The organism is Rhizobium sp. AG207R, from assembly GCF_027109195.1.
Classification (GTDB): domain Bacteria; phylum Pseudomonadota; class Alphaproteobacteria; order Rhizobiales; family Rhizobiaceae; genus Rhizobium; species Rhizobium dioscoreae.
The window spans coordinates 392,063-617,917 of record NZ_JAEPVT010000002.1 but is presented as its reverse complement, the minus strand read 5'-3'; the positions used below and the strand labels follow the sequence as shown (position 1 = coordinate 617,917).

Annotated in this window: 220 protein-coding genes and 1 tRNA gene (2 of these 221 only partly in view); 150 read left to right on the top strand and 71 right to left on the bottom strand. The window is 60.3% G+C overall.

Annotated elements, in window-relative coordinates; translation table 11 throughout:
- From secD to JJQ51_RS06965, 3 genes are all read right to left on the bottom strand, one after another.
- Positions 1-603, bottom strand: the start of a protein-coding gene (secD, locus tag JJQ51_RS06975; RefSeq protein ID WP_113351218.1) for a protein translocase subunit SecD. Its footprint begins 1,953 nt before the window's first position; the window shows 603 of its 2,556 coding nt (coding positions 1-603); its start codon is at positions 601-603; the stop codon falls past the left edge of the window.
- A gap of 93 nt (positions 604-696) precedes the next feature.
- Positions 697-1,116, bottom strand: a complete 420-nt coding sequence (locus tag JJQ51_RS06970) for a hypothetical protein (protein ID WP_145633344.1) — start codon at positions 1,114-1,116, stop codon at positions 697-699.
- 137 nt (positions 1,117-1,253) lie between these two features.
- The gene (locus JJQ51_RS06965) at positions 1,254-2,774 is read right to left on the bottom strand and encodes an ArnT family glycosyltransferase (protein WP_145633341.1); all 1,521 of its coding nucleotides are present in this window, start codon (positions 2,772-2,774) and stop codon (positions 1,254-1,256) included.
- Positions 2,775-3,492: 718 nt separating this feature from the next.
- Between JJQ51_RS06965 and JJQ51_RS06960 the strand changes: the two genes are divergently transcribed.
- The 13 genes from JJQ51_RS06960 to visR all read left to right on the top strand — a co-directional run bounded on the left by JJQ51_RS06960 (position 3,493) and on the right by visR (position 15,797).
- Positions 3,493-5,139 carry a globin-coupled sensor protein gene (locus JJQ51_RS06960; protein WP_152095648.1) on the top strand — a complete coding sequence of 549 codons (1,647 nt, stop codon included), beginning with the start codon at positions 3,493-3,495 and terminating at the stop codon, positions 5,137-5,139.
- Between the two features lie 61 nt (positions 5,140-5,200).
- On the top strand, positions 5,201-5,497 hold the full coding sequence (locus tag JJQ51_RS06955) for an STAS domain-containing protein (RefSeq protein ID WP_069611290.1): 297 nt from the start codon (positions 5,201-5,203) through the stop codon (positions 5,495-5,497).
- Positions 5,494-5,859, top strand: a complete 366-nt coding sequence (cheY1, locus tag JJQ51_RS06950; protein WP_004128526.1) for a chemotaxis response regulator CheY1 — start codon at positions 5,494-5,496, stop codon at positions 5,857-5,859. Before JJQ51_RS06955 ends, cheY1 begins: the two co-directional genes overlap by 4 nt.
- A gap of 16 nt (positions 5,860-5,875) precedes the next feature.
- Complete coding sequence (locus JJQ51_RS06945; RefSeq protein ID WP_152095546.1) at positions 5,876-8,161, top strand: chemotaxis protein CheA; 2,286 nt, start codon at positions 5,876-5,878, stop codon at positions 8,159-8,161.
- 4 nt (positions 8,162-8,165) lie between these two features.
- Entirely contained in the window at positions 8,166-8,633 is a 468-nt protein-coding gene (locus tag JJQ51_RS06940) for a chemotaxis protein CheW (RefSeq protein WP_113332068.1), read from the top strand.
- Positions 8,630-9,538, top strand: a complete 909-nt coding sequence (cheR, locus tag JJQ51_RS06935) for a protein-glutamate O-methyltransferase CheR (RefSeq protein ID WP_113332069.1) — start codon at positions 8,630-8,632, stop codon at positions 9,536-9,538. The genes JJQ51_RS06940 and cheR overlap by 4 nt, the downstream gene beginning before the upstream one ends.
- Positions 9,535-10,578: a protein-glutamate O-methylesterase CheB gene (gene cheB, locus JJQ51_RS06930; RefSeq protein ID WP_152095545.1), complete on the top strand. Its 1,044-nt coding sequence runs from the start codon at positions 9,535-9,537 to the stop codon at positions 10,576-10,578. Before cheR ends, cheB begins: the two co-directional genes overlap by 4 nt.
- Entirely contained in the window at positions 10,578-10,967 is a 390-nt protein-coding gene (locus tag JJQ51_RS06925; protein ID WP_095433933.1) for a response regulator, read from the top strand. The genes cheB and JJQ51_RS06925 overlap by 1 nt, the downstream gene beginning before the upstream one ends.
- Complete coding sequence (gene cheD, locus JJQ51_RS06920; RefSeq protein WP_113351212.1) at positions 10,964-11,518, top strand: chemoreceptor glutamine deamidase CheD; 555 nt, start codon at positions 10,964-10,966, stop codon at positions 11,516-11,518. Before JJQ51_RS06925 ends, cheD begins: the two co-directional genes overlap by 4 nt.
- A gap of 16 nt (positions 11,519-11,534) precedes the next feature.
- Positions 11,535-11,936 carry a chemotaxis protein CheT gene (cheT, locus tag JJQ51_RS06915; RefSeq protein WP_152095544.1) on the top strand — a complete coding sequence of 134 codons (402 nt, stop codon included), beginning with the start codon at positions 11,535-11,537 and terminating at the stop codon, positions 11,934-11,936.
- Between the two features lie 168 nt (positions 11,937-12,104).
- On the top strand, positions 12,105-13,781 hold the full coding sequence (fliF, locus tag JJQ51_RS06910; protein WP_113332072.1) for a flagellar basal-body MS-ring/collar protein FliF: 1,677 nt from the start codon (positions 12,105-12,107) through the stop codon (positions 13,779-13,781).
- A 520-nt stretch (positions 13,782-14,301) separates the two neighbouring features.
- Positions 14,302-15,039 carry a transcriptional regulator VisN gene (visN, locus tag JJQ51_RS06905; protein WP_113332073.1) on the top strand — a complete coding sequence of 246 codons (738 nt, stop codon included), beginning with the start codon at positions 14,302-14,304 and terminating at the stop codon, positions 15,037-15,039.
- 11 nt (positions 15,040-15,050) lie between these two features.
- Entirely contained in the window at positions 15,051-15,797 is a 747-nt protein-coding gene (visR, locus tag JJQ51_RS06900; RefSeq protein WP_371864866.1) for a transcriptional regulator VisR, read from the top strand.
- Between the two features lie 143 nt (positions 15,798-15,940).
- On the opposite strand, the gene JJQ51_RS06895 is transcribed toward visR, so the two are convergent.
- The 6 genes from JJQ51_RS06895 to motA all read right to left on the bottom strand — a co-directional run bounded on the left by JJQ51_RS06895 (position 15,941) and on the right by motA (position 21,070).
- Complete coding sequence (locus JJQ51_RS06895) at positions 15,941-16,381, bottom strand: hypothetical protein (protein WP_092709076.1); 441 nt, start codon at positions 16,379-16,381, stop codon at positions 15,941-15,943.
- A gap of 5 nt (positions 16,382-16,386) precedes the next feature.
- Positions 16,387-17,466: a flagellar biosynthesis protein FlhB gene (gene flhB, locus JJQ51_RS06890; protein WP_113332074.1), complete on the bottom strand. Its 1,080-nt coding sequence runs from the start codon at positions 17,464-17,466 to the stop codon at positions 16,387-16,389.
- Positions 17,467-17,559: 93 nt separating this feature from the next.
- Positions 17,560-18,603, bottom strand: a complete 1,044-nt coding sequence (gene fliG / locus JJQ51_RS06885; protein WP_069611302.1) for a flagellar motor switch protein FliG — start codon at positions 18,601-18,603, stop codon at positions 17,560-17,562.
- A 50-nt stretch (positions 18,604-18,653) separates the two neighbouring features.
- The gene (fliN, locus tag JJQ51_RS06880; RefSeq protein ID WP_113332076.1) at positions 18,654-19,184 is read right to left on the bottom strand and encodes a flagellar motor switch protein FliN; all 531 of its coding nucleotides are present in this window, start codon (positions 19,182-19,184) and stop codon (positions 18,654-18,656) included.
- Positions 19,185-19,247: 63 nt separating this feature from the next.
- A complete protein-coding gene (locus JJQ51_RS06875; protein ID WP_371865515.1) occupies positions 19,248-20,195 on the bottom strand; it encodes a FliM/FliN family flagellar motor switch protein in 948 nt (315 codons plus the stop codon).
- 2 nt (positions 20,196-20,197) lie between these two features.
- Entirely contained in the window at positions 20,198-21,070 is an 873-nt protein-coding gene (motA, locus tag JJQ51_RS06870) for a flagellar motor stator protein MotA (RefSeq protein ID WP_069611305.1), read from the bottom strand.
- A gap of 223 nt (positions 21,071-21,293) precedes the next feature.
- On the opposite strand from motA, the gene flgF reads away from it, so the two are divergent.
- From flgF to fliP, 13 genes are all read left to right on the top strand, one after another.
- Positions 21,294-22,028 carry a flagellar basal-body rod protein FlgF gene (gene flgF / locus JJQ51_RS06865; protein WP_113332078.1) on the top strand — a complete coding sequence of 245 codons (735 nt, stop codon included), beginning with the start codon at positions 21,294-21,296 and terminating at the stop codon, positions 22,026-22,028.
- Positions 22,029-22,040: 12 nt separating this feature from the next.
- Positions 22,041-23,426, top strand: a complete 1,386-nt coding sequence (gene fliI / locus JJQ51_RS06860) for a flagellar protein export ATPase FliI (protein ID WP_145633335.1) — start codon at positions 22,041-22,043, stop codon at positions 23,424-23,426.
- An 85-nt stretch (positions 23,427-23,511) separates the two neighbouring features.
- Positions 23,512-24,057: a flagellar protein gene (locus JJQ51_RS06855; protein WP_113332080.1), complete on the top strand. Its 546-nt coding sequence runs from the start codon at positions 23,512-23,514 to the stop codon at positions 24,055-24,057.
- Between the two features lie 119 nt (positions 24,058-24,176).
- Positions 24,177-24,569, top strand: coding sequence for a flagellar basal body rod protein FlgB (flgB, locus tag JJQ51_RS06850; RefSeq protein ID WP_069611309.1), 393 nt, complete (start codon positions 24,177-24,179; stop codon positions 24,567-24,569).
- Positions 24,570-24,585: 16 nt separating this feature from the next.
- Positions 24,586-25,002 (top strand): flagellar basal body rod protein FlgC, encoded by a 417-nt coding sequence (gene flgC / locus JJQ51_RS06845; protein WP_069611310.1) that lies wholly within the window; start codon positions 24,586-24,588, stop codon positions 25,000-25,002.
- Positions 24,999-25,349, top strand: a complete 351-nt coding sequence (locus JJQ51_RS06840) for a flagellar hook-basal body complex protein FliE (RefSeq protein WP_113332081.1) — start codon at positions 24,999-25,001, stop codon at positions 25,347-25,349. The genes flgC and JJQ51_RS06840 overlap by 4 nt, the downstream gene beginning before the upstream one ends.
- 97 nt (positions 25,350-25,446) lie before the next feature.
- Positions 25,447-26,235, top strand: coding sequence for a flagellar basal-body rod protein FlgG (gene flgG / locus JJQ51_RS06835; protein WP_092709105.1), 789 nt, complete (start codon positions 25,447-25,449; stop codon positions 26,233-26,235).
- Positions 26,236-26,269: 34 nt separating this feature from the next.
- A complete protein-coding gene (flgA, locus tag JJQ51_RS06830) occupies positions 26,270-26,755 on the top strand; it encodes a flagellar basal body P-ring formation chaperone FlgA (RefSeq protein WP_371865506.1) in 486 nt (161 codons plus the stop codon).
- A complete protein-coding gene (locus JJQ51_RS06825; RefSeq protein WP_069611314.1) occupies positions 26,752-27,870 on the top strand; it encodes a flagellar basal body P-ring protein FlgI in 1,119 nt (372 codons plus the stop codon). The genes flgA and JJQ51_RS06825 overlap by 4 nt, the downstream gene beginning before the upstream one ends.
- Entirely contained in the window at positions 27,867-28,397 is a 531-nt protein-coding gene (locus JJQ51_RS06820; protein WP_113332082.1) for a MotE family protein, read from the top strand. Before JJQ51_RS06825 ends, JJQ51_RS06820 begins: the two co-directional genes overlap by 4 nt.
- Positions 28,394-29,107 (top strand): flagellar basal body L-ring protein FlgH, encoded by a 714-nt coding sequence (gene flgH, locus JJQ51_RS06815; protein WP_092709116.1) that lies wholly within the window; start codon positions 28,394-28,396, stop codon positions 29,105-29,107. The genes JJQ51_RS06820 and flgH overlap by 4 nt, the downstream gene beginning before the upstream one ends.
- Positions 29,108-29,131: 24 nt before the next feature.
- Positions 29,132-29,626, top strand: a complete 495-nt coding sequence (locus tag JJQ51_RS06810) for a flagellar basal body-associated FliL family protein (RefSeq protein WP_113332083.1) — start codon at positions 29,132-29,134, stop codon at positions 29,624-29,626.
- The gene (gene fliP, locus JJQ51_RS06805) at positions 29,623-30,381 is read left to right on the top strand and encodes a flagellar type III secretion system pore protein FliP (protein WP_162748776.1); all 759 of its coding nucleotides are present in this window, start codon (positions 29,623-29,625) and stop codon (positions 30,379-30,381) included. Before JJQ51_RS06810 ends, fliP begins: the two co-directional genes overlap by 4 nt.
- Before the next feature lie 53 nt (positions 30,382-30,434).
- Here fliP and JJQ51_RS06800 read toward each other — a convergent pair whose 3' ends face one another.
- Entirely contained in the window at positions 30,435-32,378 is a 1,944-nt protein-coding gene (locus JJQ51_RS06800) for an O-linked N-acetylglucosamine transferase, SPINDLY family protein (protein ID WP_269244448.1), read from the bottom strand.
- 332 nt (positions 32,379-32,710) lie between these two features.
- Here JJQ51_RS06800 and JJQ51_RS06795 point away from each other — a divergent pair, with 332 nt between their 5' ends.
- The 3 genes from JJQ51_RS06795 to JJQ51_RS06785 all read left to right on the top strand — a co-directional run bounded on the left by JJQ51_RS06795 (position 32,711) and on the right by JJQ51_RS06785 (position 35,844).
- Positions 32,711-33,625 (top strand): flagellin N-terminal helical domain-containing protein, encoded by a 915-nt coding sequence (locus JJQ51_RS06795; protein ID WP_113406423.1) that lies wholly within the window; start codon positions 32,711-32,713, stop codon positions 33,623-33,625.
- 255 nt (positions 33,626-33,880) lie between these two features.
- Complete coding sequence (locus JJQ51_RS06790) at positions 33,881-34,795, top strand: flagellin N-terminal helical domain-containing protein (protein WP_113406422.1); 915 nt, start codon at positions 33,881-33,883, stop codon at positions 34,793-34,795.
- A 288-nt stretch (positions 34,796-35,083) separates the two neighbouring features.
- Positions 35,084-35,844 (top strand): IS5 family transposase gene (locus tag JJQ51_RS06785; RefSeq protein WP_269244447.1). Its coding sequence is split into 2 segments (ribosomal slippage): positions 35,084-35,411 and positions 35,411-35,844, totalling 762 coding nucleotides; the frame shifts between segments, so codons are not numbered across the junction.
- An 18-nt stretch (positions 35,845-35,862) separates the two neighbouring features.
- Here the strand turns inward: JJQ51_RS06785 and JJQ51_RS06780 are convergent.
- Together JJQ51_RS06780 and JJQ51_RS06775 are read right to left on the bottom strand one after the other, a co-directional pair.
- Entirely contained in the window at positions 35,863-37,113 is a 1,251-nt protein-coding gene (locus tag JJQ51_RS06780) for an ATP-grasp domain-containing protein (RefSeq protein ID WP_152093711.1), read from the bottom strand.
- Complete coding sequence (locus JJQ51_RS06775) at positions 37,107-38,594, bottom strand: pyridoxal phosphate-dependent decarboxylase family protein (protein ID WP_145633324.1); 1,488 nt, start codon at positions 38,592-38,594, stop codon at positions 37,107-37,109. The genes JJQ51_RS06780 and JJQ51_RS06775 overlap by 7 nt, the downstream gene beginning before the upstream one ends.
- A 451-nt stretch (positions 38,595-39,045) precedes the next feature.
- Here JJQ51_RS06775 and JJQ51_RS06770 point away from each other — a divergent pair, with 451 nt between their 5' ends.
- The 24 genes from JJQ51_RS06770 to folD all read left to right on the top strand — a co-directional run bounded on the left by JJQ51_RS06770 (position 39,046) and on the right by folD (position 61,916).
- Entirely contained in the window at positions 39,046-39,966 is a 921-nt protein-coding gene (locus JJQ51_RS06770) for a flagellin N-terminal helical domain-containing protein (protein WP_113330056.1), read from the top strand.
- A 255-nt stretch (positions 39,967-40,221) separates the two neighbouring features.
- Complete coding sequence (locus JJQ51_RS06765; RefSeq protein ID WP_113330057.1) at positions 40,222-41,202, top strand: flagellin N-terminal helical domain-containing protein; 981 nt, start codon at positions 40,222-40,224, stop codon at positions 41,200-41,202.
- A gap of 243 nt (positions 41,203-41,445) precedes the next feature.
- Positions 41,446-42,078, top strand: coding sequence for a hypothetical protein (locus JJQ51_RS06760; RefSeq protein ID WP_145633321.1), 633 nt, complete (start codon positions 41,446-41,448; stop codon positions 42,076-42,078).
- On the top strand, positions 42,075-43,505 hold the full coding sequence (locus JJQ51_RS06755) for a MotB family protein (protein ID WP_269244446.1): 1,431 nt from the start codon (positions 42,075-42,077) through the stop codon (positions 43,503-43,505). The genes JJQ51_RS06760 and JJQ51_RS06755 overlap by 4 nt, the downstream gene beginning before the upstream one ends.
- A 3-nt stretch (positions 43,506-43,508) precedes the next feature.
- On the top strand, positions 43,509-44,813 hold the full coding sequence (motC, locus tag JJQ51_RS06750; protein WP_269244445.1) for a chemotaxis protein MotC: 1,305 nt from the start codon (positions 43,509-43,511) through the stop codon (positions 44,811-44,813).
- 1 nt (position 44,814) lies between these two features.
- The gene (gene fliK / locus JJQ51_RS06745) at positions 44,815-46,455 is read left to right on the top strand and encodes a flagellar hook-length control protein FliK (RefSeq protein ID WP_269244444.1); all 1,641 of its coding nucleotides are present in this window, start codon (positions 44,815-44,817) and stop codon (positions 46,453-46,455) included.
- Positions 46,367-46,990, top strand: a complete 624-nt coding sequence (locus JJQ51_RS06740; RefSeq protein WP_269244443.1) for a lytic transglycosylase domain-containing protein — start codon at positions 46,367-46,369, stop codon at positions 46,988-46,990. Before fliK ends, JJQ51_RS06740 begins: the two co-directional genes overlap by 89 nt.
- Before the next feature lie 279 nt (positions 46,991-47,269).
- Entirely contained in the window at positions 47,270-47,941 is a 672-nt protein-coding gene (gene rem, locus JJQ51_RS06735) for a transcriptional activator Rem (protein ID WP_069611329.1), read from the top strand.
- Positions 47,942-48,229: 288 nt separating this feature from the next.
- Entirely contained in the window at positions 48,230-48,493 is a 264-nt protein-coding gene (locus tag JJQ51_RS06730) for a hypothetical protein (protein WP_269244442.1), read from the top strand.
- A 24-nt stretch (positions 48,494-48,517) separates the two neighbouring features.
- Positions 48,518-50,008, top strand: coding sequence for a flagellar hook-associated protein FlgK (flgK, locus tag JJQ51_RS06725; protein ID WP_145633310.1), 1,491 nt, complete (start codon positions 48,518-48,520; stop codon positions 50,006-50,008).
- Between the two features lie 3 nt (positions 50,009-50,011).
- Entirely contained in the window at positions 50,012-51,061 is a 1,050-nt protein-coding gene (locus tag JJQ51_RS06720) for a flagellar hook-associated family protein (protein WP_095433963.1), read from the top strand.
- A gap of 37 nt (positions 51,062-51,098) precedes the next feature.
- Positions 51,099-51,446 (top strand): flagellar biosynthesis regulator FlaF, encoded by a 348-nt coding sequence (flaF, locus tag JJQ51_RS06715; RefSeq protein WP_113330066.1) that lies wholly within the window; start codon positions 51,099-51,101, stop codon positions 51,444-51,446.
- Positions 51,443-51,895 (top strand): flagellar biosynthesis repressor FlbT, encoded by a 453-nt coding sequence (gene flbT / locus JJQ51_RS06710; RefSeq protein ID WP_095433964.1) that lies wholly within the window; start codon positions 51,443-51,445, stop codon positions 51,893-51,895. Before flaF ends, flbT begins: the two co-directional genes overlap by 4 nt.
- Complete coding sequence (gene flgD, locus JJQ51_RS06705; RefSeq protein ID WP_113330067.1) at positions 51,883-52,380, top strand: flagellar hook assembly protein FlgD; 498 nt, start codon at positions 51,883-51,885, stop codon at positions 52,378-52,380. Before flbT ends, flgD begins: the two co-directional genes overlap by 13 nt.
- Positions 52,381-52,409: 29 nt before the next feature.
- Entirely contained in the window at positions 52,410-52,676 is a 267-nt protein-coding gene (gene fliQ / locus JJQ51_RS06700) for a flagellar biosynthesis protein FliQ (RefSeq protein ID WP_075855152.1), read from the top strand.
- 148 nt (positions 52,677-52,824) lie between these two features.
- Positions 52,825-54,912, top strand: a complete 2,088-nt coding sequence (gene flhA / locus JJQ51_RS06695) for a flagellar biosynthesis protein FlhA (RefSeq protein WP_069611337.1) — start codon at positions 52,825-52,827, stop codon at positions 54,910-54,912.
- Positions 54,909-55,661: a flagellar biosynthetic protein FliR gene (fliR, locus tag JJQ51_RS06690; protein ID WP_113330068.1), complete on the top strand. Its 753-nt coding sequence runs from the start codon at positions 54,909-54,911 to the stop codon at positions 55,659-55,661. Before flhA ends, fliR begins: the two co-directional genes overlap by 4 nt.
- A 71-nt stretch (positions 55,662-55,732) precedes the next feature.
- Positions 55,733-56,149, top strand: coding sequence for a hypothetical protein (locus JJQ51_RS06685; RefSeq protein ID WP_069611339.1), 417 nt, complete (start codon positions 55,733-55,735; stop codon positions 56,147-56,149).
- Between the two features lie 134 nt (positions 56,150-56,283).
- A complete protein-coding gene (locus JJQ51_RS06680) occupies positions 56,284-56,880 on the top strand; it encodes a rod-binding protein (protein WP_269244441.1) in 597 nt (198 codons plus the stop codon).
- A 14-nt stretch (positions 56,881-56,894) separates the two neighbouring features.
- On the top strand, positions 56,895-57,263 hold the full coding sequence (locus JJQ51_RS06675; RefSeq protein WP_095433968.1) for a hypothetical protein: 369 nt from the start codon (positions 56,895-56,897) through the stop codon (positions 57,261-57,263).
- Positions 57,260-57,787 (top strand): hypothetical protein, encoded by a 528-nt coding sequence (locus tag JJQ51_RS06670; protein WP_113355672.1) that lies wholly within the window; start codon positions 57,260-57,262, stop codon positions 57,785-57,787. The genes JJQ51_RS06675 and JJQ51_RS06670 overlap by 4 nt, the downstream gene beginning before the upstream one ends.
- Positions 57,788-58,040: 253 nt before the next feature.
- The gene (locus JJQ51_RS06665; RefSeq protein ID WP_113330159.1) at positions 58,041-58,880 is read left to right on the top strand and encodes a WecB/TagA/CpsF family glycosyltransferase; all 840 of its coding nucleotides are present in this window, start codon (positions 58,041-58,043) and stop codon (positions 58,878-58,880) included.
- 219 nt (positions 58,881-59,099) lie between these two features.
- The gene (locus JJQ51_RS06660) at positions 59,100-60,899 is read left to right on the top strand and encodes a succinoglycan biosynthesis transport protein (RefSeq protein WP_269244440.1); all 1,800 of its coding nucleotides are present in this window, start codon (positions 59,100-59,102) and stop codon (positions 60,897-60,899) included.
- Between the two features lie 117 nt (positions 60,900-61,016).
- A complete protein-coding gene (gene folD, locus JJQ51_RS06655) occupies positions 61,017-61,916 on the top strand; it encodes a bifunctional methylenetetrahydrofolate dehydrogenase/methenyltetrahydrofolate cyclohydrolase FolD (RefSeq protein WP_113421408.1) in 900 nt (299 codons plus the stop codon).
- A gap of 7 nt (positions 61,917-61,923) precedes the next feature.
- On the opposite strand, the gene JJQ51_RS06650 is transcribed toward folD, so the two are convergent.
- Positions 61,924-62,955, bottom strand: coding sequence for a substrate-binding domain-containing protein (locus JJQ51_RS06650; RefSeq protein WP_113330073.1), 1,032 nt, complete (start codon positions 62,953-62,955; stop codon positions 61,924-61,926).
- Positions 62,956-63,265: 310 nt separating this feature from the next.
- Between JJQ51_RS06650 and JJQ51_RS06645 the strand changes: the two genes are divergently transcribed.
- The 6 genes from JJQ51_RS06645 (at position 63,266) to JJQ51_RS06620 (ending at position 70,268) form a co-directional block, all read left to right on the top strand.
- The gene (locus tag JJQ51_RS06645; RefSeq protein WP_113353775.1) at positions 63,266-64,627 is read left to right on the top strand and encodes an ABC transporter substrate-binding protein; all 1,362 of its coding nucleotides are present in this window, start codon (positions 63,266-63,268) and stop codon (positions 64,625-64,627) included.
- Between the two features lie 124 nt (positions 64,628-64,751).
- Positions 64,752-65,768, top strand: a complete 1,017-nt coding sequence (locus tag JJQ51_RS06640; RefSeq protein ID WP_113353776.1) for a carbohydrate ABC transporter permease — start codon at positions 64,752-64,754, stop codon at positions 65,766-65,768.
- Between the two features lies 1 nt (position 65,769).
- The gene (locus JJQ51_RS06635; protein WP_269244439.1) at positions 65,770-66,924 is read left to right on the top strand and encodes a carbohydrate ABC transporter permease; all 1,155 of its coding nucleotides are present in this window, start codon (positions 65,770-65,772) and stop codon (positions 66,922-66,924) included.
- Between the two features lie 36 nt (positions 66,925-66,960).
- Positions 66,961-68,613, top strand: coding sequence for a beta-galactosidase BglA (bglA, locus tag JJQ51_RS06630; RefSeq protein WP_269244438.1), 1,653 nt, complete (start codon positions 66,961-66,963; stop codon positions 68,611-68,613).
- Between the two features lie 21 nt (positions 68,614-68,634).
- The gene (locus JJQ51_RS06625; RefSeq protein ID WP_113330078.1) at positions 68,635-69,723 is read left to right on the top strand and encodes an ABC transporter ATP-binding protein; all 1,089 of its coding nucleotides are present in this window, start codon (positions 68,635-68,637) and stop codon (positions 69,721-69,723) included.
- Between the two features lie 191 nt (positions 69,724-69,914).
- Positions 69,915-70,268: a hypothetical protein gene (locus JJQ51_RS06620; RefSeq protein WP_113330160.1), complete on the top strand. Its 354-nt coding sequence runs from the start codon at positions 69,915-69,917 to the stop codon at positions 70,266-70,268.
- A gap of 46 nt (positions 70,269-70,314) precedes the next feature.
- Here the strand turns inward: JJQ51_RS06620 and JJQ51_RS06615 are convergent, their stop codons facing one another.
- Entirely contained in the window at positions 70,315-70,911 is a 597-nt protein-coding gene (locus JJQ51_RS06615) for a TetR/AcrR family transcriptional regulator (protein ID WP_145322779.1), read from the bottom strand.
- Positions 70,912-71,205: 294 nt separating this feature from the next.
- On the opposite strand from JJQ51_RS06615, the gene JJQ51_RS06610 reads away from it, so the two are divergent.
- Entirely contained in the window at positions 71,206-72,036 is an 831-nt protein-coding gene (locus JJQ51_RS06610; protein WP_371864863.1) for a DUF3313 domain-containing protein, read from the top strand.
- A 41-nt stretch (positions 72,037-72,077) separates the two neighbouring features.
- Here JJQ51_RS06610 and edd read toward each other — a convergent pair whose 3' ends face one another.
- From edd to JJQ51_RS06585, 5 genes are all read right to left on the bottom strand, one after another.
- Positions 72,078-73,901, bottom strand: a complete 1,824-nt coding sequence (gene edd, locus JJQ51_RS06605) for a phosphogluconate dehydratase (protein ID WP_152093700.1) — start codon at positions 73,899-73,901, stop codon at positions 72,078-72,080.
- Between the two features lie 169 nt (positions 73,902-74,070).
- Positions 74,071-74,769: a 6-phosphogluconolactonase gene (pgl, locus tag JJQ51_RS06600; RefSeq protein ID WP_113330082.1), complete on the bottom strand. Its 699-nt coding sequence runs from the start codon at positions 74,767-74,769 to the stop codon at positions 74,071-74,073.
- Between the two features lie 15 nt (positions 74,770-74,784).
- Positions 74,785-76,260 (bottom strand): glucose-6-phosphate dehydrogenase, encoded by a 1,476-nt coding sequence (zwf, locus tag JJQ51_RS06595; RefSeq protein WP_095433980.1) that lies wholly within the window; start codon positions 76,258-76,260, stop codon positions 74,785-74,787.
- 131 nt (positions 76,261-76,391) lie between these two features.
- A complete protein-coding gene (locus JJQ51_RS06590; protein ID WP_152093698.1) occupies positions 76,392-77,690 on the bottom strand; it encodes an NAD(P)/FAD-dependent oxidoreductase in 1,299 nt (432 codons plus the stop codon).
- Positions 77,691-77,702: 12 nt separating this feature from the next.
- Positions 77,703-79,139, bottom strand: a complete 1,437-nt coding sequence (locus tag JJQ51_RS06585) for a glutamine synthetase family protein (RefSeq protein ID WP_152095529.1) — start codon at positions 79,137-79,139, stop codon at positions 77,703-77,705.
- A 137-nt stretch (positions 79,140-79,276) separates the two neighbouring features.
- Here JJQ51_RS06585 and JJQ51_RS06580 point away from each other — a divergent pair, with 137 nt between their 5' ends.
- The 3 genes from JJQ51_RS06580 (at position 79,277) to JJQ51_RS06570 (ending at position 83,617) form a co-directional block, all read left to right on the top strand.
- Complete coding sequence (locus JJQ51_RS06580) at positions 79,277-80,458, top strand: NAD(P)/FAD-dependent oxidoreductase (protein ID WP_152093696.1); 1,182 nt, start codon at positions 79,277-79,279, stop codon at positions 80,456-80,458.
- A 154-nt stretch (positions 80,459-80,612) separates the two neighbouring features.
- Positions 80,613-80,756, top strand: coding sequence for a hypothetical protein (locus JJQ51_RS06575; RefSeq protein ID WP_173002499.1), 144 nt, complete (start codon positions 80,613-80,615; stop codon positions 80,754-80,756).
- Positions 80,757-81,079: 323 nt separating this feature from the next.
- Complete coding sequence (locus tag JJQ51_RS06570; RefSeq protein WP_152095528.1) at positions 81,080-83,617, top strand: methyl-accepting chemotaxis protein; 2,538 nt, start codon at positions 81,080-81,082, stop codon at positions 83,615-83,617.
- Here JJQ51_RS06570 and JJQ51_RS06565 read toward each other — a convergent pair.
- Positions 83,593-83,850 (bottom strand): hypothetical protein, encoded by a 258-nt coding sequence (locus tag JJQ51_RS06565; RefSeq protein ID WP_113353786.1) that lies wholly within the window; start codon positions 83,848-83,850, stop codon positions 83,593-83,595. The genes JJQ51_RS06570 and JJQ51_RS06565 overlap by 25 nt on opposite strands.
- Before the next feature lie 87 nt (positions 83,851-83,937).
- Between JJQ51_RS06565 and JJQ51_RS06560 the strand changes: the two genes are divergently transcribed.
- Positions 83,938-84,810: a LysR family transcriptional regulator gene (locus JJQ51_RS06560; RefSeq protein ID WP_113395718.1), complete on the top strand. Its 873-nt coding sequence runs from the start codon at positions 83,938-83,940 to the stop codon at positions 84,808-84,810.
- Positions 84,811-84,846: 36 nt separating this feature from the next.
- On the opposite strand, the gene JJQ51_RS06555 is transcribed toward JJQ51_RS06560, so the two are convergent.
- Positions 84,847-85,845: an aldo/keto reductase gene (locus JJQ51_RS06555; RefSeq protein ID WP_113353787.1), complete on the bottom strand. Its 999-nt coding sequence runs from the start codon at positions 85,843-85,845 to the stop codon at positions 84,847-84,849.
- A 339-nt stretch (positions 85,846-86,184) separates the two neighbouring features.
- On the opposite strand from JJQ51_RS06555, the gene JJQ51_RS06550 reads away from it, so the two are divergent.
- The 4 genes from JJQ51_RS06550 (at position 86,185) to JJQ51_RS06535 (ending at position 90,278) form a co-directional block, all read left to right on the top strand.
- Positions 86,185-87,273, top strand: coding sequence for a polyamine ABC transporter substrate-binding protein (locus tag JJQ51_RS06550; RefSeq protein WP_233788612.1), 1,089 nt, complete (start codon positions 86,185-86,187; stop codon positions 87,271-87,273).
- 129 nt (positions 87,274-87,402) lie between these two features.
- The gene (locus JJQ51_RS06545; protein WP_113353788.1) at positions 87,403-88,545 is read left to right on the top strand and encodes an ABC transporter ATP-binding protein; all 1,143 of its coding nucleotides are present in this window, start codon (positions 87,403-87,405) and stop codon (positions 88,543-88,545) included.
- A 2-nt stretch (positions 88,546-88,547) separates the two neighbouring features.
- Entirely contained in the window at positions 88,548-89,459 is a 912-nt protein-coding gene (locus tag JJQ51_RS06540; protein ID WP_113353789.1) for an ABC transporter permease subunit, read from the top strand.
- 3 nt (positions 89,460-89,462) lie between these two features.
- On the top strand, positions 89,463-90,278 hold the full coding sequence (locus JJQ51_RS06535; protein ID WP_113353790.1) for an ABC transporter permease subunit: 816 nt from the start codon (positions 89,463-89,465) through the stop codon (positions 90,276-90,278).
- 28 nt (positions 90,279-90,306) lie between these two features.
- Here the strand turns inward: JJQ51_RS06535 and JJQ51_RS06530 are convergent, their stop codons facing one another.
- On the bottom strand, positions 90,307-92,202 hold the full coding sequence (locus tag JJQ51_RS06530) for an AsmA family protein (RefSeq protein ID WP_113330094.1): 1,896 nt from the start codon (positions 92,200-92,202) through the stop codon (positions 90,307-90,309).
- A 165-nt stretch (positions 92,203-92,367) separates the two neighbouring features.
- Between JJQ51_RS06530 and JJQ51_RS06525 the strand changes: the two genes are divergently transcribed.
- Together JJQ51_RS06525 and JJQ51_RS06520 are read left to right on the top strand one after the other, a co-directional pair.
- The gene (locus JJQ51_RS06525) at positions 92,368-94,320 is read left to right on the top strand and encodes an acetoacetate--CoA ligase (RefSeq protein WP_113353791.1); all 1,953 of its coding nucleotides are present in this window, start codon (positions 92,368-92,370) and stop codon (positions 94,318-94,320) included.
- 354 nt (positions 94,321-94,674) lie between these two features.
- On the top strand, positions 94,675-96,591 hold the full coding sequence (locus tag JJQ51_RS06520) for a DEAD/DEAH box helicase (RefSeq protein ID WP_113354067.1): 1,917 nt from the start codon (positions 94,675-94,677) through the stop codon (positions 96,589-96,591).
- 88 nt (positions 96,592-96,679) lie between these two features.
- Here JJQ51_RS06520 and JJQ51_RS06515 read toward each other — a convergent pair whose 3' ends face one another.
- Positions 96,680-97,702 (bottom strand): class I SAM-dependent methyltransferase, encoded by a 1,023-nt coding sequence (locus JJQ51_RS06515; protein ID WP_113390250.1) that lies wholly within the window; start codon positions 97,700-97,702, stop codon positions 96,680-96,682.
- Positions 97,703-98,060: 358 nt separating this feature from the next.
- Between JJQ51_RS06515 and JJQ51_RS06510 the strand changes: the two genes are divergently transcribed.
- From JJQ51_RS06510 to JJQ51_RS06500, 3 genes are all read left to right on the top strand, one after another.
- Entirely contained in the window at positions 98,061-98,873 is an 813-nt protein-coding gene (locus JJQ51_RS06510) for a chromate resistance protein ChrB domain-containing protein (RefSeq protein ID WP_113353793.1), read from the top strand.
- A 6-nt stretch (positions 98,874-98,879) separates the two neighbouring features.
- On the top strand, positions 98,880-100,283 hold the full coding sequence (chrA, locus tag JJQ51_RS06505; RefSeq protein ID WP_113353794.1) for a chromate efflux transporter: 1,404 nt from the start codon (positions 98,880-98,882) through the stop codon (positions 100,281-100,283).
- A gap of 128 nt (positions 100,284-100,411) precedes the next feature.
- The gene (locus JJQ51_RS06500; RefSeq protein WP_113353795.1) at positions 100,412-100,813 is read left to right on the top strand and encodes a GFA family protein; all 402 of its coding nucleotides are present in this window, start codon (positions 100,412-100,414) and stop codon (positions 100,811-100,813) included.
- Positions 100,814-100,831: 18 nt separating this feature from the next.
- Here JJQ51_RS06500 and JJQ51_RS06495 read toward each other — a convergent pair whose 3' ends face one another.
- Entirely contained in the window at positions 100,832-104,437 is a 3,606-nt protein-coding gene (locus JJQ51_RS06495; protein ID WP_113353796.1) for an ATP-binding protein, read from the bottom strand.
- Between the two features lie 222 nt (positions 104,438-104,659).
- Between JJQ51_RS06495 and JJQ51_RS06490 the strand changes: the two genes are divergently transcribed.
- Both JJQ51_RS06490 and JJQ51_RS06485 read left to right on the top strand, forming a co-directional pair.
- Complete coding sequence (locus JJQ51_RS06490) at positions 104,660-105,106, top strand: phasin (RefSeq protein ID WP_069612335.1); 447 nt, start codon at positions 104,660-104,662, stop codon at positions 105,104-105,106.
- Between the two features lie 220 nt (positions 105,107-105,326).
- Positions 105,327-105,403: transfer RNA gene (locus JJQ51_RS06485), tRNA-His, on the top strand.
- 52 nt (positions 105,404-105,455) lie between these two features.
- On the opposite strand, the gene JJQ51_RS06480 is transcribed toward JJQ51_RS06485, so the two are convergent.
- A complete protein-coding gene (locus tag JJQ51_RS06480; protein WP_167078186.1) occupies positions 105,456-105,602 on the bottom strand; it encodes a hypothetical protein in 147 nt (48 codons plus the stop codon).
- Between the two features lie 190 nt (positions 105,603-105,792).
- On the opposite strand from JJQ51_RS06480, the gene JJQ51_RS06475 reads away from it, so the two are divergent.
- On the top strand, positions 105,793-105,999 hold the full coding sequence (locus JJQ51_RS06475) for a hypothetical protein (protein ID WP_113354068.1): 207 nt from the start codon (positions 105,793-105,795) through the stop codon (positions 105,997-105,999).
- A gap of 40 nt (positions 106,000-106,039) precedes the next feature.
- On the opposite strand, the gene JJQ51_RS06470 is transcribed toward JJQ51_RS06475, so the two are convergent.
- A complete protein-coding gene (locus tag JJQ51_RS06470; RefSeq protein ID WP_113330102.1) occupies positions 106,040-106,921 on the bottom strand; it encodes a LysR family transcriptional regulator in 882 nt (293 codons plus the stop codon).
- Positions 106,922-107,047: 126 nt separating this feature from the next.
- Between JJQ51_RS06470 and JJQ51_RS06465 the strand changes: the two genes are divergently transcribed.
- The 9 genes from JJQ51_RS06465 to JJQ51_RS06425 all read left to right on the top strand — a co-directional run bounded on the left by JJQ51_RS06465 (position 107,048) and on the right by JJQ51_RS06425 (position 116,201).
- A complete protein-coding gene (locus JJQ51_RS06465) occupies positions 107,048-108,544 on the top strand; it encodes a CoA-acylating methylmalonate-semialdehyde dehydrogenase (protein WP_113330103.1) in 1,497 nt (498 codons plus the stop codon).
- Between the two features lie 145 nt (positions 108,545-108,689).
- Positions 108,690-109,037 (top strand): VOC family protein, encoded by a 348-nt coding sequence (locus tag JJQ51_RS06460; RefSeq protein ID WP_113330104.1) that lies wholly within the window; start codon positions 108,690-108,692, stop codon positions 109,035-109,037.
- Between the two features lie 156 nt (positions 109,038-109,193).
- A complete protein-coding gene (gene rirA / locus JJQ51_RS06455) occupies positions 109,194-109,682 on the top strand; it encodes an iron-responsive transcriptional regulator RirA (protein WP_113330105.1) in 489 nt (162 codons plus the stop codon).
- 342 nt (positions 109,683-110,024) lie between these two features.
- The gene (locus JJQ51_RS06450; protein ID WP_113330106.1) at positions 110,025-111,620 is read left to right on the top strand and encodes an ABC transporter substrate-binding protein; all 1,596 of its coding nucleotides are present in this window, start codon (positions 110,025-110,027) and stop codon (positions 111,618-111,620) included.
- An 89-nt stretch (positions 111,621-111,709) separates the two neighbouring features.
- Positions 111,710-112,714, top strand: a complete 1,005-nt coding sequence (locus JJQ51_RS06445) for an ABC transporter permease subunit (RefSeq protein ID WP_113353798.1) — start codon at positions 111,710-111,712, stop codon at positions 112,712-112,714.
- A 10-nt stretch (positions 112,715-112,724) separates the two neighbouring features.
- Complete coding sequence (locus tag JJQ51_RS06440) at positions 112,725-113,633, top strand: ABC transporter permease subunit (protein WP_113330107.1); 909 nt, start codon at positions 112,725-112,727, stop codon at positions 113,631-113,633.
- Positions 113,633-114,649, top strand: a complete 1,017-nt coding sequence (locus JJQ51_RS06435) for an ABC transporter ATP-binding protein (protein WP_113330108.1) — start codon at positions 113,633-113,635, stop codon at positions 114,647-114,649. Before JJQ51_RS06440 ends, JJQ51_RS06435 begins: the two co-directional genes overlap by 1 nt.
- A complete protein-coding gene (locus tag JJQ51_RS06430) occupies positions 114,646-115,599 on the top strand; it encodes a peptide ABC transporter ATP-binding protein (RefSeq protein ID WP_113353799.1) in 954 nt (317 codons plus the stop codon). The genes JJQ51_RS06435 and JJQ51_RS06430 overlap by 4 nt, the downstream gene beginning before the upstream one ends.
- Positions 115,600-115,673: 74 nt before the next feature.
- Positions 115,674-116,201 carry a gluconokinase gene (locus JJQ51_RS06425; RefSeq protein ID WP_113330110.1) on the top strand — a complete coding sequence of 176 codons (528 nt, stop codon included), beginning with the start codon at positions 115,674-115,676 and terminating at the stop codon, positions 116,199-116,201.
- Positions 116,202-116,210: 9 nt separating this feature from the next.
- On the opposite strand, the gene JJQ51_RS06420 is transcribed toward JJQ51_RS06425, so the two are convergent.
- From JJQ51_RS06420 to JJQ51_RS06410, 3 genes are all read right to left on the bottom strand, one after another.
- Positions 116,211-117,458 (bottom strand): NAD(P)/FAD-dependent oxidoreductase, encoded by a 1,248-nt coding sequence (locus JJQ51_RS06420; RefSeq protein WP_113353800.1) that lies wholly within the window; start codon positions 117,456-117,458, stop codon positions 116,211-116,213.
- A 117-nt stretch (positions 117,459-117,575) separates the two neighbouring features.
- Positions 117,576-118,073 carry an isoprenylcysteine carboxyl methyltransferase family protein gene (locus tag JJQ51_RS06415; protein WP_113353801.1) on the bottom strand — a complete coding sequence of 166 codons (498 nt, stop codon included), beginning with the start codon at positions 118,071-118,073 and terminating at the stop codon, positions 117,576-117,578.
- Complete coding sequence (locus tag JJQ51_RS06410) at positions 118,073-119,125, bottom strand: type III polyketide synthase (RefSeq protein WP_269244437.1); 1,053 nt, start codon at positions 119,123-119,125, stop codon at positions 118,073-118,075. The genes JJQ51_RS06415 and JJQ51_RS06410 overlap by 1 nt, the downstream gene beginning before the upstream one ends.
- Positions 119,126-119,322: 197 nt before the next feature.
- Between JJQ51_RS06410 and JJQ51_RS06405 the strand changes: the two genes are divergently transcribed.
- From JJQ51_RS06405 to JJQ51_RS06385, 5 genes are all read left to right on the top strand, one after another.
- Positions 119,323-119,865, top strand: a complete 543-nt coding sequence (locus JJQ51_RS06405; RefSeq protein ID WP_152093686.1) for a tetratricopeptide repeat protein — start codon at positions 119,323-119,325, stop codon at positions 119,863-119,865.
- A gap of 62 nt (positions 119,866-119,927) precedes the next feature.
- On the top strand, positions 119,928-120,572 hold the full coding sequence (locus JJQ51_RS06400) for an RNA polymerase sigma factor (protein WP_152093685.1): 645 nt from the start codon (positions 119,928-119,930) through the stop codon (positions 120,570-120,572).
- Positions 120,565-121,368, top strand: a complete 804-nt coding sequence (locus JJQ51_RS06395) for an anti-sigma factor family protein (protein WP_233788600.1) — start codon at positions 120,565-120,567, stop codon at positions 121,366-121,368. The genes JJQ51_RS06400 and JJQ51_RS06395 overlap by 8 nt, the downstream gene beginning before the upstream one ends.
- A 145-nt stretch (positions 121,369-121,513) precedes the next feature.
- Positions 121,514-123,091, top strand: coding sequence for a Ppx/GppA phosphatase family protein (locus tag JJQ51_RS06390; protein WP_113330115.1), 1,578 nt, complete (start codon positions 121,514-121,516; stop codon positions 123,089-123,091).
- Positions 123,088-123,825, top strand: coding sequence for an RlmE family RNA methyltransferase (locus JJQ51_RS06385; protein WP_145322554.1), 738 nt, complete (start codon positions 123,088-123,090; stop codon positions 123,823-123,825). The genes JJQ51_RS06390 and JJQ51_RS06385 overlap by 4 nt, the downstream gene beginning before the upstream one ends.
- Positions 123,826-123,902: 77 nt before the next feature.
- Here the strand turns inward: JJQ51_RS06385 and JJQ51_RS06380 are convergent, their stop codons facing one another.
- Positions 123,903-125,333, bottom strand: coding sequence for an MFS transporter (locus tag JJQ51_RS06380; RefSeq protein WP_113353804.1), 1,431 nt, complete (start codon positions 125,331-125,333; stop codon positions 123,903-123,905).
- Positions 125,334-125,679: 346 nt separating this feature from the next.
- Here JJQ51_RS06380 and JJQ51_RS06375 point away from each other — a divergent pair, with 346 nt between their 5' ends.
- Complete coding sequence (locus JJQ51_RS06375) at positions 125,680-126,552, top strand: MBL fold metallo-hydrolase (RefSeq protein ID WP_269244436.1); 873 nt, start codon at positions 125,680-125,682, stop codon at positions 126,550-126,552.
- A 29-nt stretch (positions 126,553-126,581) separates the two neighbouring features.
- Here the strand turns inward: JJQ51_RS06375 and JJQ51_RS06370 are convergent, their stop codons facing one another.
- The 3 genes from JJQ51_RS06370 to JJQ51_RS06360 all read right to left on the bottom strand — a co-directional run bounded on the left by JJQ51_RS06370 (position 126,582) and on the right by JJQ51_RS06360 (position 128,657).
- The gene (locus tag JJQ51_RS06370; RefSeq protein ID WP_152093683.1) at positions 126,582-127,499 is read right to left on the bottom strand and encodes an alpha/beta fold hydrolase; all 918 of its coding nucleotides are present in this window, start codon (positions 127,497-127,499) and stop codon (positions 126,582-126,584) included.
- 99 nt (positions 127,500-127,598) lie between these two features.
- A complete protein-coding gene (gene plsY / locus JJQ51_RS06365; protein WP_269244435.1) occupies positions 127,599-128,270 on the bottom strand; it encodes a glycerol-3-phosphate 1-O-acyltransferase PlsY in 672 nt (223 codons plus the stop codon).
- Positions 128,271-128,285: 15 nt separating this feature from the next.
- Positions 128,286-128,657, bottom strand: coding sequence for an NIPSNAP family protein (locus JJQ51_RS06360; protein WP_152093681.1), 372 nt, complete (start codon positions 128,655-128,657; stop codon positions 128,286-128,288).
- Positions 128,658-128,983: 326 nt separating this feature from the next.
- On the opposite strand from JJQ51_RS06360, the gene guaB reads away from it, so the two are divergent.
- The 5 genes from guaB (at position 128,984) to JJQ51_RS06335 (ending at position 133,451) form a co-directional block, all read left to right on the top strand.
- Entirely contained in the window at positions 128,984-130,468 is a 1,485-nt protein-coding gene (guaB, locus tag JJQ51_RS06355; protein ID WP_113353808.1) for an IMP dehydrogenase, read from the top strand.
- Positions 130,469-130,471: 3 nt separating this feature from the next.
- Positions 130,472-131,062, top strand: a complete 591-nt coding sequence (locus JJQ51_RS06350) for a hypothetical protein (RefSeq protein WP_152093680.1) — start codon at positions 130,472-130,474, stop codon at positions 131,060-131,062.
- A 98-nt stretch (positions 131,063-131,160) separates the two neighbouring features.
- On the top strand, positions 131,161-131,583 hold the full coding sequence (locus JJQ51_RS06345) for an MAPEG family protein (RefSeq protein WP_113353810.1): 423 nt from the start codon (positions 131,161-131,163) through the stop codon (positions 131,581-131,583).
- Between the two features lie 144 nt (positions 131,584-131,727).
- Entirely contained in the window at positions 131,728-132,609 is an 882-nt protein-coding gene (locus tag JJQ51_RS06340) for a dienelactone hydrolase family protein (RefSeq protein ID WP_152093679.1), read from the top strand.
- A gap of 209 nt (positions 132,610-132,818) precedes the next feature.
- Positions 132,819-133,451, top strand: coding sequence for a TetR/AcrR family transcriptional regulator (locus JJQ51_RS06335; protein WP_069612359.1), 633 nt, complete (start codon positions 132,819-132,821; stop codon positions 133,449-133,451).
- Between the two features lie 34 nt (positions 133,452-133,485).
- On the opposite strand, the gene JJQ51_RS06330 is transcribed toward JJQ51_RS06335, so the two are convergent.
- Complete coding sequence (locus JJQ51_RS06330; RefSeq protein WP_069612360.1) at positions 133,486-134,439, bottom strand: LysR substrate-binding domain-containing protein; 954 nt, start codon at positions 134,437-134,439, stop codon at positions 133,486-133,488.
- Positions 134,440-134,640: 201 nt separating this feature from the next.
- On the opposite strand from JJQ51_RS06330, the gene JJQ51_RS06325 reads away from it, so the two are divergent.
- From JJQ51_RS06325 to JJQ51_RS06315, 3 genes are all read left to right on the top strand, one after another.
- On the top strand, positions 134,641-134,940 hold the full coding sequence (locus tag JJQ51_RS06325; protein WP_113353813.1) for a DUF1127 domain-containing protein: 300 nt from the start codon (positions 134,641-134,643) through the stop codon (positions 134,938-134,940).
- Between the two features lie 191 nt (positions 134,941-135,131).
- Positions 135,132-135,710 carry a dienelactone hydrolase family protein gene (locus JJQ51_RS06320; protein WP_269244434.1) on the top strand — a complete coding sequence of 193 codons (579 nt, stop codon included), beginning with the start codon at positions 135,132-135,134 and terminating at the stop codon, positions 135,708-135,710.
- Positions 135,711-135,859: 149 nt separating this feature from the next.
- A complete protein-coding gene (locus JJQ51_RS06315; protein ID WP_269244433.1) occupies positions 135,860-137,458 on the top strand; it encodes an ABC-F family ATP-binding cassette domain-containing protein in 1,599 nt (532 codons plus the stop codon).
- Positions 137,459-137,465: 7 nt separating this feature from the next.
- Here JJQ51_RS06315 and JJQ51_RS06310 read toward each other — a convergent pair whose 3' ends face one another.
- The 3 genes from JJQ51_RS06310 to JJQ51_RS06300 all read right to left on the bottom strand — a co-directional run bounded on the left by JJQ51_RS06310 (position 137,466) and on the right by JJQ51_RS06300 (position 140,962).
- Positions 137,466-138,344: an aldo/keto reductase family oxidoreductase gene (locus tag JJQ51_RS06310; protein WP_269244432.1), complete on the bottom strand. Its 879-nt coding sequence runs from the start codon at positions 138,342-138,344 to the stop codon at positions 137,466-137,468.
- Between the two features lie 127 nt (positions 138,345-138,471).
- Positions 138,472-139,341 carry a DUF937 domain-containing protein gene (locus JJQ51_RS06305; protein ID WP_113395715.1) on the bottom strand — a complete coding sequence of 290 codons (870 nt, stop codon included), beginning with the start codon at positions 139,339-139,341 and terminating at the stop codon, positions 138,472-138,474.
- A gap of 247 nt (positions 139,342-139,588) precedes the next feature.
- Positions 139,589-140,962, bottom strand: coding sequence for a glutamate--cysteine ligase (locus JJQ51_RS06300; RefSeq protein WP_269244431.1), 1,374 nt, complete (start codon positions 140,960-140,962; stop codon positions 139,589-139,591).
- Between the two features lie 243 nt (positions 140,963-141,205).
- Here JJQ51_RS06300 and JJQ51_RS06295 point away from each other — a divergent pair, with 243 nt between their 5' ends.
- The gene (locus tag JJQ51_RS06295) at positions 141,206-141,820 is read left to right on the top strand and encodes a LysE family translocator (RefSeq protein ID WP_269244430.1); all 615 of its coding nucleotides are present in this window, start codon (positions 141,206-141,208) and stop codon (positions 141,818-141,820) included.
- A gap of 4 nt (positions 141,821-141,824) precedes the next feature.
- On the opposite strand, the gene JJQ51_RS06290 is transcribed toward JJQ51_RS06295, so the two are convergent.
- The 3 genes from JJQ51_RS06290 to JJQ51_RS06280 form a co-directional block, all read right to left on the bottom strand.
- Positions 141,825-142,562, bottom strand: coding sequence for a 16S rRNA (uracil(1498)-N(3))-methyltransferase (locus tag JJQ51_RS06290; protein WP_113353818.1), 738 nt, complete (start codon positions 142,560-142,562; stop codon positions 141,825-141,827).
- Between the two features lie 71 nt (positions 142,563-142,633).
- On the bottom strand, positions 142,634-144,169 hold the full coding sequence (locus tag JJQ51_RS06285; protein ID WP_269244429.1) for an inorganic phosphate transporter: 1,536 nt from the start codon (positions 144,167-144,169) through the stop codon (positions 142,634-142,636).
- A 96-nt stretch (positions 144,170-144,265) separates the two neighbouring features.
- On the bottom strand, positions 144,266-144,724 hold the full coding sequence (locus JJQ51_RS06280) for an NUDIX hydrolase (RefSeq protein ID WP_113330131.1): 459 nt from the start codon (positions 144,722-144,724) through the stop codon (positions 144,266-144,268).
- A gap of 301 nt (positions 144,725-145,025) precedes the next feature.
- On the opposite strand from JJQ51_RS06280, the gene JJQ51_RS06275 reads away from it, so the two are divergent.
- Positions 145,026-145,934, top strand: coding sequence for a LysR substrate-binding domain-containing protein (locus tag JJQ51_RS06275; protein ID WP_269244428.1), 909 nt, complete (start codon positions 145,026-145,028; stop codon positions 145,932-145,934).
- 127 nt (positions 145,935-146,061) lie between these two features.
- Positions 146,062-147,225: an adenosylhomocysteinase gene (locus tag JJQ51_RS06270; protein WP_269244427.1), complete on the top strand. Its 1,164-nt coding sequence runs from the start codon at positions 146,062-146,064 to the stop codon at positions 147,223-147,225.
- Positions 147,226-147,228: 3 nt separating this feature from the next.
- On the opposite strand, the gene JJQ51_RS06265 is transcribed toward JJQ51_RS06270, so the two are convergent.
- Together JJQ51_RS06265 and JJQ51_RS06260 are read right to left on the bottom strand one after the other, a co-directional pair.
- Positions 147,229-147,792: an O-acetyl-ADP-ribose deacetylase gene (locus tag JJQ51_RS06265; protein ID WP_269244426.1), complete on the bottom strand. Its 564-nt coding sequence runs from the start codon at positions 147,790-147,792 to the stop codon at positions 147,229-147,231.
- A 28-nt stretch (positions 147,793-147,820) separates the two neighbouring features.
- On the bottom strand, positions 147,821-148,717 hold the full coding sequence (locus JJQ51_RS06260) for a LysR family transcriptional regulator (RefSeq protein WP_112722659.1): 897 nt from the start codon (positions 148,715-148,717) through the stop codon (positions 147,821-147,823).
- A 120-nt stretch (positions 148,718-148,837) separates the two neighbouring features.
- On the opposite strand from JJQ51_RS06260, the gene JJQ51_RS06255 reads away from it, so the two are divergent.
- From JJQ51_RS06255 to glcF, 3 genes are all read left to right on the top strand, one after another.
- Positions 148,838-150,277 (top strand): FAD-linked oxidase C-terminal domain-containing protein, encoded by a 1,440-nt coding sequence (locus JJQ51_RS06255; protein ID WP_269244425.1) that lies wholly within the window; start codon positions 148,838-148,840, stop codon positions 150,275-150,277.
- Complete coding sequence (locus JJQ51_RS06250) at positions 150,274-151,473, top strand: FAD-binding protein (RefSeq protein ID WP_113353823.1); 1,200 nt, start codon at positions 150,274-150,276, stop codon at positions 151,471-151,473. The genes JJQ51_RS06255 and JJQ51_RS06250 overlap by 4 nt, the downstream gene beginning before the upstream one ends.
- A gap of 231 nt (positions 151,474-151,704) precedes the next feature.
- Positions 151,705-153,024, top strand: coding sequence for a glycolate oxidase subunit GlcF (gene glcF, locus JJQ51_RS06245; protein WP_113353825.1), 1,320 nt, complete (start codon positions 151,705-151,707; stop codon positions 153,022-153,024).
- A 48-nt stretch (positions 153,025-153,072) separates the two neighbouring features.
- On the opposite strand, the gene JJQ51_RS06240 is transcribed toward glcF, so the two are convergent.
- The 4 genes from JJQ51_RS06240 to JJQ51_RS06225 form a co-directional block, all read right to left on the bottom strand.
- On the bottom strand, positions 153,073-153,420 hold the full coding sequence (locus JJQ51_RS06240) for a DUF6881 domain-containing protein (protein WP_113353826.1): 348 nt from the start codon (positions 153,418-153,420) through the stop codon (positions 153,073-153,075).
- Positions 153,421-153,495: 75 nt separating this feature from the next.
- Entirely contained in the window at positions 153,496-154,167 is a 672-nt protein-coding gene (locus tag JJQ51_RS06235) for an outer membrane protein (RefSeq protein WP_113353827.1), read from the bottom strand.
- Positions 154,168-154,469: 302 nt separating this feature from the next.
- Positions 154,470-155,168 (bottom strand): L,D-transpeptidase, encoded by a 699-nt coding sequence (locus JJQ51_RS06230; RefSeq protein ID WP_113353828.1) that lies wholly within the window; start codon positions 155,166-155,168, stop codon positions 154,470-154,472.
- Between the two features lie 217 nt (positions 155,169-155,385).
- Entirely contained in the window at positions 155,386-156,168 is a 783-nt protein-coding gene (locus JJQ51_RS06225) for a L,D-transpeptidase (RefSeq protein ID WP_113330142.1), read from the bottom strand.
- A gap of 302 nt (positions 156,169-156,470) precedes the next feature.
- Between JJQ51_RS06225 and JJQ51_RS06220 the strand changes: the two genes are divergently transcribed.
- Both JJQ51_RS06220 and JJQ51_RS06215 read left to right on the top strand, forming a co-directional pair.
- The gene (locus JJQ51_RS06220) at positions 156,471-157,100 is read left to right on the top strand and encodes a DNA-3-methyladenine glycosylase I (protein WP_113353829.1); all 630 of its coding nucleotides are present in this window, start codon (positions 156,471-156,473) and stop codon (positions 157,098-157,100) included.
- Positions 157,101-157,129: 29 nt separating this feature from the next.
- The gene (locus tag JJQ51_RS06215; protein ID WP_173002507.1) at positions 157,130-157,624 is read left to right on the top strand and encodes a hypothetical protein; all 495 of its coding nucleotides are present in this window, start codon (positions 157,130-157,132) and stop codon (positions 157,622-157,624) included.
- A 3-nt stretch (positions 157,625-157,627) separates the two neighbouring features.
- Here JJQ51_RS06215 and JJQ51_RS06210 read toward each other — a convergent pair whose 3' ends face one another.
- Positions 157,628-158,332: an HAD family hydrolase gene (locus tag JJQ51_RS06210; RefSeq protein WP_015338919.1), complete on the bottom strand. Its 705-nt coding sequence runs from the start codon at positions 158,330-158,332 to the stop codon at positions 157,628-157,630.
- Positions 158,333-158,634: 302 nt separating this feature from the next.
- Between JJQ51_RS06210 and JJQ51_RS06205 the strand changes: the two genes are divergently transcribed.
- Entirely contained in the window at positions 158,635-159,684 is a 1,050-nt protein-coding gene (locus JJQ51_RS06205; protein ID WP_269244424.1) for an aldo/keto reductase, read from the top strand.
- A gap of 48 nt (positions 159,685-159,732) precedes the next feature.
- On the opposite strand, the gene JJQ51_RS06200 is transcribed toward JJQ51_RS06205, so the two are convergent.
- Positions 159,733-160,758, bottom strand: a complete 1,026-nt coding sequence (locus JJQ51_RS06200) for a zinc-dependent alcohol dehydrogenase family protein (protein WP_113353831.1) — start codon at positions 160,756-160,758, stop codon at positions 159,733-159,735.
- 110 nt (positions 160,759-160,868) lie between these two features.
- Here JJQ51_RS06200 and JJQ51_RS06195 point away from each other — a divergent pair, with 110 nt between their 5' ends.
- Positions 160,869-161,768, top strand: coding sequence for a LysR family transcriptional regulator (locus tag JJQ51_RS06195; RefSeq protein WP_113353832.1), 900 nt, complete (start codon positions 160,869-160,871; stop codon positions 161,766-161,768).
- A 20-nt stretch (positions 161,769-161,788) separates the two neighbouring features.
- Here the strand turns inward: JJQ51_RS06195 and JJQ51_RS06190 are convergent, their stop codons facing one another.
- Complete coding sequence (locus JJQ51_RS06190) at positions 161,789-162,085, bottom strand: YciI family protein (protein ID WP_113330149.1); 297 nt, start codon at positions 162,083-162,085, stop codon at positions 161,789-161,791.
- A gap of 84 nt (positions 162,086-162,169) precedes the next feature.
- Here JJQ51_RS06190 and JJQ51_RS06185 point away from each other — a divergent pair, with 84 nt between their 5' ends.
- Complete coding sequence (locus JJQ51_RS06185) at positions 162,170-163,054, top strand: LysR family transcriptional regulator (RefSeq protein ID WP_246661100.1); 885 nt, start codon at positions 162,170-162,172, stop codon at positions 163,052-163,054.
- A 39-nt stretch (positions 163,055-163,093) separates the two neighbouring features.
- Here the strand turns inward: JJQ51_RS06185 and copM are convergent, their stop codons facing one another.
- From copM to JJQ51_RS06170, 3 genes are all read right to left on the bottom strand, one after another.
- On the bottom strand, positions 163,094-163,462 hold the full coding sequence (gene copM / locus JJQ51_RS06180) for a CopM family metallochaperone (protein ID WP_113353833.1): 369 nt from the start codon (positions 163,460-163,462) through the stop codon (positions 163,094-163,096).
- A gap of 72 nt (positions 163,463-163,534) precedes the next feature.
- Positions 163,535-163,945 (bottom strand): hypothetical protein, encoded by a 411-nt coding sequence (locus tag JJQ51_RS06175; protein WP_233788598.1) that lies wholly within the window; start codon positions 163,943-163,945, stop codon positions 163,535-163,537.
- Between the two features lie 30 nt (positions 163,946-163,975).
- Complete coding sequence (locus JJQ51_RS06170) at positions 163,976-164,503, bottom strand: 2'-5' RNA ligase family protein (protein WP_113353834.1); 528 nt, start codon at positions 164,501-164,503, stop codon at positions 163,976-163,978.
- A 126-nt stretch (positions 164,504-164,629) separates the two neighbouring features.
- On the opposite strand from JJQ51_RS06170, the gene hisS reads away from it, so the two are divergent.
- The 3 genes from hisS (at position 164,630) to hisG (ending at position 168,162) form a co-directional block, all read left to right on the top strand.
- Positions 164,630-166,153 carry a histidine--tRNA ligase gene (gene hisS, locus JJQ51_RS06165; protein WP_113353835.1) on the top strand — a complete coding sequence of 508 codons (1,524 nt, stop codon included), beginning with the start codon at positions 164,630-164,632 and terminating at the stop codon, positions 166,151-166,153.
- 195 nt (positions 166,154-166,348) lie between these two features.
- Positions 166,349-167,467, top strand: coding sequence for an ATP phosphoribosyltransferase regulatory subunit (locus JJQ51_RS06160; RefSeq protein WP_183810638.1), 1,119 nt, complete (start codon positions 166,349-166,351; stop codon positions 167,465-167,467).
- The gene (hisG, locus tag JJQ51_RS06155; protein WP_269244423.1) at positions 167,467-168,162 is read left to right on the top strand and encodes an ATP phosphoribosyltransferase; all 696 of its coding nucleotides are present in this window, start codon (positions 167,467-167,469) and stop codon (positions 168,160-168,162) included. Before JJQ51_RS06160 ends, hisG begins: the two co-directional genes overlap by 1 nt.
- Before the next feature lie 76 nt (positions 168,163-168,238).
- On the opposite strand, the gene JJQ51_RS06150 is transcribed toward hisG, so the two are convergent.
- Positions 168,239-168,682 (bottom strand): DoxX family protein, encoded by a 444-nt coding sequence (locus tag JJQ51_RS06150; protein ID WP_113330156.1) that lies wholly within the window; start codon positions 168,680-168,682, stop codon positions 168,239-168,241.
- Between the two features lie 214 nt (positions 168,683-168,896).
- On the opposite strand from JJQ51_RS06150, the gene JJQ51_RS06145 reads away from it, so the two are divergent.
- Positions 168,897-169,604, top strand: a complete 708-nt coding sequence (locus JJQ51_RS06145; protein ID WP_113353839.1) for a glutathione binding-like protein — start codon at positions 168,897-168,899, stop codon at positions 169,602-169,604.
- Positions 169,605-169,661: 57 nt separating this feature from the next.
- Here JJQ51_RS06145 and JJQ51_RS06140 read toward each other — a convergent pair whose 3' ends face one another.
- From JJQ51_RS06140 to groES, 3 genes are all read right to left on the bottom strand, one after another.
- Positions 169,662-170,120 carry a hypothetical protein gene (locus tag JJQ51_RS06140; protein WP_113421448.1) on the bottom strand — a complete coding sequence of 153 codons (459 nt, stop codon included), beginning with the start codon at positions 170,118-170,120 and terminating at the stop codon, positions 169,662-169,664.
- A gap of 565 nt (positions 170,121-170,685) precedes the next feature.
- A complete protein-coding gene (gene groL, locus JJQ51_RS06135; protein ID WP_113330948.1) occupies positions 170,686-172,326 on the bottom strand; it encodes a chaperonin GroEL in 1,641 nt (546 codons plus the stop codon).
- Positions 172,327-172,400: 74 nt separating this feature from the next.
- Positions 172,401-172,697 carry a co-chaperone GroES gene (gene groES, locus JJQ51_RS06130; protein ID WP_004109735.1) on the bottom strand — a complete coding sequence of 99 codons (297 nt, stop codon included), beginning with the start codon at positions 172,695-172,697 and terminating at the stop codon, positions 172,401-172,403.
- A 424-nt stretch (positions 172,698-173,121) separates the two neighbouring features.
- Here groES and JJQ51_RS06125 point away from each other — a divergent pair, with 424 nt between their 5' ends.
- From JJQ51_RS06125 to JJQ51_RS06090, 8 genes are all read left to right on the top strand, one after another.
- Positions 173,122-173,970 carry a TIGR01459 family HAD-type hydrolase gene (locus JJQ51_RS06125; RefSeq protein ID WP_113330949.1) on the top strand — a complete coding sequence of 283 codons (849 nt, stop codon included), beginning with the start codon at positions 173,122-173,124 and terminating at the stop codon, positions 173,968-173,970.
- A 15-nt stretch (positions 173,971-173,985) separates the two neighbouring features.
- Positions 173,986-174,969: a bifunctional riboflavin kinase/FAD synthetase gene (locus JJQ51_RS06120; RefSeq protein WP_113330950.1), complete on the top strand. Its 984-nt coding sequence runs from the start codon at positions 173,986-173,988 to the stop codon at positions 174,967-174,969.
- Positions 174,970-175,114: 145 nt separating this feature from the next.
- Positions 175,115-176,491, top strand: a complete 1,377-nt coding sequence (locus JJQ51_RS06115) for a cache domain-containing protein (RefSeq protein ID WP_113330951.1) — start codon at positions 175,115-175,117, stop codon at positions 176,489-176,491.
- The gene (locus tag JJQ51_RS06110) at positions 176,488-177,129 is read left to right on the top strand and encodes a response regulator (protein ID WP_113330952.1); all 642 of its coding nucleotides are present in this window, start codon (positions 176,488-176,490) and stop codon (positions 177,127-177,129) included. Before JJQ51_RS06115 ends, JJQ51_RS06110 begins: the two co-directional genes overlap by 4 nt.
- A gap of 267 nt (positions 177,130-177,396) precedes the next feature.
- Positions 177,397-177,594: a DUF3311 domain-containing protein gene (locus JJQ51_RS06105; RefSeq protein ID WP_068391887.1), complete on the top strand. Its 198-nt coding sequence runs from the start codon at positions 177,397-177,399 to the stop codon at positions 177,592-177,594.
- Positions 177,584-179,059: a monocarboxylate uptake permease MctP gene (mctP, locus tag JJQ51_RS06100; RefSeq protein ID WP_113330953.1), complete on the top strand. Its 1,476-nt coding sequence runs from the start codon at positions 177,584-177,586 to the stop codon at positions 179,057-179,059. Before JJQ51_RS06105 ends, mctP begins: the two co-directional genes overlap by 11 nt.
- Positions 179,060-179,358: 299 nt before the next feature.
- Positions 179,359-182,241 (top strand): isoleucine--tRNA ligase, encoded by a 2,883-nt coding sequence (gene ileS, locus JJQ51_RS06095; RefSeq protein ID WP_269244458.1) that lies wholly within the window; start codon positions 179,359-179,361, stop codon positions 182,239-182,241.
- A gap of 134 nt (positions 182,242-182,375) precedes the next feature.
- Positions 182,376-183,005 carry a hypothetical protein gene (locus JJQ51_RS06090; RefSeq protein WP_113330954.1) on the top strand — a complete coding sequence of 210 codons (630 nt, stop codon included), beginning with the start codon at positions 182,376-182,378 and terminating at the stop codon, positions 183,003-183,005.
- A gap of 95 nt (positions 183,006-183,100) precedes the next feature.
- On the opposite strand, the gene JJQ51_RS06085 is transcribed toward JJQ51_RS06090, so the two are convergent.
- The gene (locus tag JJQ51_RS06085; protein ID WP_113421452.1) at positions 183,101-183,559 is read right to left on the bottom strand and encodes a nucleoside deaminase; all 459 of its coding nucleotides are present in this window, start codon (positions 183,557-183,559) and stop codon (positions 183,101-183,103) included.
- 72 nt (positions 183,560-183,631) lie between these two features.
- Here JJQ51_RS06085 and JJQ51_RS06080 point away from each other — a divergent pair, with 72 nt between their 5' ends.
- The 3 genes from JJQ51_RS06080 to JJQ51_RS06070 are packed head-to-tail and all read left to right on the top strand — an operon-like array spanning position 183,632 to position 187,012.
- Positions 183,632-185,554 carry a pseudouridine synthase gene (locus tag JJQ51_RS06080; protein ID WP_269244422.1) on the top strand — a complete coding sequence of 641 codons (1,923 nt, stop codon included), beginning with the start codon at positions 183,632-183,634 and terminating at the stop codon, positions 185,552-185,554.
- A 6-nt stretch (positions 185,555-185,560) separates the two neighbouring features.
- The gene (gene rsmD, locus JJQ51_RS06075) at positions 185,561-186,127 is read left to right on the top strand and encodes a 16S rRNA (guanine(966)-N(2))-methyltransferase RsmD (protein ID WP_113330957.1); all 567 of its coding nucleotides are present in this window, start codon (positions 185,561-185,563) and stop codon (positions 186,125-186,127) included.
- An 18-nt stretch (positions 186,128-186,145) separates the two neighbouring features.
- Positions 186,146-187,012: a patatin-like phospholipase family protein gene (locus JJQ51_RS06070; RefSeq protein WP_113330958.1), complete on the top strand. Its 867-nt coding sequence runs from the start codon at positions 186,146-186,148 to the stop codon at positions 187,010-187,012.
- A 54-nt stretch (positions 187,013-187,066) separates the two neighbouring features.
- On the opposite strand, the gene JJQ51_RS06065 is transcribed toward JJQ51_RS06070, so the two are convergent.
- Positions 187,067-188,887, bottom strand: coding sequence for a monovalent cation:proton antiporter-2 (CPA2) family protein (locus JJQ51_RS06065; protein WP_113390233.1), 1,821 nt, complete (start codon positions 188,885-188,887; stop codon positions 187,067-187,069).
- Between the two features lie 150 nt (positions 188,888-189,037).
- Between JJQ51_RS06065 and JJQ51_RS06060 the strand changes: the two genes are divergently transcribed.
- From JJQ51_RS06060 to lpxK, 6 genes are all read left to right on the top strand, one after another.
- Positions 189,038-190,390 (top strand): TldD/PmbA family protein, encoded by a 1,353-nt coding sequence (locus JJQ51_RS06060; protein ID WP_269244421.1) that lies wholly within the window; start codon positions 189,038-189,040, stop codon positions 190,388-190,390.
- 27 nt (positions 190,391-190,417) lie between these two features.
- Positions 190,418-191,224, top strand: a complete 807-nt coding sequence (locus JJQ51_RS06055; RefSeq protein ID WP_113353847.1) for a 3'(2'),5'-bisphosphate nucleotidase CysQ — start codon at positions 190,418-190,420, stop codon at positions 191,222-191,224.
- Positions 191,225-191,285: 61 nt separating this feature from the next.
- The gene (locus JJQ51_RS06050; protein ID WP_015338950.1) at positions 191,286-191,531 is read left to right on the top strand and encodes a DUF4170 domain-containing protein; all 246 of its coding nucleotides are present in this window, start codon (positions 191,286-191,288) and stop codon (positions 191,529-191,531) included.
- Positions 191,532-191,709: 178 nt separating this feature from the next.
- A complete protein-coding gene (waaA, locus tag JJQ51_RS06045; protein WP_152095511.1) occupies positions 191,710-193,029 on the top strand; it encodes a lipid IV(A) 3-deoxy-D-manno-octulosonic acid transferase in 1,320 nt (439 codons plus the stop codon).
- Between the two features lie 12 nt (positions 193,030-193,041).
- Positions 193,042-193,773, top strand: coding sequence for an HAD family hydrolase (locus tag JJQ51_RS06040; protein ID WP_269244420.1), 732 nt, complete (start codon positions 193,042-193,044; stop codon positions 193,771-193,773).
- An 84-nt stretch (positions 193,774-193,857) separates the two neighbouring features.
- Positions 193,858-194,907: a tetraacyldisaccharide 4'-kinase gene (lpxK, locus tag JJQ51_RS06035; protein ID WP_113390231.1), complete on the top strand. Its 1,050-nt coding sequence runs from the start codon at positions 193,858-193,860 to the stop codon at positions 194,905-194,907.
- A gap of 29 nt (positions 194,908-194,936) precedes the next feature.
- Here the strand turns inward: lpxK and JJQ51_RS06030 are convergent, their stop codons facing one another.
- Both JJQ51_RS06030 and mutL read right to left on the bottom strand, forming a co-directional pair.
- Positions 194,937-195,167, bottom strand: coding sequence for a DUF2093 domain-containing protein (locus JJQ51_RS06030; RefSeq protein WP_069612411.1), 231 nt, complete (start codon positions 195,165-195,167; stop codon positions 194,937-194,939).
- Between the two features lie 162 nt (positions 195,168-195,329).
- A complete protein-coding gene (mutL, locus tag JJQ51_RS06025; RefSeq protein ID WP_113390230.1) occupies positions 195,330-197,162 on the bottom strand; it encodes a DNA mismatch repair endonuclease MutL in 1,833 nt (610 codons plus the stop codon).
- A 344-nt stretch (positions 197,163-197,506) separates the two neighbouring features.
- On the opposite strand from mutL, the gene JJQ51_RS06020 reads away from it, so the two are divergent.
- Together JJQ51_RS06020 and JJQ51_RS06015 are read left to right on the top strand one after the other, a co-directional pair.
- Positions 197,507-199,240, top strand: a complete 1,734-nt coding sequence (locus JJQ51_RS06020; RefSeq protein ID WP_269244419.1) for a response regulator — start codon at positions 197,507-197,509, stop codon at positions 199,238-199,240.
- A gap of 127 nt (positions 199,241-199,367) precedes the next feature.
- Positions 199,368-200,723, top strand: coding sequence for a putative bifunctional diguanylate cyclase/phosphodiesterase (locus JJQ51_RS06015; protein WP_113420902.1), 1,356 nt, complete (start codon positions 199,368-199,370; stop codon positions 200,721-200,723).
- Positions 200,724-200,810: 87 nt separating this feature from the next.
- Here JJQ51_RS06015 and JJQ51_RS06010 read toward each other — a convergent pair whose 3' ends face one another.
- Positions 200,811-201,446, bottom strand: a complete 636-nt coding sequence (locus JJQ51_RS06010) for a PRC-barrel domain-containing protein (RefSeq protein WP_152093649.1) — start codon at positions 201,444-201,446, stop codon at positions 200,811-200,813.
- A 185-nt stretch (positions 201,447-201,631) separates the two neighbouring features.
- On the opposite strand from JJQ51_RS06010, the gene JJQ51_RS06005 reads away from it, so the two are divergent.
- Complete coding sequence (locus JJQ51_RS06005; protein WP_269244418.1) at positions 201,632-201,784, top strand: hypothetical protein; 153 nt, start codon at positions 201,632-201,634, stop codon at positions 201,782-201,784.
- Positions 201,785-201,797: 13 nt separating this feature from the next.
- On the opposite strand, the gene JJQ51_RS06000 is transcribed toward JJQ51_RS06005, so the two are convergent.
- From JJQ51_RS06000 to JJQ51_RS05985, 4 genes are read right to left on the bottom strand one after another with little or no spacing between them, the layout of a single operon-like run.
- On the bottom strand, positions 201,798-202,685 hold the full coding sequence (locus JJQ51_RS06000; RefSeq protein ID WP_113353851.1) for an SMP-30/gluconolactonase/LRE family protein: 888 nt from the start codon (positions 202,683-202,685) through the stop codon (positions 201,798-201,800).
- Positions 202,686-202,688: 3 nt separating this feature from the next.
- A complete protein-coding gene (locus JJQ51_RS05995) occupies positions 202,689-203,324 on the bottom strand; it encodes a 2-dehydro-3-deoxy-6-phosphogalactonate aldolase (protein ID WP_113353852.1) in 636 nt (211 codons plus the stop codon).
- The gene (locus tag JJQ51_RS05990) at positions 203,324-204,256 is read right to left on the bottom strand and encodes a 2-dehydro-3-deoxygalactonokinase (RefSeq protein WP_113353853.1); all 933 of its coding nucleotides are present in this window, start codon (positions 204,254-204,256) and stop codon (positions 203,324-203,326) included. The genes JJQ51_RS05995 and JJQ51_RS05990 overlap by 1 nt, the downstream gene beginning before the upstream one ends.
- Positions 204,257-204,293: 37 nt before the next feature.
- Entirely contained in the window at positions 204,294-205,064 is a 771-nt protein-coding gene (locus JJQ51_RS05985; RefSeq protein ID WP_152095507.1) for an SDR family NAD(P)-dependent oxidoreductase, read from the bottom strand.
- Between the two features lie 118 nt (positions 205,065-205,182).
- Here JJQ51_RS05985 and JJQ51_RS05980 point away from each other — a divergent pair, with 118 nt between their 5' ends.
- From JJQ51_RS05980 to JJQ51_RS05925, 12 genes are all read left to right on the top strand, one after another.
- Positions 205,183-205,998, top strand: a complete 816-nt coding sequence (locus tag JJQ51_RS05980) for an IclR family transcriptional regulator (RefSeq protein ID WP_152095506.1) — start codon at positions 205,183-205,185, stop codon at positions 205,996-205,998.
- A gap of 321 nt (positions 205,999-206,319) precedes the next feature.
- Complete coding sequence (locus JJQ51_RS05975) at positions 206,320-207,060, top strand: helix-turn-helix transcriptional regulator (RefSeq protein WP_371864862.1); 741 nt, start codon at positions 206,320-206,322, stop codon at positions 207,058-207,060.
- Between the two features lie 622 nt (positions 207,061-207,682).
- Positions 207,683-208,843: an iron-sulfur cluster carrier protein ApbC gene (apbC, locus tag JJQ51_RS05970; protein ID WP_113353855.1), complete on the top strand. Its 1,161-nt coding sequence runs from the start codon at positions 207,683-207,685 to the stop codon at positions 208,841-208,843.
- A gap of 414 nt (positions 208,844-209,257) precedes the next feature.
- On the top strand, positions 209,258-210,235 hold the full coding sequence (locus JJQ51_RS05965) for a magnesium transporter CorA family protein (RefSeq protein WP_113330975.1): 978 nt from the start codon (positions 209,258-209,260) through the stop codon (positions 210,233-210,235).
- A 53-nt stretch (positions 210,236-210,288) separates the two neighbouring features.
- On the top strand, positions 210,289-212,154 hold the full coding sequence (locus JJQ51_RS05960; protein ID WP_371864861.1) for a potassium transporter Kup: 1,866 nt from the start codon (positions 210,289-210,291) through the stop codon (positions 212,152-212,154).
- Positions 212,155-212,323: 169 nt separating this feature from the next.
- Positions 212,324-213,502 carry a cell wall hydrolase gene (locus JJQ51_RS05955; RefSeq protein ID WP_113353856.1) on the top strand — a complete coding sequence of 393 codons (1,179 nt, stop codon included), beginning with the start codon at positions 212,324-212,326 and terminating at the stop codon, positions 213,500-213,502.
- Positions 213,503-213,815: 313 nt separating this feature from the next.
- Positions 213,816-214,160 (top strand): AtpZ/AtpI family protein, encoded by a 345-nt coding sequence (locus tag JJQ51_RS05950; RefSeq protein ID WP_113353857.1) that lies wholly within the window; start codon positions 213,816-213,818, stop codon positions 214,158-214,160.
- A 78-nt stretch (positions 214,161-214,238) separates the two neighbouring features.
- Complete coding sequence (locus tag JJQ51_RS05945; RefSeq protein ID WP_092709533.1) at positions 214,239-214,991, top strand: F0F1 ATP synthase subunit A; 753 nt, start codon at positions 214,239-214,241, stop codon at positions 214,989-214,991.
- A gap of 66 nt (positions 214,992-215,057) precedes the next feature.
- Positions 215,058-215,285, top strand: coding sequence for a F0F1 ATP synthase subunit C (locus JJQ51_RS05940; RefSeq protein WP_015338972.1), 228 nt, complete (start codon positions 215,058-215,060; stop codon positions 215,283-215,285).
- Positions 215,286-215,363: 78 nt separating this feature from the next.
- Complete coding sequence (locus JJQ51_RS05935; protein ID WP_069612428.1) at positions 215,364-215,957, top strand: F0F1 ATP synthase subunit B; 594 nt, start codon at positions 215,364-215,366, stop codon at positions 215,955-215,957.
- Positions 215,958-215,960: 3 nt separating this feature from the next.
- Positions 215,961-216,452, top strand: coding sequence for a F0F1 ATP synthase subunit B (locus JJQ51_RS05930; RefSeq protein WP_069612429.1), 492 nt, complete (start codon positions 215,961-215,963; stop codon positions 216,450-216,452).
- Positions 216,453-216,569: 117 nt separating this feature from the next.
- Positions 216,570-217,334, top strand: a complete 765-nt coding sequence (locus tag JJQ51_RS05925; RefSeq protein WP_113353858.1) for a phosphotransferase — start codon at positions 216,570-216,572, stop codon at positions 217,332-217,334.
- 4 nt (positions 217,335-217,338) lie between these two features.
- On the opposite strand, the gene JJQ51_RS05920 is transcribed toward JJQ51_RS05925, so the two are convergent.
- A complete protein-coding gene (locus JJQ51_RS05920) occupies positions 217,339-217,998 on the bottom strand; it encodes a ribonuclease HII (protein ID WP_113330980.1) in 660 nt (219 codons plus the stop codon).
- A gap of 105 nt (positions 217,999-218,103) precedes the next feature.
- Entirely contained in the window at positions 218,104-219,261 is a 1,158-nt protein-coding gene (locus JJQ51_RS05915) for a PA0069 family radical SAM protein (protein ID WP_113330981.1), read from the bottom strand.
- 240 nt (positions 219,262-219,501) lie between these two features.
- On the opposite strand from JJQ51_RS05915, the gene JJQ51_RS05910 reads away from it, so the two are divergent.
- Positions 219,502-220,020: a glycosyl transferase gene (locus JJQ51_RS05910; protein ID WP_113354075.1), complete on the top strand. Its 519-nt coding sequence runs from the start codon at positions 219,502-219,504 to the stop codon at positions 220,018-220,020.
- Between the two features lie 278 nt (positions 220,021-220,298).
- Complete coding sequence (locus JJQ51_RS05905) at positions 220,299-220,607, top strand: hypothetical protein (RefSeq protein ID WP_069612433.1); 309 nt, start codon at positions 220,299-220,301, stop codon at positions 220,605-220,607.
- A 31-nt stretch (positions 220,608-220,638) separates the two neighbouring features.
- Here JJQ51_RS05905 and moaB read toward each other — a convergent pair whose 3' ends face one another.
- From moaB to JJQ51_RS05885, 4 genes are all read right to left on the bottom strand, one after another.
- Positions 220,639-221,193 carry a molybdenum cofactor biosynthesis protein B gene (gene moaB, locus JJQ51_RS05900; RefSeq protein ID WP_113353859.1) on the bottom strand — a complete coding sequence of 185 codons (555 nt, stop codon included), beginning with the start codon at positions 221,191-221,193 and terminating at the stop codon, positions 220,639-220,641.
- A complete protein-coding gene (locus tag JJQ51_RS05895; protein WP_113330984.1) occupies positions 221,193-222,107 on the bottom strand; it encodes a 4-(cytidine 5'-diphospho)-2-C-methyl-D-erythritol kinase in 915 nt (304 codons plus the stop codon). Before JJQ51_RS05895 ends, moaB begins: the two co-directional genes overlap by 1 nt.
- Positions 222,108-222,114: 7 nt before the next feature.
- Complete coding sequence (locus tag JJQ51_RS05890) at positions 222,115-223,971, bottom strand: tetratricopeptide repeat protein (protein WP_113353860.1); 1,857 nt, start codon at positions 223,969-223,971, stop codon at positions 222,115-222,117.
- 124 nt (positions 223,972-224,095) lie between these two features.
- On the bottom strand, positions 224,096-225,112 hold the full coding sequence (locus tag JJQ51_RS05885) for a polyprenyl synthetase family protein (RefSeq protein WP_069612437.1): 1,017 nt from the start codon (positions 225,110-225,112) through the stop codon (positions 224,096-224,098).
- 108 nt (positions 225,113-225,220) lie between these two features.
- Between JJQ51_RS05885 and JJQ51_RS05880 the strand changes: the two genes are divergently transcribed.
- Positions 225,221-225,451, top strand: a complete 231-nt coding sequence (locus JJQ51_RS05880) for a putative signal transducing protein (RefSeq protein ID WP_069612438.1) — start codon at positions 225,221-225,223, stop codon at positions 225,449-225,451.
- 8 nt (positions 225,452-225,459) lie between these two features.
- Positions 225,460-225,855: the 5' portion of a tRNA1(Val) (adenine(37)-N6)-methyltransferase gene (locus tag JJQ51_RS05875; protein WP_113353861.1), read on the top strand. 381 nt of this gene lie beyond the right edge of the window; the window shows 396 of its 777 coding nt (coding positions 1-396); its start codon is at positions 225,460-225,462; its stop codon lies beyond the right edge, outside the window.

The window sequence follows — 225,855 nt, the reverse complement described above, 5'->3', positions numbered from 1 at the left end:
CAGGTGCGACGGATCCTGTGCGCCGGGAAGCTGGACGAGAACGCGGTTCGGACCGACGCGCTGAATGGTTGGCTCGGCAACGCCCACCTGGTCGACGCGCTTGCGGATAACTTCAAGGCTCTGCTGAACGGCGGAATCGACGTTGGCCGAAATACCGGCCGGCGAGAAGGACATCGCGATCGTCGCGCCATTCGGCTTGATGTTGAGATCGGACTGGCCGGCCGAGAGGCCCGACGTGATCGTATTGGCCAGCGTCTGCAGCTGCGTCACGGCATCGCTGCTCTGCGAGGCGTCGCTGAGCGTCACGACGATCTGGTCGCCATTGCGGACGATCGAGCGGGTCTGGATGTTCTTGTCGCGCAGCACGCGGCGCGCGTCCTGCTGCAGCGATTGCAGCCGGCCGTTCGTCAGGTCCTTCTCGTCGACTTCGAGAACGAGATAGGAGCCGCCGCGAAGGTCGAGGCCGAGCGAAACCTGGCTATGAGGCAGCCAGGATGGGATCTTGCTGAGAACCGACGGCGGCAGCGCGTTCGGCAGTGCGATCAGAAAGCCAATGACGATGATCACCGTATAGAGTGCCACGAGCCATGGTGAGGTACGCATGGGTATTATCCTTGAAAATAGGCTTATGCCGACGGTCTGGCCGCAGGCGGACTTGAGGTCGTGTCGGAAATTCAGCGCGTCTGCGCCAAACGCTTAGGCGAGCGCGCCTGGAGGCGCACGTGCGAGATAGGCGTGAAACGCCAGGGATTCGAACCGTGTGGCATCATCCGGGCGGTACGATTGCCATGAGGTTGCCGGATATCCGAGGGTAGGGAGGGCAGCAAGCGTTGCAGGCCCTATATCGTGCCATGTAGCTTTCGGCGTCACCAGCCGATCGGCAACGACGATTCCGCGGACCGGGTCACGCAGTGATAGATAGAGAGGCTGGGTGTCTTTGCCCGAGGAGAGCGCGTCCGCATCGGCGCGCGCGGCAAGGTTGATGCCACCGCCAAGCGCCAATCCGATATAGGCGAAGAATGCGACGAACAGCGAGGCGATCACGCGCGCTCCGGCGCGGTGCGTCCTGTCGTCTCTATCTTCGCTGTCGGCGGCGCCGAATTCAAGCGGGCTCAACGGTCCAAAATGCCTTCATTCCTTTGCCGGAGCGAACTCCAGCGGTTCGGTCATGATAACAGGACGCTTGGCGTCTTCCTAGTGTGGCCTGTCATGATGCAGTTGCACGAGCCGGTCAACAGTCCCGGCTCGATTTCTTAATTTTCCGTCGCACCCGCTGCCGACGATTTAGGCGCCAGGCAGGATGCCGGGACGCGATAGGCATAAAGCGTCTTGCCCTTCATCTCGCCATAGGGTGGCGACCAGCTCTTGATGAGTTCGGCCTGGCCTTCCGGGCAATCGATCGGATCGTTGTCGACGAACAAGACCGGACCGGTCACGCTGACCGGCAGGGAGAAATCCTGCTCGTAATAATTCGCGGGGAAGCCGCCGAAGTGGCGGGCATAGATGTGGAACGGCTTGCCTTTCAGCGTGTAGTAGAGATCGGCGAGGATATCGCGGTCCTGGGCAACGATTTCAGTCAGTTTCGCCTCCGTGGCGATATTGGCGATTTCTTCACTGATGACGCTGCGGCCGACATAGCGCTTCATGACAAGATCGCCGTTCGGCAGCTTGATGTCATAGGCAAACACCGTCAGCACCGGGATCACGAAGGCGACGACGGCGCCTATGATAAGCGAGGTGCTCAGCCCCTTTTTCGTCAGGCGATAGAGCAGCCAGACGGCGAGAATGGTGCCTGCGGCATAAGCCGAGACGGCCCAGTTGGCATAGGCCTTGGCGAGGAGGGCCTGCAGCGTGATCAGCGCCACGACAGGCACAGAGAGCCAGAACAGCAGCTTTTCCCGGTCGTCGCTCTGCCCGCGGATCAATCGCCACGTCGCCCACAAAAGCGCGTAGAAGACGACCGGGCCGACGACGCCGAACTGGGCACCGAAGAAGCTGAGCCCGTTGAGTATGTGCTTCAGCAGGGTGTTGCCGCCGCCGCTCTTGCTCCATTGGGCGATGTTTTCGGTGTGCTTTATGGTCGTCGCATCATGGGTGAGATTCCACCAGAGATTGGGGGAAACGACGATGGCCCCGATAATGGCGGCAATGGCAACGTCCCGCCAGGCGATACGCGCCGAACGCATCGTCAGCATGGCAATGCCGACACCGGGCAGAAGGAAGAGCACCGAATATTTCGTCAGGAAGGCGATGCCGAGGCTGGCACCGAGGATGACAGCTTCCAGCACCGAGGAACGCCTGGTCAGCCCGATAAAAGCCCAGATGGCGATGGTTACGAACAGGATCTGGATCGTGTCCGTCGATACCAGCACGGCGGAAAGCGAGGCAGCCGGCAGCGTGATGAAGATGACGCCGACCCATGGCGCGATCTCGCGTCCGGTCTCGTCGTCGATCAGCCGCCGCGTCGTGCACATCAGCATCAGGGCGGTGGCAAGATGGAAGAGCGGCGCCGATATGCGGATCCAGAAGGTCGAATCCGAGCCGGAGATCGTATTGAAGAAGCGGATGACCCAGGCAATCATCGGCGGCTTGGAATAATAGCCGAAATCCAGATTCTGGCCCCAGAACCAATATTGTGCCTCATCGACGAAGAGGTCCGTCCTGTTGAGGAGCAACATGAGCACGCGCCAGAGCGTTACTCCGAAGATGATCGCAAGGGCGAGGCCCAGCGAAAGTTTCTGGGCATTTGTTCGGGAATGGGTCGTGTCGAGCATTAAAGGATGGGTCTCGGTGCCTGATCGTGAGGCTTAATACGGAACTATTGAGGCCAAAGCTAGCTCCTGCCATCCGCGGGAACTACAGCGCTCGCATCGTGTGGCCGCGAAGTGCCATATGTCCGATTTCGGATATCAGATGTCCGTTAAAGCTCCTAGAGAATGCGAGGGGTAGCTTTGCCGCGCGCCGCTTCGATGCGGGACAGAAGCATGAAGGCCGCAAGCGTCAAGCTGGCCATCAGCGAGGCGGTCAAACCAAGAACAATCATTGCTCTCTCCGTAGCGACATCGGAAGTGTCTATCCCTTGGGTAGTAAGGGATGAAGCTTGCTCGTGACTTGCGATCGATGTTCTTCCACGGCGACAAACTATATCTGAAAGTAATCGCTAATTTAGTATAGATCAGTAGGAGACATGCCTTCTTCCGTCATTAACCTTCGGGCAAGGAATTAACCATAAATATTGAGCCTGAACGTCGGAATGGGAAAATTGTGACTCGTTCTCAGCAGGCATGAAGCCGCCCCGTCGTACCGGGTCCGATCCGGTATCCATGTCATCAAACAGGTCCGCAATAGACTTTGATGAACGAGCGAGCTTCGGTGCCTCGATCACATGATCGACGGCTACGGCTGCCTTTCCTCGCCTCCTCATTGCGCCTGGCGCGGATCATCAGCGGTTTCGCCGGCGCTTGAATGCGCGGCAGTTCGGCAGGGACGACTTTGGCGCAGGATTCGCCGTCAGATCAGGCACGCAGGGCGCAGGCTGGCAGCCTTCGCGACCGTTTGCGTTTTGCTGGTCTCGATGCCGGGCAATGCGAAACCTTGCGCCGTCACCGGCCAATGCTCGAAGCGCATCTGAAAGCCGGCCTGCGCGATCTTTTCCACCGCTTTCAGGCCTATCCGGACGCCGCGCGCAATTTTTCGAGCGAAAGCCAGCTCGAACGCCTTCAGGATCTGCAATCCTCCCATTGGGATGTGCTGACGGATGCACGCTTCGACAGCCTTTATGCCGAGCGCGTCAAGGTTCTGTCCGACAGCGAAAGCAAGATGGGGCTCGATCCACGCTGGCACGTTGCGGGCCATGGGGTCGTGCTGGAGCATCTTCTTGCCGGCCTGCTCGAAGACATGGGCGGCCGTACCATTCTTCCGGGAGCCAAGCGTCGTGCCCGTGAACTGAGCGAACTTGTCACAGCGATCGTTCGGCTCGTCATGGTCGATGTCGAGATTGCCGTATCGTTGCGGTTCAACGAATTGCGGGTCGGCCACCAGCGCGCGCTCGCGGAACAGCGGACGGCTGATCGCGCCGAGGCGGCCGCCATTATCGTCGATCTCGCCAATGGCCTTGCCAATCGCGATCTGACGACGCGCCTGCCGATGGATTGTCCCGAGGCCTATGCCGAGGTTGCGGAAGCCTTGAATGCGGCGCTGGCGGATATCCAGCAGCAGTTTTCGGTTCTATCCGGCGGCGTGCTGGCGGCTGAGACGACGGCCGAGACCATCGCCCGCGCCTCGAAATCTCTGGCGGAAACCTCATCGGAGCAGTCGCAGGGCCTTGCGGCCTCCGCCCGGCAGCTTGCGGAGCTTGCCGAACAGGTCCGCGGCAATGCGGCCAATACGCGTTCGGCCGAGCTCGTCGCCGCATCGACGCGTACAGCCGCGGAAGACAGCGGCCGAATCGTCGGGCAGGCGATCTCCGCTATGGCCGATATCGAAACGTCAGCCGAAAAGATCGGCCAGATCATCGGCGTCATCGATGAGATTGCCTTCCAGACCAATCTTCTCGCACTCAATGCTGGCATCGAGGCAGCCCGCGCCGGCGACAGTGGCCGCGGCTTTGCCGTCGTCGCGCAGGAAGTTCGCGCGCTTGCCCAGCGTTCCGCCGATGCGGCCCGCGAGATCAAGGTGCTGGTGACGGGAACAAAGGCGCAGGTAGATGCAGGCGTCCAGATGGTCGGCCGCACCCAGGACGCGATCGGCAGCATTGTGCGCCAGGTGACGGATATCAACGAAGCCATTTCCGGAATTGCGGCTGCGAGCGACGAACAGGTCGCCGGCCTTCAGGCGCTGACATCGGATATCGGCGGCCACAGCGAGCGGGCGGCCGCCGCCGGCAGCAATGCCAGCCGCTCCGAGCAAGATGCCGATCACCTGCATACCGTCGTCGTCGAGCTCGGCCGAACCATCCGCGAGTTCCGCATCGAGCGCGAGCGGCGGCATGCCGTCGCTGGCGTGCCGGTCAGAGCCGCGCAGCAGCGACAGCTCCCCGCCCGCGAGGAATTCGGCACTGCGCAGAATGACGAGGAGATGGCCGATTTCGGCTTCCCGCTTCGCAGGACCGCAGCGGGAGGCGATCGCAATGCCTATTGATCTTTCAGTTTCATGCATATGCGGCCGACGGGCCTGATTTCAGACAACAAGGAATAAAGCGATGCCGAGCAGGAAAGGCGAAAAGACAATCAGTCTGGCCGCGGTGCTGGACCTCAACGAGGCCTCCGCCCTTCGCGGCACGTTGATGGGGTTGCGCGGCAGCAATGTCGCGATCGATGCGTCCGGCGTCGAAAGGATCGGGACCTTGTGCGTGCAGGTCATCATGGCCGCCGCCAAGACCTGGGATGAGGACAAGCTCTCCTTCACCTTCTCCAAGGTGTCGGATGCATTTCAAAAAACGATGCAGGTGATCGGGGTGGATATCTCCCATCTGCTTGCCAAGGAGATCCGGCAATGAAGAAAAAAGTGCTGACCGTGGATGATTCACGGACCATTCGAAACATGCTTCTCGTGACCCTCAACAATGCGGGTTTCGAGACCATTCAGGCCGAAGACGGTGTCGAGGGCCTGGAAATCCTGGAAGAAGCCAATCCCGACGTCATCGTCACGGATATCAACATGCCGCGGCTTGACGGCTTCGGCTTCATCGAGGGCGTTCGCCGCAACGACAGATACCGCGCCGTTCCGATCCTCGTTCTGACGACCGAAAGTGATGCGGAAAAGAAGAACCGTGCCCGCCAGGCCGGTGCGACCGGCTGGATCGTCAAGCCGTTCGATCCCGCCAAGCTGATCGATGCCATCGAGCGCGTAACCGCCTAAACAGGATCCGCCCCTTATGGATATGAACGAAATCAAAGAGATTTTCTTCCAGGAGTGCGAAGAGCAGCTCGCCGAACTGGAATCCGGTCTCCTGAAATTGAATGATGGCGACCGCGACCCGGAAACCGTCAATGCCGTGTTCCGCGCCGTTCATTCCATCAAGGGTGGGGCAGGTGCCTTCGGTCTGGACGACCTGGTCGCATTCGCCCACGTCTTCGAGACCACACTCGATTGCGTTCGATCCAACAAGCTGGAGCCGACTCAGGATGTCCTGAAGGTCATGCTCAAGGCGGCCGACGTGCTGGCGGATCTCACCAACGCCGCCCGTGATGGCGGCAGTGTCGATCCGGCGCGCAGCCGCGGCCTCGTCAAGGAACTGGAAGCGCTGGCAAATGGCGATATTCCCGCGCCGTCGGCAGCGGCGGTTGCCGATGTTGCTTCGAAGCCCGTCGTGGCCGCGCCTGCGCCAACGGACGAAAGCGGTTTCCAGCCGATTCCCTTCAGCTTCGACGACGATTTCGGCAGCGATGAGCCGGCCGTCGATGCCAGGCCGGAATATGAAGTCAATTTCAAGCCCCGCTCCGATCTCTACGCCAAGGGCAACGATGCGACGCTGCTGCTGCGCGATCTCTCGCGGCTCGGCGAGATGAATATCTTCTGCGATATGGATGCGCTGCCGGGTCTTATCGACCTCGATCCCGAAGGCGCCTATTTCAAATGGGCGATCTCCATCAAGACGGACAAGGGCGAAGACGCCATTCGCACCGTCTTCGAATTTGCTGAATGGGACTGCGATCTCGATGTCCAGCTGGCTGGAAGCGGCGGGTCTTCGAGCGGCGAAGAATTGCCGATGATACCGGTGCCCTTCGATCTCTCGATCCTCGATGACGGCGCCGCACCGACTGCCGAAACCATAGAGGAGACATCCGCGCCGAGAAACGACGTCGCTGCCGCCGTGGCTGCTGCGGAAACCGCAAGCAACGTCACGCAGCTCGCCTCCGCTGCCGCACGCGTCGAGAAGAAGGAAGCCGCCCTTGCCGCCGCTGCCGCTTCCAATGCAGCCGCGGCGCAGAACAGTGCCGCCGCTGCCGCCGCCGGCCAGACCATCCGTGTCGATCTCGATCGTGTCGACCGCCTGATCAACCTTGTCGGCGAGCTTGTCATCAATCAGGCGATGCTCTCCCAGAGCGTCATCGAGAACGACAACAACGGCGCATCCTCCATCAACATGGGTCTCGAAGAGCTGCAGCAGCTCACCCGCGAGATTCAGGACAGCGTCATGGCGATCCGCGCCCAGCCGGTGAAGCCGGTCTTCCAGCGTATGTCGCGTATCGTCCGCGAAATCGCCGACATGACCGGCAAGTCGATCCGCCTGATCACCGAGGGCGAGAACACCGAAGTCGACAAGACCGTCATCGACAAGCTTGCCGAGCCGCTCACCCACATGATCCGCAATGCGGTCGACCATGGCGTCGAAACGCCGGAAAAACGCGCGGCACTCGGCAAGAACCCGGAAGGCACCGTTCGCCTGACGGCAAAGCATCGCTCCGGCCGCATCCTCATCGAGCTTGCCGACGATGGCGCCGGCATCAACCGCGAGAAAGTCCGCCAGAAGGCGATCGATAACGACCTGATCGCGGCCGATGCCAATCTTTCGGATGAGGAAGTCGACAACCTGATTTTCCTGCCCGGCTTCTCGACCGCCGACAAGATCTCCGACATCTCAGGCCGCGGCGTCGGCATGGACGTGGTCAAGCGCTCGATCCAGGCGCTCGGCGGCCGCATCAACATCAGCTCCAAGCCGGGGCAGGGTTCTGTCTTCACGATGAGCCTGCCGCTGACGCTCGCAGTCCTCGACGGCATGGTGGTCACCGTTGCCGGCCAGACGCTCGTCGTGCCGCTGACGGCGATCGTCGAAACGCTGCAGCCCGAAGCGTCCGCTATCCACTCCTTCGGTGCGAACCATCGTCTGATCTCGATCCGCAACAGCTTCTGCCCGCTGGTCGATGTCGGCCGTATCCTGAATTTCCGTGCCACGCAGGCCAATCCGGTCGAAGGCGTCGCGCTGCTGGTGGAATCGGAAGGCGGCGGTCAGCGCGCCCTCATGGTCGATGCCATTCAGGGCCAGCGCCAAGTCGTCATCAAGAGCCTCGAGGCCAACTACACGCATGTCCCGGGCATTGCGGCGGCAACCATCCTCGGCGATGGCCGGGTGGCGCTGATCCTTGACGTCGATGCAGTGGTCGGCGCTTCGCGCGGCCAGTCGCTGAAGCCTGAAATGTCTTATGCGGCGGTGGGGTGAATTGATGTCCTATGCCGTCAAGAGCCTGAGCCAGGGCAATCGCGAGCTGATCGCCTTCCGCATCGGCGACCAGGAATTCTGCGTCGACATCATGTCGGTTCGTGAAATCCGCGGCTGGACCCCGGCAACGGCCATGCCGCATGCGCCCGGTTACATGCTCGGCGTCATCAACCTGCGCGGCGCCGTGCTGCCGATCATCGATCTCTCCGCCCGGCTCGGCATGAAGCGTGCGGAACCGACGGCTCGGCATGTGATCATCGTCGCGCAAGTGAAGCGCAAGGTGGTCGGTCTTCTTGTTGACGCCGTATCGGACATTCTGACGATCACCGACGACAGCATCCAGCCAACGCCGGAAGTCTCCTCCGATCACGAGCGGCAGTTTGCCCGCGGCATCGTGGCGATCGACCGCCGCATGATCTGTCTGATCGAACTGGAAGCCCTGTTCCCTGAAAGCGAAAGCGAGGCTGCATGAGCGTGATGGGAGCAATGGATTTCAAGGCGTCTCCCGATGAGGTGCTGGCGAGCGGCGAATATCCGCTGACGCGCCGCGACCTCTCGGAAATCGCCGCCATGATCTATTCGGATGCGGGCATTTCTCTCAATGAGAGCAAGGCATCGCTCGTCTATTCCAGGCTGTCGAAGCATATCCGCGCGCTGGGGCTCTCCGGCTTCCGCGACTACTGCCAGCTGGTGTCTTCGCCCGCGGGAAGTGCGGCGCGTCGCGAGATGCTGTCGCATCTGACGACCAATTTCACCCGCTTCTTCCGCGAAAACCATCATTTCGATCATCTGCGCGACGAGGTTCTGCCGGGTCTCCTGGCGCGCGCCAAGGCTGGCGGCCGGGTGCGCATCTGGTCGGCCGCCTGTTCTGACGGGCAGGAGCCTTACTCGATCGCGCTGACGGTGCTTGCCTTGATGCCGAATGTCGCCGATTTCGATTTCAAGATCCTGGCAACGGATATCGACCCCAAGATCCTCGGGCTTGCCCGCGCTGGTGCCTATGACGAGTCTTCTCTCGAAACGGTTTCTCCGGCCATGCGCAAGCAGTGGTTCCAGGAAGTCAATGTCCAGGGCCGCCGCAAATTCCAGATCGACGATCGCGTCAAGCGGCTCATTACCTTCAACGAGCTGAACCTGCTCGGGCAATGGCCCTTCAAGGGCCTGTTCGACGTCATCTTCTGCCGCAACGTCGTCATCTACTTCGACGAGCCGACGCAGACGAAGATCTGGACGCGCTTTGCCGGCCAGCTGCAGGATGCCGGCCATCTCTATATCGGCCACTCCGAGCGGGTCGCCGGCGAGGCCAAGCACGTCTTCGACAATATCGGCATCACCACCTATCGCTATCTCGGCAAGACCGCGGGGAGGAAGCCATGAATTCTCCTGCTCGTGTTCTCGTGGTCGATGACTCCCCGACGATGCGCGGCCTGATCACCGCCGTCCTGCGTGCCGATCCAGAAGTCGATGTCATCGGCCAGGCCGGCGATGCGATGGAAGCGCGCGCCGCCATCAAGGCGCTCAATCCGGATGTCGTCACCCTCGATATCGAGATGCCGAACATGAACGGCCTCGAATTCCTGGAAAAGATCATGACGCTCAGGCCGATGCCCGTCATCATGGTCTCCACGATGACGCATCGCGGCGCTGACGCGACGCTTGCCGCTCTCGAGATCGGTGCGTTCGATTGCGTCGGAAAGCCTTCGCCTGGCGAGCCGCATCCTTTCGGCGATTTGGCAGAGAAGGTAAAGGCGGCTGCCCGCTCTCAACGTCAATATGTGAAGCCCGCCGCCCAGCGGGTGCCGCCGCCGGCCGTCGCGGATTTCCGTGTGGGCCGCAAGATCGTCGCGATCGGTTCCTCCACCGGCGGCGTCGAGGCGCTGATCAACGTCTTGCAGAAGTTCCCGGCCAATTGTCCGCCGACGGTCATCACGCAGCATATGCCGCCGACCTTCACGCGCAGCTTTGCCGAGCGCCTGAACCGCCTCTGCGCCCCGGTCGTCCAGGAGGCGACCGATGGTGCGCGGCTCGAAATCGGCAAGATCTATCTGGCGCCGGGCGGCGAAAGGCACCTCAGGGTCGCCAATTCCGCGGCACCCCATTGCCGTCTGGTGGACGGCGGGCCGGTGAACGGCCATCGCCCTTCCGTCGACGTGCTCTTTGATTCGGTTGCCGAACTGGCAGGCCGCAATGCCGTCGGCGTGATCCTGACCGGCATGGGGCGCGACGGCGCCGCCGGTCTCCTCAAAATGCGCCATGCCGGCGCGCGCACCATCGGGCAGAACGAGAAGACCTGCGTGGTCTACGGTATGCCGAGGGTCGCCCACGAGCTTGGTGCAGTCGAACAGCAGTTTCCGCTGAACGCCATTGGCGAGGAAATTTTGAAAGCCACAGCCGCCCGAAAGGAAGGGAGCGAATAATGTCTCTAGCGGAGAAAATCAAAGTTCTGATCGTTGACGATCAGGTCACCAGCCGCCTGCTGCTGAGCGATGCGCTGACGCAGCTCGGATTCAAGCAGATCACGGCTGCCGGCGACGGTGAGCAGGGGATGAAGATCATGCAGCAGCAGCCGCATCATCTCGTCATCTCCGATTTCAACATGCCGAAGATGGACGGGCTCGGCCTCCTGCAGGCGGTGCGCACCAACCCGACGACCAAGAAGGCGGCCTTCATCATCCTGACGGCGCAGGGCGACCGTGCGCTGGTTCAGAAGGCGGCGCAGCTCGGTGCCAACAACGTGCTCGCCAAGCCCTTTACCATCGAAAAGATGAAAGCTGCCATCGAGGCCGTCTTCGGAGCTCTAAAATGATCGTCGAAGGTGCTGCCCGCCGCGTGCATATTATTCAGGGCGAGTACAAGGTCATCAGCGATCCCGAAGTGGTGCTGACGACCATTCTCGGCTCTTGCGTGGCGGCTTGCCTGCGCGATCCCATCGCCGGCGTTGGCGGGATGAACCATTTCCTCCTTCCGGGAATGGCGAACTCGCCGATGAGCGGCGGCGATGCGACGCGTTACGGCGTGCACCTGATGGAACTTCTGATCAACGGCCTCCTGAAGAAGGGCGCAAGGCGTGACCGGCTCGAGGCGAAAGTTTTCGGTGGCGCCAAGACGATCGCGACCTTCTCCAATGTCGGCGAGCAGAACGCGGTCTTTGCCATGCAATTTCTGAAAGACGAAGGCATCCCGGTCGTCAGCTCCAGCACGGGCGGCGAACACGGGCGCAAGATCGAATATTGGCCAATCTCCGGAAGGGCCAGGCAATATCCGCTGACCGGCGCCGAGACGCAGAAGACCGTGGCGCTGGAGCAGCGTCCGGTCGTTGCTCCGAAGCCGGTCGACAACACGATCGAATTTTTCTGATCAACGAGGCAAGCGCATGACCCCCTTCCAGCGCGTTGAGACGGCCGCCATCGAGGAGACGCTTCCGGCTATCCTTCTGCGCATCGTTTCCGAATTGCATGACATCGCCTATCTGATCGAACGCATCGAGCCCCAGCTGCTTGACATCAGCGACGCCAATATACTGGCCTCGCCGGAGGCCATGAAGGTCGTCCAGGGTATTGATCTCGCCGTGCAGAAGACGCGCGGCATCGCCGAATTCATCGATACCATTGCCGGCACCATGCCCGAGGGCTGGACGGTGGATCTCGCGACGGCGCTGAGCCTGGTCAAGCTGACGGAGATGCAAAAGGCGCTCGGCGGCGGCGGTTTTCACGGGCATTCGCAGACCATGGCCCAACCCATGGCAAAGGCTGCCGGCGATTTCGATTTCTTCTGACTGCGTCGTCAGCAATAGATACTATTTTTCTTATATAATCTCCTGCATTTCTTCCCGGCTTTTTCCTAGGCTCTTCTGGCCGGACGAAACGTTCGCACAAGTTTCGATTTCTATTTTCGCCGCATAGCACAAAGCCATCAGGTCTTTGACGAATCGTGCGAGAACAGAATGAATCTGTTAAATCAATTAGTTCCCCTGCTTCGGAATCTTCAGAATCTCGGGAGAACGCGGCTGATGATCCTGGGGGGCGTGGGCGCCGTGTCCATGCTGCTGATCCTTTTTGCAGCCCTCTATGTCAATAAGCCCGCACAGGAGACATTGTATGTCGGCCTGGATGCGACGGATCTCAACCAGATCAGCATCGCGCTCGCGGAAGCCAAGATCAATTTCCAGGTCGGTACGGATGGCTCCAGCCTGACCGTTCCGGCGGGCATGACCGGCAAGGCCCGCGCGCTTCTTGCTGAACGCGGCCTGCCCACCAGCGGCAAGGCCGGCTATGAGCTCTTCGACAATGTCGGTTCGCTCGGTCTAACCTCCTTCATGCAGGAAGTCACCCGCGTCCGTGCCCTCGAGGGCGAAATCAGCCGCACCATCACCTCGATCGCCGGCATCAGCGCCGCCCGCGTCCATATCGTCATGCAGGATGTCGGCAATTTCCGGAAGGCGGATCAGAAGCCGACGGCATCCGTCATGATCCGCGCGAGTGCGGAAGCTGCCCGCAAATCGGCTTCGGCTATCCGCCACCTCGTCGCGTCAGCCGTTCCTGGCCTGGAGGTCGATGATGTAACGATCCTCGACTCCACGGGCCAGTTGCTCGCATCGGGCGACGATCCCGGCAACGGCGCTCTCAGCCGCAATCTCGGCATCGTGCAGAACGTGCAGAGCGAAGTCGAATCCAACATCGATAAGGCCTTGGCGCCCTTCCTCGGCATGGATAATTTCCGCTCCAGTGTGACGGCACAGCTGAATACCGACAGCCAGCAGGTGCAGGAAACCACATACGATCCGGACTCGAAGGTCGAACGCTCCGTCCGCACCGTGAAGGAAGCGCAGAAGTCGCAGCAGAGCCAGCCCGACAGCGCCGCGACCGTGGAGCAGAATATTCCGCAGGCGGCCCCGCAATCCGGCGGCAACACGCCGACGTCGAACGATCAGTCCGACAAGCGCGAGGAGCAGACCAACTACGAAATCAACAGCAAGACGACGGCCACGACCCGCACCAGCTACAAGATCGAAAAACTGTCCGTCGCCGTGGTGGTCAATAAGGGCCGCATCGCGCAAATGGTCGGCCAGGGCGCTGATCAGGCCAAGATCGACGCCTATATTGCGGAAATGCAGAAGATCGTCGCCACCGCTGCAGGCGTTGATCCGGCCCGCGGCGACATCGTTACCGTCAATGCCATGGACTTCCTCGACAACCAGCTGCTTGAAGACACATCCTCCAGCTTCAGCATTACCGATATGTTGAGCCGCAACATGGCTGGCATCATCAACTCGCTGGCCTTCGTCGCGGTCGCCTTCCTGATCGTCTGGATGGGCTTCCGTCCGCTGATCCGCTCGCTCGGCGGCTCGTCCAGTAGCACGGCTCTTCCGGAAGCAGCGGGCCTGGAATTGCCGGATTTCGCGCCGGCGGTCGGCGGCCCCGGCGCGGCACTGATGGACGGCTTCGGCTCGGACTTCGGCTTCGACAGCACCGACGACCTGCTGACGATGGGCGACGATGGCGGAACCTTCAACCGCCGCGTCAAGGAAGGGCCGGAGCGCCGCCTGTCCCGCATGGTGGAAATCAGCGAAGAACGCGCTGCAAAGATCCTCAGAAAATGGGCCGTCGACCAGGCCGCCTGACAAAAGGACCGGGAAATTCCCGGTCCTTTTTCTATCCAGGGGATGACATTTGAACTTGCATCATTGTCGATGCCACCTGTGATCAATTAGTCGCGGCTAGCCGAATTGACGTGTTCGTAAGATGGAATTTCAATGGATATACGGTTGCTGGGTATAAAGAATCGACTTACAAATACTGTATCTATTGCGTAACAACTGTGTATTCCGAGCGAATCGACCATCGTTTTCCGCGTTTCGCATGTTTTAAGTTTGTAGATTCCGGAGCGGGAAATTAGCTCATGATTCGTAGATCGTGCTTGCGGCAGTGCGCGCCGGTGCGATTGCGGGTGTCGAATTCAGGGATGAGACATGCGCCCATCCATCCGTATCCGCCGGAAGTGTTGGGTCGCGGTAGAGAAAGATCCGGCTTCGATGCCTCGTCGAGATTCGCTGCCGATTCTCTGAGGTGAAGGGATTGGGTTCTGACGGAACAATGCTCTCGTTGACGGCCGATCGTCCAACAGCGGCAGGAAATGCAAGTATGGACATGCAGATATCGCAGATGAGCAAAGGCGATAGGGATGCGCGATCGATCGCGTCCGCCGGAGCTATGTCGCGCGAGCAGCTCATTCTGCAGCTGAATGCCGTTTCAGGCCCTGCCTATCTTCAAGCCGGCCTTCACGCCTTGGCGAGTTACGCCGGCGCCTCCCATTATCTTCTTGTCAGGTCCGATCTCATCCAGGAAAGCGGGCTCGACTTCGTGATTTCCTCCGATTGGCCCTTCGATCTCGTCCGGCGTCTGGCGACGGAGCTGACAAGCGGTTATGGCCGCATCGGCGAGCTTGAAAAGTGCATGGCGCTGTTTCAGCCAAGCCTGGCGCTGCTTCCCGATGATGTCTCGCTGCCTGACGGTGTGGGCCGGCAATATCATGCCTTGACGTTCAATGTCGGTCGCACCCGCTTCTCCCTGCTGCTGCTGGCGAGCGAAGCAGCAGTGCTTCTGCCCGAGCGGTTGAGGGATGTCGGCCTCCTGGCCGGCTATCTCGCCAGTTCCACGCGTTGCTTCGAGGGCAAGCTGGAGCGCGATTTCGATCTGACCGAGCGCGAGCTGGAATGCCTGTTCTGGATCGCCGAAGGCAAGACGAGCGATGAGATCGCGATGATCCTCGGGATCTCGCGCAATACCATCAACAACTATATTACCAGCGTCATGCGCAAGACCGCCACCAAGACCCGCTCGGAGGCTATCGCCTTTGCAGTGCGCAATAATCTCGTTTAAGGGCCGACCGGATGCGCTATCAGCCAGACAGGACGACGGATATGCCGGGCGAATCACGGCTTACCCGTTCCGGACGGATCTCCGGCCGCTCCGATCTGTTCCCGAAGCTGGTATCGATGCAAAAGCTGATCGACGCGCAGCATTTTGCCGTTTATCGCCTGCACGGCTCCGGCCTGCCGCATAAGCAGCGCCTGGTATGCGAACTCGATAATTGGGGCTCGGCCAACTCCGTCGTCGGCAAATCCTTTGTGGAGGCCTATGGCGAAGCACTGATCGAGCATATCGACAAATCGCTGCTGCCGCTGATGTGGAACGGGCGCGACAGCGACAGCACCGCCGAGACGCCGGATTTTGCCGTCTTCACGCAGCGCCTGAAGCCGCATCTCCTGCCTTTTGCCGGCGCCGCCTTTCCCGTGCGGCTCGGCGCCGTCGGCAACGGCTACACTGTCTTCACGGCCAAGTTCATGGATCTCTCGAGCGATATGATCGTCGAGCTGCACGGCCGCAGCTGCCAGATCATGATGCAGCTCCTGTCGCTGGATGAGCGCCGTTCACAGGCGGCCGAAGCGCTGAGCGAGCGCGAAATCGCCTGCCTGCAGCTTGCCGGCGACGGGCGCATCAGCGAAGAGATTGCCGACAAGCTTGGATTGTCGGTGCATACCGTCAACGCTTATCTCGGATCGGCGACGATCAAGCTCGACAGCGTCAACCGCATCCAGGCCATCGCGAAGGCGATCCGCTTCGGCTATATAAGCTGAGATAGTGCCGCCTTGGGGCACTGCCGCAAGACGAAATCACCTGCGACACCTTGCTGAGCAAATGAATAGAGCGGCGCCCCGGTTTCCGCCGGATGCACGCCGCTCTCGCGAATCACTTTGCCGATTTTTGAAAAAGGACTTCCTCAGAATGCGTGTGCGGCCTCGCCGCGAACGACGTAACGCGCGTCCCTTAGGCTGCGGGCGAGCAGCGCCGTGTTCTCGTCGGGATCGACGGAGGCCTTGTCGAAGGCAATGTGGTTGATCTCGATGCCCGCATGGTGCTCTGCCAGCGAAAGCTTGGCATAGATGGTAACGCCCCGCGGCTTGATCTCCAGATCGAGCGTCACTTCCGCCGGCCCGCCCCAATCGAGCTTGTAGTCGCCGCCGAGCCCGAAATTGACCGTGCCGGGAAGAAAATAGAGCTCTGCGGCCGAGGCGACGAGGTCAGCGAGGTTGCCATATCGTTCGAAGCGCAGCAGCGAGATCAGATCGGCGGCATCGAGGAGGCGCAGCTCGCTTGCGACCGGGCTGATGGCTTCGGCTAGTATTTGTTCACGCTGGGCAGAGTAGGGGCATTTTTTCATTTGGTTTATCGTACCCGTTTTCTATTCGACTGCGCGGCATAGATCCGATGGATGAGTTCTGCGACAGCCTTGTAAAATACTGACGGTATGACGCTATCAACCGAGACTTGCGCAAACATGGAGCGCGCGAGCGGCGGGTCTTCGAAAACGGGAATATTGTTGGCCTCGGCTATCTCCCTGATTTTCAGAGCAATCAGGTCCTGGCCTTTGGCGACGACGACAGGGGCGTCGTTTTCCTCGCGCACATAGCGAAGTGCGACGGCGAAGTGAGTCGGGTTGGCGATGACGAGGGTGGCGCGCGGCACCTGCTTCATCATGCGGCGGCGGGCGCGGTCGCGCGCGATCGAGCGCTGGCGAGACTTGACGATCGGGTCACCCTGCGACTGCTTGTGCTCGTCCTTGACCTCCTGCTTCGTCATCTTCAATTGGTCGAACCAGTGATGCCGGCTCCACAACAGGTCGGCAACACCGACGACGACGGTCGCCATCAGCACGATGATCAGGATGCGCTGAACGATCGTCGACAGACGCACGAAGATGGTCTGCGGGTCGGACACCATCGAATCCATCGCATGGAAGTACTGGCTGCGCAGCACGAAAAACATGACGATGCTGACCAGCACGATTTTTGCGAGGGATTTGCCGAATTCCACCATGCCGGTCGCGCTGAAGATGCGCGTGAAGCCTTTCGCCGGCGATATGCGCGAAAACTGTGGCCTGATTCGTTCGAGAACGGGGGTGGGCAGGTTCTGGAAGATCGAGGCGCCGATCCCGAAGACGAAGAAGAGCACGACCGCCGGCAGCACCATGTTGCCGACTTCCCAGCCTATGCGCGTAAACAGCGAGATGGCGTCTGGGCCCGTCTCCAGCTGCCATTGATCCGGCTTTTCGAAGAGATCGCGCAGAACCTCGCCCATGCGGCCCATGCGTTCGGGGAGAAAGAAGGTGACGTAGATGACGGTCGCGAGCATGGAAGCAAAGAGCGTTGCTTCCCTGGAGTGAGGGACATTGCCCTTCTCGATCGTATCGCGGAGTTTTTTCTCCGTCGGTTTTTCTGTTTTACTGTCCTTGTCTTCGTCAGCCAAAGCAGCCGCCCTCTGCGAAACGGAAAGAGGCCGCGCATCATGCGCGGCCCATAGCTTGTCAGTCTATGATGTTTTAGCTGAGTCGCGCCGCGTTTACGCCGCTTCTTCCACAGGCGTATTTTCCTTGGTCTTGAGCTCGATCTGACCGGAGTTGGCCAGACGAATGGCTTCCTGGGCGATGGCACGCCGGGCAATCGCGATTTCGCGCGGGTTTATGCCGGCATTGCCCATCTGCAGGTCGGATTCGATCATGCGGCGCTGACGCGGGCTGATCGAGGACAGCACGATCTCGCGGATCTCGTTGCCGGATCCCCGCAGCGCCATCGTCAGGATGTCGGCGGCGATGTCGTTGAGCAGCAGGACGCGGCTCGGCTGCGGCATACGGGTGAGATCGTCGAAGAGGAAGATCTTCGGGCGAACCTTTTCGACCGATTCCTTGTTGATCGATTCCAGCGAACTCAGCAGGGTGTCGACCACCGGCTTGTCGAGTTCGTTCATCAGATCGGCAACCTTCGTGGAACCGGAGGCGTTGCGTTCGGCGTCGATCTCGGCCATCAGCCCGAGAACGCGGTTTTCGATGATCTGGGCAGCCTTGGGGCTGACGTCCTTGATATTGACGGTGCGGTTCATGATGTCGGCGCGCTGGGCTTCGGGGAGCTGCAGCAGGATCTTCGCGCCGAAGGCCGAAGGCATCATGGAAAGCACATAGGCGATCGTCTGAGGATGCTCGCGCAGGAAGAACTTGGCGACGAAGACCGGATCGGCCTCGCCCAGGCGATCCCAGATGGATGTCTCGTAGGCCTGGAACGCCGTGCGACGGCCAAGCAGGCTGTCGACCTCGTCCGGTGTCAGGCCCTCTTCGAGAATGCTCTCGATGGCCTTGGCGTTGTCCATGAGGCCGGCGCCCTCGGTGAAGAGGTCTTCGAATTCCGCGACGAGCTGTGCCAGCTCGTCCGGCGGAATAACCCGCAGTGATTGCGCTGAGGCGATGATCATCTGCAGCTCGGCCTGCGTGAAGTATTTCAGCAGCCGTCCCGCCACTTGCTTGCCCATGGCGAGAAGGACGGCGGCTGCCTTTTCAGTCTGAGATAACGGTTTCTCGGCGATCGCGCCGCTGAAATCGTCAAAGTCCATCATGGTCTTCGTCTCCGTCCCGCCAGGGGGAGTGGGCTCATCCTGAGCCGGGTTCAGCTTTTCTTCGCGTTATAAATTTCAGTGAGCTTGATGCCGAATCTGGTGTCGTCATGTTCCAGAACGGTAATCTCGCCCCGGCCGATCTTGCGGCCGTTCACGGTAATTTCGACCGGTTCGCCGATCTTCTTGTCCAGTGCGATGATTGCGCCCTCGGCCAGGTTCATCAGGCCGGACACCGGCATGCGGCTGCTGCCGAGCACGATCTGGACGTCGATCGGGATATCCATGATCAGGTCCATATTCGCAGTGAGCGCGCTGCCGGGGGCAGCCGGTGCCGCAGACACGCCGCCGAACTCGCCGTCATCGAAGGCTGGAGCGGAGTTGTCGTCCCCGAAATCGCCGAAGGTGGAGAGATCCGTGCCTGTTTGCGCGCCGAATGCGTCGGCCTCGAAATCGGGCAGACCGCCTTCATTGTCTTTCTTCAGGACGCCGCGCAGACCATCGATGGCCTCATCCAAGGCGGCGTCGCTGTTTGAAATCTCCAGCGATTCCTCGCTGCTTTGCTGTGTCGTCTTCGTAGCCATGAAATCACTATTCCAGTTGAAACTTGCCTCAAGCTGCCGTGTGCGGGGCCACGCGCCAGCCGATCAATTCATCAAGTGTCTGAGAAGCTCGTCGTCGGAATTGACGTTGTCCTTGACGCGCACCGTATAATTTTCGCCAGAGCGGCCGAATTCGCAGATGTAAAGGTCTTTGCTGTTGGCGCTGACTTCGACGCGGACATCGCCCGTGTCCATGAAAGGAATGATATCGCCGACCGCAAGCTTGGAAATGGTGTCGAGCGTCAGCGATTCGAGCCGAATTCGCGCCTCAAGCGTCACCTGGGAGCGGCGGACCTGCTCGTTGAGCTGCTCCGACCATGCCTGGGAAGCGGCGGTCGGGTTCTTGGCGCGAGGCGTGCTGACGACGGTGCGCAGCAGATCCCGTTGCGGTATGATGATGACGATATGGGAAATCGATTTGCCGAGCGAGATCGTCATCGTGATCGCAGCGGCAAAGTCGTTACCGTTGTCACCGATGGCAACCGGGCGATCCTCGATATTGTAGGGCGGATCGAGGTAGGGCTCGAAACCGCCGGCAGCATTCACCGCCGAGCGAAGCACTTTGGCGATCTTTTCGAACACCATGACGGAAAGATCGAGTTCGATCACCGAAAGCGGGCGCGCGACCGGCGCTTCCATATCTTCGGCGCGCGCGCCAAGCATATGCTCCATCAGCGTCATGATGAAGCCGGCGCCGCAGCCGAGAATGAAGTTCGGGGCCCAGTTGCGCAGCGAACCGTTGACCAGTGCGTGGTTGCCGCCCAGCTTGGCGATCAGCTCGTTCATCGAGCCGGACTGGCAGCCGTCATAGGCGACGTTGATATCCAGGCCTGTCTCGGTCTTGATGATGTCGGGCAGGAATTCGGCATAGACCTGGGCGAAGGCGGTGCCGAGTTTCGCAAGCGTCGCCTGATCGCCGAGATTGCCTGTGAGCTTGGCAAAAAGGGTGCGGTCCATCGTCTGTGCCCTATGCGCGGATTGCTGGCTCATGATCGTCAGGCTGCCTTGCTTTCACCGCCGGGGTTCATCATTTCCTGCTCGACGGCGTCGATCGAGGGGCGCTCATAGGAGGAGATGGTCTTGCGGCCGTATTCGAGTGCGACCTGCGGCACCGATCCGTTCATGTAGGCAAGCAGCGTCTGCTTCACGATGACGTAGAGGCGATGCTGCTTGTTGCGCACGACCTTGATCTGGGAAACCAGCGGTGCGCAAACGGAATAGGACAGGATGATGCCGAGGAAGGTGCCGACCAGCGCCGAGCCGATGAGGTGGCCGAGCACTTCCGGTGATTCGTTGATGTGGCTCATCGCCTTGATGACGCCGAGAACGGCGGCGACGATACCGATCGCCGGGAAGGAATCGCCCATGATCGTGATCGAATGATAGGGCTTCATCTTGTCGTGCTGCATCGTGTCGAGCTCTTCGTCCATCAGCGCCTCGATCTCGTGCGAGCGGGCGTTGCCGATGATGATGAGGCGGACATAGTCGCAGATGAAGGCGGTCAGATCCTTGTTCTTCAGAACCGTCGGAGCGGCCTTGAAGATCGTCGATTCGTCGGGATTGTCGATATGGGCTTCGATCTCGTTGCGCGACTTGGTGCGCAGATCGCGCATCAGGGCATAGAGCACGCCGAGCGTGTCGAGGTAGTCGCGCTCCTTGGGAACCGCATGACGGAAGGCCTCTCCGAGCGCCTTGCCCGAATCCTTCACCACCTTCATCGGATTGGCCATGATGAAGCCGCCGAGACCGGCGCCTGCGATAATGACAAATTCGAAGGGCTGGAACAGCGCGCCTACGTCTCCGCCCATAGCCATAAAGCTGCCTATGATGCAGCCGCAGGTCACTACAAATCCGATAATAATATTCATCGTCGGTCCACACCTGAACGTTGCTTCATACGATGAACTAGGGGACCTGCCTTGCGTGAGGCTGTTCGATGGGTCTCCGAACATCCTTTTTGCCTTGTCAGCTTCGCACAAGCCAAGCCCTGCAGGATGGCGGGTAAGGGCATCCATGCCCCGCTAACGAAATGTAGGAGCGCCGGCGGCGTTTCCTTTCCCGTTATTCTCCAATGTCCGGAGGGCGTTGAAAATGCAGTCTGGTATTTATGTCGCGCTGTCGTCCCAGATGGCGCTCGAGCGGCGTCTGACGACGATCGCCGACAATTTGGCCAACGTGAATACGACGGGCTTCCGCGGTACCGAGGTCAAGTTCGATCAGGTCCTCAGCAATACGCAAAACAAGCTCAACGCCAAGGTCGCCTTCGTCTCGCAAGGCAACGACTATCTCTCCACTGACAATGGCGAACTTCAGAACACCGGCAATCTCTTCGATTTCGCCGTCAAGGGCGATGCCTATTTCGGCATGAACACGCCGGCTGGCCTGGTGCTGACGCGCGACGGCCGCTTCACCATGACTGAAAGCGGCGCGCTGGTTTCCACGCGTGGCTTCCCGGTCCTCGATCCTGGCGGTGCGCCGATCCAGCTCGACCCCGCCGGTGGCCCGCCGAGTGTCGCGTCGAACGGGACCATCATGCAGAACGGCCGCAGCATGGGCCAGATCGGTCTCTATAGTGCCGATGTCAGCAAGGGCTTCCTGCGCTATGAAAACAGCGGCATCCTGCCGACCGATGCGCCACAGGCGGTCATCGACCGCTCGAACATCGGCATCGCCCAGGGCTATCTCGAAAATTCCAACGTCAACGGCATGCGGGAAATGACCAATCTGATCGAGGTCAGCCGCGCCTTCGACAATATCAGCACGCTCACCAGCAGCAGTGAAGGCACGCTCACCGATGCCATCAAGACCCTCGGCGGCAGCCAGTAAAGAGGGCTTGTCATGGTCGAGGATCGGTTGCCGGAGGGCGCAATATCGCCGAAGCTTTCGCATATGGCCCTTCTGGCGGGCCAATATGCGATGGCGGAGAATGCCGTGGCCCATGGTGGTCATGTGCGCACCATCGCTGCCGGACACTATACGGTTGCCGGCCTTTCCAGGCAGGTGCGTCTCGGCGATTTCGTTGCGCATCGGTCGCAGACGGGCATCCACCTCGGCGAGGTCGTCCGCGTCGAACCGGATCTCACCTATGTCTGTCCGATCGAACCCGGCGAGCCGATCGGCATCCAGGATACCATCATCCGCAAGGGCGCCTTCCGTATCGCACCCGATGACAGCTGGTGCGGCCGCACGATCAACTCGCTCGGCGAGCCGATCGATGGGTTGGGGCCGCTGACAACGGGTCTGGAAGCACGCCCAATCTCCAATACGGCTCCGCCTTCGATGACGCGAAAGCGCGTCGAAACCGGCTTCAAGACCGGCGTGCGTGCCATCGATATCTTCTCGCCGCTCTGCCTGGGACAACGCCTCGGCATCTTTGCCGGCTCCGGCGTCGGCAAGTCGACGCTGCTGTCGATGCTGGCGAGGGCCGAAGCCTTCGACAAGGTGGTGATTGCGCTCGTCGGCGAACGCGGCCGCGAAGTGCGTGAGTTTATCGAGGATACGCTCGGTTCCCACATGCAGAAGTCGGTCGCCGTCGTTGCGACCAGCGACGAGAGCCCGATGCTGCGCAAGATGGCGCCGCTTTCGGCCATCACAATCGCCGAACATTTCCGCGACAAGGGCGACAACGTTCTCCTGATCGTCGACAGCGTCACCCGTTTCGCCCATGCCATCCGCGAAGTGGCCACTGCCTCCGGCGAGCCGCCGATCGCACGCGGATATCCAGCGTCCGTCTTCACCGAATTGCCGCGCCTTCTCGAGCGGGCAGGCCCCGGACCGGAAGGCACCGGCACCATCACCGCGATCATCTCCATCCTCGTCGATGGCGACAACCACAACGATCCGATCGCCGATTCCACCCGCGGCATTCTCGACGGTCACATCGTCCTGCAGCGCAGCCTTGCCGAAGAAGGGCGTTACCCGCCGATCGATCCATTGGCATCCGTATCGCGTCTTGCCCGCAAGGCCTGGACTTCCGATCAGGAAAAACTGGTGTCCCGCCTGAAGGCGCTGGTGCACCGCTACGAGGAGACGCGCGATCTGCGCCTGATCGGCGGCTATCGCCAGGGCAGCGACGCCGATCTCGACATCGCCGTGCGTCAGGTACCGATCATCTACGACATACTGAAGCAGACCCCGGGTGAAGAGCCGTCGGTGGATGCCTTCACCGATCTTGCGACGGCTCTCAGAAACGCTTCGAGCGGTGTCCCCGCCAGAGCCAAGTGATGGTTGGGCACAGCACTACCTCGATTTTTCCTTGTCCGCAATCTGCCGGATATCGCCGAATGTCATGCCTAAAAAGGGACCAGAAGTGAAAGAATCCGACGCTGACGAACCGGTCGCCCCGCCGAAATCGGCGAGAAGGCGAACCGTTACGGACAAGGCTCTGGCCTTTACTGGACTGGCGCTTGCCGGTGCCTCTGCCTTCTTCCCCTGGTACGTCTTTCTGAACCCGGACAAATTCGGCATTCAGGTGGCCGAAGGCGATCGCACCCGCGATCTTCCGAACTGGCCTGGCCGCACCATCGTCAGCGTGTCGCCGCTCGCCATGGTGAACAAGAATCCCTCCGAGCCGAAAGATTTGATTCCCGATCCGCTGACGACGGCGACGGTCAGCAATGCCGGCCGTGAGGAGGACAAGGGGCCGCCGGCCGATCAGCAGCCGTTCCCCGGCAAGTCCGCCTTCCAGCTGCTGCATGTCGCCAATGGCCGCGCGCTGATCGAGGACGGCACCGGCATGTATGTCGTGCGCGTCGGATCGCTTTTGCCCGACAACAGCCGGTTGGCCTCGATCGAACAGCGAGAGGGAAAATGGGTCATCGTCACCTCGACGGGCGATGTCTACGGCAACAATTGAGGAAAACCCGGAATCGCCTGGATTTCAGGCACTTCGAAGACTTTACAGGAACGCATTTCTCGCAAGTCCCACGCAAGATTATCCCGCTAGATTCACAGTGTAAGAACGGAGAGAAGCCCATGCAACCCATTCAGCTCTTTGACCTGGCCTCGCGGCAAGCCGAGTGGCTCCAGGTACGTCAGCAGGTTGTTGCCGGCAATATCGCCAATGCCAATACGCCGAAGTTTCACGCCAAGGATGTCACGCCATTCCAGGCCGTTCTGGACAACCAGAACGTCGGTATGGTCCGGACCAATCCCGCGCATCTTTCGGGCAGCGAATTCAGCACGAGCGGCAACGTCAACGTGGAGGAAGCGCCGCTCAATCAGGAAATTGGTGTCCAGGAGTCGGGTAACACCGTCGGCCTGGAAGACGAGCTCGCCAAGGCCGGTGAAATCAAGCGCCAGTACAGCTTGAACACCGCTCTCGTCGGCTCCTTTCATCGCATGATGTTGATGACCGTAAAACAATAGATGAAGTGAAGATGTCATGGACCCTTTATCAGCCGCATTGAAGATTGCGGGCTCCGGCCTGGAGGCTCAATCGACTCGTCTGCGCATTGTCTCCGAAAATATCGCCAACGCCCGTTCGACGGGCGATACGCCGGGTGCCGATCCCTATCGGCGCAAGACCGTGACCTTCGGCGCCGAGATGGATCGCGCTAACGGCGTCACCACGGTCGGCGTCAAGAAGCTCGGCGAGGACACGGGCAAATTCGTCGAAGAATACGATCCCAGTAATCCGGCCGCCGACCAAAAGGGCTACGTCAAGATGCCCAACGTCAACATTCTCGTCGAGATGGCCGATATGCGGGAGGCCAACCGTTCCTACGAGGCCAATCTGCAGACGGTCAGACAGGCCCGTGATCTCATTTCCTCCACTATTGATCTGCTGAAGAACCAATGATCGACTCGGTTAAGAATGTAGCCTCTCTTTCGGCGACCCGCGGCCTCGGCAGCATCGCCACGGATCTGACCTCCGCCGCTTCCAGCGCCCTGAATGCCTCGCCGGCCGTCGCTGCGGGCGCGGATGCCGGAATGAGCTTCGCGTCGGTCATGTCGAATGTCGCGAAGGATTCCATCAACTCGCTGAAGGACGCCGAAAACGCCTCCTTCGCCGGCATCAAGGGCACGATGAGTACCCGCGAAGTCGTCGACAAGGTCATGCAGGCCGATCAGACCCTGCAGACCGCGATCGCACTGCGCGACAAGGTGGTCTCGGCGTTCCTCGATATTACGAAGATGCAGATCTAGCGCGGGGTTTCCCGCTCTAATTAATTGATTTGGCGTGAGTTGTTCGCAGGCCGCTTCGCGGTTTCGAAGGTTCCGCCCTGGCTCGAAGGACGAAAGCATGAGAGCGCTCGCAATTGCCGCGACGGGCATGGACGCCCAGCAGACCAATCTCGAAGTGATCGCGAACAACATCGCGAACATCAATACGACGGGTTACAAGCGCTCGCGCGCCGAGTTTTCCGACCTTCTCTACCAGACCGAGCGCGCCAAGGGCATCGCCAACAGGCCGAACCAGGCAGTCGTGCCGGAAGGCGCTAACATCGGCCTCGGCGTTCAGACCGTAGCCGTGCGCAACATCCAGGTGCAGGGCGAGCTGTCGCAGACCCAGAACGAGCTCGACGTAGCCCTCGTCGGTCGCGGCTGGTTCCAGATCCAGATGCCCGACGGCACGACCGCATATACCCGCGCCGGCTCCTTCAACAAGAGCGACACCGGCCAGATCGTCACCCCCGATGGCAACGTATTGGAGCCTGGCATCACGATCCCGAACAATGCCAGCAGCCTCACCATCAGCCAATCCGGCCAGGTGTCGGCGATCATCGGCACGGCGACCACGCCGACTGTACTCGGCCAGCTGCAGATCGCCAATTTCGTCAATGAAGCCGGCCTGCAGCCGATGGGCAGCAACCTCTTCACGCAGACGCCTGCCTCCGGCGATCCCGTCGTCTCCGATCCGAACCAGAACGGCTTTGCCTATCTGAAGCAAAACTATCTGGAATCGTCGAATGTCGATCCGGTCAAGGAAATCACCGATCTGATCACTGCGCAACGCGCCTACGAGATGAATTCGAAGGTCATTACGACGGCCGACGAAATGGCGCAGATCGTCAGCAAGAACCTGAAGTAGCAAGAGGGACGGGCCGAACATGAGGTTTCGCCGGATGAAAAGCTTGGCAATGGCATGGTTCGCCGCAGCGAGCCTCTCCGTCGTATTCGCGTCGGCTGCGCCGGCCGGCGCAATGAGTGCCGACGGCTCCAGCCTCGGAACTGCCGTGGTGCCGACCGAGACGATCTATCCGGGCGATATCATCAGCAGCGGCCAGCTCGAGGAGGTCGAGGTCACCAATCCAAACCTGAGCGGCGACTATGCCAAGCGGCTCCGCGAGGTCACCGGTCTGGTGTCGAAGCGCACGCTTCTTCCCGGCCGCACGATTTCCATCTCCGCGCTGCGCCAGCCCTATGCGGTAACGCGCGGCTCCAATGTCCGTCTGGTGATGAGCATGGGTACCATGACGATCACGGCGGCCGGCACGCCGCTGGATGATGGCGCCGTCGGCGATAACGTCCGCGCCCGCAACATGGACTCCGGCATCATCGTCAACGGCACGGTCCTGCAAAACGGTACGATCCGCGTGGTCGCGAAATGAAACGGCTTCGTCAACTACTCGCAATCCTGTTCGCATTGCCGAGCCTGATCGCGGCCGATCCGGCTCTCGCGATGCAATCGCGCATCAAGGATATTGCCTCGCTGCAATCCGGCCGCGACAATCAGCTGATCGGCTACGGCCTGATCGTCGGTCTCCAGGGGACCGGCGACGGTCTGCGTTCCTCGCCATTCACCGAACAGTCTATGCGCGCGATGCTGCAGAACCTCGGCATCTCGACGCAGGGTGGCCAGTCTGCCGCCAAGAACACCGCCGCCGTCATGGTGACGGCGAACCTGCCGCCCTTTGCAAGCCCGGGCAGTCGCATCGACGTGACGGTCAGCTCGCTCGGCGATGCGACGTCGCTGCGCGGCGGCACGCTGATCATGACTTCTCTGAGCGGCGCCGACGGGCAGATCTATGCCGTGGCGCAGGGCTCGGTCATCGTATCCGGTTTCCAGGCGCAGGGCGCCGCCGCCACGGTGACCGAAGGTGTCACGACGGCTGGCCGCGTGCCCGGCGGCGCCATCATCGAGCGCGAACTGCCGTCGCGCTTCAAGGATTCCGTTAACCTGGTCCTGCAACTGCGCAATCCGGACTTCTCCACCTCGATTCGCATCGCCGATACGGTCAATACCTGGGCGACCTCGCGTTTCGGTGCGCCGATCGCAGAAGCCAAGGATTCACAGGAGGTGACGATCGCCAAGCCGAAGATGGCGGATCTGACGCGGCTGATGGCCGACATCGAAAATCTCAACGTTCAGACCGATACGCCGGCCAAGGTCGTCATCAACGAGCGCACCGGAACGATCGTCATTGGTGCCGATGTCCGCGTCTCGCCGGTCGCCGTCAGCTACGGAACGCTGACCGTGCAGGTGAGCGAGAACCCGCAGGTGATCCAGCCGGAACCCTTCTCGGACGGCCAGACGGCGATCCAGGATCAGACCGATATCACTGCCACCAAGAGCGGCGGCCGCGTGGCCGTGCTGGAAGGGCCTGATCTGAAGACGCTGGTCTCCGGCCTCAACAATATCGGCGTCAAGCCGGACGGCATCATCGCCATCCTGCAAGGCATCAAGTCGGCCGGCGCCCTGCAAGCGGAGCTCGTATTGCAATGATCTCGACCGCCATTGCCAGAAAAATGCTGATCACCGCCAGCCTCGCCGCGCTGTTGTCGCTGACGACGGCCGCGGCGCAAGAGGCGCCGAAGCCGGTCGCCGATCCAGCTTCGAGCCAGGACGAGATCCGCCAGTTCTGCACCAATATCGCCGATCCGGCTCGAGACCAGCGCTATCTGCTGCAAAAGCAGGAATTGGAAAAGCTGCAGGCGGATGTCGATCAGCGCATTGCCACCATGGACAAGCGCAAGGCCGAATATGAGGATTGGCTGAAAAAGCGCGACGACTTCCTCAAGACGGCCGATCTCGGCCTGGTCGATATCTACAAGAACATGAAGCCGGATGCCGCAGCGGCAAGCCTCAACGATGTCAGGACCGTAACTGCCGCAGCCATCATCATGAAGCTTTCTGCGCGCCAGTCGAGCCTGATCCTGGCGGAAATGGATGCGAAGAAGGCGGCCATGATCACCAATATCATCGCCAGCGCATCCGACCCGAATACATCGAAGTCGAAGGACCCCTCATGAACACGCGTCTTACGGCCGCCTGCGCAATCGTCGTCTTCCTCGCCGGTTGCCAGTCGCAGGCCCTCAAGGAAATCGGCAGGGCGCCTGCCATGAGTCCGATCGGCAGCGGCCTGCAATATGCGCAGACGCCGCAGATGTCGCAGTATCCGAAGCGGCCCCATCAAGTCGCGCAGGGCTATTCGCTCTGGAATGATTCGCAGGCCGCCCTGTTCAAGGATGCGCGTGCACTCAATGTCGGCGACATCCTGACTGTTACGATCCAGATCAATGACAAGGCGAATTGGGATAACGAGACCAATCGCAATCGCACGAACAAGAGCGATATGAACTGGAACATCACCGCCAAGATCTTTGGCTGGCAGCCAAGCACCAATGCTGACGCGACTTCAGGCTCTGACACCAGCACCGACAGCAAAGGCAAGATGCAGCGTTCCGAGCAGATCAACCTTCTGGTCGCAGCTGTCGTAACGGGCATTCTCGAAAACGGCAACCTGATGATCAGCGGTTCGCAGGAAGTGCGCATGAACCAGGAAATCCGCATTCTCAACGTCGCCGGCATCGTCCGGCCGCAAGACGTCACCTCCGAGAATACCATTTCCTACGACAAGATCGCCGAGGCGCGCATCTCCTATGGCGGCCGTGGCCGCCTGACGGAAATACAGCAGCCGCCGAGGGGGCAGCAGGCCGTCGACCTGCTCTCGCCGCTCTGATTTGACAGTGAACGGATAGGGAATATGGCAGCAGCCGCAGACGAACCGGCAAAGGGCAAGGGATCGCCGATGATCATGATGATTGTCGGGCTACTGGTGCTGACCGTGCTCGGCGGCGGCGGCGGCTGGGTCCTGGGAACCATGGTGGCGCCGCGGATCAAGGAGGCCACTGCGGCCGTGCAGGCGATTGCAAAGGCCGGCGGCGACAGCAAGCAGGCTGCGGCAGCCGCCCAGGCAAACGGCATCGTTGCGCTCGATCCGATCACCACCAATCTCGCTTATCCCTCGCAGAGCTGGATCAGGCTGGAGCTTGCGCTGGTTTTCAAGGGGCCGCCGGACGCACAGCTCGCCCAGGCGATCCATCAGGATATCCTGGCTTATATCCGCACGGTTTCCTTGCAGCAGATCGAAGGTGCACGGGGCCTGCAATATCTTAGGGATGACATTCAGGAGCGTGTTGACCTGCGCTCGGAAGGACGAGTATCGAAAGTTATCTTCAGAACTTTCGTGATCGAATGAGTCGACCAGCACTTGCTCTATTTATATTCGTGATTGCTGTCTTGTCGCCTGAGCTGGCGGCGGCGCAGCAATTGTCGCAGCAGCTTCCGACCGATCTTCTGAACGCGCCGGTCAACGGCTCGGTTGCCGCCTGGATCATCCGTACCTTCGGGCTTCTGACGATCCTGTCGATCGCGCCGGGTATCCTGATCATGGTGACGAGCTTTCCGCGCTTCATCATCGCCTTTTCGATCCTGCGCACCGGCATGGGCCTTGCGACGACGCCGTCGAACATGATCCTGCTGAGCCTCGCCCTTTTCATGACTTTCTACGTCATGTCGCCGACCTTCGATCAGGCCTGGAAGGATGGCGTGCAGCCGCTGCTGGCCAATCAGATTTCGGAAGCGGACGCAGTGCAGCGCATCGCCGAGCCCTTCCGCACCTTCATGTCCAACAATACGCGCGACAAGGACCTGAAGCTTTTCGTCGACCTCGCACAGGAACGCGGCCAGACGACGGTGGTCGACAACAAGATCGATTATCGCGTGCTGATCCCGGCCTTCATGATCTCGGAAATTCGCCGAGGCTTCGAAATCGGTTTCCTTGTGGTCCTGCCGTTTCTGGTCATCGACCTGATCGTTTCGACCATCGTCATGGCGATGGGCATGATGATGCTGCCGCCAACCTCGATCTCTCTGCCGTTCAAGATTCTCTTTTTTGTGCTGATCGACGGCTGGAACCTTCTGGTCGGCAGCCTGGTCCGCTCTTTCCACTGATATTATGAGCGGAAGGCGATCACCGGAGCTCTTGCCCTGATGATCGCTGAAACTTATTCGGCCGCGATTGCCGCTGAATTCCGGTCGTCTTCCATGAAGGGTTCCGCCCGCGCCGGCAGTGCCGGTACGTCCATGTGATCGGGTGCAAGCCCCTGCTTGGCCCGCGCTGCCATCATCTCGAAGGCCGTCTCCAGATGATGCGTGAAGCGTTCGGCATCGAAGAGCGGCTTGATGTAGCGATTGGCCGCTAGCGTTTCCTTGAACTGGGCAATCCGCTCCGGCTGGCCGGCGAGCTGCACGGCCATGTCTTCATAGGCCTGGACGTCGTCGGCCACCAATTCCGGCAGGCCGATGGCATTCAGCAGGCTTTCGCTGACGCGCGAAGCGAAATTGGTACCCTTGATGGTGAGAACCGGCAGGCCGCCCCAGAGCTGTTCCGAGGTCGTCGTATGGCCGTTGACGGGGAAGGTATCGAGGCCGAGATCGGCAAGCTGCTGGCGGTCGATATGGTCCTCGTAGCGAATGCGGCTGGTAAAGATGACCCGCTTGCGGTTGACGCCGCGGGCTTCCAGGCGCGACCAGATATTGGCCTCCGCGCGAGGGCCGTTGCACAGCAGCCAGAGCACGCTGTTCTTGCTGCGCTTGAGAATATTGCACCATACGTCGACCATCTGCGGTGTGATCTTGCGGTTGCCGTTGAAGGAAGCGTAAACGAAAGCGTCCTCGGGCAGACCGTGCTCCGCGCGCGTTGTCGGCCGCGGCTTCGGGCGGTTGAGCGGATCGTTCGGCTGGTAGCATTCGGGCAGGCGACAATATTTTTCGTAGAAATGCGCCTTCGACTGATCCGGCAGGACGTAATGGTCGCCGACGATGTAGTCGAGGTCGATGTTGACGGTCGTGCCCGGAAAGCCCAGCCAGGCGACATGGATCGGAGCCGGCATGTAGTTGAGGATAAAAGCGCGACTTCCCTTTGTATGCCCCTTGAGATCGACGAGAATGTCGATTCCGCGGGCGCGGATCGCTTCTGCTGCAGCCTGGTTGGAAAGGCCGCGAATGTCGACCGTGGTCCCCATTGCCGAATAGTCGAAAGCCTCCTCTTTCTGGTGAGCCGCCTCCGAGTGGTCGAAAAGGGTGATTTCGAACCGATCCTTGTCGTGCAACTCGAGGACGCGCTGCATTAGCTTCATCGTCGCGTGTCCCGGCCAGAAATCGGAGGAGAGATAGCCGATGCGGATCTTGCCGCCCCATGTATGCGGCAGCTTGCGGCGGGCTTCCGCATGGCCCGCCGGCAATGGATCGGTGTCGTGGACCGCGAGCTTGTTAAGCGCCTCGTCGCCGCACCAGTGGAGATGGAAGAAGGGATTGTCCGGAATGACATGCTCGAGCTTGCCCTGTGCAAGCGATGCCAGGACCGGGGCCATATGTTTTTCGACGGCGGCCAGATCGGACACCTCGCGCGCGAAGATCAGGTAGAGCGCGCGGAAAATGACATGGTCGGGATGCTTCTTGAACAGGGTCGTGACGATGTGCCGGTTGCTTTCGTCATAGAGATCGTCGGTCAGCAGCCTTGCGGCCATCTGGCGATGCTTGAGTTCCGGTCCTTCGACGAGCACCGTTTTGAAGCCCGTCAGCAAATCCTTTTGCTGACGGGCGAGAAAGATGCGGCTGAGGACGAAGGCAAGGTCCGGATCCTTGAATGCCAGGGGCAGAATCAGGCTTCCGATCGCGAGAGCCTGATCGTCGTTGCCGCAATCGCCGTGCAGCAGCAGAGCTTCCCGAAGATAGTCGTCGCGCTGGGGCTTTTGCCGGCCGGCTAGCTCGTAGGCGCTCGCCGCATCCGATCGGAAGCCGAGTTTCAGCAGCGTCTTTGCCAGCAGCGCATAGGTCTTGGGCGATCTGTCGACGTTCAGCAGCTCGTTCAGCGTTTCGAGTGCGCGTGTATATTGGCCCTTCTGGTAGAAGCCGGACGCTGTCACAAAGGCATTTTTTGTATTCACGAGCGAGAACTCCGAGCGATATGTTGACTGGCTCCCGCCGAAGGGCGAGGGCCGGCATCATGGATTCGCTTCATGATCCCTCACGGAGCTTGCCTGAAACCGAAGCACCGGTCGAAATTGCCTTTACGGATTCTTAGCCACGTTCCAGAGAGGCGGTGTCCACTGGTCCCGGATTTAAGAAATTGGCAAGCAATGGATGCGAACTTTCTCGCGACATGACGGGTTTGGTCCTCTAGGAAAATGGATCGAGGGGCATGAAGCTGCTCCGTCATCGCCGGTATTTCCAGTCCGGTATGTCCTCCTTTTGTATCCAGTTTCCAGGGGACACTCCTATGACCAGCATTATCACCAACAATTCCGCAATGGCCGCCCTCCAGACGCTGCAGAACATCAGCAGCAACCTGCAGGACACGCAGAACGCCGTTTCTTCCGGCTTGCGCATCTCCAAGGCTTCCGACAACGCTGCTTACTGGTCGATCGCCACGAGCATGAAGTCCGACAACAGCGCCATCGGCGCCGTTTCCGACGCTCTCGGCCTCGGCGCTGCCAAGGTTGACACCGCATCGACGGCCGTCACCAGCGCGATCGACATCGTCGGCCAGATCAAGGACAAGCTTGCAACCGCCATGGAAGGCTCGGTCGACAAGAAGTCCGTTCAGGAAGAAATCGGCCAGCTGCAGCAGCAGCTTCAGAGCGTTGCCCAGTCGGCTTCGTTCAACGGCGAAAACTGGGTCATGGCTGCAAACAACGGCTCGGCTTCGGTTGTTTCCTCGTTCATCCGCGGCACCAACGGCACCGTTTCGGTCAGCACGACCTCCTACGCCTTCAACACCGGCGCAACCGGCAACGTTCTGTTCGGCGCCAATGCAGCCGGCACGATCGACACGGCTTCGGGCATCCTCGGCACGAAGGACACCACCGTCGGCGCTTCGGTCTTCAGCCTCGACATCAGCAGCATGACTTCCGGCCAGATCTCCAGCGCGCTCAACATGGTTCAGACTGCTCTGAACTCCATGACCAGCCTGGGTTCGAAGCTCGGCTCCATCTCCAGCCGTATCGACCTGCAGACGAGCTTCGCTTCGTCGCTGTCCGACTCGATCCAGTCGGGCGTTGGCAAGCTGGTTGACGCCGACATGGAACAGGAATCCAGCAAGCTGTCTGCTCTGCAGACGCAGCAGCAGCTGGCTATCCAGTCCCTGTCGATCGCCAACTCCTCGACCCAGTCGATCCTGTCGCTCTTCCGTTAATAGGAAGCGCCAACGCGGCGCGTTGGTCGAAAATCCTAAACAACAAGTTAACCGCGCCTATCTAAGGCGCGGTTTTTTTTATATTTTTTGGCCAAACGCGGTTCAGCTTTTCTTAACTATATTGCTGTTTCTTAGGACCATCGAAGCGGCGAGTTAACCTTAACGAATTTGGTTAATAGGCATGATGCTGAATGCCGTTACCGGTTTTAGGTCCGGAATGTCCCTTATTCAACCACTGCCAAAGGGGCAAATATCATGACGAGCATTCTTACCAACAACGCCGCAATGGCTGCTCTCCAGACGCTGCGTACCATCGGCTCGAACCTGCAGGACACGCAGAACGCCGTTTCTTCTGGCCTGCGCATCTCCAAGGCTTCCGACAACGCTGCCTACTGGTCGATCGCCACGAGCATGAAGTCCGACAACAGCGCCATCGGCGCCGTTTCCGACGCTCTCGGCCTCGGCGCTGCCAAGGTTGACACCGCATCGACGGCCGTCACCAGCGCGATCGACGTCGTCGGCCAGATCAAGGACAAGCTTGCAACCGCGATGGAACCGTCGGTCGACAAGAAGTCTGTTCAGGAAGAAATCACGCAGCTGCAGCAGCAGCTTCAGAGCGTTGCCCAGTCGGCTTCGTTCAACGGCGAAAACTGGGTCATGGCCGCAAACAACGACTCGGCTTCGGTTGTTTCCTCGTTCATCCGCGGCACCAACGGCACCGTTTCGGTCAGCTCGACCTCCTACGCCTTCAACACCGGCGCAACCGGCAACGTTCTGTTCGGCGCCAATGCAGCCGGCACGATCGACACGGCTTCGGGCATCCTCGGCACGCAGGACAGCACCGTCGGCGCTTCGGTCTTCAGCCTCGACATCACCAACATGACGGGCGGCCAGATCTCCAGCGCGCTCAACATGGTTCAGACCGCTCTGAACTCGCTCACCAGCCTGGGTTCGAAGCTCGGCTCCATCTCCAGCCGTATCGACCTGCAGACGAGCTTCGCTTCCTCGCTCTCCGACTCGATCCAGTCGGGCGTTGGCAAGCTGGTTGACGCCGACATGGAAGAAGAATCGAGCAAGCTGTCTGCTCTGCAGACGCAGCAGCAGCTGGCTGTTCAGTCCCTGTCGATCGCCAACTCCTCGACCCAGCAGATCCTGTCGCTCTTCCGTTAATAGGAAGCGCCAGCACACGTTGGCCAAACAGGATACGACCTTGCCGCGCCTTCTCCGGAAGGCGCGGTTTTCGTTTTGCGCGACGTCGCAATCCGGCTGCGAGCCTGGAGCGGTTCAGTTTTTCACAGAATCTCTGAGCCGCTCTATCTCTTTGTTGTCTCGCAATTCCGGACGGAAAACCGCTGCGCACTTTTCCTGGAATTGCTCTAGGCTGTAGTGACGAATTAAGGGTTTGGGATTCCCAATTAGGAGCAAATCAGATTCAAGGCTGACTTTTGGAGGTCGGTCATGGATATCGATAGGCTCAGTGCGGAACAGTGGTCTCGGATCGAGCCGTTTGTGCCAGGCGGGCGCAAGGGGCGCCGGGGTCCACGCTCCAACAACAGACGGTTCGTCGAGGCGCTAGTCTGGATGGCCCGCTCTGGTGGACGTTGGCGTGATTTGCCCGAACGCTATGGCGACTACCAGACCGTCAAGCGGCGCTATTACCGCTGGATCGAGATGGGTGTCCTCGAAAGTTTGTTCGAGGCGTTAGCGCGAGAAGCGGACCTTGACTGGGTCTCGATCGATTCCACCTCCATCCGTGCCCAGCCTCAAGCCGCTGGCGCCCGGCGAAAAAGGGGGGAGCGGACGCCCAGGGCCTTGGCCGCTCACGCGGCGGGCTAGGCACCAAGATCCACGCCGTCGTCGATGCTTTGGGGCTACCGGTGCGCTTCGTCCTTGCACCGGGACACCGTGGCGATGTGATTTATGGCAAGGAATTGCTCCATGGCCTCACCCCCGGCCACGTCATCGCCGATAGAGCCTATGATGCCGAACACTTCCACGACACCATTCTGGACGCTGGTGCCACCCCCGTCATTCCGCCGCGGCCGGAGCGCCGCCGCCCGCACCGCTGCGACTGGCGGCTCTATAAAGAGCGCAACCTCATCGAACGCTTCTTTGCAAAGCTCAAGCAGTTCCGCCGTGTTGCCACCCGATATGACAAGTTGCTCGCCAATTTCAGAGGCTTCGTCATCATCGCTACCATAATCATTTGGCTGCGATAGTTAAATCGTCACCACAGCCTAAAGCGCACTATTCGCCCTTCGCCTGATGGCATCGACGAAGCCATCGAACAGCTTGCGCATGGCAACCTGCTTGTAGGGATAGACGACAGGGTCATCCATATTGTGGACCACCATTGCCACATCGAGCTCGAATACCAACAGACGACCGTCAGGAAGCTCCGCGCAGTCGATGCCGAAATAGTCGAGTTTGATATGACGGCAGAGTGCTGCAAAACTCTCTTCGTGGCGGACGGCGAAATCGCAGTCGAAATCTTCCATCCATGCCTGTTCGACAGCTCGTTTTGCGGCACTCTGACCCATCCCGGCACTCAGATAGTGCACGATCCAGTGGTCCGAGAGCGCCATGTGGCTGGCGAAGGCCTTGCCGTCGATGAATACGACGCGCTGCTTGTTGTAATAGCCGTCGGCCCCGCGGAAATCGATGAAGGGTGCCACGTAAAGCTCGGATGCCGGCTGTGCTGCGAGAAAGGCTGCCAGTTCAGCCGGATCGGAGACGCGCTCCATTCCATTACCGGCATGTGTGCTGAGCGGGCGCACGACCAGCGGGAAGGCCAGGCCTGGGGCGCAGTCTTTCAGCTGCTTGGTGCCAGCGCCGACGGCTGCGAGATCGTCGCGCGATACGCGATGGGTGGTAGGGGAGAGGATCGACGGTTCGTTTGCCAGCATTCCGCTCACTCCGTCGCGCGTAAGCCTCGCGATCAGTTCCGGGTTGCGGTTCATCACGAGACCGTCGAACTTCGCAAGAAGCCCCCGCATATGGGCGAGCAGGGGCGCGTTTTCAGTTGACTCTCCGATTGCCATGAAGGCGACGTCATGCTCCGGCAGACCGATGAGTGCAGAGGTTTGCAGGTCGACATAGCGCAGCCATAGTACGCAATCGCTGCCCGCCAGCAGAAAATCCAGCGGCGTGTTGGCCATGAAATCGCCTTCGGTGACGAAGGCCAAGAGGCGCGGTCCGGTTCCGTTGCCGTGGACGACGCGGAAGTCCCGCCGCAGCTGCACGGCGTTCTTCAGGATCTGGCGTGCCTCTTCGGTGCGGCCGAGCGTTTGCAGGATGATCGCCAGGTCCATGAGTGCGGCCGCATCGGCCGAATCGGCCGTCACGCGTTGCATGAGCTCGTTCCATAGCGGCGTTACGTCGCGGCCGGCATAGACGAGCGAGACGATTCTCTGCATGCCGAGAATTCGGGAGGCGTCCGGCATATTGGTCGAAGCCGGTTCGATGCCTGGGGCTTTGGTCATCAGCATTGGGGGAAATCCTGTCGGGGGCCGATTGTCAAAACGCTATGAACGAGCTCGTCGATATCCGCCCGTCGCGTGCGATGGTTCACGATCGCGGCGCGGATTGCCGGTTGTCCGTTCAGATGGGTCAGGGATGGAGCGACGCGGCCTTCGGCGTGCAGCCGCTCGACGATCTGGGAGTTGACGGATGCAGGTACAGTTCCATCCTCGCCGACATAGGCGAAGCAGACGATATTGAGCGCGACCGGTGCGAGCAATGTCAGCCGAGGTTCCTGTTCGATGCTCTCGGCCAGCCTGCGGGCCAGCCGGCAGTTGGCGCTTATGGCGTCTCCGAGAGCTTTGACGCCGTAGGTTTTCAGCGTGAACCAGGTCTTCAGCGCCCTGAAACCGCGCGACAGATCCGGACCGTAGTCGCAGGGCCACCAGTCTCCGCCTGCAAGCCCGGTGGCTGCGCGGCTGAGATAGGCGGCGTCCGAGGCAAAGGTCTGCCGCTGCCATTCACTGTCGCGCACGAGCAGGAAGCCGGCATCGTATGGCACCTGGCCCCATTTGTGGAAATCGAAAGCGAGCGAATCGCAACTGTCGATCCCTGCGAACAGATGCGCAAGGTCGGGGCTCAACACGCCGAGGGCGCCCAGCGCGCCGTCGACGTGAAAATGAAGATCGTAACTGTCGGCGATATGCCGCAAACCGGCGAGGTCATCGACGGCACCGGTATTGACCGTTCCCGCACTGCCGATGACGAGGAACGGCACAAGACCTTCCCGTTTGTCGCGAAGGATCGCCTCTTCCAGCGCGCCGATATCGATCTGGCCAAGGTCATTGACGGCAATGCGCCGGAGCTGAGCGCTGCCGATACCGGACATTTCGAACGCGCGGGGAACACAGCCATGAACCTCGTTCGATGCATAGGCGACGAGCCGGGATTCGTCGGACAGACCGGTTGCGCGCACATCGCGGCCGAGCTTCCGGCATCTGGCGATCTGCACCGCGACGAAATTGGCCTGCGATGCGCCGGTGAGGAAAATACCGCCTGCCGTCTCCGGAAAGGAGAAGATCTCGCGCGCCCAGCGGATGATCTGGCGCTCGACTTCGATCGGCATATGGTCGCGTCCGCCGAGATTGGCATTCAACCCGCCGGCGAGCATTTCGGCCAGCATGCCGGTAACCGTGCCGCCGCCCTGGACCCAGCCCATGAAACCCGGGTGAATATTGCCGCTGCCATAGGGGAGGATATTTTCCCGAAAAATGGCGTGGACTTCGGCCAGCTCGCTGGCTTCGACCGGCAGAGGCGCATCGAACAGGGCGCGGGCGGAGGAGGGGGCGTGTTGCCAGACCGGCTTTGTTCCGAGCGTCTGGAGATGATCGAACATGTCGTCGAGCATCTGGTGACCCTGCCTGCGCAGAGCCTGCCAGTCGTCGGGGTCGAGGCTTGTTCGCTCTTGGCGATCAACCGCCGCCCATCCGGCGTCCTGCAAACTGAACATCTCAACCTCACATATGGCCGCTGGTGCCGGCATCATCGCCGGGACGCTGCAGAAGACGGCCGTCTTCGTCCGACATTGGACTGATAGCGGCTATCTACGATGCCGAAGGTGGCGCGAGGCTGACTTGCGGTACTTGCTGCGCGTCAAACGATGATATCCGGCTGGAAAGCGGCATGTCGACACGCGCTGCGCGGATAGGCCTCCCTCGGGTTCAATGAAAGGTAGCGCAGGCGATGCCACGATACCTGACGGCCATATAACGGAAAGGATGATTCCATTAACTTTTATGGTCGGCATTAATCTTTTATTAACCCTATTCCTGTCAGTTGCAGCTAGCGCAACGGTTGGTTAACCTCCCCTAAGAGGCGGTTAACAAGCATGAGGCTGATTGCCGTTCCCGGCCGCAGACCGGAATGTCCCTTCCAAATTCAGCCATAAGGGGCACTTTTCGATGACCAGCATTCTCACCAACGACGCGGCGATGTCCGCCCTCCAGACCCTGCGCTCCATCAACACGAACCTGCAGGATACGCAGAGCCGCGTTTCCTCGGGCTACAAGGTAGCCAAGGCAGCTGACAATGCCGCCTATTGGTCGATCGCAACGACCATGCGGTCCGACAATAGCGCGCTTTCAGCCGTCTCGGACGCATTGGGCCTGGGCGCGGCAAAGGTCGACACTGCCTATACGGCGATGGACAACGCCATCACGGTCGTTCAGCAGATCAAGGACAAGCTCGTCGCGGCAACGGAAAACAGCGTGTCGAAGGCCGACGTCCAGGAAGAGGTCACGCAGCTGCAACAGCAGCTGGAGAGCATTGCGCAATCCGCATCCTTCTCCGGGCAGAACTGGATGTATGCGGTCAATGGCGCCTCGGCCTCCGTCGTCTCCTCCTTCGTGCGCAACAATGACGGTACGGTTTCCGTCAACAGCACCAGCTACGCCTTCGATACCAGCTCGCAGGGCAACGTCCTCTTCGGCGCGAACAGCAGCGGGACGATCGATACGAGCTCGGGCATCCTCGGCAGCAAGCAGACCATCAACGGCAACGACTATTCCGTCTTCAGCCTCGATATCACCAACATGACGAGCGGCGATATCGGCTTGGCGATGAACCTGGTGCAGGGCGCCCTTAACGCCATGAACAGCACGGCGTCGCAGCTCGGCTCTCTCTCGACCCGCATCGATCTGCAGACGAGCTTCGTCTCCACCCTGCGCGATACCATCGATTCCGGCGTCGGCAAGCTCGTCGACGCGGATATGGAAGAAGAATCGAGCAGGCTCTCGGCGCTGCAGACCCAGCAGCAGCTGGCCATCCAGTCGCTGCAGATTGCCAACACGAGCGCGCAGAATGTTCTTGCTCTCTTCAAGTGAGCCTTGACTGGAGCTTGCGTTGAAATGGCGCGGCGGCTTTTCCCTCTTGTCGCCGCGTATAAGCTTTTGTTAACGTTGCCGCTAATTGATTTGCAGTCTCTGCGCAGATCCGGCTCCGTTCTCCTTCCAAGCGATTGCCGGATCGCGCTTTAGCGACGGGCCGCGCTGGGATATCTCCCGCTGGTGGGCATGAGGCCAATCGTTGCTGCCGGATCGGTCCGGCTTGCCAGTCCCAATGGAACTACGGATTTTCAGATGAGCAATGTGACGACGAATCCCACCACGTCGGCGGCGCTGACCGTGTTGCGCGGTATCAACAAAGATCTCGATGTCGTGCAGCAGCAGGTTTCGTCCGGTTACCGCATCCAGACGGCGAGCGATGATCCCACCTATTGGTCTATGGCGACCACCATGCGCTCGGACCAGAGCAGCCTTTCCACGATTACGGACGCGCTGGGCCTCGGTGCGTCCAAGGTCGATACCGCATCCACCGCCATGGATACGGTCGTCAGCCTTCTGACCCAGATTCAGTCCAAGCTGGTTTCGGCAAAGGAGCCAGGCACCGACAAGAACGCTATCAACTCCGACATCCAGCAGCTCAAGAACCAGCTGCAATCCGTCACCCAGTCGGCATCCTTTTCCGGCGAGAACTGGCTCTATAATACGGAGCAGCAACCCTCCACCCAGCAGTCGGTGATCAGCAACTTCACGCGTGGAACGGGCGGCCAGATCAGCTTCACGACGATCAGCTATGACAGTTCCCAGACCTTGATGGTCGATACTGTCAAACCCGAGCGGGGTTTGTTGACGAAGAATGTTGATGCAAGCACCTTCGATGCTTCGGGCAGCGGCAGCAGCACGCCTCGCAATTATTACCTCCTCTCCGCCACCGGCGGCACGACGCCGACGGGCGGAACCGAGATCGCCCTATCGAGCAGCACGACCGATGACGAACTGACCGATATGATCAATGTTACCAACTCGCTCCTGAAGTCGGCAACATCGGCGGATTCGACATTGGGCCTGATGAAGTCGAACATCGACGATCAGTCGGATTATATTTCCAAGCTCAGCGATGCCATCAAGAGCAGCGTCGGCGATCTCGTCGATACGAATATGGAAGAGGCCTCTGCGCGGCAGAGCGCCCTGCAGACGGCGCAGCAGATGGGTGTGCAGGCATTGTCGATCGCCAATAGCATGGCGAGCAAGGTGCTGATTATTCTCCAGTCGAAATGATTGCCGGGTGCCGCCGTCCGATCGGCAATACCGCATCGCATTCATCCTCGCACAAGTTTGGCTGCCTACGGTCCTTCGCAGTGGCTTGGCTGCACAATGTGCCGGTGACATTGGTCCCGGAAGGTGCTGCCTGAGGACGGAAACCGGAAGCGTGATGATCGACGTTTTGAGAATGGGAATGGATCGGCCGGCTGTCGGCATCGACTTGCAGCGTCTCTGCGGCGCGAATGGGGAGATGCGCGCGTGAGCTTGACACTGTCCCGATATCTCAAGGATTTCAGCGCCGAACAGGCCCCGCTGCCCCATGTCGAGGATATGGCGTTTGCGGAACCGGTCGAGTTTGCCGAAAGCCCGCTCGAGCCGCCTGTTGATGTCGAGGCCGAGCGCCGTGTCGCCTATGCGGAAGGGCATGAGGCGGCGACGCAGGAACTGACGCAAAGGCATCAGGCCGAGATCGATGCCATGGCCCAGTCGTTTCGCGCCGAAATGGATGCGCTGCGGATACGCTACGAAGAGCAGGCGGCGGACAAGATCGCTGCGGATATGACGCGCATCGCCACGATGCTCGGGCAGGCGATCAGCACCGAAGCCGCCGCCATTCTTGCGCCGGTCATGACCGAGACGCTGACGGCCAAGGCCGTCGCCGATCTTGCCGAACTGGTCAGGGCCGCGATCCTCGACGGCAGCGCCGGGCCGATCTCGGTCAGCGGTCCGCGTCATCTTTTCGAGGTCCTTCATGATCATCTCGGCGATGACGGCGCGTTGCTGCGCCACGTCGAGGCTGATGATGTCGATCTCACCGTTACGATCGGCGAGAGCGTTCTCGTGACCCGTATGTCCGCCTGGGCCGCTAGCCTGAAAGAGATCCTGAAATGAGCGACGGCGATCAAAATCACGGCAAGCACGAGATCATCATCGTCAAGCGCCACGGCGGCGGTGATCACGAAGGCGGCCATGGCGGCGCGTGGAAAATCGCCTATGCCGACTTCATGACGGCCATGATGGCCTTCTTCCTGGTCATGTGGCTGGTGAACGCTGCCAATGAAGAGACGAAGGCCTCGGTCGCCTCCTATTTCAATCCCATCAAGCTTGCCGACGAGAAACCGACGGAAAAGGGCCTCAAGAAGCCCGTCGATCAGGCTCAGGGCGAAAAGAATCAGCAGAAGTCCGACAAGCCGCAGGAAAAGCCGAATGACGGCAAATCGGCTAAGACCGGCGAGGACCTGACCTCGACATCGGGCGACCAGACGAACTATTCCGAAGCGGATTTCTTCGAGAATCCCTATTCGGTCCTGGCCGAGATCGCACAGGAAGTCGGGCAGCAGGCCAATGTCAGCGCCAAGGGCGAGGGTGGCGCGGCTCAGTCGGGTCCAGCGACCGGTGCCGATGGCGGCCAGGCCTATCGCGATCCGTTCGATCCGGATTTCTGGACCAAGCAGGTGCAGGTTTCCAGCGCTTCGAAGAAGGCGAACGAGGAACAGTCCGCCAAGTCGGATCAATCGCCCAAGGGTGAGGTCATCGCTCTGTCGAGGGCGACAGCTGCGGATACGGGTCAGCCGGCCGATCAACCGCAAATGCCTGAACAACAGCCGACGGTGAGCGAGCAGCAAGCGGCCGGCAAGGCGCCGGAAAAGCCGACGCAGGCTCAGCAGGTTGCCAAAGCCACTATGCAGAGCGACGCCTCCGCGCCTGAGGACAATGCCGCTTTGCCGGAGAACAAGGATGTTCAGCCGACGAAGGCGCAGCAGCAGGAGGCCAAGGATCTGCAGCAGGCGATTCAGGCCGAGATCAAGGGTGTTGCCGGTCAGCTGGCCGAAGGGCTGCAGGTCAGCGCCGCGGAAGGCGGCGTGCTCGTAACGATCTCCGATCAGACAAACGATCCGATGTTCAATATCGGTTCGGCGGTTCCCCGGCGCGAGATGGTGCTGGCGATGGAAAAGATCGGAAAGATCCTGGCGGAACGCAATGGATCGATCCTGATCCGCGGCCATACCGACGGACGCCCTTATATGGTCGGCGGTCGCAATGACAACTGGCGCCTGTCGCTCGATCGTGCCCAGAGCGCCTATTACATGCTGACGAGCGGCGGGCTGGACGAGAAGCGGATCGTTCAAGTGTCCGGTTTTGCGGACAGGCGTCTGAAACTGCCCAACGATCCCTTCAACGATGCCAACCGCCGTATCGAGATCCTGATCGCTAACCCCTCGAACCAGGCAGCGACGGATCCCGCGGCTTCGGGAACGCAGGCTCCCGCGAAGCCCGCTTCGGGCAAGGGCAAGTCGAGCCAAGGCAAGCAGGGATAGTCCATGGCGCGCAAACAGCATCGTCATCACCTTGCGCTCACGCTCACCCTCGGCATGTTGATGCCGGGGGCAGCAAGCGCTGAGGGGCAGGACACCCTGCCGCTCTACAAGATGCTGCGCTCGCTCGAATTCGTCCAGGATTCCGTTGTTGCCGGCGATAGTTCCGCCGGAGAGATGCAGCGCTTTCTGCTCGCCACCATAGACGAGCGCTTGCGCAATGCGGACAAATCCATATTCGAGGACAACCGTAACGTCGATGCGGCACTGATCTACACCATGAGCGGCGGTAATCCCGAAACGCTCGAATATCTGATGTCGCGTGACGTCAATGGCAATTTCGACAATCGCGTTGCGGATCTTCTGCGGAAATACCTGAACGGCAAGGGTCTGCTGGTCGTCAACACGCTTGTCGATATCTCCAAGGAATATCGCGACAAGCCGATCGGTCCCTACCTCTCGTTGGTTGCCGGCAATGTCATGTCGGGCAAGAACGCCAAGGCCGCCTTGCCGCTTTACGACTGGGCGCGGCTGATGGCGCCCGGCACGATCGTCGAGGAATCGGCGCTACGCCGCTCGCTGGCTCTCTGCGCCGATGCGGGCATGGTGCCGCAAGGACTCGATTATGCGCAGCGTTATACGCGGCGCTTCCTGCATTCGCCTTACGCCAGCCAGTTTGCGGATCTTTTTGTGCAGCTGGTGGTGGATCACGATTCCGATGTCAAGCAACAGGACATCATTGACATCCTGTCCTTCATGGATCCGCCGAGACAGCGGGAGATCTATCTGCGCATGGCACGCCGTGCCGCGATCGCCGGCAAAGCCGATCTTGCCGCGCTCGCAGCCAACCGCGCCCAGGCAATCTCCAATAACGGTGGCGATGCCTTTGGCGCGCTGGCGAACTTCTATGGCGGCGTGGCGGGCATATCCACGCCTGAATGGAAGTCGGCGATCAACGATGTGAACCAGATGCCGGCTGGCGAACTGAATGCGCGCGACCGGGCTTTGCGCGACGCCGCAAAGGCTGTGGCGGCAGAGATACTGCGCACGCCCGACGCTGCAAGCCTCGGGCAAGGCAATGTTCCTAACTTGCCCAACCAACAGAAGACTGAACACGATGCTGCTGTGACGAATCAATCGGGAGGCCAATCTCCCGGCACGGCGGGTGTTGAGCAGGGAGCCCCGCCAAACGCGGCTCCCGCCCCGAAAGGAGGGCGGCAGGAGGCCGACTCTTCGTTCAACGCATTCGTCACGACGAGCCGCTCGAAGCTGGATGCCATCGACGGCCTGTTGAAGCAGGAAAGTCATTGATATGAACGACATCGGTGTGTCTGGCGCCTCATCGGGGGCGGATATTCTTGCTGTTGCCAAAGGCACTCGCTCAACAAAGCAGGATGACGGCAAGGGTTTTATCGATGCTCTGACCAGTTCGCTCGGCAATGGACGCAAATCTGCCGGTTCGAATACCGGAACCGATGTGGCGACGGACGCGAACACGACAACCGGCGACAATGCGGATGACGACACTGGCGCGGTGAAGACGGCAGCGAGCAATTTTGCCGCGATAACCCTTACCGTCGATGACAGCGCCAATGCCGGAGTTGGAATGATCGATACGTCCGGAGCCAATCTCGCCAATCCCGCCGGCCTTGCCAAGGGCACCAAAGCTTCGCAGCCCGCCGGTGTCGCCTCACTCTCGAAATCGCTGATCGAGTTGCAGAAGGCAGCCTCCGCGGCTGGCGAAGGCGAGGCTACCCCTATCGATGGCGATCAGCCGGCCGCAGCCGCCGATCCCACCACGCCGACGATTGACACCGGCAAGGTGCAAGTGCCCCCGACTGCGCTCGATCAGCTGGCCGAGATCGCGCAGCAACTGGCCGATGTCGCGACAACTGACGGTCAGACGGCGCCGGTCAAGGGCGACGGTAAGATGCCCGCCGTGAAGGATGGAAAGGATGTCCAGCCCACGGATGACGGTAAGTCTGCATCGACGCAAGGCAGCCAGCCGGCCAATACGATTTCCGATGCATTGTCGCTGCTGAACGTTGCGCAGCCCATCGTGGTGACGCAGGTTAGCACGACCCAGGCCAGCACAACCCAGGTCAGCACGACGCTGGCGGGCAAGACAACAGACAATGCCAAGGTCCAGACATTGCCATCAGGCAAAGCTGCCCTCGCGGACGCCTCGGACACGGCCTTGACGCTGCCGGACGACGGCAAGGGAGCGGATGCTGCGCAAACATTCCGCCTGACGCGGGCGGATGGCCGTGGCAGCGCGCTCGACCTGTCGATCAGCAAGAGCGGCGATGACGTTGCCGATGTCAAAGTCGGTGCTGCTGCGGGCGGCGATGCGGTGGCGGTCACCGTGCTGGATTCGCGCCGCTATCTCGGGCTTGCCGCCAATTCCAACTCGGCACTCGTTGCTGGAACCCTGGCGGGCGACCACGAATGGTCGGCGGCGATGCAGCCAGGCTCGGCGCTCTCCAATGCCGCGAACCTGACCAGCACCGGCAAGGTCGTCAATACGCTGAAGATCCAGCTGCGCCCCGACAATCTCGGCGACGTGACAGCAACCATGCGGCTCTCCGGAGACCAGCTGAGCGTCGATCTGAAGGTTCAGACGAGCGAGGCCTACAGGCAGCTTCACGCCGATCAAAGCCGCATGGTCGATGCATTGCGCGCACAAGGCTATCAGGTCGACAATATCACCGTCTCCATGGCGTCCAATGCCGACCAGCAGTCGGATAGCGGGCGCAATTCCGGATCGAACCAGCCACAGCAGCAGTCCCTTTTGAACCAGGGACAGGGGGGCGACGCACGCCCCAGAGGCCAGAACTATTCAGGGCAGCAGGCAAATGGAAACGATGGCAATCGCAGTTCGGGTGAGCGCGGTGTTGAGGACGGGGCTGCTGGTGGCGTGCAGCGTTCTCGCTCTGGGGCGGTTTACCTCTGAGGCGCATGCCTCGGGCAATCCGGCGCCGCCTGACAATGGCGCAGCCGGTCTTTGCGAACGCGAAATCCAGTCTGCCGCCGCGAAATACGGAATACCGGAAGGGATTCTTTATTCAGTGGGTCTGACGGAAACGGGTCGCAAAGGATCGCTCTATCCCTACGCTCTCAATGTTGAGGGGCGTCCGATCTTTCCACCATCCGAGGACGCCGCCCTGCAGATATTCGCCGCCGCACGGCAGAACGGGGCAAAGCTTATCGATGTCGGCTGCATGCAGATCAATCAGTATTTCCACGGCGAAAACTTTACATCCGTCACCGCCATGTTCGACCCGCGTAGCAATGTCGAGTATGCCGCAAAGTTTCTCCGCAATCTGCATGACAGGCATGAGACCTGGACCATGGCGGTAGCAAGATACCATGCCGGCCCGAACAATGACCCCGCCCAGAAGGTCTATGTCTGCCGCGTGATCGCCAATCTGGTCGCCACAGGCTACGGAAAATGGACGCCCAATGCGGCGACGTTCTGCCGGGAGTAAGCAATTACAGGTTGCATATGTTCTCCGGTTAGCCGGCGCTAACCCAATCGAAGTGATTGACTGCCGTCGATTTGCCTAAAATGCGCATGTTAATAATACGTCCGCTAACAACTTTTTTATCGGTCTAAAACGCCGAGCACCTACTATATCTAGTGCAAATCGCACCCGTATAGTTAATCAATTATTAATTTCCGTCACTCATTTCCGACAGTTGTTCGTGATTCGCCCGATTCGTACCCATAGATCATCGAAACACCACACTGATTCGGAGGCGGACGAATGATCGTAGTGGTTGATGAGCGAGAGCTCGTTAAGGACGGATATACATCACTGTTTGGACGCGAGGGCATCCCTTCGACGGGATTTGATCCGCGTGAATTCGGCGAATGGGTGACGACGGCAGCAGAGGGCGATATTGCTGCGGTGGAAGCCTTTCTGATCGGACAGGGTCAGCAGGTGCATGAGCTTCCAAGGGCGATTCGCGACCGGACGGCAGCACCTGTTATCGCGGTGAGCGACCAGCCCTCGCTGGAAGCCACGCTTGCACTTTTCGATTGTGGCGTCGACGATGTCGTGCGCAAGCCGGTGCATCCTCGCGAAATTCTTGCCAGGGCCGCGGCGATCCGCCGCCGCTTGAAGGCGATCAGCAACTATACCGATATTGGCCCCATTCGCGTCTTCGCAGATGGCCGCGATCCGGAAATCAACGGTTCCGTATTCGCCTTGCCGCGCCGCGAGCGCCGCATCCTCGAATATTTGATCGCCAATCGCGGTCGCCGTGTGACGAAGACCCAGATCTTCAACGCCATCTACGGCATCTTCGACGAGGAAGTCGAAGAGAACGTCGTCGAAAGCCATATTTCGAAGCTGCGCAAGAAGCTGCGCAAGAAGCTCGGCTTCGACCCCGTCGATTCGAAGCGCTTCCTCGGCTACTGCATCGACTGGAGCTGATGCTCGGGTCGCACATTCCGGTACTAAACTCATGAACAGGCCCGAGAATCAGCTGATTCTCGGGCCTGTTCCTTTTCGGTTGCCTGATCGGCACGGCGCCGGAAGGTACGTTGTTCCTTACCATTTCGATGCACAGCAGTCCGTAGCATGATCGCCCGATGGCGCTGTTGACGAAGCTTTTCGCGATGATCGGTTTTTCGTCCTCTCAGACAGCTTCACGCAAGGCCCGCCACCTACTCTCAGTCGTATGAAGGATAACGAGGATTCCAGATGAGGAATTTCGGCAGCATGAAGACTGCACTTGCGGAAGCGGATGCGCAGGCGCTTTGCCTCGGCGCCAATTTTGGCGGCTGTGTCGGTGTGACGCCGGTTCGCCGTGCTATCTCTGCAGGCGACGGTGCTCTCGTCTTGCGCCATGTTTGCGGGAGGGTGGCTCCGGTTCGTTCCGGTGGTCGTCCATCTGCCAATGAAAATCTGGTCTATTTCGCCGGCCTTGCTCTGACAGGCTATTCCGACACTTCCTGCGCGCCTTCGGCCAATCTGCCGCGCTAAAACGAATAGGGTATCGAGTCAGTCATGTCGCTCACAACAGCTCTCAATAACGCGCAGGCAATATTCAACAATACCGGCACGCAGAGCAGCGTCGTGTCGAACAATATCGCCAATGCCAACAACACGAATTATTCGCGTCGTCAGGCGGTGGTGACGACCAATATGGCTGGTGCTCAGGTGGTGCAGATTGCCCGCAGCAGCGAACCGGCATTACAGAAGGCCTATCTCAGCTCGGCCTCGTCGGATTCGGCACAGCAGCTGCTGCTGAATGCATACAGCAACCTTCAGTCGGCCACGCTTGGCGGCAACGATAACGAGATCGCGCCGTCGACTTATCTGTCGGCATTTCAGGATGCGATGCAGAACTATGCGGGATCACCATCCAACGCGACGGCGGCGCAATCTGCGATCAATGCGGCCCAGAGCCTGGCGACATCGCTCAACAATGCCACGGCGGCAGTGCAGAGCGCCCGTACCGACGCCGACAAGCAGATCAGCTCCGACGTCGATACGCTGAACAGCCTGCTGAAGCAGTTCCAGACCGCCAACGACGCGGTGAAATCGGCAACGACCACGGCTGGCCCGACATCGAGCGCCCTTGCCGACGCGATGGACCAGCGCGATTCGATCCTGAACCAGATTTCGAAGATCGTCGGCGTGACAACCGTGACGCGCGGCAACAACGACATGGCGCTTTACACCACGAGCGGAACGACCCTGTTCGAGACCATTCCGCGCTCGGTGACGTTCCAGCCGACGAGTACCTACACGGCAGACACGACAGGCAACAGCGTTTACATCGATGGGGTTGCGCTGACTCCAGGCCAGGGCGCGAATACGACGGCACAAGGCACGCTTCAGGCGGCACTTCAGATTCGCGATGATGTTGCGCCGACCTATCAGAAGCAGCTTGATGAAATGGCTCGAGGGCTGGTTACGGTCTTTGCGGAAACGAACAGCGATTCTTCAAAACCGACTCTGCCTGGCCTGTTCACCTGGAGCGGTGGCACCGTTCCGGCCAGCGGTACGGCAGTCACGGGCTTGGCGGGCTCGATAACCGTTAATTCGAAATTAATCACGTCTCAAGGTGGTGACCCGACGTTGCTACGTGATGGTGGTATTAATAACGATAGTACTACTGGTGAAACCGGTTATACCAAGAATACCAGCGGCGACAGTGGATATTCCACCCAGCTTGATGGCTTTATCACTGCCATGAATACGAAGATGGCGTTCGATCCTGCCGCTGGCTCCGACACCAATGCCACGCTCATGGATTATTCGGCGAGCTCCATCGGTTGGCTCGAGGGCCAGCGCAGCACGGCAACGACGGCGGGGGAAAATACCTCTGCTGCTCTATCGCGCTCCTCGAGCGCCTATTCGAATGCGACGGGCGTCAATCTCGATGAAGAACTGACGCTGATGATGGATATCGAACAGTCCTACAAGGCTGGAACGAAGATATTGAACGCAGTCAATGAAATGCTTCAATCTGTACTGGATATTGCGAGCTAAGCCATGAAACTTTCTTTCATTTCGAGCACGGCCATTCAGAACGCCATGCGTCAGACGATTCGTCAGGCGCAGAATGAGATGACGAGTGCATCGACCGAGGCGACCACGGGCGTCTATGCCGACATCGGCGTGGCGCTTGGCAGCAGCACGTCGCTCAATGTGAATCTGACGCGGGAAGTGTCGCGCATCGATTCCATTCTCAGCAGCAATTCCATTGCGAACCAGCGTATGACGACGTCGCAAACCGCCTTGACCGGCATGGGCACGCAGGCACAGAACCTGATGGACCAGCTTGTGGCGCTGAGCGGCAACACCGATGGCAGCAGCGTCGCCCTGGCGCAGCAGACGGCGAGCTCGACGCTGTCGAGCGTCATTGCATCGGCCAATACGATGGTGAATGGCGAGTATCTCTTTGCCGGAACCAATACCGACGTCCAGCCGATGACGGATAATTCCTCGGCAACGAACGCGGATATTCAGGCGCAGCTTGCGACTTACATGGCAAATCAGTCACCGCCGGTAACTGCAGATACCATATCAGCCGACCAGATAACGGATTTCATCACCAATACTGTCGCGCCGATGTTCACATCAGACAGCAGCTGGTCGAGCTGGTCGAGTGCGTCCGATCAGAATATGACGAGCCGCATCAATAATTCGGAAGTCATCGAAACTTCGACGAACTCGAATTCGTCCGGCATGCGGTATCTGGCACTCGCGACCAGCGTGACCAATGCGCTGATGGGTACGCCGCCGGGCCTCAATCAAAGTGCGGTGAATGCCGTCACACAGCAGGCCATCAGCTATACGCGCCAGTCGATCGACGGGTTGAACAGCCAGGCAAGTCAGCTCGGTCTCTCGCAGTCACGACTGTCGGACGCGAATACGACGCTGAATGCCCAGAAGACTATTCTCAACACCAGTATCGGTGACTTAACCGGAGTCGATCCTTATGAGGCATCGACCAAGGTCAACAGTCTCGAGACCCAGCTCGAAACGGCTTACACGATTGTTTCAAAGATCCAGCAGTTAAGCCTTGTAAATTACCTTTGATGATCAAAGGGAAGTAATGACCAGGAAGGATGCATGAATGTATCAGTTCTCATATGCGGAAGTCATGCAGGATGCAGTGGCCGACGCCAAGGAACGAGAACGACAAGTTCTGGACCGGTCGATAGCTCTTCTCTCTGCGGCCCGTGATGCGGGGAAATACGGCCGTGAAGCGATCGAGGCTCTCTTCTATACGCGACGCCTATGGGTAAGCTTTGTCGAGGACCTCAAAAGCCCGGAGAACCAGCTCAATGTCGAGCTGCGTGCCAATCTGATTTCGATCGCCATCTGGATATTAAAGGAATGCGAACGGATCAGGCGGCGCCAGTCGGAAAACTATCAAGGCATCATCGATGTCACCACCATCATCAGGGATGGACTTAAATGAAAAGTACGCTTCGCATATCGCTTAAAGCCGGGGAAAAGATCTTTATCAACGGGGCCGTCCTGCGCGTCGATCGCAAGGTTGCTCTGGAATTCCTGAATGATGTGACATTCCTGCTCGAGAACCACGTGCTCCAGCCGGAGGACGCAACGACGCCCTTGCGTCAGCTCTATTTCATCGCGCAGATGATTCTCATCAATCCGGAAGGCAAGGAACAGTCGACGGCGATGTTCCGCAAGTCGATCGTCATGCTGCTGTCGTGCTTCCACAATGAGGAAGTGCTGGCCGAGCTGAAGCGCATCGACGGCCTCGTTGCCACCGGCCGCGCCTTCGATGCGCTGAAGGCGATCCGCGGTCTCTACCCGGTCGAAGACAATATTCTGAACAATCAGGAAATGCCGGCGGCGACGATCGAGCACATCCGTCGGGAGATTGCTCCATGGCAACGGTAGACGCCGTCAACAGCAGCACGAGCAGCAGCTCCTCGAAGACTGCTGCTGCCGCATCGGCGAGCGCCAACCTGAATTATAACGACTTCCTGCAGCTTCTCATCGCGCAGATGCAGAACCAGGATCCGACCGACCCGATGGATGCCAGCCAGCAGATTTCTCAGCTGGCGAGCTTCTCTCAGGTCGAACAACAGATCCAGACGAACTCGCATCTGGAAACGGTGTTGCAGAACCAATGGATCTCGCAGGCGTCGGACTATATCGGCAAGCAGATCATGAGCGCCGATGGTAAGACGACGGGCACGATCAAGGAAGTGACCGTCTACACGGACGGCATCATCGCCCAGACCGATGCCGGCGACAAGATCCTGATCCAGGCCGGCGTTACGATCGCTCCGGCAGGCACGACCATTGATCCGCCGGCCACGTCGAGCGATAGTAGCAACAGCAGCGATTCGTCGAGCACGGATTCGACCAGCAGCTCATGAGGAGCCGCTGAACCGGGAGTGGACATGCCATGAATGAAGCCGATGCCTTGGATATTTTCCAGGCTGCGATCTGGACGGTACTTGTGGCTTCCGGTCCGGCTGTCGTCGCCGCCATGGTCGTCGGTCTGGTGATCGCCCTGATCCAGGCGCTCACCCAGGTGCAGGAAGCGACCTTGACCTTCGTGCCGAAGATCGTCGCCGTCATGGTCACGATCGGCATCTCGGCACCGTTCGTCGGCGCGCAGATTTCGATCTTCACCAATCTCGTCTTCTCCCGCATCCAATCGGGTTTCTAAGATAAGTCTGAAGGCCATTTCGGCCTCCGGATCGCGCGCATCAATGGCAACGGCCATGCTCGCGCAAGCTTCGACCTTTAGAGGTCGGTTCCAATAGGGCAGGCGGGTCAGCCGTTTGCCACCTCTCATGAAGAGACGGAACCGGTCGATGGCACAACCACCCGCAATAGCACTTCCCAAAGCCAATCCCAGCATACGCGATATCGGGTTTGCCCTCGGTATCATGGTCATCCTGTGCGTGCTGTTCCTGCCGATCCCGCCGTTTCTGATCGACCTTGGACTGGCTTTCTCGATCGCGTTCTCCGTGCTGATCCTCATGGTGGCGCTCTGGATCAAGAAGCCGCTGGAATTCTCGTCTTTCCCGACGATCCTGCTGATCGCGACGATGACGCGTCTGGCGCTGAACATCGCCACGACCCGCGTCATCCTTTCGCACGGCTATGAAGGGCACGATGCCGCCGGCGGCGTCATCGCCGGCTTTTCCAGCCTGGTCATGTCCGGCGATTTCGTCATCGGTCTGATCGTCTTCCTGATCCTCATCACCATCAACTTCATCGTCATCACCAAGGGTGCGACCCGTATCGCCGAAGTGGGCGCCCGCTTCACTCTCGATGCCATCCCCGGCAAGCAGATGGCGATCGACGCCGATCTTTCCGCCGGCCTCATCGATGAGAAGGAAGCGCAGCGCCGCCGCCGCGAACTGGAAGAGGAAAGCTCCTTCTTCGGCGCGATGGACGGTGCCTCCAAATTCGTACGCGGTGACGCGGTTGCCGGCCTTCTGATTACCTGCATCAACGTCTTCGGCGGCATCATTATCGGCTATTTCCGTCATGGCATGCCGATCGGACAGGCGGCCGACGTTTTCGTGAAGCTCTCCGTCGGCGACGGTCTGGTTTCGCAGATGCCGGCGCTCATCGTCTCTCTCGCGGCCGGCCTTCTCGTTTCGCGCGGCGGCACCTCCGGCTCTACCGACCAGGCCGTCGTCAATCAGCTGAGCGGCTATCCGCGCGCGCTCGCCGTCTCGGCGGTTCTCATGGGCATCCTGGCCATCATGCCTGGCATGCCCTTCCTTCCCTTCGTTTTCCTTGGCGGCCTGATGGCCGCCGGCGCCTGGTTTATTCCGCGCCAGATCGAAGCCGAGAACAAGCTTCGCCGCGATGCTGAAGAGCAGAAGGTGATGCAGACGAAGGAAATGGAAAAGGATTCGGTCAAGTCGGTTCTGAAGACTGCCGAAATCGAACTGGCGCTCGGCAAGATCGTCTCCACCCGCCTGCTCGGCGCTCACCAGGAGCTCGCCTTCCGCGTCGGCAAGATGCGTAAGAAGTTCGCGACGCAATACGGCTTCGTCGTGCCGGAGATCAAGGTGATCGACGACATGGCGATTGCCGACAAGTCGTATCAGATTCGCATCCACGGCACGACGATCGCCTCCAACATGCTGCGTGTCGGCGAAGTGCTTGTCGTCACCGGTTCTGGTCGCAAGCCGACCGTTCCGGGCGACGAGATTCGCGAACCCGCTTTCGGCATGCCCGCCGTCTCCGTTCTCGAAGCCTTTACCGAGGATCTGAAGCGCGAGGGTTTCCAGCCGATCGACAACGTCTCCGTCGTGCTCACCCATATGAGCGAAGTCATCCGCAACAACCTGCCGGCATTGCTGTCCTACAAGGACGTCAAGATCCTGATCGAACGTCTCGATCCGGAATACAAGAAGCTCGCCGACGAAATCTGCTCGTCGCACATGTCCTATTCCGGCCTGCAGGCCGTGCTGAAGCTGTTGCTTGCCGAACGCGTCTCGATCCGCAACCTGCATCTCATTCTCGAAGCGGTCGCCGAACTCGCGCCGCATGTGCGCAAGACCGAGCAGATCGTCGAGCACGTGCGCGTACGCATGGCGCAGCAACTCTGCGGCGATCTGGCCGATAACGGCGTGCTGCGCGTCCTCAGACTCGGCAGCAAATGGGATCTGATTTTCCACCAGGCGCTGAAGCGCGACCAGAAGGGCGAAATCGTCGAATTCGACATCGACCCGCGCAGCTTGGAAGAGTTCAGCGAGCAGGCCGGTAAAGTTATCCGTGAATACATGGACCGGGGCATGCCCTTCGTTCTTGTCACGTCGCCGGAAACGCGCTCCTATGTACGCATGATCATCGAACGCCTGTTCGCGACGCTTCCGGTTCTGTCGCATGTGGAATTGGCCAAGGGGATCGAGATCAAGATTCTAGGTTCGATTTCATGATTTCAGACCCGCAGGGGACCATTCTGGCGCTGTTCGTCGCCTTCTGCCGCATCGGCGGCTGCATGATGGTCCTCCCGGGATTTTCCTCCGGTCGCGTTCCCCCGCAGATCAGACTGCTTCTTTCCGCAGCACTGACGATGGCGATCCTGCCGCTGCTCTGGAACACGATCTATCCGCAGGTGTCGAAGGGCGATGCGAACTATATCGGCCTCATCTTTACCGAAACCGTCATTGGATTGATGTATGGAATGATGGCCAGGATCTATACGCTGGGCCTGCAATTCACCGGCACCGTCATATCGATGATGATCGGCTTCAACGCGCCCGGCGGCGCCGACATCATCGAGGAATCGACCGAAACATCGCTCACCAGCCTCGTCAGCTTTTGCGGGCTGATGATTCTCTTCATTATGGATTTTCACCATTATGTTTTGCAGGCGCTGGTCGATTCCTATTCGGTCATCCCCTTCGGTGGCCACATTGAGCCGCGCGCCGCGCTGATCTCGATTACGGATACGCTGGAGACGACCTTTTTCATCATGCTGCGGCTGGCAAGCCCCTTCGTGCTCTATGGCCTGATGTTCCAGATTTCGATCGGTTTCATCAACAAGCTGGCACCGCAGATACCGATCTATTTCATTTCCACGCCGTATCTGCTGATGGGAGGGCTGTTCATGCTCTATCTCAGCATCGCGGCCTTGGTCAGTCAGTTTTCCAGTGCGTTCCTCACCGTCTTTAACGGGCATTAGCCCGTAGGCGGACAGATGAAGAAGCCCGATTCGGGCAGGGCCGGCAAAAGCAGCCGGCGGGTAGGTAGACGATGGCGGAGAAAAACCGCTCCGAAAAACTGAAGCGCCTGGTCGCGGTGCAGCGACATCTGGAACGGATGGCGGAAAACGAGCTTGCCGATACGACCCGGCAGCGCGCCGAAGTGACGGAAGCGATGGAGCGGGTCATGGTTGCCATCGGTTCGGTCGATCCGGTGCACATGGCGTTCTCGATCCATTACGCCGAACGTTACGGCCGCCTGATGATCCGGGATCAGCAGCTGGAAAGCATCCAGACGCTCATTCAGATGAAGGTCCAGCAGGAGCGCACCAAGGCCGACAGGCTGGAAGAGCACATGAAGGATGCGCGCGAGCTCGAATTGCGAGAATCGGACGACAATGCCGTCTACGATATCATCGATCAGCGTTTCGCCGGCGCAACGCCAGCCTCCAGCAAGGTTCAAAAATAATAATCGTCGCGATCATGGAGCGGGATTCGCATCGTTGGGTTGCCGACCTGCTCTGACAATTTGATTCGACATGTCCTGAGATGGGCGCTGAGCCGCGCATTTTCAGGATATGCGAGAGCAGAAGGAGACGTGACGTGGCTATTTCGCCTCCGAGTGATTTGGTCCTCGATGTCGTCAAGGCGGCAAATCCCGCCGATGTCGAGGCCGCGCAGGCCAAGCTTGCTGCCAATCGGGCCGCTTTCGCCGCCACCAGCCTGGCCGAAAGCGGCAATGGTTTCGGCGCGACGGTGGATGCGATGAACAGCGCCGCCACCCAGGCGGGCCTCGCCAACGCCAATACGCATGTGGCTGGGACCAAGGTCCCGCAGGCCTATCGCAAGTTCGAGTCCATGGTGCTGCAGAACTTCGTGAAGAACATGCTGCCGAGCAGCGAGACGCTCTACGGCAAGGGTTCCGCCGGCGAAATCTGGAAGGGCATGATGGCCGAGCAGTTGGGCGACACGATCTCCAAGAATGGCGGCGTGGGCATCGCTGAGAAAATGTACAAGGAGCAGGTCGACAAGATGCGCAATACCGGCGCCATCCACTCCGCGACCGATGAGAATGACAAGAAGATGGCGCTTAGTGCGATTACCGATTTTCAGCGCAAGACGCTGGCCGCCGCCGATGCCGATAATGACGGCAACAACAGCATCACCAATCAGAATTCGTTGACGTCCCAGAAAGCATGAGCGAGGAAACAAACATGGAAATGATGTCGCAGGACTATCGGATCAAGTCTGTCCTTGGCCGCCTGGAGATGATCATCGACAATGAGAACAACCGGATCGGCACCGACCCGGAATTCGATCTCAAGGTATCGAACGCTCACAAGAGCCGCTGCCTTTACGAATTGTCGATGCTGTTTCGCGATACCGATCCGGCCGATCTCGCCGCCGCCCATATCGAGCAGCTGCATGATCTGAAGAAGAAGCTGGTTCTGAACGCCCGCCGCGTCGAGGCTCATCTCGAGGCCGTGCGCGCCGTCGCCGAGATTTTGAAGAATGCCGTGCAGAATGCCGATGCGGACGGCACCTATTCGCAGGAGCAATTCCGCGTCCGTGAGGCCGGATGATCAAGCTCGTTATCACCGGCCTGTGGGTCTGCGTCGTAACATTGGCCTCGGTCTATTTTTCGGTGCAGGTGGCGACGGCGCCCGCGATCAGTCCTGATGACGCCAAGAAGGCGCAGCAGGAACTCGTCAAGGGCGAGTCGATCAACGTCCCCGTTATCTCCAACGGCCAGGTGACCGGCTATTTCCTGACGCGCATTTCCTTCATGATGGAGAAGGGCAAGGCGAATGCGTTTCAGATACCTCTGCCGGAGTTGACGACCGATGAGCTCTTTTCGCTGTTGATCGGCAACAAGACGATCGATATTTCGCATGCACAGAATTTCGACGTTGCCGCCTTCCGCGCCGATCTGAAGAAGCGGATGAACGAGCGGCTCGGCGGTGATTACGTCGCCGACGTGCTGATCGAACAGCTTGACTATCTCTCCAAGGAAGAAACCCACGGTGGGGAAAGCGTGGGCAAGAGAACGGTCAAGCCTGTCAAGATCGTGCAGGATGCGGCCAAGGACAAGGTGCCGGTCGAGTGATATTTCCCGGCCGCAAGATGTCGATTCACGCAAGAATGTAAGCAATGTCTTACATTCTGCAGATATGCTTAACAGATCCCTGCTGATTTCCGGCAAATCCAACCTTCCTTCCTAACGGAAAGTTGGATTTGTCTTGCTATAAACTCCTCCAAGCCATGCCTCCCAGTCGCCGCACCGATGAACGGTGAGGGGCATGGGCTTTATGCGTACCGGCATCATGCGCATTAACGATGCCGGGCAGGAGGGTGTTGGATTGAACCAGGTAGCCGATTTTGCCGTCGTCGCGTCGCGCCGCATGATCTTCGATCTGCCGGTATGCGATCTGGGCTGGGATGACGCGCTGACGTTCGTCAACGAGCTTGCATCCCTGCCGGTCGGGCAGACCTCGATCTCCTTCGTCAATGCTCATAACATGCTGGTCATGCTACGCGATGACAGCTACCGCAATGTCCTTGAGCATAATCTGGTTCTTCCCGATGGCGTTGGCCTCGACATCGCATCGCGCGTCGCTCATGGCGAACCTTTCCCGGCCAATCTGAACGGCACGGATTTCGTGCCCGCGCTGCTGACATTCATGGAGCGGCCGAGGCGGATCGGCCTCTTGGGCGGCAAGCGCTCCGTCGTCGAGAAGGCGGCGGAGAAATTTCGCCAGCACGCCCCGTGGCACCAGTTCATCGTCGTATCGGACGGTTTCTTCGATCCGGCGCGAAGTAACGCCGTGACCGCGGAAATCAGCCGACAGAAGATCGATATCCTGATCGTCGGAATGGGCACGCCGCTGCAGGAAAAATGGGTTGCCGAACATGTCGGGCCGCAGCATGCACGCCTCGTCCTGACCGTCGGCGCCTTGTTCGATTTCATTTCCGAGACGGTGCCGCGGGCGCCGAGGCTCGTGCGTGCGATGCGCAGCGAGTGGCTGTTTCGTCTGGTGTTGGAGCCGAATAGGCTCTGGCGGCGTTACATGCTGGGCATACCGTTATTCTTCTATCAGGTTGTCAGGCATCAGTTCGGTCGCAAGGAGCGCGTCCTTCGCGCAGAGCCGCATCCTTTGCCGCAGCGGCGTATTGCCCCGCCGAATAAATTAGCAAGCTAGTATTTGCGGGCTTGGCGTTAACTCTTTTTTTGGCATGAAATTTTAGAGTGGGTTAACCATTTGCATTGGTCTCGGACCATGTGCGCGAGATAACCCGCCATGTTTGAAAGCAAAGCCAGGACCGGATTCCACCCCGACGATGCGGAAACCCAAAAGGTTTCGCGGCGATCCGTCCGGCATATCTCCCCTTACGATGAAGATCATGGCTTGGGTAGCGCGGTGAACTTACGCGCTGCCAACTCCGACGACCCGCGCGATGCGGAACTGCGCGCCATCCTGCGCAGACGGTTGAATGGCGATCCCTATCCGGTGTCCGGTCGACGAAGATCGCCGGAGATCGGAACGGCGGCTGAGCAGACGGAAGATGTCTCGCACGCCTACCGCCCGGAACGCCGCGAAATATCAGAGCTGGCATCGGAGCCTACGCCCGATTTGCTGGAATTCGTGCCCGATCTGCTTGAAGGCATAGGGGAGCTTCCGCGGCAGGTCGCCCCCGCTCCGGTTGTCGTTGAACAAGTATCTCGTGCCGGACGCTGGTCCCTCGGCTTTGGCGCTCTCTGTTTCATTGCCGCGGCCGCGCTGATGGGAGCGGCTATTCCCACCCTGCTTGCCCCGCCGCCGCTCTATGTGTCGCAGGCTGTTCTGCATGCGGAGGGCGAAGGTCGCGGGCGTCAGGCCCTGCTGGATGTCGCGGCGACGCGTCTCGTCGCTCCATCCGTATTGTCCGACATTGTCGCCAGGATGAAGCTTGACCGCGATCCGGAATTTACCGGCAGTCGCGTAGGCGCTCTCGGGGTTGCCGTCGAGCTGCTTTCCGGCAGCGGCAACGCGTCCGACGCGCCGTCACGCGCGCAGGCAACGCTGCGCAAAGACATTGCCGTCGATATCGATAATCAGACCGGTCTGCTGCGCCTGAGCGTTACGTCGGGCGATCCCGCCAGATCGGCCGATATTGCCAACCGGCTTGTTATCGCTTCCCTTTATGATCCCGCCGTTGCAAAGGCGGCCGGTACGTCACTTGGGGCCGAAACGGCGGCTGATCGCAGCCGAAAGGAGCTCGATCGCGCCTCCGCCGCCCTTGCCGAATTCAAGGCGCGCTATGGCGAAGACAGGATTGCTGCGGCGGAAGCGCTCCGGCAGCAGCGTCAGCAGCTGGATGTGCAGATAAAGGCAGCCGATCTGGCGGTACGCACCGCCAAGGCCCGTCTCGCGGCCGTCAAATCGGCCACGCTGGCATCGGTGCTGACCGGTGCATTGTCAGGCGATCTTTCGGCGCCGGGACTTGATGATCTGCGCAGCCGCTACAACGCCGCCAAATCACAGCTGACCCAGCTCTCGGTGCAGCTCGGCCCGCGCCATCCTCGCCTGCTTGCACAGCAGGCCACCGTCGATGATCTTGCCGCCAATATGCGCAGCCAGCTGCAGCGTCTGGCCGTCAGCAGTGACGCGGACGTGAAAGCGGCCCTTGAGAAACAGGCCTCTCTCTCTTCGCAAATGACTGCCGCCAGCCAGGCGGGGAGTGATGTCGATCTCGGCCGTCTCGCACAGCTCCAGGATGCCGTCGCGATGGCGCAGAGCCGCTATGAGGCGGACCAGCAGAATGCCGCCATGACGGTGTCGGAAGCCAAGCCACCGCTGACGGTATTGTCCCAGGCGGTCGCTTCCGCCGCGCCGCTGGATGATCATCTTGCGAGCAATCAGGCTGCTGGCTTCCTCGCAGGGCTTGGCCTGGCACTTTGCGCCATATTCCTGCGCAAGTGGCTGGCCGGCGCGGAGCTGGCAGAAGAACAAGCGGACGATGAGAGCATCATGCCGATGGCTCAAGCTTTGCATCATGACGATGATATGGAGCTCCCATCATTGCCGGCGATCACGCCGGAACCATCGGCTGCTCTTGTTTCCGATGGTGCAGATCAGCTCGATATGGCGGACGAGTGGGTCCGCATCCAGCAGGAGCTTGCATCCCTGCGTGCCAAAGTCGAAACCTACGCGGTGCGCCGGCATCAGGATCGCGGCTGAACGCCCCATCGTTTTCCCTTGCAATTACCGCTTTCAGACACCATAGGGCGTTGGCAGGCAACTCCCTCGGGCGGATGGCCTGTAGATTGCCAGCGAATTCATGATCGGGAGACGAGCGTGACGACAGTGATCGACGGGAAACAAGCCGCGGCTTCGGTGATCGAGGCCGTGAAGGCTGCGGCGGCGGAACTTGAGGCGGAGGCCGGGGTGAAGACCGGGCTTGCGGTCGTCATCGTCGGCGACGATCCGGCCAGCCACGCCTATGTGAACTCCAAGAGCAAGATGGCCAAGGAGTGCGGCTTCAAGTCGGTTCAGCACACGCTGCCGGCGGAAACGACGCAGGAAGAACTAGCGAAGCTCGTGGCTTCCCTGAACGACGATCCCTCTATCCACGGCATTCTCGTGCAGCTGCCGCTGCCGAAGCATCTGAATTCCGATGCGATCATTCAGTCGATCCGTCCTGAGAAGGATGTCGATGGCCTACATGTTGTCAATGCAGGCAAGCTTGCGACCGGCGATCTCGAAACCGGGCTGATCTCGTGCACGCCGGCCGGCGCCATGCTTTTGGTACGCTCCATCCATGGCGAGGACCTGTCGGGGCTGAATGCCGTCGTCATCGGCCGCTCCAACCTGTTCGGTAAGCCGATGGCGCAATTGCTGCTGTCTGCCAATGCGACTGTCACGACGGCGCATTCGCGCACGAGGGATCTCGCCTCGGTCGCCAGAGGTGCCGATATTCTGGTGGCAGCCGTCGGCCGTCCCGAGATGGTGAAGGCCGATTGGGTGAAGCCCGGCGCCACTGTCATCGATGTCGGCATCAACCGGATCGATGCACCGGAGCGCGGCGAAGGCAAGAGCCGGCTGGTGGGCGATGTCGCCTATGGTGAAGCATCCGAAGTCGCTGCCGCGATCACGCCAGTTCCCGGCGGCGTCGGACCGATGACGATCGCCATGCTGATGGCCAATACCGTCATCACTGCCCATCGCGCCGCGGGTAAGAAGCCGCCGAAATTCTAAACAGATATCAGTCGGCCGGCGCAACGCCGGTCGATGCGCGTACGATCAGTTCCGCCTTCCACAATTCCTGCGCAGGAAATGTTTCGGTATGCTTGATTTCCCCGATGAGCCGTTCGGCGATGCGCACGCCGGCGGCTCGCAGTGATGAGCGCGTGGTCGTCAGCGGCACGGTGAAGTTTTCCGGCTTGAGCAAGGTCAACACGTCGTCATGGGCAATCATCGAGATGTCCTCGCCAAGCCTGAGCTTTGCCTGATTGATGGCGCGAACGGCACCGAGCGCCAGCACCGTACTCGAGCAAAGCACGGCCGTCGGGCGTTTGTCTTTCTCCATCTGCAGAATGCGTTCCATGACGAGCAGGCCCTGTTCGTCCGTCATCGGCGTATGGCTGGTGCAGGCCTCCTCGAGCGCCAAGCCACGTTCGGCGAGGGCCGCATCCACGCCGTTCTTCCGGCGAATGGCGAAATCGAGGTAGATCGGGCCGTTCAGAAGAGCAAAGCGCCGATGGCCGAGCTGCAGCAGCAGCTTCGTGGCATCGTAGAAAGCGGCTTCGTTGTCGAGATCCAGGAAGGGATAGTCCGGCTCGGAGCCGATCGATCGTCCATGCACGAGGAAGGGCATGGAGAGCGACTTCAGCATTTCCAGGCGGGGGTCGTGGCCGCGCATATAGTTGACGAACAGCGCGTCGACATTGCCGCTGGCCGCCAGCCGCCGCAAGGCGCCGACCTCATCGTTCGGATCCGCCGGCGTCAATACGAAATGGAAGTCGTGCCGCAAGGCTTCCTCGCCAAGGCCGGTCAGAAACTCCGAGAAGTGCACATCCGAGGAATTTCCGGGTGAGGTCGGCATGACGAGCCCGATTGAGCCGGCTTTGCCGGTCGCTAGTCTCTGGGCCGCCTTGTTCGGTCGGTAGCCGGTTTCTCGAACCGCTTTGAGAACGCGCTCGCGAGTCTCGCGATTGACCTCCGGATATCCGTTCAATGCCCGGCTGACTGTCGTCTGCGACAGCCCGAGCATGTGCGATAGCTGTTTCAGATTCACGGTATTTCGGCTCCTCCAACTGCATGCCGCCACGATGCCGAGACAACCTCCCGAAAAGTCTCAGGCTTTCAAAGCGCTTTCAATTATGTAGCAGCAGAAGCGTGGGAAACAAGATAATTAGTGAAAAATCGACATGCATTCTATGCTGCAACGCGAGAATTGCTGTGTATACTGGCTGAAATCTGAAAATCGCTTGACTTTATCCCGCTCTCAATGGATGACAGGAGTAGCCAAAGCGCTTTGAGGAATGGGGCGCGCAGCACAAAACTGTGCCGGGCTCATGGGTTTCGTTATTAGGGAGGACAACCGCATGAAGAAAATGTTTCTGATGACCGTCGCTGCCGCCGCTCTGGTGGCCGGTACGGCGATGGCTGCCGATCTGAAGTTCCAGCCGGGCCAGGACTCCAAGTTCAACTGGAAGAGCTATGACGACTTCAAGGCGGCGCATGCCGACCTGAAGGGCGAGACGCTGACCATCTTCGGCCCCTGGCGCGGCGAGGACGAGGCTCTCTTCACCAGCGTCCTGAACTACTTCACCGAAGCGACCGGCGTAAACGCCAAATATTCGTCCTCGGAAAACTACGAGCAGCAGATCGTCATCGACACGCAGGCGGGGTCGCCGCCGAATGTCGCCATTCTCCCGCAACCGGGCCTGCTCGCCAACCTTGCCAGCAAGGGCTATCTAACGCCGCTCGGTGATGATCTCTCGTCCTGGGTCAAGACCAATTACGGCGCCGGCGACAGCTGGGTCGGCTACGGCACCTACAAGGGCAAGGACGGCAAGGACGCCTTCTATGCCTTCCCCTACAAGGCCGACCTGAAGTCGCTGGTCTGGTATGTGCCTGAGAATTTCGAGGAAGCCGGCTACAAGGTTCCGACGACCATGGAGGACCTGATCAAGCTTTCGGATCAGATCGTCAAGGATGGCGGTACCCCCTGGTGCATCGGCCTCGGTTCTGGCGGTGCGACCGGCTGGCCGGCAACCGACTGGGTGGAAGATCTGATGCTGCGTCTGAATACGCCGCAGGATTATGATCACTGGGTCGATAACTCGCTGAAGTTCAATGATCCGAAGGTCGTTGCGGCGATCGATGAATTCGGCAAGTTTGCAAAGAATCCGAAATATGTTGCCGGCGGTGTTGCGGCCGTTGCCTCGACCGACTTCCGTGACAGCCCGAAGGGCCTCTTCACGGTCCCACCGAAGTGCTACCTTCACAAGCAGGCATCCTTCATCCCGTCCTTCTTCCCGGAAGGCACCAAGCTCGGCCAGGATGCGGACTTCTTCTACTTCCCGCCCAGCGCCGCGCATCCTGAACTCGGTAAGCCGGTTCTCGGTGCCGGCACGCTGGCAGCCATCACCAAGGATTCGAAGGCCGCTCGCGCCTTTATCCAGTTCCTGCAGACGCCGATCGCCCAGGAAGTCTGGATGGCCCAGTCCGGCTTCCTGACGCCCTACAAGTCCGTCAACACGGCTGCCTACGCCAACGACACGCTGCGTAAGGAAGGCGAAATTCTGACCACGGCGACCACCTTCCGCTTCGACGGTTCCGACCTGATGCCGGGTAAGATCGGCGCAGGCTCGTTCTGGACGGGCATGGTGGATTTCGTCGGCGGCAAGTCCGCTCAGGATGTAGCCGACGGTATCCAGAAGTCCTGGGACGCCATCAAGTAAGACATCATAGCCCTGCCGTCGCCGGCATTTCGCCGGCGGCGCCATACTGCATATAACGACGCGCCCTTCAGCGCGGCCGATGCCCGACTGATGGACAAAAGCAAAGAATTCGGGGAGGGAAGGGATGTTTTCGCAGATCGTATCGGCGATTGGCGCCATGATATTCGGCGTTGCCATTTGCGCCGCTTATTTTTGGTTCTCCAACAAGTTTCTGGACGTGATTTTCCCGGCGCGGGAGGGTGACGACGTCCATCAGGCGGCTGTCAATCTTCGCCGCCGTGGCCTCATCCGCCCCTGGCTGTTTTTGGGGCCGGCACTGCTCCTACTCATCGTCTATCTCGTCTATCCGGTCGTCGCGACCTTCATCCTGTCCTTCTACGGGCCGGACGGCAGCAAATTCGTCGGCGGCGCCAACTATCTCTGGGCGCTCAACGACACCGAATTCCGCCAGTCGATCTTCAACAACATTCTCTGGTTGGCCGTGGTTCCGGCCGCCTGCACCTTCTTCGGCCTCGTCATCGCCGTCATGACCGACCGCATCTGGTGGGGCAACATCGCCAAGGCCGTCATCTTCATGCCGATGGCGATTTCCTTCGTCGGCGCCTCGGTCATCTGGAAATTCATCTATGAATATCGTGGCGGCACCGACGCGCAGATCGGCCTACTGAATGCCATCGTCCAGTTGTTCGGCGGCACGCCGGAGGTCTGGATCACCATTCCGTTCTGGAACAACTTCTTCCTGATGGTCATGCTGATCTGGATCCAGACCGGCTTTGCCATGGTCATCCTTTCGGCGGCCCTGCGCGGCATTCCGGAGGAGACGATCGAAGCGGCCGTCATCGATGGCGCCAATGGCTGGCAGATCTTCTGGAAGATCATGGTGCCACAGGTCTGGGGCACGATTGCCACGGTTTGGACCACGATCACCATCCTTGTCCTCAAGGTGTTCGACATCGTGCTCACCATGACCAACGGTCAATGGAACACGATGGTGCTCGCCAACCTGATGTTCAACTGGATGTTCCGCGGCGGCGGCGACAGTGGTCGAAGCGCCGTCATCGCGTTGGTCATCATGATCGCGGTCACGCCGATCATGATCTGGAACATTCGCCGTGCAAACGCAGAAACGAAGGGGCGCTGACATGATTGGAAATCTCGGTCGCATCGGCCCCGCCCGCATCTTCGTTCACGCCGCGGTATTGCTCATCGTCCTTATCTGGCTGTTGCCGACGCTCGGCATCTTCGTCACGGCACTGCGCGACAAGGATCAGATCGTCGCTTCCGGCTGGTGGACGGCCTTTGCCGGCTCGTCGCGCACCACGGCAGCCCGCCTCGACGGTCCGGATAAGGCAAAGCCGGACGGCGCAAATTTCGTGATATCAGGCACGCTCGCCGTCGAAGGCGGCGGCAAGATCCAGGCCTTCGGCCTGCGCGTACAGGAGCCGGCAGCCTACAAGGCTGGCGCTCCCGCCGCACTGGAAAATGGTGAGACGCTGACGATCAACTCTGACGGAAGCTATCGCTATCAGAAGAATGGCCCGTTCGAAGCTGATGCGCGGGCGAAGCGCGTCTATTTGACGGTCGCCACGCCGCCGCAATTCACGCTCGACAACTATCGCAACGTGCTGGGCGGCGAGGGTATCGGCCAGTCCTTCATCAACTCGCTGACGGTAACGATTCCCGCGACGGTCATTCCGATCCTGATCGCTGCCTTTGCGGCCTATGCGCTTGCCTGGATGGAGTTTCCAGGTCGCGCGATTCTGATTGCGCTCGTCGTCGGCCTGATCGTCGTGCCGCTGCAGATGTCGCTGATTCCGCTCCTGCGCATCTATAACGAGATCGGCCAGATGTTCGGCGTGCCGTCGAAGACCTATCCAGGCATCTGGCTGGCGCACACGGCCTTCGGTCTGCCGCTCGCCATCTATCTCCTGCGCAATTACATTGCCGGCCTGCCGAAGGAAATCATCGAATCCGCCCGCGTCGATGGCGCCAGCGATTTCGACATTTTTGTCAAGATTATCTTGCCGCTGTCATTCCCGGCACTGGCCTCCTTCGCGATCTTCCAGTTTCTCTGGGTGTGGAACGACCTTCTGATCGCGATGGTCTTCCTCGGCACCGACAAGGATCACCTCGTGCTCACGGCCGCCCTCAACGCGCTGCTCGGCTCGCGCGGCGGCAACTGGGAAATCCTGACGGCCTCGGCCTTCGTCACCATCCTTATCCCACTCCTCGTCTTCTTTGGTCTGCAGCGCTATCTCGTGCGCGGTCTGCTTGCCGGGTCGGTGAAGGGGGGCTGATTCAAAAACACGTACTTACTACAGGACCCATTCAGCATGAGCATTGCTCTTCAATCGGCTTCGGAAGTTGACAAGGACTGGTGGCGCGGCGCCGTGATCTATCAGATCTATCCGCGTTCCTATCAGGACTCCAACGGCGACGGCATCGGCGATCTCAAGGGCATCGCCGTCCGCCTGCTGCATGTCGCATCGCTTGGCGTCGATGCGATCTGGATTTCGCCGTTCTTCACGTCGCCGATGCGCGATTTCGGCTATGACGTCTCCAATTACGAGGACGTCGATCCGATCTTCGGTTCGCTCGCCGATTTCGATGCGATGGTGACGGAAGCTCATCGTCTCGGCATCAAGGTGATGATCGATCTGGTGCTGTCGCACAGCTCGGATCGCCATCCCTGGTTCGTCGAGAGCCGTTCGAGCAAGAATAACCCCAAGGCCGACTGGTACGTCTGGGCCGATGCCAAGCCGGACGGCACGCCGCCCAACAACTGGCTGTCGATCTTCGGCGGCTCGGCCTGGGCGTGGGATCCGACCCGCATGCAATATTACCTGCACAACTTCCTGACCTCGCAGCCGGATATGAACCTGCATAATCCCGAGGTGCAGGATCGCTTGCTTGACGTCGTACGTTTCTGGCTCGATCGCGGCGTCGATGGCTTCCGCCTTGACACCATCAATTTTTACTTCCACGACAAGGAATTGCGCGACAACCCGGCGCTGGAGCCCTCGCGCCGCAACGCCTCCACCGCGCCGGCGGTCAATCCCTATAACTTCCAGGAGCATCTCTACGACAAGAATCGTCCCGAGAACCTGGAATTCCTGAAGCGCTTCCGTGCCGTCCTCGACGAATATCCGGCGATTGCCGCCGTCGGCGAAGTGGGCGACAGCCAGCGTGGCCTCGAAATCGTCGGCGAATACACCTCCGGCGGCGACAAGATGCATATGTGCTACGCCTTCGAATTCCTGGCGCCGGATGCACTGTCGCCGGATCGCGTCGAAGAGGTGATGAACGACTTCGACACGGCTGCTCCAGAAGGCTGGGCGTGCTGGGCCTTCTCCAACCACGACGTCGTGCGCCATGTCAGCCGCTGGGGCAATCTGGTGGCGGACCGCGATGCTTTCGCCAAGCTCTATGCGGCGCTGCTGCTGACCCTGCGCGGCTCCGTCTGCCTCTATCAGGGTGAGGAACTGGCGCTGACGGAAGCCGATCTCGCCTATCAGGACCTGCAGGACCCCTATGGCATCCAGTTCTGGCCGGAATTCAAGGGGCGAGATGGTTGCCGTACGCCGATGGTCTGGGACAGCCAGGTGGCGCAGGGAGGCTTTTCCACCGTCAAACCTTGGCTGCCGGTGCCGGTCGAGCATATTCTGCGCGCCGTCAGCGTCCAGCAGGGCGATGAAAATTCGGTGCTGGAGCAGTACCGTCGCTTCCTCGCCTTCCGGAAGCAGCATCCGGCCTTCGCCAAGGGCGAGATTGCCTTTTCGGAGCCGCAGGGCGACGTGCTGATCTACACCCGCACTTATGCCGGTGAGACCATTCTCTGCGTCTTCAACATGAGCCCTGTCGAAACGCTGGCAGCCCTGCCTGATGGCAATTGGCAGGCGTTGACGGGACACGGATTTACCAGCAACAACTACGGCAACAAGATCGATATTCCGGCCTGGGGCGCCTACTTCGCGCGTCTTGCCTGACCTTTGGGAGGAGGAAGCATAATGACGGGACTTGTTCTGAAGGATATCAAGAAATCCTACGGCAGCGTGCATGTGCTGCACGGCATCGATCTGGAGATCAACGAAGGCGAATTCATCGTCTTCGTCGGCCCCTCCGGCTGCGGCAAGTCCACCTTGCTCAGGATGATCGCCGGCCTGGAGAGCATCACGGCCGGGGATATGATGATCGCCGGGCAGAAGGTGAATGAGGTGCCGCCGTCGCGGCGCGGCATTGCCATGGTCTTCCAGTCCTACGCGCTCTACCCGCATATGACGGTCTACGACAACATGGCCTTCGGCATGCGCATCGCCGGCGAAAGCAAGCAGGAGATCGACCGTCGCGTGAGGGCGGCGGCAGCGAGCCTGCAACTCACGCAATATCTGGAGCGTCTGCCGAAGGCACTTTCGGGTGGTCAGCGCCAGCGCGTCGCCATCGGCCGCGCCATCTGCCGCAATCCGAAGGTCTTCCTGTTCGACGAGCCGCTGTCGAACCTCGACGCCGCGCTCCGTGTCGCGACCCGCATCGAGATCGCCAAGCTCAGCCAGTCGATGCCAGAGACGACGATGATTTACGTCACCCACGACCAGGTGGAGGCCATGACGCTGGCCGATCGCATCGTGGTGCTGTCAGCCGGCCGCGTCGAACAGGTCGGTGCACCGCTCGAGCTTTACGAGCGCCCGGCCAATCTGTTCGTCGCCAAGTTCATCGGCTCGCCCGCCATGAACATCATCCCGGCGACGGTAACCGAAACCGGCTCGACGACCACCGTGACGCTGACGGGCGGCAAGGCCGTGACGCTGGATGTTCCGACGACGGCCGACGAGAAGGGCAAGACGGCGAGCTTCGGTGTGCGTCCGGAAGACCTGCGCGTCGCAACCGGTGACGACTATCTCTTCGAAGGCGAGGTTTCCATCGTCGAGGCGCTTGGCGAAGTGACCCAGCTCTATCTCGAAGGTCTGGTCGATGGCGAGCCGATTATCGTCAAGATTCCCGGCATTGCCGATATTCATCGCGGGCAGAAGATGCGCTTTACGGCCGACCGGCAGAAGCTGCATCTGTTCGATGCCAGCGGCCATTCCTATCGCAAGTAGTGGCTTACGGGAGCGTCGCCGGCTCAAACAAAGGTGAATAACAAAATTCATCTTGGGCCGGCGCGTTCAAACCTTCTGTTAAAGACCGGCTGATAGTCTCCCTCCATAATATACTTCAGGGGTCTACTAAGATGGCCGCGTTCGGCAGAGCTAATTCGGGTCAGCATTTCCTCAACAAAGAAGAATCCTTCATGTATGACCGCGAGGTGCGGTTCCGCATGGAAGATACGATGAATGCGGCGCGCCTCGAATACACCGAAAAGGGTGTGATGAACCTTGCGTCCCGCCGCTGCGATATTATTCGTATCTCGCAGAGCAGTGCGGTTCTCGCGATCCTCACCCAGTATAATCTGCCGAAGCAATTCTATCTGGATATCCCCGACGCGCGCATTACCAAGATCGGCTGCGTGTTGATGAAGGTCTTCTCCAACAACACCGTCGAAGTTCGTTTCCTGCGTCTTCTCACCGAGAAGGAAATGAACAAGATCTTCGTCTACAGCACGCATCCGGCCCATAAGAACCGCGTGCTCGATATCCGCGCCTGATCGACGGCCACAAGAAACGGGCATAGCGATCCGTACGGCAGACGGTTCAGATTTCCGTCCGCCATTTTTCGAGCGCATCCTCAAGATATTTGATCAGCGGCAGTCTGCCATTTTCCCGCAACCATTTGTCGACCGACAGGCGCAGCGGACTGACTGCGATCATCGAAACCAGCCGCAGACCGTCTGGGTCCTTCGTCGGAAACAATTCACACAGGGCTTGGTAGGCGATTTGCTCGAGCTCCAAAGAGTTGCCTCGTGCGCGGGCGCGCAAGATCTCGCTTTGACGTAAAAGCTTGGCAGTCTCCAGAAGCCGAGGCGCTTCCGCCTCGATACGGACCACAAGTCCCAGGGTGGCTTGATGGACGACCTCTAGGGGGCGCCCGGCTGAGGCACTCTCCATGATGCCAGTCCGCAGCGCATCCATATATCGGCGTTGATGCGCCAGAAGAATATCGTCCTTGCTCTTGAAGTAATAAAAGAAAGTCCGGCGGGAAATCCCGGCTGCTGCCGCAATCTCCTCGATTGTCGTTTCCTGATAACCTTTCTCAAGAAAGGATTTCATTCCGACGTCCGCTATGCGTTGAAAGGTCACGCGGCGCTTCTGTTGGCGCAGGCCTTCCGGCTTGGATGGTGCATCGTGCATTGGATCATTTTGGCATGAGTCGCAACGCCGCTCAAATCTGGCGCATGCCCCGTGGCTCCTTCTCTGTGGTCTCAATCTCTGGTGAAATAAATTCTCCGCTTCGCTCCCCGATTGCCGCAAATCGGCCGATATTAATATTACACTCAGTGCGATATTTAATGTTGATGCTGATGTTCATAACCCGGTGCAGGAGCACAAACATCCATGGCAGCCAATGCAATCTCAAATCACGATGGAAGTAAGACGTATGGTCCATATGCCGCCGAAAGCCGTCGGAGGCGCGATATTTGCTCGATGGCTCTGCTGTTGAGCGTGCTAGGAGGCTGTGCCGCCGCGCCGCTGGATCGGGCGGGATCCCTGCGATCCTATGATGGCCTGGCCCGATCGGACGGGCTGGTCGCACACTCGCTTCTGAGGGTGAGCAAGGACGATGTTCTTGCGGCCAAAACCGTGAAGATCATTCCCACGGCTTTTTCCATGCGCGCCGAAAACGCCGCCTTTACACCCAAACAGCGCGATCTCGTCACCAATGCCGTCGACAGGGCGCTTTGTTCCGGATTGAGCGAACGCTTTGCCGTCGTCGGTCTGTCCGAGCCAGCGGATTTGACCGTCCGCGCCGTCGTGACACAGGTCAGGGCAACGAATGCCACCGCCGTCGGAGTCTCGAAAGTTGCGTCTGTGGGCAAGAGCGTATTGCTGCCGGGTGTACCGGTTCCGGTTCCGCGTATTCCGATCGGCATGGGCAGCCTCTCGCTCGAGGCAGAGGCTTTCAATCCCCAAGGCGTACAGAAGGCTGTCATGATCTGGGGACGTGGCGCGAACGCATTTTTTGATTCGGGCACCATCGCCAAGGAAGGGGATGCCTATAGCCTCGCCGCCAAATTCGGCGGCGATTTCAGCAAGATGCTGGTCAAGGGCAAGACGCCGTTCGGCGCGGCGCCCTCGTTCCCTTCCAAGGCGAAATTGGCGGCCCTCGTCGGCCGCGCGCCCAAGTATGAGGCCTGCAAGGCGTTCGGGAAGTCACCGGGCGTAACGGGCTTTGTGGGAGCACGCCTCGGCCTTCCGCCGGCATGGACGGACAAGGCTCCGCCGGAAGCAGGAAATATGGCATCGAAAGCTCCTTGATCAGCCTTCAATGCCGCCCTGCCGAAATCCAGCGGATAATCTCAGTGGCGGAACAGGACGCTTGCGCCCTGATCCGCCGGCCCCGCGGCGTGGCGGAACGGTACGAAGAGCTCGCGGCCCATGCCGAATTCATTCTCCGAGAGATCGGCGACCACGGGCTCCCGCTCCGCCATATCGGCGGCATCGACGAGGACTTCCAGCGTGCCGGCGATCGCATCGATGCGGATGATGTCGCCTTCCCGGATGCGGGCGATCGGGCCGCCGTCGACGGCCTCCGGCGTCACATGAATGGCGGCCGGGACCTTGCCCGATGCGCCAGACATGCGGCCGTCGGTCAACAGAGCCACGCGGAAACCGCGATCCTGCAGCACGCCGAGTGCCGGCGTCAGCTTGTGCAGCTCGGGCATGCCATTGGCCTTCGGTCCCTGGAAGCGGACGACGGCGACGAAATCGCGGTTCAGCTTGCCGTCCTTGAAGGCCTGCTGCATCTCGAGCTGGTCGTGGAAGATCACGGCCGGCGCTTCGATGATGTGGCGCTCCGGCTTGACGGCAGAAATCTTGATGACCGCCTTGCCGATATTGCCGCGCAGCATCTTCAGGCCGCCATTGCTCTGGAAGGGCGTGTCGATGCTTGCCAGCACTTTCGGGTCGTGGCTTTTGTCCGGGGCTGGCTCGCGCACCACATTGCCGTCAGCACCGAGCTTGACGTCGATGGAGTAGCTCTCGAGGCCGTGGCCGTAGACGGTGCGCACGTCGTCGTGCAGCAGCCCCTTCTTCAGAAGTTCCTTGATGAGGAAGCCCATACCGCCGGCAGCATGGAAATGGTTCACGTCGGCAAGCCCGTTCGGATAGACGCGGGCAAGCAGCGGGATGATGTCGGAAAGCTCGGAAATATCCTGCCAGGTGAGCACGATGCCGGCCGCGCGAGCCATGGCGACGATGTGCATTGTGTGGTTCGTCGAGCCGCCGGTCGCATGCAGGCCGACGACGCCGTTGACGATCGAGCGCTCGTCGATCATCTCGCCGGCCGGCGTGAATTCATTGCCCATGGCGGTGATGGCGAGTGCGCGCTTGGTCGCCTCGCGCGTCAGAGCCTCGCGCAGCGGCGTGCCGGGATTGATAAAGGAGGCGCCTGGCATGTGGAAGCCCATGATCTCCATCAGCATCTGATTGGAATTGGCCGTGCCGTAGAAGGTGCAGGTGCCGGGGCCGTGATAAGATTTCGATTCCGCTTCGAGGAGTTCGGCGCGGCCGACCTTACCTTCGGCATAGAGCTGGCGCACGCGTGACTTCTCGTCGTTCGGCAGCCCCGAGGTCATCGGGCCGGCCGGGATGAAGACGGCAGGCAGATGGCCGAAGGAGAGAGCGGCGATGACGAGGCCGGGAACGATCTTGTCGCAGACGCCGAGGAAGACGGCCGCATCGAACATATTGTGCGACAGGCCGACGGCAGCCGACATGGCAATCAGGTCCCGCGAGAAGAGCGAGAGCTCCATGCCGGGCTGGCCCTGCGTGACGCCGTCGCACATGGCCGGCACGCCGCCAGCCACCTGGGCGATACCGCCCGCTTGCGCCGCCGCCTCGCGGATGATCGCAGGATAAGTCTCAAAGGGCTGATGTGCCGAGAGCATATCGTTGTAGGAAGTGATGATCCCGAGATTGGGCACGCGGTCTCCGGCCAGCGCATCCTTCTCGGAGGGGGAACAGATGGCGAAGCCATGCGCAAGATTGGCGCAGCCAAGCACGGAGCGCTGCGCGCCCTTCGTTGCGGCATTGCGCAGGCGGTCCAGATAGCGTTCGCGCGTCGGCTTCGAGCGCTCGACGATGCGTGCGGTGATCTTGGAAATGCGGGCGTCAGCGGCCATGGTCGATCTGCCTCCGTCTGTTCTGCGCAATGCCCGAAGATCTATCTCGGTGGGGGCGTGGCGCGGGGGGTCCAAAAGTCAATGCTTTGTCGCTGCGCCCGCAAGGGCACATGGCGCAGCATAGGTTGCTGTGTCATTCAAGGTTCGATGACGAGGCCTGTCGGCCGTGTCAGGGAGCCCAATAAATCTCGACCGGGGAAGCCGCCCGCCGCAGCATGGAGCGGATCGGCATCTCGGTTTCCTCGCCCGCCGCTTCGGCTTTGGCGAGAACCTCTTTCTTTCCTTCTCCCTCGATATGGAGCACCAGCAATCGGGCATCCTGAAGGCTGGAGAAAGTGAATGTCAGCCGCGGCTCACCGGCACCTTCCGCTTCCATCGTGATGATGCCGCGCGGGGTGTTCGGATCGAGTGCGGTCTTGAGATTGCTGCCGCCGGGAAAGAAGGAGGCGGTGTGGCCGTCATTGCCCATGCCGAGAATGGCGACATCGAAGGGATGGCCGATAGCCTTGGTTTCTTCCGTGGCGATAACTGCAGCCTCTTCGACAGAGGCCGCAGCCTGATAGAGCGGAAGGAACTTGGCGGCTGCCGCCTTGTCCTTCAGCAGGTTTTCCTGAACGAGCAGGTGGTTCGAACGCGGATTGTCCGCCGGCACGAAGCGTTCGTCGACGAGGGTGATCGTCACCTTGCCCCATTCGATCGAGCGCGATGACAGCGCCTGGAAGAAGGCCTTCGGCGTCGAGCCACCGGAGACCGCGATGCTTGCGGAGCCGCGCGTCGCGACGGCGACCGAGAGGGTCTCGGCCACCTTGTCCGCGAGCTTGCCGGCGAGTTCGGCACCATTGGCAAAAGCATGCATATTCGCTGTCATCGTCATCGTCCCAGATTAGATATCGTCATGCCAGGTGCGGCCGTCACGCTCGATAAGCGCAATAGCCTGGCTCGGACCCCAGGTGCCTGCCGTGTAGCCCTGCACCTGCTGGCTGGCTTCTTCCCAACCCTTGAGGATCGGGTCGACCCATTCCCATGCGGCTTCGACTTCGTCGCGGCGCATGAACAGCGTCTGGTTGGAGCGGATGACGTCCATCAGCAGGCGCTCGTAGGCATCCGGATTGCGGACGTTGAAGGCAGACGCGAAGCTCATGTCGAGCGAGACGTTGCGCAGGCGCATGCCGCCCGGGCCTGGGTCCTTGATCATCAGCGACTGCTTGACGCCTTCGTCCGGCTGCAGGCGGATGATGAGCTGGTTGGCGACGATGCGGCCGGCAGCCTGATCGAAGATGGTGTGGGGAATGTGCTTGAAGGTGATGACGATCTCCGACATGCGGCCGGCAAGGCGCTTGCCGGTGCGGATGTAGAAGGGAACGCCAGCCCAGCGCCAGTTGCCGATTTCGGCCTTGATGGCGACGAAGGTTTCGGTGTTGGAAACGCCGCCTTCCAGTTCGTCGAGGTAGCCCTTGACCGGACCGCCTGCCGAGGCGCCGGCGCGGTACTGACCGCGAACCGTTGCTTGCTCGACGTTGGAAGCGTCGATCGGCTTCAGCGCGCGCAGCACCTTCAGCTTCTCGTCGCGAACGGCTTCCGAATCCATCGAGGAGGGGATTTCCATCGCGGTCAGGCAAAGCAGCTGCAGGATGTGGTTCTGTACCATGTCGCGCAGGGCGCCGGCGGTGTCGTAGTAGCCGGCGCGGCCTTCGAGACCGACCGATTCAGCGACGGTGATCTGGACGTGGTCGATATGATTGGCGTTCCATAGCGGCTCGTAGAGCGCGTTGGCAAAGCGCAGCGCCATCAGGTTCTGCACGGTTTCCTTGCCGAGATAGTGGTCGATGCGGAAGATCTGCTCTTCCTTGAAGACCTTGCCGATCGTGTCGTTCAGCTGCAGGGCGGATGCAAGGTCGCGACCGATCGGCTTTTCGACGACGATACGGGTCTGCTTGGTGATCAGCTTGTGATCGTGGATCTTCTGCGAGATGTCGCCGAAGATGCCAGGCGCGACGGCGAGGTAGAAGGCGCGCACGCGCTCCTTGCCTTCGTCCAGTATCTTCTTGAGCTGATCCCAGCCGGCGTCGCTGCGCGCGTCGACCGGTACGTAGAACAGACGAGCGAGGAACTTCTTGACCTCGGCGTCGTCATATTCGCCCTTCTTCAGGTGCTCCTTGAGGGCGGCGTCGGCAAATTTGCGGTATTCCTCATTGGAAAGCGCGCTGCGTGAAGCGCCGATGATGCGGGTTGGCTCGGAAAACTGACCTTCGACCTGACGATGGTAAAGAGCGGGCAGGAGCTTGCGTTCGGCAAGGTCGCCGCTGCCGCCGAAAACGACATAATCAAATGGTTCAACGGGAATGATCTGGCTGCTCATGAGCTATCTCTCAATCGGTCTTGGTTGAGGCCCCTTTTAATCTAATCGATTTAAAAAGGCCAGTGTGCATCGCAAAATTCAGATGCGCTTTTTAGAGCGGATTGCCGGCGGAAGAAATCATCTTCCGGTTTTCAAAACCTGTCGCGCAACGCAAACCACGAGAGCGCCAGGAACAACAGAGGCGCCCGCATGCGCGCACCGCCGGGGAAGGGCGGAATGTTCAGCTCCTTGAAGAGATGAAGCTCGTCCGCATTCCCGAGAACCGTTTTCGCATAGAGTTTACCGCAATAATTTGACAGCATCACCCCATGGCCGGAATAGCCGCCGATCGAGGTCACGCCCGGCATGACTTCGCGCACGAAGGGCTGGCGCGGCATGGTGATGCCGACCGAACCGCCCCAGGCATAATCGATCCTGATATCGCCGAGAGCTGGATAGATTTCGGTGATTTGCCGGCGGATGTGCTGCGTTATGTCGCGCGGATTGTCTGATGTATAAGCCTCGCGCCCGCCGAACAGCAGGCGTCCATCCCTCGATTTGCGGAAATAGCGCACGACGAATCGCGAATCGGCCACCGCCTCGTTGCCGGGAAGAACCTGCGGAAAGCGGTCGAGCGGTTCGGTCGCGCCGATGAAGGAGCGGATCGGCATGACGTGACTTGCCGTCACCGGCTCCAGATTGCCAATGTAGCCGTTGCAGGCGATCAGCACGCGGTCGGCGGTGATCTCGCCGCCATCCGTTTCGATGATCGTCTTGGCGCCGGCCTGCCGAAAACCCTTCGCCTTGGTCATTTCGAAGAGAGACGCACCGGCCTCAGCCGCGACGCGGGCAAGGCCGATTAGCAGCTTCAGCGGGTGGATATGACCCGTGCCCATATCCCGGACGCCATAGAGATAGAATTGCGAACCCAACCTCTCCTGGGTTTCGGCCTGATCCATGAAGGTCATATGCGGATAGCCGTAGCGGGTCGCCGCGATCTCCGCACTGTCCATATAGTCGCGCTTGTAGCTGCGCTTATGCGTGACATTCATCTGGCCGGGCAGGAAATCGATGTCGATGCCATGCTCGGACGCGAAATCGAGAAGATGCCGCTTGGAATCTTCGGCCAGATCGAAGAGGGCCTTGGAGCGTTCATAGCCAATCTTCTCTTCGAGCTCTTCGGGCCACCAGCGCTGGCCGGTGCCGAGCTGGCCGCCGTTACGGCCGGAGGCGCCGTCGCCGAAGCGGTTGGCGTCGATCAGAGTGATGTCGACACCGCCTTTGGCGAGGTTGTAGGCGGCCTGAAGGCCGGTATAGCCACCGCCGATGATCGCGACATCTGCGCGGCGCGAGCCGTCGAGCTTCGGATAGATCGGACGCTGGCCGACGGTCGCCTGGTAGAAGGAAAGGCCTGGAGCAATCGGGCTCTGCCAAGTTTCCTGCAATGTCATGGGCGATCTCCCTCACACGTTGAGCAGAAGGAATTCCCGCTCCCACGGGCTGATCACCTGCATGAAAGTCTCGAACTCGCCGCGTTTCACGCCGGCATAGATACCGATGAAATCCTGGCCGAAGACCTCTTCGAAGGCCGGCTCGTCTTCCATCAGTGCGATGGCTTCGAGGAGACCGCGCGGCAGGTCGATGGAGCCTTCGTTGGCAGAATCCTCGGTCGGCGCCGTCGGCTCCACCTGCTTCATAATGCCGAGAAGGCCCGACGCAAGCGAAGCGGCGAGCGCCAGATAGGGATTGGCATCCGAGCTCGGCAGCCGGTTTTCCACACGTCTCGCCTGCGGATCGGAGATTGGCACGCGGAAAGCCGTGGTACGGTTGTCGTAGCCCCAGGCATTGTTGACAGGGCAGGACATGTTCGGCGCCAGCCGGCGATAGGAGTTCACATAGGGCGCCAGCATGGCGAGCGCATTCGGCACGAAGCGCTGCATGCCGCCGATGAAATGGAAGAATTCGGGCGAGGGAGTGCCATCCGGATTGGTGAAGACGTTCTTGCCCGTCTCGATGTTCACGACAGACTGATGGATGTGCATCGCCGAGCCCGGCTGGCTCTGCATCGGTTTGGCCATGAAGGTCGCGTAGATGCCGTGCTTCAGCGCCGCCTCGCGGATCGTGCGCTTGAACATGAACACCTGGTCGGCAAGCTCGATCGGGTCGCCATGGCGCAGGTTGATTTCCAGCTGCGCCGGCCCTTCTTCATGGATCAGCGTATCGATCTCAAGGCCCTGCTTCTCGGAGAAGTGATAGATGTCGTCGATCAGCTCGTCGAACTCGTTGATGCCGGCGATCGAATAGCCTTGGCCGCCGAGGATCGAGCGGCCGGAACGACCCTTCGGCGGGTGCAGCGGATAATCCGGATCGTCATTCTTGGCGACGAGATAGAATTCGATTTCCGGCGCCACCACCGGCTTCCAGCCGCGATCACGATAGAGCCCCATGATGCGCTTCAGCACGTTGCGCGGCGTATAGGAGACTTCCTGTCCCTCGGAATTGACGATATCGCAGATGACCTGCGCGGTCGGATCCGTTTCCCAGGGCACGACCGACAGCGTCGACAGGTCGGGGACCAGCTTCAGGTCATTGTCGCGCGGCTCGTAGCGGAAGCTTTCGGTCTCTTCCGGATATTCGCCGGAGATCGTGTGTCGATAGATCGCCGAGGGCAGTGCCAGCGATGTGTTGGAGGTGAATTTCGATGTCGGCATCATCTTGCCGCGCGGCACGCCGGCAAGGTCCGGCGTGATGCATTCTATGTCCTCGATCCCGCGTGCCCGTAACCATTGCGCCGCTTCCTTCCAGTTTGCCACGCCGCGTGCCGATCTCAGACTGGGGGGTACTATTGGTGCTTTCGAGACGGGTATGGAAGCTTTCAGCGGGGTCTTTCTCGCGGGCATAAAACACCGTATTTGGGTTGATCGGTGAGTGCATCATAACTGCAGTTTGCCAATTGGCGAGGGGGAAAACCGCTGGGACTTTCGCCGTATGATGGAAAAATGACGAGAGAGCGCGGCGAAGAATAAAGGGCTGAAGCGTGACCGGCAGATATGATGTGATCGTCCTTGGCGCAGGCGCTGCCGGCATGATGTGCGCCATCCGCGCCGGCCAGCGCGGTCGGTCCGTTCTCGTGCTCGATCATGCCGCCGCACCCGGCGAAAAGATCCGCATTTCCGGCGGCGGCCGCTGCAATTTCACCAATATCCATGCCGGTCCGAAGAACTTCCTGTCCGCCAATCCGCATTTCGCCAAATCGGCGCTGGCGCGTTTCACGCCTGCCGATTTTCTGGCCATGGTCGAGCGCCATGGCATCGGCTGGCATGAAAAGACGCTCGGCCAACTCTTCTGCGATGATAGCGCCAAGGATATCATCCGCATGCTGACCGACGAGATGCGCGTGGCCGGTGCGCAACTGCGACTGCGAACGGAGATCAGCGGCATCGAGCAGAAGGCGGGCGGCTATCGTGTCAGCACATCCGAAGGCGCCTTCGAAGCATCCTCGCTGGTCGTCGCCACGGGCGGCAAGTCGATCCCGAAGATGGGCGCGACAGGTTTTGCCTATCGCATTGCCGAGCAATTCGGCGTGCCTGTCGTCGAAACGCGGCCGGGCCTTGTGCCGCTGACGCTCGATCCGCAATTGCTTCAGCGTCTGGCTCCGTTGTCGGGCATTGCTGCCCCCGCCGAGATCCGCCACGGCAAGACGGCATTCCGCGAGGCCCTGCTCTTCACCCATCGCGGCCTCAGCGGCCCCGCCATTCTGCAGATTTCCTCCTATTGGCGGGAAGGCGAGGACATCACCGTCGCGATCGAGCCCGATATCGACATTTTCGCACTGCTGAAGAAGGCCAAGCAGGTCAATGGCCGGCAATCTGCGCAGACGGCGCTTGCGGAAATCCTGCCGAAACGGTTGGCTCAGCACATTGTCGAGAGCGAGGGCATTTCCGGCAACATGGCCGATCTGTCGGACAAACGCCTGCAGCAGCTCGCGGCTTCTATCCAGTCCTGGCCGGTCAAACCTTCCGGATCGGAAGGCTATCGCACCGCCGAAGTGACCCTCGGCGGCATCGACACGGCTTGCCTCGATTCGCGGACGATGCAGGCGAAAACCAATCCCGGCCTGTTCTTCATCGGCGAATGCGTCGACGTGACCGGCTGGCTCGGCGGCTATAATTTCCAATGGGCGTGGGCCTCCGGGCATGTAGCCGGCGAAGCGGCTTGAACTGCCGTTTCAAGGCCTTGTCGGCGCCTTGAGAAAATGGAACCGGCCTCTGTTTCTCGCGTTTTCCTTTCCTACATTATTAGTGAATACATTGGCAGTTGCCGAAAGCACCATTTGCCGGTTATCGTGTCAGTGCGAAAATGGGAATATACTCATGAACAGAACACATCGTCGCGCTCGCGCCATTGCAATCGCTCAGACCCGTGACAATGCCAAGCTTTTGGCGGCAAGACTGTTGATGTTGGCGACCGGCGTTACTGCCGCTTGCATCGCCTACCTTACCGTACGCGGCTTCTGATTTCAGCCGCCACATTGCTCTTGGCCGTCGTCGAACGGCAGCCTTGGCTCGCGCACAGAGATAGATCTCTCCCTCCGCTTTTCAGCGTTCGATTGTATGCTGCGGGTCACACTACATCCTTATCTGAAAATTAATTAATCACGCCGACAATCCCTGTCGATTTCTTGGGGCGCTCTACTGCAAGCTGGAGCCGAAGCAATGATTGCTTCCCGACTTATACTCGGGAACCCCGCCTGCTGATATTTCAAGAATGATGATTATACATCCGGTCAGCGCCGAGGCGGCGTCGACGGGGGAGCGGTGTGTGAGAGGTCTGGGCCAAAATGTTCATTGACAAGATATTGTCGCGTTTCAACATCAAGACGAAAGTTCTGATATTCGTCCTGCCGTTCGTCATCAGCATTTCCGCCGTGGGCCTTACCGGGCTTTATGCGTCGGGCCTGCTTCAGGGCCGCATGGAGATCTCCAACAGCGTCCTGCAGTCCCTGACCGGGTTCAAGAACCTCTATGGTTCCATGGATGACTTCCTGCGCATCACGAACACACAGCAGCGCGACAAGCTCTATGAGGACATCAAGTCGCAGCAGGGCGTGCTGAATGCGACTCTCGGCCAGCTCGGTGCGGATGCGGATGGTCGCGACAATCTGACCGACGCGATGGCAAAGACCGCCGACATGTCCAACCTCGTCGGCAGGCTGTGGTCTCTGCACGAACAGGAACTCTCGCTGCGCAAGACGATCGACGACGCCCAGCGCGCCTTGATCAGTGCCCGCTTCAACGTCAATTTCAACAGCCAGCAGCTGGAAGACCGGATGCGCCAGGACCAGGCGGACGCGACCTCCACGTTGCGCTCCGCCGACCGCCTGCTGAAGGGCGGCGATATGCTGGCCTCTGTTGCCGAAGACTTCAACAAGGCCGCGACACCGGCCGACAAGGTCAAGGTACTGAAGGACCGGCTGCCGGACCTGAACAAGGCGCAGCGCTCCATCGACCTTGCCTTGCCGCAGAACCAGAAGAGCGTTGTCCAGTCGCTCGTGGGTACCATCAAGGATCTTGCTGCCTTCACCGAAAGCACGGATGTTCCGACCGACGATACGATCACCAATATCAGCCGGCTGCTTTCGCGCTTCCGCCAGACCTCGACCTATACGCAGCTGACGGCGACGCAGATGATGCGCCAGGCGACCACGACCTTCGTTTCCCTCGATGCCCGAGTCGCACAGACCAATTCGGTCCTGCAGGACACGCGCCGCCTTGAAGATTCGATCTATTCGCTGCAGCTCGTGCTGGCCGATTTCAACGCCAATACGAACAAGGACAATCTCGTCCGCCTGCGCCAGGAAGTCTCCAAGCTCGGTGGCGATATCGATACGCTGAACCAGAGCGCGAAGAGCATGGATTTCGCCGGCGACATCGACTCGGCCATTCGTCCGGCCATCAAGTCCATGGATGAGGCCGGCGGCAAGCTGGTCGATACCATCAATCAGCGGATCGGCGAATATGCCAGTGCCCGCCAGCAGCTCGATCAGGTCTGGGGCCAGCTGACAGCTTTCGCCGAGACGCAGAAGCAGAGCGCCGGCAGCGAGCGCAACCAGGCAAATTCCATATCCATCCTGGCAACCGCACTCGGCATCATTCTCTCGGTTGCCGGTGGCATCGCACTCGTCCTGACCCTGCAGCGTCCGATCGGGCAGATCACCGCTGCCATGCGCCGCATCGCTGATGGTATGCTGGAGACTTCGATCTCCGGCGAGCAGCGCCGGGACGAAATCGGCGACATGGCCAGAGCCCTCGGCATCTTCAAGGAAAACGCCATTTCGAAGATCCGTATCGAGGAGCAGAGTGACGAGGAGCGCGCTGCCGCAGAGCACGAACGCCAGCGCAACGATGCCGAAAAGCGCGAGCTCGACCGTCAGATCGACTATGCCGTCAGCGAGCTTGCCGCCGGTCTCGAGCGCCTTGCCCAGGGCGATATCTCGGCGACGATCGACACGCCTTTCATCGGCCGCCTCGAGCAGCTGCGCCAGGACTTCAACAGTTCGCTGTCCCGCCTGCAACAGACGCTGAGCCAGGTCCGCAGCAATGTCGAGATGATCCAGAGCAACGGCGCTCAGATGGCGGCTTCCGCCGAGGATCTCTCCAAGCGCACCGAGCAGCAGGCCTCTTCGCTGGAGCAGACCGCCGCTGCCGTTGACCAGATCACCACGACGGTCCGTTCATCTGCCGAGCGCGCGAAGGACGCGGATGCAATCGTGCGCGAAGCCAAGCGCAGTGCCGATGACAGCTCTGTCGTCGTCGGCAACGCCATCGATGCCATGTCGCGTATCGAGGAGGCCTCGCGCCGAATCGAGCAGATCATCGGCGTCATCGACGAGATCGCTTTCCAAACCAACCTTCTTGCGCTCAATGCCGGTATCGAAGCCGCCCGCGCAGGCGATGCGGGCAAGGGCTTCGCGGTCGTCGCCATGGAGGTGCGCGAGCTGGCGCAGCGCTCGGCTGCTGCCGCCAAGGAGATCAAGGGGCTCATCAACAAGTCGACCGAGGAGGTCAATTCCGGTTCGCAGTACGTGCAGGAGGCCGGTTCGGTGCTCGCGCAGATCAGCAGCCAGATCGTGACGATCAGCCACCACGTGGAAATGATCGCCCGCGCCAGCCACGATCAGGCAAGCGCGCTGCAGGAGGTTAACTCCTCGGTCAATCACATGGATCAGATGACCCAGCAGAATGCCGGCATGGTAGAAGAAACCACGGCGGCGAGCCGCGAGCTCGCCACCGAGGCCGATGCCCTGCTGCACCTTATCCTGCAGTTCAAGATCGAGACCGGCTATAGCGCGAACTACATGCGCGAGCAGGCGGCCTGACCGCAGCGGGCGTTGCTATCGCAGGCGGATCGGCCCATTTCCGGCCGGTCCGCCTTTTTCATTGCCTGGAGTCGGGTGCTCAAAGCGACAAATATCCGCTCAATCCATATGAAGAGCCGCGGCGGCTCGAGCCCGTAGTCAAGGTAGAATAAATCTTCGTTGCAGCGCCATTGCTCTTCGCGTGCCAGGCTCTGTATTTCTATGGCTTTCGCCAGGGCCATGCTGTCCATCATGAGATGTCTCCTTCCGTGAGGCATCCCTTCAACTACACATACGAATTTGCTTTATAAACAGCCATGATCATCTTATGTTTTTCAATTATGAAAAACACGACATGGGATTCCTATCAGCTTTTTCTGGATGTCGCCCGTGGTGGCGGCCTGACCGGCGCGGTTGCTTCCAGCGGCTTGAGCCCGGCGACGATCGGCCGGCGCATGCTGGAGCTGGAGGGAAAGATCGGTCGCCCGCTGTTCGAGCGCAGCCAGGCGGGCTATACGCTGACCGGCAATGGCCAGGCCCTGTTCGACCAACTACTGGAGATGGAAGCCGCCGCCCGCAAGGTCGATAGCTGGCAGCGCGATGCTCAGGGTGCATCGATCGTGCGTATCGCTGCCGGCACCTGGGTCGGCTGGCTGCTCAGCCAGAACATGCCGACTATCTGCTCTGAACGTGACGGGTTTGGCATCGACCTTCATCTCGGCGAACGCCGCGCCAGCCTCGCCCATCGCGAAAGCGATATCGGCATCCGTGCCTTCGAGCCGGAGGAGACCAATCTCGCCGCCATCAAGATCGGCGATGTCGCCTATGCTGCCTATCAGGCCCGCAACATGCGCTTTTCCGGCCCGCAGCGCTGGATCGCGGTAGCGGAGGAGGAGGCGATCTCGGCCTATCTGCGCTGGCCGCACCAGAACAAGCGCGAGGAAATCGTTTTCACGGTCAGCCGGCCGCGTTCGCTACGCGATCTGGTGCTTGCCGGCTCCGGCATTGCCGTTCTGCCCTGCTTCGTCGGCGACCAGGAGCCGTGGCTGGCGCGGGTCGGCGAGGAAATTCCGGAGCTGCGCCATCGGCAGTGGATCGTCATGAACAATGCCGACCGTCATCGCCGGGAAATCCGCACCGTGGTCGACCGCATGACCAAATTGCTGAAAAGCCACGCCGAGCTCTTTGCCGGCAAGCGTCCGACCTATCTGTAAAGAAACCGGCGGCAATTGACCGCCGTTCGTGCTTCTTCACCGAGCTGCGTCGCCCCAGCGATATTCGACCGTGGCCTCGTCAAGCTTCGCCTTCAGTTCCGGATCGAGCTTCAGGTCGATGGCGGCCAGCGTGTCCGTGAGCTGTTCGGGGCGGCTGGCGCCGATAATGGCTGAGGTGATGACCGGATTGGCGGCCACCCAGGCGACGGCAAGCTTGGTCAGCGATTGCCCGGCCTCTTCGGCTATGCCGCGCAACTTCTCGATCGTGGCAAATTCGCGTTCATGCCAATAGCGCTGCAGATAATTGCTGCCGGCGCTGCGAAGCTGTGCGCTGAAACGCCCTTCTGTCGGCGCGACATCGTGCTTGTGCTTGCCGGTAAGGAGGCCGCCGGCGATCGGGTTGTAGGGAATGACAGCGAGGTGCTGTTCTTCGGCAAGCGGCAGAAGCTCGCGCTCGATCTGGCGGAACAAGAGATTGTAGCGCGGCTGCACCGACACGAAGCGCGCGGTGCGCAGGAAATCGGCGCGGCCGAGCGCCAGTGCCAGCCGGTAGGCGAGGAAGTTCGACACGCCGACATAGCGGGCCTTGCCGGAGCGCACGATGGTATCGAGCGCCTCCAGCGTCTCGTCGATCGGCGTCTCGCGATCGTCCGAATGCAGCTGGTAAAGGTCGACATAATCGGTGCCCAGGCGCCGCAGCGAAGCGTCGATGGCGTCGAGAAGATGCTTGCGCGACGCGCCCTGATCCCAAGGAGACGGGCCGACCTTTCCGACAGCCTTCGTCGCGACGATGAAGCGGTCGCGCTTGCCCTTCAGCCAGCGGCCGACAATCTCCTCGGTGCGGCCGGCAAGCTGCTCGCCGCCGCCGAGCGGGTAGACATCGGCGGTGTCGATGAAATTGACTCCGGCATCGGCCGCCTTGTCGAGAATGGCATGGGCGATCTCTTCCTGCTCGATCTGCAGGCCGAAGGTCATCGTGCCGAGACACAGGCGCGAGACGCTGAGACCGGTATTGCCGAATTTTTGATACTGCATGATAGGTCCCCGCTGATGGGTTTGAGTTTGCCCGCTGGGCAGGATGGCGAAACAGGCGTGAGAATGTTTGTGGACGAGAACGTCTCGATGTTAGCAAAGCCTGCTTCCGCATTCACGTGCGAAGCAAGCCCTGCATTCACAATTGCGTGCGAACGGCATTGTCTCTTGGCGGGCAATTTTGCTTGGAGATCGGTCGTTTTCGGGGAAAACGGCTAAAGCTTATGCCGGCTTGCTTTTTCCCTTGTCGCCTTCCGATTTCCTTTCTAGTCTAGCGGGAAAAACAGAGGGTTGGGTATCGCCTGGATGCCCTTGAACAAAACAGGAGAGACTATGAAGTCCATGTTCGCACGGCTTGCAGCAACGGCGTTTGCCGTCGTTTCGCTGGCAACGGTCGCTCAGGCAGAAGACAAGGTCGTCAATATCTACAACTGGTCGGATTATATCGACAATTCGATCCTGGAGGATTTCACCAAGGAAACCGGCATCAAGGTCGTCTACGATACCTTCGACCAGAACGAGACGCTGGAAACCAAGCTGCTGGCCGGCAAGACCGGCTACGACATCGTCGTCCCGACCGCCTATTTCCTGCAGCGCCAGATCAAGGCCGGCGTCTTCCAGAAGCTCGACAAGTCCAAGCTGCCAAACATCTCCAACATGTGGGATACGGTGCAGCAGCGCATCGCCACCTATGATCCTGGTAACCAATACGCCATCGACTATATGTGGGGCACGAGCGGTGTCGGCTACAACGTCGACAAGGTGAAGCAGATCCTCGGCACCGACGACGCTCCCGATATCAACGTGATCTTCGATCCGAAGCTCGCCGCAAAGTTCAAGGATTGCGGCATTTACGTGCTGGATTCACCGACCGACGTCATCCCGGCCGCGCTGCGCTATCTGGGCCTCGACCCGAATTCGACAAAGCAGGAGGACTTCAAGAAGGCCGAGGATCTCCTGACCGCGATCCGTCCCTTCGTGCGCAAGTTCCACTCCTCCGAATACATTAACGCGCTTGCCAATGGCGATATCTGCCTGGCGTTTGGTTATTCCGGCGACGTGCTGCAGGCCCGCAACCGCGCCGCCGAAGCGAAGAACGGCGTCAACATCGCCTATTCGATTCCCACCAAGGGCGCGCAGATGTGGTTCGACGTCATGGCGATCCCTGCCGATGCGCCGCATGTCGAGGAGGCGCATATCTTCCTCAACTACATCATGAAGCCTGAGGTCATCGCCAAGGCCAGCAACTTCACTGCCTATGCCAACGGCAACAAGGCGTCGCAGCAGTTCGTGAGCAAGGATGTACTCGATGATCCGGCCGTTTATCCCACGGATGCGGTTCGCGAGAAACTGTACACGCTGACCCCTTGGGACTCTAAAACGCAGCGCTTGGCGACGCGCTTGTGGACAAAGGTCACGACAGGCCAATAAATCGAAGCGGCCCGGACGGCAACGTCCGGGCCTTTCCTTATGAGGATAAAGTCAGGAATCACGAACGTGCCGGGATGGGGAAGAGCCGGCGCGACGCGCGCTACAATGGCGTTCAATTGGGGATAGATAATGAAGTCACTCGGTAATATCCGGCGTTCTTTTGCTCCTTGGATCGATCCTTCGGCCAAGCCTTACATTTCCTTCAAGAACGTGACCAAGAAGTTCGGAGATTTCACCGCCGTCGATAACCTCTCCCTGAATATCTACAATCGTGAATTCTTTGCCCTTCTCGGCGCATCCGGCTGCGGCAAATCTACGCTTTTGCGCATGCTCGCGGGCTTCGAACAGCCGACGACGGGCGAGATCGTGCTCGATGGTCAGGATCTCGCCGGTACGCCGCCCTATCGCCGCCCAGTCAACATGATGTTCCAGTCCTACGCGCTGTTTCCGCATATGTCGGTGGAAAAGAACATAGCCTTTGGCTTGCGCCAGGATGGCATGCCGAAAGCTGAGATCGACGATCGAGTCGGGCAGATGCTGAAGCTTGTCAAGCTGGAGCAATTCGCCAAGCGCAAGCCCAATCAGCTGTCCGGCGGCCAGCGCCAGCGCGTGGCCTTGGCCCGCTCGCTTGCAAAGCGCCCGAAAGTGCTGCTGCTTGACGAACCCCTTGGCGCGCTCGACAAGAAGCTGCGCGAAGAGACGCAGTTCGAACTCATGGATCTGCAGCAGAGCCTGGGGCTGACCTTCGTCGTCGTCACCCACGACCAGGAAGAAGCAATGACCATGGCCGACCGCATCGCGGTCATGAGCCACGGCAAGGTGGTGCAAGTGGCAACGCCGGCCGAGATCTACGAGGCGCCCAATTGCCGCTTCGTTGCAGACTTCATCGGCGATGTGAACATCCTCGACGGCAACGTCACCTCGGCACAATCCGGCATCGTCGAGATAGCGGTCGAATCGGGCTTCACGGTGCGCACGGCTTCCGGAGACACGCCCTCGGCGGGAAGCCGAGCCAGCCTCGCCATCCGTCCGGAGAAGCTCAGAGTGACGCCGCGCCCGCCGGCCAATGCCTCGGTCAATGCGGCCGAAGGCGAGATATGGGATATCGCCTATCTCGGCGACATGACTGTCTTCCACGTCAAGCTGAAGAGCGGGCAGGTGGTCAAGGCCTCGTCGCTGAACGCTGTCCGCGCCGTGGAAGAGCCATTCGCCTACGACCAGAACGTCTGGGTCTCCTTCGACGAAAATGCCGGCGTCTTGCTGAAGGATTGATCATGAAAGCGCTCGGTTCCCTAATCTATCAGCGCCTCGTGATCATCGTTCCCTATGCCTGGTTGCTGATCTTCTTTTTCGCGCCCTTCCTCATCGTCTTCCGCATCTCGCTGTCGACGAAGGCCTTGTCGGTGCCGCCCTACGACCCGTCCTTCGCCTGGAGCGACAGTTTCAGCGACTGGTGGGACAAGCTGCAGACCATGTCGTTCGACAACTACACATGGCTTGCCGGCGACCCGCTCTATATGAACGCCTATATCGAGAGCCTGCAGATCGCCGGCATCTCCACGTTATTGACGCTGATCATCGCCTATCCGATCGCTTATGGCATGGCGCAGGCGCCGCGCACGATCCGGCCGACCTTGCTGATGCTGGTCATCCTGCCCTTCTGGACGAGCTTTCTGATCCGCGTCTATTCCTGGATGTCGATCCTGAGCACGACGGGCCTGCTGAACCAGCTTCTGATGGCGCTCGGCATCATCCATGAGCCGCTCGTCATCCTGAACACCAATACCGCCGTCTATATCGGCATGGTCTATTCCTACCTGCCGTTTATGGTGCTGCCGCTCTATTCCGCGCTGGAAAAGATGGACGGCACGCTGATCGAGGCGGCGCAGGATCTCGGCTGCACGCCGATCGGCGCCTTCTGGCGCGTCACCTTTCCGCTCTCGCTTCCTGGTGTTATCGCCGGCTGCATGCTGGTCTTCATCCCAGCTGTCGGTGAGTTCGTCATCCCCGACCTACTCGGCGGCTCGCAAACCCTGATGATCGGCAAGGTGCTCTGGACGGAATTCTACAGCAATACCGACTGGCCGCTCGCCTCGGCGGTGGCGACCATCCTGCTTCTGGTGCTGGTGGTGCCCATCGTCTTCTTCCAGCATTTCCAGGCCAAGGCCGATGAGAAGGGGAGATAACTTATGATCCGCTGGTCCCACTTCAACATCGTCTCGGTCACGCTCGGTTTGGCCTTCCTCTACCTGCCGATCCTGCTGCTGGTCATCTATTCATTCAACAGCTCGCGCCTCGTCACCGTCTGGGGCGGCTTCTCGACGCAATGGTACGTGCATCTTTTCAGCAATGACACGATGTTGAGCGCCGCCTGGCTTACAGTGCGCATCGCGCTGCTTTCGGCGACGATTGCGACGGTGCTCGGCACGCTCGCGGCCATTACCCTGGTACGCTATACGCGCTTCCGCGGCCGCATTCTGTTTTCGGGCATGATCTATGCGCCACTGGTCATGCCAGATGTCATCACCGGCCTGTCGCTGTTGCTGCTCTTCGTCACGTCAGGCGTCGATCGCGGCTTCTGGACGATCGTCATGGCGCATACGACGCTCACCATGTGCTTCGTCGCCGTTGTTGTGCAGTCGCGCCTGCTGACCTTCGATCGCTCGATCGAGGAAGCGGCGATGGATCTCGGTGCGCCGCCGGTGCGCACCTTCTTCGAGGTGACGCTGCCGATCATCGCACCGGCGGTCTTCTCCGGCTGGGTGCTGGCACTCACCCTGTCGCTCGACGATCTGGTCATTGCGACTTTCGCTTCGGGTGCCGGCGCCAAGACCCTGCCGATGCTGATCTACAGTCAGGTGAAGCTTGGCGTGACGCCGGAGATCAACGCCATCTGCACCATCCTGATCGGCGTGGTCGCCGTGGGCGTTATCTGCGCCTCCATCGCGACGAAGCGCCGGGAGGTCCAACGGCAGAGGGACGAGCAGGCGGCTGCAGCAGCTTGAAGTGCTGCGGCTGAACGGCGTGAAAGAACTACGGCTGTTGCATGGGCTTCTGCAGAAGCGTTGCGACCGGAGAAATCACCGGATTCGGCCAGCTGCCGCCAATGAAGAAAGGCAGCATCGGCAGTTCGTCCGCGTCGGAGGGCGAGGTCGCCTCGAGCGCGCCGGAGAGTGCCAGCCCGTTGGTGCGGAACGGAACGACGCCGTTGAAGCTGATCGTTTCGTTGCGGCCCGCAATGGCCGCGTTCTGCACCTCGGCGGAACCCTTCGCAAAACTGGCATCCACGCTGATGCTATCGAAGTCGAAAGACGAATCGGCGATATCGCTCATCCGGAAGAAAGCCTTCTCGGCGGCGAGCGTGCGGAAGGTCGAGATATCGAATTGGCGAAACGATCCTGCCGACGAGGTGAAGTGCAGCGTGCCGGCGACGTCGCTGAGCGTGGCAACCCAGATCGGCTTCGAGGTGCTAAGCGAAAGATCCAGTGAAGCCGATGAGGGCATCGGCAACGGGCCTACCAGCTTCAGGCGCGTGAAGAGGCCACCAAAATCGGCGTTGCGGATCGATATCTGCAATTTGCCGCCGCCATCGAAATCGCCTGGTGCGACCTCCAGATGCGCGGTCAGCGAACCGCTCTCGAAGCTGCTGTCGCCTATGTCGAATTTCGCCTTGCCGCCTGCCACCAGCAGGCTGGCGCCGATATTCTCGAACTGGAAGGGGCCGAGAGCTGCCTTGCTCGACGACAGCCGCATATCGAGATCGAGCCGCTGCAGCGGATTGCCGTTCAACAGCGCATCAATCGCGGTTTCCGCGGCCAGACGCATGGAGAAGGCGGCCAGGAACGGATTGAGGTTCATCTGGTCGAAGGCAAGTGTACCGGAAATCTTCGGCTTGCCCGATTTCGTATAGTTCAGATCCATGATGCCGGAAGCGGCGGAATCGTTGACTTTGAAGCTGAGGTTGTTGAAGCGCAGGCCGTTGTCGATTGCTGCGATATTGGCGCTGAGCGAAATATTCTTGAGGGCGTCGGCTGCCGGCAGGCGCTGCCCGCTCCAGGCGATGAAGGAGGGCACGTTCGGCACACTCAGATCCAGATTGCCCGAAAGTGCCGAAAAATCCGATATGCTGGTAATACCTGTATAGGTCCAGCTGATCAGCGGCGAAACGAAGCTGGTCGTGGTGTTCACATTCTTGCCGGCGAAGAAGAGCAGGGGCTGCGTCGAGTCGAAGTTCAGCTTGATGTCCTGACCGTTGAAGCGGGCAAGAATGACAGCGCTCAGCGACTGGGAAAGCCGCGGCCAGGCGATGTCGGCATTGACGGCGTTCAGCTTGTAGATGCTGCCGCTGCGCTCGTCGGTCATTTCGACGCTTCCGTCCTCGATAGTCAGCATGCCGATGGCGGCATCCTGTTCCTTGCTCATCCGCATGCCCTGGCCGGAGGAGGTTTCGGCCTGTTCGATCGCCTTGGAAAGGCGGCCTTCGTTCGTCCAGTCGATCAGGCCGTTCTCGTCGCGGCGGATATAAAGGATCGGGCGCAGGAAATGGAATTCGTGAAAATGCGCATGCCCGCGGATCGCCGACCATAGCGAGAAATCCGCGGAGAGGCTGTCGACATGGCCGAGGACCTTACCGTTTCGCGACGGCTCGCGGATGGTGACCTGATTGAGCGTCACGCGCGGGGTCGGCCAGAATTCGAGCGTCGGGTCGCCCTCGATCTGGGCTCGATATCCCGTCCAGTCCGACAATGCCTTCTCAATGCCGGAGCGCACCAGACCGCTTGAAATCAGGAAAGGCGCGGTCGCTCTGAAGACAGCGAACACGATGAGGATCGTGAGAAGAATGATGCCGGTCGTGCGAGCAACGGCAGGCAGCCAGCGCGAGGCCGAACGCATCGTCAACCGCCACTTGTTGTTTTTCGAAGCTCTCATGATCCCGTGGAGACTCTTGAACTGATAGGGATAATCTGCCTGAGTTTGCCGGATATAGGAAATGTTTGTCGGATGCAAACGTCACGCACTGGCAATACCCACAACACCGTGATTTTATTAATGCGCTGCAGCATTGCTATATAGTGCAAAAAGCGGGAGAGAAATATGCAGGATCAGCAGCCGCTCTGGACACCATCGGAAACATTTCGCCGCCAGAGTCCGATGTTCGCTTTCATGCAGGAATGCAACCGCCGTTTCGACCTCCCGCTGTCCGACTTTGCCAGCCTCCACGCCTGGTCCATCGCCGACCGTGAGAACTTCTGGTCGGCGGTCTGGGATTTCTGCGGTGTGAAGGGCAAGCGCGGTGAACGGGCGTTAATCCATGGCGATGTCATGCTGGATGCCCGCTTCTTTCCCGATGCCGAGCTGAATTTCGCGGAAAACCTGCTCTCGCGAAGCGGCGAGGGCGATGCGCTTGTGTTCTGGGGCGAGGACAAGGTGCGCGATCGCTGGTCGTGGGATCGGCTGGCCGCCATGGTCTCCCGCCTGCAGCAGGCCTATCGCGCCGAGGGTATCGGCAAGGGCGACCGCATCGCTGCAATGATGCCGAACATGCCCGAAACCATCGCCTGCATGCTGGCGGCCGCGTCGATCGGTGCGATCTGGTCCTCCTGTTCGCCGGATTTCGGCGAGCAGGGCGTCATGGATCGTTTCGGCCAGATCGAGCCGAAGCTCTTCATCGCGTGCAGCGGCTATTGGTACAGCGGCAAGCTGCAGGACGTCACAGCAAAGGTCAGCGCCATCGCCCAGCGCCTGAAAGCGCCTACCATCATCGTGCCCTATGCCGGCAATGCCGAAGCCGTCGTGGCAGCGACACCGGGCGCGAGGACCCTTGGTGATCTAGTCGCGCCCTTCGAGGCGAAGCCGGTCGAGTTTGTGCCCGTGTCCTTCTCCCACCCGCTATTCATCCTGTTTTCTTCAGGCACCACAGGCGTTCCGAAATGCATCGTGCACTCCACCGGAGGCGCGCTGCTGCAGCTCCTCAAGGAGCATCGCCTCCATTGCGGCGTCGTGCCTGGTGAGAAGGTCTTCTATTTCACCACCTGCGGCTGGATGATGTGGAACTGGCTGGCGACGGGCCTTGCCGCCGGCGCGACGCTTTGCCTTTACGATGGTTCGCCCTTCGCCCCCGATGGCAACATTTTGTTCGACTATGCGCAGGAAGAGAAATTCGCGCTGTTCGGCACCTCGGCCAAATATATCGACGCCGTCCATAAGAGCGGCCTGACGCCGAAGACCTCGCATGATCTTTCGAGCCTGCGGCTGATGACCTCCACCGGCTCGCCGCTGTCGCCCGAGGGCTTCACCTTCGTCTATGAGGGCATCAAGGACGATATCCAGCTGGCCTCCATTTCCGGCGGCACGGATATCGTCTCCTGTTTCGTGCTCGGCAATCCGCTGCAAGCGGTCTGGCGCGGTGAGATCCAGGGGCCGGGCCTCGGACTTGCCGTCGATGTCTGGAACGACGAAGGCAAGCCGGTGCGCGGCGAGAAGGGCGAGCTTGTCTGCACCAAAGCCTTCCCCTCCATGCCGGTCATGTTCTGGAATGATCCGGAGCGCGCCAAATATCGGGCTGCCTATTTCGAGCGCTTCGACAATATCTGGTGCCACGGGGATTTCGCAGAGTGGACAGAGCATGGCGGCCTCATCATTCACGGCCGCTCCGACGCCACGCTCAATCCCGGCGGCGTGCGCATCGGCACGGCCGAGATCTACAACCAGGTCGAGCAGATTCCCGAGGTTCTCGAGGCGCTCTGTATCGGTCAGGATTGGGATGATGATGTCCGCGTCGTGCTCTTCGTTCGCCTTGCCGCCGGCGTCTCCCTGACCGAAGATCTCGTCAAGGCGATGAAGACCCGCATCCGCACCGGCGCCTCACCGCGCCATGTGCCGGCCAAGATCATCGCCGTTGCCGATATCCCCCGCACGAAATCCGGCAAGATCGTCGAGCTTGCGGTGCGCGAGGTGGTGCATGGCCGTCCGGTCAAGAACAAGGAGGCGCTCGCCAATCCGGAAGCGCTGGATCTCTTTGCCGGGCTGGAAGAACTCAAAAGTTAAGGTCAGCCTTAAAATTGAGGGGCAAACGATGACCATCGTTTGCTAACCTCGCGTTAAGAAAGCTTGGTCAAAAGTAAAGGCTAACTTGAGGCCGTTCGCATGAGCTGGAGCGGATTGGAGCCACTCTCGGCTCCCGAGACATGAAGTTCCCCGACTCGAGCTTGCTTTCGACAGCATAAACTTCAAAGGCAGCGCGGTTCGCTGCCTTTTTTTCGTTTCCTCGTCACGAATCCGTGTCTGCTCTGTACATTGACGCATTGAGCAAGTATGTGCACGCCTGAAGAAGAGGTTCGCGACGTGCGAACCACGATGATCGCCGCCTGATGGTGTGCGAAGAATTCCGAAAGACAGATGATGACTGAATTCGAAGGCATCGCTCCTGCGATCGCCCAGGCTTTGGCGAAGCGCGGGTATGAAACGCTGACGCCGGTGCAAAAGGCCATGCTCGATCCCGGCCTCGCTGGCAAAGATGCGCTTGTCTCGGCTCAGACCGGCTCGGGCAAGACGGTTGCCTTCGGCTTGGCGCTGGCGCCCGGCCTCCTTGACGGCGCGGAACGGTTTGGCCGCGCAGGTGCTCCGCTGGCGCTGGCGATTGCACCGACCCGCGAACTGGCGCTGCAGGTGCAGCGCGAGCTGGAATGGCTCTATGGGCTGACGGGTGCGACCATTGCGTCCTGCGTCGGCGGCATGGACATGCGCACGGAGCGACGCACGCTCGAGCGCGGCGCTCATATCGTCGTCGGCACACCCGGCCGTCTCTGCGATCACATCCGCCGCAACTCGCTCGATATCTCCGAACTCAAGGCCGTTGTGCTCGACGAGGCGGACGAGATGCTTGATCTCGGTTTCCGCGAGGATCTGGAATTCATCCTGGAAGCAGCACCCTCCGAGCGCCGCACCCTGATGTTTTCCGCCACGGTGCCGCGCTCGATCGCCAAGCTTGCCGAAAACTACCAGCGCGACGCTGTCCGCATCGCCACGGCTTCCGAAGCCAAGCAGCATGTCGATATCGACTATCGCGCGCTGACCGTGGTTCCGAGCGACAGGGAAAACGCCATCATCAACGTGCTGCGCTACTATGAGGCGCGCAATGCCATCGTCTTCTGTTCGACGCGCGCCGCCGTCAATCATCTGACGGCCCGCTTCAACAATCGCGGCTTTTCGGTTGTCGCTCTCTCGGGCGAGCTCAGCCAGAACGAGCGCACGCACGCCCTGCAGGCCATGCGCGACGGCCGCGCCCGCGTCTGTATCGCAACCGACGTCGCGGCCCGCGGCATCGATCTGCCGGGCCTGGAATTGGTCATCCATGCCGATCTGCCGACCAATCCGGAAACGCTGCTGCATCGCAGCGGCCGCACTGGCCGCGCCGGCAACAAGGGCGTCAGCGCCATGATCGTGCCGCTGAGCGCCCGTCGCCGCACGGAGCGCCTGCTGGAAGCCGCCCGTATCCGCGCCACCTGGGCAAAGCCGCCGTCAGCCGACGAGGTGAGCCAGCGGGACGATGAGCGTCTTCTCGCCGATCCGGTCTTTACAGCGCCGCTTGCCGAAGACGAGCAGTCGATCGTTCAACAGCTGCTGGAGCGCCATGGCGCCGAGCAGGTGGCAGCTGCATTCCTGCGGCAATATCGCGCCGGCCATTCTGCGCCCGAGGAGCTGCAGGACGTGCCGGCCGAAGGCGAGCGCAGAAAGCCACGTCGGGATGACTTTCCGGTCACGCCACGCGATGAGGGCTCGTCTGCGGGACGCAACGACTTCACCGATGGCCTCTGGGTATCGCTCTCTGTCGGACGCAAGCAGAATGCCGAACCGCGCTGGCTGATCCCCATGCTTTGCCGCAATGGCAATCTGACCAAGCGCGACATCGGCGCCATCAAGATGCAGCCCGAGGAGACCTTCGTCGAGCTCTCGCAGGAGAGTTTCGAGCGCTTCCTCGCGGCCATCGGCCCCGACAAGACCCTCGAGCGCGGCATCCGTGTCAAGCCGCTTGCCGGCACGCCGGATTTCCAGGCCAAGCGGGAAGGCGGCTTTGCAAAGAAGAAGCCCTTCGCTGACAAGGGACCGCGTTCGAATGACGGCCCGAAGCCGAAATGGAAGTCCGACCGCAAGCCGGAGCGGGCGCATGCAGGCGAGGGCGGCGTTTCCGAGCGTTCCGACAAGAAGCCCTGGGCGAAAAAGCCCGGCAAACCGGGCTTCGCCAAGAACGACGGCCCGCCAGCAGGCAAGCCGAATTCGAGGGCCAAGCGCAAGGCCGCGCGGGCGCAGGAGAATTAACTTCTATCAGCGAGTTCAAGGGGGCGGCGGCCCCCTCGGCGCTATCTCCGCATCTGCCGGCAAGAGGAGACCGGTACTCCCGGCATCGCTACTCGAAGAAGATCAGGCTTGCCGGCGACGGTGGTAGTGGCTTTATCCTCACATTATGAAAACCGGCACGCCTAGCCATCTCAGCCAGGTCCTTCTGCGGGTAGGCCTCGCCTTTTGGCGTACTGGCCAGCATCTCCCATGAGAAAGCGGCGGGGAAGGGCGGGGATACGAGATCGTCGTTCGGCACGAATTCCACCGCAACCACCTTACCCTCGGTGCTCAGGCTGGCTCGGCTCTTCCGCAGCAATCCTGCGCAGGTTTCCAGGTCGAAGTGATGCAGGAAGTTCGGCATCAGGATAAGATCATAATCCGTGCCCCAGTCGACTTCGAATGCACTGCCCGGAATGACCTTGTAGCGTTTGGCGACGCCAAATTGCTGCGCATTATGCTTGGCCAATTCCAGAACGGAGCCCCAATCGACCGCAACGATCTCGGCCGAAGGAAAAGCCTTCGCCATCTCGATCCCGAAAAGTCCGTGCCCTGCGGCAATATCAAGTATTTTCCTTGGCTGCATGGGCAAATTGGACATTTCGGCAGCGAGGCTGATGGCGCTGCCGCCTGTGAACGAGCCCATGCCGCGAGCAAATTTCACCCAAACCGGATTGTCCGGAGACATATTTGCCAATCCAATGGATCCGCCGTTGCGGACATAGGAAGCCGGATTGTCTAGGATCTGCTTGAGGATTTCCGGTGCGGCCAGGAATTCGATGGCCGCGCCCATATAGGCTGGCGAATGCCGGTCGAGGAAGACCCGGCTGGATGGTGTCAGAGCGTATTGATTGCCTGTTTTCGTGAGAAAGCCGTTCACAACAAGATAGTCGCACAGAATGCGCACGCCTCTTTCGGCTGCATTTGCTGCGGCCGCCAAGGATGCCGCATTGCTGCCGTCACCGATCAGAGTAAAAAGATCGAGTTCTATGGCGGCTACGATGGCGGCCGTCTTTCGGCACGCAAACATCGCATCGACCACTAGATTAGGTGAAACTTCGCCTACGTCTGCTTCTACTGCCGTCGTTGACATTGGATCCCCCCTTATGTGCCCAATGACCGACCGGAATAGTCGGTCGCAACGATGAATTATCTCACAAAAGGCGACGGACTTTAAGTTTGTCGTCGATAATACTTCAGAGGTACATCAGATATTCTTGATCGGCAGCGCGGTCTTTCATCGTTGCCGCAGAACTTCGCGACACCACGACGTCATAGGTAATCTGTAAGTGGCTGCAGAAGCCGAAAAATGCCTGCCGGTGCAGCACGCGGTTATTCGGCTTGACATTTGGAACGCGTCAGGCAGAAAATTAATTATGGGGTTGCGATCACCCCACGAGGCTACGGCTGAAGAATCGCGTCCTTAAAACCGAGCCAACGGAGGACGCGCCATGCCGTCATTTCTGGAAATCACACCCGACAAGCTTAATCGTATTATCGGCACGCCCGGTTTGCCGACGATTATCGATGTCCGCAATGACGAGGATTTCGCTGCCGATCCCCGTCTTATTCCCGGCTCCATCCGCCGCGACTATCGAAGGGTAGCGGACTGGGCGAACGAACTGGCGGGACCTGCCATCATACTCTGCCAGAAAGGACAGAAACTCGCTCACGGAGTTGCTGCCCATCTGCGTGTCGTCGGAAAGGAGGCGGAGGTCCTTGAAGGTGGGTTCGAAGCGTGGCGCAGCGCGAAGTACATGTTGGTCGCCGAGGAAAAGCTGCCTCTCCGCGATGCCAAGGGGCGAACCGTATGGGTAACGAGGGCACGACCGAAGATCGATCGCATCGCCTGCCCATGGCTGATCCGGCGCTTTATCGATCCGTCAGCGATCTTCCTGTTCGTTCCGGCAACCGAAGTTGCGCCTGTTGCCGATCGCTTCAAGGCAACACCATTCGATATCGAAGACGTCTTCTGGAGCCATCGTGGCGAGTTATGCGCTTTCGATGTCATGATCGAAGAGTTCGGTCTTGGCACTGAACCTCTCCTTCATCTTGCAACCATCGTCCGGGGAGCCGATACCGCCCGGCCCGAGCTCGCGCCTGAAGTGCCGGGGTTGCTTGCGGCCTCGCTTGGCCTTTCGCGAATGTTCAACGACGACCTGCAGCAGCTGGAAGCCGGCATGACGCTCTATGATGCCTTCTATCGTTGGTGTCGTGACGCGACAGAAGAGACGCACAACTGGCCAAATCCAAGGAAGATATAACCGGCTATGACCGATCTCGTAAAAAATACAGCCGAGCGATCAAGCGCGGCTGATCGGGACATCGTCCCCCTCCATGAGGCCGTCAAGGTCTGGACCCGCGTTGCCGCCTTGAGCTTCGGCGGGCCGGCGGGGCAGATCGCCGTCATGCACCGCATCGTCGTCGATGAGAAGAAATGGGTGGGGGAGCACAGGTTCCTTCATGCCCTGAACTACTGCATGTTGCTGCCAGGCCCCGAAGCGCATCAGCTTGCCATCTATATCGGCTGGTTACTGAACAGGACGCTGGGCGGCATGATCGCCGGCATTCTATTCGTCCTGCCGGGCTTCATTGCAATCCTTGCGCTCAGTTATGTCTACGTCCTCTTCGGAAACCTTACTTTTATCGAAGGGATGTTCTTCGGGCTCAAATGCGCCGTGCTGGCGGTCGTCGTCCAGGCGGTCTTTCGCATCGGGAGTCGAGCCCTCAAAAGCAGGGCTATGGTCGCTTTGGCCGCCGCTGCCTTTGTGGCGATCTTCTTCCTGCATGTTCCATTCCCCGTCATCATCGTTGGAGCCGGACTTATCGGCTACTTGGCCTCCCAGGCAGGGGTCGCGGCCTTTAGGATGGGCGGCGGACACAAGTCGGGCTCCGGGGCAATTCTGGAAGATAAGGACTCCGTTCTTGGCGAGGAGATCCCTTTGCACGCGCGACCGAACCTCGCCTGGTCTTTGAAGACGTCAGGTGCGCTGGCGGCCGCGTGGCTCATTCCAGTCGCGGCCCTGCTGGTTACGCTCGGCCCCGATAACGTCTTTTCCAAAATCGGCATATTCTTCAGCGAGATGGCAGTTGTCACCTTTGGCGGCGCCTATGCCGTGCTGGCCTATGTCGCGCAGGAGGCCGTGCAGCAGCTGGGCTGGCTGCGGCCGGGCGAGATGCTCGATGGTTTAGGGATGGCGGAAACGACGCCTGGACCGCTGATCATGGTCACGCAGTTCGTTGGTTTCCTGGCAGGCTATCGCAATCCCGGTACCCTCAGCCCTCTTGCGGCAGCAACCTTTGCCGCGGTGCTGACAACATGGGTCACCTTCCTGCCGAGCTTCCTTTGGATTTTCGCAGGCGCGCCATTCATCGAGAAGATGCGCGGGAATGTCGCGCTGACCGGCGCCATGTCGGCAATAACGGCAGCGGTCGTAGGCGTCATCCTGAACCTTGCTATTTGGTTCGGGCTCCATGTGCTGTTTCGTGAGACCACGAGTTTCACCTATGGCTCCTGGGCGATGGATGTGCCCGTCCTGACGTCGCTTTCATTACCCTCACTGGTGCTGACCCTGTTGGCAGCGATGGCCATTTTTCGCCTGAAGATGTCAGTAATGTCGACCTTGTTGGCATCTGCCGCTTTGGGCGTTGGCTGGACTGTCTTCGTTTCCTGACGGCGGAGGCATTCGCCGCATCGGTGGCCTGGAATGGAGATTCGTGTCCTCCCGCGCATTTGCAGGGATCTCATGACTAAGGCAGAATGCCGCTCCTTCGACCAGGCAGCGAATGGAGTGGTGCCCCCATGCTGATCGGCTCCTGTCATTGCGGCAAGACGGGTTGGACGCTTGAAGGCGATCCGGGTTCGATCACCGCCTGCAACTGCACGCTCTGCCGGCGTTACGGCACGCTGTGGGCCTATGACTACGAAGGGGAGCGGGTCTCCGTCACGGGCCAGACTGCCTCCTATACCCGCGTCGGCAAGAACAAGCCTTCTCTCGAAATACTGTTCTGCCCGTGCTGCGCCTGCGTCGTGAGCTGGCGGGGCTTAAGGCTGCAAAAGGATGGTCGCCGGCGTATGGCGGTCAATGTTCGGCTGGCGCCGCCGGATCTCGTTGCCGAGCTGCCGATCGATCATTTCGATGGGCTCGACACGTTCGAAGATCTTCCTTCCGACGGACGATGCGTGCGCGATCTTTGGTTTTGACGGCGAGCCGAGATTGTCTCAGTTTGCCAGCACCCGCGGCGAGGGGAAGGTGATCTCGACCAGCGTGCCCTCGTTCGGGGCGGAATTGATCGAGAAGGTCGCGCGGTTGGCATCGACCATCGCCTTGGTCAGTGGCAGGCCGAGGCCGGTGCCGTCGCCGCGCTTGCGGGAATTGGTGGAAACCTGCCGGAACGGCTTCATGGCCTGCTCCAGCTCCGAGCGTGTCATGCCGACGCCGGTATCCCGGATGCGCATCACGACGCTGCCATTGCCCTCATACGCAGTCGACACGACGATCTGCCCGCCCGATGGCGTGAAGCGGATGGCATTGGAGAGAATGTTGAGCGCAATCTGCTTGATCGAGCGCAAATCGGCCACGACATTAGGCACAGCCTGAGAAAGTGCGGTGCGGATGATGACGCGCTGGCTGTTAGCCTGTGGTTGCACCAGCGACACCGCTTCGGTGATCGCTTCGTTCAGGCCGACCGATGCGAAATCCAGGTCCATCTCGCCGGCTTCAATCTTCGAGATGTCGAGAAGGTCGTTCACGATGTCCAGCACGTGGCGACCGGAGCGGCCGATATCGGTCGCATATTCGACATAGCGCGAATGGCCGATCGGCCCGAAACGCTCACCGGCCATCATGTCGGAAAAGCCGATGATGGCGTTGAGCGGCGTGCGGATTTCATGGCTGACGCGAGCCAGAAAGTCGGTCTTGTGCGCGTTGGCGGTTTCGGCGGCACGCTTGGCGTTGCGCAGCTCTTCTTCGGTGCGCTTCCATTGCGTGATGTCGCGGATGACGGCGCAGTAACCGTTCGAGGAATTCAGCCGACCCATGGTCATGAACAGCGGCACGAAACCGCCGGAAGCCTCGCGGCCGATCACTTCGCGGCCGTCGTTCAGCACGCTGGCGACGCCATGGCCCGAAAGGCCGCCGAGATAGTCGAGCACTGCCTTCTGGCTTTCATGCGCAAACAGCATGACGAAGGGTTTGCCGCGGGTCTCCTGGTCGTCATAGTTGAAGAGGGCGCTCGCCGAGCGGTTCATCGAGCGGATCTCGCCGTCCTGGCCGATGATGATCACGCCATCCGTCGCCGTTTCCAGCGTCGAGCGCAGTTCCTCGATCTCGACCTGCAGCTTCGCGACCTTTTCGAGGATGCGCTCCGGGCGGGCCTCTTCAGGAATTGGTTGTGGCGGCGGTGCTGGCGGCTCGCTTCTTTCCACCGGCATCAACGCCAGCATCAAGGCTGTGCCGTCTTCCCAACGGATCGACTGCAGCCGAGCCGTCACCGGCACCAGTGCATCGTCGGCGCGCACGACCATCATCGTGCCGGGCTGCTCGGTCTTGCCTTCGAGATCGTTGCGTTGCAGCAGCGCATCAAGTCCGCCAACCTGCTCGAGCTCATCAAGGCTGTCATAGCCGGTCAGCCGCAGGAATTCCGGATTGCCGTGGATCAGGCGGTCGCCAGCATGGACGAGGATCGCGAGCGGCAGCTGGTCGATGATGTCCGGCGACAGGCCGGTGCGCATCTTCACACGCGGCGGAATCGCGTTGTTCAGCACATCCAGCGGGTCGAAATCCTCCTCCGGCTCGGCCGATGCCGGCGATGCTTCAGCTGCAGCCTCGTCAGCCGCTTTCGCGCTCTTATCATCTGCAGCGTCGACGAATGTCACGACTGGCGTCGCGACGTTCTCTTCCGCAATTGTCGCTGCTGGCGGCTGGTCATCGGCATGGCCGTGTCCGTCCGTGGTTTCGGATGCCTCGGAGAGGATTTCGTCGGCCGCATTCGGTTGTGGAGTATCCGTACCCGCCTCATGCTGCCCGTCGTGAGGCTGCTCCGCCGGCGGTTCCGTGCGCTTGCCGAAGGGCTCGAGCTGTCGAGCGATTTCGCGGAACGCTGCCTGTTCGCTCAGCGAAAGGGTAGTCTGCGTCAATGTCCGACGCTCGTGCAGACGAACGACCTTGTCCGACTCGCGACGGTTCGGCGTCTCGGAAATCCGCAGTGCCGGCGGTTCGTAATGCGAGATCGGGGCGGATTCTGCGCTATCCTGAGCGGGATTTTCAATCTCTTCCGTCGCTGGGGATGGTTCAGCTTCGGTAGCGGGTGATTGCTCGTTGGATGCAGCTTCCACTTCGGGGGGCAATTCGGCGATGGGCGCGGCGTCTCCAACTGCATGGGTGCCGAGGGTCATGCCGCGCTTCATCGGATCTTCGATGGCATCCGCCAGGCGGACGACGCCGAAGCCCCGGAAGCCATCGAATTCGCGGCTGCGGGTATAGGTCGGCAAAGCGGCGAGATCGACCGGCACGGTCAGGCTCGTACCCTCCACCGGCCAGTAGATCGTGCGGCCGGACCATGTGTCGCGCCGCGCCAGCAGTTCCGCGATCTTGCCGTCCGGATCGAGATTGAAGCGGCGGGCGACATCGGCAAAGGCGATGCCGGCAATCTGGGCGGCATGCGGCCCCACTGCATCGGCAAATTCGCGTGAAACCTCGCTGAAACGGCCAGAGGCATCGATCTTCCAGACGAAACGGGTGGCACGCCCGTTGCGCTTGAAAATGAAGCCTTCCGAGGGCGTGTTTTCGCTATCGGCAACCGTTTCCGAGGAAGTCGGTTCCGCAGATGCCGTCGCCTCTGCGGCAGCAGCGTCTCCGCCGCCCGTTTCGGTTTCCGGCTGATGCTCATCGGCGTGAGCTTCGGTTTCGGCCTCGCTCGAGTTTCCGGCGGCCGAAGCCGCCTCCGCTTGCTCGTCCTCCCGATATTCCGGGGTTTCGTCCAGCTCCTCAATGCCGGCCACCGCATCGATGATGTCGCCGAAGGGGGCGGTCGGAACAGGTCTTGGTTCCTCGTCCGGCGCTGCTGCCTCAAGCTCCTTGCGCACGTCCTCCGCCTGCGGTTCGCTAGCCATAGCGGGGCGGGCTTCGTCGGCAAGGCTTTCCGTCGGGTCGAGATGACCAAGCACCGTTTCGACCACGAACAGCAGGTGCAGGGCCGGAATTTCGGAGAGCTTGCCGATGGCGGCAGGCAGATAGCCGCGACCGGTTGGGATCGGCCGCTTGATCAGCCGGTCCGGCTGCGCACCGGCCATGGTCGTCAGCATCCGCGCGGTCTGCGATGTCACGCCGAGCGTCCTGAAACCGGCGGACGCGGTAACGATTTCGCCATCGCGCCCGATGACGGCCATATGGGTATCGGGATCGTCGAACCCATCGATCATGCGCTTGGCGCATTCGGCTGCTGCGAGCGGTTTCGAAGAGACCGGAGAGGAGAACAGCACCGCTTCTTCGCCGGCCTGAATGCGGATCAGCTCGACGGCGGCGTTGACGACAGCCCGCTGGAAGCCGGAGGCCATGCGGATCAGGAATGTGCGCTGATCGCCGATAGCACCAAGGCCGCGCGCCGTCGCCTCGATCTGGCGGAACGAGACGTCGCCCGGCTTCGGTCCCTGTTCGACGAAATCGTAAATGACATCATAGCCAAAAAGGTTGGCGCCGGCGCCATTGGCCCAGAGCACGCGATCCATGCCGGTCGAGAACATGACCATGGCTTCACCGCGCGCGAAACGCTCCCGAACGCGCGGATGCACGGCAATGTCAATGAACGGATATTGAATTGCGGGCATTTTCCAACCTGTTTTGCGGGCGTGATCGCCTCTCGTGATTTAACGGTTTATTAATAACGGCGCCCTGCTTTCCGGTCCAGCGAGCGGCCCATTTTTCGGCCGGAAAGGTTAACGTGTTGTGCGGCGCACAAATATGTTGCACTGCACAATATTTTATATTATATACCCCTCACACAAGTTCACGACGGGCGCCTCAGGGAGGGCCCTTTTAGGAGCGTAATCATGGCTACTGTAAAGAAAGACGACGTTTTTTCAACGGCTGCATTCGATCCGTCCAAGTTCTCCGAATCCTTCCGCGACTTCGCGGAAAAGGGTGCTGCCCAGTCCAAGGAAGCCTTTGCCAAGCTGAAGGCTGCCACCGAAGAAGCAGGCAAGACTGTTGAAGCAACCGTGCAGACCGCACAGGCCGGCTCGGTCGAAATCGGCCTCAAGGCCATCGACGTTCTGCGCACCAATGCCGAAAGCTCGCTGGCTCACATGGAAGCCCTGCTTCGCGTCAAGTCCGTTGCAGAACTCTTCGAACTTCAGACCGCCTTCATCCGCAAGCAGGCCGAAGTCACCGTCGAGCAGGCCAAGTCCATTCAGGACACCACCAAGAAGGTTGCCGAAAAGCTGGCAAAGCCCGCCAAGGACGCCGCTGAAAAGGCAATGGCCTCCTTCAAGGCCTGATCATTTCCAATAAGCCTCCCAAGGCATGAATGTCCCGTTCCCAGGTGAAAACCCTGGGGCGGGACTTTTCATTTGCAGCTCAAGCCGGCTTGGCCGATATCCGGCCCAGCATCATCATTTGGATATCTGCAAAGCTTTTTTATATTGCGGGGAGATAGGACTTGAAATAATTTCAAAGTCCTCGTATGTGACCCCCGTTGACGCGGCAACGCGATCATGTGCGGTTGTAGCTCAGTTGGTTAGAGCGCAGGTTTGTGGCACCTGAGGTCAGTGGTTCGACCCCACTCAACCGTACCATTCTCTCCCGATCCATCCTTTACAAGATGCCGACGCCTTTAGCCTTGTGGGATTATTTCTTGTCTTCAGGCTTCTTGGACACGTGACCTGGCGATATCGGATCGCTTGCCGGAAACGTCTCTTCCAGCGCTTCCTCCAGATAATCGTCCTGTTCCTTGTGCTTTTTCTCGTCCAGTTTCTGCTGCTTCTTGTCGCTCATCGTCCTGGCTCCCTGATCTCTGTCTAAAATACTAGGCTTCGTCCGGCCTTTGTCCAGCGGCGAGGGACGAACGGGGAGGAGTGCCGGACCCGCCCACGCCACAAATGCGGGCCGCATGCCGAAATATCTTGGAACCGTCCGCATTGCTGGTCGTTGTGTCCATATCGGCAACGAGACGAAAGGAGCGGACATGTCTGTACCGAACGAGCCGATCCCCGAGACGCCTCCGATGCCCGAACCCGGCTGGACACCGAAGCCGCCTGTCGAGGAGCCGGATCCGGACAGGCTGCCGGATGAGGTTCCCGTTCCCAATCCGGATGAGAATGAGGAGCCGCCGAAGCATGCGGAAACTCAGCAGCCGCATGCGCCGTCATGGTGGTGTAGCTTGATGCCGTGACCTCTGCCTGCGAGCAGGAAGCGCGTCCATCGGCATCATTTTACAGGAAGATCCGCCGCTCCTCGCTGACAAGCTCCTGCAGGAAGTCCGCGACGGTGCGCACACGCACCAGGTCGCGGGCACTTTCATGGTAGGTCGTCCAATAGGCACGCTTAATGGAGATATCGGGCAGGATGCGCGTCAGCTCCGGAAACTGCCTGGCGATGTAATCATGCAGGATGCCGATGCCGGCGCCGGAGCGCACCGCTTCGGTCTGGCCGATGGCGGTGGAAATCTCGAAGGAGGCATCCCAACTGCGCATGATCTCGCCGGAAAAATTGAGCGAAGCCGTAAAGATCAGGTCTTCGACATAGCCGACGCGCGGATGCAGCTTCAGCGCCTCGACGCTGTCGGGCAATCCGGCCTGCTCCAGATAGGCTTTTGAGGCATAAAGCCCGAGCGTGTAATCCGTCAGCTTCGATGAGACCAGGCGACCTTGCTCGGGACGTTCGAGGGTAATCGCGATATCGGCCTCGCGCTGCGATAGCGAGAAGGAGCGGGGAACGGGCACGAGCTGGATGCGCAGTTCCGGATAACGGGCGATCAGCCGCCCGAGCCGCGGCGCGAGGAAGGAAACGCCGAAGCCATCAGGCGCGCCGATGCGCACCGTCCCGGTGATCGCGCTGTCGAGGTGGCCGACGCTCGCCTGCGCGCGCAGCATCTCCGTTTCCATGCGCTCCGCCGCATGCAGGAAGATCTCGCCTTCGGCGGTCAGATCGCAGCCATTGGTGCGGCGCACGAGCAACCGTGTCTTCAAGCGCTCTTCCAGCGTCGTCACGCGACGGGAGAGGGTGGCGTGGTTGACGCCCAGCCGTTTCGAAGCGGCCAGGATCTGGCCCGTGCGTGCCACGGCCAGAAACATCCGGACATCATCCCAATCCATTTACATACCCTCTCTTGCACAAGAAGGACTTCAATTTTTGCACAACGGTTGCTTATAGCAGCTCATTGATTTGTGCAAATTGAAGTGCCATCCTGTCAGCATCCAAGAAAACGAGGAGGCACATCCATGCGTGAGATCGGTCATTTCATCGGCGGCAAGCACGTCGCCGGTACGAGCGGACGCACGAGCAACGTCTACAATCCGGCAACCGGCGAAGTGCAGGCAACCGTCGCGCTCGCCAGCGTCGAGGAACTGCGCGCAGCCGTCGAAAATGCCAAGGCCGCTCAGCCGAAATGGGCTGCCACCAACCCGCAACGCCGCGCCCGCGTCTTCTTCAAATTCGTCGAGCTTCTGAATCAGAACATGGATGAGCTGGCGACGCTTCTCTCGAAGGAGCACGGCAAGACGGTCGAGGATTCCAAGGGCGATATCGTCCGCGGCCTCGAAGTCTGCGAATTCGTCTGCGGCATTCCGCATCTGCAGAAGGGCGAGTTCACCGAAGGCGCCGGCCCGGCGATCGACATGTATTCCATCCGCCAAGCTGTCGGCGTCGGCGCCGGCATCACGCCGTTCAACTTTCCGGCCATGATCCCGATGTGGATGTTCGCCCCGGCCATCGCCTGCGGTAACGCCTTCATCCTGAAGCCGTCCGAGCGCGATCCGTCCGTGCCGCTCCGCCTGGCCGAACTGATGATCGAAGCCGGCCTGCCTGCCGGCATCCTCAACGTCGTCAACGGCGACAAGGCCGCTGTCGACGCCATCCTGACCGATCCGGATATCGCTGCCGTTTCCTTCGTCGGCTCCACGCCGATCGCCCGCTACGTCTATGGCACGGCCGCGATGAACGGCAAGCGCGCCCAGTGCTTCGGTGGCGCCAAGAACCACATGATCATCATGCCCGACGCGGATATGGACCAGGCCGTCAACGCCCTGATGGGCGCCGGCTACGGGTCTGCCGGCGAACGCTGCATGGCGGTCTCTGTCGCAGTTCCGGTCGGCGAAGAGACCGCTAACCGTCTCGTCGAGAAGCTGGTGCCGAAGATCGAATCCCTACGCATCGGCCCCTATACCGATGACAAGGCCGACATGGGCCCGCTCGTCACCAAGGATGCCTATAACCGCGTCAATGGCCTGATTGACCGCGGCGTCGAGGAAGGTGCCAAGCTGGTCGTCGACGGTCGCGGCTTCAAGCTGCAGGGCTATGAGGACGGCTATTTCGTCGGCGGCACGCTGTTCGATCACGTCAAGCCGGACATGGATATCTACAAGACCGAGATCTTCGGACCGGTTCTCTCGGTCGTTCGCGCCAAGAACTACGAAGAAGCGCTCGATCTGCCGATGAAGCATGAATACGGCAACGGCGTCGCCATCTACACCCGCGACGGCGATGCTGCCCGCGATTTCGCCTCGCGCATCAATATCGGCATGATCGGCGTCAACGTTCCGATCCCAGTCCCGCTTGCCTACCACTCCTTCGGCGGCTGGAAGGCATCGAGCTTCGGCGATCTCAACCAGCACGGCACGGATTCGATCAAGTTCTGGACGCGCACCAAGACGATCACTGCCCGCTGGCCGTCCGGCATCAAGGACGGTGCGGAATTCGTCATGCCGACGATGAAGTAAGCATCGCAATTGCTGGCTCGTATCAGCCGCTGTCCGACACTTTTCGGACGGCGGCTTTTTTATTGCGTTTGTTTTCGATGGAGTCATCTTGTCATGGCCGCTGTTTTCATTTAGAACAAAACAAGAACAACGGGAGGGCCGAGCGATGGCCATAACCTATCAGATCGACTATCTCGAATTTCCGTCGAAAGACGGCCTGAAGACCCGCCGCTTCTTCGAGGAAGCCTTCGACTGGAGCTTTGTCAGCTATGGGCCGACCTACCATGTCATCGAGGCGGCCGGAATAGATGCCGGCATTGACGGAGATGCGGGAGAGGCGGCCGGCACGCCTTTGCCCGTCGTGCGCACCACCGATCTGGAGGCCGCACAGCGCGCCGTCGAATTCGCCGGCGGCGTCATCACCCGTCCCGCTTTCGATTTTCCCGGCGGCCGTCGGTTTCATTTCCGCGAGCCGGGCGGCTGCGAAATGGCGGTCTGGATTTCCGTGCCATGAGCTTCGGGACATCGCCGATTGGAGATCGGCAGGGGCTGGAGGGCAGGCTTTCTAAATAAGCTGAATATGAATTTCATATTTTGGAATTGTTCAAAACTAAGAAAGCCACTATATACGGGGTCAGCCCCTAAGCAGCCTTGATTCCAGGAGATCGGCATGCGCTTGACCAAGCAGACCAATTACGCCGTGCGCATGCTGATGTATTGCGCCGCCAATGAAGGCCATCTCAGCCGCATCCCGGAGATCGCCAAGGCATACAGCGTGTCCGAGCTGTTCCTCTTCAAGATCCTGCAGCCGCTGACCAAGGCAGGTCTCGTTGAAACTGTGCGTGGCCGCAATGGCGGTGTGCGGCTTGCGAAGCCGGCGACCGATATCAGCCTGTTCGACGTTGTCCGCGTCACCGAGGACAGTTTCGCCATGGCGGAGTGCTTCGAGGATGGGGTGGTGGAATGCCCGCTGGTCGATAGCTGCGGCCTCAACTCGGCGTTGCGCAAGGCGCTCAATGCTTTCTTCGACGTTCTGACCGAATATTCCATCGACGACCTCGTCAAGGCCCGCCCGCAGATCAACTTCCTGCTCGGCCTCACCGACAAAGATCACAAGGCGATTGCGAAGAAGCCGGTGGTCGCGGCCCCGGCCGCCTAATCGGTTATCCGAAGTTCGGTCATGTTTTGGTCCGCAGTTACCGCCGGTAGCTGCGGATTTTCGTTTGTATTGCCTCCTATCCGGGCAATAGGCCGTTCGCCGATGGAAAGAGGAAAACGGCAAATCATTCTGAATCAACCAAAAGCACGTAATTTTTTGCCAGAAAATTACCAATTCAAAGGTTTTTTCGCCCAAAAATTTCCAAACTATAGAAATTGGAAAAATTTTAGGCGGCGCTTGTTGCTTTCAAACTTAAAATAAAGTTCCATCGGCGCGATCCGGATGGGAACCTCTGGTGGTGTCCACGGCTTCAAAAGAATAACAAATCTGGGAAACGATATCATGAAAAAGATTTCTGTCCTGCTGGCAGTGACAGCCTTGGCTTCGGTCATGGCGACGTCCGCCTGGTCGAAAACGCTTGTCTATTGCTCGGAAGGTTCGCCGGAAGGTTTCGATCCCGGCATCTATACCGCCGGCACCACATTTGATGCTTCCTCGCGCACGGTTTATAGCCGTCTTGTCGAATTCAAGCACGGCAGCACCGAGATCGAACCCGGCCTCGCCGAAAGCTGGACCGTTTCCCCCGACGGCAAGGAATACACCTTCAAGCTTCGCAAGGGCGTGAAGTTCCAGACGACCGATTTCTTCACGCCGACGCGTGACCTCAATGCCGACGACGTCATCTTCTCGATCGGCCGTCAGCTCGGTACGGACAATCCGTGGGCCAAGTATGTTGCCGGCGGTTCCTATGAATATGCCGACGGCATGGGCTTCCCCAAGCTCATCAAGTCGATCGACAAGGTCGATGACCTCACCGTCAAGTTCGTTCTGAACCGTCCGGAAGCTCCGTTCCTCGCCGACCTCGCCATGGACTTCGCCTCGATCCTGTCGAAGGAATATGCAGACAAGCTGCAGGCCGACAAGAAGATGGAGCAGATGAACCAGCAGCCGCTCGGCACCGGCGCGTTCACCTTCGTCGCCTACCAGCCGGATGCCGTCATCCGCTACAAGGCGAACGAAACCTACTTCAAGGGCAAGGAGAAGATCGACGATCTCGTCTTTGCGATTACGCCGGATGCATCCGTCCGCGCGCAGAAGCTGAAGTCCGGCGAATGCAACCTCATGCCTTACCCGAACGCCGCCGACATCAAGGATCTGAAGGCTGACAAGAATCTCAAGGTTCTCGAACAGGCCGGCCTGAACGTTTCCTACCTTGCCTACAACACGCTCGTTGCGCCGTTCGACAAGGTCGAAGTTCGCAAGGCGATCAACATGGCCGTCAACAAGCAGGCCATCGTTGATGCCGTCTTCCAGGGTTCCGGCAAGGTTGCGACCAACCCTATCCCGCCGACCATGTGGTCCTACAACAAGGACGTGAAGGACGACGCCTACAATCCGGACGAAGCCAAGAAGCTGCTTGAAAAGGCTGGTGTCAAGGATCTGAGCATGAAGATCTGGGCAATGCCGGTTTCGCGTCCGTACATGCTGAACGCCCGCCGCGCTGCCGAACTCATGCAGGCAGACCTGGCCAAGATCGGCGTCAAGGTCGAGATCGTCACCTATGACTGGGCTCAGTACCTGAAGCTCTCCTCCGCCAAGGACCGCGACGGTGCGGCCATCCTCGGCTGGACCGGTGACAACGGCGATCCGGACAACTTCCTTGACACGCTTCTCGGCTGCGATGCCGTCGGCGGCAACAACCGCGCGCAGTGGTGCAACAAGGAATTCGACGATCTCGTGAAGAAGGCCAAGCAGACAGCCGACGTCAAGGAGCGCACCAAGCTCTACGAACAGGCTCAGGTCGTCTTCAAGCGCGAGGCTCCCTGGATGACCATCGACCATTCGGAAGAGTTCATTCCGATGACGAAGAATGTCTCCGGTTACTTCCAGGATCCGGTCGGCGTTCATCGCTTCGACGGCGTCGATATCGCCGAATAACGAAAAATCTGTGAGAATGCCCGGCTAAGACCGGGCGACCCGGCGGTCAGACACCCTGTCTGACCGCCGGAAAAATTTGGACATCTGCCATGTTGCGATTTCTTCTCAGCCGGCTAGCGGTGCTGATCCCGACATTTCTCGGCGTATCGATCGTCGCCTTCTCCTTCATCCGCCTGCTTCCCGGCGATCCCGTCATGCTGCTGTCGGGCGAACGCGTCATGTCGCCGGAACGTCATGCGCAAATCTCCCACGATCTCGGCTACGACCAGCCGATGGTGGTACAGTACGGCCGATATATCTGGAACGCCCTGCATGGCGACCTCGGTACCTCAATCACCACCAAGCGCGACGTGCTGACCGACTTCCTGACCTTCTTCCCGGCAACGCTCGAATTGTCGATCTGCGCCATGATCCTTGCGATCTGTCTTGGCATTCCGGCCGGCGTTTTCGCCGCCGTCAAGCGCGGCACATGGTTCGATCAAAGCGTCATGGGCGTGGCTCTTGTCGGCTATTCCATGCCGATCTTCTGGTGGGGCCTGCTGCTGATCATCGTCTTCAACGGCTATCTGCACTGGACGCCGGTTTCGGGCCGCATCGGCCTCATCTATTTCTTCAAGCCGATCACCGGCTTCATGCTGATCGACAGCCTCCTCTCCGGTCAGAAGGGCGCCTTCTGGTCCGCTTTGAATTCGCTGATCCTGCCGACCATCGTGCTCGGCACCATTCCGCTTGCCGTCATTGCGCGCCAGACGCGCTCCGCCATGCTGGAAGTGCTGGGCGAGGATTATGTGCGCACGGCGCGCTCCAAGGGGCTTTCGCCGCTGCGCGTCGTTTCCGTGCATGCGTTGCGAAATGCGATGATCCCCGTCGTCACCACGATCGGCCTGCAGGTCGGCGTGCTGCTTGGCGGCGCCATCCTGACGGAAAGCATCTTCTCCTGGCCCGGTATCGGCAAATGGATGATCGACGCCGTCTTCAAGCGCGATTATCCGGTGGTGCAGGGTGGCCTGTTGTTGATCGCTGGCATCGTCATGCTCGTCAATCTTGCTGTCGACCTGCTCTACGGCTTCGTCAACCCACGCATTCGTCACTAGGAGCGGCCCCATGAGCACGGTTAGCGTCAAAACGGTTAGTGTCAAATCCGACCGTCCTTCCGCTCTTGCGGAGTTCTGGTATTATTTCTCTCGCAACAAAGGCGCCGTCATCGGCCTTGCGATCTTCCTCTTCGTCCTGTTTCTGGCAATCTTTGCCGGCGTCGTGGCGCCTCACAATCCCGATGCCGCTTACGGCAGCGACATGCAGCGCCTGCCGCCAGCTTGGGCGGAGGGCAGCAACAGCAGTTTCCTGCTCGGCACCGATGCCAATGGTCGCGATCTTCTGTCGCGCCTCATCTACGGCACGCGCTTCTCGCTGTTTATCGGCCTCGTCGTTGCCTCGCTTTCGGCGATCGCCGGCATCTTGATCGGCCTTGTCGCCGGCTACGCCCGTGGCCGCATCGATACGATCATAATGCGTATCATGGACATCATTCTTGCCATCCCGTCATTGCTGCTTGCCCTGGTGCTGGTGGCAATCCTCGGACCGGGCCTGACCAATGCGATGATCGCGATCTCCATCGTCAACCAGCCGCATTTCGTTCGTCTGACCCGCGCTTCCGTCATGGCCGAGCGCGACAAGGAATATGTCATCGCCTCGCGTGTTGCCGGCGCCGGTCCTCTGCGGCTGATGTTCAAGACGATCCTGCCGAATTGCCTCGGTCCGCTGATCGTGCAGGCGACGCTTGCCTTTTCGGCCGCCATTCTCGATGCCGCAGCCCTCGGCTTTCTCGGCCAGGGCGCCCAGCCGCCGACGCCGGAATGGGGCACGATGCTCGCCGACTCGCGCGAATTCTTCCAGAGCAACCCTTGGCTCGTTACTTTCCCCGGTCTCTGTATCCTGATTACCGTTCTCGCCATCAACCTGATGGGCGACGGCCTGCGCGATGCGTTCGACCCGAAGCTGAAGAGGTCGTAATGGCACTCCTCGATATTGAAAACCTATCCGTTGAATTCCAGACTTCGTCCGGCCTGTTCCGGGCGGTCGATGGCGTTTCGCTCACCTGCGACAAGGGAGAAATCCTCTCGATCGTCGGCGAATCCGGTTCCGGCAAATCCGTCTCCATGCTGGCCATGATGGGCCTTCTGCCCTGGACGGCGAAGATCACCGCCGACCGCATGATGTTCGATGGCAAGGATCTGCGCGGCATCTCCTCGCGCCAGCGCCGTAAGATCATCGGCAAGGACATGGCAATGATCTTCCAGGAACCCATGTCGAGCCTCAATCCGTGCTTCACGGTCGGCTTCCAGCTCGGCGAGACACTGCGCATCCACATGGGCCTCGACCGTAAAGCGCGCCGCCAGCGTTCGATCGAACTGCTGAATCTCGTCGGCATTCCAGCTCCCGAGGATCGTCTGTCGAACTTTCCGCATCAGATGTCTGGTGGCATGAGCCAGCGCGTCATGATCGCCATGGCGCTCGCCTGCAATCCGAAGCTTCTGATCGCCGATGAGCCCACGACCGCGCTCGACGTGACGATCCAGGCGCAGATCCTCGACCTGCTCGTGCGCCTGCAGCGGGAGCAGGGCATGGCGCTCGTGCTCATTACCCATGACATGGGCGTCGTCGCCGAAACGGCGGAGCGCGTCCAGGTGCAATATGCCGGCCAGAAGGTCGAGGAGCAGCCGGTCAAGGAACTGTTCCGCGATCCGCATCATCCCTATACGGCAGCCCTTCTTTCGGCTCTGCCGGAACGTGCCGAAGTCGGCGAGCGTCTGCCGTCGATCGCCGGCGTCGTTCCCGGCCAGCACGATCGTCCCAGGGGCTGTCTCTTTGCGCCGCGCTGCTCCTTTGCAACGCCGGAATGCGACAAGGGCGTCAAGCGTCAGGGGCCTGAACTGGGCGTAGCCCTATGCAATTATCCGCTGCAACATGGCAAGCCGCTCGGCCACCCCGGGATTGCCGCCACGCAAAAAGCAGGAGGTGCCGCATGACCGGCGCTGTTCTCGAAGGGCGCGATCTCGCCCGTTTCTACACCGTCAAGCGCGGCACCTTCAAACCGGAAGCGACCGTCAAGGCGCTGAACGGTGTCAGCTTCAGCCTGCAGTCGGGCCGCACGCTCGCTGTCGTCGGCGAATCCGGCTGCGGTAAGTCGACGCTCGCTCGCCTGGTGACGATGATCGAAAATCCGACGGCCGGCGAATTGCTGATCGACGGCAAGCCCGCCAGGCTCGGCGATCGCAGCCTGCGCAGCGCCGTGCAGATCGTGTTTCAGAACCCCTATGGCTCGCTGAACCCGCGTCAGAAGGTCGGCTCCATCCTGGAAGAGCCACTGAAGATCAACACGGATGATGATGCCGCGACGCGCCGCCGCAAGGTGGAGGAGATGATGGCGCGCGTCGGTCTGCGCCCGGAACACTACGATCGTTATCCGCATATGTTCTCGGGCGGCCAGCGCCAGCGCATCGCCATCGCACGCGCCCTGATGCTGCGGCCGAAGGTGCTGGTGCTCGATGAGCCGGTGTCCGCACTCGATCTGTCGATTCAGGCGCAGGTCCTGAACTTGCTGATGGACCTGCAGAAAGAGATGGGCCTTGCCTACCTCTTTATCTCGCATGGCCTTTCCGTCGTCCGTCACATCGCAGACGACGTGATGGTTATGTATCTCGGACGCCCGGTGGAAACCGGCACGGCGGACGAGGTCTTCAGCCGGCCGCGCCATCCCTATACCGCAGCCCTTCTGTCGGCAACGCCGATCGCCGATCCGGATCGCGAGAAGAACCGTATCCGCCTTCAGGGCGAATTGCCGTCCCCGCTCAATCCGCCGAAGGGATGTCACTTCAATCCGCGCTGCTGGCGTGCCCAGGACAAGTGCCGGCAGGTCGAACCGGAACTCGCGGGCGAGGGTACGCATAAATTTTCCTGTTTCTTTCCGCTGGATTGATCCAAGTTGTGAGTCGGGCACGGCTGGCGAGACCAGTCGTGCCCCGTTCAAGTCAATCATTCCGGACAGGCCTTATGCGCGATAATCAAGACATTCCCCTTGCCATCATCGTCATGGGTGTGAGCGGCAGTGGCAAATCCTCAATCGGTGAGGGTGTCGCGGCCAAGCTTGGCATCCATTTTATCGAAGGCGACGCGCTGCATCCGGCCGCCAATGTCGAGAAGATGAGCAAGGGCATCCCCCTGACGGACGAGGATCGTTGGCCCTGGCTCGAAAAGATCGGTCAGGAAATATCGGCAAGCCTCGCGAAAAACGAGGGCGTTGTCGTTACCTGCTCGGCGCTCAAGCGTGTCTATCGCGAACGCCTGCGGGCGTCTGCCGGCGGCCATCTCTATTTCATCTATCTCGAAGGCTCGAAGGAGCTGCTGACGAAGCGCATGGGCGAGCGCAAGGGGCATTTCATGCCGGCGTCACTGCTCGAAAGCCAGCTGCAGACTTTGGAAGTGCCGACCAGCGAGCCCGGCGTCGTCACCGTCGATATCGACGCCACGATCGGGGAGATCGTCGATGCCTCCGTCAAAAGTCTCAAGGCTATTCTCTAAATCAAAAGCTCAGGGCGCAAATCGGCTAGGAGCATAAGCCGAAATATCGATGAACGGCGTCTCGCCGGTGATGAGCTCGGCAAGCACGCGACCGGTCACCGGCCCGAGCGTCAATCCATGATGAGCATGGCCGAAGGCGAACCATAGGCCGTTGTGGCGCGGTGCCTTGCCGATGATCGGCATCATGTCGGGCGTGCAGGGCCGCGCACCCATCCAGGGTTCCGGATCGAGCCGTTCGCCGAGCGGGAAGGCGGTGCGGGCGACGGCCTCCGCGCGATCGAGCTGCACCGGGGTCTTCGGTGCATCGCGCAGGGCGAATTCGGCGCCGGTCGTCAGCCGGATGCCCCGGCTCATCGGCGCCAGCAGATAGCCACGCTCGGCATCCAGCATCCAGTTGTTGAGGATGGCATTGCCCTCGGCGGCGTAATGCATGTGGTAGCCGCGCTTGACGCCGAGCGGGAAAGCATAGCCGAAGCGTTTCGTGACGATATCAGCCCAGGGGCCGAGTGCGACGACGACATCCTCCGCCTCGATCGATCCCTCCGCCGTCACCATTCTCCAGGCCGAACCTGCCATGCCGAGCGAAACCGCGTCTCCGGTCGTCACACGGCCGCCAATGCTTTCGAAATATCGCCGATAGGCGGCCGTCAATCCGTGCGGGTCCAGCACCGACCAGGGATCGCGCCAGCGAAGTGCTCCGGCAAAGCTGCCTCTCAGATGCGGCTCGGCACTTGCGATCTCTGCGCTGTTCAGCGCGTCATAGCCGATGCCGAATTCGCGGCTGAGGCGCTCCGCTTCGGCAAACTCGGCATCCCGCTTCTCGTTCGAGCGGAAGAGCTCCATCCAGCCATTCTTGCGAATGAGCTCCTCGGCATGCGAGGCTTGGATGAGATCGTTGTGTTCGCTGACGGAATGTTCGATGAGCGGCGCATAGGCGCGCGAAATCATCTCATGGCGCTTGGTATTGGAGTTCCACCAATAGCGGGCAAGAAAGGCGATCTGCGCCGGCAGCGCGCGCAGATGGTAATGCGCGTCGATGCGGTTATTGAAGGCATAGCGCAGCAGCAGGCCGAACTGCTGGGGGAAGCCATAGGGCACCACGCCCTCGCGCTGGATGAGGCCGGCATTGCCGAAGGACGTTCCCTGACCCGGTGGCTGGCGATCGACGAGGACGACTTGCCGTCCCCGCCGCTGCAGATGGATTGCCGTCGAAACCCCGACGATACCAGCACCGAGAACGATTGCGTTCTTTGTCATCTCACCCTGCTATCCGCATGCTCATCGCATTGCGCCCGGTCGCTCCGCATTGCCTGACCGCGCTCTAAGCATCGAAAATGCCTGCCAAATTTCAGTGGCGCAATTGAAAAATGCGGATCAGCTTGCAGTCTGTCGCAGGCAGGCGTTTTCGGCGCGGATGCGGATAGCAAGAATGATGCCGTTGAGCAGAGAAAAGATCGCGGCATAAAGCGGCATGCCGAAAGCGAGCGGCAAGACGGCGATCTCGCCGACGACAACGGCATAGTTCGGATGGCTGAGGAAGCGATAGGGTCCTTTGGTCACCAGCGCCGCGCGGGGCAGGATGATGATGCGTGTCGTCCAACGATCCTTGAGTGTCACCAGCACCCAGAGACGCAGTCCCTGCAGCACCATGAAGAGCACAAACCAGGCGGGATCGACCGACCGGCCGATGGCGAGCAACCACAATCCTATCAGCCATGTCGTATGCATCGCCACCATGAAGGGATAATGCTCCGGCGCATGTTCCCGAGCGCCGCGGGCAAGGAGCGCCGCGGTATTGTGCCTGGCATAGACGAGCTCTGCCAGCCGCTGCAGCGTCACGAAGGTCAGAAGCGCGATCGATGGCCACAGCATCACGCAACCCTCCTCAGGGTAATGCAGCTTGCCGAAAATCCCGGCCCCATGGCGAGTAGGGCGGAACGCTCTGGCAATCCGGCCGCAATCACCCGCTCCAGCACGAACAGCACGGTGGGAGAGGACATGTTGCCATAGTCGCCGATCACCTCGCGCTCGATATCGAGCGAACCTTCTTCAAGGCCGAGCGACTTCTCGAGGGCCGACAGCACCTTGGCGCCGCCGGGATGGCAAATGAAGCGGTCGACATCGGAGATCAAAAGCCTGGATCGCTCCAGAATCCCGGCAACCGCCCGCCTCAGATGCGTTTCGGCGAAGACCGGCAGTGATTGTTCGAGGATGATGCCAAAACCGGTATCGTCGATCTTCCAGCCCATGATGCCGAGGCTGTCGGGGAAAAGATGTTCGCCTGTCGCTTCGATTTCCGCAATGCCGCCTTCGCCGGCTCGCAGCACACAGGCTGCTGCTCCATCGCCGAACAGTGCGGTGGCTATAATGTTGGGCCGTGTCAGTTCGTCTAGGCGGAAGGCGAGCGAGCAGAGTTCGATCGCGACGAAGAGCACGACGGCGCCTGGCCGGCTTCTTGCCATTTTCGTCGCAACGGCAAGGCCGGACACGCCGGCGGCACAGCCGAGCCCGAAGATCGGCACGCGCTCGATATCGCTACGGAAGCCCATTTCGCCGGCAAGCCGTGCCTCGAGGCTCGGCGTCGCAAGCCCTGTGGACGAAGCCGTGACGATGCAGTCGACCTCTCTGGCCTCGATACCGGCCCGCTGTACCGCTGCTGTTGCGGAACGGCGGAAAAGCTCCGAGGCCACCTTCGTATAGGCAGCCATGCGATCCTGCCAGCCATGCGGCTCTTCGAACCAGGAAAGGGGCCGCGCCACATGACGCTTGCGAATGCCGGTGCTCTCGAACACGCGCGCGAGATACTTGAAATCCTGAAAACGGTCCGAGAACAGACGGCCCGCCGTCTCGGCAGCGTCGGGCTGGAGGATGATGTTGTCGGGCGTTGCGACGGCAAGGCCTAGAAGTTTGACGGTATCGGTCACGAGTTTCTCCTGTGCCCTTGAGGGGCATGTCGGTTGAAACACGCGATAGAGGTGGTCTATTCGATGCCGGAGCAGTCACGAAAGAGTGACGGCGTCTCGACATAGGATGCGTCGAAAAAATTCTCGGGTCGTTCGAATAAAATATACAGACGGTGTGTTCTCCCCTCGCAACGTTCATTTTGCCAAGGAGACATTCCATGACGACCAAAGCATTTCGCCTGGCTTCCATCGCCCTCGGTGCAGGCCTGACCGTCGGCGCTTTCGCCGTTCCCGTCTTCGCCGCCGGCGACGATTCCAGCACGACGCCGACCTGCAAGAAGGGCGAGATCTACGATCAGAAGGCGAAGAAGTGCGTCAAGCAGCAGAGCGCCAATGTCACCGACGAAAACCGCGCCGACTACGCCTATTCGCTCGCCAAGAAGGATCATCGCTACGAGGAAGCCCTGGCGGTTCTCGACACGATGAAGAACCCGAATACGGCAGAAGCGCTGAACTATCGCGGCTATGTTACCCGCAAGCTCGGCCGTACGGACGAAGGCATTTCCTATTACCAGAAGTCCGTCGCCATGGATCCGAAGTACACGCTGGTTCGTGAATATCTCGGCGAAGCCTACGTCATCAAGGGCCAGATGGACCTCGCCAAGGATCAGCTGAACACGATCAAGACGCTCTGCGGCAATACGAGCTGCGAGGAGTATCGCGATCTCCACGCCGCGATCATGAATCCGTCCAGCCTGTGATCGCAGATCCGGGTCAGTGATAAAGACGGCAAGCGGGGAGCTTTGCGAGAGATATGGGAGTGATGCCGGTCGCTCGTGGTGCTATTTCTGCTTATAGTCTGACAGCAACGGAGCCGCCGAAAAGGTCGGCGGTTTCCGGACCTGCGAATGCCGCGGAGGATGTCATAGCGAGCGAAGAGGATATCAGGGCAGGCCTGTCCCAGCATCTGACGCGGTTGTGGCGCTACGGCGTGGTGCTGTCGCGCCAGCGCGACGTGGCGGATGATCTCGTGCAGGCGACCTGCGTCAGAGCTTTGGAGCGGGCGGCGCAGTTTACCGCCGGCACGAGGCTCGACCGCTGGCTGTTTGCCATCCTCCACTCGATCTGGCTGAACGAGGTCCGTTCGCGCCGTGTGCGTATGGGGCAGGGCTTCGTCGATGCCGACGAGACGCTCGTATTTGACGGCGCACAGGAAACCGAAACGCGTGTTCTCGCCGGGCAGGTCTTGCAGCGCGTGCAGGCATTGCCGGAAGCACAGCGCACTGCCGTGTTCCTGGCCTATGTCGAGGGGCTTTCCTATCGTGAAGTGGCTGAAATTCTCGATGTGCCGATCGGAACCGTCATGAGCCGGTTGGCGGCAGCGCGGGCGAAGCTCGCTGATGGCATGGGGGTGGCGGCTGACGGAAAAGCGTCCGGAGGTGGGCGACTGGGGAATGGAAATGAGTGAATTGAACAAAGGACAGATGGTTACGGACGAACAGCTCACCGCCTTCATCGATGGCGAGCTGGATGCTGCCGACCGCGATAGGATCGAGGGGCTAATCGCCAGCGACGAGCACGTGGCGGAGCGTTTCGATTTTTTGTCGCGCAGCACGCTGCCCTTTTCTGAAGCGTTTCAGCCGATGCTCGCCGAGGCGCCGGCTGCGAAGCTGGATGCCATGCTTGCCGCCATTGCCTCGTCAAAGGAAAGCAAGGTCCGCGCCGCTGGCATTGGCCGCCGCGGTTTCCTGGCCGCAATGGCTGCGAGTTTCGTAGCCGCCATCGCCATCGACCGCGCGGTGATCGGCATCGGCCGTAAGCTTTCGAAGCCGGACGAGGATACCGAATGGCGTGCCGTCGTGGCGGAATATCTTTCGCTCTATACGGCGGATACACTGAGTGCTCCGGCCGGAGACCATGCGCAGCAGGTCGCGCAGTTGAATGAGGTCGGTGCCAAGTTGGATCTGTCGCTGGCGCCCGAAGCGATTGCCATGCCGGGCATAGAGTTCAAGCGTGCTCAGATCCTGAATTATGACAGCAAGCCACTTGCCCAGATCGCCTATCTCGATCCGGAAAGCGGCCCGATGGCACTCTGCATCGTTCAGTCCACCAGGGGTATGGCCGCTCCGGACATGGAAAATCGTCGCGGCATGAATGTCGTCTATTGGTCGAGCGCCACACACGCCTTCATGCTGATCGGTCACGCGCCGATCGATCGGATGCAGCAACTTGCAGCTGATGTTAGGGCGCACCTCATCGCCTGAGGGCTGTTTCCGGCGCGACTAAAATGGCGTGAATCAAAAAGAATTTGGCGAAAACCCATCCTGCTGGTATTCTTTGCCCAACGAAAATCGAACGAGCGCCAGCAGCATGCCCCCAAGGCCTTGCGCGGTGCGGTGGAAAAGATACGTGAGTGACCCCGAAAGCGGCCTAGCGCCGCAGGCAGACGGGGCGCCGGCAGCAGAGCGCAGGAAGGGTAAATCCTCCCGGCGCGCGAAGCGTAAGCGCGGTCATGGCCGCCCGAACGCTCATTCTGCGGAGGCTAGCCAGGCAGGTAAGTCCAGCCAGGTGGCGCAGCGCCCAGCAGAGGATGAGGCCGGCTCGCCGGCTAGAAAGCGCAAGCGCCGCCGCCGTGCACGCGGCGCAGCCCAGGGTGGCGCGCAGCCTTCTTCGTCAACACAGCAGTTTTCATCACAGGCGGAGCATCGCGCTTCGACTGAGCATGGCCATCCCTCCTCGCATAAGAGCGGCAAGAATCGGCGCAAGCATCGCAGCAAGCGCGGCCTGCAGGGTCGGCCTCTCGTGCATGAGAAGACGGCGCAGATCGTCGCTCCAGCGAATACGCAGGCGAATGTCCACGCTCCGACCCACGACGATCACCGTCAGAACCGGCAGCCTCAGCCGCGACGTGAAGGCCAGGGGCAGCACCATTATGCCGAGGCTGATTCCCGTCCGCTCGATCTCTATGCCGCTCTCGATCTCGGCACCAACAATTGCCGTCTGCTGATCGCACAGCCGACTCGTCCGGGTCAGTTCCGAGTGGTTGATGCATTTTCCCGCATCGTGCGTCTTGGCGAAGGGCTCGGCGCCAGTGGCCGCCTCTCCAGCGATGCCATGGACCGCGCCGTGGAAGCGCTGCGCATCTGCGCGGCTAAGCTGAAGACCCGCGAGATCCGGCGCATGCGGCTGATCGCGACCGAAGCCTGCCGCGCCGCTGACAACGGCGAAGCGTTTCTAGCAAGGGTGACCGAAGAGACCGGATTGCAGCTCGAAATCATCGACCGCGAAACCGAGGCGCGGCTTGCCGTTTCCGGTTGCTCGTCGCTTGTGGGGCCGGAAGCGCGCTCGGTCGTGCTGTTCGATATTGGCGGCGGCTCTTCGGAAATTGCCGTCATCCGCATCGGCGAGAATCGCTCCAGCCGGCTGGCCAATCACATCACCCATTGGACCTCGCTGCCCGTCGGTGTCGTCACGCTCTCCGAGCGGCATGGCGGTCGCGACGTGACGCCGGAGCTGTTCGAGACGATGGTGTGTGAGGTTCAGCGCATGCTCGAGCGTTTCGATTGCCCGCCGGTTCATGGCGCCGCACGTGACAGCGGCGACTTCCACCTGATCGGGACTTCCGGCACGGTAACGACGCTTGCAGGCGTCCATCTCGATCTGCCGCGCTACGATCGGCGCCGGGTCGATGGCGTCTGGCTGTCGGATGATGAAGTGAGTGCGATGCAGGCGAAGCTCCTGTCCTGGGATTTTGCCGGCCGCGCCGCCAATCCCTGCATCGGGCCGGATCGTGCCGATCTGGTACTGGCGGGTTGCGCCATTCTAGAGGCGATCCGCCGCCGCTGGCCGAGCCCGCGCATGCGCGTTGCTGATCGCGGCCTGCGCGAGGGACTGCTGACCGACATGATGGCAGACGACGGCGTTTGGCGGCGAGGCCGCTCGCGCCGGGGTCATCGACCGAGGGATATGAAGGGGCCGCAGACGTGACCAAGCCAACCATCGCCGGCAACCGCACGGGCCGCAAACTCGGTCAGCGCGTCAAGAAAAAGAAGCTGAAGGCCTCGTCGCGGCAGTGGCTGCAGCGCCATATCAACGATCCCTATGTGCAGCGCGCCCAGCTGGAAGGCTATCGTGCCCGCGCCGCTTTCAAGCTGCTGGAGATCGACGAGAAGCATCAGATCCTCAAGGGCGCGCGACGCATCATCGATCTGGGTGCCGCTCCGGGCAGCTGGTCACAGATCGCCGCCAAGGTGACCGACTCGACCGAGGAGGATATCCGCGTCGCCGCCATCGATTTCCTCGAAATGGCGCCGATACCCGGCGTCAGTATCCTGCAGCTCGATTTCCTCGATCCGACAGCGCCGCAGCGGCTGATCGATGCCGTCGGCGGCACACCGGATCTCGTGATATCCGATATGGCGGCGCCGACGACGGGCCATCACCGCACCGACCATCTGCGCACGATGCATCTTTGCGAAGTGGCTGCGCATTTCGCCGTCGAGGTGCTGGCCGAAGGTGGCCATTTCCTTGCCAAGACCTTCCAGGGGGGTACCGAGCGTGACCTCTTGACCTTCCTGAAGCAGAATTTCCGTCAGGTCATCCATGTGAAGCCCGGCGCATCCAGAGCCGAGTCGGTGGAAATGTTCCTGCTGGCGAAGGGCTTCAAGGGCCGGAAGCCGGAAGGCGAGACAGAAGAGGCGGAAGCCGCCGCCGTGCGTTAAGTTCGGCGGCTCTCGATCCATGAATCGGCGAGATCTCGATTACGCTACGGCTTTGCCCAAGCGTAGGGATCGTGTTGTCATTTTGCGGCCGGCTGCTGCACCTGCGGCTGAAGGGCGGCGACGCGCTTGAGACCGGCCTTATGGCCGGAGACCATGGCACCGGCACTGCGATCCATCCGGATGAAGGGGATGGTCGCAAGTACGGTCAGAACCGAGATGCAGAAGAAGGCGATATGGAAATCGCGGACCTGCAGTTCCGTTCCGCTGAAGAAGGTCGAGGTTTCCAGGATCATGGCGGCGACGGCGACACCGAGCGCCAGGCTGATCTGCTGCATGACGGAGCTCATCGATGTCGCCTGGCTTGCCTGCTTGTCGTTGATATCGGCGAAGGCGAGCGCATTGATGCCGGTGAAGAAGAAGGAGCGCGAGAAGCCGCCAATCAGCAGGATGCCGACAATGATGAGGTGTGGCGTCCAGGGCTGGAAGAAGCCGGTGCAGATCGTCGTCAGGGTGGTGATGGCCGCGGCCGAAAGCAGCGCTGTCTTGAAGCCCACGGCGGTAAAGACCCGGCGGGCGATGAATTTCGTCGAGATCGCGCCGATGGCACCGGCAAAGGTGATGAGGCCGGACTGGAATGGATTGAGGCCGAAGCCGAGCTGCAGCATCAAGGGTGTCAGGAAGGGCATGGCGCCGATGCAGATGCGGAACAGCGTGCCGCCGGTGACCGAGGCGCGGAAGGTGGCGTTCTTCAGCAGCGTGAGATCGAGGATCGGGGCCGGGTGACGGCGCGCATGGCCGATATAGAGAAAGCCGCAGACGAAGCCGATGACGACGGCGGAGATGCCGATATAGGGCGGCAGCGCCGGCAGGCTGATGACGGACATGCCGAAGACGATTCCGGATGCGGCGAAAGAGGTCAGCAGGAAACCGATGACATCGAGCTTCGGCGGCATTGTCGCTTCCACGTCGGGCAGGAAGATTGACGCCAAGATCACGCCGAGGATGCCGACGGGCACGTTGATCAGGAAGATCCAGTGCCAGGAGGCATACGTGGTGATGAAACCGCCGAGCGGAGGACCGGCAAGCGGGCCGACGAGCGCGGGAATGGAGAGCAGCGCCATCGCTGACACCAGATCGCTCTTCTGCGTGGTGCGCACCAGCACAAGGCGCCCGACCGGCGTCATCATCGAGCCGCCGACACCCTGCAGGAAGCGGGCGAAGACGAATTCCACGAGGCCGCCCGAGAAGGCGCACATGATGGAGCCGATGACGAAGACACAGATGGCAACACGGAAGATGTTCTTCGCGCCGAAGCGATCCGCCATCCAGCCGCTGATCGGGATGAAGACGGCCAGCGATACCATGTAGGAGGTCAGCGCCAGCTTTAGCGTGATCGGGCCGACATGCAGATCATTGGCGATGGCCGGCAGCGCTGTCGCGATGACGGTGGAATCCATCTGTTCCATGAAAAGGGCTACGGCGAGGATCAATGGAACGATGCGATTCATGGGCATCCGCCTTGATAGGTCTGTCTTCGGAAAGCCGCCGCTCAGGTGCGATCAGCCGCTCTGTAGTCCTATGCGAGGCTGCTGCCAATCCTGGATTTTGCTCCATCAGCGCCTGGGGATCACGTCTTCGTGATATCCACTGTCGCATCGGGTGGGACGCAGGATTTGACATATGCTAAGAGCATGGAAATGCTAAACGCATAAAACGTCGTCCGGTCTATTAGCGGATTTGGATTGTGTTGTCATGACCAAATTTTCGGTCGTAGACGCGCAACTTCCAGGCCGCCGTCACCGGAGGCTGCGATAGGCGCAGCTTACGCTGCGCATCAACATAAGGAGTGAGTTCATGACTGCCGTCCTGCCCCCGGATACGCATCGGTTCAAATTGGGATCCTGCACCGTCACCGTCGTCAAGGACGGCGCTAACATCATAGACAACCCCTGGGAGACTTTCGGCTCGAACCAGACGCCGGACACCGTTCGCAAACTGCTGGAGCAGAATTTCCTGCCGACGGAAAAATTCGTCAACAGCTATGCGCCCGCCATCATCGACACCGGCTCCGACGTGATCGTCATCGATACCGGCTTTGGTGCCGCCGGTCGCGCTCGTGGCCTCGGCCGCTTTCGCGAAGGGCTGAAGGCGGTCGGCTACACGCCTGAGCAGGTCACGGTCGTCGCTCTGACGCATCTGCACGGCGATCATATCAATGGATTGATGGAGGAGGATGGCCCGGCCTTTCCGAATGCTCGCTACGTTGCCGGCGAGATCGAATATGGGTTCTGGACCGATACGGCGCGTGAGGGAACACCGGCGGAAGGCGGCCATAAGGCCGTCCTCGCCAATGTCGTGCCCTTCGCCGAAAAGATGACCTTCCTTAGGGATGGCGACCAGATCGTCAGCGGCATAACCGCCATGCTGGCGCCCGGCCACACGCCCGGCCATCTCGTCTTCCACCTAGAATCCGGCGGCAGCCAACTCGTCATGACCGGCGATACCGCCAACCATTATGTCCTATCGCTCGGCCGCCCGGATTGGGAAGTCCGCTTCGATGCGGACAAGGCGCAGGCCGCGAAAACCCGCCGCCGCATCTTCGATATGATCGCCGCCGACCGCATCCCCTTCCTCGGCTTCCACATGCCTTTCCCCGCCGTTGGCTTCGTCGAAAAACAGTCGGAAGGTTTTCGCTACATTCCGAAAAGCTACCAGTTCGATGTTTGAAGACAGCGACTTGATGGCGAGATGTAAGCTCAAGAACGGTCGCGAAAGGGACCATTATCTTGATGCATAACGGCACGGATGGCGCCTGCAAAAGCAGCAGGCGCCTCCTGCGGCAGATTGTGTCCAACCCCTGCAATAATACGTCGTTGGTAAAACGCGGCCTTGAAATGCGGCGCGGCATGGTCGATTGCATCAGGTGGATCGACACCGTCGTCGGCACCTTGCAGAACAAAGGTTGGCACGACGATATCAGGTTGCTTGGCTAGTTCTGCCTCTATGGACTGCAGCTCTGGATCTCCGGGAGTACCGCCGAACCGATGTCGATAGGAATGAATGACGACATCCACAAAATCCGGATTTTCAAATGCCGCAAAGCTCTGTTCGTAAGTTGCGTCAACAAAACTCCATGTGGGAGACCATAGCTTCCAGATGAAACGGCAAAGCTCGCAGCGTTTCTCGCTCAGTCCTCTTCGGCCACGCTCCGAATGGAAGTAATATTGATACCAATAGCGATATTCCTCTTCGGGCGACGCGGGTTGGCCGGCGGCGGTGATGTTCTGGATGTTGTATCCCGTCCCGCAGCTTACCAAACCGCGAACACGCTCGGGCCAAAGGGCAGCGACAATACAGGCTGCCCGGCCACCCCAATCATAGCCGCCAAGCGTCGCCGAAGAAATACCAAGCGCGTCCATGAAAGCCAGAAGGTCCGAACCGAGAGCGGCTTGCTCTCCTGACCGGAAGGTTTCGTCGGAAAGGAATCGCGTCGAGCCGAATCCACGCAGGAACGGCACGAAGCAATGCCATCCATCTCCAGCGAGTCGCTCGGCCACCTGATCGTAAGCATGAATGTCATACGGGAAGCCGTGCAAAAGGATCACCGGCTGGCCGTCGGGCGGCCCGCTTTCCCGATAAGCGATTTCCAGAACGCCGGCTGTGACTGTCTTCATGTGGCATTCCTCTACCGATCAATGGTGCATCCGAGAGGCATTTCAGCATGGCAAAACCGGCTCCAGGTCACAACCGAAATTCGCAAAAGCTCCGCGCATTCAATTCCGGATCACGGCACTTCGCCCGAGACGAGGTTCCGTTCCTGTCAGCAGTCGCTGAATATTCATACGATGGCGCACGATCACATAAAGGCTACCGGCAATCACCAGCAATCGATATGGCAACGGCTGCTCCAAGCCGCAGACAAGGGCAATCGCCGTCAAAGCTGCCAGGATTGAGCCGAGAGAAACAATCCGAAAAATAGCCAGCGTAATGCCAAAAACGGTCACTGCACCTAATCCCACCGGCCAGGCTATCGCCAGCAACAGGCCAAGTCCCGTTGCGACGGATTTGCCGCCCTTAAAATTCAGCCAGATCGGGCGGCTATGCCCCAGCAGAACCGCGAGTCCCGCTAAGCAAACCGCCCACAAAACGAAGTTTTGCTGATCAAGCGCAATCGGCGGCGATATGGATGGCAATGTTTGGAGCCAAGGATAGAACCAACGGGCAAAGACGATTGCCGCGGCTCCTTTCAGCACATCGACCAGGAGCACCACCAAGGCTGGCCACTTCCCAAGGGTCCGCAATACGTTCGTTGCGCCAGTCGATTTGGAACCGAGGTCCCGAATATCAACGCCCTTGAGCAGTCTCCCCGCCAGATAGCCCGTGGGTATGGAGCCCAAGAGATAGGCGATCGCCAATCCCGCGACGCTTGCTATCCAGAAACCCATGAGTGTCACCTCTGTTTAAGACTTTACCCGTAGCACCGGCCGCAAGAAAGTTCGCTCGTAGCTGATGAATGGTGGACTCCTACCGAAGCGTTCGTTTGCGGCAATTCCGTCCGGATCGGCTGCAACACGCTCGCGGTATTGCAGGTAGGTTGTCTCATCTGGAAATGTAAATAGTGCGACCGCTATGTCGCCGGGGCCTTCTTCACCTATGCCCGGAAAGCTCACTCCCGCCTCCGCCGGCTTGTCTCTGGGTATGAAGTAGCCGTGATGCGTTCCGCCATGGCGTTCGATGAGCTCGATCCAAATCCGGCTGTAAGCTTCGAATTCCGAAATTCTATGGTGATCGATGCGGTAGCGAACTTCGCACGTAACCGGGCTTTTGAGCATTGAAAGACCATTTCTTCAACAAGCAGGCCCAAGGGCTCCTGCGTCCGGCCGACCGTGATACCTTATGTCATGGCACAATATGTCATGGCACAATTTTCCGGAATAGACTGCCGCCGTTGCCCCTGTCGGAAGCGCCTGACGATGACGTGGAGCCGAATCCCGCGCTGAAGCCAAGGCTTAGCATATCTGCCCCTCGCTTTTTGCTATTCCCTTCCTGTCATGAACGTGTTACCAGCCCTCGCCAACTTCCAAGCAACACTTGCAAGATCGCCCGGTAGACGATTCGTTCCGGGCTTTCCTGTTTTTCACAGACGAAGGAATTGGCCATGGCACGCATTATTGAAACGTCAACCGGGTTGGATGCCCTCACATTCGACGACGTGCTCCTGCAGCCGGGACACTCGGAGGTCATGCCGGGCCAGACGAATATCGCCACCCGCATCGCCCAGGACATCGAGCTCAACCTGCCGATCCTCTCCGCCGCCATGGATACGGTCACGGAAAGCCGTCTTGCGATCGCCATGGCCCAAGCCGGCGGCATGGGTGTTATCCACCGCAATCTGACACCGGTGCAGCAGGCCGAAGAGGTCCGCCAGGTCAAGAAGTTCGAAAGCGGCATGGTGGTCAATCCGGTCACCATCGGCCCCGACGCCACGCTTGCCGAAGCGCTTGCTCTGATGAAGGCCCACGGCATTTCCGGCATCCCGGTCGTCGAAAAGTCGCACCGCCTCGTCGGCATCCTCACCAATCGCGACGTCCGCTTCGCCTCCGACCCCTCCCAGAAGATCTTCGAGCTGATGACCCGCGAAAATCTGGTCACGGTCGCAGAAAGCGTCCAGCAACAGGAAGCCAAGCGCCTGCTGCACAAGCACCGCATCGAAAAGCTGCTTGTCGTTGACGCTGACAGCCGTCTGGTCGGTTTGATCACCGTCAAGGATATCGAGAAGTCGCAGCTGAACCCGAACGCTTCGAAGGATGCTCAGGGCCGCCTGCGCGCTGCCGCCGCCATCAGCGTCGGCGATGACGGTTTCGAACGTGCCGAACGCCTGATTGAGGCTGGCGTCGACCTTCTGGTCGTCGATACCGCCCATGGTCACTCGCAGCGCGTTCTCGATGCCGTCACCCGCGTCAAGAAGCTGTCCAACTCCGTCCGCATCATGGCCGGCAATGTCGCCACCTATGACGGCACGCGGGCGTTGATCGATGCCGGCGCTGACGCCGTCAAGGTCGGTATCGGCCCCGGCTCCATCTGCACGACCCGCATCGTCGCTGGTGTTGGTGTGCCGCAGCTCGCAGCCATCATGTCGGCGGTCGAGGCTGCGCAGGCTCAGAACATTCCCGTCATCGCCGATGGCGGCATCAAGTTCTCCGGCGACCTGGCAAAGGCGATCGCCGCCGGCGCTTCCGCAGCGATGATCGGCTCGCTGCTTGCCGGTACGGATGAAAGCCCGGGCGAGGTTTATCTCTACCAGGGCCGCTCCTTCAAGGCCTATCGCGGCATGGGCTCCGTCGGCGCCATGGCGCGCGGCTCGGCCGACCGCTACTTCCAGGCCGAGGTCCGCGACACGTTGAAGCTCGTGCCGGAAGGCATCGAAGGCCAGGTTCCCTATAAGGGGCCTGTCTCCGGCGTGCTGCATCAGCTCGCAGGCGGCCTCAAAGCGGCCATGGGCTATGTCGGCGGTGCCGACCTCAAGGATTTCCAGGAGCGCGCGACCTTCGTGCGCATCTCCGGCGCGGGCCTGCGCGAAAGCCATGCCCATGACGTCACGATCACCCGCGAAAGCCCGAACTATCCGGGCGCAGGCGGCTGATTGATGGCAGATCGCGCTTCGGGCAACGCCAGGTCCTTACAGGGCCTGGCGGCGATCCTTGCGGCTCTTTCGCTGGCACTCTTCGCCTGGATCTATGCCGGCTTCGCAAGAGCATTCAGCGATGCCGCCGCCGGCCAGTCGATGCTCGATGTGCGCATCGGCGGCTATGAGAGCGAAGATGTCATCGCCATGCTGCGCTATCTCCGGGAGCATCCCGATCCGGCCGCGATCCTGCATTCTATGTATCTCGGGCCGGAGCTGATCTTCCCGCTGGTGCTGGGCGGGTTGCTGTTTTGCCTGATGCGGCTGGTCGGCCCCGGCGGTTTTTTCTTCGGCCGGCCGATCCCACCGGGTGGGACCACGGTCATTTTCTGCCTGCCGATCTTTTATACGCTTGTCGATTATGCCGAGAATATCGCCGGCCTGATGCTCTATCCGCCGGCAATGCCCTCCGATGCCACGGTATCGCTGCTTGCGACCCTCCTGCCCATCATCATCAGGCTGAAATTTCTGACGCTGGTTGTGACAGTGATTCTGCTGGTCCGTTTTGCGATTTTTCGCTACCTATCGCGCGACAGTTCCAAACCGTCCTGATCGACTACAGTGCCGCGCGTCATATGCGACGCGCAAAGGTCGCTGCAGCATTTCAGATCTACTGTATAGCTTTCGGAAGTTCCAAAGGAGTTGGCCGCGTGACAGGCTATGAAATGTTCTGGCCCATGGTGGCGCATGCGGTACTGGTTTTCATCCTCTATGCGCTCCTGGGATGGCGCCGCCGTGTGCTGGTGAAGGCCGGCCGCATTCAGCCAGAGCAATTCCGCGAAAATCATGCAGCCGATGAGCCAGCGGAAAGCTTGGTAGTGCGAAACAGCCTCGCCAATCAGTTCGAACTTCCCTTGCTCTTCCATGCCTGCTGCATCGTACTCTACACCACACAGGCCGATAATCTGGCGGCCGTGATCCTCGCCTGGATTTTTGTCGCGGCACGCTACGCTCATGCCTTCGTGCATGTGACCAGCAACGATCTGCGCTATCGCAGTCCGCTCTTCGCCCTTGGTTTTGCAGCCCTGGTCTGCATGTGGGGCTGGCTCGGCATCTGGCTCACCTTCTCCTGATGCAGGATGACGACCGCAGCCGCAACCTGCGGTAACGCGTTTGTGTTTTTCCTTTCCCATTGCGGTGAGATCCGCTGACCTATCTTGTCAGCGGGTGGCCGGTCGTTTGTTGCCTGCTGCCGGGGAAACAGGGAGAACAGGATCATGAGCACGGAAAAGCCGGTTGTGACGCAGGCGATGATCAACGCCTATGACGAATACACGCATCTGACGCTCGATCGTCGGGGTTTCATGGAAAAGCTGACCAAGCTCGCAGGCTCGGCCGGGGCCGCCGCCGCCATCGCGCCGCTGCTTGCCGCCAACAAGGCGAGTGCCGAGATCATTGCCGCCGACGATAGCAGGCTGGACACGAAGGACGTGACCTTTGCCGGCAGCAAGGGCGAGATGAAGGGGTATCTCGCCCGCCCGAAAGATGCGGCCGGCAAGCTCGGTGGTGTCATCGTCATCCACGAGAACCGAGGCCTCAACCCGCATATCCGCGATGTCGCCCGCCGCGTAGCGCTGGAAGGTTTCGTGGCGCTGGCGCCGGATTTCTTGTCTCCGCTGGGCGGCACGCCCGAGGATGAGGACAAGGCGCGCGACATGTTCACCAATCTCGATCCGGCATTGACGGCCGCCAATGCCGAAGCGAGCCTGACTTACCTCGCAAAGACGGATGGCGCCAACGGCAAGGTCGGTGCCGTCGGCTTCTGCTGGGGTGGTGGCCTAGTCAACCGTTTTGCGACCATCTCGCCGGAGCTGAAGGCAGGCGTTGCCTATTACGGCGCGCAGCCGCCCGCGGGCGAGGTTCCGAAAATCAAGGCGGCCCTATTGCTACACTATGCCGGCCTCGACGATCGCATCAACGCCGGTATCGATGCCTATCGCAAGGAGTTGCAGGCAGGCGGTAAGACCTTCGAAATCTTCGTCTATGAAGGCGTCAATCATGCTTTCAACAATGACACCTCGGCCGCCCGTTACGACAAGAAGGCAGCCGATCTCGCCTGGGGAAGGACGGTGGAATTCTTGAAGAAATACGTGTCCTAGAACGACACAAATCGCCGACGTTGACGTGTCGGCGATCGGTTGGTTACGAGGGCGAAACCATGTTTCGGCCTCGTTTTCCGGAGTCTGATTACGGCTCCTAAGTGATGATTAAAATTGAGCTTTTCCCGTTTACGCGCATTGAACGCGTCTGGTGTCATAGCGTCTGCGCGCTTGAGCGCCGTTCAGTGTGAGAATGAAACGGGAAGAGCATGAATCCGGATAGTCCCGACCGCATTACGTTCCGAAAGAGGCCACAGCAGGAGCGAAGCATCCAGCGTGTCGATGCCATTCTGTCGGTCGCGGCCGCGCTGATCGCCGAGAAGGGGGTGAGCGCGATGAAGATGACCGAGCTGGCTGCGGTTGCCGCGATCCCGATCGGCTCCGTCTATCAGTATTTTCCGGACAAGGCGGCGATCGTCCGTGCCTTGCTCGAACGGCATTCCAGCCGCATCAGGCTAAAGGTGGGAGAGGCTTTTGCCTTCGTGACATCGCTCGATCACGCCATCGAGCTCGTCTGCACCATGATCGATTGGTATTATCGCGAGTTTCGCAGCGATCCCGCCTATCTCGGCGTCTGGCTAGGTACGGACATCGACAGGGATATCCTTCAGCTCAACATTCAACACAGCAATCGTGTCGCCGAAATTTTCCTGGACAGCATTCGGCCTTTTCTGCCGGCTGAAAGCCGCATCGACCTCGAGGCGCGCACGCAGCTGTTCAGCCATCTGATCGGCGCATCCGTCCGCTTTGCCATCATGAGCGACGACGAGATGGCAAAGCGCATGTTGCACGAATGGAAGCAGGTGATCCGCGCCACCCTGCTGGCGGAGCCGGAGCAGTAACCACTCGAAAGTAACAGGCTGGTGCGCTTCGAGCTCACCAGCCCGGTAGAATGTGCCCGGCGCGCAGTCGCGGATAGAAGCGCGTGTAGGTTTTCACCTCGCCATCAAGATCGTCATCCACCGCAGCCGGCGTGATGTTGTCGAGGCAGGCGGAGATATGCGCTGTGATGGCGTTCATCAGCGATACGGAAAGGCCGGCCCGCTTCATGATGCCGATCTGCACCGGCGGCAGCGGTGGGAAGCCATCGGCTTGGGTCAGTACCTTCATGCCGGTCCTGAGCGCCGATTCCGGCATGACCGAAACCGCCATGCCAGCAAGTACGGCCGCGGCAACGACAGTGCAGGACCAGCTGGTGAACAGGATTTGATAGTCGCGGCCGCCGGCATCAAGCGCCGAGCAGGCGAGCTGGCGCCACTGACAGTCGCGACGGCCGACGGCGAGCGGAATGGGCGCATCATCGCGCAGCGGATGGTTGGCCGAGCCGACCCAGCAGAGCGGCTCCGTTCGAACGACGTCCGACATGCGTTCGCGCGGATTGTGGGTGACGAGCGCGATATCGAGCTCGCCGCGATGCATGCGCTCGGCAAGGTCGACCGAGGGCTCGCAGACGATGTAGAGCTCGACATTCGGATGCGTCTTCGCAAAACGGCCGATGATTTCGGGCATGTAGCGATCGGCATAATCGTCCGGTGTGCCGATGCGCAGCGTGCCTTCGAGACGGTTGTCATCGAAAGCGGCGATGGCCTCGTTGTTCAGGCGAATGATGCGGCGGGCATAGTTCAGCAGCTTGTCGCCTTCCGCCGTCAGGCGGTTGCCGCGTCCATCCTTGATGAAAAGCTGCTTGCCGACGCGCTCTTCCAGCCGGCGCATCTGCATGGAGACGGCCGATTGTGTCTTGAACACCCGGTCGGCCGCCTTGGTGAAGCTTCCGGAATCCACGATTGCGATGAAGGTCTGCAACTGATCGATATCAAGCGGCGCGGACATGGGCTCACCTATAAAGGAGTTTGATAGTTATCATTAGAAACATTCGTTGGACTGATCAATAGGCCTTTGGCATCTTCTGAATGTAATTCAGCATACCAATCGAACAGAAACACCTGTCGAACTCCTCCCGGCCTACGCCCCTTTTCCGGATCGCCGAAAAGGGGCTGGGCTCGCGTGTGCCCAAAGAAAAGGAATACGGAAATGCGCACGACAGATCGGACCTTTGACCTCGGCCTAGCAACGCCATCGCTGTCGCTGACGGCACGGGTTATGCTTGCTTTGAGCAATGTCGCATCGATCTGGCGCGCAATCCGAAATCGCAAGGAAATCGAATATCTGAATGAGCTGAACGACAGCCAGCTGCACGATATCGGCCTCACCAGGCAGGATCTGAACGCTGCGCTGACCACCTCGACCTTCTTCGGGGATCCGTCCGGCCATCTCACCAATTCCGCGCGTCGCTGCACGCGCCTCTCTGCCTCCAGCAGCTTAAGAGGCTGATGGCGGACAATAGTTTCCCCGCAGGGTGATAGCCAATAAGCCCTGCCTCTTTCCCGGTGTTCGGCCCAAGGGCCAACACCGGGTTTTTTCTTTCTGGAGACCGGTTTCTGTCATAGATGATGCGCGGGCAAGTTGCCTACGGCGGCAACCGTCTTATCTAACGACCAGATCCGAACAATAGGGAAGCAACGATGGCAACCGTGATCTTCTTCCATTCCGTCTATGGTCTGCGCTCACTCGAGCATGAGGCGGTCGAGCGTGTGCAGGCGGCAGGCCACAAGGCTTTCGCGCCGGATCTCTATGACGGCCTGATCGCCCGGTCGATCGAAGAAGGGTTCGAATTCAAGGACGAGATCGGCTGGGAAACGATCTGCGAGCGCGCCGAATGGGCGCTGGCTGGCCTGCCGGCCTCGACTGTATTGGCCGGCTTCTCTATGGGGGCGGGTGTTATCTCTAGCCTCTGGCCGAAGCGGGAAAAGACCGCCGGCATCCTGTTTCTGCATGGCATTGCCCCGATCGCCGAGAATGCGTGCAAGGGCCTGCCGCTGCAGCTTCATCTGGCTGAACCGGACCCGTTCGAACCGGAGGAAGACGTTGCGGCATGGCGACAGGCTGCCGAGCGCTCCGGAACCGTTGCGGAGATTTTTCGATATCCGGGCGGCGGTCATCTCTACACCGATGCAAGCCTGCCCGATTATGACGCCAAGGCGGCCGATCTTACCTGGAAGCGGGTCATCGACTTCCTCGATGCCATCGACGTCAATGCGTGAAATGCCTGCATCTTTACTCGCAGGGCTTGAACTGAAGATACTGCTCGCCTAATTTATGAGCATCGTTGATACCAACAGGATGTGTGCAGCAATGGATTCCACCTCGACCGCAATGCCGTTCAGCCTTGCCATCGAGGACATTCTTGCTCATGCCTATATCCATCGTTCTATCCAATCTTTCGTGGTCCACGCCTGACGGCCGGACGCTTCTTTCCCATCTCGATCTCAGCTTCGGTGCCGAACGCACCGGCCTTGTCGGACGCAACGGCGTCGGCAAGACGACACTGATCAAGCTCATCTCCGGCGAGCTGCAGCCGCAATCCGGCAGCATCTCGTTCAACGGCCGATTGGGAATCCTGCGCCAGAGCGTGCAGGTGGAGGCGGACGAAACTGTCGCCGATCTCTTCGGTGCAAGCGAAGCCCTTGCTGTCCTGAAGCGGGCGGAAGCCGGCGAGGCGACCAATGATGAACTCGCGTTGGCTGACTGGACGCTCGAGTCACGCATCGCCGCGGCTCTTGATCATGTCGGGCTGGACGTCGTCCCGGAAACGCCTCTGGCGACCCTGTCGGGGGGACAGCGCACTCGTTGTGGACTTGCTGCCCTTATCGTCGACGATCCTGATTTCCTGATCCTCGACGAACCCACAAACAATCTCGATCGCGACGGCCGCGCAGCTGTCATCGATCTGCTTGCGGGCTGGAGGGCAGGTGCCATCGTCATCAGCCACGATCGCGAGTTGCTCGACACCATGGATGCGATTGTCGAACTGACATCGCTCGGCGCCTCCCGTTATGGCGGCAACTGGACGCAGTATCGCGAACGCAAGGCGCTGGAGCTTTCCGCCGCCGAACATGATTTTACCGAGGCAGAGAAGCGTGTAGCCGAAGTAGAAAGAAGCGCCCAAGCGGCCGTCGAACGGCAGGCACGGCGAGACAAGGCGGGCCGGAAGATGGCGGCCAAGGGCGGTATTCCGCGCATCATGCTCGGCGGCTTGAAGGAGCGGGCTGAAATGACAAGCGCGGAGAATACGCGGCTCGCCGAACGCCGCCGCGCCCAGGCTCTGCAGGATGCCGCTGCCGCCCGCGAGAAGATAGAGGTTCTACAGCCGCTGACCGTGAAGCTGCCGACATCAGGATTGCCAGCAAACAGGATCGTCCTCAAGATGGAAGGCGTCACTGCTGGCTACGAGCCAGAGCGGCCAATCCTGCGCGACTTCAATTTCATCATGACGGGGCCGGAACGCGTTGCCGTCACCGGGCCGAACGGCTCGGGCAAGACGACACTGCTGGCGCTGGTCTCCGGCGCGCTAAAACCCTGGAGCGGCACGGTGCGGGTCGTCCATTCCGCTTTACTGGACCAAAGGGTCAGCCTTCTCGATCCATCGATTTCGATCCGCGACAATTTCCGCAGGATCAACCCTGATGCGGATGAAAATGCCTGCCGGGCTGCCCTGGCGCGCTTCATGTTCCGGGCTAATGCCGCGTTGCAGACCGCCTCCAGTCTGAGCGGCGGCCAGCTTCTGCGCGCCGGGCTTGCCTGCGTGCTCGGCGGCACGGTGCCGCCATCGCTGTTGATCCTCGACGAACCGACCAACCATCTCGATATCGATTCGATCGCGGCGGTCGAGGCCGGGCTGCGGGCCTATGACGGCTCGCTTCTGGTCGTCAGCCACGATGAGGTGTTTCTCGACAATATCGGCATAGAGAGGCGGCTCGAGTTGCCTGCTCGATTCCCCTCGGATCGGTGAAGGGGCGTCAGGCGTGGCTGGTGCTGGCGATGCGATCGAGTTCGGCAATCGCATCCTCCGGCAGCTTGAGTTCCGCAGCCGCGATATTCTGCTTGAGATGCGTAAGCGACGACGTACCGGGAATGAGCAGGATATTGGGGGCACGCTGCAGCAGCCAGGCAAGAGCCACCTGCATGGGCGTCGCGTTCAGCCGGGCAGCGACATCGGAAAGCGCTGAGGACTGCAGCGGCGTGAAGCCGCCGAGCGGGAAGAAGGGCACATAGGCGATCCCGTCGCGCTCAAGCTCATCAACCAGCGCGTCATCCGTACGCTGCGCCAGATTGTAGAGGTTCTGGACGCAGACGATCTCGGTGATCTTGCGACCCTCTGCGATCTGGTTGCGCGTGACGTTGCTGAGCCCGATATGGCGCACCAGACCCTGCCGCTTGAGCTCGGCAAGGGCGGTCAGCGGCGCCTCGATGGAGCCCTCTGTCGGATGATGCGGGTTGATCATGACGCGGAGATTGACGACGTCGAGTACATCCAGCCCCAGATTGCTTAGATTATCGTGCACCGCCTGCTTCAGCTCATCGGCGGAGAAGGCCGGGAGCCAGGAGGCATCCGTGCCGCGCCGTGCGCCGATTTTTGTGACGATGACGAGATCGTCTCGATAGGGATGGAGCGCTTCCCGGATCAGCCGGTTGGTCACATGCGGACCGTAGAAATCGCTGGTATCGATATGGTCGACGCCGGAGGCGATGGCTTCGCGCAGAACCGCGAGTGCCGTCTCGTGGTCCTTCGGCGGCCCGAAGACGCCGGGGCCTGCAAGCTGCATGGCGCCGTAGCCGAGCCGTTTGACCTTGAGGTTGCCGAGGATGAAGCTTCCGGATTGATCGATGCTGGACATGGCTATCTCCTTTTCAAGATGAAAACAGAAATAGGCTCAGTCGCAGTGTATGATAACCGGGCGCAATGCGTACGGGCTGTGCGGAATTGTGAACAGTGAGCAGGAATCGAAAGCGAGTAGCCAAGCATCACTTCTGTTTCGGAGCAGGCTTGTCCTCGCTCTTCAAATAGCTGTCGAAGATCGCTTCCATGTTTTTCTGATAGGTCTTCTGCACTTCGAGGCCGCTGTCGAACATGGCGTTGAACATCTCGGTATAGGCCGCCATGTCGACGCCGACGGCGGGCTTGGCCTTCGGCTCTTCCTTCGGCGGCTCTGACGGCATCGGGAAGTTCTTCATCATGTCCTGAAACGCCTTGGCGAAGGGATTGTCGAGGAAAGGATTGGTCGGCGCCGGCTTCTCGCGCTTGACCGAATCGGCGCCGAACATCAGCTCCATTGCCTGGGTGAAAGGATTGTCGAAGATGCTCGCCTGCGGCGTCGGCTGCTGCTTGGGCGCAAAGCCGATGCTCTGCAGCCAGCCCTGCATCATCTCGCCCATATCGGTGTTGAGGAAGGGATTGGCCATCTGCGGGATCTGGCCGCTGGTTTCCTTGAAGAGACCGCCCATCAGCGTATCCGCCATGGCCGGCAGCATGCGCTTGTAAATCTCCTGGCCGATGCCGGTCATCTGTGCGGCCTGGGCAGCGACCGCGCGGGAAACCTCCTTCGAGCCGAACAGCCGTCCGAGCACGGCATTGCCGTCGGCAATGCCCTCGGGCGTAAAGGCCTTGGTCATGTCCTCGAAATATTTGGCATAATTGCCGGACGAGATATCCCTCATCACGCCGACGAAATTATAGGGATCGGTGGCGCTGCGCTTGAAGCCGGAGGAAAAGGCCGGCATCAGAGCGGCCATGGCCTTCGTCGCCTGCTCCTGCGCCAGATTGAACTGCTTGGCCATGGCGTCCGTGGCGGCGCCATTCTGTGCCTGCATCATCATGTCGAAGAGTGGCAGCATCGAAGTCCCTTTCCCCGCTAGAGCGTGATGCCGAAAAGTGTAGGCGGTTTTCGGATGACATCACGCTCTATTTCTTTGATTCTAGAGCGGATTCAGATTTTAGGTCGAACAGACCTAAAATCATCCGGCTCTAGGAGGCCGCTTCGGAATCAGGCGGCGCTTGATTCCGATAGTATAGCGGAAAAGGGAGGGCGCATACCGGTTTCTGCCGTGGGGTCGCCGGGCAGCGACGGCAGATAAGCGCCTATCAGTACTGATATTCCTCGAAGATCGGCTCGACCGACTGGTTCCAGCGGCCGTTGTAGAGCATCAAGAGATCGTCGGCGAGCGTGCCCTTCTTGGCGAGCACTTCGTCGAGCGGTGCGAGGAAGACGGTTTCATCCTGCCCGTCGCCATTCAAGCGATTGCGGTTCTTCAGCCCGAGACGGGAAATGCCGACCACTTCGCGAGCGATTTCGAGGAGGCCATGGCCCTTGATCGCCGCCTTCAGGCCCTGTGCCGGTACGACGTTCCGCAGCGCATTGACCTCTTGGAAGTTCCAGTCCTTGGTCAGCTCGTCGGCGGCTGTCAGTGCCTCGTCGTCATAGAGCAGGCCGACCCAGAAGGCCGGCAGCGCACAGATGCGGCGCCAGGGGCCGCCGTCCGCGCCGCGCATCTCAAGGAAGCGCTTGAGGCGGACATCGGGGAACAGCGTCGAGAGATGGTTCGTCCAGTCGCCCATCGTCGGCTCCCAATCGGCGATCTCACCCTTCAGCGCACCGTCCATGAACTGGCGGAAGGTGACGTGCGTACAGTCGTGATAGCGGCCGTCGCGAACGACGAAATACATAGGCACATCGAGCGCCCACTTCACATAGTCTTCGAAGCCGAAATCATCCCTGAAGGTGAAATCGAGCAGGCCGCCGCGGCGGTTGTCTGTATCTTTCCATATTTCGCCGCGCCAGGAGGAAAGCCCGTTTGGCTTGCCATCGGTGAAAGGGGAGGAGGCGAAGAGCGCCGTTGCCAGCGACTGCAGTTTCATCGACACGCGCATCTTGCGGCGCATGTCGGCTTCCGACGAAAAGTCGAGGTTCACCTGGATGGTGCAGGTGCGGTACATCATGTCGAGACCCATGGTGCCGACCTTCGGCATGTAGCGGGTCATGATCTCATAACGCGATTTCGGCATGCGCGGCGTTTCGGCGAGCGTCCATTTCGGGCTGCCGCCGATGCCGAGGAAGCGGATGCCCATCGGCTCGGCAATTTCGCGCACCGTCGCGAGATGGGCATTCGATTCTTTACAGGTTTGGTGAATGGTTTCGAGCGGCGCGCCGGAGAGTTCGAACTGCCCGCCCGGCTCGATCGAGATGGCGCCCATGCCCGAGGGTTCACCGAGCCCGATGATGTTGTCACCGTCCATGATGGGATCCCAGCCGCTCTTCTTCTGCAGCCCCGTGAGGAGCGCGGAAATGCTGGCCTCGCCGAAATAGGGCACAGGGCTGTTGTCGGCGCGGAAGAACACGAATTTCTCGTGCTCGGTGCCGATGCGAAATTTCTCCTGCGGTTTGCAGCCTGCGGCCAGATAGGCCGTCATTTCCGAGACCGAGGAGAGCGGAGTCTGGTCGGTAGTATCGCGCGCCATGGTATTACCTTAGATCTCGGAGAAGAACCCGCGCAAGCCGCAGGTCAATAGGAGGGTGATTGACGCGGATTGAGGTACGGTGCAAGTGAATTTCTTTCAAGGGTCGTTCAAAAAAATAGGATTTTATGTCTCGCAACTGCATCACAGCCGTGTCAGCCACCGGCATATTTGCACAAGCGTTCAAGACATCCCGCTAGTCACGCCGATAGCTTTGCTTCCACTGACATCAGGCGGAGCATATCGATGAACGGTCCGAACGACCTTTACTATCCTATACTGACGCTGCTTCTGGCTTCGCTCGTCATCATGGGAAGTCCCGGTCCCTCGACCATCAGCGCGACGGCGATGGGAGCGGCCTACGGCTTCCGACGGTCGCTCGGTTACGTCTCCGGCCTTATTGCGGGCACCGTGGCTGTTCTGCTCGCGGTAGCGGCTGGCGTCGTTGCCGTCCTGCTGTCGGTGCCGCATGGTGCCCTCCTGCTGACTGTGGTCTCGGCGCTCTATATCCTTTATCTCGCCTTCAAGATCGCCACCGCGCCGCCGCTGTCTCGCCGCGACGATCAGATCGCGGCGCCTGCCTTTTCCGGTGGGTTCCTGCTGGCCGTCGCCAATCCCAAGGCCTATCTCGCGATCGCAGCCGTCTTTGCCGGTGTCAGCCTGTTTCAGGATCAGAGGCTGCTCGACGCCGCCGCCAAGATCGCGCTGCTCACAGCCATGATCGTCGCCATCCATATGGCCTGGCTTCTCGTTGGTGCTTCACTATCCCGTTTCCTTCAAGATCCGAAGATCTCGCGGATCGTCAACATCTCGCTGGCAATCCTGCTGATCGTTGCAACCGTCGCTGCTATACTGGAGTGACGTCTCAGTTCCAGTCGCCGATCGCGGCCTGGATCACCGCCATGGCCGCAACAGCCGCCGTATCGGCACGCAGGATACGCGGGCCAAGCGGAATGGCGGTGACGAAATCGAGGCTGCGCAAGAGGGAGCGCTCTTCTTCGGAAAAACCGCCTTCGGGGCCGACCAGCAGCGCCAGATGCTTCTCCTTTACCCGCGTCAAAAGCGGCAGCGGATTTTGGCCGGCATCGCCCTCGTCGCAATAGATGATGCGGCGCTCGCGCGGCCAGCGGGCGAGCAGATCGGCAAGCTTCACAGGTTCGGCTACGTCGGGAATGCCGAGGATGCCGCACTGCTCTGCCGCCTCGATGACATTGGCCCTGACCTTGTCGAGGTTGGTGATCTTGCCTTGCACATGCTGTGTCATCACCGGCTGCAAGAGGCCGGCGCCCATTTCGACCGCCTTCTGCACGAGATAATCCAATCGCCCGACTTTCAGAGGCGCGAAAAGGTAGTGCAGGTCGGAGGGGGCCGGCTGCGGGCGTGTCTCCTCGACCGGCGTCAGCAGGATGCGCTTGCGGGTGGGGAAGGAGACACGGACTTTCCACTCTCCGTCGCGGCCGTTGAAGACAAGAAGTTCAGCACCATCCTCCATGCGCAGCACGTTGGCGAGATAGTTGAACTGATCCTGGTCAACCTCGATGGCGGTACCAGCCTTGATGTCTGCCGTCACGTACAGCCGCTGCATGCGGAAATTGGCGCGCATGGATTACCCCCGGAATTAACTGGAACACTGAGATGGAGCGGCTCGAAGATCCGGCGAGAAGCCGAACCGCTCTAAATGAAGAGCGCGACCATAACCCAATATACGGCGGCGGCAAGCAGGGCAGCGACCGGCACGGTGATCGCCCAGGCGGCGATGATGGTCATGAAATGCGAGCGGCGCACGAGCCGGCGGCGATGAACCTCATCGGGATTGCGCTCATCGGTGGCTTCCGGCTCGCTCCAGGGTATGCCCGCCGCCTCGGCCTTTTTACGCATATAGTCAAATCGCCGCTTGGAACGGACGGTGGACCACTCGCGAAAGAAGCCGACGCCGAAGACCGCGCCAACGGTAATGTGGGTCGAACTCACGGGGAAACCGAACCAGGCGGCGACGATGACGGTGAGGGCCGCAGACACGGCGACGCAATAGGCACGCATCGGATTGAGCTTGGTGATCTGTTCGCCAAGCAGACGGATGAGCCGCGGCCCATAGAGCAGAACGCCAACGGAGATGCCGCAGCCGCCGATCATGACGACCCAGAAGGGCGCCTTCTGCGTGCTTGTCTCGGCCAGCACGGTGAGCGAGCCGCCAAGCCCGACATCGCGAACGATCGCAGCGAGCGGGCCGATGGCGTTGGCGACGTCGTTGGCGCCATGCGCGAAGGACATCAGGGCTGCAGAGCAGATCAACGGCAGGCGGAAAAGCTTGCGCAACGAGCTGTTCTTGTTTTCCAATCCCGCCGATTGCGCCGCCACAAGCGGCCATGCGCCGAGCCACGCGATGATGCCGACACTGAGGCCGATCGCAAGATTGAGGATATTGGGTATCGTACCTTTGGGTTCGAGCTGGACCACGAGATAGCCCGAGAAGGCGCCGGCCATCAGTCCGATCAGGATCGGAATCCAATATCTGGCGGCGGCAATCTTGTCGTCGCGATAGATGATGCATGTCTCGATAAAGTAGAGGATGCTGGCGGCGATGGTGCCGCCCAGAAAGGGTGTGACAACCCAGCCTGCGGAAATGGCTGCCAGCGTGTTCCAGTTCACCAGCTCCGGGCCGACGGCGGCTGCACCTGCGCCGACGACGGCGCCAACGATCGTATGTGTCGTCGAAACCGGCGCTTTTAGCCAGGTGGCGAAATTGATCCAGAGTGCCGCGGCAAGCAGGGCCGCCATCATCAGCCAGGCAAGTTTGCCGATGCTGACGATGCGATTGGTATCGACGATATGGGTCGAGATCGTATTGATGACCGGGCCGCCGGCAATCGTCGCGCCGAGGATCTCGAAGATGGCGGCCATGACGAGGGCCTGCGTCATGGTGATCGCGCGCGCACCGACCGCCGCACCGACATTGTTGGCGACGTCTTTCGCGCCGATGTTCATGGCCATGTAGCCGGCAAGGGCTACGGCGGCAAAGATCAGCGTCGCGCGCGGCTGGTTGAAAACGTAGATGCCGGCGAAGACCATGGCGAGACCGAGGAAGATCAGGCCGATACCCGGCGCCACCAGACGCCTCGTGACGTGATGCGTCGCGTCCTCGACATAGGTGAATTTGTCGAGGTCCTTGTCGAGCGTCCTTTTTACAGGTGTGGCCGGTCGGTCGGGCATGCAATTCTCTGAATCAAAACTCTCGTATTGCGCTGACCGATAAGGCGCGCAATATCCACCAAGCATACTGGCACAGTTTTTTGTGAGTAATGTGGCTTATTCGGCCTGCGAAACCACCGGAGCGGCCGGCATCCGGCGCGCGAAGGCGAGAATGAGATCGTGCAGTTCCGGTTCGCGAACGCGTTCGGCTGCTTCCTCGCAGGAGACCCACTCCATGGAGCGCTCGCCCTTTTCCTTGAAGTTCTTGACGAGTTCGTTGACTTCGAGAGCGTAGACCTGCACGCGGCATGGCACCTGGATGCCGTCCTTGAGCACCTTGTCGTAGCCGAACGAGCCGAGCGGCTCAGTTTCCACCACGCCGCGCACGCCTGCCTCTTCATAGGCTTCGCGGGCAGCGACTTCATGGGAGAGCTTGCCGGGCATAGGCCATCCCTTGGGGATGACCCAGCGACCAGTGTCGCGGCTGGTCAGCAACAACATCTCAAGATGACCGGTTTTCTTTTTCACCCGATAACAAAGCGCAGCATATTGCTGTCGCGGCGGACGCCGAAACATGAGTTGCACATCATTTGCTATGCGGCTGAGAAAGGCCAATTGTCGGTTCACCTTTGAGAGTTGGAGTGAAGGCTGGAATCTATATTATCACGGTGCGGAAAAATTTTGCGCTCCATATAAGGCTATATGGTATTTCCCCACAAAATTATTGAGTGTTGCGTAGAGAAAAATGCAAAGATTTGTCTTCTGATATTCGCCAGCGATTGTGCTGAAAGCGACATTCAACAGCATTTTCGTGCCGCAGATGGCGCAATCGCATGGATGTGGCTGCTATCATTTTGGAAAGAAAGAAAAACTTATTATGTCCGAACGCATCCCGCCTCGACGCCTGCCGCCCTTGAACGCGCTGCGTGCTTTCGATGCGGTTGCGCGCTGCGGCAGCGTCCTGAAGGCGGCCGATGAGCTTGGCGTCGTGCGCGGGGCTATCAGGCAGCAGCTGAACCTGCTGGAGGCACATTTTGGCGTACCCCTGTTCGACCGGGAGAACGGCAGGCTGGTGCTGACGGCGAAGGGCAGGGCATTCGCCGATTCCGTTGGTGTCGCCTTTGGCATCCTCACCCGGGCCTCCGCCGAACTTTCCGTTGGCGAACCGCGGTCGATTCGACTCGGCGTTCCCTCGGCTTTTGCCGTCTGGTGGCTGATGCCGCGCGTCGCCGCGCTTCAGACGGCACTTCAGGATATCGATATCGACATCGTGCCGATGGCGACAGTCGAGCCGCTTGCCAAGCGCCCCGACCTCGAAGCGGTCATCATGGGCGGCGAATACCGGCCGATGCGCGATATCACCGCTATCCGCTTCATGGAGGATGAGTTCGGTCCCATCGCAACGCCCGATGTCGCCGATCGCCTCGGACTTGCCAACGGTGTTCCGGCACTTGCCGGAGCTGTTGCCCTTGCAAGCCGTTCCGCCCCGAGCCTGTGGGAGGATTGGTTTGCCGAAAGCGGTCATGTCCCCATCCGCTTTGCCGGCAATCGCGAATTCGAAGACCTGCTGCTTGCGCTCGGCGCCGCCCGCTCGGGCCTCGGGGTCGCCATCGCCCCGCGCACCGCCATTGGCGAGGATTTCGATCGCGGTACTTTGGTCGCGCCATTCGGCTTCATCCGTAGGCCGGCGGGCTATAGCCTCAGCATTCGCAGCAGCGATGTGAGGGACCCGGCGCTGGTGCGATTGGCGGATTGGCTAAGCGAGGCGGGGGCCGAACCGGCTTAGCACAGCATCACAGAAAGACGCATTCACATGGCAGATTTTCTGCCATGCAACGCAATGTAATGTCCATCGACACCTCCTTTGCGATCATGCCAGATCGCGGCATCGAACCAACCGGCAGGAGCGCATCATGGATCAGCCTTCTTCTCTTTCGCGTATCGACTGGGTGGCGCGCAGCTGCCGTCTGCTGGCGGCCACAACAGCGGAATTTCGTGACACAAAACCCTTTGCCGGCCTCACAATCGGCACCGGCATTCACCTCGAGCCGAAGACCGTTGCGCTGCTGATGACGCTGCGTGCCGGCGGCGCGGATCTCGTCTGCACCGGCAATCTCAACAGCACCCAGCCGGAAACGGTGGACTATCTGCGCGCTCAGGGCATCAAGGTCTTTGCGACACAGACCCGCGACGCGGAGGAGCATGGTGCGCGTCTCGACGCGATCCTGGCGGAAAAGCCGGACCTGCTGCTCGACAATGGTGGCGATCTCTTCGCCCGCGCGGCCGACAGGCCCTATGCTAATCTGCTTGGCGGCACCGAGGAAACCACATCCGGCCGCACCCGGCTGATGCCGATGCGCGACAAGCTCAACATGCCGATCCTCGTCATCAACGACAGCCCGATCAAGCAGTTCGCCGAAAACCGGCATGCTGTCGGGCAAAGCCTGTTCGAGAGCTATCTGCGCTTCACCAACCGCTCCACCAATGGCAAACATGTGACCGTCTTTGGTTACGGTGCCTGTGGCAAGGGCACCGCTACATGCTTCCGCAATGCATTCTCCACCGTCAGCGTTGTCGATATCGATCCGGTCACGACGCTTGAAGCACATCTCGACGGCTTCACGACGCCGCTGCATGAATCGGCGATCCGCTCTGCCGATATCCTGATCACTGTGACAGGCTATCCAGGCATCATCACGGTTGCCGATCTGCCCTTGATCAAGGATGGCGCGATCCTGATGAACGGCGGCCACTTCCCGCATGAGATCGATGTCGAAGGCTTCCGCGATAGTCCCGATGTCGCCGGCGTCGATCAGTACGAAGCTGAGCAGATCGAGACCGTCCGCATGCGAGATGGCCGTGCCTTCCACATTCTCGGCGGCGGCCACATGGCCAATCTGGCCGGCCCGCGTCCGCTGGGGAATACCGTCGAATCCATGGATCTCGGCTTTGCCCTGCAGGCGCGATGCCTGGAGAGGGTCGCCAAGGGCAGCCTTGGCAAGGAAGCCTGCGTCATCCCCGTTCCCACTGACATCGATGCCCTAGTCGCCTCCGCCTATCTCAACCTCGCGCGATAGGCATCAGGCTCCGGACAGCGCCTGCGGCAGCAATCGGTCGTAGAGTGCCGCCATTTCGTCGCCGAAGCAGCAGAAGATGATCTCATCGAAGGCGCCATCCTCGCTTTCGGCAAGGGTAGTGCGGATCGCGATTCCCGCTGCCGGCTTGGCGGGAAAGCGATAGACGCCGGTGGAAATGGCAGGAAAGGCGATGGTCTTCAGATCGTGTTGCCGGGCAAGGTTGAGGCTGTTGCGATAGCAGTCGGCAAGCAGCTCCTCTTCGCCATGGTTTCCGCCATTCCAGACGGGGCCGACCGTGTGGATCACATGCGTTGCCGGCAGGCGATATCCGCCGGTCATCTTTGCCTGGCCGGTCTTGCAACCATTCAGCGTCCGGCATTCCGCGAGAAGCTCAGGCCCCGCAGCGCGATGGATCGCGCCATCAACACCGCCACCGCCGAGCAGGCTGCTGTTGGCCGCATTGACGATCGCATCGACCTTGAGCTTTGTAATATCGCCAAGCGCCACCGTGAAGCGGGTCTCCGAATTTGGGGCGAGATCGGAACGGATGCTCTCGGGCGCGGACATGACGGTCTCCTCGATCCTATAAGGGTTCTCATCGCTCCCAATAGGGAACAGGGCCGTAAAGTTCCGCCAGAAAGTCGATGAAGACGCGCACTTTCGCCGGCAGGAACTGCCGGCTGGGGTAAACGGCCGATAGCGTCACATTGTGCGAGCCTTCATAGGCCGGCAGCACCTGAACGAGGCGGCCGTCCCGCAATTCCGGCCCGATATCCCAGGTGGAACGCAGCGCAATGCCGAGGCCGGCGATGACGGCTTCGCGCACGACCTCGCTGGAATTGGTGATGAGCCTGCCCTCGGGGCGGAAGATCAGGCTGCCTTTCGGTCCCTCCAGCCGCCACGGATCGAGATTGTGCGCAGGTAGGCAGATATGCCGGCGCAGATCGTCGATATCCTCGGGCATGCCATGGGCCTCGATATAGGCAGGGGAGGCGCAGAGCACGCGGCGCACCGGCGCGAGCCGGCGCGCGACGAGACTGGAATCCGTGAGCTCGGCAATGCGGATGGCAAGATCGAAGCCGCCGCCGACGATATCGACGAATTCGTCGCTGAGCACCAGATTGAGCGCCAGTTCGGGATGCGCCTGCATGAAGGATTTCAGATGCGGCGCGATGTGCATCCGGCCGAAGGATGTTGGAGCGGAGATTTTCAGGGTGCCGTGCATCTGCGAAGAGCGCCCGGCAATATAGGCTTCCGCTTCTTCCAATCCGGCAAGAATGGCAAGCACCCGATCGTAGAAACCCTGACCCGCTTCCGTCAGCGAAATCTGCCGCGTGGTACGCTGCAGAAGCCGCGTGCCGAGCCTGTCTTCAAGGCGCTTGATCCGCTTGGAAATGACGGCCGGCGAAAAGCCGAGTGCGCGGCCTGTCAGGGACATGCTGCCGGTCGCAACTACGCTGGCGAAGATTTCGAGATCCCCTAAATTGGTCATGCAGAATTATTTCCTGTTTTGGAATAAGTGCTTATCATTTGCTCCAAACTTGGGAAAGCGCTAAGCCTGTAATGCGCTAAAAGGGGCTGCGTCCGTAATGGGATGCAGAAGGAGGACCGCATGGCCGAGGCCATTTCATTTCTGGAGCCGCGTGCGGATGTTCTGGCGCGGCGCAGCGCGATCGTTGCAGACCTCGCGGATCTTCTCGCGCCGGAATGCCTGATCCACGAGCAGCGCGAACTCGTGCCCTTCGAAACCGATGCCTTCGTGTCCTATCGCCGCCTGCCGCTCGCCGTCGCCTTGCCACGCTCGACGGCGGAAGTGGCGGCCGTCATGAAATATTGTCACCGCTACGGCATTCCCGTCGTGCCGCGCGGTGCTGGCACATCGCTCTCCGGCGGCGCGATACCGCAGGAGGATGCCGTCGTTCTCGGCCTCTCCAAGATGAACCGCATCCTCGATATCGATTATGCCAATCGCACCGCGACGGTGCAGGCGGGGGTGACGAACCTGCTCGTTTCCGAAAGCGTCTCGGCCGACGGCTTCTTCTATGCGCCCGACCCGAGTTCGCAGCTTGCCTGCACCATCGGCGGCAATATCGGCATGAATTCCGGCGGCGCCCACTGTCTGAAATACGGTGTCACGACGAACAATCTGCTCGGCGTCAAGCTGGTGTTGACCGACGGCACCGTCATCGATCTCGGCGGCAAGGCGCTGGATGCGTCGGGCTACGATCTGCTCGGCCTTGTCTGTGGCTCCGAAGGCCAGCTCGGCATCGTCACCGAGGCGACGGTGCGGCTCATCGCCAAGCCGGAAGGCGCCCGGCCGGTGCTCTTCGGCTTCGACAGTTCCGAGGAGGCCGGCGCCTGCGTGGCCGATGTCATCGCCGCCGGGATCATCCCTGTTGCCATTGAATTCATGGACAAGCCGGCGATCGAGATCTGTGAAGCCTTTGCCAAAGCCGGCTATCCCCTCGATGTAGGGGCCTTACTGATCGTCGAGGTTGAAGGCTCGGAAGCCGAAATGGACGATATGCTGGCTAGCATTATCGCCATTGCCCGCACCCACAAGGTCAAGACCGTGCGCGAATGCCAGTCGGCGACCGAGGCGGCGTTGATCTGGAAAGGCCGGAAATCCGCCTTCGGTGCCACTGGCCGCATTGCCGACTATATCTGCATGGATGGTACCGTGCCGCTCAGCCAGCTCCCCTATGTCCTGCAGAAGACGACGGAGATCGTTGATCGCTATGGCCTGCGCGTCGCCAATGTTTTCCACGCAGGCGATGGCAATATGCATCCGCTAATCCTCTTCAATGCCAATGACCCCGATGAGGCAGCCAGGGCGGAAGCGGCCGGCAACGATATCCTGCGGCTCTGCGTCGATGCCGGCGGTTGCCTCACCGGCGAGCATGGTGTGGGCATCGAGAAGCGCGACCTGATGCGTCATCAATATGCCGATGTCGATCTTGCCCAGATGATGTCGGTCCGCGCCGCTTTCGACCCGGGCTGGATCCTCAACCCATCCAAGGTCTTCCCCCTCGATGGACGCAATGCCGCATGACGGAATTTCACCCCAGGACTGAGGAGGAAGCGGCCTCCATCATCAGTGATCATGCCGCGCGCGCTGCGGCTCTTGCAGTCGTCGGCGGCAACACGCGATCCGGCTTCGGCAATGCGGTCGCGTCCGAAGCGGTGCTCTCGTCAAGTGACCTGACCGGTATTGTCGCCTACAATCCAGGTGAGATGGTGATGACGGCTCGCGCCGGCACCCCGGCCGCGGAGATCGAGGCCGCTCTTGCCGAGGCCGGCCAGATGATGGCCTTCGAGCCCATGGATCATAGGCCGCTGATGGCGACTGAAGGTGAGCCGACGATCGGCGGCATCTTCGCGGCCAATGTCTCCGGGCCGCGCCGTTTCGTCAGCGGTGCCGCGCGCGACAGCCTGCTCGGCGTCCGCTTCGTCAATGGCAGGGGTGAAATCGTCAAGGCCGGGGGGAGGGTGATGAAGAATGTCACCGGCCTCGATCTGGTCAAGCTGATGGCCGGCTCGCACGGTACGCTCGGCCTTCTGACCGAAGTAACGTTCCGCGTGCCGCCAAAGCCGAAGACGGAGGAAACGATCGTCGTCTCCGGCCTCAACGATGCGGAAGCCGCCAATGCCATGGCTGCGGCCATGGCTCTGCCGCTCGAGGTATCGGGCGCCGCCCATCTGCCGCTGACCGTCGCCTGGTTCTTTCTCGACGGCAAGCTGCCGCAAGGGGAGGCGACTGTGCTGCGCATTGAGGGGCTTCCGGGCTCCGTCTCGGTCCGCGGCGAAAAGCTTACCGCCGCGATGGCCCGGCTCGGGTCGGTGAAGCGCCTTGCAGAAGATGACAGCCGCAGGCTCTGGCGCGAGATCCGCGATGTAAAGCCCTATGCGGATGGCACGACGCGCCCCGTTTGGCGTGTGTCCGTGGCACCCAGCATCGGCCACCAGCTCGTCGCGGCACTTCGTCTGGAAGAAGGCGTGGATGCCTATTATGACTGGCAGGGTGGTCTTGTCTGGATGCGCATGGAAGCAGAACCCGAAGGCGATATGCTCAGGCGCTACATTCATGCTTTAGGCGGTGGGCATGCCACCTTGATGCGCGCCACCCCGGCCCACCGCGCGACGACAGCGGCTTTCCAGCCGCAGCCCGAAGCGGTGGCGCTGCTGTCTGTGCGCGTGAAGGAAAAATTTGATCCGGCCGGGATTTTCAATCCGGGGAAGATGGGGTGATGCGGATGGAGTCTTTGGCTGGTTACCCCCTCACCCTAGCCCTCTCCCTGCGGCGGAGAGGGAATGACCTTGTTTGCCGCGATTCCACGATTTTCTTTCCGGCAGGGGAGGAGGAAGATGGATTCCTCCTTCTCCCCCTGGGGAGAAGGTGCCCGACAGCGCGGATGAGGGGGCTCGACGGGATATGATGGGCGCCTTTGTTCTGGTAGGCAAGAATCGAGGGCTCGGCTGATGCAAACCAATTTCACGCCCGAACAGCTTGCCGATCCGCATGTGGCCGAATCCGAGGCGATCCTGCGCAAATGCGTCCATTGCGGCTTCTGCACCGCCACCTGTCCGACCTACGTGACGCTCGGCAATGAGCTCGACAGCCCGCGCGGCCGCATCTATCTCATCAAGGATATGCTGGAAAACGGCCGGCCAGCCGATGCCGAAGTGGTGACACATATCGACCGCTGCCTTTCCTGCCTTGCCTGCACCACGACCTGTCCTTCCGGTGTCGATTACATGCGCCTGATCGACCACGCGCGCGTCCATGTCGAGAATACCTACAAACGTCCGCTGATGGACCGGCTGACCCGCAATGTGCTGGCCGCTGTTTTGCCCTATCCCCGCCGCTTCCGGCTGGCCCTGCAGCTTGCGAACTTTGGCCGACCGTTCAAGGGGCTGTTGAAGCGCGTTCCAGCATTGAAGGCTTTCGCTGCCATGCTCGATCTTGCGCCGCGCAGCATCCCAGCGCCATCTGCCTTTGCCAAGCCCGCCCGCTACGAGCCGCAAGCGGAGCGGCGCGGTCGCGTGGCGATCCTGACGGGCTGCGCCCAGCCGGTGCTCGATCCCGAAATCAACGCGGCCACCATCCGCCTGCTGACGCGCCTCGGTGTCGAGGTCGTCGTGCCGGAGGGGGAAGCGTGCTGCGGTTCGCTGGTTCATCACATGGGCCGCGAGGAACAGGCGCTCGCCGCCGCCCGCGCCAATGTCGATGTGTGGCTGCGCGAGATCGAGGCCGGAGGACTTGATGCCATCATCGTCACCGCTTCAGGTTGCGGCACGACGATTAAGGATTATGGTCATATGCTGCGCCTCGATCCGGCCTATGCCGACAAGGCGGCAAGGGTCTCGGCGCTTGCCAAGGACGTCACGGAATATCTCGCAAGTCTCGACCTTCCGTCACATATGCCGCGCGGCATCGCGGTCGCCTATCATTCCGCCTGCTCCATGCAGCATGGGCAGAAGATCACAATGGCGCCGAAGCTGCTTTTGAAGGCGGCCGGCTTCACGGTGCGCGACCCGGCGGAGGGACATCTTTGTTGCGGCTCGGCCGGCACCTACAACATCATGCAGCCGGAAATTTCGGCCGAGCTGAAAGCGCGCAAGGTCAGGAACATCGAGGCGACGAAAGCCGATATCATCGCAACGGGCAACATCGGCTGCATCACCCAGATCGCCACCGGAACCGGCATTCCCATCCTGCATACGGTGGAATTGCTGGATTGGGCCTATGGCGGCGAGATACCGGCGAAACTGAAGGGCCTGCAGCCGGCTGCTGCTTAGAGCAATTCCAGGAAAAGTGCAGAGCGGTTTTTCGTCTGGAATTGCGTCCTAATGCAGCTTGTCCGGCGTGGGCAGGCGATGAGCCTGCCATTCGACCTCGAACCGGTCGGCGGCAATCTGCGTCATGCTGATGCGATCCTGTCCTTCCTCGAAGAAGAGGCCATCCACCAGGCCGGCGATGCCGTCATAGAACGAGCCTTCCACAAGGCTGGTGACTCGCGGCCTCTCACGGCCCAATGCAGCATAGTCGGCAACCGACATACAATGCCGGCGGCCGTCCGCGAACACGTCGATCAGTCGCGGAACATCGCCGGCGACATCGACTTCATAATAAACGATGACTGGCTCCTCGCTTTCCGGATGGATCCAGTCACATCGGTAGTAGAAAAAGCTCATGGCTGAAACATAGCACAAGATCCCCCAAGCCTGAACCGGTTTAAGGGATCGATTGCGACTTCAGCCGGAAGGACGTCAGAAGTTGAACGAAACGCCGAAGTCGAGCGCGTGCGTAAAGACCCTGGTCTTCAGCGTATCGCCGCTGTCGATCGAGACGTTGTTCACGAAGTTGTAGTTGCCCTTATATTCGACGAAGGTCGACCAGTGCTTGGCGAACTGATAGCTGACGCCCGCCTGTGCCTGCAGCGAAGCACCGCCGAACTGGTAGTCGAAGGTTGTGCCCGATGCGCGGGTGACTTCGACGTGCGGCACGTTGATACCGGCACCCAAGCCCACATAGGGCGTCCAGTTGCGGCTCGGATCCTGGAAGCGGTAGAGCGCGTTCAGCGTCAGCATGTTCAGGCCGTCTGTGAATTCGAAATGCGACCAGCCGGGCGTATTGCCGAGATCGCCATAGACCTTCGCATGGGTATAATCGAGCGACACGCCCCAGTTCGGCTTGTCGAACTCATCGAGCCACCAGATGCCGCGGAAGCCGAAATAGGGCGGCATCTTGAAGGATTTGCCCGACCAGTTCGGGTCGAAATCGGCGCCGTCCGACGTGGTCACATTGCTGCCTGTCGCGCCCTGTATGCCGCCGTAAGCGGAAAATTGCATCTCTGCCGAGGCAGAGCTTGCGGCAAATACGAATGCGGAAGTCGCAAGCGCGGCGAATGCCGGCTGCTTGATGCGAAATGCACGATGCATATGAAATCCCCGAATGCCAAAGTGCCGCCATCTAAACGCGCTTCCATGACACTTCTATTGCAGTCATGGGTCGGCAAGTACGGCTTAGGCGGGAAAACTGACGTCAAACTGAAGGCGACGCTCCGTTTTTCAGCGGTGCAGCGTGATAAGTTTCAGGCTGTAACACCGGCGCAACAGTGTCTCCATCCGCGCCTGCATGCAATAGGCTATTACAAGTGATACGGGCATCCTTCCGTGGCGTGAATGATGCCATGCCAGGAAAGGACGCCCGTTATCTTGATGCCTGATTCGGGCGGAGTCTATCAGCCGCCGAACAGGGTTCTCAGCACATCGACGCCGCGATCCTGGTAGCTGACCTCGCCCTGCTTGTTGCCGGGACCGACGACGATGACCTTCGTGCCGACCGGAACGCGGTCATAGAGATCGATCACATCCTTGTTCATCATGCGGATGCAGCCGGAGGACATGTTGAGGCCGATGCTCCATGGCTGGTTGGTCCCATGGATTCGGAAGGCGGTGTCGTTACCGTTGCGATAGAGGTACATGGCGCGCGCGCCGAGCGGGTTATCTTCGCCGCCTTCCTGATAGGCCGGCAGCTTGTGGCCCTTTTTGGCTTCGCGAACGATCATTTCCGGCGGCGGAGTCCAGCCGGGCCATTCCGCCTTGCGGCCGACCTTGACCACGCCCGACCAGCCGAAGCCATCGCGGCCGACGCCGATGCCGTAGCGTCTTGCGCGATTATTGCCTTCGACGAGGTAGAGATACTTGTTGTTGGTGTCGACGATGACTGTGCCCGGCTCCTCGTTCGTTGCCAGCCGCACCATGCGCCGCTGAAACTGCGGCTTCACCTGGCCCTGTGGTTCCATCGCCACCTTGATTACGTCGGCGCGCGTGGCCGACGTCGCAATGGGTGCTGAAGCGGTGAAGGCTGCTGCGTTCGATGCTGCAAGAAGACACGCCGCAACGACACCTGTCGTCACGATCGACAATGCTGCTTTCATAATGGCATTCCCCTCGTTGAATTCGCTAGGAAACTACCGGAACCGACGAAGGGATCAAGATCAAAATGCCCGATGAGGAGAATGGCCTGGAAGAACCGGCCTCTCTTCTATCGCGGATCAGACTATAGTCTGAACTATAGTGGAGGGCTTTCCGGTGCGGCGAATACTGCCCCTTCGATGGGATAGTATCGCCGCACAGGTCCCCCGTCGTTCAAGATTACATGACGGTGACGCGGGTGCCGACCTTGACGCGGTTGTAGAGGTCGATGACATCCTCGTTGCGAAGCCGGATGCAGCCGGAGGAGACGGCACTGCCGATCGTCCAGGGCGCGTTGGTGCCATGGATGCGATAGAGGGTGGAGCCGAGATACATGGCGCGGGCGCCGAGCGGATTGCCTTCACCGCCTTCCATGTGCGCCGGCAGATAATGGCCCTTGGCTGCTTCGCGGGAGATCATTTCGGCCGGCGGCGTCCAGTCCGGCCATTCCTGCTTGCGGGTCACGGTGTGAGCGCCGGCCCATTCGAAGCCCGGCTTGCCGACGCCGACGCCGTAGCGTCGCGCCTTGCCGCCATCCATCACCAGATAAAGGAAACGGTTATTGGTATCGATGACGATGCTGCCGGGCTTTTCCTTCGTCTGATAGTCGACGATCTGCGGCAGGAACTGCGGATCGATCTGGCCACGGATTGCCGGATATTGCGGACGAGCCATGGCGACCTGCTGCACGGCGGGACGTGCAAACAGCCCGCGCGGCTGCACGACTTGGCGCACCTGCGGATTGGCCTGCTGCTCCATTCTGGGATCGGCGGCGCGGCGCGCCATCGGGCGGGGATAGACGACCGGCTGCACGTTGCCGCCGCCAAGCTGCATCACCCAGGGGGCGGTCAGATCGGGACTGACGATGACGGGCGGGCGCGACTGATAGCGATCGTCGGCAAAGGCGGTGGAGGCAAGCAGGCTTAGAGCGCCCGCGGCAAACAGGACGGCATGTTTCATCATCGGACAAACTCTCTACACATGGGCCGAAGATGGGCGCGAAAGCACCCGGTCGAAACCATGGTGCCACTTGCACGCGAGCGAATGGTAAACATCTATTCATCAAAATGCCGCGAAGCCGATAAAGCTTTGTCAGGGTTACCGCTTGGTTTGGAAAGATGGTTTGCAAGTGGTAAATCATGAATCGGAATGCGCGGTCGTCGAAGTCAGTCTATGAATTTAAGCGTTTGATTGATCTCAATTTATCCGATAGTTGCATACCGGCTCCCGGTAGCGCCTGCTGAAATAGGGGACGAAACGCGAAAATGGCCGAAACAGGCATTATCACCGGCGAAGATGGCAAGGACCGCTGCTTCTGGCACGGCAATCTGCCGGAATATCAGCGCTATCATGACGAGGAATGGGGTCGGCCTGTTGTCAATGACATCAGACTCTTCGAGAAGATCTGCCTCGAAGGCTTCCAGTCGGGCCTGTCCTGGCTGACGATACTGCGCAAGCGCGAGAATTTTCGCGCCGCTTTTGCGGGCTTCGATTTCGAGAAAGTCGCCAAGTTTGGCGAGGCTGATATCGAGCGCTGCCTCGGCGATGCCGGCATCATCCGCCATCGCGGCAAGATCGTTTCCACCATCAACAATGCTCGCCGCGCCATTGAGATGCGCGACGAATTCGGTTCGCTCGCCCGCTATTTCTGGAGCCATGAGCCGACCGCCGCCGAGCGCCCGGAGATCTTTGACCTTGCCCATCTGCGCGCCAATCCGACCACAGCGGCTTCGGTGCGGATTTCGAAGGATCTGAAGAAACGCGGCTGGACCTTTGTCGGCCCGACCACAGTTTATGCCTTCATGCAGGCCATGGGCCTGGTCAACGACCACATCGAGGGCTGCTATTGCCGGAAAGAGGTGGAGGCGATGCGTTGCGCATTGGTGCGACCGTGAGAGCTGTGCTTCTTGGTCTTTCGCTGACGATGGTTGCGCTGTTCAACGCCGCAGTGGCCCATGCGCAAAGCAATACCCAGCAACAGCAGCTGCCGCAGCTCGATCGTGGCGAAAAGCTTGAAAAGATCGCCCTGCCGGCCGTCCTCGAGCGGCTGACGGGCTGGACGAAATTCGGCAAGGGCAAGGTCTACATGCTGCCGCTGAAGAAGGGCCAGCATGTGCGGATTACCTTCAGCTCGAAGAGCAAATATGCCTATATGGCGATCTTCGACCTCTCGTCGAGCGAGGATGAATCCTTCTTCGGCACGGATGAAGACGGCAACACCGCCGACGTCACCGTCAATGAGGATACGACCTGGCTGATCAAGCCCTATTATTCGCGCGTCACGCGCCGGCGCGGTCTCGGTGCGCCATACGAGATCCTCATCGACCCCAATCCGCCGGCCGCGCAGCAGGCGCCGGCTGATCAGCAGAAGGATCAGGGACCGATGCTGTTTCCGCCGCGTTCGAAGCAGGGACAGTAAGGGTTATTGCAACGCTTCGATCACGCCATGCAATTCGCCGAGATGGCCGATCTTGCGGAAACGTGGTGCGTCGGTCGGTTCCTCGACATGCTCGAACGACCATGTAAGTTCGTGGGGCACGAAGACGCCGTAGCTGCCGGCAGCAAGCGCCGGCACGATGTCCGATTTCAGTGAATTGCCGATCATCATGGCCCGTTCCGGCCCGTCGCCCACCTTGGAAAAGATGCGGCGATAGGTGGACGCATTCTTGTCCGAGACGATCTCGACCGCATCGAAGAGGTCGCCGAGTCCGGATTGCGCAAGCTTGCGCTCCTGATCGAAAAGATCGCCCTTGGTAATCAGCACCAACAGATACTTTCCCGAGAGGGCCTCCAGCGTTTGACGCACATGCGGCAATGTCTCGACCGGGTGGGCGAGGAGATCGCGGCCGATATCGAGGATTTGGGCGATGACGGTCGATGGCACTTCGCCCTCCGTGATCTCGATGGCTGTTTCGATCATCGAGAGGGTGAAACCTTTGATGCCGAAGCCGTAGTGACGAAGATTGCGCTTTTCCGCCTCCAGCAGGCGCGCGGAAATGACGTCGCTTGCGGCGTGATCGGCGAGTAACTCGGTAAACTGCAGTTCCGTCAGCCGATAGAATTGTTCGTTCTGCCAGAGCGTGTCATCGGCGTCGAAGCCGATTGTCGTTAGGGGACGTTGCGTCATCGATCTATCCGTTCTGCGCATGATATGAAGGCTGGAGTCTAATCCGCGCCCGGTCGGACGCAAGAGCAAGCGTCGGTCACCGCATCGTGATCGGTCCGAGGTCTCGCGTTGAAATCGGTTTCCGGTGCATTATGTCCTTGTTGTCTCGATCGCCGCGGAGCCAGAGCCCGGCCTCGACGACTGTCTTATGACCTCCCAGGGCAGTGCCGACAGCGGCTGCCGTGCCGAGGCCAATTCATAGCGAAAAGATAGCGTTCACCGGCCGGAAGAGTCTTCCGGCTGACCACAAGGGAATTTCTCCTATGCGTTACAATCAACTCGGCAATACCGGCCTTTTCGTCTCCGAACTCTGCCTGGGGACGATGACCTTCGGTGAAGCCAATCCCAACACGCCCTGGGGCTCGATCGCAGATGTCGACCAGGCTCTGGCCGACAAGATCGTCGAAGGCTCGCTTGCCGCCGGCGTCAACTTCATCGACACCGCCGACGTCTACTCCTTCGGCAATTCCGAAAAGCTGCTCGGCCAAGCCCTGAAGAATCTCGGCGTTCCCCGCAAGGATGTCGTCATCGCCACCAAGGTCTATGGCGTCATGGGCGACAAACCGAACGATCGCGGCGCCTCGCGCGGCCATATCATGGACTCGGTGCAAGCAAGTCTTGACCGGCTGCAGACCGATCATATCGATCTCTATCAGATCCACGGCACCGATATCGTGACACCGATCGACGAGACGCTGCGGGCGCTGGACGATCTCGTTTCGCGCGGTCTTGTGCGTTATGTCGGCGTCTCCAACTGGCAGGCCTGGCGCATCGCGAAGGCGCTCGGCATTTCCGAGCGCTGCGGTTTCGCCCGCTTCGAGACGGTGCAGGCCTATTATTCCATCGCCGGCCGCGATCTGGAGCGTGAAATCGTGCCTGTCATGGCTGAGGAAAAGCTCGGGCTCATGGTCTGGTCGCCGCTCGCCGGTGGTCTGCTCTCGGGCAAGTATGGCCCGGGCGCCCCGGGCAACGGCGAGGGCCGGCGTGCGAGCTTCGATTTCCCGCCCGTCGACAAGGATCGAGCCTGGGCCTGCGTCGCCGCCATGCGCGAAGTTGCCGAGAAGCATGGTGCAAGCGTCGCCACGGTGGCACTTGCCTGGATCCTGGCGAAGCCCTTCGTCACGAGCATCATCATCGGCGCCAAGCGCCTCGATCAGCTCGATCAGAATTTGGCGGCCGTCAAGCTGAAGCTCGATGCCGACGATATGGCCAAGCTCGATGAGGTCAGCGCGCTTGCGCCCGAATATCCCAGCTGGATGCTGGCCCGTCAGGGTGCCCAACGCGTGCCGCAGCCCTTCGAACCGAAGGCCTGATATCGTTCAAAGCCGGGCCGCAGCTTCTCGCGGCGGCCCGGCTCCACGTCAAAGCTCGATGACGATCTTGCCGAAGGGGCCGCGATCGAGCTGGTCGAAGGCGGCCGGCACCTCGCTGAGTGCATAGCGATGGCCGATGACGGGCTTCAGGCCGATGCTGTCGACCGCGAGCACGAAGTCTTCAAGCGAGCGGCGATGGCCGACGCCGATGCCCTGCACGGTGGGAGACTTTAGCAGCAGCGGTGCCACCGGACCGGAGATGTCGAAGCCCTCGAGGACACCGATAACGGAGATCTGGCCATGAGGCGCCACCGCCTTCAGGGACTGGCCGAAATTCGGGCCACCGGCAATTTCGATGATATGGTCGATGCCACGATCGTTGGTGAGGCGATAGACCTCTTCCACCCAATCGGCTTTGTTGCGGTCGATGCCATGATGAGCGCCCAAAGCCTTGACCCGCTCAAGCTTTTCCGGTCCAGAGGAGGTTACGAAGACCTCGGCGCCCTGGGCCGCGGCGATCTGCAGACCAAACAGCGCCACGCCGCCCGTTCCCTGCACCAATACGCTGTCACCGGGCTTGACCTTGCCGCGTTCCACCAGCGCGAACCAGGCCGTAAGGCCGGCGCAGGGCAAGGTGCTTGCCTCGGCATAATCGAGGCTCTTGGGTGCCGATACGAACCATCCTTCCGGCATGGAGATATATTCGGAGAGCACGCCGGGATAGAAGCCGCCAAGCGTCTTGTAGGGCGGTGTACGTGCATCGCCGAGCGGCTTGCCGTCGATCCAGCCGGGGTGGAAGGTCGAAATGACCCGGTCGCCGACGGAGAATCTGGTTACGTCGTCTCCCACCGCTTCGACGACGCCCGCCATATCGGAGGCCGGCACGAAGGGAAATTGGATCGGTAGGCCCATGCCGGTCTCACGCACGAGCTTGTCGCGATAGTTCAGTGAAACGGCTTTGACTCGCACAAGCACTTCGCCGCGCGCGGGTTTGGATACTGCCGTTTCCGTGAGGTTCAAGGGAGCACCGACGGCAATCGTATCAAGAGTCCAGCGCTTCATAGTCTTCGTCATCATGATCTCCTGAGAGAAATTGGAAGCAATGGACCGAGCATATCGTTGCTTTCTGATCGCCAGTGGCGATATTATTTCCGCTTACTGGTTCCTTAAGGGAAGCAATCATCATGAATGACATGCTCAACGGCATTCCCGAATTCGTGGAGGCGGTCGAAGCCGGCGGCTTTTCGGCCGCGGCGGCGCGCATGAATCTCTCCCGCTCGGCGATCGGCAAGACCATCGCCAGACTGGAGCGGCGCCTGAATGTGCGCCTCTTTCACCGCACCACCCGCATGCAGAGCCTGACGGACGAAGGCCAAGCTTTTTATGAGCGCTGCCGCCGGGCGCTGGATGAGATACAGTCTGGCGAGGCTATGCTGGAATCGGGCAAGCGGGAGGTTACCGGACGTCTTCGTATCTCCATGCCTGTCCTTTTCGGTCGTCGCTGCGCTGCTCCGCTGTTGCTGGAATTGGCGCGTATCCACCCCAAACTTGAGCTCGACCTTTCCTTCAGCGATCGCGTGGTCGATCTCTTCGACGAGGGTTTCGATCTCGCCATTCGCAACGGCGTGTTGCGGGACGAAGCCGGCCTTGCCGCGCGCAAGATCGCCCTCCATCGCATGACGCTATGCGCCTCGCCGGATTATCTAGTCGCCAGAGGTACGCCCCAGACCATTGCCGATCTCGATAGCCACGATCTCGTCGTCTATGCCAGATCGGGAGAAGCCAAGAGATGGACCTTCCTGCAGGAAGATGGAGCGGCCGTCGACTATTTTCCGCAGACGCGGTTGCGTCTCGATGACCTGGAGGTCATTGCGGATGCGGCTGCCGCGGGGATGGGCATTGCGTGGCTGCCCTGTTGGCTGGTGCGGGACTATGTGCGCGCCGGTAAGCTCATGCAGGTGCTCAATGTCTCCAGCCGGCCCGTCAACGTCTATGCCGTCTGGCCGCAGGTGCCACAGCTTTCGCTGAAGATGCGCGTGGTCATCGACCTGCTCGCCGCGCGCCTGCCTGCAATCATGGACTGAGCATGTGACGATGCCTCCGGTTAAAGGAGTGCGCCCTCCGCAAATACCTGGTTCCAACGAAAGACCTTGACGGATTTGCGCAGGCCTGCCGCCCAGAATGGATCTTCCTTCACCAGACGATCGATGGCATCGGCGGTCTCCACTTCGACGAGCCACAGGCCGCCGGCAAAAGCATCGCCCTCCCGGCTGAGTGGTCCCGCCGTCCTGATGGAAGCGGCATTCGCCTCCAGGAAAGCGAAGTGACGAGGCAGATATTCCTTGCGGATCGCGGCGGCGTTTTGTTGATCATCCTCGAACAGGACAGCGAACAGGGTCATCGTTATCTCCTTACTGGATATTTCCAGTCTATGACTGCAATAATGCCGATACACGCGGTAAGTTTGCCGTAAGGAGCTGCAAAATTGCACGACGTCGATTGGAATGACCTGCGCCATATTCTGGCGCTCGCGCGGGGTGGATCCTTTGCCGCCGCCGGCAGAGTGCTTGGCACTGATGCGACGACGGTCGGTCGCCGCCTGCGCATTCTGGAAAAACGCCTCGGCACGACGCTGTTTGCGCGCGATGGAGGTGGCGCCCTATTGCCGACACCAGCGGGCGAGATCGCGGTCGCGAAGGCCGAGACGATCGAGGCCGAAGTCATGGCGCTGTCGGGTGCGTTGGATGCAGCCGATCCCATGGCACTCGGCAAGGTACGCCTCACGGCGGCGCCATCCTTCATCAGCCGGCTGTTGATCCCCGCGCTACCCAGCCTGTTGGCGCAGCATTCCGGCCTGCAATTGGAACTCATCGGCGATTCCAGAAATCTCAACCTGACGCGGCGCGAGGCAGACATGGCGCTGCGCCTTGCAAGACCTGCCGATATGACAAACGGCAAAGTCGTCGCCAGGCGGATCGCGACGCTTGACTATGCTGTCTACGTCGCTGCCGGGCAGGAGAGGCATGCAGAAGATTTGCCGTGGATCATCTATGAAGAGGCAATGGCGCATCTGCCGCATGCCCGCTGGATTGCCGCACAGGCAGAAAAGTCAGGTCGTTCCAGCCAGCTTGCGGTCAACGATGCCGAGGCTCTGCTGCAGGCCGCAGCTTCAGGATTGGGGCGCGCACTGCTGCCGAAAATCCTGGCCGGGAATGTGGGAGGTCTTTGCCGCGTCAATAGCGGCGACAGCAATCTGCCGGTGCGAGAGATGTGGCTGCTGATGCATGCCGAGCTTCGTCCACTCGTGCGCATTCGCGCCGTTTCCGGTTGGTTGGATGGGATATTCCGCCGTCCGCATTCGGAGCGGTAAGAGAGGCGGCAGGGATGCCGCCTCTCGTGATCGGGTGAATTACTTGCCGTGCTTCTGCAGCCAGGCCTTCATTTCCTTGATCTCGGCTTCCTGCGCGGTAATGACGGCTTCCGCCAGTTTGCGCAGTTCGGGATCCTTGCCGTATTTCAGCTCGATCTTCGCCATGTCGATCGCGCCCTGATGGTGCGGGATCATGCCGCGGACGAAATCCGCATCGGCATCGCCGCTATAGTGGATCATCATGTCCTTGTGCATCTTGCCCATGGCGTCGTTGAACGCCTTGCTGGAAGCGCTCTGGTCGCCCATCGGCTTGCTCATGTCCATGCTCTTCATGTCGTCGGCAAGGGCAGGAAGGGCGATCGCAAAGGCGAATACGCCGGCAAGCATCAGCGATTTTGAAGTAGACATAGGGATTCTCTCCGTTTCTGAACGGTATCTGGATTTGAGCGGCAGCGCTCGTCGATTGAATGCAGGAGATCGTCAGGTGAAACGGGGAGGGGGCGCTGTCGGCTGCGGCAGGGAACCGGCAAGGCGCTGGCCGGGCGCCGGCACTGGATAGGAGATGGCGTGTTTGCCGTCTTCGACTGCAAGGGTCGGCATCAAGGCAAGGCAGGCAGCGCAAGACGCCACATGCGCCATGCCGCCGGCGCAAGGATTTTCCGGCTTCGTTTGCTGGGGCTTGCCCATGTTGCCGTGACCGGCCATGCCAGGCATATCGGTGATGCCATCATGTATGCTCATGGTCGCCGACAGGGACATGGCGGAAGCGCAGACAGGGCAATTCGCCAGCGCCGGCATGGCACCGTAAAGCAACCAGGCAATCAGCATTGTCAGGATCGCAAGCGCGCGCATAAACAGAAACCTAGCCGTGCAATCCGTGAAAGCAAGCATGAATTGCATTCCCCGGACACTGGAAGGCGATCAAGGCAGCAGTTTGACTTCCCTGATGATTTCGATCGGCGGAAAGCGGATGCAATCCACCACATCGAAGGTGAGCGTAAACTGGGCTGGCCTTGCGGCCGACCATCTCAGAGCCTCTTCCGCCGCGTTCGCCGGGATCTTCATCGCAATGGTGCAGTGCGGCTGCCAGCGATCCGGGCGGGAATGCTCATGACAAAGGCTAGGGTCGATCTCGTCGTGAATGGCGCGGTGTATGCATCTCAGCACGCGATCGTCGGCTGGGCGCGCCCAAAGCACCAGCATCTCGTCCGGAAAATGGCTGATCCCCGAAAACTCGACCGATAGCGGCGGCACGTTCGCGAAGGCCTTTTGAGCGGCGGCGACGAGGGAGGAAACGGCAATGTCTTCATAGACTGCAAATGTCAGATGCGGCGGATAGTTGAGTGCCAGCATCGATGGAGAGGTTTCGAACCGGCTCGCCTCCCGCCAGAGATCGAGAACCGGACCGGCGCTGTTATCCGTGCATTTCAAAACGATTGCGTGTGGCATGGTTCCCTATGCTGCCTTCTCCGGCTTTTCTCGGTTTTGTCGGCCGCTAACATATAACAATCCTTGCCGCATTCAGCCCAATCCGCTAGTTAACCGCGACTGTTCCCATACCGGATTACCCTAGAGATGAGCGACAAACAAAAGAAACTGCAGAAGCTCAAGGCCCGCCTGCCGCGCGGCTTTGTCGATCGTTCGGCCAGCGACATTCGCGCCGTTAACGAGATGACCTCCAAGATCCGGGCAGTTTACGAGCATTATGGCTTCGATCCCGTCGAAACGCCGCTGTTCGAATATACCGATGCGCTGGGCAAGTTCCTGCCCGATAGCGACCGGCCGAACGAGGGCGTTTTCTCGCTACAGGATGACGACGAACAGTGGATGTCGCTGCGCTATGATCTGACGGCGCCGCTCGCCCGTCATGTCGCTGAGAATTTCAACGAGATCCAGCTTCCCTACCGCACCTATCGCGCCGGCTATGTCTTCCGCAACGAGAAGCCGGGCCCGGGCCGCTTCCGCCAGTTCATGCAGTTTGACGCTGATACCGTCGGCGCGCCGGGCGTACAGGCCGATGCCGAAATGTGCATGATGATGGCGGACACTCTGGAAGCCTTGGGTATCAAGCGGGGCGACTATGTGGTTCGCGTCAACAACCGCAAGGTTCTCGATGGTGTATTGGAAGCCATCGGCCTCGGTGGCGATGACAAGGCTGCCCAGCGGCTGAACGTGCTGCGCGCCATCGACAAGCTCGACAAGTTCGGTCCGGAAGGCGTGGCGCTGCTGCTCGGCCCCGGCCGCAAGGATGAGTCCGGCGACTTCACCAAGGGTGCAGGCCTCAACAGCGACCAGATCGAGAAGGTGCTCTTCTTTGTTGGCATCAAGGACTATGCCGAAAGTGCCGCCCAGCTTGCCGCGCTTGTCGCCGGCACGTCCAAAGGCGGCGAAGGCGTCGAGGAGCTGAATTTCATCGGCAGCCTTGTGACAAGCGCCGGCTATGGAGCGGATCGCATCAAGATCGATCCGTCCGTCGTGCGTGGTCTCGAATATTATACCGGCCCCGTCTACGAAGCCGAGTTGCTGTTCGACGTCACCAACGAGAAGGGCGAGAAGGTCGTCTTCGGCTCGGTGGGTGGGGGCGGTCGTTACGACGGGCTCGTCTCGCGCTTCATGGGCCAGCCGGTGCCGGCCACAGGCTTTTCCATCGGCGTGTCGCGCCTGATGACGGCGCTGAAGAATCTCGGCAAGCTCGGCATGGACGAGGTGATCGAGCCCGTGCTTGTCACCGTCATGGACGGCGATGTCGATGCCATGGGACGCTACCAGCGCTTCACGCAGCATCTGCGCGCCGCCGGCATCCGCGCTGAGATGTTCCAGGGCAACTGGAAGAAGTTCGGCAATCAGCTGAAATATGCCGATCGCCGCGGCTGCCCGATCGCCATCATCCAGGGCGGCGACGAGCGTGCCCAGGGCGTCGTCCAGATCAAGGATCTGATTGAAGGCAAGCGCCTTTCCGGCGAGATCGAGGACAATGCCAGCTGGCGCGAAGCCCGCGTGGCCCAGGAAACCGTGCCGGAAGCCGAGCTGATCGAGAAGGTCAAAGCTATCTTGGCGGCACAGGCGGAAGACCGGAAGAGGGCGCTCGGCAATGTCTGAGTGGATCGAGCAGTCTCGCTTTCCCCTTCTCCCCTCGGGGAGAAGGTGGCCCGAAGGGTCGGATGAGGGGGGCTCTGGGCTCACGCGAGCTATTCGTACGTTGGCGCTCAGAATCCTCGTCACTTCGTTCCTCGGCCCCCTCATCCGCCCTGTCGGGCACCTTCTCCCCGCCGGGGAGAAGGGGAGAATAGCCCCATGCCTCTGATCAACCTCCCGAATTTTGCCAGCGACCTGCTGGACGAATTTTCCGTTCGTGGGACGGAGAGGGTGGATACGCCCATCATCCAGCCGGCCGAGCCCTTTCTCGATATGGCCGGCGAGGATCTCCGCCGGCGCATCTTCATGACCGAAAGCGAAACCGGTGCCAGCCTTTGCCTGCGCCCGGAGTTCACCATTCCCGTCTGTCTGCGCCATATCGAGACCGCCACCGGCACCCCGAAGCGTTACTCCTATCTCGGCGAGATCTTTCGCCAGCGCCGCGAAGGCGGCCATGAGTTCTATCAGGCCGGCATAGAGGATTTGGGTGATGGCAATACGGCGAGCGCCGATGCTCGCGCCATCAGCGATGCCATCGGTATCCTCGATCGCGTGGTGCCCGGTAAACCGCTCTCCGTGACGCTTGGCGATCAGGCCGTGTTCGAGGCCGTTGTGCAGGCGCTCGGCCTGCCATCCGGCTGGCAGAAGCGCCTGATCCACGCTTTTGGCAACATGATGCAGCTCGAAACCTTGCTGGCGCATCTTGCAAGCCCGCAGCCGGTCACCGGGCTCGATGCCCATGTGCTCGATTTCCTGAGCCGTGGCGACGAACAGGGGCTGGTCAGGCATATCGATGCCACCATGCACGCAACCGGCTATTCCACCAATGCCAGCCGCTCGCCGCAGGAGATCGCTCGCCGCCTTCGTGAGAAGCTGGTCCTATCGGAAACGCGGCTCGACGATGCGGCCTTCCGCGTGCTGGAGGAGTTCTTGTCCCTGAGCGTACTGCTCTCGGATGCTTCCGCCGCACTGGCGGGTTTTGCCGACGCGGCAGGTCTGAAGCTGGGGAAGGCCCTGGAAAGCTTCGACGCCCGCGTCGCGGCATTGGCGCGCGCCGGTGTCGATGCTTCCAAGATCGACTATCGTGCCGCCTTCGGTCGCCCGCTCGACTACTATACCGGTCTCGTCTTCGAGGTGACGGTGGAAGGGTCGAGCGCGGTGCTGGCCGGCGGCGGCCGCTTCGACCGGTTGATGACCCTGCTCGGTGCCAAGGACCATATCCCGGCTGTCGGCTTCGCGCTTTGGCTCGATCGCATCGAAACCGTGAGGGCAGCCTGATGACCATTACGATAGCGATTCCTTCAAAGGGCCGGATGAAGGACGATTGCGCCGCGATCTTCGAGCGCGCCGGCATGCCGATCGTCGCCGTCGGCAATGACCGCTCCTACCGCGGCCGTGTCGAAGGCTTTGAAGGCGTCGAGATCGCCTTCCTATCGGCCTCGGAAATCTCGCGAGAGATCGGCAATGGCAGTGTCGATTTCGGCATTACCGGCGAAGACCTCGTGCGCGAGGGCATGGCGGAGGCTGATCGCCGCGTCGAATTCTGCGCGAGGCTCGGCTTCGGTCACGCCGATGTCGTCGTAGCAGTGCCGGAAATCTGGCTCGATGTCGATACCATGGCCGATCTTGGTGACGTCGCCGCCGATTTTCGTGCCCGTCATGGGCACAGGCTGACGGTCGCGACGAAGTATTGGCGGCTGACGCAGCAGTTCTTCTCCAGCCAGCATGGCATTCAGCTCTATCGCATCGTCGAAAGCCTCGGTGCGACGGAAGGGGCACCCGCTGCCGGCTCGGCCGACATCATCGTCGACATCACCTCCACCGGCTCGACGCTTAGGGCGAACCATCTGAAGGTTCTGTCGGATGGCGTCATCCTGCGCTCTGAGGCGTGTCTGGTGCGTGCCCGCAAGGAGAGCCACAATGGCGATCCGATGGTCGACCGCATCATATCTGCCGTGCGCAGCGCGCTCTGACTTTCCTGTTTCCTAGTCATGCGAAAAGGCCCGCCGGAACTCCGGCGGGCCTTTTGTCTTGGGAAACATGCGGCAATCAGGCGGCGACGTAGGCACCGCGGCGTGCGTCGACCGAGTAGACGCCTGCGCCGTTGGTGGCGAGCATGATGTAGGCGCCGGCGAGCGTGATGTTCTTCAGGAAGTTCACGAAGTTCAGGCCGTTGATCCAGCCGTTGGCGGCAGCCGGGAAGTCCGGAACATTGACGGTCGGCAGGTGGAAGACGACGCCGGTGAAGACACAGAAGAGGGCAAGAAGCCAGCCGACGATACGGACCTGGAAGCCGATGAGGACGCAGACGCCGGTGACGAATTCAAACGCGCCGGCAAGATAGGTAAGCAGCGTTGCGGCAGGCATACCGGCGCCGGCGATCATGCCGGCGGTACCTGCAGGATCGGTCAGCTTGCCGAAGCCGGCAAAGATGAACATGAAGGCGAGCAGGATGCGCGCCACAAGAATGATGATGTTGTTGGTGTTGGACATGACAGTCTCCAGTAAATTCACTCGGGATCGGGTGGCGACAATTTCTGGAGACAGATATTCGTGATTTTTGGGAGGTTGGAAAGATAAACAACTGCGCACAATTAGTTCACAATCATTGAACAATGGGCCGCTGAGATAACACTTCCCATACAAGCCCTATCGGCTATTGTGGCGGCAAATCAGTTGTCAAATCATAGCCTTCAGGAGCAAGCCCATGGCCGATCTGTCGTCCTTTCCGATCACGAAACGCTGGCCTGCCAGCAATCCGGATATTATCCAGCTCTACTCGCTGCCGACGCCGAACGGCGTCAAGGTGTCGATCGCGCTGGAAGAGCTTGGTCTGCCCTATGAGCCGCATCTGATCTCCTTCGGCACCAACGACCAGAAGTCTCCTGAATTCGTTTCGCTGAATCCGAATGGCCGCATTCCGGCAATCATCGATCCCAATGGTCCCGGCGGCAAGCCGATCGGTCTGTTCGAATCCGGCGCGATCCTGGTCTATCTGGCGGAGAAGACCGGCAAGCTCATGCCAAGCGACGCAGCTAGGCGTTACGAAACGCTGGAATGGGTTTTCTTCCAGATGGCCGGCGTCGGTCCGATGTTCGGGCAGTTCGGCCATTTCTTCAAATTCGCTGCCGAAAAGGTCGCCAATAACCCCTATCCGGTCGAGCGTTATCGCGACGAGGCCAAGCGCCTTCTCGGCGTGCTGGAGAGCCGCCTGCAGGGGCGCGAGTGGATCATGGGTGATGAATACACCATCGCCGACATCACCACGTTCCCCTGGGTTCGCGGCGTCGACGTCTTCTATGGCGGCCGCGAGGTTCTGGAGTTCGAAAGTTTCCCCTCGGTCATGGCCTGGCTGGAGCGAGCCCTTGCGCGCCCGGCAAGCCAGCGTGGTCTCAGCATTCCCAAGCGGGATTGATCAGGTTGAACCAAGTAATTGGTCAGGTGAACTCACCCGACCATCATCGACAGCCGTTTACTGCCGGGTGGCGAGCTGGCTGCCCGGTTCCAGCTTGAAGCGTGGAAACAGGAAGACGCCGACCATGCTGCCGGCACGTTGCTTGTCGGCAGCAACGGATTCGCCAACGCACAAGACCGGCTGGCGATGGCCGCCGGTGCCGAGCGTTGTCGTGGAATAACAGAAAGAAGAGTTTGCGGTTGCCGCCTGCTCGAAGAGATCGAGGATACGCGCTCGATCGTGCGGATCATAGCAATGCATGAGGCTCAGCAAGCCACATTCCGAGGAGCTCAGCCCGTGCAGCATCGTGCTCCACTGCCCAAGTTTGATGATGCCGCTTGAAAGATCGCCCGTCCATCCCTCGGAAACACAGAATTGTGCCAGAAGATCGGGGTCATGGCCTTCGAACTCCAGCGAGCCGGGAGCAAACGGTGCGGAAAAATTGGCTTTGGCAATCTTGAACAAGATGATCCCCATAAGAGCGCATGGTTTCCCGCGCCTCACTTCAATTCCGTATTTCCCCGGATGGAAGGTCCCCCTGCATTTTGCGCCGCAGCTTATGGCCGAGGCGTGCCTCCGCTGCTTCGCTGTCGACAATGCTTTTCGGGATGGCGTTCCAGTTTATGAAGTCATTTCAAGTAATAAATCAGGACAGCGCCAGCGCGCAAGGTTATGATCATGCCAAGCCGCAGGTTAAGCCTGTCCAAAAGAAGTAAAAATTACGTGTATTGCAGCTAACTCTCCAAAATCGCTGCGCTGCGAGTTATAGGGGCTTTTTCGAAAACAGCAATGGGCAAGTTGCAAAATTTGCAACACGATAGAATCTTGCAGGAATTGCAGTTGTGCAGTTTCGGCACAATTAAAAAGGGCGACCCGAGGGCCGCCCTTCATCAATTCTGGATGTCGGATTGAACAATCGCAACAGGCCGTTGGCCCATCACATCATGTCCATGCCGCCACTTCAGGCCGCTTGGCGGCCTGAAGCACTAAAGTGCATGGGCGAAGCTTTATGGACATTCCTGCGATTAGGCCTGTTGGCCTATCACATCATGTCCATGCCGCCCATGCCACCCATGCCGCCCGGCATGCCAGCAGGGGCATCCTTCTTCGGCAGTTCGGCGATCATGGCTTCAGTGGTGATCAGCAGCGAAGCAACCGAAGCTGCGTCCTGCAGAGCCGTGCGAACGACCTTGACCGGGTCGACGATGCCCATGGCGATCATGTCGCCGTAAACACCCGTCTGAGCGTTGTAGCCCCAGTTGTCTTCGTTCTTGTCGAGGATCTTGCCGACAACGATCGAAGCTTCGTCACCAGCGTTTTCAGCGATCTGGCGAGCCGGGGACTGCAGAGCGCGGCGAACAATGTTGATGCCGGCTTCCTGGTCTTCGTTTTCGCCCTTGACCGAGATCTTGACGGAAGAACGCAGCAGAGCGGTACCGCCGCCCGGTACGATGCCTTCCTGAACGGCAGCGCGCGTCGCGTTCAGAGCGTCGTCGATGCGGTCCTTCTTTTCCTTGACTTCGATTTCCGTCGAGCCGCCAACGCGGATAACGGCAACGCCGCCAGCGAGCTTTGCAAGGCGTTCCTGCAGCTTTTCGCGGTCGTAATCAGAGGTGGTTTCTTCGATCTGGGCCTTGATCTGGGCAACGCGGCCTTCGATGTCGGACTTGGCGCCAGCGCCGTCGACGATCGTGGTGTTTTCCTTGGAGATCGAAACCTTCTTGGCACGGCCGAGCATGTCGAGGGTGACAGACTCGAGCTTGATGCCGAGGTCTTCGGAGATGACAGTGCCGCCCGTCAGGATGGCGATGTCTTCCAGCATGGCCTTGCGGCGGTCACCGAAGCCCGGAGCCTTGACAGCAGCGATCTTCAGACCACCACGCAGCTTGTTGACGACGAGGGTTGCAAGAGCTTCGCCTTCGACGTCTTCAGCGATGATGAGGAGCGGCTTGCCGGTCTGAACGACGGCTTCGAGAACCGGGAGCATGGCCTGCAGGTTCGAGAGCTTCTTCTCGTGCAGGAGGATGAAGGCGTCTTCGAGGTCGGCCACCATCTTTTCCGGGTTGGTTACGAAATAGGGGCTGAGGTAGCCGCGGTCGAACTGCATGCCTTCGACGACTTCGAGTTCGGTTTCGGCGGTCTTGGCTTCTTCAACCGTGATGACGCCTTCGTTGCCGACCTTCTGCATGGCTTCAGCAATATCGAGACCGATCTGCTTTTCGCCGTTTGCGGAGATCGTGCCGACCTGGGCAACTTCTTCCGAAGTGTTGATCTTCTTGGCCTTGGCGAGCAGGTCCTTGACGACTTCTGCAACAGCGAGGTCGATGCCGCGCTTCAGGTCCATCGGGTTCATGCCGGCTGCAACGGCCTTGGCGCCTTCGCGTACGATTGCCTGGGCAAGAACGGTTGCGGTGGTGGTGCCGTCACCGGCAACATCGTTGGTCTTCGAAGCGACTTCGCGGACCATCTGGGCGCCCATGTTCTCGAACTTGTCTTCGAGTTCGATTTCCTTGGCGACGGAAACGCCGTCCTTGGTGATGCGCGGAGCGCCGAAGGACTTGTCGATAACGACGTTACGACCCTTCGGGCCGAGCGTGACCTTCACTGCGTCAGCGAGGATGTCGACGCCACGAAGCATCTTTTCGCGGGCGCTGCGGCCGAATTTTACTTCTTTAGCTGCCATGTTTGAAACTCCTGAATTCGCGTTTTCCGGGCTTTAAGACCCGTCAGCTGTATCGGAAAAGGGAACCGGCCGGATTAGCCGATGATGCCCATGATATCGGCTTCCTTCATGATCAGAAGGTCTTCGCCGTTGAGCTTGACTTCGGTGCCGGACCACTTGCCGAACAGAACGCGATCGCCAACCTTGACGTCGAGTGCTACGACCTTGCCGGATTCATCGCGAGCGCCGGAGCCGACGGCGACGATTTCGCCTTCCTGCGGCTTTTCCTTGGCGGTATCGGGAATGATGATGCCACCCTTGGTCTTTTCTTCCGACTCGACGCGGCGAACGACGACGCGGTCATGAAGGGGGCGGAAATTGGTGCTTGCCATTGTCTAATCCCTCGATCAAATGACATTCACGGATCAGCGGAGATCCGTATGGATTTTGTTAGCACTCATCCTTGGAGAGTGCTAGCGACGGTGATTTAGGGGTGGCTTCCGGACGAGTCAAGGACAGCACTGTGAATTTTTTGCGGCGCGTAACGGCTTGTTTTGAGGATGATTAACGCCCATGGCAGTGGCGTGTAGCACGTCGTTGCGAAGTTCCTCTCATTTTCCCCTCTTCAGAAAGGGTCAGGTCGCACCTTTTCGAGAGCGTCATGCTGTTGCTTCCGCTGCGCAATCTTGCCGCTCGCCGAGCTTGCACATGTCTGCTTCTCAGGCCTTGTGCGGCGCAAAAACCTTGCATGCCGCTCTTGTAATTTGCCGGCCGGTTTGCGATGTCAGCCCGTGATTTATTTGATGCGAGGATGGCATGGGCAAACGGATCGAGAGCTTTCGCGACATCGGCGGACTTTATGATGTTGCGCTCTGCGATGTCTGGGGCGTGCTCCATAACGGCGTCACGGCCTACAAGGAGGCCTCCATCGCGCTCGAAGCGGCCCGCGGCGAAGGCCTTGCTGTCGTCCTCATCACCAACTCTCCACGCGTCGCTCCGAAGGTCGTCGAGCAGCTGCGTGCGATCGGGGTTCCCGACAGCGTTTACGATCGCATCATCACCTCGGGCGATGTCACCCGCAGGCTGATTGCCGAGGGACCGAAAAAGGTGTTTCTGCTCGGCCCCGAGCGTGACATCGGCATCCTGGAAGGCCTTGACGTTCAGCGCGTCGACGCTGGCGAGGCCGAAAGCATCGTCTGCACCGGTTTCTTTGACGACGAGACCGAAACACCTGACGATTATACCGACATGCTGACGGCCTGGTCGGCTCGCAAGGTGCCGCTGATCTGCGCCAATCCGGATCTTGTGGTCGAGCGCGGCCACCGCATGATCCCCTGCGCCGGCGCTATGGCCGCCTATTATGAGCGGCTTGGTGGCCAGACGCGCATCGCCGGCAAGCCGCACCAGCCGATCTACGATGCCGCGATCGCGGCGGCCCGCGAGGTGAAAAGCGAGTTTCCGCTGTCGCGTGTCGTGGCGATCGGCGACGGCATGCCGACCGACGTGCGCGGCGCACTCGATTACGGCCTCGATCTTCTTTATATCAGCCATGGCATCCACGCCCGCGAATATGTCGTCGAGGGGCATACGGATGAGGCCGCGCTCGGCGCCTTCCTGGCGCGCGAGCAGGCCTCGCCGAAGTGGTGGATGCCGCGCCTTGTCTGAGGAGAGTGGCAGTCGATGACCGTTTTCCATCGCAACGAAACCCGCGAGCCGCTTCCCGATGCCCTGAAGGGCGGGGTGGTCGCCATCGGCAATTTCGACGGTGTGCACCGCGGCCATCAGTCTGTGCTGACACGTGCGCTGGAGATCGCCAGGGAGCGCGGCGTGCCGGCGCTGGTGCTCACCTTCGAGCCGCATCCGCGCACCGTCTTCAAGCCCGATCAGCCTGTTTTCCGTCTGACGCCTGCGCCGCTCCGAGCACGTCTCCTCGAAGCGCTCGGCTTCAACGCCGTCATCGAATATCCCTTCGATCGCACCTTCTCGCAGCGTTCGGCGGACGAGTTCGTCCACTCGATCCTGATCGACTGGTTGCACGCGTCGGAAGTCGTCACTGGCTTCGATTTCCATTTCGGCCATGATCGCCAGGGAGGCCCCGCCTTCCTCATGAATGCTGGCAGTCACAATGGTTTCGGCGTGACGCTGATCGATGCCTTCCGCGACGAAAACACGGAGGTCATCTCGTCGAGCCGCATTCGTGCGCTGCTCGCGGAAGGCGATGTCGCCCAAGCCGCCGGTCTGCTTGGCTATCGCTATACCGTTCAGGCGCCCGTTATCGGCGGCGAGAAGCTCGGCCGCACGCTCGGCTTCCCGACGGCAAATATGCAGCTGCCGCCGGAGTCATCGCTGAGGGCAGGCATCTATGCGGTTCGCTTCCGAACGGCCGATGGTGTCGTCCGCGATGGCGTCGCCAGCTACGGCCGGCGCCCGACGGTGACGGATAACGGCGCGCCGCTGCTGGAGACCTTTGTCTTCGATTTCAGCGGCGATCTCTACGGACAGGTCTGTTCGGTTTCCTTCTTTGGCTATCTCCGCCCCGAACTGAAGTTCGAAGGTCTCGACCCGCTGGTCGCGCAGATCCGCAAGGATGAGGACGAAGCACGCGCGCTGCTTGCCGGCGTCCAGCCGCTCAGCGAGCTTGATCGCGCCATCGCCTTCGACTGATATTCGCGAAGTGATGGGGTGGAAAAGGTTTTCCGCCTTGTATCATTGCTCCGATTTCGGGCTGACATCAACGCCGCCAAGAGACTGTTGAATTCATGCCCGACAAGGGTCATTGTTCCGCGCCGGTTCTTGGGAGGAGCAATCGTTGACACTACGCAACCAGATTATTGCGCTCGCGCTCGCGCCTCTCGTCATCTCGATCCTGGCAATCACTGCCTTCATTACCTGGCAGTCGACCAATCTTACCAAGAGCAATATCGAGACCTTCGAACAGAACATGCTGAGGGCGAAGGAAACGGAGATCGTCAACCTTACAAATCTTGCCGTGTCGGCCATTCAGGCGATCTATCGGGACGCAGCCCCGGACGATCAAGCCGCTAAGGACAAGGTAGCCGCGATCCTGACGTCGCTTGATTATGGCCCGGACGGATACTTCTTCGTCTACGACTATGATGGCAACAACATCGTTCATCCGCGCGAGAGATTTCGTAACGGGCGCAATTGGATCGATTTGACCGATCCGGACGGCGACAAGGTCATCGCGGAGCTCATCAAGACCGCAAAAGCCGGCGGGGGCCTGCACCAGTACAAATGGGAGAAGCCTTCCACCGGCCGCGTCGCCGATAAGCTCTCATTCGCTGTCGGCCTTGATAAATGGCACTGGGTTGTCGGAACCGGCGTCTATCTGGATGATATTTTCACCCAGACTGCGGCGGCCAATGCCGCCATGCGGGCAAACATAAAAGGAACCTTTGTCGTCGTTACACTCATTGCCGTCCCTGCTGTTCTGGTCGTCTTCACGACCTGCATGCTCTTGACCTTCCGTGAGCGACGCATGGCCGATGGTCGGCTGAAGGAGCTGACGCAAAGAGTGATTGATACGCAGGAGGAGGAACGCGCCCGCCTTGCGCGTGAACTGCACGATGGCGTGTCGCAGAATCTCCTCGGCGTGCGCTATGTCATGGACCTTGCCAACCGCAAGGTACGAAACCAGGTCGATGATGCCGCCACGACGATCGAGAAGGGTATCGATACCCTGAACAGCGCAATCAAGGACATCAGGCGGCTCTCGCATGATCTGCGTCCCCGCGTGCTCGATGATCTTGGCTTGACGGCGGCGCTGACCGCGCTCGCGAACAATTTCGCCGAGCGGACCGGGATCGCAACCGAGATCGAGGCTTCCGGCTTCACCAGCATGCTGAAGCCGGAAGCCAATACCGCGCTCTACCGTGTCGCGCAGGAGGCCTTGAACAACGTGGAGCGCCATTCCGGGGCGACGGTTCTTGCGATCAAACTTTGGAGTGATCGCGGGCGTGCACGCTTGAGAATTTCGGACAACGGCATTGGTTTTGACGGCACTGGCGACGGCAAAGGCGGACTTGGGCTGAGGAACATGCAGGAGCGGATGGCACATTTCCGCGGCCTGCTTCTCGTCCAGAGCAAGGCCGATGGTACGACACTGATTGCGATGCTGCCGAAATCGGCCAATGCCTCGCCAAGAGCAAAGGTGGATGCGGCATGAAAAGCGACAGGATCAGTGTTCTGTTGATCGACAATCATCCCGTGGTGTTGGACGGATTGAAAGCCGTGCTGGAGACGTTTGACCACATAGAGGTGGTCGGGACAGCAAACCTTGCGCAGATCGGCCTGGAGGTCGGGCGACGGACGCTCCCGCAGGTTACCTTGATGGATATCAATATGCCGAAGCTGAGCGGTATCGAGGCGATCGAGCTCTTTCGCCGGGAGCTTCCGGAGACGAGGATCGTGATGCTGTCCATGCATGACAGCCGCGAATACATCTCCTCGTCGATCATGCGCGGTGCGGTCGGATATATCCTCAAGGATGTCTCGACGGATGAAGTCGTCTGCGCCATCGAGACGGTAGCGGCCGGCGGGACTTATTTCTCGTCCGGCGTTCGCGACATACTGGTGGCAGACACGGCGCAAAATGAGGCTGATCCTCTGACCCCGCGCGAGCGGCGCATTCTGGGCTTGATCGTTACAGGCAGGAGTAATCGCGAGATTGCCGAAGAACTTCAGATCACGCCCGCGACGGCGGAAACGCATCGCAAGAATTTGAAGAAGAAGCTTGGCATCGCAACGACCGCCGGTCTGATCCGCTACGCGCTTGACCACGGCATCGCAACCGCGGCGGGCTGACGTCCGCCTACCCACTTCTGGGTAGGTTTGACGATTTCGCATCAGCTAATATCTTGTTCGGACGGTAGACTCGCCGTAGGACTTTATCAGCGGCTGCCCGCAGGCGGGCCGTTGGGAGGAATTCACATTCGTTGGTCTGGCCCTGCATGGCCAAAGCTCCTCGGCTTCGGCCCTAGGGCGCACATTGCAATCGCAGACTGATGCACCCCTTCCACTCTGACAACTGCAACAAGGTGGCGCGCAGACACCGCGTGAGAGGTATCGGACATGGACAAACGTTTCGGGACGGCGGCCTGCTGGCTGCTCGTCATTCCCTACATAGGCTTGCTTTGGGTCCCCTTCTACAACAGCCACGATCCGGTGCTGTTGGGTTTCCCCTTCTTCTACTGGTATCAGCTGGCCTGGGTGCCGATCACCGCCTTCCTGACCTGGATCGCCTATCGGAGCATGCGCCATGATGACTGATATCGATCCGACAGCTCTTGCCGTCTTCATCTTCTTCCTGGCCCTCGTGACCGTCATGGGCTTTGTCGCTGCCCGCTGGCGCCGACCGAAGACTCTTGCCCATATTGATGAATGGGGTCTTGGCGGCCGCACCTTCGGCACCTGGATCACCTGGTTCCTCGTCGGCGGCGACTTTTACACCGCCTATACGGTCATCGCAGTTCCAGCCCTGGTCTACACTGTCGGTGCCTATGGCTTCTTCGCGTTGCCCTATACGATCGTCGTCTACCCGTTCGTCTTCATGGTCATGCCGCTTCTCTGGAGGCGTGCGAAGGACCACGGCTATGTCACGGCGGGCGATGTCGTCCACGGGCAATATGGCTCGCGGGCGCTGGAACTGGCGGTCGCTCTGACGGGCGTCATCGCCACCATGCCCTACATTGCCCTGCAGCTCGTCGGCATGACGGCGGTGTTCAAGGCGCTCGGACTTCATGGCGAATTGCCGCTTGCCGTCGCCTTCATCATCCTGGCGCTCTATACCTATTCGGCTGGCCTTCGCGCCCCGGCGCTGATCGCCTTCGTCAAGGACATCATGATTTATATCGTGGTGATCGCGGCGATTGCGCTTATTCCAGCCAAGCTCGGCGGTTATGCCAATGTCTTTGCGGCCGCCGATGCGGATTTCAAGGCCAAGGGCGCGGGCAGCCTCCTGCTCGGTGGCAACCAGTACGTCGCCTACGCGACTTTGGCGCTCGGCTCCGCGCTGGCGGCCTTCATGTATCCGCATACGCTGACCGGCATCTTCGCCTCCAACAGTGGTAATACCATCCGCAAGAATGCGGTGCTGCTGCCGGCCTATACGCTGCTGCTCGGTCTCCTGGCACTGCTCGGCTATATGGGCCATGCGGCGCAACTGAAGCTGGATAGCCCGAACGATGTCGTTCCGGCGCTATTCCAGACGCTGTTCTCGAGCTGGTTTGCAGGTTTCGCCTTCGCGGCCATCGCCATCGGCGCGCTCGTTCCCGCGGCCGTGATGAGCATTGGCGCTGCCAATCTCTTCACCCGCAACTTCTGGAAGGCCTATGTCGATCCGCAGGTTTCCGATGCCGGCGAGGCAAAGGTTGCCAAGATGACCTCGCTCGTCGTCAAGGTCGGCGCGCTTCTCGTCATCATTTTCCTGCCGACGCAGTTCGCGCTCGATCTGCAGCTTTTGGGCGGCATCTGGATATTGCAGACGCTGCCGGCCCTGGTCTTCGGCCTCTATACCAAGTGGTTCCGTGCGCCGGCTCTGCTTGTCGGCTGGTTCGTCGGCTTCTTTGGCGGCACCTATCTCGTCTGGGATGCCGGCTGGAAGCCGCTGCATATGGTCCCCCTCGGCGAAGCGGGTTTCACTGTCTACACCGGACTGCTGGCGCTTCTTGCCAATATCGTCGTGGCGATCATCGTCAATGCGGTGATGCCGGCGCGGGCGGAAGCACGGGCCTGATCCGAACAATGCCCTTATGGCCGCGGATGGAAACGTTCGCGGCCATTCTCTATGCCGGCTGCGTTGTTTCCTCTTCCTTTCCTTGGAAAAAACGCCTATGAACCGGCGACCATGACCCAATTTCGGCTGAGCCTATCGATACGAATTATTGGCCCGGCCTTCCGCGCGCTCTAAGCTGCCGGAAGGTCCGGGTTTTTGGCGTCTCGTTCAAGAGGCGCTTTCCGCCGCCGAAAAATCCCCATATGGCTGCGCCAGTTCAGGCGCAAGACGCCCGAGACACCGAGGCAATTGTCACGACTATGACCGATACCGCTGAAAAGATGGATTACTCCAAGACCCTTTACCTGCCGGAAACCGATTTTCCGATGCGCGCCGGGCTGCCGCAGAAGGAGCCGGAACTGGTGAAGCGCTGGGAGGAGATGAACCTTTATAAGAAGCTGCGCGCTTCCGCCGCCGGCCGCGAAAAGTTCGTGCTGCACGACGGCCCGCCCTACGCCAATGGCCATATCCACATCGGCCATGCGCTGAACAAGATCCTGAAGGACGTCATCACCCGCTCGTTCCAGATGCGCGGCTATGACAGCAACTACGTTCCCGGCTGGGATTGCCACGGTCTGCCGATCGAATGGAAGATCGAGGAAAAGTACCGCGAGAAGGGCAAGAACAAGGACGAGGTCCCGGTGAACGAGTTTCGCCAGGAATGCCGCGACTTTGCCGCCGGCTGGATCAAGATCCAGTCTGAGGAGTTCAAGCGCTTGGGCATCACGGGCGATTTCGACAATCCCTATCTGACCATGAATTTCCATGCGGAATCCCGCATCGCCGGCGAACTGTTGAAGATCGCCCGCACCGGTCAGCTTTATCGCGGCTCCAAGCCGGTCATGTGGTCGGTGGTCGAGCGCACGGCGCTTGCCGAAGCCGAAGTCGAATATGCCGATGTCGAGAGTGACACGATCTGGGTGAAGTTCCCGGTGGCTGAAGGCCCGGCGCATCTTGCAGGTGCCTTCGTCGTCATCTGGACGACCACCCCCTGGACGATCCCCGGCAATCGCGCGATCGCATACTCCTCGCGCGTCTCCTATGGCCTCTATGAGGTCACGGAAGCCGCCAATGATTTCGGCCCGCGTCCCGGCGAGAAGCTTGTTTTCGCCGACAAGCTGGCAGAAGAGTCCTTCGCCAAGGCAAAGCTGCAATACAAGCGACTGGCGGATGTGACCGCTGCCGATCTGGCCGCAGTCACCTGCGCGCACCCGCTTGTCTCGCTCGGTTATGGCTTCAAGGTGCCGCTGCTCGATGGCGATCACGTCACCGATGATGCCGGTACGGGCTTTGTGCACACCGCACCCAGCCACGGCCGCGAAGACTTTGACGCCTGGATGTCGCATGCACGCGATCTTGAAAAGCGTGGCATCTCCTCCGCCATCCCGTTCCCGGTCGATGATGCCGGCTTCTACACCGCCGACGCCCCGGGCTTCGAAGGCGGCCGCGTCATGGACGACAACGGCAAGAAGGGCAATGCCAACGATCTCGTCATCAAGGCGCTGATCGAGACGAACACGCTTTTCGCCCGCGGCAGGCTGAAGCATTCCTATCCGCATTCCTGGCGCTCGAAGAAGCCGGTCATCTTCCGCAACACGCCGCAATGGTTCGTCTATATGGACAAGGACTTTGCGGATGGTTCGACGCTGCGTTCGCGCGCCTTGAAGGCGATCGACGACACCCGCTTCGTGCCGGCTGCCGGCCAGAACCGTCTGCGCGCCATGATCGAGCAGCGCCCGGATTGGGTGCTGTCGCGCCAGCGGGCCTGGGGCGTGCCGATCGCGATCTTCGTCGACGAGCAGGGCAACATCCTGCAGGATGACGGCGTCAACGCCCGCATCCTCGAGGCTTTCGAGCAGGAAGGTGCTGATGCCTGGTTTGCCGAAGGTGCGCGCGAGCGCTTCCTTGGCGAGAAGGCCAACGAGCCCTGGACGCAGGTCATGGACATCCTCGACGTGTGGTTCGATTCCGGTTCGACCCACACCTTCACGCTGGAAGACCGCCCGGACCTGAAGTGGCCGGCGGATGTCTATCTCGAAGGCTCCGACCAGCATCGCGGCTGGTTCCACTCGTCGCTGCTCGAAAGTGCCGCGACCCGCGGCCGTGCGCCTTACGATACAGTCGTCACGCATGGCTTCACCATGGACGAACAGGGCCGCAAACAGTCGAAGTCGCTCGGCAACGTCGTTGCCCCGCAGGACGTGATGAAGGACGCTGGCGCCGATATCCTGCGCCTCTGGGTCATGACCACGGACTACTGGGAAGATCAGCGCCTTGGCAAGGCTATCATCCAGACCAATGTCGATGCCTATCGCAAGCTGCGCAACACCATCCGCTGGATGCTCGGCACGCTGGCGCACGATAAGGGCGAAGTGATCGCCTATGCCGACATGCCGGAGCTTGAGCAGCTGATGCTGCACCGTCTCGCCGAGCTCGACGAGCTGGTGCGCGAAAGCTACGACGCCTTCGACTTCAAGCGCATCGCCCGCGCCTTGATCGATTTCGCCAATGTCGAGCTGTCGGCCTTCTACTTCGACGTTCGCAAGGATGCGCTCTACTGTGATGCGCCGTCGAGCCTGCGCCGCCGTGCCGCTCTCGCCGTTATCCGCACGATCTTCGATTGCATGGTGACGTGGCTGGCGCCGATGCTGCCATTCACCACGGAAGAGGCTTGGCTCTCGCGCAATCCGTCGGCGGTTTCCGTTCATCTCGAGCAGTTCGTCACCGTTCCGGCCGAATGGAAGAACGAGGCGCTGGCCGAGAAGTGGAAGAAGATCCGCGCTGTGCGCAGCGTCGTCACCGGCGCGCTGGAAATCGAGCGCAAGGACAAGCGCATCGGCTCCTCGCTGGAGGCTGCCCCGGTGGTCTACGTCGCCGATCCCGAGCTGTTGAAGGTGCTCGAAGGGCAGGACTTCTCCGAAATCTGCATCACCTCCGGTATCACCATCCTTGGCGAACAGGGGCCTGCGGATGCCTTCCGTCTCGACGACGCCGCGAAGGTCAGCGTCGTGCCCAAGCTTGCCGAAGGCCGCAAATGCGCCCGTTCGTGGCGCATCACCACGGATGTCGGCTCGGATCCGGAATACCCGGATGTGTCGGCTCGCGATGCGGCGGCACTGCGCGAGCTGATGGCTGTCAACTGAAGAAAGTTGCCGGATGAATTGCCTTTGCGGCATTCATCCGGTAAAAGCTGCCTGAAAATGGCCTGAATTTTACGGCAGTTGCCGTTGAATGGGGTCCTATTGCGTTTATTCCGGCATGGCTGGGAAGGGTTTTCATGAGAGCGATGCATAAGGTTCGTGTCGGCGTCAGCTTGGCGGCACTTGTGGTTGGCTGCGGCGCCATGTCCGGTTGCCTTAGCAGCCCGACTTACGGCACCGACAAGACGGCCGGCGTCCAGCTCCTCGATGACCTCGGCGATATCGCCTCCGTTTCTGCCGCAACGCCGAAGGACAAGGGTGTAAAATACCCGAACAGACCTGGTCTGGTTATTGGTGGCGACAAGAACACCCTGACTCAGCCGCAGCAGTCGCTGGCCAGCAAGGACAACCCGGCCTGGCTGGAATCGCCGGAAGATGCCCGCAAGCGCCTTGCCGCAGAAGCCGACGAGAAGAAGAACGACGTCAACTATCGCTCGCCGCTGGCTCAGGCCGACAGCGCCAAGAACCATCTGAGCGAAGCGCAGCAGACGGCTGCCTATCGCGCTGCCCGTCAGGACCAGGCCGGCACCTATATCGATCAGCGTCGCTATCTGATCGACCCGCCGCAGCAATATCGCCAGGTATCCGATCAGGCTGCTTTGAACGATCTCGGCACGCCCGAGTCGAAGAAGGAAAAGAAGCGCAAGAAGGATGCCGAGGCTGCGCAGCAGACCAACAACAGCAGCTGGTGGAAGCCTTTCCAGTAAAAAGATTTCAAGGCGGCGGCAGCTGCATAATCCTTGAATCGGAATCGATTTAAGGGAAAAAATGCAGAATTTTAAAGTGTTACAGCGCCGCTTTTTCAGTCTTCGGAGCGTTTCGCTTGGAAGAAAGCTCGGAGGATGTCGGCGGATGCGGTTTCGCCGAGGCCGGAATAGACCTCCGGCGCATGGTGGCAGGTTGGTTGACGATAGAAGCGGACGCCATTGTCGACACCGCCGCCCTTCGGATCTTCGGCACCATAATAGAGACGGCGGATGCGCGCGAACGAAATGGCGGCGGCGCACATGGTGCAGGGTTCCAGCGTCACATAGAGATCGGCGCCCGCAAGACGTTCCTGGCCCAGTTCCTCGCAGGCCAGGCGGATGGCGACGATTTCGGCATGCGCGGTGACGTCATTGAACTCGCGAGTGCGGTTGCCGGCCGCCGCGATGACCTTGTTGTCGAGCACGACGACGGCGCCGATCGGCACTTCGCCACGTTCTCCAGCGCGGCGCGCTTCGACCAAAGCAAGCTCCATGAATTGATTTGTAGCCGCCATTCAAGTTTTTCCACTTAACCGCAAGGGCGTGACCTGATAGGAACACGCGTTAAAAATTCAGGCAAACAACAAATGACGATGAATGACAAGCCCAAGCGGCCTGGGTCTAAACCCTTTGCTGGCGACAAGAAGACGGTAAAACGGGATGGCGCGAAGCCTGCGAAGGTAGCAGCCGTCAAAGCTGCGGAAGCGACCGCGGTCGAGGATGGAAAGGCCGAGCGCATTTCCAAGGTGATGGCGCGCGCCGGCGTAGCGTCTCGCCGCGATATCGAGCGCATGATCCTGGATGGCCGCGTCAAGCTCAACGGCGTGCTCCTCGATACGCCCGTGGTCAATGTGACGCTCGCCGACAAGATCGAGGTCGACGGCGTGCCGATCCGTGGCATCGAGCGCACCCGCCTGTGGCTCTATCACAAGCCGGCAGGCCTGGTGACCACCAATGCCGATCCGGAAGGGCGTCCGACCGTTTTCGACAACCTGCCGGACGAGCTGCCGCGCGTCATGTCGATCGGCCGTCTCGACATCAACACCGAAGGTTTGCTGCTGCTGACCAATGACGGCGGCCTTGCCCGTGTTCTGGAATTGCCGACCACCGGCTGGCTGCGCCGCTATCGCGTGCGCGCCCATGGCGAGATCGATCAGGAAGCGCTCGACAAGCTGAAGGAGGGCATTGCCGTCGATGGCGTGCTTTACGGCTCGATCGACGCAACGCTCGACCGCACGCAGGGGTCCAACGTCTGGATCACCATGGGCCTGCGCGAAGGCAAGAACCGCGAAATCAAGAACGTGCTCGGCGCGCTCGGCCTCGAGGTCAATCGCCTGATCCGCATCTCCTATGGCCCGTTCCAGCTCGGCGAGTTGCCGGAAGGCCATGTGCTCGAGGTGCGCGGCCGCACGCTGCGCGATCAGCTCGGTCCGCGCCTAGTCGAAGATGCCAAGGCGAATTTCGATGCGCCGCTCTATAACGCCCCGGCCGTGGCCGAGCCGGAAGAGGCGGATGCTGGGAAGCCGGCTCGCACGGCCAAGGAAGAGCGCCCGCGTCGCGAGCGTCCCGAGGATAAGCGCGAGCGCGCCTTGAGCCGTCTGGACACCAAGCGCGATGCCAAGCGTGATGATCGCCGCGAAGGCGGCCACAAGGACGACGACCGGGCGAAGCGCCAGCCGCTCGGCCCGCGCCGCAGCGCCAACGTCTGGATGGCGCCAGGCGCCCGCCCGCTCGGTGAAAAGGCGGCAGCGAAGGCCGCCAAGAATGCAAAGACCGCCTTCCGCCGTGGCGAGATTGAACGCCCACAGCGCAGCGGCTTCGACCGTGCGGATGAAGGCCCGCGCGTCCGCATCAATCGCGTCGACGAAGGCGATGGCGAATGGATTCGTTCGAGCGAGGAAGCGCCGCGCAGGTCGCGTGGCGACGACGAGGGCTTTGATCGCAAGCGCTCGCGCGGCGATCGCCCCCAGGGTGATCGTCCCGCCCGTGGGGAACGACCGTTTGGTGATCGTCCCCGCGGCGATCGGGCGTTTGGCGATCGTCCGCGCGGCGAACGCAGTTCTCGGTCGGAGAGTGGTGACCGTCCTCGTGCGAAGTCCTTCCAGGGTGAAGCCCGCTCCGAACGGTCCTTCGGAGATCGACCTGCGCGCGGCGACCGGCCTTTCGGCGACAAGCCTCGTGGCGACCGGCGTCCGCGTGCCGAGGGAGACGAGCGTCCGCGCAACAAGTCTTTCGGCGGTGAACAGCGCTCCGAACGCCCCCGCGGCGATCGCCCGTTTGGTGATCGTCCGCCCCGTGGTGACCGACCCTTCGGCGATCGGCCGGCCGGCAAGCCCTTCGGCAAGAAGCCTGGCGGCAAATCCTTTGGCGGTAAGCCGGGCGGAAAGCCCGGTGGCTCGCGTGGCTTTGGCGGCAAGCCGGGTGGCGCAGGTCGCCCATCCGGCGGTCCGCGCGGCGGTTCCGGTCGGGGTGGCCCCGGCAGGGGCGGCCCCAAGGGCGGCAGGGGCTGACGCGCGGTGAGGATCGTCGGCGGTGAGTTTCGCGGTCGCTCGCTTGCAACGCCGAAGTCGAACGATATTCGTCCGACGGCGGATCGCACGCGCGAAAGCCTGTTCAACATCCTGAACCACGCCTATCCCGAGGCCATCGATGGCACGCGGATGATGGACGTTTTTGCCGGCACCGGCGCCGTCGGGCTGGAGGCAGCCTCGCGGGGCTGCCGTCACGTGCTCTTCGTGGAAAGCAGCGTCGAGGGCAGGGGCCTTCTCTGGGAGAACATCGATGCGCTCGGCCTGCATGGCCGCACGCGCATGCTGCGTCGTGATGCGACGGACCTCGGCAGCGTCGGCAATCTCGAACCCTTCGATTTTCTCTTCGCCGACCCGCCATACGGCAAGGGGCTGGGCGAGAAGGCTTTCGCGGCCGCTGCCGCCGGTGGCTGGCTGGTACCGGGCGCTCTGGCGATCCTCGAGGAGCGCGCCGATGTCACAGTTGCCGCGCCGTCTGATTTCCTGTTTCTGGAGGAGCGAATCTTCGGCGACAGCAAGATGCATTTCTTCCGTTACCAGCCGCTGGCGGCCTGACGGAGGAAGGAGAACACTATGGGCGATTATGCTGATTTCGTCGGCAGCGACTATCCGCTCGCCGCCTCCGGCACGCCGAGCGTCGCAGTCGCCTTCGGCTGCGGCGGTGCGCGCGGTCTCGCCCATATTCATATCATAGAGGCGCTGGACGAACTCGGCATTCGCCCCGTCGCCATAGCAGGCTCCTCCATCGGTTCGATTATGGGCGCGGCCATGGCCGTCGGCATGAGCGGTGCTGAGATCCGCGATTATACCCTGGCAACCGTCGGTAATCGCCCGGCCGTTCTCAACAAGATCTGGAGCCTGCGGCCGGTCAGCATGCGCAGCATCCGCTTCGGTCAATTCAATCTCGAACGCATTCTGCGCACCTTCCTGCCGCCGGCCATCCCGGAAAGCTTTTCCGAGCTGCACATCCCGCTGAAGGTGGTCACGACCGATTATTACGACCAGGCGGAGGTCGTCATCGAGAAGGGCGAACTCTTCCCCGTGCTCGCCGCTTCTGCGGCCATTCCCGCCGTGTTCATGCCGGTCAAGCTCGGAGACCGCGTAATGATCGATGGCGGTATCATGAATCCGGTTCCCTATGAACATTTGGCCGGTCTTGCCGATATCATCATCGGCATCGACGTCGTCGGCGGGCCGGAAGGCAGCGGTCGACAGGTTCCGAACCGTATCGAGAGCCTGTTCGGTGCCGGCCAGCTCACCATGCAGTCCAATATTGCCCTGAAGCTGCGCCTGCAGGCACCTCAAATCTTCCTGCGCCCCGCCGTCGGCCGCACCGGCGTCCTCGATTTCCTGAAGGCACGCGACATTCTCGCCATGTCGGCCGGCATCAAGGACGAGCTGAAATTCGCGCTCGACCGGGTGATGACCGCGAAGAATTAGTATCCGCCAATAAGCCGCTGGCTGTGTTTCGCCAGGATTATGCAAACGAAGCGACTAAACCCGCTCCGGCTCTTCTTGTGGCAATGCCACCAGATCGTCGGCGTCGCTGTAAGTGTCGGCGGCACGCTTCGGCTTGACCAGCGGTTCGGGCTTGACCGGGCGCGAATAGAGCATGTCTGTCCCGGCCTGCAGGCCCTCGCTCACCTGTAGTACGAGCCTTTGCTCGTCGCGCTTGCGGATATCCTCGCCGATTTCATAGGCCTCGGCTTCGCTGACGCCAAGTGCTTCCAGGGTGCGGCGGCCGAAGAGCAGGCCGGATTCCAGCGTCTCGCGCAGCTCATAATCCACGCCTTTGTGACGCAGCTCGATCGAGTGAATACGGTCATAAGAGCGGACGAAAAGGCGCGCATGCGGATAATCCGTCTGCACAAGTTCGACGATCTTGTCCGTCACCTCGCGCAGATGCGTGCTGACGACGACGATCTTGGCGCGGTCAATGCCGGCCGAGCGCAGTACGTCCTTGCGAGTGCCGTCGCCGAAATAGATCCGGAAGCCGAAGCTCGATGCCTGGCGGATGCGGTCGGCGGAGAAATCGATCACGGTCACGTCGCGGCCGCTGGCAAGCAGGATCTGTGCGGCAATCTGGCCGAAACGCGAAAAGCCGATCATCAGCACATCGGAACCGGCGCCCTCGAAATCCTCGTCCAGTTCTTCCTGCGTATCGCCCTTCACAAGCCGTTTCGCCAGCGCGGAACTGAGCGGTGTCAGCGCCATCGATAGCGTCACGATGGCGATCAGCATCGATGCCGTGTTCGCCGAGAAAAGATTGCCGCTGGCGCTGGCCGCGCTGAAGAGCACGAAACCGAATTCGCCGCCTTGCGGCAGCAGCCCCGCGATACGGACGGCATCATTGTGCGGCGAGCCTGCGACCCGGCAGAGCGCATAGATCACGACCGCCTTGATGACCATCATTACCGGGACGGCGAGCACGATCATCACCCAGTTGTCGAGGATGACGTCGAGTTTCAGCGATAGGCCGACTGCGATGAAGAAAATGGCGAGCAATACGCCGCGGAAGGGCTCGATATCCGCTTCCAGCTCATGCCGATAGGAGGATTCCGCCAGCATCACGCCGGAGAGAAAGGCTCCCATCGCCATGGAGAGGCCGGCGAGCTGCATCAGCGTTGCCGATCCCATGACGACGAATAGGGCTGCGGCAATCATCGCCTCGCGCGCGCCGGTGCGTGCGATCACCTGAAACAGCGGCGTCAACAGGTAACGGCCGGCGATGATCATCGCTGCGACGGCGCCGATGGCAATGGCGAGACTTGGCAGTGGATTGGCGGTTTCCTGCGCGCCGTCGAGCACGGTGATCAGCGCCAGCAGCGGCACGATGGCAAGATCCTGCAGCAGCAGCATCGAGAAGGAGCGCTGGCCGTATTTCGTGTTGACGTCGCCCTGTTGCTCGAGGATCTGCATCGCGAAGGCGGTCGAGGAAAGCGCCAGGCCGAAACCGATGATGATGCTGCCCTTCCAGCCGGCAATGCCCTCGAAATAGGCGGCCACCATCAGCGCAAGTCCGCTGAGAACCACCTGTGCCGTGCCGAGGCCGAAAATATCCCGACGCATCTGCCAGAGGCGGGACGGCTTCAGTTCCAGGCCGATGATGAAGAGCAGGAAGACGACGCCGAGTTCGGCCACGGCCAGCACGGCCTCGCTGTCGCTGATGCTGTGGAGAATCGGCCCGATCACAACGCCGGCGGCGAGATAGCCGAGCACCGTGCCAAGCCCCAGTTTCTTGAAGATAGGCGCCGTGACGACGGCACCGCCGAGCAGCAGCAGGGTTTCAGTGAAAAGCGTATTGGGGGCGGACATCGTCTGTTTCTTTCCGTGGGGCAGGCGGTGTTGCGACGCTTGGTCATGATAAACAACCATGCGTGAAGGGATTAGAACAAGAATCGGCTTTGCCGCCCTTGATGCTTTATGTAGTGCACAATAAATGGAACGCGAAGGAAAGGCCAAGTCATGACCTCTGAAATCGATTCCGCCACTCTGCTTTCCCGTGCCAGCCAGTTGATCGACCTCGCCCGGAAAGCCGGTGCGGATGCCGCCGATGCCGTCGTGGTGCGGTCGAGGGCCCATTCCGTCAGCGTCCGTCTCGGCAAGGTCGAAGGCACGGAATCCTCCGAGAGCGACGACTTCTCGCTGAGGGTCTTCGTCGGCAATCGCGTGGCGAGCGTTTCGGCCAATCCCGGCTTCGATCTCAACGCTCTTGCCGAACGCGCGGTCGCCATGGCCAAGGTTTCTCCGGAAGATCCCTTTGCCTGCCTCGCTGACGAAGCGGATCTCGCCAAGAGCTATCCCGATCTCGAACTGTTCGATCCGACCGAGGTCTCCACGGAGCAGCTGCGCGAAGCGGCCCTTGCGACAGAAGCTGCGGCACTCGCTGTTCCTGGCGTCACCAATTCTTCCGGTGCCGGCGCTTCGGCCGGCATGGGCGGCCTCGTGCTCGTCACCTCACATGGTTTTGCCGGCCACTATATGGGCTCGCGCTTCGGGCGCTCCGTCAGCGTCATTGCCGGCGAAGGCACCGGCATGGAGCGCGACTATGATTTCGACAGCCGCCTCTATTTCGCCGATCTCGATGCGGCCGAAGAGATCGGCCGCCGCGCCGGCGAACGAGTCGTCAAACGGCTCAATCCGCGCCAGGTTCCGACGGGCAAGAACGTCACCGTCGTTTTCGACCCGCGCGTCGCCCGCGGCTTCGTCGGCCATATTGCCGGCGCGATCAATGGCGCTTCCGTCGCCCGCAAGACCAGCTTCCTGCGCGACAAGATGGGCCAGCAGGTGCTGAAATCGGGCCTCTCGATCACGGACGATCCGCTGATCGTGCGTGGCCCATCCTCGCGCCCCTTCGACGGCGAGGGCGTATCGGGCAAGCGGCTCGTCATGATCGAGGACGGCGTGCTGCAGTCCTGGTTCCTGTCCACGGCAACCGCGCGGGAAATCGGCGGCGGACTGAAGACCAACGGCCGCGGCGTGCGCGGCGGTACGTCCGTATCACCCGCGTCCACCAACCTGGCGCTGGAGCCGGGCGATATTTCGCCGGAGGAATTGATCCATAGCGTCGGTACGGGCTTCTATGTGACCGAGCTGATCGGCCAGGGCGTCAACATGATAACAGGCGAGTACAGCCGCGGTGCCACCGGTTTCTGGATCGAGAACGGCGAATTGACCTTCCCGGTTTCGGAGGTGACGATCGCCTCCAACCTGAAGGACATGTTCATGCGCGTGACGCCGGCAAACGACATCGACCGCGATTTCGGCATCGCTGCTCCGACGCTTGCCATTGAGGGCATGACGCTGGCAGGCCGCTGAGAAACGAGCGGAGATTGGAATTAATCAATGATCGATAGCAAGGCCGGCCAATTGAGCGACGTGAACCTGATCGTGGGTGCCGCGCTCGAGGCGGGCAAGATCGCTCTCGGTTTCTTCCGGCAATCGCCGGAGGTCTGGTGGAAGAACAACGGCCAGTCCCCGGTCAGTGCTGCCGATTTTGCGGCGAACGAAAGCCTTGCCGTCACATTGCGCTCGGCGCGCCCGGACTATGGTTGGCTTTCCGAGGAAACCGACGACGATGCCGAGCGGTTGAAGCACGCGACCGTCTTCGTCGTCGACCCCATCGACGGCACAAGGGGATTTCTTGCGGGCCTGGATCTTTGGTGCGTCAGCGTCGCCGTCGTCACCGATGGGCGGCCTGTGGCGGGCGTGCTCTACGCGCCGGCGCTTGACGAGCTTTTCGTGGCGACGGCTGGTGGGGAGGCCCTGAAGAACGGCAAGCCGATCCGCGTGTCTCAGAGAGTCGGTGATGACATCCATCGGCTGGCGACCGGCGAGGAGATGTTGAAGGGCGTCGATCCGGATTTTCGCAAGACGGTCGAGCGGGTGAAGCACGTGCCGTCGCTCGCCTATCGCCTCGCCATGGTGGCGGACGGGCGCCTCGAAGGAACGATCGTCAAGCGCAACTCGCATGACTGGGATCTGGCCGCCGCCGATCTTATTCTGGAGCGGGCCGGCGGCGCGCTCGTGGACCTTTCGGGCAATACCCTCAGCTACAATCGCGCCGAAGTATCGCATGACGAGCTTTGCGGTGCATCGGCAGCGCAATTACCGGAGTTTCTTCGTCAACTATCGAACCGACGAGACGGTTGACCTTTCCGTCAAAATCCCGCAGATGAAGGACGGAGGGGGACGACAGTAGAAAGAGACGAAAATGACTGATACCAGCGGCAAAAAGCAGCTCCTGCACCTTGTCTTCGGCGGTGAATTGGAAAACCTCGAAGAGGTCCAGTTCCGCAATCTCAACGAGCTCGATATCGTCGGCATGTATCCCGACTATGCGAGCGCGCTGGTGGCATGGAAGTCCAAGGCGCAGCAGACCGTTGACAATGCCCATATGCGTTATTTCATTGTCCACCTGCATCGTTTGCTCGATCCGCAGGAAAAAGCGGCATCCTAAGCGCCTCGCACCGAATTTTGCATTTGATATCTCTATCCGGTACAGCCCCGTCGCTTTAAATCCGGTCATGAAGCAGTATCTTTGACACAATAAGAACGAAAATTCGGCTGTTTATTCGGCCGGTTGATAATCGGGATTTGGCATTGATGGTGATCAGCTGGGATAGGAGGCGAACGAAATGAGTAGCCTCAGGGCGCGTCTTGCCTTGAGCGCCTATCGCTTTGGCGGAATCGCAGTCTATCCATTCATCGGGCCTTATCTCGCGGTTCGCGCGGCCAAGGGCAAGGAAGATAGTTCCCGCAAACTGGAGCGCTCGGGTTATGCGAGCGCCAACCGCCCGCAGGGGCCGTTGATCTGGTTCCATGCCGCGAGCGTGGGGGAAACCTCGGCCGTCATTCCGTTGATCCGCGAGATCCGTCGCCGCGATATTCACGTTATCCTGACGACGGGCACGATCACCTCCGCCAAGGTTGCGCAGCAACGTCTTGGCGAAGAGGTCATCCATCAATACGTGCCGCTCGATCTCAAGCCCGCCATCAAGCGCTTCCTCGACTACTGGCAGCCCGATTGCGCCATTTTTGCCGAATCCGAGATCTGGCCGACGACGATCATGGAGCTTGGCCGCAAGCGAATCCCGCAGATCCTCGTCAACGCCCGCATGTCGGATCGATCCTTTGAACGCTGGAGCCGGCATCTCTCGCTTGCCGAGGCGTTGTTTGAAAATCTGGCGCTGGTCGTGGCCCAGTCCGACCTCGACGCCGAACGCTTCCGCGATCTCGGCGCTTTGCAGGTTCTGAAATCGGGCAATCTCAAAGTGGATACGGATGCGCCGTCCTATGATGCACCGACGCTCGCCGGCTACATGAAGCAAATCGGCGACCGCAAGACCTGGGCCGCGGTCTCCACTTTCGAGGGCGAGGAGGGTGCTGCAGCCTCCGTCCATTCGATGCTGAAGGAGCATAACGGCCAGCTTACCATCATCGTGCCGCGCCATCCCGAGCGCAGCGACGCGATCGAGGCTATGCTCGCTGAACAGGGTCTCAAAGTGGCGCGCCGCACTCGCAACGATATCCTTTCGTCCGATGTCGATGTCTTCCTTGGCGATACCATCGGCGAGATGGGGCTTTATCTGCGGATGACCGAAGTCGCCTTCATGGGCAAGTCGCTGTTCAATGAAGGAGGCCAGAATCCGCTTGAGCCGGCCATGCTCGGTTGCGCGATCCTGACCGGCGGTCATGTCCAGAATTTCCGCGATTCCTATCAGCTGCTCGCCCGCCGCGGCAGCGCCCGCATGGTGCGCGATACCGAGATGCTGGCGCGCGGCGTCCATTATTTGCTCACCAACGACACGGCACGGCGCAGCATGATCGATGCCGGCTTCGCAGCCGTGCATGAAATGCGTGGTGCACTGGCAGCAACGGTGAAGGGGCTGGAGCCTTATATCAATCCGCTTTCGGTCAAGGCACGGCTGATGCCGAAGACGATGGCGAACGGATAAGAAGGGAAGGGCATGACAGCGGCCAAGCTGGGAGCGATTGCGGGCATTCTTTTTGACAAGGACGGCACGTTGCTCGACTATGACCAGAGCTGGCTGCCGGTCAATCGTGAGCTCGCACGCATCGCTGCTCAAGACGATCCTATCCTCGCCGATCACCTTCTCTCCGCCTGCGGCATGGACCCGATTTCCGGTCACATTGTGCCCGACAGCCTGCTTGCCGCCGGCAATACCAGGCAGATTTCCGAGGGGCTGGTGACCGCCGGCTCGAAAGTGGATGTCGCGGAACTGGTGGAAAAACTCGATGCGCTTTTTGCGCATGCGGCCGATTTCTCTTCGCCGGTGACAGATCTCGCCGCCTTCTTCCGGCGCCTGCATAAGCGCGGCTACAAGCTTGGCATTGCCTCCAGCGATAATGAGCGCTCCATCCGCCAGACGGCGCGCCGCTTCGGCTTCATCGACTATGTCGATTATATCGCCGGCTACGACAGCGGCTTCGGCACCAAGCCGGAGCCGGGAATGGTACTCGGCTTTTACGCCGCGACCGGCCTTTCGCCGGCACAGGTCGCCGTCGTCGGCGACAATAATCATGATCTCCACATGGGCCGCAATGCCGGTGTGGGCCTGACCGTCGGCGTGTTGACGGGCACCGGCTCGCGCGAAACGCTGACGGCGGCATCGGACTATTGCCTCAACGACATTACCGAGCTGGAAAGCCTGCTCCTGCCTGTGGCACAATCGGCCTGATCCTGGCAATGGCTTGCTTTTTCACGCAATCTGGCCTTTCTTGCCGCTTTGTCGCGGGCACAAGAATAGGGCTGGATTAGACGCATGGTATCGGAAGCCCCACCTTTCTGGTGGCGAAAGCCGGATTGGCGTGCCTGGGGGCTCTTACCCTTTTCGTTCCTGTATGGCCGTATCGCCGGGCATCGCATGGTGAATGGCAAACGGGCTTCCGTGCCGGTGCCTGTTATCTGCGTCGGTAATTTCACGGTTGGCGGCGCCGGCAAGACGCCGACGGCGCTTGCACTTGCCCAGGCAGTGAAGGCGAAGGGGCTGAAGCCTGGTTTCCTGAGCCGCGGTTATGGCGGCTCGCTCGATGTCACCACGATCGTTGATCCCTCGCACCATCATGCCACGGCTGTTGGCGACGAGCCGCTGCTGCTTGCCCGCGAGGCGCTGACGGTCATTGCCCGTCGTCGGGCCGATGGCGCGGAAAGGCTGGTGCGCGAGGGCGCCGACATCATCATCATGGATGACGGTTTCCAGAGCGCGCAGCTCGCCATCGACTATGCCCTTGTGGTGATCGATGCCGGCAGAGGTATCGGCAACGGGCACCTCGTTCCAGGCGGTCCTGTGCGCGCGCCGCTGCGCACGCAACTCCTCTTTGCATCCGGCCTGCTGAAAGTCGGCGAGGGTACTGCCGCCGATCGCGTCGTTCGCCTTGCGGCAAGGGCGGGGAAGCCCTTCTTTTCCGCAAGCGTCAGGGTGCGCGGGCAGGAGGATATGCGCGGCCGCAAGGTACTTGCCTTCGCCGGCATCGCCGATCCCGCCAAGTTCTTCCGCACAGTGGAGACGCTAGGGGCTGAGATCGCCGTCCGGCGCAGCTTCGGAGATCACGAACATCCTGGCGAAGACGACGTCTCCGACATGCTCGACATCGCCTCGCGCGAAGGGCTCGAGATCGTCACAACCTCGAAAGATTATGTCCGCCTCATTGGCCATCATGGCCGCACCGAGGAATTGCTGCAGCGCTGCAGGGTGGTCGAGATCGACATGGTCTTTGCCGATCCGCAAGCGCCGGCGCTGATCATCGACAGGGCTATTGCCGCCGCGCGCGAGCGACGCTTGAAGGAAAAGCGCGGCAGCAAGGCGGCTTAAAACAGGTCTGACTATTCAGCGGCGAAAAGTCAGCGCTTTTGATTGGGAAGGGCGCCAGCGCGCTTTTCGGCCTCGAGCGAGGTGATGACATCGGCATAGGGTTCCTGCCGGGCAACGCTCCAGTAGCGCAGCTCATCGAGAGCGATATGTTTGCCAGTCATGGCGCAGACGACATAGGAGCCCGGCATCAGGATCTGGAAATCGCCGTCGAGATAGCGAACTTTCGCCTCGCGGTTTCCATGTCCTTCGAAAAGATTCATCTGATGCCGTCCTTGATCTCTGTCATCTATTTGCCATACCGCACTACAGCGCCGCACGTCAAATATGACGCGCAAAGGTCGCTGTGACACTTTAAAATTACGCAGCAGACGCGACTTTTCCAGACTATTTCCCGGAAAAGTTCCTTTTGGAAATGGCTGAGGTTAGCTGCGCCCGAACAGTCGTTCGATGTCTGTAAGCTTCAACTCTATATAGGTCGGCCTGCCGTGATTGCACTGCCCGGAGCCTGGCGTTGCCTCCATCTGGCGCAAAAGCGCATTCATCTCTTCCGGGCGCAGGCGCCGGCCGGATCGCACCGAACCGTGGCAGGCCATGGTCGCGGCCACGTATTCCAGCTTGGCGGCAAGGCCAGAGGCTGTATCCCATTCGGCGATCTCGTCGGCCAGCTGTCGGATCAGGCCCTGCGCATCGACTTCGCCGAGCATCGCCGGCGTCTCCCGTACGGCGACTGCGCCGGGGCCGAAGCGTTCGATCGCGAGCCCGAGTTCGCCGAGTTCTTCAGCAAATACCATCAACCGGTCGCAATCTTCTTCGGGCAGGTCGACGATTTCCGGAATCAGCAGTACCTGCGAGGACAGCCGCTTCGAATGCAGCGCCTTACGCATGGCCTCGAACACCAGCCGCTCATGCGCCGCATGCTGATCGACTATGACAAGGCCGTTTTCCGTCTGGGCGACGATATAATTTTCATGCAGCTGAGCCCGGGCAGCACCCAGCGGAAAGCGAGCGGGTTCCTCGGCACGTGCTGATTGCAGCGGCGGGGCGACTTCGGCACGTGCGGTCGGCATGGCAAGGCCGTCGAAGGCAGCCTGCGGTCTTTCGGCAAATCCGTAGCCTGCCGCTGCCGCCGCTCTTTCGTAGGGACGGGATGGCGACGTTTCGGCCGTCCAAGGGGTCGGCGCTGGCGAGGGTCGCCAACCCTGCTGAAAGGCGGATCGTCCGGCGGTGAAGGCGCGCAACATGCCGTCTGCGCCGGTGGTAGCCGCGCGGTCGCCCTCGCGCGCCAGCGCTTCGCGCACGGCGCCGACGATCAGGCCGCGCACCAGCCCTGGATCGCGGAAGCGCACGTCGGATTTCGCCGGATGTACGTTGACGTCGACCAGCGCCGGATCGAGCCGCAGGGAAAGGACCGCGACAGGATAACGTCCGGCGGGGATGGTTTCGGCATAGGCGCCGCGGATCGCCGAGAGGATCAGCTTGTCCTGCACCGGCCGGCCATTGACGAAAGCATATTGATGCGCGGAGTTGCCGCGGTTGAAGGTCGGCACGCCGGCAAAACCGGTAAGGCTCACATCCTCACGCACGGCATCGAGCGCGATAGCATTGTCCTTGAAATCGGCACCCAGTATCTGTGCCATGCGGGCGAGATGATCATCGCCCGTCGCGGGAAATTCCAGCGTCGAGCGGTCGGTGCCCGACAGAACGAAGCGCACGCGCGGAAAGGCAATTGCCATGCGCTTGACGACTTCGGTGATCGCGGCCGCCTCCGCCTTTTCGGTCTTCAGGAATTTCAGGCGCGCCGGCGTCGCAAAAAACAGGTCGCGTACCTCGACGATCGTGCCCGGATTGGCGGCCACCGGGCGCAGATGCAGAACCTTGCCGCCTGCAACCGCGATCTCGGCGCCGCCGGCCGCACCCACTCTGCGGCTTGCGATCGAAAGCTTCGCCACCGAGCCGATGGAGGGCAAGGCCTCGCCGCGAAAACCGAGGGTGCGAATGTCTTCCAGCGTATCGGAAATCTTCGAGGTGCAGTGGCGCCGTACCGCGAGTTCGAGGTCGGTTTCCTCCATGCCCGAGCCGTTATCGGTCACCCTTAGCAGAGCCTTGCCGCCGCCAGCGGTCGCGATCTCGATGCGGGTTGCACCGGCATCGAGCGCGTTTTCGATCAGTTCCTTGGCGGCGCTCGCCGGGCGTTCGATGACTTCGCCGGCGGCGATCTGATTGATCAGGGTCTCGGAAAGTTGCTTGATGGCCATGGCTGCATTCTCGTGGATTCGCGGCGGCGAGGGAAGAGGAAAGGCGATTTTACGGCCTTGATCCACCCGTTTACATGGGGACTTTGTTAAGAAATTTAATCAATGTTTAAGGGAATGATGACAGGTTGCGGAGACAGAACTTGAAATGACCGCAGGTGGCGCGTTTCGTGCATGCTGACGGCTCTCGATGGCAGGTTGGTGGCCATCAGTCAAAATGGAGCCAGGTGCCATCTGCTTCAAGTGCCAAGGCCAGCATGCAACTCCCATGAACTTGCCTTGCAGAGCGAATGCCGCCCTGTCGATTTGCCGTGTTGTGAAACTGGTTGAGCGTAGGAATCCGACGAATGACTGCCGAGACTGAAAAGGCAGCTTTGGCAATGATGACGGCTGATGCCCCTTTCGGCGGCAGTCTGCAGACGATGTTCTTCGATGCCTTTTGCGATGGTCTTTCCAGCGCCTTTTTCGCCTACGACAAGAACGACCTCTTGCTGTTTGCCAGCCGTCAGGTTCTGAACTTCTTCCCAATCACGCCTGATTTCCTGCAACCTTCCACGCGGCTGCGCGATTTTCTAGGCGCCGTCTTCGATACTGGAGTAGCCTATCAGCGGCATCAGACCAAAACAGCTGCGAGCCGCGACGATTGGATATCGCAGCGCATAGCCACCCATTGGCGTGAACGCTACGAGACCACCGAGCATTTTGCCGACGACCGCTGGGTGCGCATCCTCAACCGACGACTATCCTCGGGCATCGGCTTCTGCATTATTTCCGATGTTTCCGAAGCCAGGAAACGCGAAGAGCAATGGCGCGTCGACATGGAGCGCGTGCAGCTGACCGAGGATATTCTCGACAATCTGCCCTTTCCGGTTTTCGTCAAGGACCAGAACCTCGTCTACGTCGCAGTCAACCGGGCGTTCTGCGACAAGTACCAGACGGCGGCTGACGAAGTGCGCGGTCGCAAGAGCATCGATATATTTTCCACCGACCTTGCCAATCGCTTCTATGAGAGCGATCGGCATGTGATCGAGACCGGTGAAATGTCGATCTCGCGGCAGCGCCAGATCGCCCGCGACGGTGTCGAGCGCGACATCGTCACCCGCAAGCAGCGCATCGGCAAGCCGGGCCGCTATTTCCTGGTCTGCACCATGCAGGACCTGCCCAAGGATGGCGGCGACTTCGACGAGTTCGCGCTCGCGTCGAGCATTCGGGAAAACGGCGATCGCTCCTATCGCCGCGCCTATGTTCCGATGGTCGCGCTGCAGACCATTTCGCGCCGTCCGGCGGCGATGGAGACCTTCGTTCCGGAGAATTTCAGCGGCCGCAAGGTGCTCGTCGTCACGCCGGATTTCGCTGCCGAAACGGCGGCTCTGAAGACGCTCGAGAAATACGGCTTCGAAGCCTGCGTCGTACACAACGAGAACGAAGAGGCGGCATTTCTGGACGTGGCAAGCGCGCATGGCGTCAAGATCGATCTGGTCATCGTCGACAACCAGCTCGGCAAGCGCGGAATTGAGCTGGCCGAGCGGCAGAACCTAGCCGCGTTGTCGCTGAACGGATCGCAGCTGGCAACCGAGCTTGCCTTCCTGATCGCGCGCCATTTCAATCGCAACATCCGTGGCGAGCCTGGCGAGAGCATAGAGCCGGGGCTCGCGCCCGAATGGCGGCGTGCGACCGGAGAGGAGCGCCGGGCGCAGATTCTGGTCGCTGAGGACAATGATATCAACCAGATCGTCTTCTCGCAGATCCTCGAGGGTTTGGGATACAGCTATGTGATCGCCGCAAGTGGTGACGAGGCGGTGCGCCTGTGGCAGGAGCATCGTCCGGAACTGATCCTGATGGACATTTCGCTGCCGGGACTGAACGGCTTTGAATCCACCCGGCTGATCCGCGGCGCGGAAAAGGGTACCGGCTCCCATACGCCGATCATCGGTGTTCTGACGCAGGCTTTCGAGCGCGACCGCAAGGAGTGCGCCGATGTCGGCATGGACGACGTCATCCTGAAACCGGTTAGTCCCGATATCATCGAAACGGTATTTCAGAAGCATATGCGCGGTGCCCTGAAGGCGCAAAATAGATAAATGTTACAATGATATCACCCCCGACGGCAACTTATCGCCGACGCCGAATGACTGTCGTCTTGGCATCCTTTGTTAAGACTTCCTCGGCATGCTCTTCACCCGGGTGGAGAAAAGGCCGGAACCAAATATGAAATCGACTGAGATGCTGCCGGGGCCAGTCAATCAGCAGCCGCAGGCAACCGCTTATACCGATCCGCTCACCGGGTTGGGCAATCGCCATCGCATGCGCGAGCGTGCGCGCGCGCTTTCGCTTGAGCGTGCCGGCGATCCCGCACCCTTTACGATCGGCATCGTCAATCTCGATGCCTTCAAGCCGATCAATGACCTGTTCGGCGTCGACGCGGGCGATGAGATCCTCTGCCAGGTTGCTCATCGTCTGAAGGCCTGCATACCCGACGGCGCACTGGTGACGCGTCACGACGGCGATGAATTCGCCTTTGTACTGCCGCTTGTCTTCGAACGCGTCGGCGCCGAGAAATTCGGGCAGATGATCCGCGAAGTGCTGTCGGCGCCCTATGATCTCGGCGATCGCAATGTCCGCCTTTCCGCATCCTTCGGCTTTGCCATTCATCCTTTCGCCGGAGAAGAATTCGACGATCTCCTGAAAAATGCGGATACGGCGCTCTATCGCTCCAAGCGTCGCGGCCGCGGCCAGATCACCGTCTATTCCAGAGAGATTGCGCAGGAGATGAAGCGTGCGACGCAGCTGGAGCAGGCGCTGCGCAACGCCATCATTTCCGACTCCATCGATGTGCATTTCCAGCCGATCGTCTCGCTTGCCAACAACATGGTTCTCGGTTTCGAGGCCCTGGCGCGTTGGAACGATCCGGATCTCGGCTTTGTCTCACCGGCTGTCTTCGTGCCGCTTGCCGAGGAACGAGGCTTTATCGATGCGCTATCCGAGACGCTGCTGCGAAAAGCGGCGGAGGCGGCGCTCTCGTGGCCGCGCGAACTGTTTCTGTCCTTCAATCTCTCCTCGGCGCAGCTGATGGATCCCGGCACCAGCAGCAGCATTCTCGCCATCCTGACACGCGCCGGTCTGGACCCGCACCGCCTCGAACTTGAAATCACGGAAACGGCGGTCATGAGCTCGGCCGATACCGCCCATCGCATCATCGCCGATCTTCGAGCGGTCGGCGTGCGCATCTCTCTCGATGATTTCGGCACCGGTCAGTCCAGCCTTGGACGCTTGCGCGAATTCATTTTCGACAAGGTCAAGATCGATCGGGCCTTCGTCTCGCGCATGAATTCGGACAGGGCCTCCGAGCACATTATCAAGGCTGTTCTTGCCATGTGCGAAGGGCTTGACCTGCGTGTGGTCGCGGAAGGTATCGAGGACCATGCTGAAGCGGCGAAGCTGAAGGCACTGGGCTGCGCCATGGGGCAGGGCTACTATTTTGGAAAGCCGGTCGATAGCGCTGCGACGCTTCGCTACCTGCAGACCCATTATTTCGATCTCAGCCACGAACGCGAAATTGCCTAATCCCAAAAAGTAGGGTGAAAGATGGTCAAAGAAAGCGGCGGCCCATAAGGCCGCCGCTTCCGTATTTCGTCCAACCTTTGTCGATAGTTACTTGTTGGTGGTCGACGAAGTCGTGGTGTTGTCGGTGGCCGGCATTGTCGACGTACCGGACGATTGTGCCGCCTTTTCGGAAGCCTGCATCGACAGGGTCTTGAATTCTGGGGCAGCCTTCAGCGAGTCGGCCGTTTCGGTCGTCGTGAGCTTGACGGTGCCGTCCTGCGGATTCTGCGTGGCGTTGATCTTGTCGAACGGTACGGCGACGTTTTTCTGGCCGAGGCCAAGGAAACCGCCGACGCCGACGACCGCGGCGATAACACCGCCCTGCTTCTGCAGGATCAGGTCGTTGATGCTGCCGATGCTTTCATTCTGGCCGTTATAGACAGACTGGCCCATATAGGTCCTGGCACTGATCTGATCGGCCGACTGCGTGGTCATGTAGCCGCCGGCCTGTTCGGCGCCTGGCGACGGTGCGGGTGCCTGAGCCTTGGTTTGCGGCGTCGGGTTATTCGGCTTTGTGGCATCCGGTGTCGCCGGGGCGGATTGCGTCATTGGCGCATTGTTGCCGGTATTGCCGGCTCCCCCGTTCGACGGTTGTTGCGCTTGAGCGAACGCCATCGGCGAAAGTACCGAGGCCGTGGCGAAGATTGCGCCTGCAGCGACAGAAGTGAAGAGTTTCCCAGTCATCGTGAACCTACCTTTCATTCCGATGGGCATGCTTTATCGGGCGCGCATGCTGACCAGCGCGGTGAAACCTCCGTTTGCCGGCCTTCATCGTACCGGTCATAAGGGCAAATGGATTAGTGAGGTTTTGGTTCCGTCAAAAGTTGCAGAAGCCAACAGGCGGAAGTTGAAAACAGACGGAATATAGCATGAAAACAGCGGGTCGACGTTTTGAAAAACAACTTGGGGATTGGCCGAATTGGAAAATGGATCGATGCGGATCGCGGTTTTTTCGCAAGCCGGAAAAGCTGGATATCGCATCGATCATAGAAGTAATGTCCTCTTCCGCATCGAACGGCTGAGGAGGGATTTCAATCAAAGCTTGTATGGAGGGTCGAAAACGCCCTTCACCGTCAGGCCGAGTTCCAGAAGAGCACCCGCCTGCGGCTGCATGGAGCGCGCTTCCTCATCCAAGCCTTCCCAGGCGGTCGTCACGGCCAGCCGGTCCGCATTCTTGCCGATGAAGGCGGGGCAGGAGGGCTGCATGGCGGGCACGCGATAGCGCTCGATGCGCAGGCCGTCCGGGCTGTATTTGTCGACGAAGCCGGAACCCCAGCGCGCATTCCAGATATAGCCGTCCGCGTCGCAGACTGAACCGTCAAGGCCGCCAGGATCTTCCATGCTGTCGACCATGACGATCGGCTCGCCGGTCGGGAGGCCCGTCTCGGGGTCGACGAGCACGCGCATCAGCTGGCTGACGCGGGTATCGGTGAAATAGCCGATCGTGCCATCAGGAGAAAAGCAGATGGAATTCGGAATGCTGATCTGGTCGAAGATCTTCGTAACCTTGCCGCCGGCGACATGATAGATCGCGCCTGCCTGCATCTCGGCGCGCTTGCCCATGGTGCCGATCCAGAGCGATCCGGAAACATGCGTACGCCCGTCATTGGAACGGTTTTCGGGCTTGTCTGCTTCGATGGCCGTATAGAAGCTCAATTCGCCGGTCGCGATATCGCGCAGGAACAGTCCCTGCTCGGTGGCGATCATCTGCCGCTCCGCATCGACTCGAGCCAGCACGCTTGCCATCATCGGCAGCTCGTGAACCTGTTTCTTTCCGGTCGGCAGGTGCAGTTCGTGCAGTTCCTTGCCGAGAATGTTGAACCACCAGACGGTGTCTGTATCGGGGTCGTAGGTCGGGCCTTCTCCCAGGACGGAGGACGTGTTGCAGAGAATATTGCCCTGGAAATCATGAATATCGGTCATAGATCAGGCTCCTACGGCTGCATCATAGGCGTAAATGGTGACCTTGGCGCGTTCGGCAACCTCTGCAGCCGTCATTCCCGGCTTGTAAAGACTGGTGCCGAGGCCGAAGGCGAGCACGCCGGCCTTGGTGTAATCGGCGAAATTCTTGTCCGAAACGCCGCCGACCGCCGCAATGACGAGCTCGGGCGGCAAGACGGCGCGAATGGCTGTGATACCGGAGGCGCCGAGCACGCCGGCGGGGAAGAATTTGAGACCGGTGGCACCGGCGCGGGCGGCCGAAAGCGCTTCCGTGGCGGTGAAGACGCCGGGCATCGTCACCATGCCCTTGTCGCGGGCGCGGCTGATGACCGTGGGCTCGACATTCGGTGTCACCAAGAGCTTGCCGCCGGCGCCATCCAGCCGGTCGACGTCTTCCACCGTCAGCACCGTGCCTGCGCCGATCAGGCAATCCGCAGGCGCCATCTTGGCGGCGATCTCGATAGAGCGGAACGGTTCCGGCGAATTCAGCGGAATTTCGATTGCCGTGAAACCTGTCTCGATCAGCGTGCCGACGATATCGGCCGTCTCCTCCGGCTTGATGCCGCGAAGAATGGCAATGAGCGGGCGCTTCATGGGCGGGAAGGGAATGCGGGTCGTCATCAGCTTTTGCTTTCTTTCTTGAACCAGATCGCTTCGGCCGCAGCGGACAGTCCGCGACGGACGGCGGCATCGGCATCGATGGTCTTGTAATTGAGGGAAAGGGTGCGGAAGGCGTCTTCATAGAGAGCCTGGAGGCGGCCGGAAGCGACCAGCGTGATGGCCGCATTCTGCCCCGCCGAATCGAGCGCGCCGGCGATTTCCGCACCGATCAGGGTGCTCGAGATCAGTGCCTGGGCGCCGGCGGCCGTAAGCCCGTTCAGGAGCTGGCCGGAGCGGGCCGTGAACAGCAGGTTGGTGACGAGGGCCGGCTTGTCGAGGGCCGTCTTGAGGGCAGCCTCGAACGCCTTCGTGTCGGGCGGCATGTCCGCAGCGCCGGCAACGGCATGCGACAGGATGCTGTGCTTGGTAATGACGTCGAAAAGCTCGCCCGTCATGAAGGTGGAAAAACCTGTCACCTGGCCATCCAGCACGCGCACCCATTTCGAATGCGTTCCCGGCATGCACACGAGCTGTTCGCCCTTCGCATCGGCGGCAATCGCGCCGAGCAGCTGCGTTTCCTCGCCGCGCATGACATCGGGCATCTGCTGGCTGCGCTGTGCGAGACCCGGCAGGATGCGCACGTCGCGGGATTGTCCGGGCACGGAAACGGCGCCTGTCAGGATGGCGGCAAGTGAGGTCGGCGTGTCGATATATCCGGCTTCCACCCAGCCCTGGCGCGCTCCGGCCATGCCGCAGACGATGACGGGAAGGGCGTCCGGTGCGGATATGGCGTCGAGATGCGATTGCAGGACCTTGGCAAAGCCGATCTGGGCCGCCGTGGTCATGCCTTCGCCGCTGCGGCGCTCTGCCAGTATGCTGCCGTCTTCGCCGATCAACCACAGCCGGAAACTGCTGGTGCCCCAGTCCACCGCGACATATGCGGGTTTCGTCATGAGAAATGCTCCAAGTCTTACGTCAGAACTCTTGAGATTAGAAAATACCGCCGTCGACGGTGATAGCTTGTCCGGTCATGGCGCCGGAGCAGTCCGAAGCCAGGAAGAGCACCGGCCCGACCAGATCGTCGGCGCTCAGCACGCGCTTCAGGCATTGCCGGTCTATCGTCTTCGCCATGCCCTCTTCGGTCAGCCAGAGGTCGAGCTGTCGCTTGGTGACGATCATTCCCGGCAGGACGGCATTGACGCGGATGTTCTCGGGACCGAAGCGCCCGGCAAAGCTCTTGGTCAACCCGATGATACCGGACTTCGCGGTCGCGTAGGAGGACAGCAGCGGCGGGTTCATCTTGAAGACGATCGAGGAGAAATTGATGATGGCCCCGCCGCCGGCGGCGCGCATGCCGGGTGCAGCCGCCTGCGAGACGAAGAAGACCTGCTTCAGGTTGATTGCCTGATTGTTGTCCCAGTATTCTTCGGTCGTGGTGTCGATATCGTGCCGGTCGTCCCAGGCTGCATTGTTGACGAGGACACGGATCGCCCCGAGATCGGACTCAACCGCAGCAACCGCGCTTTTGATCGCGCCGATATCACGCAGGTCAGCGTGATAGAAGGAAACAGGATGGGCGGATTGCGTCGAAAGCTTGGCCGCCAGTGCCTTGCTCGCTTCTTCGATGATATCGATGAAGGCAACCTTTGCGCCCTGATTGGCAAAGGCCTCCACAAGGCTTGCGCCGATGCCGGAGCCGCCGCCGGTGATGAGGACGGTGCGATCTTTCAGATCGGGAAATTGCGCCTGAGTATCCACCAAATGTCTCCTCCCGATCAATCGAAAGTTCCATTATTCGGAACATAATTTGACTATATGGAATTATCGATCTACCCTTGCGCGGTGTCAAGGATAGTGCGGCTCTGCCAGAGATAAATGAATGAACGTGGATCTGGGTTCAGAGGGTGGAAAAAATAAAGGGCATCGCGACCGGGAAACCGGAACGCTGGGAAAGCTCGTCTCCCTGCTCGATCTTGTCGCGCTCGCCGATGGCCCGATGCGCTTTACCGACATCCTTTCGCTCTCCGATCAGCCGCGCGGCACATTGCATCGCCAATTGTCGCACCTTGTCGAGGAAGGGCTGCTGGAGGTCGACCGCGATGGTCGTTATCTGATTGGATTGCGGCTCTTGACGCTTGCCTCGCGCAGCTGGGCGCGCAACGAGTTTCGCGCGGTTGCTGAGCCACATCTGCACCGCCTGCAGGAGGTGACCGGCGAAACCGTCCATCTTGGCGTCCTGCGTGGCACGGAGGTCATCTATCTCGACAAGGTCGAGGGTCGCCAATCCGTACGCATGTATTCGCAGGTCGGCAATGCATCTCCGGCCTATTGTACCGGTGTCGGCAAGGCGGCGCTTTCCGCGCTCGACGATGCCGAGCTGGATGCGAGAATCTCATGCCTCGAATATCGCCCTTATACCGAGCATACGCTTCGCAATGTCTCGGAGCTGCTTGTCGATGTTTCGGAAATCAGGAAGCGAGGCTATGCCTTCGATCTCGAGGAGCATGAAAGCGGCATTTGCTGCGTTGCCGCCCCGATCCGTTCCGACGATGGGCATATGCTGGCCGGCGTCTCGGTGACCGGCCCAGCCTATCGCGTCACACTGGAAAAGTTGCAGGCATGGGCGCCTTTGGTGGTTGCTGCTGCTGATTCGATCATGACGGACATGCGCAACCGCATGGGGCCTAAGCGCTGACTCCATAAATTTCGCGCAACGGCTGTCGGAAACTCGCGGATTTAATGCTGTCGGTGCCTGATCTTAGCGAAATTGCTCGTTTATCTTGAATTTTACTGTTGAGATATGCGGAAGAACTGCCATTATCCGCAAGTGATTATTGGAACCATACAGGATTTGGCGAGGTGTTGGGCGAACATAATAGTAACGGGCGTTGATGCAGTCGTGATTTTGGAAAACTTATATTTTGCCGAGCGGCTGAGACCGGCTGCCGTACGATAATCGTGAGGGACAAGAGACGGAAGTTTCGTATTTTCTTCCTCTTTTACATAAAGAAGACTGATGATGGCGGCATTGATACAGGCGGGCATGTCCCCTCGTGGCGGGGACTTTATCGAGGAAATCAGCAGGCTTAAGACGCAGTTCGATGTGTTCCGTTTCATGAAGGGCCTGACGGAGGCCTATCGTTGCCGGGCCTTCATGGTGCTCAATCTGCCGCCTATTACGTCCTCGGACCTGCAGAGCAATTCAGTCATCAACAATTGGCCGGCAGAGCTGCTGTCGATCTACGATCAGGAAAACCTGTTGTCGACCAGCCCCCCGCTGCAGCGTCTGCGCGGCTCCACGCTGCCCTTTCTTTATGAGGTGACAACAAGCCCCAATCGCGAGGAGAGCAAGTCGCAGCTCGTGGTGGCTCTGTTCGAACGTTTCCGCATGACGCGCTTCGTCTATTTCCCGACGCACGATGCCTCCGGTCTTCGCGGCGCGGTTTGTTTGGCTGGCGATCGCGAGCTCTTTTCGATGGAGGAGGTCAAGGACCTTTTCTATATAGCAGTTCACGTCTATGACCGGCTTGCGGAAATCCGCAATCTCGATGTTCGCGTCGTCGATGCCCTGACCGACCGGGAGATCGATTGCCTGAACTGGACAGCGGCCGGAAAGACCAGCGCCGAGATCGCCGAAATCCTGTCTCTGTCCGAACATACGGTCAATCACTACCTCAACCGCGCCACCAAGAAGCTCGACACCGTCAACCGCACTCAGGCCGTCGCCAAGGCTTTGCGCGTTGGATTGATCAAATAATGACGTTGTCGTCTCGACGTGATGATCGAGATTCGAGCAGCGTGTGAATGAATTTTGTGCGCTGCGAATAAAATATGATGAACCCTATGGCGATGATCGATCATGCCGATCCAGGCGGACAGCGACTAACCAATTGAAATACCGTTATTTCCCTGGTTTTCTGAAAACTGGCACGCTTCCTGCTTATAAGAAGACAGAGGTCCAGAGGGGACTTTGATAACAGCGCCGATGAAACGTGCGCGGATCAAACGACCGTCGCCGATGCCCCGTCGCCATAGCTTCTCCCGGCGAGGGGGTCGGCGACGGTTGTTGCTTATTTAACACGCTTAGCAATTTCGGGCGCGCTTGTGGGACGATTTTCGCGCCTTTGCCCTATTCCTTTCAGACGAGTGTTCTATCTCGGCCCGCGATCATGTCTTCCCGAATTGGGAGCGCGTTGCGGCTGGTAAGGGTTCTTTATGGACCCGGCGGACCTGCCGGCCGCAACGAAGACGCATTTTATCGACGGCGTCCCGAATTTCGTTTGGCGAAGTTCCGCCTCTCTACTATCTAAGCCAGAATGATTTCGGAAAGCGTGCGCTCCCTGCGGCGCTGCCGAAAAGGATTCTGCAGTGAGGATGAAATGGCAGACATCACCAAGGAACAGGTGCTGGAAACGTTGAAGACGGTTCGCGGCCCGGACCTGGAGCACAACATCGTCGAACTCGGCATGGTGTCGGATGTCTTCATCTCCGATGGCAAGGTCTATTTCTCCATCACCGTACCCGCCGAGCGCGCCAAGGATCTGGAGCCGATGCGTCTTGCCGCCGAGCGTGTCGTCAAGGATATGCCCGGTGTCAAAGGCGCCCTGGTCGCGCTGACGGCCGACAAGAAGGCTGGCGCTCCGGCGCCCCGGGCCGCGCCTGCGCAAGCTGCCCCGCGAGGCCATTCCCATTCGCATCCTCATCAGCACGCGCCGCAACAGCCGCCCCGCGCCGCCAAGATCGGTGTTCCGGGCGTCAAGGCCATCATCGCGGTCGCCTCGGGCAAGGGCGGTGTCGGCAAATCGACGACGGCGGTCAATCTGGCGCTGGGGCTGCTTGCCAACGGCCTGAAAGTCGGCATCCTGGATGCCGATATCTACGGTCCTTCGATGCCGCGCCTCCTGAAGATTTCCGGACGGCCCACCCAGATCGATGGGCGCATCATCAATCCCATGGAGAATTATGGCCTCAAGGTCATGTCGATGGGCTTCCTCGTCGAAGAGGAAACGGCAATGATCTGGCGCGGGCCGATGGTGCAGTCCGCTCTGCTGCAGATGCTGCGCGAGGTCGCCTGGGGCGAGCTTGACGTGCTCGTGGTGGACATGCCGCCCGGCACCGGGGACGTGCAGCTCACCATGGCGCAGCAGGTGCCGCTTGCCGGTGCCGTTATCGTGTCTACGCCGCAGGATCTGGCCTTGATCGATGCGCGCAAGGGCCTGAACATGTTCCGCAAGGTCGAGGTTCCTGTCCTCGGCATTGTCGAGAACATGAGCTATTTCATCGCGCCGGATACCGGTGCGCGCTACGATATCTTTGGCCATGGTGGCGCCCGCAAGGAGGCAGAACGCATCGGCGTGCCTTTCCTGGGGGAGGTGCCTCTGACCATGGGCATCCGCGAAACTTCGGATGCCGGCACGCCGCTCGTCGCTGCCGAGCCAAATGGGGTGGTTGCGAATATTTATCGAGAGATCGCAGCCAATGTCTGGAAGCAAGTGGCAGGCGCACCGCAGCGCGCGGCGCCATCGATCGTATTTGAATAATTCACAAAGACATGTCTGCTTTCCGTATAGTGACGGATTGTCTTGTCGGCGTCCTGTGCTATGACTTCGCAAGTTTAGCCAAACTGCGGTGAAATCGCGCAATGAAGAGGTTGTGACTTGATTCTTTGCGAGCTTTGCTGCATATGCGCCGCCGGCGTGGAACTGGTCGGGCATTTCCGATGACCGCCCTCCGCCGCATGGTGGTTTTATTTCGTCCGAGCAGGCGGCTTCGCCAGGACGGGCGAAGGATTGGTACAGCAGCGCAATGGAACATGGACACGGATTCCCGGCCGGACCGGCGGGATACGACCGGGGTTTTATGAGCTTTTTTCATTGGCCATTGGTGGGATCGCGGCAAGAGCGCGCAAGGCGCCTTGATGGCGGCTTCCTCTCCGCTGCTGTGGGAGCAAGCAGTTGATAACTGCCTATTGCTCAGATTCCAAGCCGCTTCAGCTGCCCGATCTTTCGGCCGCCGACCGCTTGCCTGACAATGCCGTCTGGATCGATATGGTCGATCCCACGCGTGAGGAAGAGGCCAATATCGAGCGCCTGCTTGGGCTCGAGGTGCCCACGCGCGAGGACATGAAGGACATCGAGCCGTCGAGCCGCCTCTATGTCGAAAACGGCTCTGTCTTTCTCACGGCCTCGCTGCTGTGGAAGGCCGACACCAATCTGCCGATGCTCACCGATGTCGCCTTCATCCTGACGGGACATCGGCTGGTCACCATCCGCTATGCGCAGCCGAAGTCCTTCGCACTCTTCATCGCAGCGCTGCAGCGTATTCCGCAGGAGCGGCGCACGGGTGTCGCGCTTCTTGCCAAGCTTCTCGAAACCATCGTCGACCGTACCGCCGAGGTCCTTGAACAGACCGTGGCGGGTATCGATATATTGTCGGTGCACGTGTTCGGCGATCGCGTAAAGAAGATCCGCCGCCCGGCGAACTATCTGGAAGAAAAGCTCAAGGACATCGCAGGCTATCACCGTACGCTCAGCAAGGTGCGTGACAGTCTGAGTTCGCTGTCCCGGCTGCTGACCTTTCTTCATACCATCCCCGCCATGCAGCAGGACCACGAGGCCAGGGAACTGTGTCGCAACGTCTCGCGGGATGTGCAGTCACTGTCGGAGCATGCATCCTTCGTCGCGGGAAACATCACCTTCCTGCTGGATGCATCGCTCGGGCTGATCAATATCGAGCAGAATGCCATCATCAAGATCTTTTCGATCGCTTCGGTGGTATTTCTGCCGCCGACGCTCGTGGCGTCCGTCTACGGCATGAATTTCGAGCATATGCCCGAACTGCACTTTGCCTACGGTTACCCGACATCGTTGTTGCTGATGGTGGTTTCCGCCATCGTTCCGTTTTTCTTTTTTCGCTGGAAAGGCTGGCTCTGAGAGTCTAGTGATCCTGAATGTCTAACGAAACCCATCATTCTCCCGACGGGAAAATGAACGCTCGTAAGCTCGCATACCTCGCCCTCGGCTCGATCGGCGTTGTTTATGGCGACATTGGTACGAGCCCGCTTTATGCCTTTCGCGAAGCATTGAAGCCGGTGGCCGCCGATGGTCTGACGCGCGGCGAAGTCATCAGCGTCGTGTCGCTGATGTTCTGGACGCTGACCATCATCGTCACGATCAAATATGTCCTTTTTCTGCTGCGTGCGGACAACGACGGCGAAGGCGGCACCTTGTCGCTGCTGGCGCTGTTGATGAAGACGGCGAATGGCCACACGGCCATCCTGATGCTGCTGGGCCTTTTGGGTGCCGCGCTCTTCCTCGGTGATGCGATGATCACTCCGGCGCTTTCCGTTCTTTCCGCTGTCGAGGGTCTGAAGCTGGTGACCCCGCAATTGTCGGATTATATCGTCCCGATATCGGTGGCGATCCTGGCATTGCTTTTCGCGATCCAGTCGCATGGTACCGGTGCCGTCGCCCGTTTCTTCGGTCCGATCACGGCGCTTTGGTTCATCGTCATGGGTCTTGCCGGCATCATGCATATTTCCGATGATTACAGCATTCTGGCAGCGCTGAATCCCTGGTATGCGGTGAGCTTTCTGATGCGCGAGGGCTTCCTCGGCGTCGTCGTTCTCGGTGCTGTGTTCCTGACGGTGACGGGCGCGGAAGCGCTCTATGCCGACCTCGGCCATTTCGGCCGCCGCCCGATTCAGTGGGCCTGGTTCGTACTGGTGTTTCCGTCGCTGACCTTGAACTACTTCGGTCAGGGCGCGCTGGTGCTGCGCGAGCCCATGGCCATGTCGGACCCGTTCTTCCTGATGTATCCGCATTGGGCGATTCTGCCGGTGGTCATTCTCGCCACGATGGCGACGATCATTGCGAGCCAGGCCGTCATCACGGGTGCTTTCTCGCTCACGCGTCAGGCGATTCACCTCGGCTTCCTGCCGCGTATGGAAATCCTCTTTACCTCCGAGACCAATACCGGGCAGATCTTCCTGCCATCGGTCAATACGGTCCTGTTCTTCGGCGTCATCTTCCTCGTATTGGCCTTCAAGACCTCGGATGCGTTGGCAACGGCCTATGGTATTTCGGTGACTGGCGCGATGGTCGTCACCTCGATCATGGCATTTGAATTCGTCCGAGTCCGCTGGAACTGGACGCTGCCGATGGCGGTTGCCGTGCTCACACCGCTTTTGCTGCTGGAATTCGTCTTCCTCGGCGCCAACCTCCTGAAGATCCACGACGGCGGCTATGTTCCCGTCATGATCGCAACGGCCTTCACGGTGATCATGTGGACCTGGCGCCGCGGCACCTCGATCTTGATGGAAAAGACGCGGCACACCGATATCCCGCTGTCGTCCTTCGTCAGCTCCATCGAGCGCAAGAGCGATCATTCGCCCGCGCATGTGCCCGGTACGGCAATCTTCCTGACCAGCGATCCGGAATCTGCGCCCGCCGCGCTGCTGCACAATCTGAAGCACAATCACGTCCTGCACGACAAGAACGTCATCCTGACGATCCGCACCATCAACAAGCCGCGCGTCGCCCAGGAGGATCGCTATTCGGTCGAGAAGGTCTCGGAGCGCTTCTCGCGCGTCGAGCTGCGCTTCGGCTTCATGGAATCGCAGAATGTCTCGCAGGCGCTCGCAACCCTGCGCAAGACGGGCCTGAAGTTCGACATCATGTCGACCTCCTTCTATCTCGGCCGCCGCAAGCTGGTGCCGGATGCGAAATCCGGTATGCCGCACTGGCAGGACCGGCTCTATATCGCGCTCGCCAACGCCGCGACCGACCCCTCCGACTACTTCCGCCTGCCTGCCAACCGCGTTGTGGAACTGGGTTCGCACGTCATCATCTGACGCAGATATTCGTGCTGTTCGTTCAAAAGGCCTGGCGGATCTCCGCCAGGCCTTTTTTGTTTTCGGTTCACCACCTGCATAACCATAGATTCGTCCGAATTAACCATCCATCAAGGTTAATGGGAGATTATTCCGGCTCCTAGTTTCGAGTGCCGTTTGGAGTCCGGTGTTGTCTCGCTCGCGTTCCGTTAGCCGCAAGTCGCGGTTCCTGCCACAAAATTGGACCTCTCCAGCCGTCTTCGGGCTTTGCGCCTGGCTTATTTTTCCATCGACAGCAGCCTATGGCGACCTTGCCGGCCTGCTTGCCGGGATCGACAGGGAAGGGGCCAATTGGCGCATGGTGATGACGGACTCGCCGGCCGGCTCCACCCATCAGGCGGAACTGGCCTTCGGTGATGTCAAGGCTTCTGCCGCCATTGGAGATGGCGGTCTGGTGTTGCCGGACGGGCGCCGCGTCGCGTTCCAATCCGAAGCCAAGGGCAGCGATCCCCGGCCCGATGAAGACCGCATCAACCGGCAGGACAAGAAAGGCAGGGTGGTGGCCATCACGCCGATGCAGCCGCCGAAGGATTTTTCCGCAGGCTCGGTGCTGCAGCGCCAGAGCATGCTGCTTCGGCCGGAATCTGCGACTGGCGAGCGCACCGCCTTCCTGAAGCCGAAGCTCGGCGGCAAGGAAATCCAGATTGCCACCGCCTTCTACAAGAAAGAGCCGCCAAAGCCTGATGATAGCGTGCCGGCCTATATCGCCAATCTGGTCACCAATCAGAATGCCGATGTTCTGGCCGCGGCCTATGCCTCGCCGGCGCCGGACTATGCCCGTGTCTCGCCCTTCGATTCCATTCTCGCCAGGGATCAGGACGGTGAAGGCCGCTTCGTGCCGCAGATCGGCCCGAAGGATCATGCCTGGGCCGCCAATGTCCTGCCGCCATCGGTTTTCTCGCCCGACGAGCAGCAGTGCCTTGCCACTGGCATCTATTTCGAGGCGAGGGGCGAGTCCGTGAAAGGACAGGCGGCCGTTGCCCAGGTCATCCTCAATCGTGTCCGCAACCCGGCCTACCCGAAGACCATTTGCGGCGTCGTCTATCAGAACGAGGATTGGACCAACGCTTGCCAGTTTTCCTTCGCCTGCGACAACGTCAAGGAGCGCGTCAATTCTCCCGAACACTGGCGCATTGCCCGTCAGGTCGCCATGGCCGTGACCGCCGGCAAGATCTGGCTGCCGGAAGTCGGTTCCGCCACTCATTACCATGCTGTCTATGTCCGGCCGAAATGGGCTGCCGAAATGGTGAAGGTCGGCCGCATAGGCATGCACATCTTTTACAGGACCTATGGCGGCGGCTGGAGCTGATGCGCCCGGTTCCGGCAGATTGACACCGCGGGCGAGGTCGCTTCTCCTGGCAAAAAAGCCACAGGAAAGCGCGGGCTGAAGAGGATTCTTCGGCTCAGTTTTCGGTCAATATGGCTCTTTCGCTCTAAGATCATGATTTAATTGGGCTAATTTATGGCTGGACAGATGACGCCTACGCCTTGACTATGCTTTTTCCTAAAACTATGTTGCGCGCGACTTCAAAACGGGCCGAAAGGTGGCGAAACCTGCTGTTCGTTTACGCGTTGACCGGGGTACAGGGATTACGCGCAACGAAAATGGGGAGGATGCCACCATGACGGATGACCGCGACGAAGGTCTGGAACAGCGGCGGGCGCAGCTGGAAGCCGAATTGGCGACCAAGCGCGCTGCGGTGAGAGAGGATGAACGCGGGGAGGTTCGCGCCGAGGAAAGCCGTAAGGGCTACGCTCAGGCGATGAAGCTTTCCAGCGAGTTCATAGCCGCAATCATCGTTGGCGCCGTTCTGGGCTATGTCTTCGACCGTTTTGTCGGTACGACGCCGTGGGGCATGATTATCTTGCTGCTTCTCGGATTTTGTGCCGGCGTTTTGAATGTGCTGCGCTCTGCGGGCAAGGTGGCGACACCGGTGCCGGGCGAGGGTAGGCCTGATAAGAAATGAGCGGAGGCAACGCTGCGGCGCTGTTTCCAGATGAGAAGCATCCGCTCGGTGGAGCGGAAAAATGAAAGAGAACAAGCGGTGGCAAACGATCCTACCCATCAGTTCCTGATCTTCAAGATTATCCCGATCGATATCGGCGGAATTGATTTTTCGTTCACCAACGCCTCGCTGTTCATGGTTGCCTCCGCAGTTCTCTCCGCTGGCTTCCTTTATTTCGCCAGTGCGCCGCGCGGCGTCATCCCGACGCGCTCGCAGTCGGTGGCGGAAATGGCCTATGAGTTCATTGCCTCGATGTTGAAAGAGGGGGCGGGGACAAAGGGAATGAAGTTCTTCCCGCTGGTCTTCTCTCTCTTCATGTTCGTCCTGACGGCAAACCTGCTCGGCCTTGTTCCTTACTTCTACACCGTCACCAGCCAGATCATCGTGACACTGGCGCTTGCGCTGCTTGTCATCTTCACCGTTATCTTCTACGGCTTGATCAAGCATGGTTTCGGCTTCTTCAAGATCTTCGTCCCGCAGGGTGTTCCGGGTGTTCTTCTGCCGCTGGTAGTGGCGATTGAGATCATCTCCTTCCTGTCCCGTCCGGTTTCGCTCTCCGTTCGTCTTTTCGCCAACATGCTGGCCGGTCATATCACGCTTAAGGTGTTCGCGGGCTTCGTCGCCTCGCTCGGAGCACTCGGCGCGCTTGGTATCGGCGGGGCTGTTCTCCCTCTTATCATGACCGTCGCCCTCACCGGTCTCGAGTTCCTTGTCGCCTTCCTTCAGGCTTACGTCTTTGCGGTGCTGACTTGCATGTACCTCAACGACGCAATCCATCCGGGCGGCCACTAAGGATAAAGACATTGGCGTCTAACGGCGTCAGTCATTCACCGCACAACCATTTCAAAGGAGTTCAACATGGACGCGGAAGCAGCAAAGTTCATCGGCGCAGGTTTGGCTTGCTTTGGTATGGCCGGCACGGCTCTCGGCCTCGGCAATATCTTCGGCAGCTACCTGTCCGGCGCACTGCGCAACCCGTCGGCTGCTGACAGCCAGTTCGGCCGTCTGGTATTCGGCTTCGCCGTTACGGAAGCTCTGGGCATCTTCTCGCTGCTCGTCGCTCTCCTCCTGCTCTTCGCCGTCTGATATCAGCGGCGTCATAGATCACGGTTCGCGGGCAGCGAGCCGTGATTCTTTGTATTTGCAGACCACCTGGAGGTGAGCATGTTTGTGACCCCGGCATATGCTGAAGAAGCACCGCCGGCCGCCGGAGCGGTGCACACGGAAACGGGTGCGCCGAATGAAGGCCATCACGGCGGCGTATTCCCGCCGTTTGACCATACGACGTATCCGTCACAGCTGTTTTGGCTGGTGATCACCTTCGTCATCTTCTACGTGGCCATGCAGAAGATCGTTATTCCGCGCGTCGGCAGCATTCTGGAAAGCCGGCACGACCGGATCGCCCAGGATATCGAAGAGGCCTCGCGTCTGAAGGCTGAAGCCGATGCCGCCGTCGCGACCTATGAAAGCGAATTGGCCGCTGCGCGCGCCAAGGCGAATTCCATCGGCGCCACTGCCCGCGATGCCGCCAAGGCCAAGGCCGAAGAGGATCGCAAGGCGATCGAGGCAAGCCTGGCTGAGAAGCTCAAGGCCGCAGAAGGCCGCATTGCTGAAATCAAGGCGAAAGCCTTCGGTGATGTCGGTGCGATTGCCGAGGAGACGGCTAGCGCTGTCGTCGAGCAGCTGGTCGGCAATGTCGCCGGCAAGGCCGATGTCGCCTCTGCGGTTGCAGCCGCCGCCGCCAAGCAGGAGGGGTGATCCATGGAGTTCGCTTTAGACAACACCTTCTTCGCCTTTGTCAGCCTTCTCATCTTCCTCGGCCTGATCGTTTACCTGAAGGTTCCGGGCATGATGGCAAAGTCGCTGGACGACCGCGCAGATCAGATCCGCAACGAGCTGGCGGAAGCCAAGCGCCTGCGTGAAGAGGCCCAGCATCTGCTGGCCGAATATCAGCGCAAGCGCAAGGAAGCCGAGGCTGAGGCAGCACACATCGTTGCCGCAGCTGAGCGCGAAGCGGAAATGCTGACGACCGAGGCTCGCAAGAAGACCGAGGAATTCGTTGCCAACCGCACGGCTTTGTCCGAGCAGAAGATCAAGCAGGCTGAAGCCGATGCGATGAAGGCGGTCCGCTCCGCTGCTGTCGACCTCGCGATCGCCGCTGCTGAATCGGTGCTTGCCAAGAAGGCCGATGGGAACGTCCAGTCCGGTCTCTTCAGCGATGCCGTCAAGGAAGTGAAGACGCGGCTGAACTAAGCCCTGGGAATATCGAAATTCGAAAGAGCCCCGCTTCGGCGGGGTTTTTTATTTCCCTCCTGCTGGCTTGATCATTGCCGGAACCAACAGCAAAATCATGAGATTGAGGAGGGATGGATGCAGGCAGCGACAGGCGGCGAACCGTTTCGTCAAGGCGATCTCATCGTGAGACCGGCTGCGGCATGGACACCCGGCGTCCACGCCTTGCTGGCTGCGCTGCATCGGCACGGATTCGATGCAGCTCCGATTTCGGCTGGATATGACGAGGCCTGGGAGCGGGTAACCTATCTGCTCGGGGATACGGGCGATCTCGATGACTGCATTGATATGCGCGGCGAAATGGCGCTGCGGTCGGCTGCATCGCTGCTGCGTCGCTATCACGATTGTTCCCGCTTGTTCGCAAAGGACCTTGAGGCCGATCACACCTGGCAACTGCCGGCCCGCTCGCCTTGCGAGGTCATCTGCCATGGGGATTTTGCTCCCTACAATGTCGTCCTGAACGATGGCGAAGTGACCGGTATCATCGATTTCGAGGCTGCGCATCCCGGTTCGCGAATGTGGGATCTGGCCTATGCCGTCTATCGCTGGGCGCCGCTGTCCTCCAGCGTCGCCGTCGACGGAATGGACACACTTGCCGCCCAAGTTGGTCGCGCCCGCGTCTTTGTCGATGCCTATGGCCTGTCCATTGCCGAGCGTCCCTCATTGCCTGACGTCATCGTCGAGCGGCTCGAGGCTCTTTTGGCCTTCATGGAACGGGAAGCTGCCCGCGGCATCGAGAGATATCGTCGGAATCTCCACGAGGGACATGACCGCGTCTACAGAGAAGATGTTGCATATATCAGAAAGCGGTCGGCTGAAATCGCCGCGGGGCTGACGGGCTGAGTGCTTAGATGACCTCTTTGCGCAAGGGGCGAAAGCTCATGCGGTGCAGCGGGCAGGGACCATGCTCCTCGATACCTGCACGATGCTGCGCCGTGCCATAGCCGGCATGGGCCGCGAAACCATAGGCCGGAAAAACGACACCAGCACGCGCCATCATTCTGTCGCGTGTCACCTTGGCCACGATCGAAGCGGCAGCAATGGAGAAGGAGCGCGCATCACCTTTGACCACGGCTTTTCCTGGGCAGGCGAGCCCAACAGGCACGTCGAGCCCATCGGTCAACACATAGCTCGCCGGCACGGCAAGCCCGCAAATGGCACGGCGCATCGCATCGAGGCTTGCCTTGCGAATATCGGTCGTGTCGATACGGCCGGCACTCGACGAGGCGATGGACACGGTTGCCGTCGCCAGGATTTCGACGAACAGTTCCTCACGTCTAGCGGCTGTCAGCTGTTTGGAATCGTTTAGCCCGTTCGGGATACGCTCTGGATCGAGAATGACGGCGGCCGCCACGACCGGTCCGGCAAGTGGGCCTCGGCCTGCCTCATCGGCCCCGGCAACCGGCCAATGGCCGGCACGGCGCGCAATCAGTTCCAGCTCGAAAGTGGGGACGAGCGGAACATCCTCGAACAGCATTGGAGAATCGGGTGGTGCACGGCGTGACATGCGGCGAAGCTCGCACACCACCCGATCTCCTGCAAGCCCCCGGTGGATCATGGCGGCGAAGCCAGGGGCTTTTCCAGCGGGTACAGGGAAAACCCGCAGGGATCGTCAGAGCAGCGACAGCTGCACGCCGCTGCCATCCGGCGGCACGAACAGGTCGTCGCGTAGCGCAATATTGCGGCGTGTGAGCGCGAGCCGGCGGGTCGCCATCTCGAAACGGCGGCTGATCTGCCAGGCATAGGGTCCGGCACCCTTCATGCGCTTGCCGAATTCGGCATCGTAATCCTTGCCACCGCGCATCGAGCGGATCAGCGACATGACGTGACGATAGCGATCCGGATAATGCTGCAGCAGCCAGTCGCGGAAGAGCGGGCTTACTTCCAGCGGCAGCCGCAGGATGACATAGCTTGCCTCCAGCGCACCGGCCGCCTTGCCGGCGTCGAGGATACGCTCGATCTCATGGTCGTTGAGCGCTGGAATGATTGGTGCCACCATGATCGAGGTGCGGATCCCCGCCTCGCTCAAAGCCTGGATCGCCTCCAGCCGCCGCGGCGGCGTCGCGGCTCGCGGCTCCATGGTGCGCGCGAGCTTGCGGTCGAGTGTCGTCACCGACAGGCCTACGCGCACCAGGTTCTTGGCGGCCATCTCTTTCAGAATGTCGATATCGCGCATGATCAGCGCCGACTTGGTGACGATGGCAACCGGATGGTTCGCCCGGTTCAGCACTTCGAGAATCTGGCGCATGATCCGCCATTCCTTCTCGATCGGCTGATAGGGGTCGGTATTGGTGCCGATGGCAATCACCCGCGGCTTGTAGCCGGGCTTTGCCAGCTCACGCTCCAGAAGTTTGGCGGCATCCGGCTTGGCAAAGAGCTTCGATTCGAAATCCAGCCCCGCCGACAGTCCCATATAGGCATGCGTCGGCCGTGCGAAGCAATAGATGCAGCCGTGCTCGCAGCCGCGATAAGGATTGATTGATCGGTCGAAGGGAATATCGGGGGATTCGTTGCGGGTAATGGCCGTGCGCGGCTTCTCCACCTGCACTTCGGTTTTGAATGGCGGCAACTCTTCCCAGCTTTGCCAGCCGTCGTCGAAAGCTTCGCGCTGCTGCGGCTCGAACCGGCCGCTCGGGTTCAATCCGGCGCCGCGCCCACGCCGGCGCTCGACGTCGACCCTGAGACCGGCATCGGCGATCAAAGCATTGGCAACATCTGCCGTGTTGGCAGGCGCGAAAGCGGCCTGCCCTGCAAGGGACTGCTCGTTCATCGGTAGCTCCAGGGCGGCTCATGCCATCGCATGCCGCGTCTAAGATGATTAAATTCCTATCCGACAAATGAGAACATTGCAAGAACAAAAATCCGCGACCGTCATTTTCCATCTCATTCACGGGAGGTATTCGGCGGCGCCGGCCGTGAGAATTTCGGCCGCTTATGATGCTTTTCTTAAACGCTCGAGCCTGAGGGTTAGGTGCTGGCAATAAATTATGCGCCGCTCTATAAATGGGCAATGTTGACGGTCATCATCGAATGCCAGGATCACGAACCCGAGCTGGCGCAGACATTGGCGGCATTGGTGGCAGGAGCGGTCGAAGGGCTGGTCAGCGACGTGGTCGTGCTTGATCACGGTTCCAGGGACGGCACATCGAAGGTGGCCGATGCCGCCGGCTGCCGCTTTTATTCGCAGTGGGATATCAAGGATATATTGCGGTCTGCGAGGGGCGAATGGTTGCTGCTGATCGAGCCGGGCGCACGGCCGCAAGCCGGCTGGATCGATGAGATCGCCGAATATGTCTCGCTGAACAAGGTGCCGGCGCGCTTTACAGCATCGCGCGGCTATCGTCGCCCGTTTCTGAAGCGAATCGGCCGTCGTACGGCGCCGCTGGAACTGGGTTTACTGCTTTCCAAGCACCAGGCGATCGCCGTCGCCAGGTCGGGCATGGGGCTGGCGGAGTTCGCCAAGGGACAGAAGGGCCGACGGCTTTCAAGCGAGCTCATTCCGTCCTGGGTGGCACGCGCGGCGCGATAGGGCCTAGAGCATTTCCGCATTTCTTCGAATTGCAAAAACGCTCCATCTTTTTGTTTTTACGCAGCTCCGGACGCAAAATCGCTTCGCACTTTTGCTGGAACTGCTCTAGCGTTCCGCAGATTCCATTTGTAAACGCGCGAATAGCTGCGATAATTTGCATGTGGCGGCACCTTATGCGTGTCGCGTCAGGCGGCCGACCATGAAGATGCCGATATCAGGCGGAACTGGTCAGCGGAACTCTCCTTTTCTGCCGGGATTTCGGCGAAAGGAGGTGCGTTATGAAACGCACGATGCTCTACCGCCTCATGGCAACGATCTTCGTTGCAAGTGCAACTCTTTTCCCCGGCATTGCCGCCGCTCAGGTGACCTTGGCCTGCGCTCAACGCGTCGATATCGTCGCGTTTCTTGGCGACCATCTTTCGGAAAAGCTTTCGGCCGTCGGCAAGCTCGATCAGAGCACGATTGTTGAGATCTACGCCGCCGAGAGCGGCAACTGGACACTGCTGATGAGCGACGTATCCGGCCGGAGCTGCATCATTCTCACCGGCGATTCTTGGGAATCAATTCCTGTTCTGCCGAAGGCATGATCGACGCGCAATATCGCGTTGAGCAGAAGACCTATCTCGAGCCGGCGCCGCGCTTTAGATGCTCGTCGAGGCGCGGCATGATCTCCACGAAATTGCAGGGCATGTGGCGATAGTCGAGTTGCGCCTTCAAGATGCCGTCCCATGCATCCTTGCAGGCGCCAGGCGAACCCGGCAGTACGAAAATGAAGGTGGCATTGACCACACCGCCGGTCGCCCGTGACTGGATCGTCGCCGTGCCGATCTTGTCGTAGGAAATGCGATGGAAGACCTCGGAAAACCCATCCATCCGCTTCTCGAACAGCGGCTCCAGCGCCTCGGGCGTGACATCGCGGCCGGTAAAGCCAGTCCCGCCGGTGGTAATCACCACATCAATCGCATCGTCCTTCGTCCAGGCTTCCACCTGCGCGCGGATGCGCTCCTTGTCGTCTGGCACGATGGCGCGGGCGGCAAGCCTGTGACCCGCCTCTGCAATGCGGGCAACCAGCGTATCGCCGGATTTATCGTCAGCGAGCGTGCGTGTATCGGAAACGGTCAGCACGGCGATGCCGACGGGAATGAAGGATCTTTCGTTGCCTAACGCTGCCATCATGCCTCTCCCGCGATCGTTTCGGTTACCTGGAAATACCAGTCCGGCCGCTGCCTGTGAAGCGAAGCGGCGGCGGCCGTCGCCTGTTCGATATCGTTGAAAATACCGAAGCACGTCGCACCGGAACCGGACATGCGCGTCATGATCGGCCCCTGGCTTTCGATCAGGCCGGAGAGCGCTGAAATCTCACCGCAGATCGAGCGTGCCGGCGGTTCCAGATCGTTGCGCAGGGTCTTGATCGTGTCGATCCATTCGCCGTGTCCCTGCGGCATCTGTGATGGAAACAAGAGCGGCGGATTGTCCTTGCGGGTGAGCTGCCGAAACACATCCGATGTCGAGACGCCGACAAGCGGATTGCCGAGAACCACGGCAAAGGCGGGAAATCCCCGCAGCAGGTCTATCGCCTCGCCAATCCCGCGCGCGACCAGTGGTTGGCTGGCAAGGCACATCGGCACATCGGCGCCGAGTTTCAAGGCGATGGTTTTGACCGTCGCCTCCGGCAGGGTAACGCGCCATAGCCGCATCAGCCCGCGCAAGGTCGCCGCCGCGTCCGCCGAGCCGCCGCCGATGCCGGATGCGATCGGTAGATTCTTTTCCAGATGAATATGGGCAGGGGGGGCATCGAAGCCGGCCGAGTTGACTGCCTGCCGCAAGAGATCGCGCGCCTTGAGAACGAGATTGTCGCCGGCCTCGGCATCGGCCGAAAGCAACGGGCCAAAACGTCCAGAGAGACTGAAATCGTCATCCGCACTTGCGCGAAAGAAAAGACGGTCGCCATGGCGGGCAAAGCTGACGAGCATATCGAGCAAATGATAGCCATCGGCTCGGCGGCCCGTGACATGCAGTGCAAGATTGATCTTTGCGGGCGCTTCTTCCGTGAGGTCGAAATCGCCCGCAGCCAAGATCGTGCTCATGGAAATCTTAGGACTTCTTGTCGACCGGCGCCGGAGCGTTCGTGTCGGGCGAGGGCGCGGGTGCTGGATCGGGCAGCTTGCTTTTGTCAACAGTCTTCGGGTCGTTGTCGAGCGGCGGCAAGCCCTTCTCGACCTTCTCCTTGATCTTCGGAATATCGGCCTCTTCCGGCTTCGAGGCGAGCGCCCGGTTCCACTGATAGACGGCTTCGAGCTTGCGATTGACGCGCCAGTAGGCGTCGCCGAGATGGTCGTTGATCGTCGGATCGCCGGCCTTGAGCTGCGCTGCCCGCTCCAATTCGCTCACCGCATCATCGAAACGGTTGAGGCGGAAATAGGCCCAGCCAAGGGAATCGACGATATAGCCGTCATCCGGCCTCAGATCGACGGCCTTCTTGATCATGTCCAAACCCTGGTCGAGGTTCATGTTCATGTCGACCCAGGAATAGCCCAGATAATTCAGCACCTGCGGTTGGTCCGGATTGAGTTCGAGGGCCTTCTTGAAGTTCGGCTCGGCATCCGCCCATTTCTTCAGCCGCTCATAGGCAATGCCGCGCTGGAAGAAAACCGCCCAGTCGCTGCGCTTCGGCACTGGGCCGATGATCTGCACGGCCTTGTCGTAATTATCGGCCATGGACTGGAAGTCCTTGGCGTCGGAAAGCACGCTGCCGTAGGCGAGATAGCTGCGGACATCGTTGGGATCGGAATCGATCAGTGCCTTCAGATGTTTGCGTGCATCGTCGATTTTACCTGCCTGGGCGAGTGCGAGGCCGAGCTGCAGCTCGGAGATGCGGGCCATCGGCGAATTATCGGGCACCTTCTTGTAGAAGGCGATCGCGCGATCGGTCTGCTCCTGTTTTTCGGCCAGCCCGCCGAGCAGGACCAGCGTATCGGCCGCCTTCGGGTCGAGAGAATTGGCAATCTGTAGATAGAGCGAGACGACATCTTCGGCCCCGTCGCGGTTCAGCGCGGCACCGATGGTGAAGAGAACGGCGGCCGCACCCTCGCTGGCGTTCGTCACCTGCTGATCCGGCGTATCGCCCTTGCTGATGCTGTCGCGCAGTGCATTCAGCGGCGCATAATTGCTGACGAGATTGTCGCCGACGGAAATCGCATCCAGGGCCTTCTGCTTGTCTCCGGCCTTGGCTTCGAGGCGTGCGAGCGCCATGACGGCGCGCATGAAGGTGTCAGGTGCGGTCGCGCCGCCGGTCTTGTCGAGGATGGCATCGTTAAGGTGAGAGCGTGCCGACTTCAGGTCGCCCAGCGTCAGCGCAATGGCGCCGGCATGATAGTTCTTGAAGATGTTGAACCAATCCGGGCCCTTCATCTTGTCGATCATCGAGATTGCTTCCTTGCCGCGGCCGGATCCGGCACGCGCCCAGGCGGCGAGCAGGTTGGTCATCATCCGGTCGAGATCGTTCGGACCGTTATATTTGAGGATTTCCTGCGCGGTGCGGTATTCATGGCGGCGGATGGCATCCATGCCACGCACGATCGTCGTGACACGCTCGACCGAAGGATCGCTCTTCAACTCGTTGGCGTATTTGACGCCTTCTTCCAGATTGCCGTTCAGCAGCAGCGAGATCATCAGCCGCTGGCGAATTTCCGGATTGCTCGGATCGATCATCAGTGCCTTTTTGTAGAGCGCAATGGCAGTATCGTAGTCATGATCGACATCTGCGGTACGGGCGGCGAGGAACGCGCCTGCGAACGTATCGACGCTATCCGGATCGAAAGAAGTGACCGGAGCACTGGCCTCCGGCGCTGCCGGCTTATCCTCTGCGCGCGCGCCAGTCAGGGCGGACACCGAAAGGATTGCCGCCAAGGCTACGCCCGAAAGGAAACGGATGGCAAGTCTCTGCCGCATTAGAAAGCCTTTCATCAAGGGAATGGCCGGCGACTTCGCCGGCGGCACAACGCATTCGTGTCAACTGATTCACAACAGGATGGCTTTTTTGAAGCGGCCCTGCAACAAATTCAGGCCACCGCCATCAATTAACGCGTTCGATGCAGAAATCGATCACTTCCAGAAGTGCCGATTTCCAGGGCGTTTCCGGCAATGGCGCCAAGGCGTCGCGGGCAATCGTGCCGTAGTGTACGGCGCGGGCAATTGTGTCAGCCAACGCGCCGTATTTCGTGATCAGGCCGAGGGCCTTTTCGAGATTCTCGTCGCTGTTATCGCCGGTTTCGATGGCCTCACGCCAGAAGGCGCGTTCCTTCTCGGTGCCGCGGCGATAGGCGAGGATCACCGGAAGCGTGATCTTGCCCTCGCGGAAATCGTCGCCGACATTCTTGCCGAGGTCGGCAGCCTTGCCGCCGTAATCGAGCGCATCGTCGACGAGCTGGAAGGCTAGGCCGAGATTGGTGCCGTAGGATTTCAGCGCATTGCGCTCCGCCTTGCCGGCATTGGCGACGATCGGGCCGACTTCGGCCGCGGCGGCAAAGAGCGCCGCGGTCTTGGCGCGGATGACCGAGAGATAATCGTCTTCCGTCGTCTCCATGTTCTTGGAAACGGAAAGCTGCAGCACTTCGCCTTCCGCGATAACGCAGGCTGCCGAAGAGAGTACGTCGAGCGCTTCGAGCGAGCCGACTTCCACCATCATGCGGAAAGCCTGGCCGAGCAGGAAATCGCCGACCAGAACGCTCGCCTGGTTGCCCCAGATCATCCGGGCCGTGGATTTGCCGCGGCGCAGATCGCTTTCATCGACGACGTCGTCGTGCAGCAGCGTCGCCGTATGCAGGAATTCGACCGATGTCGCGAGCTTGATGTGATTGTCGCCCTGATAGCCGTAAAGTGCGGCGGACGCGATCGTCAGCATCGGCCGCAAACGCTTGCCGCCGGAGGAGATGAGGTGCTCCGCAACCTCGGGGATCATCTGCACATCGGAGCCGGCCTTGGACAGGATGAGCTGATTGACGCGTTCCATGTCCGCCTTGGTCAGGTCCACCAAAGGCTTGATGGATGCCAGTTTATTCTTGCTTTCTTCCAGCGGTATCACGACGCCCAACGATCCGGACTCCTGTTCATTTCCTGCAAAGCACAATAAGAAGGGGCGAAAGAGGCGGCAAGAGGCGAATTGTCTCGTCGCGTAAATTTGACAGGAATTCTAAGGCTTATGCACGAGCTGATCCGCACCAACGACCCGGTCCTTCTCTCATTTGCGGAGAGTCTGATGAAGGATGCAGGAATCCATTGCCTGGTGGCGGATCAGGCGATGAGCGTTCTGGAGGGTTCGCTCGGCATGCTGCCCCGCCGCTTTCTGGTGGAAGAAGAGCGTGCCGATCTGGCCCGCCGCATCCTCATTGATGCCGGTCTCGGTGACGAACTGCGCCCGGTGCGGACCTGAGGTCGGCCATGACCGGCAAGCCCTCCGAAACCATCGATGCCTTCCACCGCGGCGCTTTCCATGTCGTGCAGCCGAAAGGCAGGGGGCACCGCTCCGGTATGGATGCCATGTTGCTGGCGGCCCTCGTCGCAGATGAGCGGACGATCCGGGTGGCGGATCTCGGCGCAGGTGCTGGAGCAGCCGGAATGGCCGTGGCCTCGAGACTCGACCGGGCGGAGGTCGTGCTGTTCGAGCGCTCGTCCGACATGGCCGAGTTCGCGCGCAGGAGCCTTTCGTTGCCGGAAAATGCCCGTTTTGCCGGCCGCGTGTCCGTTATCGAGGCCGACGTGACGCTGACCGGCAAGGATCGCAACGAGGCGGGGCTTGTCGACGACAGCTTCCACCATGTCATCATGAACCCGCCT

What these genes read in the sequence shown, in the direction of transcription:
- JJQ51_RS06315 (WP_269244433.1), top strand. Translation starts at nt 135,860, where the DNA reads ATGCCTATATCCATCGTTCTATCCAATCTTTCGTGGTCCACGCCTGAC.
- JJQ51_RS06320 (WP_269244434.1), top strand. Translation starts at nt 135,132, where the DNA reads ATGGCAACCGTGATCTTCTTCCATTCCGTCTATGGTCTGCGCTCACTC.
- JJQ51_RS06260 (WP_112722659.1), bottom strand. Translation starts at nt 148,717, where the DNA reads ATGACCAATTTAGGGGATCTCGAAATCTTCGCCAGCGTAGTTGCGACC.
- JJQ51_RS05890 (WP_113353860.1), bottom strand. Translation starts at nt 223,971, where the DNA reads ATGCGGCAGAGACTTGCCATCCGTTTCCTTTCGGGCGTAGCCTTGGCG.
- cheY1 (WP_004128526.1), top strand. Translation starts at nt 5,494, where the DNA reads ATGAAGAAAAAAGTGCTGACCGTGGATGATTCACGGACCATTCGAAAC.
- JJQ51_RS06825 (WP_069611314.1), top strand. Translation starts at nt 26,752, where the DNA reads ATGAAACGGCTTCGTCAACTACTCGCAATCCTGTTCGCATTGCCGAGC.
- JJQ51_RS05910 (WP_113354075.1), top strand. Translation starts at nt 219,502, where the DNA reads ATGTTGACGGTCATCATCGAATGCCAGGATCACGAACCCGAGCTGGCG.
- mctP (WP_113330953.1), top strand. Translation starts at nt 177,584, where the DNA reads ATGATGACTGATATCGATCCGACAGCTCTTGCCGTCTTCATCTTCTTC.
- JJQ51_RS06765 (WP_113330057.1), top strand. Translation starts at nt 40,222, where the DNA reads ATGAGCAATGTGACGACGAATCCCACCACGTCGGCGGCGCTGACCGTG.
- JJQ51_RS06490 (WP_069612335.1), top strand. Translation starts at nt 104,660, where the DNA reads ATGGCTACTGTAAAGAAAGACGACGTTTTTTCAACGGCTGCATTCGAT.
- JJQ51_RS06395 (WP_233788600.1), top strand. Translation starts at nt 120,565, where the DNA reads ATGAGTGAATTGAACAAAGGACAGATGGTTACGGACGAACAGCTCACC.
- JJQ51_RS06370 (WP_152093683.1), bottom strand. Translation starts at nt 127,499, where the DNA reads ATGAAGACAGTCACAGCCGGCGTTCTGGAAATCGCTTATCGGGAAAGC.
- JJQ51_RS06570 (WP_152095528.1), top strand. Translation starts at nt 81,080, where the DNA reads ATGTTCATTGACAAGATATTGTCGCGTTTCAACATCAAGACGAAAGTT.
- JJQ51_RS06240 (WP_113353826.1), bottom strand. Translation starts at nt 153,420, where the DNA reads ATGAGCTTTTTCTACTACCGATGTGACTGGATCCATCCGGAAAGCGAG.
- JJQ51_RS05915 (WP_113330981.1), bottom strand. Translation starts at nt 219,261, where the DNA reads ATGAACGAGCAGTCCCTTGCAGGGCAGGCCGCTTTCGCGCCTGCCAAC.
- moaB (WP_113353859.1), bottom strand. Translation starts at nt 221,193, where the DNA reads ATGGCAGCGTTAGGCAACGAAAGATCCTTCATTCCCGTCGGCATCGCC.
- JJQ51_RS06220 (WP_113353829.1), top strand. Translation starts at nt 156,471, where the DNA reads ATGGCCGAAACAGGCATTATCACCGGCGAAGATGGCAAGGACCGCTGC.
- JJQ51_RS06625 (WP_113330078.1), top strand. Translation starts at nt 68,635, where the DNA reads ATGACGGGACTTGTTCTGAAGGATATCAAGAAATCCTACGGCAGCGTG.
- JJQ51_RS06255 (WP_269244425.1), top strand. Translation starts at nt 148,838, where the DNA reads ATGGCCGAGGCCATTTCATTTCTGGAGCCGCGTGCGGATGTTCTGGCG.
- JJQ51_RS06795 (WP_113406423.1), top strand. Translation starts at nt 32,711, where the DNA reads ATGACCAGCATTATCACCAACAATTCCGCAATGGCCGCCCTCCAGACG.
- JJQ51_RS06235 (WP_113353827.1), bottom strand. Translation starts at nt 154,167, where the DNA reads ATGCATCGTGCATTTCGCATCAAGCAGCCGGCATTCGCCGCGCTTGCG.
- motA (WP_069611305.1), bottom strand. Translation starts at nt 21,070, where the DNA reads ATGAATATTATTATCGGATTTGTAGTGACCTGCGGCTGCATCATAGGC.
- JJQ51_RS06310 (WP_269244432.1), bottom strand. Translation starts at nt 138,344, where the DNA reads ATGTCCAGCATCGATCAATCCGGAAGCTTCATCCTCGGCAACCTCAAG.
- JJQ51_RS06615 (WP_145322779.1), bottom strand. Translation starts at nt 70,911, where the DNA reads ATGCACGATGCACCATCCAAGCCGGAAGGCCTGCGCCAACAGAAGCGC.
- JJQ51_RS06945 (WP_152095546.1), top strand. Translation starts at nt 5,876, where the DNA reads ATGGATATGAACGAAATCAAAGAGATTTTCTTCCAGGAGTGCGAAGAG.
- JJQ51_RS06590 (WP_152093698.1), bottom strand. Translation starts at nt 77,690, where the DNA reads ATGACATTGCAGGAAACTTGGCAGAGCCCGATTGCTCCAGGCCTTTCC.
- JJQ51_RS06460 (WP_113330104.1), top strand. Translation starts at nt 108,690, where the DNA reads ATGGCCATAACCTATCAGATCGACTATCTCGAATTTCCGTCGAAAGAC.
- flgC (WP_069611310.1), top strand. Translation starts at nt 24,586, where the DNA reads ATGGACCCTTTATCAGCCGCATTGAAGATTGCGGGCTCCGGCCTGGAG.
- fliR (WP_113330068.1), top strand. Translation starts at nt 54,909, where the DNA reads ATGATTTCAGACCCGCAGGGGACCATTCTGGCGCTGTTCGTCGCCTTC.
- rirA (WP_113330105.1), top strand. Translation starts at nt 109,194, where the DNA reads ATGCGCTTGACCAAGCAGACCAATTACGCCGTGCGCATGCTGATGTAT.
- JJQ51_RS06500 (WP_113353795.1), top strand. Translation starts at nt 100,412, where the DNA reads ATGCTGATCGGCTCCTGTCATTGCGGCAAGACGGGTTGGACGCTTGAA.
- JJQ51_RS06780 (WP_152093711.1), bottom strand. Translation starts at nt 37,113, where the DNA reads ATGCTGATGACCAAAGCCCCAGGCATCGAACCGGCTTCGACCAATATG.
- JJQ51_RS06005 (WP_269244418.1), top strand. Translation starts at nt 201,632, where the DNA reads ATGAAAACAGCGGGTCGACGTTTTGAAAAACAACTTGGGGATTGGCCG.
- JJQ51_RS06585 (WP_152095529.1), bottom strand. Translation starts at nt 79,139, where the DNA reads ATGCCCGCGAGAAAGACCCCGCTGAAAGCTTCCATACCCGTCTCGAAA.
- flaF (WP_113330066.1), top strand. Translation starts at nt 51,099, where the DNA reads ATGTATCAGTTCTCATATGCGGAAGTCATGCAGGATGCAGTGGCCGAC.
- pgl (WP_113330082.1), bottom strand. Translation starts at nt 74,769, where the DNA reads ATGACAGCGAATATGCATGCTTTTGCCAATGGTGCCGAACTCGCCGGC.
- JJQ51_RS06225 (WP_113330142.1), bottom strand. Translation starts at nt 156,168, where the DNA reads ATGATGAAACATGCCGTCCTGTTTGCCGCGGGCGCTCTAAGCCTGCTT.
- JJQ51_RS06300 (WP_269244431.1), bottom strand. Translation starts at nt 140,962, where the DNA reads ATGGCGCGCGATACTACCGACCAGACTCCGCTCTCCTCGGTCTCGGAA.
- JJQ51_RS05960 (WP_371864861.1), top strand. Translation starts at nt 210,289, where the DNA reads ATGAACGCTCGTAAGCTCGCATACCTCGCCCTCGGCTCGATCGGCGTT.
- visR (WP_371864866.1), top strand. Translation starts at nt 15,051, where the DNA reads ATGCGCTATCAGCCAGACAGGACGACGGATATGCCGGGCGAATCACGG.
- JJQ51_RS06215 (WP_173002507.1), top strand. Translation starts at nt 157,130, where the DNA reads ATGGTTGCGCTGTTCAACGCCGCAGTGGCCCATGCGCAAAGCAATACC.
- JJQ51_RS06450 (WP_113330106.1), top strand. Translation starts at nt 110,025, where the DNA reads ATGAAAAAGATTTCTGTCCTGCTGGCAGTGACAGCCTTGGCTTCGGTC.
- JJQ51_RS06400 (WP_152093685.1), top strand. Translation starts at nt 119,928, where the DNA reads ATGCCGGTCGCTCGTGGTGCTATTTCTGCTTATAGTCTGACAGCAACG.
- JJQ51_RS06940 (WP_113332068.1), top strand. Translation starts at nt 8,166, where the DNA reads ATGTCCTATGCCGTCAAGAGCCTGAGCCAGGGCAATCGCGAGCTGATC.
- glcF (WP_113353825.1), top strand. Translation starts at nt 151,705, where the DNA reads ATGCAAACCAATTTCACGCCCGAACAGCTTGCCGATCCGCATGTGGCC.
- JJQ51_RS05990 (WP_113353853.1), bottom strand. Translation starts at nt 204,256, where the DNA reads ATGACGAAACCCGCATATGTCGCGGTGGACTGGGGCACCAGCAGTTTC.
- JJQ51_RS06405 (WP_152093686.1), top strand. Translation starts at nt 119,323, where the DNA reads ATGACGACCAAAGCATTTCGCCTGGCTTCCATCGCCCTCGGTGCAGGC.
- bglA (WP_269244438.1), top strand. Translation starts at nt 66,961, where the DNA reads ATGAGCATTGCTCTTCAATCGGCTTCGGAAGTTGACAAGGACTGGTGG.
- JJQ51_RS06415 (WP_113353801.1), bottom strand. Translation starts at nt 118,073, where the DNA reads ATGCTGTGGCCATCGATCGCGCTTCTGACCTTCGTGACGCTGCAGCGG.
- JJQ51_RS06060 (WP_269244421.1), top strand. Translation starts at nt 189,038, where the DNA reads ATGACCTCTGAAATCGATTCCGCCACTCTGCTTTCCCGTGCCAGCCAG.
- JJQ51_RS06790 (WP_113406422.1), top strand. Translation starts at nt 33,881, where the DNA reads ATGACGAGCATTCTTACCAACAACGCCGCAATGGCTGCTCTCCAGACG.
- JJQ51_RS06775 (WP_145633324.1), bottom strand. Translation starts at nt 38,594, where the DNA reads ATGTTCAGTTTGCAGGACGCCGGATGGGCGGCGGTTGATCGCCAAGAG.
- JJQ51_RS06325 (WP_113353813.1), top strand. Translation starts at nt 134,641, where the DNA reads ATGCGCACGACAGATCGGACCTTTGACCTCGGCCTAGCAACGCCATCG.
- mutL (WP_113390230.1), bottom strand. Translation starts at nt 197,162, where the DNA reads ATGGCCATCAAGCAACTTTCCGAGACCCTGATCAATCAGATCGCCGCC.
- JJQ51_RS06280 (WP_113330131.1), bottom strand. Translation starts at nt 144,724, where the DNA reads ATGTTTCGGCGTCCGCCGCGACAGCAATATGCTGCGCTTTGTTATCGG.
- flgF (WP_113332078.1), top strand. Translation starts at nt 21,294, where the DNA reads ATGCAGTCTGGTATTTATGTCGCGCTGTCGTCCCAGATGGCGCTCGAG.
- apbC (WP_113353855.1), top strand. Translation starts at nt 207,683, where the DNA reads ATGGCAGACATCACCAAGGAACAGGTGCTGGAAACGTTGAAGACGGTT.
- JJQ51_RS05895 (WP_113330984.1), bottom strand. Translation starts at nt 222,107, where the DNA reads ATGAGCACGATCTTGGCTGCGGGCGATTTCGACCTCACGGAAGAAGCG.
- JJQ51_RS06230 (WP_113353828.1), bottom strand. Translation starts at nt 155,168, where the DNA reads ATGAAAGCAGCATTGTCGATCGTGACGACAGGTGTCGTTGCGGCGTGT.
- JJQ51_RS06050 (WP_015338950.1), top strand. Translation starts at nt 191,286, where the DNA reads ATGACTGATACCAGCGGCAAAAAGCAGCTCCTGCACCTTGTCTTCGGC.
- JJQ51_RS06020 (WP_269244419.1), top strand. Translation starts at nt 197,507, where the DNA reads ATGACTGCCGAGACTGAAAAGGCAGCTTTGGCAATGATGACGGCTGAT.
- waaA (WP_152095511.1), top strand. Translation starts at nt 191,710, where the DNA reads ATGAGTAGCCTCAGGGCGCGTCTTGCCTTGAGCGCCTATCGCTTTGGC.
- fliQ (WP_075855152.1), top strand. Translation starts at nt 52,410, where the DNA reads ATGAATGAAGCCGATGCCTTGGATATTTTCCAGGCTGCGATCTGGACG.
- JJQ51_RS06375 (WP_269244436.1), top strand. Translation starts at nt 125,680, where the DNA reads ATGACTGCCGTCCTGCCCCCGGATACGCATCGGTTCAAATTGGGATCC.
- guaB (WP_113353808.1), top strand. Translation starts at nt 128,984, where the DNA reads ATGGCACGCATTATTGAAACGTCAACCGGGTTGGATGCCCTCACATTC.
- JJQ51_RS06545 (WP_113353788.1), top strand. Translation starts at nt 87,403, where the DNA reads ATGAAGTCACTCGGTAATATCCGGCGTTCTTTTGCTCCTTGGATCGAT.
- JJQ51_RS06530 (WP_113330094.1), bottom strand. Translation starts at nt 92,202, where the DNA reads ATGAGAGCTTCGAAAAACAACAAGTGGCGGTTGACGATGCGTTCGGCC.
- JJQ51_RS06160 (WP_183810638.1), top strand. Translation starts at nt 166,349, where the DNA reads ATGCCTCTGATCAACCTCCCGAATTTTGCCAGCGACCTGCTGGACGAA.
- JJQ51_RS06645 (WP_113353775.1), top strand. Translation starts at nt 63,266, where the DNA reads ATGAAGAAAATGTTTCTGATGACCGTCGCTGCCGCCGCTCTGGTGGCC.
- JJQ51_RS06755 (WP_269244446.1), top strand. Translation starts at nt 42,075, where the DNA reads ATGAGCGACGGCGATCAAAATCACGGCAAGCACGAGATCATCATCGTC.
- JJQ51_RS06840 (WP_113332081.1), top strand. Translation starts at nt 24,999, where the DNA reads ATGATCGACTCGGTTAAGAATGTAGCCTCTCTTTCGGCGACCCGCGGC.
- fliK (WP_269244444.1), top strand. Translation starts at nt 44,815, where the DNA reads ATGAACGACATCGGTGTGTCTGGCGCCTCATCGGGGGCGGATATTCTT.
- JJQ51_RS06635 (WP_269244439.1), top strand. Translation starts at nt 65,770, where the DNA reads ATGATTGGAAATCTCGGTCGCATCGGCCCCGCCCGCATCTTCGTTCAC.
- JJQ51_RS06090 (WP_113330954.1), top strand. Translation starts at nt 182,376, where the DNA reads ATGAGAGCGATGCATAAGGTTCGTGTCGGCGTCAGCTTGGCGGCACTT.
- JJQ51_RS06140 (WP_113421448.1), bottom strand. Translation starts at nt 170,120, where the DNA reads ATGGGGATCATCTTGTTCAAGATTGCCAAAGCCAATTTTTCCGCACCG.
- JJQ51_RS06895 (WP_092709076.1), bottom strand. Translation starts at nt 16,381, where the DNA reads ATGAAAAAATGCCCCTACTCTGCCCAGCGTGAACAAATACTAGCCGAA.
- JJQ51_RS06420 (WP_113353800.1), bottom strand. Translation starts at nt 117,458, where the DNA reads ATGACAAAGAACGCAATCGTTCTCGGTGCTGGTATCGTCGGGGTTTCG.
- JJQ51_RS06295 (WP_269244430.1), top strand. Translation starts at nt 141,206, where the DNA reads ATGAACGGTCCGAACGACCTTTACTATCCTATACTGACGCTGCTTCTG.
- JJQ51_RS06620 (WP_113330160.1), top strand. Translation starts at nt 69,915, where the DNA reads ATGTATGACCGCGAGGTGCGGTTCCGCATGGAAGATACGATGAATGCG.
- plsY (WP_269244435.1), bottom strand. Translation starts at nt 128,270, where the DNA reads ATGGGTTTCTGGATAGCAAGCGTCGCGGGATTGGCGATCGCCTATCTC.
- JJQ51_RS06190 (WP_113330149.1), bottom strand. Translation starts at nt 162,085, where the DNA reads ATGACCCTGTTCGCTGTCCTGTTCGAGGATGATCAACAAAACGCCGCC.
- JJQ51_RS06150 (WP_113330156.1), bottom strand. Translation starts at nt 168,682, where the DNA reads ATGTCCAACACCAACAACATCATCATTCTTGTGGCGCGCATCCTGCTC.
- ileS (WP_269244458.1), top strand. Translation starts at nt 179,359, where the DNA reads ATGACCGATACCGCTGAAAAGATGGATTACTCCAAGACCCTTTACCTG.
- JJQ51_RS06110 (WP_113330952.1), top strand. Translation starts at nt 176,488, where the DNA reads ATGAAAAGCGACAGGATCAGTGTTCTGTTGATCGACAATCATCCCGTG.
- JJQ51_RS06195 (WP_113353832.1), top strand. Translation starts at nt 160,869, where the DNA reads ATGAATGACATGCTCAACGGCATTCCCGAATTCGTGGAGGCGGTCGAA.
- JJQ51_RS06070 (WP_113330958.1), top strand. Translation starts at nt 186,146, where the DNA reads ATGGGCGATTATGCTGATTTCGTCGGCAGCGACTATCCGCTCGCCGCC.
- JJQ51_RS06740 (WP_269244443.1), top strand. Translation starts at nt 46,367, where the DNA reads ATGGCAATCGCAGTTCGGGTGAGCGCGGTGTTGAGGACGGGGCTGCTG.
- JJQ51_RS06610 (WP_371864863.1), top strand. Translation starts at nt 71,206, where the DNA reads ATGGCTCTGCTGTTGAGCGTGCTAGGAGGCTGTGCCGCCGCGCCGCTG.
- JJQ51_RS06000 (WP_113353851.1), bottom strand. Translation starts at nt 202,685, where the DNA reads ATGACCGATATTCATGATTTCCAGGGCAATATTCTCTGCAACACGTCC.
- flgK (WP_145633310.1), top strand. Translation starts at nt 48,518, where the DNA reads ATGTCGCTCACAACAGCTCTCAATAACGCGCAGGCAATATTCAACAAT.
- JJQ51_RS06560 (WP_113395718.1), top strand. Translation starts at nt 83,938, where the DNA reads ATGAAAAACACGACATGGGATTCCTATCAGCTTTTTCTGGATGTCGCC.
- JJQ51_RS06720 (WP_095433963.1), top strand. Translation starts at nt 50,012, where the DNA reads ATGAAACTTTCTTTCATTTCGAGCACGGCCATTCAGAACGCCATGCGT.
- JJQ51_RS06125 (WP_113330949.1), top strand. Translation starts at nt 173,122, where the DNA reads ATGGGCAAACGGATCGAGAGCTTTCGCGACATCGGCGGACTTTATGAT.
- JJQ51_RS06670 (WP_113355672.1), top strand. Translation starts at nt 57,260, where the DNA reads ATGATCAAGCTCGTTATCACCGGCCTGTGGGTCTGCGTCGTAACATTG.
- JJQ51_RS06480 (WP_167078186.1), bottom strand. Translation starts at nt 105,602, where the DNA reads ATGAGCGACAAGAAGCAGCAGAAACTGGACGAGAAAAAGCACAAGGAA.
- JJQ51_RS06175 (WP_233788598.1), bottom strand. Translation starts at nt 163,945, where the DNA reads ATGCTTGCTTTCACGGATTGCACGGCTAGGTTTCTGTTTATGCGCGCG.
- cheT (WP_152095544.1), top strand. Translation starts at nt 11,535, where the DNA reads ATGACCCCCTTCCAGCGCGTTGAGACGGCCGCCATCGAGGAGACGCTT.
- JJQ51_RS06330 (WP_069612360.1), bottom strand. Translation starts at nt 134,439, where the DNA reads ATGTCCGCGCCGCTTGATATCGATCAGTTGCAGACCTTCATCGCAATC.
- JJQ51_RS06335 (WP_069612359.1), top strand. Translation starts at nt 132,819, where the DNA reads ATGAATCCGGATAGTCCCGACCGCATTACGTTCCGAAAGAGGCCACAG.
- chrA (WP_113353794.1), top strand. Translation starts at nt 98,880, where the DNA reads ATGACCGATCTCGTAAAAAATACAGCCGAGCGATCAAGCGCGGCTGAT.
- fliG (WP_069611302.1), bottom strand. Translation starts at nt 18,603, where the DNA reads ATGATGGACTTTGACGATTTCAGCGGCGCGATCGCCGAGAAACCGTTA.
- JJQ51_RS06965 (WP_145633341.1), bottom strand. Translation starts at nt 2,774, where the DNA reads ATGCTCGACACGACCCATTCCCGAACAAATGCCCAGAAACTTTCGCTG.
- JJQ51_RS05975 (WP_371864862.1), top strand. Translation starts at nt 206,320, where the DNA reads ATGATGGCGGCATTGATACAGGCGGGCATGTCCCCTCGTGGCGGGGAC.
- JJQ51_RS06380 (WP_113353804.1), bottom strand. Translation starts at nt 125,333, where the DNA reads ATGAATCGCATCGTTCCATTGATCCTCGCCGTAGCCCTTTTCATGGAA.
- JJQ51_RS06270 (WP_269244427.1), top strand. Translation starts at nt 146,062, where the DNA reads ATGGATCAGCCTTCTTCTCTTTCGCGTATCGACTGGGTGGCGCGCAGC.
- zwf (WP_095433980.1), bottom strand. Translation starts at nt 76,260, where the DNA reads ATGAGCAGCCAGATCATTCCCGTTGAACCATTTGATTATGTCGTTTTC.
- JJQ51_RS06040 (WP_269244420.1), top strand. Translation starts at nt 193,042, where the DNA reads ATGACAGCGGCCAAGCTGGGAGCGATTGCGGGCATTCTTTTTGACAAG.
- JJQ51_RS06305 (WP_113395715.1), bottom strand. Translation starts at nt 139,341, where the DNA reads ATGCTGCCACTCTTCGACATGATGATGCAGGCACAGAATGGCGCCGCC.
- JJQ51_RS06445 (WP_113353798.1), top strand. Translation starts at nt 111,710, where the DNA reads ATGTTGCGATTTCTTCTCAGCCGGCTAGCGGTGCTGATCCCGACATTT.
- JJQ51_RS06540 (WP_113353789.1), top strand. Translation starts at nt 88,548, where the DNA reads ATGAAAGCGCTCGGTTCCCTAATCTATCAGCGCCTCGTGATCATCGTT.
- JJQ51_RS06435 (WP_113330108.1), top strand. Translation starts at nt 113,633, where the DNA reads ATGGCACTCCTCGATATTGAAAACCTATCCGTTGAATTCCAGACTTCG.
- edd (WP_152093700.1), bottom strand. Translation starts at nt 73,901, where the DNA reads ATGGCCGCTGACGCCCGCATTTCCAAGATCACCGCACGCATCGTCGAG.
- JJQ51_RS06290 (WP_113353818.1), bottom strand. Translation starts at nt 142,562, where the DNA reads ATGCGCGCCAATTTCCGCATGCAGCGGCTGTACGTGACGGCAGACATC.
- fliP (WP_162748776.1), top strand. Translation starts at nt 29,623, where the DNA reads ATGAGTCGACCAGCACTTGCTCTATTTATATTCGTGATTGCTGTCTTG.
- JJQ51_RS06085 (WP_113421452.1), bottom strand. Translation starts at nt 183,559, where the DNA reads ATGGCGGCTACAAATCAATTCATGGAGCTTGCTTTGGTCGAAGCGCGC.
- JJQ51_RS06350 (WP_152093680.1), top strand. Translation starts at nt 130,472, where the DNA reads ATGGCAGATCGCGCTTCGGGCAACGCCAGGTCCTTACAGGGCCTGGCG.
- JJQ51_RS05980 (WP_152095506.1), top strand. Translation starts at nt 205,183, where the DNA reads ATGAACGTGGATCTGGGTTCAGAGGGTGGAAAAAATAAAGGGCATCGC.
- JJQ51_RS06080 (WP_269244422.1), top strand. Translation starts at nt 183,632, where the DNA reads ATGACGATGAATGACAAGCCCAAGCGGCCTGGGTCTAAACCCTTTGCT.
- JJQ51_RS06475 (WP_113354068.1), top strand. Translation starts at nt 105,793, where the DNA reads ATGTCTGTACCGAACGAGCCGATCCCCGAGACGCCTCCGATGCCCGAA.
- JJQ51_RS06030 (WP_069612411.1), bottom strand. Translation starts at nt 195,167, where the DNA reads ATGAATCTTTTCGAAGGACATGGAAACCGCGAGGCGAAAGTTCGCTAT.
- JJQ51_RS06065 (WP_113390233.1), bottom strand. Translation starts at nt 188,887, where the DNA reads ATGTCCGCCCCCAATACGCTTTTCACTGAAACCCTGCTGCTGCTCGGC.
- JJQ51_RS06425 (WP_113330110.1), top strand. Translation starts at nt 115,674, where the DNA reads ATGCGCGATAATCAAGACATTCCCCTTGCCATCATCGTCATGGGTGTG.
- JJQ51_RS06170 (WP_113353834.1), bottom strand. Translation starts at nt 164,503, where the DNA reads ATGCCACACGCAATCGTTTTGAAATGCACGGATAACAGCGCCGGTCCG.
- flbT (WP_095433964.1), top strand. Translation starts at nt 51,443, where the DNA reads ATGAAAAGTACGCTTCGCATATCGCTTAAAGCCGGGGAAAAGATCTTT.
- JJQ51_RS06145 (WP_113353839.1), top strand. Translation starts at nt 168,897, where the DNA reads ATGGCCGATCTGTCGTCCTTTCCGATCACGAAACGCTGGCCTGCCAGC.
- flgD (WP_113330067.1), top strand. Translation starts at nt 51,883, where the DNA reads ATGGCAACGGTAGACGCCGTCAACAGCAGCACGAGCAGCAGCTCCTCG.
- JJQ51_RS06520 (WP_113354067.1), top strand. Translation starts at nt 94,675, where the DNA reads ATGACTGAATTCGAAGGCATCGCTCCTGCGATCGCCCAGGCTTTGGCG.
- JJQ51_RS05880 (WP_069612438.1), top strand. Translation starts at nt 225,221, where the DNA reads ATGCACGAGCTGATCCGCACCAACGACCCGGTCCTTCTCTCATTTGCG.
- fliI (WP_145633335.1), top strand. Translation starts at nt 22,041, where the DNA reads ATGGTCGAGGATCGGTTGCCGGAGGGCGCAATATCGCCGAAGCTTTCG.
- JJQ51_RS06640 (WP_113353776.1), top strand. Translation starts at nt 64,752, where the DNA reads ATGTTTTCGCAGATCGTATCGGCGATTGGCGCCATGATATTCGGCGTT.
- flgB (WP_069611309.1), top strand. Translation starts at nt 24,177, where the DNA reads ATGCAACCCATTCAGCTCTTTGACCTGGCCTCGCGGCAAGCCGAGTGG.
- JJQ51_RS05920 (WP_113330980.1), bottom strand. Translation starts at nt 217,998, where the DNA reads ATGTCACGCCGTGCACCACCCGATTCTCCAATGCTGTTCGAGGATGTT.
- JJQ51_RS06495 (WP_113353796.1), bottom strand. Translation starts at nt 104,437, where the DNA reads ATGCCCGCAATTCAATATCCGTTCATTGACATTGCCGTGCATCCGCGC.
- JJQ51_RS06575 (WP_173002499.1), top strand. Translation starts at nt 80,613, where the DNA reads ATGAACAGAACACATCGTCGCGCTCGCGCCATTGCAATCGCTCAGACC.
- JJQ51_RS06550 (WP_233788612.1), top strand. Translation starts at nt 86,185, where the DNA reads ATGTTCGCACGGCTTGCAGCAACGGCGTTTGCCGTCGTTTCGCTGGCA.
- JJQ51_RS05935 (WP_069612428.1), top strand. Translation starts at nt 215,364, where the DNA reads ATGTTTGTGACCCCGGCATATGCTGAAGAAGCACCGCCGGCCGCCGGA.
- lpxK (WP_113390231.1), top strand. Translation starts at nt 193,858, where the DNA reads ATGGTATCGGAAGCCCCACCTTTCTGGTGGCGAAAGCCGGATTGGCGT.
- hisG (WP_269244423.1), top strand. Translation starts at nt 167,467, where the DNA reads ATGACCATTACGATAGCGATTCCTTCAAAGGGCCGGATGAAGGACGAT.
- JJQ51_RS06200 (WP_113353831.1), bottom strand. Translation starts at nt 160,758, where the DNA reads ATGACGAAGACTATGAAGCGCTGGACTCTTGATACGATTGCCGTCGGT.
- JJQ51_RS06555 (WP_113353787.1), bottom strand. Translation starts at nt 85,845, where the DNA reads ATGCAGTATCAAAAATTCGGCAATACCGGTCTCAGCGTCTCGCGCCTG.
- JJQ51_RS06010 (WP_152093649.1), bottom strand. Translation starts at nt 201,446, where the DNA reads ATGACTGGGAAACTCTTCACTTCTGTCGCTGCAGGCGCAATCTTCGCC.
- groL (WP_113330948.1), bottom strand. Translation starts at nt 172,326, where the DNA reads ATGGCAGCTAAAGAAGTAAAATTCGGCCGCAGCGCCCGCGAAAAGATG.
- rem (WP_069611329.1), top strand. Translation starts at nt 47,270, where the DNA reads ATGATCGTAGTGGTTGATGAGCGAGAGCTCGTTAAGGACGGATATACA.
- JJQ51_RS05930 (WP_069612429.1), top strand. Translation starts at nt 215,961, where the DNA reads ATGGAGTTCGCTTTAGACAACACCTTCTTCGCCTTTGTCAGCCTTCTC.
- JJQ51_RS06955 (WP_069611290.1), top strand. Translation starts at nt 5,201, where the DNA reads ATGCCGAGCAGGAAAGGCGAAAAGACAATCAGTCTGGCCGCGGTGCTG.
- JJQ51_RS06525 (WP_113353791.1), top strand. Translation starts at nt 92,368, where the DNA reads ATGCAGGATCAGCAGCCGCTCTGGACACCATCGGAAACATTTCGCCGC.
- visN (WP_113332073.1), top strand. Translation starts at nt 14,302, where the DNA reads ATGGACATGCAGATATCGCAGATGAGCAAAGGCGATAGGGATGCGCGA.
- JJQ51_RS05925 (WP_113353858.1), top strand. Translation starts at nt 216,570, where the DNA reads ATGCAGGCAGCGACAGGCGGCGAACCGTTTCGTCAAGGCGATCTCATC.
- JJQ51_RS06470 (WP_113330102.1), bottom strand. Translation starts at nt 106,921, where the DNA reads ATGGATTGGGATGATGTCCGGATGTTTCTGGCCGTGGCACGCACGGGC.
- JJQ51_RS06015 (WP_113420902.1), top strand. Translation starts at nt 199,368, where the DNA reads ATGAAATCGACTGAGATGCTGCCGGGGCCAGTCAATCAGCAGCCGCAG.
- hisS (WP_113353835.1), top strand. Translation starts at nt 164,630, where the DNA reads ATGAGCGACAAACAAAAGAAACTGCAGAAGCTCAAGGCCCGCCTGCCG.
- groES (WP_004109735.1), bottom strand. Translation starts at nt 172,697, where the DNA reads ATGGCAAGCACCAATTTCCGCCCCCTTCATGACCGCGTCGTCGTTCGC.
- copM (WP_113353833.1), bottom strand. Translation starts at nt 163,462, where the DNA reads ATGTCTACTTCAAAATCGCTGATGCTTGCCGGCGTATTCGCCTTTGCG.
- JJQ51_RS06055 (WP_113353847.1), top strand. Translation starts at nt 190,418, where the DNA reads ATGATCGATAGCAAGGCCGGCCAATTGAGCGACGTGAACCTGATCGTG.
- JJQ51_RS06440 (WP_113330107.1), top strand. Translation starts at nt 112,725, where the DNA reads ATGAGCACGGTTAGCGTCAAAACGGTTAGTGTCAAATCCGACCGTCCT.
- JJQ51_RS06105 (WP_068391887.1), top strand. Translation starts at nt 177,397, where the DNA reads ATGGACAAACGTTTCGGGACGGCGGCCTGCTGGCTGCTCGTCATTCCC.
- fliF (WP_113332072.1), top strand. Translation starts at nt 12,105, where the DNA reads ATGAATCTGTTAAATCAATTAGTTCCCCTGCTTCGGAATCTTCAGAAT.
- JJQ51_RS06210 (WP_015338919.1), bottom strand. Translation starts at nt 158,332, where the DNA reads ATGACGCAACGTCCCCTAACGACAATCGGCTTCGACGCCGATGACACG.
- JJQ51_RS06275 (WP_269244428.1), top strand. Translation starts at nt 145,026, where the DNA reads ATGTCCGAACGCATCCCGCCTCGACGCCTGCCGCCCTTGAACGCGCTG.
- JJQ51_RS05950 (WP_113353857.1), top strand. Translation starts at nt 213,816, where the DNA reads ATGACGGATGACCGCGACGAAGGTCTGGAACAGCGGCGGGCGCAGCTG.
- fliN (WP_113332076.1), bottom strand. Translation starts at nt 19,184, where the DNA reads ATGGCTACGAAGACGACACAGCAAAGCAGCGAGGAATCGCTGGAGATT.
- motC (WP_269244445.1), top strand. Translation starts at nt 43,509, where the DNA reads ATGGCGCGCAAACAGCATCGTCATCACCTTGCGCTCACGCTCACCCTC.
- JJQ51_RS05905 (WP_069612433.1), top strand. Translation starts at nt 220,299, where the DNA reads ATGAAACGCACGATGCTCTACCGCCTCATGGCAACGATCTTCGTTGCA.
- flhA (WP_069611337.1), top strand. Translation starts at nt 52,825, where the DNA reads ATGGCACAACCACCCGCAATAGCACTTCCCAAAGCCAATCCCAGCATA.
- JJQ51_RS06285 (WP_269244429.1), bottom strand. Translation starts at nt 144,169, where the DNA reads ATGCCCGACCGACCGGCCACACCTGTAAAAAGGACGCTCGACAAGGAC.
- cheB (WP_152095545.1), top strand. Translation starts at nt 9,535, where the DNA reads ATGAATTCTCCTGCTCGTGTTCTCGTGGTCGATGACTCCCCGACGATG.
- JJQ51_RS06565 (WP_113353786.1), bottom strand. Translation starts at nt 83,850, where the DNA reads ATGATGGACAGCATGGCCCTGGCGAAAGCCATAGAAATACAGAGCCTG.
- JJQ51_RS06205 (WP_269244424.1), top strand. Translation starts at nt 158,635, where the DNA reads ATGCGTTACAATCAACTCGGCAATACCGGCCTTTTCGTCTCCGAACTC.
- JJQ51_RS05940 (WP_015338972.1), top strand. Translation starts at nt 215,058, where the DNA reads ATGGACGCGGAAGCAGCAAAGTTCATCGGCGCAGGTTTGGCTTGCTTT.
- JJQ51_RS06685 (WP_069611339.1), top strand. Translation starts at nt 55,733, where the DNA reads ATGGCGGAGAAAAACCGCTCCGAAAAACTGAAGCGCCTGGTCGCGGTG.
- JJQ51_RS06265 (WP_269244426.1), bottom strand. Translation starts at nt 147,792, where the DNA reads ATGTCCGCGCCCGAGAGCATCCGTTCCGATCTCGCCCCAAATTCGGAG.
- JJQ51_RS06360 (WP_152093681.1), bottom strand. Translation starts at nt 128,657, where the DNA reads ATGCTCAAAAGCCCGGTTACGTGCGAAGTTCGCTACCGCATCGATCAC.
- JJQ51_RS06770 (WP_113330056.1), top strand. Translation starts at nt 39,046, where the DNA reads ATGACCAGCATTCTCACCAACGACGCGGCGATGTCCGCCCTCCAGACC.
- JJQ51_RS06675 (WP_095433968.1), top strand. Translation starts at nt 56,895, where the DNA reads ATGGAAATGATGTCGCAGGACTATCGGATCAAGTCTGTCCTTGGCCGC.
- JJQ51_RS06535 (WP_113353790.1), top strand. Translation starts at nt 89,463, where the DNA reads ATGATCCGCTGGTCCCACTTCAACATCGTCTCGGTCACGCTCGGTTTG.
- JJQ51_RS06510 (WP_113353793.1), top strand. Translation starts at nt 98,061, where the DNA reads ATGCCGTCATTTCTGGAAATCACACCCGACAAGCTTAATCGTATTATC.
- JJQ51_RS06730 (WP_269244442.1), top strand. Translation starts at nt 48,230, where the DNA reads ATGAAGACTGCACTTGCGGAAGCGGATGCGCAGGCGCTTTGCCTCGGC.
- JJQ51_RS06340 (WP_152093679.1), top strand. Translation starts at nt 131,728, where the DNA reads ATGAGCACGGAAAAGCCGGTTGTGACGCAGGCGATGATCAACGCCTAT.
- JJQ51_RS06820 (WP_113332082.1), top strand. Translation starts at nt 27,867, where the DNA reads ATGATCTCGACCGCCATTGCCAGAAAAATGCTGATCACCGCCAGCCTC.
- flgA (WP_371865506.1), top strand. Translation starts at nt 26,270, where the DNA reads ATGAAAAGCTTGGCAATGGCATGGTTCGCCGCAGCGAGCCTCTCCGTC.
- cheR (WP_113332069.1), top strand. Translation starts at nt 8,630, where the DNA reads ATGAGCGTGATGGGAGCAATGGATTTCAAGGCGTCTCCCGATGAGGTG.
- flgH (WP_092709116.1), top strand. Translation starts at nt 28,394, where the DNA reads ATGAACACGCGTCTTACGGCCGCCTGCGCAATCGTCGTCTTCCTCGCC.
- JJQ51_RS06465 (WP_113330103.1), top strand. Translation starts at nt 107,048, where the DNA reads ATGCGTGAGATCGGTCATTTCATCGGCGGCAAGCACGTCGCCGGTACG.
- JJQ51_RS06515 (WP_113390250.1), bottom strand. Translation starts at nt 97,702, where the DNA reads ATGTCAACGACGGCAGTAGAAGCAGACGTAGGCGAAGTTTCACCTAAT.
- JJQ51_RS06430 (WP_113353799.1), top strand. Translation starts at nt 114,646, where the DNA reads ATGACCGGCGCTGTTCTCGAAGGGCGCGATCTCGCCCGTTTCTACACC.
- cheD (WP_113351212.1), top strand. Translation starts at nt 10,964, where the DNA reads ATGATCGTCGAAGGTGCTGCCCGCCGCGTGCATATTATTCAGGGCGAG.
- JJQ51_RS06810 (WP_113332083.1), top strand. Translation starts at nt 29,132, where the DNA reads ATGGCAGCAGCCGCAGACGAACCGGCAAAGGGCAAGGGATCGCCGATG.
- JJQ51_RS06925 (WP_095433933.1), top strand. Translation starts at nt 10,578, where the DNA reads ATGTCTCTAGCGGAGAAAATCAAAGTTCTGATCGTTGACGATCAGGTC.
- JJQ51_RS06250 (WP_113353823.1), top strand. Translation starts at nt 150,274, where the DNA reads ATGACGGAATTTCACCCCAGGACTGAGGAGGAAGCGGCCTCCATCATC.
- JJQ51_RS06120 (WP_113330950.1), top strand. Translation starts at nt 173,986, where the DNA reads ATGACCGTTTTCCATCGCAACGAAACCCGCGAGCCGCTTCCCGATGCC.
- flgG (WP_092709105.1), top strand. Translation starts at nt 25,447, where the DNA reads ATGAGAGCGCTCGCAATTGCCGCGACGGGCATGGACGCCCAGCAGACC.
- JJQ51_RS05995 (WP_113353852.1), bottom strand. Translation starts at nt 203,324, where the DNA reads ATGACGACCCGCATTCCCTTCCCGCCCATGAAGCGCCCGCTCATTGCC.